The sequence below is a fragment of the Roseateles sp. genome (assembly GCF_047654805.1).
In the GTDB taxonomy this organism is placed as follows: Bacteria; Pseudomonadota; Gammaproteobacteria; order Burkholderiales; family Burkholderiaceae_C; genus Pelomonas.
This window is the reverse complement of the sequence record NZ_JASGIV010000001.1, coordinates 2,283,882-2,508,608: the sequence shown is the minus strand read 5'-3', so window position 1 is coordinate 2,508,608 and position 224,727 is coordinate 2,283,882. Positions and strand designations below refer to the sequence as shown.

Annotated in this window: 211 protein-coding genes, 2 tRNA genes and 6 pseudogenes (2 of these 219 running past the window's edge); 109 read left to right on the top strand and 110 right to left on the bottom strand. The window is 66.9% G+C overall.

The genetic code is table 11. The features are described from left to right. The 7 genes in view from QM732_RS11185 to QM732_RS11155 are tightly spaced (at most 6 nt apart) and all read right to left on the bottom strand, a layout consistent with a single transcriptional unit that may run on beyond the window. On the bottom strand, positions 1-668 hold the beginning of the coding sequence (locus QM732_RS11185; protein WP_415656224.1) for an MmgE/PrpD family protein. The gene continues 700 nt to the left of window position 1, outside the view; only the first 668 of its 1,368 coding nucleotides appear in the window; the start codon lies at positions 666-668; its stop codon lies off the left edge, out of view. Then, the gene (locus QM732_RS11180; protein ID WP_415656223.1) at positions 668-1,399 is read right to left on the bottom strand and encodes an SDR family NAD(P)-dependent oxidoreductase; all 732 of its coding nucleotides are present in this window, start codon (positions 1,397-1,399) and stop codon (positions 668-670) included. The genes QM732_RS11185 and QM732_RS11180 overlap by 1 nt, the downstream gene beginning before the upstream one ends. After that, positions 1,396-2,652 (bottom strand): FAD-dependent oxidoreductase, encoded by a 1,257-nt coding sequence (locus tag QM732_RS11175; protein WP_415656222.1) that lies wholly within the window; start codon positions 2,650-2,652, stop codon positions 1,396-1,398. Before QM732_RS11175 ends, QM732_RS11180 begins: the two co-directional genes overlap by 4 nt. After that, positions 2,649-3,398 carry an amino acid ABC transporter ATP-binding protein gene (locus QM732_RS11170; RefSeq protein ID WP_415656221.1) on the bottom strand — a complete coding sequence of 250 codons (750 nt, stop codon included), beginning with the start codon at positions 3,396-3,398 and terminating at the stop codon, positions 2,649-2,651. Before QM732_RS11170 ends, QM732_RS11175 begins: the two co-directional genes overlap by 4 nt. Before the next feature lie 6 nt (positions 3,399-3,404). Next, positions 3,405-4,079, bottom strand: a complete 675-nt coding sequence (locus tag QM732_RS11165; RefSeq protein ID WP_415656220.1) for an amino acid ABC transporter permease — start codon at positions 4,077-4,079, stop codon at positions 3,405-3,407. Then, on the bottom strand, positions 4,076-5,668 hold the full coding sequence (locus QM732_RS11160) for an ABC transporter substrate-binding protein/permease (protein WP_415656219.1): 1,593 nt from the start codon (positions 5,666-5,668) through the stop codon (positions 4,076-4,078). Before QM732_RS11160 ends, QM732_RS11165 begins: the two co-directional genes overlap by 4 nt. Continuing rightward, positions 5,662-8,028: a TonB-dependent receptor plug domain-containing protein gene (locus QM732_RS11155; protein WP_415656218.1), complete on the bottom strand. Its 2,367-nt coding sequence runs from the start codon at positions 8,026-8,028 to the stop codon at positions 5,662-5,664. The genes QM732_RS11160 and QM732_RS11155 overlap by 7 nt, the downstream gene beginning before the upstream one ends. Positions 8,029-8,480: 452 nt before the next feature. On the opposite strand from QM732_RS11155, the gene QM732_RS11150 reads away from it, so the two are divergent. Both QM732_RS11150 and QM732_RS11145 read left to right on the top strand, forming a co-directional pair. Continuing rightward, a complete protein-coding gene (locus tag QM732_RS11150) occupies positions 8,481-9,392 on the top strand; it encodes a LysR family transcriptional regulator (RefSeq protein ID WP_415656217.1) in 912 nt (303 codons plus the stop codon). A 155-nt stretch (positions 9,393-9,547) separates the two neighbouring features. After that, positions 9,548-11,491 carry a UvrD-helicase domain-containing protein gene (locus QM732_RS11145; protein ID WP_415656216.1) on the top strand — a complete coding sequence of 648 codons (1,944 nt, stop codon included), beginning with the start codon at positions 9,548-9,550 and terminating at the stop codon, positions 11,489-11,491. Between the two features lie 178 nt (positions 11,492-11,669). On the opposite strand, the gene QM732_RS11140 is transcribed toward QM732_RS11145, so the two are convergent. Genes QM732_RS11140 through QM732_RS11105 form a run of 8 tightly spaced genes read right to left on the bottom strand, consistent with a single transcriptional unit; the run spans position 11,670 to position 18,649 of the window. Next, the gene (locus QM732_RS11140; protein ID WP_415656215.1) at positions 11,670-12,116 is read right to left on the bottom strand and encodes a nuclear transport factor 2 family protein; all 447 of its coding nucleotides are present in this window, start codon (positions 12,114-12,116) and stop codon (positions 11,670-11,672) included. 5 nt (positions 12,117-12,121) lie between these two features. Beyond that, positions 12,122-12,898, bottom strand: coding sequence for an SDR family NAD(P)-dependent oxidoreductase (locus tag QM732_RS11135; protein ID WP_415656214.1), 777 nt, complete (start codon positions 12,896-12,898; stop codon positions 12,122-12,124). A gap of 4 nt (positions 12,899-12,902) precedes the next feature. Next, positions 12,903-13,439 (bottom strand): DUF3833 domain-containing protein, encoded by a 537-nt coding sequence (locus QM732_RS11130; protein WP_415656213.1) that lies wholly within the window; start codon positions 13,437-13,439, stop codon positions 12,903-12,905. After that, positions 13,436-14,734 (bottom strand): MFS transporter, encoded by a 1,299-nt coding sequence (locus tag QM732_RS11125; RefSeq protein ID WP_415656212.1) that lies wholly within the window; start codon positions 14,732-14,734, stop codon positions 13,436-13,438. Before QM732_RS11125 ends, QM732_RS11130 begins: the two co-directional genes overlap by 4 nt. A 12-nt stretch (positions 14,735-14,746) precedes the next feature. Continuing rightward, entirely contained in the window at positions 14,747-15,304 is a 558-nt protein-coding gene (locus tag QM732_RS11120; protein ID WP_415656211.1) for a chalcone isomerase family protein, read from the bottom strand. Next, a complete protein-coding gene (locus QM732_RS11115; RefSeq protein WP_415656210.1) occupies positions 15,301-16,554 on the bottom strand; it encodes a class I SAM-dependent methyltransferase in 1,254 nt (417 codons plus the stop codon). Before QM732_RS11115 ends, QM732_RS11120 begins: the two co-directional genes overlap by 4 nt. 2 nt (positions 16,555-16,556) lie before the next feature. Then, complete coding sequence (locus tag QM732_RS11110) at positions 16,557-17,333, bottom strand: DUF1365 domain-containing protein (protein ID WP_415656209.1); 777 nt, start codon at positions 17,331-17,333, stop codon at positions 16,557-16,559. Then, positions 17,330-18,649: an NAD(P)/FAD-dependent oxidoreductase gene (locus QM732_RS11105; RefSeq protein WP_415656208.1), complete on the bottom strand. Its 1,320-nt coding sequence runs from the start codon at positions 18,647-18,649 to the stop codon at positions 17,330-17,332. Before QM732_RS11105 ends, QM732_RS11110 begins: the two co-directional genes overlap by 4 nt. Positions 18,650-18,772: 123 nt before the next feature. Between QM732_RS11105 and QM732_RS11100 the strand changes: the two genes are divergently transcribed. After that, on the top strand, positions 18,773-19,411 hold the full coding sequence (locus tag QM732_RS11100) for a TetR/AcrR family transcriptional regulator (RefSeq protein ID WP_415656207.1): 639 nt from the start codon (positions 18,773-18,775) through the stop codon (positions 19,409-19,411). A gap of 84 nt (positions 19,412-19,495) precedes the next feature. On the opposite strand, the gene QM732_RS11095 is transcribed toward QM732_RS11100, so the two are convergent. The 7 genes from QM732_RS11095 to QM732_RS11065 form a co-directional block, all read right to left on the bottom strand. After that, positions 19,496-20,320 (bottom strand): class I SAM-dependent methyltransferase, encoded by an 825-nt coding sequence (locus tag QM732_RS11095; RefSeq protein ID WP_415656206.1) that lies wholly within the window; start codon positions 20,318-20,320, stop codon positions 19,496-19,498. A 5-nt stretch (positions 20,321-20,325) separates the two neighbouring features. Next, positions 20,326-21,087 (bottom strand): ABC transporter ATP-binding protein, encoded by a 762-nt coding sequence (locus QM732_RS11090; RefSeq protein WP_415656205.1) that lies wholly within the window; start codon positions 21,085-21,087, stop codon positions 20,326-20,328. Further along, a complete protein-coding gene (locus QM732_RS11085; protein WP_415656204.1) occupies positions 21,080-22,132 on the bottom strand; it encodes a FecCD family ABC transporter permease in 1,053 nt (350 codons plus the stop codon). Before QM732_RS11085 ends, QM732_RS11090 begins: the two co-directional genes overlap by 8 nt. Beyond that, entirely contained in the window at positions 22,119-23,162 is a 1,044-nt protein-coding gene (locus QM732_RS11080) for an ABC transporter substrate-binding protein (protein ID WP_415656203.1), read from the bottom strand. The genes QM732_RS11085 and QM732_RS11080 overlap by 14 nt, the downstream gene beginning before the upstream one ends. Then, positions 23,159-23,710 carry a DUF2478 domain-containing protein gene (locus tag QM732_RS11075; RefSeq protein ID WP_415656202.1) on the bottom strand — a complete coding sequence of 184 codons (552 nt, stop codon included), beginning with the start codon at positions 23,708-23,710 and terminating at the stop codon, positions 23,159-23,161. The genes QM732_RS11080 and QM732_RS11075 overlap by 4 nt, the downstream gene beginning before the upstream one ends. Next, the gene (locus tag QM732_RS11070) at positions 23,700-25,712 is read right to left on the bottom strand and encodes a TonB-dependent receptor plug domain-containing protein (RefSeq protein WP_415656201.1); all 2,013 of its coding nucleotides are present in this window, start codon (positions 25,710-25,712) and stop codon (positions 23,700-23,702) included. Before QM732_RS11070 ends, QM732_RS11075 begins: the two co-directional genes overlap by 11 nt. 92 nt (positions 25,713-25,804) lie before the next feature. Continuing rightward, positions 25,805-27,118, bottom strand: a complete 1,314-nt coding sequence (locus tag QM732_RS11065; protein ID WP_415656200.1) for a DUF2325 domain-containing protein — start codon at positions 27,116-27,118, stop codon at positions 25,805-25,807. Positions 27,119-27,264: 146 nt separating this feature from the next. On the opposite strand from QM732_RS11065, the gene QM732_RS11060 reads away from it, so the two are divergent. Next, the gene (locus QM732_RS11060; RefSeq protein WP_415656199.1) at positions 27,265-27,714 is read left to right on the top strand and encodes a winged helix-turn-helix domain-containing protein; all 450 of its coding nucleotides are present in this window, start codon (positions 27,265-27,267) and stop codon (positions 27,712-27,714) included. Between the two features lie 71 nt (positions 27,715-27,785). On the opposite strand, the gene QM732_RS11055 is transcribed toward QM732_RS11060, so the two are convergent. Together QM732_RS11055 and QM732_RS11050 are read right to left on the bottom strand one after the other, a co-directional pair. After that, positions 27,786-28,937, bottom strand: a complete 1,152-nt coding sequence (locus QM732_RS11055; protein WP_415656198.1) for a PepSY-associated TM helix domain-containing protein — start codon at positions 28,935-28,937, stop codon at positions 27,786-27,788. After that, positions 28,934-29,110, bottom strand: coding sequence for a hypothetical protein (locus QM732_RS11050; protein WP_415656197.1), 177 nt, complete (start codon positions 29,108-29,110; stop codon positions 28,934-28,936). Before QM732_RS11050 ends, QM732_RS11055 begins: the two co-directional genes overlap by 4 nt. A gap of 131 nt (positions 29,111-29,241) precedes the next feature. Between QM732_RS11050 and QM732_RS11045 the strand changes: the two genes are divergently transcribed. Then, the gene (locus QM732_RS11045; protein ID WP_415656196.1) at positions 29,242-31,335 is read left to right on the top strand and encodes a TonB-dependent siderophore receptor; all 2,094 of its coding nucleotides are present in this window, start codon (positions 29,242-29,244) and stop codon (positions 31,333-31,335) included. Here QM732_RS11045 and QM732_RS11040 read toward each other — a convergent pair. Then, positions 31,323-31,826: a dihydrofolate reductase gene (locus QM732_RS11040; RefSeq protein WP_415656195.1), complete on the bottom strand. Its 504-nt coding sequence runs from the start codon at positions 31,824-31,826 to the stop codon at positions 31,323-31,325. The genes QM732_RS11045 and QM732_RS11040 overlap by 13 nt on opposite strands. Before the next feature lie 256 nt (positions 31,827-32,082). Between QM732_RS11040 and QM732_RS11035 the strand changes: the two genes are divergently transcribed. The 3 genes from QM732_RS11035 to QM732_RS11025 are packed head-to-tail and all read left to right on the top strand — an operon-like array spanning position 32,083 to position 35,454. Then, positions 32,083-33,123, top strand: coding sequence for an extracellular solute-binding protein (locus QM732_RS11035; RefSeq protein WP_415656194.1), 1,041 nt, complete (start codon positions 32,083-32,085; stop codon positions 33,121-33,123). A 13-nt stretch (positions 33,124-33,136) separates the two neighbouring features. Beyond that, positions 33,137-34,783: an ABC transporter permease gene (locus QM732_RS11030; RefSeq protein ID WP_415656193.1), complete on the top strand. Its 1,647-nt coding sequence runs from the start codon at positions 33,137-33,139 to the stop codon at positions 34,781-34,783. Then, on the top strand, positions 34,780-35,454 hold the full coding sequence (locus tag QM732_RS11025) for an ABC transporter ATP-binding protein (RefSeq protein WP_415656192.1): 675 nt from the start codon (positions 34,780-34,782) through the stop codon (positions 35,452-35,454). Before QM732_RS11030 ends, QM732_RS11025 begins: the two co-directional genes overlap by 4 nt. 3 nt (positions 35,455-35,457) lie before the next feature. On the opposite strand, the gene thyA (QM732_RS11020) is transcribed toward QM732_RS11025, so the two are convergent. Next, positions 35,458-35,874: a thymidylate synthase gene (thyA, locus tag QM732_RS11020; RefSeq protein WP_415659368.1), complete on the bottom strand. Its 417-nt coding sequence runs from the start codon at positions 35,872-35,874 to the stop codon at positions 35,458-35,460. Between thyA (QM732_RS11020) and QM732_RS11015 the strand changes: the two genes are divergently transcribed. Next, positions 35,873-36,460 carry a hypothetical protein gene (locus QM732_RS11015; RefSeq protein WP_415656191.1) on the top strand — a complete coding sequence of 196 codons (588 nt, stop codon included), beginning with the start codon at positions 35,873-35,875 and terminating at the stop codon, positions 36,458-36,460. The genes thyA (QM732_RS11020) and QM732_RS11015 overlap by 2 nt on opposite strands. A gap of 21 nt (positions 36,461-36,481) precedes the next feature. Here QM732_RS11015 and QM732_RS11010 read toward each other — a convergent pair whose 3' ends face one another. Then, positions 36,482-37,762: an MFS transporter gene (locus QM732_RS11010; protein ID WP_415656190.1), complete on the bottom strand. Its 1,281-nt coding sequence runs from the start codon at positions 37,760-37,762 to the stop codon at positions 36,482-36,484. Between the two features lie 50 nt (positions 37,763-37,812). On the opposite strand from QM732_RS11010, the gene QM732_RS11005 reads away from it, so the two are divergent. The 5 genes and pseudogenes from QM732_RS11005 to QM732_RS10985 all read left to right on the top strand — a co-directional run bounded on the left by QM732_RS11005 (position 37,813) and on the right by QM732_RS10985 (position 41,345). Beyond that, positions 37,813-38,289 carry a MarR family winged helix-turn-helix transcriptional regulator gene (locus QM732_RS11005; RefSeq protein ID WP_415656189.1) on the top strand — a complete coding sequence of 159 codons (477 nt, stop codon included), beginning with the start codon at positions 37,813-37,815 and terminating at the stop codon, positions 38,287-38,289. Between the two features lie 179 nt (positions 38,290-38,468). Beyond that, the gene (gene tnpA / locus QM732_RS11000; protein WP_415656188.1) at positions 38,469-38,816 is read left to right on the top strand and encodes an IS66-like element accessory protein TnpA; all 348 of its coding nucleotides are present in this window, start codon (positions 38,469-38,471) and stop codon (positions 38,814-38,816) included. Beyond that, a complete protein-coding gene (gene tnpB / locus QM732_RS10995; RefSeq protein WP_415656187.1) occupies positions 38,792-39,145 on the top strand; it encodes an IS66 family insertion sequence element accessory protein TnpB in 354 nt (117 codons plus the stop codon). The genes tnpA (QM732_RS11000) and tnpB (QM732_RS10995) overlap by 25 nt, the downstream gene beginning before the upstream one ends. A 51-nt stretch (positions 39,146-39,196) precedes the next feature. After that, positions 39,197-39,700: pseudogene (locus tag QM732_RS10990) on the top strand (IS66 family transposase); the annotation flags it as partial. Positions 39,701-39,768: 68 nt separating this feature from the next. Further along, positions 39,769-41,345 (top strand): annotated as a pseudogene (locus QM732_RS10985) (IS3 family transposase). Positions 41,346-41,547: 202 nt separating this feature from the next. On the opposite strand, the gene QM732_RS10980 reads toward QM732_RS10985, so the two are convergent. Further along, positions 41,548-42,579, bottom strand: a complete 1,032-nt coding sequence (locus QM732_RS10980; RefSeq protein WP_415655568.1) for an IS5 family transposase — start codon at positions 42,577-42,579, stop codon at positions 41,548-41,550. A 54-nt stretch (positions 42,580-42,633) separates the two neighbouring features. Between QM732_RS10980 and QM732_RS10975 the strand changes: the two are divergent. Further along, positions 42,634-42,789 (top strand): annotated as a pseudogene (locus QM732_RS10975) (transposase domain-containing protein); the annotation flags it as partial. Between the two features lie 252 nt (positions 42,790-43,041). On the opposite strand, the gene QM732_RS10970 reads toward QM732_RS10975, so the two are convergent. From QM732_RS10970 to QM732_RS10940, 7 genes are all read right to left on the bottom strand, one after another. Then, positions 43,042-43,680, bottom strand: coding sequence for a hypothetical protein (locus QM732_RS10970; protein ID WP_415656186.1), 639 nt, complete (start codon positions 43,678-43,680; stop codon positions 43,042-43,044). A gap of 22 nt (positions 43,681-43,702) precedes the next feature. Next, entirely contained in the window at positions 43,703-44,497 is a 795-nt protein-coding gene (locus QM732_RS10965; protein ID WP_415656185.1) for a thymidylate synthase, read from the bottom strand. A gap of 105 nt (positions 44,498-44,602) precedes the next feature. After that, complete coding sequence (thyA, locus tag QM732_RS10960; protein WP_415656184.1) at positions 44,603-45,238, bottom strand: thymidylate synthase; 636 nt, start codon at positions 45,236-45,238, stop codon at positions 44,603-44,605. A gap of 69 nt (positions 45,239-45,307) precedes the next feature. After that, positions 45,308-45,907, bottom strand: a complete 600-nt coding sequence (locus QM732_RS10955) for a TetR/AcrR family transcriptional regulator (RefSeq protein WP_415656183.1) — start codon at positions 45,905-45,907, stop codon at positions 45,308-45,310. Between the two features lie 17 nt (positions 45,908-45,924). Beyond that, positions 45,925-47,331, bottom strand: coding sequence for an efflux transporter outer membrane subunit (locus QM732_RS10950; RefSeq protein ID WP_415656182.1), 1,407 nt, complete (start codon positions 47,329-47,331; stop codon positions 45,925-45,927). Further along, positions 47,324-50,476, bottom strand: coding sequence for an efflux RND transporter permease subunit (locus tag QM732_RS10945; RefSeq protein ID WP_415656181.1), 3,153 nt, complete (start codon positions 50,474-50,476; stop codon positions 47,324-47,326). The genes QM732_RS10950 and QM732_RS10945 overlap by 8 nt, the downstream gene beginning before the upstream one ends. A gap of 16 nt (positions 50,477-50,492) precedes the next feature. Beyond that, entirely contained in the window at positions 50,493-51,707 is a 1,215-nt protein-coding gene (locus tag QM732_RS10940) for an efflux RND transporter periplasmic adaptor subunit (protein ID WP_415656180.1), read from the bottom strand. A 396-nt stretch (positions 51,708-52,103) separates the two neighbouring features. Between QM732_RS10940 and istA (QM732_RS10935) the strand changes: the two genes are divergently transcribed. Together istA (QM732_RS10935) and istB (QM732_RS10930) are read left to right on the top strand one after the other, a co-directional pair. After that, complete coding sequence (istA, locus tag QM732_RS10935) at positions 52,104-53,597, top strand: IS21 family transposase (RefSeq protein WP_415656179.1); 1,494 nt, start codon at positions 52,104-52,106, stop codon at positions 53,595-53,597. Then, positions 53,594-54,382, top strand: coding sequence for an IS21-like element helper ATPase IstB (gene istB, locus QM732_RS10930; protein WP_415654705.1), 789 nt, complete (start codon positions 53,594-53,596; stop codon positions 54,380-54,382). The genes istA (QM732_RS10935) and istB (QM732_RS10930) overlap by 4 nt, the downstream gene beginning before the upstream one ends. Positions 54,383-54,678: 296 nt before the next feature. Here istB (QM732_RS10930) and QM732_RS10925 read toward each other — a convergent pair whose 3' ends face one another. The 12 genes from QM732_RS10925 to mutL form a co-directional block, all read right to left on the bottom strand. Further along, positions 54,679-55,413, bottom strand: coding sequence for a Fic/DOC family protein (locus tag QM732_RS10925; RefSeq protein ID WP_415656178.1), 735 nt, complete (start codon positions 55,411-55,413; stop codon positions 54,679-54,681). Next, the gene (locus tag QM732_RS10920; RefSeq protein WP_415656177.1) at positions 55,406-56,101 is read right to left on the bottom strand and encodes a hypothetical protein; all 696 of its coding nucleotides are present in this window, start codon (positions 56,099-56,101) and stop codon (positions 55,406-55,408) included. Before QM732_RS10920 ends, QM732_RS10925 begins: the two co-directional genes overlap by 8 nt. A 212-nt stretch (positions 56,102-56,313) precedes the next feature. Then, on the bottom strand, positions 56,314-58,119 hold the full coding sequence (locus QM732_RS10915) for an ABC transporter transmembrane domain-containing protein (RefSeq protein WP_415656176.1): 1,806 nt from the start codon (positions 58,117-58,119) through the stop codon (positions 56,314-56,316). Continuing rightward, positions 58,116-59,261 carry a DegT/DnrJ/EryC1/StrS family aminotransferase gene (locus tag QM732_RS10910; RefSeq protein ID WP_415656175.1) on the bottom strand — a complete coding sequence of 382 codons (1,146 nt, stop codon included), beginning with the start codon at positions 59,259-59,261 and terminating at the stop codon, positions 58,116-58,118. The genes QM732_RS10915 and QM732_RS10910 overlap by 4 nt, the downstream gene beginning before the upstream one ends. Before the next feature lie 17 nt (positions 59,262-59,278). Beyond that, the gene (locus tag QM732_RS10905) at positions 59,279-60,331 is read right to left on the bottom strand and encodes a lipocalin-like domain-containing protein (protein ID WP_415656174.1); all 1,053 of its coding nucleotides are present in this window, start codon (positions 60,329-60,331) and stop codon (positions 59,279-59,281) included. Beyond that, complete coding sequence (locus QM732_RS10900) at positions 60,328-62,883, bottom strand: FtsX-like permease family protein (RefSeq protein ID WP_415656173.1); 2,556 nt, start codon at positions 62,881-62,883, stop codon at positions 60,328-60,330. Before QM732_RS10900 ends, QM732_RS10905 begins: the two co-directional genes overlap by 4 nt. A gap of 25 nt (positions 62,884-62,908) precedes the next feature. After that, complete coding sequence (locus QM732_RS10895; RefSeq protein ID WP_415656172.1) at positions 62,909-63,562, bottom strand: ABC transporter ATP-binding protein; 654 nt, start codon at positions 63,560-63,562, stop codon at positions 62,909-62,911. Continuing rightward, entirely contained in the window at positions 63,559-63,768 is a 210-nt protein-coding gene (locus tag QM732_RS10890; protein ID WP_415656171.1) for a hypothetical protein, read from the bottom strand. The genes QM732_RS10895 and QM732_RS10890 overlap by 4 nt, the downstream gene beginning before the upstream one ends. A 13-nt stretch (positions 63,769-63,781) precedes the next feature. Beyond that, positions 63,782-64,666, bottom strand: coding sequence for an SPFH domain-containing protein (locus QM732_RS10885; RefSeq protein WP_415656170.1), 885 nt, complete (start codon positions 64,664-64,666; stop codon positions 63,782-63,784). Positions 64,667-64,738: 72 nt separating this feature from the next. Beyond that, on the bottom strand, positions 64,739-65,665 hold the full coding sequence (gene miaA / locus QM732_RS10880) for a tRNA (adenosine(37)-N6)-dimethylallyltransferase MiaA (protein ID WP_415656169.1): 927 nt from the start codon (positions 65,663-65,665) through the stop codon (positions 64,739-64,741). Beyond that, positions 65,650-66,960 carry a pseudouridine synthase gene (locus QM732_RS10875; protein ID WP_415656168.1) on the bottom strand — a complete coding sequence of 437 codons (1,311 nt, stop codon included), beginning with the start codon at positions 66,958-66,960 and terminating at the stop codon, positions 65,650-65,652. Before QM732_RS10875 ends, miaA begins: the two co-directional genes overlap by 16 nt. A 13-nt stretch (positions 66,961-66,973) precedes the next feature. After that, positions 66,974-68,845, bottom strand: coding sequence for a DNA mismatch repair endonuclease MutL (gene mutL, locus QM732_RS10870; protein WP_415656167.1), 1,872 nt, complete (start codon positions 68,843-68,845; stop codon positions 66,974-66,976). 57 nt (positions 68,846-68,902) lie between these two features. Here mutL and QM732_RS10865 point away from each other — a divergent pair, with 57 nt between their 5' ends. The 5 genes from QM732_RS10865 to QM732_RS10845 all read left to right on the top strand — a co-directional run bounded on the left by QM732_RS10865 (position 68,903) and on the right by QM732_RS10845 (position 75,760). Next, positions 68,903-69,550: a DedA family protein gene (locus QM732_RS10865; RefSeq protein WP_415656166.1), complete on the top strand. Its 648-nt coding sequence runs from the start codon at positions 68,903-68,905 to the stop codon at positions 69,548-69,550. A 67-nt stretch (positions 69,551-69,617) separates the two neighbouring features. Continuing rightward, complete coding sequence (locus tag QM732_RS10860) at positions 69,618-72,968, top strand: S41 family peptidase (protein WP_415656165.1); 3,351 nt, start codon at positions 69,618-69,620, stop codon at positions 72,966-72,968. Next, positions 72,965-73,714 (top strand): hypothetical protein, encoded by a 750-nt coding sequence (locus QM732_RS10855; RefSeq protein ID WP_415656164.1) that lies wholly within the window; start codon positions 72,965-72,967, stop codon positions 73,712-73,714. Before QM732_RS10860 ends, QM732_RS10855 begins: the two co-directional genes overlap by 4 nt. Before the next feature lie 25 nt (positions 73,715-73,739). Beyond that, a complete protein-coding gene (locus tag QM732_RS10850; RefSeq protein ID WP_415656163.1) occupies positions 73,740-75,131 on the top strand; it encodes a cache domain-containing protein in 1,392 nt (463 codons plus the stop codon). Further along, complete coding sequence (locus QM732_RS10845; protein ID WP_415656162.1) at positions 75,128-75,760, top strand: response regulator transcription factor; 633 nt, start codon at positions 75,128-75,130, stop codon at positions 75,758-75,760. The genes QM732_RS10850 and QM732_RS10845 overlap by 4 nt, the downstream gene beginning before the upstream one ends. A 73-nt stretch (positions 75,761-75,833) precedes the next feature. Here QM732_RS10845 and QM732_RS10840 read toward each other — a convergent pair whose 3' ends face one another. Continuing rightward, positions 75,834-76,199 (bottom strand): hypothetical protein, encoded by a 366-nt coding sequence (locus tag QM732_RS10840; protein WP_415656161.1) that lies wholly within the window; start codon positions 76,197-76,199, stop codon positions 75,834-75,836. A gap of 252 nt (positions 76,200-76,451) precedes the next feature. Here QM732_RS10840 and QM732_RS10835 point away from each other — a divergent pair, with 252 nt between their 5' ends. From QM732_RS10835 to QM732_RS10825, 3 genes are read left to right on the top strand one after another with little or no spacing between them, the layout of a single operon-like run. Continuing rightward, the gene (locus QM732_RS10835; protein WP_415656160.1) at positions 76,452-78,515 is read left to right on the top strand and encodes a carbon starvation CstA family protein; all 2,064 of its coding nucleotides are present in this window, start codon (positions 76,452-76,454) and stop codon (positions 78,513-78,515) included. After that, positions 78,508-78,723 carry a YbdD/YjiX family protein gene (locus QM732_RS10830; protein ID WP_415656159.1) on the top strand — a complete coding sequence of 72 codons (216 nt, stop codon included), beginning with the start codon at positions 78,508-78,510 and terminating at the stop codon, positions 78,721-78,723. The genes QM732_RS10835 and QM732_RS10830 overlap by 8 nt, the downstream gene beginning before the upstream one ends. A gap of 21 nt (positions 78,724-78,744) precedes the next feature. Continuing rightward, a complete protein-coding gene (locus QM732_RS10825; RefSeq protein WP_415656158.1) occupies positions 78,745-79,425 on the top strand; it encodes a phytanoyl-CoA dioxygenase family protein in 681 nt (226 codons plus the stop codon). A 70-nt stretch (positions 79,426-79,495) separates the two neighbouring features. Here the strand turns inward: QM732_RS10825 and QM732_RS10820 are convergent, their stop codons facing one another. Together QM732_RS10820 and tsaE are read right to left on the bottom strand one after the other, a co-directional pair. Further along, the gene (locus QM732_RS10820) at positions 79,496-80,893 is read right to left on the bottom strand and encodes an N-acetylmuramoyl-L-alanine amidase (RefSeq protein ID WP_415656157.1); all 1,398 of its coding nucleotides are present in this window, start codon (positions 80,891-80,893) and stop codon (positions 79,496-79,498) included. Beyond that, positions 80,890-81,375 carry a tRNA (adenosine(37)-N6)-threonylcarbamoyltransferase complex ATPase subunit type 1 TsaE gene (gene tsaE / locus QM732_RS10815; protein WP_415656156.1) on the bottom strand — a complete coding sequence of 162 codons (486 nt, stop codon included), beginning with the start codon at positions 81,373-81,375 and terminating at the stop codon, positions 80,890-80,892. The genes QM732_RS10820 and tsaE overlap by 4 nt, the downstream gene beginning before the upstream one ends. On the opposite strand from tsaE, the gene queG reads away from it, so the two are divergent. The 6 genes from queG to QM732_RS10785 all read left to right on the top strand — a co-directional run bounded on the left by queG (position 81,370) and on the right by QM732_RS10785 (position 88,290). After that, positions 81,370-82,506, top strand: coding sequence for a tRNA epoxyqueuosine(34) reductase QueG (queG, locus tag QM732_RS10810; RefSeq protein ID WP_415656155.1), 1,137 nt, complete (start codon positions 81,370-81,372; stop codon positions 82,504-82,506). The genes tsaE and queG overlap by 6 nt on opposite strands. Further along, a complete protein-coding gene (locus QM732_RS10805) occupies positions 82,503-83,105 on the top strand; it encodes a chalcone isomerase family protein (RefSeq protein WP_415656154.1) in 603 nt (200 codons plus the stop codon). Before queG ends, QM732_RS10805 begins: the two co-directional genes overlap by 4 nt. 33 nt (positions 83,106-83,138) lie before the next feature. Next, positions 83,139-84,113 (top strand): tripartite tricarboxylate transporter substrate binding protein BugE, encoded by a 975-nt coding sequence (locus QM732_RS10800; protein WP_415656153.1) that lies wholly within the window; start codon positions 83,139-83,141, stop codon positions 84,111-84,113. A 176-nt stretch (positions 84,114-84,289) separates the two neighbouring features. Then, the gene (gene xerD / locus QM732_RS10795; RefSeq protein WP_415656152.1) at positions 84,290-85,168 is read left to right on the top strand and encodes a site-specific tyrosine recombinase XerD; all 879 of its coding nucleotides are present in this window, start codon (positions 84,290-84,292) and stop codon (positions 85,166-85,168) included. 143 nt (positions 85,169-85,311) lie between these two features. After that, entirely contained in the window at positions 85,312-87,663 is a 2,352-nt protein-coding gene (locus QM732_RS10790; RefSeq protein ID WP_415656151.1) for a TonB-dependent receptor plug domain-containing protein, read from the top strand. Positions 87,664-87,687: 24 nt separating this feature from the next. After that, positions 87,688-88,290, top strand: a complete 603-nt coding sequence (locus QM732_RS10785; protein WP_415656150.1) for a MarC family protein — start codon at positions 87,688-87,690, stop codon at positions 88,288-88,290. Positions 88,291-88,308: 18 nt separating this feature from the next. Here QM732_RS10785 and QM732_RS10780 read toward each other — a convergent pair whose 3' ends face one another. Together QM732_RS10780 and QM732_RS10775 are read right to left on the bottom strand one after the other, a co-directional pair. Continuing rightward, positions 88,309-88,458, bottom strand: a complete 150-nt coding sequence (locus QM732_RS10780; protein WP_415656149.1) for a hypothetical protein — start codon at positions 88,456-88,458, stop codon at positions 88,309-88,311. 35 nt (positions 88,459-88,493) lie between these two features. Next, entirely contained in the window at positions 88,494-91,091 is a 2,598-nt protein-coding gene (locus tag QM732_RS10775) for an ATP-binding protein (RefSeq protein WP_415656148.1), read from the bottom strand. A 165-nt stretch (positions 91,092-91,256) separates the two neighbouring features. On the opposite strand from QM732_RS10775, the gene QM732_RS10770 reads away from it, so the two are divergent. The 4 genes from QM732_RS10770 (at position 91,257) to QM732_RS10755 (ending at position 94,373) form a co-directional block, all read left to right on the top strand. Then, complete coding sequence (locus QM732_RS10770; protein ID WP_415656147.1) at positions 91,257-92,072, top strand: right-handed parallel beta-helix repeat-containing protein; 816 nt, start codon at positions 91,257-91,259, stop codon at positions 92,070-92,072. Positions 92,073-92,488: 416 nt separating this feature from the next. Then, entirely contained in the window at positions 92,489-93,229 is a 741-nt protein-coding gene (locus QM732_RS10765; RefSeq protein ID WP_415656146.1) for a hypothetical protein, read from the top strand. Positions 93,230-93,263: 34 nt separating this feature from the next. Continuing rightward, positions 93,264-93,947 carry a PEP-CTERM sorting domain-containing protein gene (locus QM732_RS10760; RefSeq protein WP_415656145.1) on the top strand — a complete coding sequence of 228 codons (684 nt, stop codon included), beginning with the start codon at positions 93,264-93,266 and terminating at the stop codon, positions 93,945-93,947. A 12-nt stretch (positions 93,948-93,959) separates the two neighbouring features. Further along, the gene (locus QM732_RS10755; protein ID WP_415656144.1) at positions 93,960-94,373 is read left to right on the top strand and encodes a globin domain-containing protein; all 414 of its coding nucleotides are present in this window, start codon (positions 93,960-93,962) and stop codon (positions 94,371-94,373) included. A 33-nt stretch (positions 94,374-94,406) separates the two neighbouring features. On the opposite strand, the gene QM732_RS10750 is transcribed toward QM732_RS10755, so the two are convergent. Next, positions 94,407-94,964 (bottom strand): GNAT family N-acetyltransferase, encoded by a 558-nt coding sequence (locus QM732_RS10750; RefSeq protein ID WP_415656143.1) that lies wholly within the window; start codon positions 94,962-94,964, stop codon positions 94,407-94,409. Between the two features lie 271 nt (positions 94,965-95,235). On the opposite strand from QM732_RS10750, the gene aceA reads away from it, so the two are divergent. Together aceA and QM732_RS10740 are read left to right on the top strand one after the other, a co-directional pair. Next, a complete protein-coding gene (aceA, locus tag QM732_RS10745) occupies positions 95,236-96,534 on the top strand; it encodes an isocitrate lyase (protein WP_415656142.1) in 1,299 nt (432 codons plus the stop codon). A gap of 112 nt (positions 96,535-96,646) precedes the next feature. Then, complete coding sequence (locus QM732_RS10740) at positions 96,647-97,462, top strand: hypothetical protein (protein WP_415656141.1); 816 nt, start codon at positions 96,647-96,649, stop codon at positions 97,460-97,462. Between the two features lie 21 nt (positions 97,463-97,483). On the opposite strand, the gene QM732_RS10735 is transcribed toward QM732_RS10740, so the two are convergent. After that, on the bottom strand, positions 97,484-99,034 hold the full coding sequence (locus QM732_RS10735; RefSeq protein ID WP_415656140.1) for a methyl-accepting chemotaxis protein: 1,551 nt from the start codon (positions 99,032-99,034) through the stop codon (positions 97,484-97,486). A gap of 138 nt (positions 99,035-99,172) precedes the next feature. Beyond that, on the bottom strand, positions 99,173-100,324 hold the full coding sequence (locus tag QM732_RS10730; protein ID WP_415656139.1) for an iron-containing alcohol dehydrogenase: 1,152 nt from the start codon (positions 100,322-100,324) through the stop codon (positions 99,173-99,175). Positions 100,325-100,383: 59 nt separating this feature from the next. Here QM732_RS10730 and QM732_RS10725 point away from each other — a divergent pair, with 59 nt between their 5' ends. The 3 genes from QM732_RS10725 (at position 100,384) to QM732_RS10715 (ending at position 103,957) form a co-directional block, all read left to right on the top strand. Further along, a complete protein-coding gene (locus tag QM732_RS10725) occupies positions 100,384-102,072 on the top strand; it encodes a S10 family peptidase (RefSeq protein ID WP_415656138.1) in 1,689 nt (562 codons plus the stop codon). Positions 102,073-102,206: 134 nt separating this feature from the next. Next, on the top strand, positions 102,207-103,103 hold the full coding sequence (locus QM732_RS10720; RefSeq protein ID WP_415659367.1) for an alpha/beta hydrolase: 897 nt from the start codon (positions 102,207-102,209) through the stop codon (positions 103,101-103,103). Next, positions 103,100-103,957: a YbgC/FadM family acyl-CoA thioesterase gene (locus QM732_RS10715; RefSeq protein WP_415656137.1), complete on the top strand. Its 858-nt coding sequence runs from the start codon at positions 103,100-103,102 to the stop codon at positions 103,955-103,957. Before QM732_RS10720 ends, QM732_RS10715 begins: the two co-directional genes overlap by 4 nt. A gap of 29 nt (positions 103,958-103,986) precedes the next feature. On the opposite strand, the gene QM732_RS10710 is transcribed toward QM732_RS10715, so the two are convergent. Continuing rightward, complete coding sequence (locus QM732_RS10710) at positions 103,987-104,235, bottom strand: DUF4936 family protein (RefSeq protein WP_415656136.1); 249 nt, start codon at positions 104,233-104,235, stop codon at positions 103,987-103,989. Between the two features lie 2 nt (positions 104,236-104,237). Beyond that, on the bottom strand, positions 104,238-105,125 hold the full coding sequence (locus QM732_RS10705) for a YgfZ/GcvT domain-containing protein (protein ID WP_415656135.1): 888 nt from the start codon (positions 105,123-105,125) through the stop codon (positions 104,238-104,240). 47 nt (positions 105,126-105,172) lie between these two features. On the opposite strand from QM732_RS10705, the gene mltG reads away from it, so the two are divergent. The 7 genes from mltG to QM732_RS10670 all read left to right on the top strand — a co-directional run bounded on the left by mltG (position 105,173) and on the right by QM732_RS10670 (position 110,050). Beyond that, entirely contained in the window at positions 105,173-106,165 is a 993-nt protein-coding gene (mltG, locus tag QM732_RS10700) for an endolytic transglycosylase MltG (protein WP_415656134.1), read from the top strand. Further along, the gene (gene tmk, locus QM732_RS10695; protein ID WP_415656133.1) at positions 106,162-106,791 is read left to right on the top strand and encodes a dTMP kinase; all 630 of its coding nucleotides are present in this window, start codon (positions 106,162-106,164) and stop codon (positions 106,789-106,791) included. Before mltG ends, tmk begins: the two co-directional genes overlap by 4 nt. After that, complete coding sequence (locus QM732_RS10690; protein ID WP_415656132.1) at positions 106,785-107,792, top strand: DNA polymerase III subunit delta'; 1,008 nt, start codon at positions 106,785-106,787, stop codon at positions 107,790-107,792. Before tmk ends, QM732_RS10690 begins: the two co-directional genes overlap by 7 nt. 67 nt (positions 107,793-107,859) lie before the next feature. After that, positions 107,860-108,252, top strand: coding sequence for a PilZ domain-containing protein (locus QM732_RS10685; protein WP_415659366.1), 393 nt, complete (start codon positions 107,860-107,862; stop codon positions 108,250-108,252). Further along, entirely contained in the window at positions 108,252-109,040 is a 789-nt protein-coding gene (locus QM732_RS10680) for a TatD family hydrolase (protein ID WP_415656131.1), read from the top strand. The genes QM732_RS10685 and QM732_RS10680 overlap by 1 nt, the downstream gene beginning before the upstream one ends. Then, positions 109,037-109,711 (top strand): ankyrin repeat domain-containing protein, encoded by a 675-nt coding sequence (locus QM732_RS10675; protein WP_415656130.1) that lies wholly within the window; start codon positions 109,037-109,039, stop codon positions 109,709-109,711. The genes QM732_RS10680 and QM732_RS10675 overlap by 4 nt, the downstream gene beginning before the upstream one ends. Before the next feature lie 117 nt (positions 109,712-109,828). Then, positions 109,829-110,050 (top strand): hypothetical protein, encoded by a 222-nt coding sequence (locus QM732_RS10670; protein ID WP_415656129.1) that lies wholly within the window; start codon positions 109,829-109,831, stop codon positions 110,048-110,050. Between the two features lie 521 nt (positions 110,051-110,571). Here QM732_RS10670 and efp read toward each other — a convergent pair. Both efp and earP read right to left on the bottom strand, forming a co-directional pair. Continuing rightward, a complete protein-coding gene (efp, locus tag QM732_RS10665; RefSeq protein WP_331176222.1) occupies positions 110,572-111,126 on the bottom strand; it encodes an elongation factor P in 555 nt (184 codons plus the stop codon). Between the two features lie 96 nt (positions 111,127-111,222). Then, positions 111,223-112,254, bottom strand: a complete 1,032-nt coding sequence (earP, locus tag QM732_RS10660) for an elongation factor P maturation arginine rhamnosyltransferase EarP (RefSeq protein WP_415656128.1) — start codon at positions 112,252-112,254, stop codon at positions 111,223-111,225. Between the two features lie 33 nt (positions 112,255-112,287). On the opposite strand from earP, the gene uvrC reads away from it, so the two are divergent. The 7 genes from uvrC (at position 112,288) to QM732_RS10625 (ending at position 118,444) form a co-directional block, all read left to right on the top strand. Beyond that, a complete protein-coding gene (gene uvrC, locus QM732_RS10655) occupies positions 112,288-114,294 on the top strand; it encodes an excinuclease ABC subunit UvrC (protein WP_415656127.1) in 2,007 nt (668 codons plus the stop codon). Between the two features lie 21 nt (positions 114,295-114,315). Further along, a complete protein-coding gene (locus QM732_RS10650) occupies positions 114,316-114,828 on the top strand; it encodes a hypothetical protein (RefSeq protein WP_415656126.1) in 513 nt (170 codons plus the stop codon). A 324-nt stretch (positions 114,829-115,152) separates the two neighbouring features. Then, on the top strand, positions 115,153-115,719 hold the full coding sequence (pgsA, locus tag QM732_RS10645) for a CDP-diacylglycerol--glycerol-3-phosphate 3-phosphatidyltransferase (protein ID WP_415656125.1): 567 nt from the start codon (positions 115,153-115,155) through the stop codon (positions 115,717-115,719). Positions 115,720-115,946: 227 nt separating this feature from the next. Then, the gene (locus tag QM732_RS10640; protein ID WP_056201680.1) at positions 115,947-116,219 is read left to right on the top strand and encodes an HU family DNA-binding protein; all 273 of its coding nucleotides are present in this window, start codon (positions 115,947-115,949) and stop codon (positions 116,217-116,219) included. 25 nt (positions 116,220-116,244) lie between these two features. Continuing rightward, positions 116,245-116,320 (top strand) — tRNA-Val (locus QM732_RS10635). 106 nt (positions 116,321-116,426) lie between these two features. Continuing rightward, positions 116,427-118,340 (top strand): SurA N-terminal domain-containing protein, encoded by a 1,914-nt coding sequence (locus QM732_RS10630; protein WP_415656124.1) that lies wholly within the window; start codon positions 116,427-116,429, stop codon positions 118,338-118,340. 28 nt (positions 118,341-118,368) lie between these two features. Continuing rightward, positions 118,369-118,444 (top strand) — tRNA-His (locus QM732_RS10625). Between the two features lie 155 nt (positions 118,445-118,599). Here the strand turns inward: QM732_RS10625 and QM732_RS10620 are convergent. From QM732_RS10620 to QM732_RS10595, 6 genes are all read right to left on the bottom strand, one after another. Further along, positions 118,600-119,103, bottom strand: coding sequence for a hypothetical protein (locus QM732_RS10620; RefSeq protein WP_415656123.1), 504 nt, complete (start codon positions 119,101-119,103; stop codon positions 118,600-118,602). A gap of 2 nt (positions 119,104-119,105) precedes the next feature. Continuing rightward, the gene (gene tnpC / locus QM732_RS10615; RefSeq protein ID WP_415656122.1) at positions 119,106-120,731 is read right to left on the bottom strand and encodes an IS66 family transposase; all 1,626 of its coding nucleotides are present in this window, start codon (positions 120,729-120,731) and stop codon (positions 119,106-119,108) included. A gap of 68 nt (positions 120,732-120,799) precedes the next feature. Continuing rightward, positions 120,800-121,144, bottom strand: coding sequence for an IS66 family insertion sequence element accessory protein TnpB (tnpB, locus tag QM732_RS10610; protein ID WP_415656121.1), 345 nt, complete (start codon positions 121,142-121,144; stop codon positions 120,800-120,802). Positions 121,145-121,151: 7 nt separating this feature from the next. Next, positions 121,152-121,583: an IS66-like element accessory protein TnpA gene (tnpA, locus tag QM732_RS10605; RefSeq protein WP_415656120.1), complete on the bottom strand. Its 432-nt coding sequence runs from the start codon at positions 121,581-121,583 to the stop codon at positions 121,152-121,154. 227 nt (positions 121,584-121,810) lie between these two features. Next, positions 121,811-122,125, bottom strand: coding sequence for a type II toxin-antitoxin system RelE/ParE family toxin (locus QM732_RS10600; protein ID WP_415656119.1), 315 nt, complete (start codon positions 122,123-122,125; stop codon positions 121,811-121,813). Further along, positions 122,122-122,415 carry a YlcI/YnfO family protein gene (locus QM732_RS10595; RefSeq protein ID WP_415656118.1) on the bottom strand — a complete coding sequence of 98 codons (294 nt, stop codon included), beginning with the start codon at positions 122,413-122,415 and terminating at the stop codon, positions 122,122-122,124. The genes QM732_RS10600 and QM732_RS10595 overlap by 4 nt, the downstream gene beginning before the upstream one ends. A 353-nt stretch (positions 122,416-122,768) precedes the next feature. Here QM732_RS10595 and QM732_RS10590 point away from each other — a divergent pair, with 353 nt between their 5' ends. Continuing rightward, positions 122,769-122,897: a hypothetical protein gene (locus QM732_RS10590; protein WP_415656117.1), complete on the top strand. Its 129-nt coding sequence runs from the start codon at positions 122,769-122,771 to the stop codon at positions 122,895-122,897. Positions 122,898-123,012: 115 nt separating this feature from the next. Here the strand turns inward: QM732_RS10590 and QM732_RS10585 are convergent, their stop codons facing one another. Then, positions 123,013-124,512: a PLP-dependent aminotransferase family protein gene (locus QM732_RS10585; protein ID WP_415656116.1), complete on the bottom strand. Its 1,500-nt coding sequence runs from the start codon at positions 124,510-124,512 to the stop codon at positions 123,013-123,015. Positions 124,513-124,620: 108 nt separating this feature from the next. Here QM732_RS10585 and QM732_RS10580 point away from each other — a divergent pair, with 108 nt between their 5' ends. From QM732_RS10580 to QM732_RS10570, 3 genes are all read left to right on the top strand, one after another. After that, positions 124,621-125,862: a benzoate/H(+) symporter BenE family transporter gene (locus tag QM732_RS10580; RefSeq protein WP_415656115.1), complete on the top strand. Its 1,242-nt coding sequence runs from the start codon at positions 124,621-124,623 to the stop codon at positions 125,860-125,862. Next, positions 125,862-126,677 carry a YggS family pyridoxal phosphate-dependent enzyme gene (locus tag QM732_RS10575; protein WP_415656114.1) on the top strand — a complete coding sequence of 272 codons (816 nt, stop codon included), beginning with the start codon at positions 125,862-125,864 and terminating at the stop codon, positions 126,675-126,677. Before QM732_RS10580 ends, QM732_RS10575 begins: the two co-directional genes overlap by 1 nt. 289 nt (positions 126,678-126,966) lie before the next feature. Next, entirely contained in the window at positions 126,967-127,101 is a 135-nt protein-coding gene (locus tag QM732_RS10570) for a hypothetical protein (protein ID WP_415656113.1), read from the top strand. Here the strand turns inward: QM732_RS10570 and QM732_RS10565 are convergent. From QM732_RS10565 to QM732_RS10540, 6 genes are all read right to left on the bottom strand, one after another. Further along, positions 127,062-127,448, bottom strand: coding sequence for a hypothetical protein (locus tag QM732_RS10565; protein ID WP_415656112.1), 387 nt, complete (start codon positions 127,446-127,448; stop codon positions 127,062-127,064). The two genes, QM732_RS10570 and QM732_RS10565, sit on opposite strands and share 40 nt — an antisense overlap. Continuing rightward, entirely contained in the window at positions 127,445-127,732 is a 288-nt protein-coding gene (locus QM732_RS10560) for an autorepressor SdpR family transcription factor (protein ID WP_415656111.1), read from the bottom strand. Before QM732_RS10560 ends, QM732_RS10565 begins: the two co-directional genes overlap by 4 nt. A 207-nt stretch (positions 127,733-127,939) precedes the next feature. After that, on the bottom strand, positions 127,940-128,293 hold the full coding sequence (locus tag QM732_RS10555; protein ID WP_415656110.1) for a cupin domain-containing protein: 354 nt from the start codon (positions 128,291-128,293) through the stop codon (positions 127,940-127,942). Continuing rightward, positions 128,283-128,573 (bottom strand): ASCH domain-containing protein, encoded by a 291-nt coding sequence (locus QM732_RS10550; RefSeq protein ID WP_415656109.1) that lies wholly within the window; start codon positions 128,571-128,573, stop codon positions 128,283-128,285. The genes QM732_RS10555 and QM732_RS10550 overlap by 11 nt, the downstream gene beginning before the upstream one ends. A gap of 4 nt (positions 128,574-128,577) precedes the next feature. Beyond that, positions 128,578-128,970 carry a VOC family protein gene (locus QM732_RS10545; protein WP_415656108.1) on the bottom strand — a complete coding sequence of 131 codons (393 nt, stop codon included), beginning with the start codon at positions 128,968-128,970 and terminating at the stop codon, positions 128,578-128,580. Positions 128,971-129,462: 492 nt separating this feature from the next. Continuing rightward, on the bottom strand, positions 129,463-130,146 hold the full coding sequence (locus tag QM732_RS10540; protein WP_415656107.1) for a class I SAM-dependent methyltransferase: 684 nt from the start codon (positions 130,144-130,146) through the stop codon (positions 129,463-129,465). A gap of 655 nt (positions 130,147-130,801) precedes the next feature. On the opposite strand from QM732_RS10540, the gene QM732_RS10535 reads away from it, so the two are divergent. Both QM732_RS10535 and QM732_RS10530 read left to right on the top strand, forming a co-directional pair. Continuing rightward, complete coding sequence (locus tag QM732_RS10535; RefSeq protein WP_415656106.1) at positions 130,802-131,281, top strand: MaoC family dehydratase; 480 nt, start codon at positions 130,802-130,804, stop codon at positions 131,279-131,281. Between the two features lie 104 nt (positions 131,282-131,385). After that, positions 131,386-134,187: an ATP-binding protein gene (locus QM732_RS10530; RefSeq protein ID WP_415656105.1), complete on the top strand. Its 2,802-nt coding sequence runs from the start codon at positions 131,386-131,388 to the stop codon at positions 134,185-134,187. Positions 134,188-134,318: 131 nt separating this feature from the next. Here QM732_RS10530 and QM732_RS10525 read toward each other — a convergent pair whose 3' ends face one another. Further along, complete coding sequence (locus tag QM732_RS10525) at positions 134,319-134,474, bottom strand: hypothetical protein (RefSeq protein WP_415656104.1); 156 nt, start codon at positions 134,472-134,474, stop codon at positions 134,319-134,321. Positions 134,475-134,636: 162 nt separating this feature from the next. On the opposite strand from QM732_RS10525, the gene QM732_RS10520 reads away from it, so the two are divergent. The 4 genes and pseudogenes from QM732_RS10520 (at position 134,637) to QM732_RS10505 (ending at position 138,702) form a co-directional block, all read left to right on the top strand. Further along, a complete protein-coding gene (locus QM732_RS10520; protein ID WP_415656103.1) occupies positions 134,637-135,254 on the top strand; it encodes a hypothetical protein in 618 nt (205 codons plus the stop codon). Beyond that, complete coding sequence (locus tag QM732_RS10515; protein WP_415656102.1) at positions 135,254-135,955, top strand: hypothetical protein; 702 nt, start codon at positions 135,254-135,256, stop codon at positions 135,953-135,955. The genes QM732_RS10520 and QM732_RS10515 overlap by 1 nt, the downstream gene beginning before the upstream one ends. A 15-nt stretch (positions 135,956-135,970) precedes the next feature. Next, positions 135,971-137,547 (top strand): annotated as a pseudogene (locus QM732_RS10510) (IS3 family transposase). Positions 137,548-137,862: 315 nt separating this feature from the next. Beyond that, positions 137,863-138,702: an alpha/beta fold hydrolase gene (locus tag QM732_RS10505; protein WP_415656101.1), complete on the top strand. Its 840-nt coding sequence runs from the start codon at positions 137,863-137,865 to the stop codon at positions 138,700-138,702. Positions 138,703-138,772: 70 nt separating this feature from the next. On the opposite strand, the pseudogene QM732_RS10500 reads toward QM732_RS10505, so the two are convergent. Beyond that, positions 138,773-139,321 (bottom strand): annotated as a pseudogene (locus QM732_RS10500) (IS110 family transposase); the annotation flags it as partial. Between the two features lie 118 nt (positions 139,322-139,439). Beyond that, positions 139,440-140,426, bottom strand: coding sequence for an AraC family transcriptional regulator (locus QM732_RS10495; RefSeq protein WP_415656100.1), 987 nt, complete (start codon positions 140,424-140,426; stop codon positions 139,440-139,442). Positions 140,427-140,670: 244 nt separating this feature from the next. On the opposite strand from QM732_RS10495, the gene QM732_RS10490 reads away from it, so the two are divergent. Beyond that, positions 140,671-142,002, top strand: a complete 1,332-nt coding sequence (locus tag QM732_RS10490; RefSeq protein ID WP_415656099.1) for an MFS transporter — start codon at positions 140,671-140,673, stop codon at positions 142,000-142,002. Between the two features lie 277 nt (positions 142,003-142,279). Continuing rightward, entirely contained in the window at positions 142,280-142,768 is a 489-nt protein-coding gene (locus QM732_RS10485; protein WP_415656098.1) for a helix-turn-helix domain-containing protein, read from the top strand. Positions 142,769-142,797: 29 nt separating this feature from the next. Here the strand turns inward: QM732_RS10485 and QM732_RS10480 are convergent, their stop codons facing one another. Both QM732_RS10480 and QM732_RS10475 read right to left on the bottom strand, forming a co-directional pair. Then, a complete protein-coding gene (locus tag QM732_RS10480) occupies positions 142,798-145,452 on the bottom strand; it encodes an ATP-binding protein (RefSeq protein ID WP_415656097.1) in 2,655 nt (884 codons plus the stop codon). 104 nt (positions 145,453-145,556) lie between these two features. Next, on the bottom strand, positions 145,557-148,499 hold the full coding sequence (locus QM732_RS10475; RefSeq protein WP_415656096.1) for an ATP-binding protein: 2,943 nt from the start codon (positions 148,497-148,499) through the stop codon (positions 145,557-145,559). Here QM732_RS10475 and QM732_RS10470 point away from each other — a divergent pair. Genes QM732_RS10470 through cyoD form a run of 9 tightly spaced genes read left to right on the top strand, consistent with a single transcriptional unit; the run spans position 148,483 to position 157,565 of the window. Beyond that, positions 148,483-149,541 carry a catalase family peroxidase gene (locus QM732_RS10470; RefSeq protein WP_415656095.1) on the top strand — a complete coding sequence of 353 codons (1,059 nt, stop codon included), beginning with the start codon at positions 148,483-148,485 and terminating at the stop codon, positions 149,539-149,541. The genes QM732_RS10475 and QM732_RS10470 overlap by 17 nt on opposite strands. A gap of 45 nt (positions 149,542-149,586) precedes the next feature. Continuing rightward, positions 149,587-150,102 (top strand): hypothetical protein, encoded by a 516-nt coding sequence (locus tag QM732_RS10465; RefSeq protein WP_415656094.1) that lies wholly within the window; start codon positions 149,587-149,589, stop codon positions 150,100-150,102. An 11-nt stretch (positions 150,103-150,113) separates the two neighbouring features. Beyond that, positions 150,114-151,469, top strand: a complete 1,356-nt coding sequence (locus tag QM732_RS10460; RefSeq protein ID WP_415656093.1) for a Dyp-type peroxidase — start codon at positions 150,114-150,116, stop codon at positions 151,467-151,469. Further along, the gene (locus QM732_RS10455; RefSeq protein WP_415656092.1) at positions 151,459-152,349 is read left to right on the top strand and encodes an SDR family NAD(P)-dependent oxidoreductase; all 891 of its coding nucleotides are present in this window, start codon (positions 151,459-151,461) and stop codon (positions 152,347-152,349) included. Before QM732_RS10460 ends, QM732_RS10455 begins: the two co-directional genes overlap by 11 nt. A gap of 16 nt (positions 152,350-152,365) precedes the next feature. Continuing rightward, positions 152,366-153,676, top strand: coding sequence for an NAD(P)/FAD-dependent oxidoreductase (locus QM732_RS10450; protein ID WP_415656091.1), 1,311 nt, complete (start codon positions 152,366-152,368; stop codon positions 153,674-153,676). Position 153,677: 1 nt separating this feature from the next. Further along, positions 153,678-154,595, top strand: coding sequence for a ubiquinol oxidase subunit II (gene cyoA, locus QM732_RS10445; protein ID WP_415656090.1), 918 nt, complete (start codon positions 153,678-153,680; stop codon positions 154,593-154,595). Next, positions 154,580-156,562 carry a cytochrome o ubiquinol oxidase subunit I gene (gene cyoB, locus QM732_RS10440; RefSeq protein ID WP_415656089.1) on the top strand — a complete coding sequence of 661 codons (1,983 nt, stop codon included), beginning with the start codon at positions 154,580-154,582 and terminating at the stop codon, positions 156,560-156,562. Before cyoA ends, cyoB begins: the two co-directional genes overlap by 16 nt. 2 nt (positions 156,563-156,564) lie before the next feature. Further along, complete coding sequence (locus tag QM732_RS10435; RefSeq protein ID WP_415656088.1) at positions 156,565-157,170, top strand: cytochrome (ubi)quinol oxidase subunit III; 606 nt, start codon at positions 156,565-156,567, stop codon at positions 157,168-157,170. Continuing rightward, entirely contained in the window at positions 157,167-157,565 is a 399-nt protein-coding gene (cyoD, locus tag QM732_RS10430; protein WP_415656087.1) for a cytochrome o ubiquinol oxidase subunit IV, read from the top strand. The genes QM732_RS10435 and cyoD overlap by 4 nt, the downstream gene beginning before the upstream one ends. 214 nt (positions 157,566-157,779) lie before the next feature. Here cyoD and istB (QM732_RS10425) read toward each other — a convergent pair whose 3' ends face one another. The 12 genes from istB (QM732_RS10425) to QM732_RS10370 all read right to left on the bottom strand — a co-directional run bounded on the left by istB (QM732_RS10425) (position 157,780) and on the right by QM732_RS10370 (position 171,424). Further along, positions 157,780-158,544 carry an IS21-like element helper ATPase IstB gene (istB, locus tag QM732_RS10425; protein WP_415656086.1) on the bottom strand — a complete coding sequence of 255 codons (765 nt, stop codon included), beginning with the start codon at positions 158,542-158,544 and terminating at the stop codon, positions 157,780-157,782. Continuing rightward, entirely contained in the window at positions 158,541-160,154 is a 1,614-nt protein-coding gene (gene istA, locus QM732_RS10420; RefSeq protein ID WP_415656085.1) for an IS21 family transposase, read from the bottom strand. Before istA (QM732_RS10420) ends, istB (QM732_RS10425) begins: the two co-directional genes overlap by 4 nt. A gap of 621 nt (positions 160,155-160,775) precedes the next feature. Next, positions 160,776-161,294: a hypothetical protein gene (locus QM732_RS10415; protein ID WP_415654744.1), complete on the bottom strand. Its 519-nt coding sequence runs from the start codon at positions 161,292-161,294 to the stop codon at positions 160,776-160,778. Then, a complete protein-coding gene (gene tnpC / locus QM732_RS10410; protein ID WP_415659365.1) occupies positions 161,291-162,850 on the bottom strand; it encodes an IS66 family transposase in 1,560 nt (519 codons plus the stop codon). The genes QM732_RS10415 and tnpC (QM732_RS10410) overlap by 4 nt, the downstream gene beginning before the upstream one ends. Positions 162,851-162,924: 74 nt before the next feature. Beyond that, entirely contained in the window at positions 162,925-163,272 is a 348-nt protein-coding gene (gene tnpB / locus QM732_RS10405) for an IS66 family insertion sequence element accessory protein TnpB (RefSeq protein ID WP_415654746.1), read from the bottom strand. Then, a complete protein-coding gene (gene tnpA, locus QM732_RS10400) occupies positions 163,269-163,658 on the bottom strand; it encodes an IS66-like element accessory protein TnpA (RefSeq protein WP_415656084.1) in 390 nt (129 codons plus the stop codon). Before tnpA (QM732_RS10400) ends, tnpB (QM732_RS10405) begins: the two co-directional genes overlap by 4 nt. Positions 163,659-163,963: 305 nt before the next feature. Further along, positions 163,964-165,139 carry a hypothetical protein gene (locus tag QM732_RS10395; protein ID WP_415656083.1) on the bottom strand — a complete coding sequence of 392 codons (1,176 nt, stop codon included), beginning with the start codon at positions 165,137-165,139 and terminating at the stop codon, positions 163,964-163,966. 106 nt (positions 165,140-165,245) lie between these two features. After that, complete coding sequence (locus tag QM732_RS10390) at positions 165,246-165,917, bottom strand: MgtC/SapB family protein (protein ID WP_415656082.1); 672 nt, start codon at positions 165,915-165,917, stop codon at positions 165,246-165,248. A 69-nt stretch (positions 165,918-165,986) separates the two neighbouring features. Beyond that, a complete protein-coding gene (locus QM732_RS10385) occupies positions 165,987-167,369 on the bottom strand; it encodes a patatin-like phospholipase family protein (RefSeq protein WP_415656081.1) in 1,383 nt (460 codons plus the stop codon). Then, on the bottom strand, positions 167,366-168,739 hold the full coding sequence (locus QM732_RS10380; RefSeq protein WP_415656080.1) for an efflux transporter outer membrane subunit: 1,374 nt from the start codon (positions 168,737-168,739) through the stop codon (positions 167,366-167,368). Before QM732_RS10380 ends, QM732_RS10385 begins: the two co-directional genes overlap by 4 nt. Next, positions 168,739-169,821 carry an HlyD family secretion protein gene (locus QM732_RS10375; protein ID WP_415656079.1) on the bottom strand — a complete coding sequence of 361 codons (1,083 nt, stop codon included), beginning with the start codon at positions 169,819-169,821 and terminating at the stop codon, positions 168,739-168,741. The genes QM732_RS10380 and QM732_RS10375 overlap by 1 nt, the downstream gene beginning before the upstream one ends. A gap of 19 nt (positions 169,822-169,840) precedes the next feature. Next, a complete protein-coding gene (locus tag QM732_RS10370) occupies positions 169,841-171,424 on the bottom strand; it encodes a hypothetical protein (RefSeq protein WP_415656078.1) in 1,584 nt (527 codons plus the stop codon). A 156-nt stretch (positions 171,425-171,580) separates the two neighbouring features. Between QM732_RS10370 and QM732_RS10365 the strand changes: the two genes are divergently transcribed. The 7 genes from QM732_RS10365 to QM732_RS10335 all read left to right on the top strand — a co-directional run bounded on the left by QM732_RS10365 (position 171,581) and on the right by QM732_RS10335 (position 180,252). Then, the gene (locus QM732_RS10365) at positions 171,581-174,436 is read left to right on the top strand and encodes an ATP-binding protein (RefSeq protein WP_415656077.1); all 2,856 of its coding nucleotides are present in this window, start codon (positions 171,581-171,583) and stop codon (positions 174,434-174,436) included. Positions 174,437-174,565: 129 nt separating this feature from the next. Further along, on the top strand, positions 174,566-175,306 hold the full coding sequence (locus QM732_RS10360; RefSeq protein ID WP_415656076.1) for a gluconate 2-dehydrogenase subunit 3 family protein: 741 nt from the start codon (positions 174,566-174,568) through the stop codon (positions 175,304-175,306). Positions 175,307-175,314: 8 nt separating this feature from the next. Continuing rightward, on the top strand, positions 175,315-177,075 hold the full coding sequence (locus QM732_RS10355; RefSeq protein ID WP_415656075.1) for a GMC family oxidoreductase: 1,761 nt from the start codon (positions 175,315-175,317) through the stop codon (positions 177,073-177,075). A gap of 33 nt (positions 177,076-177,108) precedes the next feature. Continuing rightward, positions 177,109-177,480 carry a c-type cytochrome gene (locus QM732_RS10350; RefSeq protein WP_415656074.1) on the top strand — a complete coding sequence of 124 codons (372 nt, stop codon included), beginning with the start codon at positions 177,109-177,111 and terminating at the stop codon, positions 177,478-177,480. A 35-nt stretch (positions 177,481-177,515) separates the two neighbouring features. Further along, the gene (locus QM732_RS10345; RefSeq protein ID WP_415656073.1) at positions 177,516-178,007 is read left to right on the top strand and encodes a hypothetical protein; all 492 of its coding nucleotides are present in this window, start codon (positions 177,516-177,518) and stop codon (positions 178,005-178,007) included. A 183-nt stretch (positions 178,008-178,190) separates the two neighbouring features. Further along, positions 178,191-178,709 (top strand): acyloxyacyl hydrolase, encoded by a 519-nt coding sequence (locus QM732_RS10340; RefSeq protein WP_415656072.1) that lies wholly within the window; start codon positions 178,191-178,193, stop codon positions 178,707-178,709. 404 nt (positions 178,710-179,113) lie between these two features. Continuing rightward, positions 179,114-180,252, top strand: a protein-coding gene (locus tag QM732_RS10335) for an IS3 family transposase (protein ID WP_415656071.1) whose coding sequence is annotated in 2 segments (ribosomal slippage) — positions 179,114-179,354 and positions 179,354-180,252 — 1,140 coding nt in all. Because the reading frame shifts where the segments join, the coding sequence is not laid out codon by codon here. Here QM732_RS10335 and QM732_RS10330 read toward each other — a convergent pair. Next, positions 180,249-181,493, bottom strand: coding sequence for an MFS transporter (locus QM732_RS10330; protein ID WP_415656070.1), 1,245 nt, complete (start codon positions 181,491-181,493; stop codon positions 180,249-180,251). The genes QM732_RS10335 and QM732_RS10330 overlap by 4 nt on opposite strands. 110 nt (positions 181,494-181,603) lie before the next feature. On the opposite strand from QM732_RS10330, the gene QM732_RS10325 reads away from it, so the two are divergent. After that, entirely contained in the window at positions 181,604-182,035 is a 432-nt protein-coding gene (locus QM732_RS10325; RefSeq protein WP_415656069.1) for a helix-turn-helix domain-containing protein, read from the top strand. A 107-nt stretch (positions 182,036-182,142) separates the two neighbouring features. Here QM732_RS10325 and QM732_RS10320 read toward each other — a convergent pair whose 3' ends face one another. Further along, positions 182,143-182,691: a hypothetical protein gene (locus QM732_RS10320; RefSeq protein ID WP_415656068.1), complete on the bottom strand. Its 549-nt coding sequence runs from the start codon at positions 182,689-182,691 to the stop codon at positions 182,143-182,145. Between the two features lie 119 nt (positions 182,692-182,810). Here QM732_RS10320 and QM732_RS10315 point away from each other — a divergent pair, with 119 nt between their 5' ends. Together QM732_RS10315 and QM732_RS10310 are read left to right on the top strand one after the other, a co-directional pair. After that, on the top strand, positions 182,811-183,374 hold the full coding sequence (locus QM732_RS10315) for a hypothetical protein (RefSeq protein WP_415656067.1): 564 nt from the start codon (positions 182,811-182,813) through the stop codon (positions 183,372-183,374). Positions 183,375-183,420: 46 nt separating this feature from the next. Next, a pseudogene (locus tag QM732_RS10310) lies at positions 183,421-183,522 on the top strand (transposase domain-containing protein); the annotation flags it as partial. A gap of 621 nt (positions 183,523-184,143) precedes the next feature. On the opposite strand, the gene QM732_RS10305 reads toward QM732_RS10310, so the two are convergent. Continuing rightward, positions 184,144-185,175 carry an IS5 family transposase gene (locus tag QM732_RS10305; RefSeq protein ID WP_415655568.1) on the bottom strand — a complete coding sequence of 344 codons (1,032 nt, stop codon included), beginning with the start codon at positions 185,173-185,175 and terminating at the stop codon, positions 184,144-184,146. A 302-nt stretch (positions 185,176-185,477) separates the two neighbouring features. Between QM732_RS10305 and QM732_RS10300 the strand changes: the two genes are divergently transcribed. From QM732_RS10300 to QM732_RS10290, 3 genes are read left to right on the top strand one after another with little or no spacing between them, the layout of a single operon-like run. Then, the gene (locus QM732_RS10300; RefSeq protein WP_415656066.1) at positions 185,478-185,876 is read left to right on the top strand and encodes a helix-turn-helix domain-containing protein; all 399 of its coding nucleotides are present in this window, start codon (positions 185,478-185,480) and stop codon (positions 185,874-185,876) included. Between the two features lie 2 nt (positions 185,877-185,878). Continuing rightward, positions 185,879-186,205 (top strand): BrnT family toxin, encoded by a 327-nt coding sequence (locus tag QM732_RS10295; protein WP_415659364.1) that lies wholly within the window; start codon positions 185,879-185,881, stop codon positions 186,203-186,205. A 49-nt stretch (positions 186,206-186,254) separates the two neighbouring features. After that, positions 186,255-186,500, top strand: coding sequence for a hypothetical protein (locus QM732_RS10290; protein ID WP_415656065.1), 246 nt, complete (start codon positions 186,255-186,257; stop codon positions 186,498-186,500). Positions 186,501-186,779: 279 nt separating this feature from the next. Here the strand turns inward: QM732_RS10290 and QM732_RS10285 are convergent, their stop codons facing one another. The 3 genes from QM732_RS10285 to QM732_RS10275 form a co-directional block, all read right to left on the bottom strand. After that, the gene (locus tag QM732_RS10285) at positions 186,780-188,246 is read right to left on the bottom strand and encodes an IS5 family transposase (RefSeq protein ID WP_415654708.1); all 1,467 of its coding nucleotides are present in this window, start codon (positions 188,244-188,246) and stop codon (positions 186,780-186,782) included. 62 nt (positions 188,247-188,308) lie between these two features. Then, the gene (locus QM732_RS10280) at positions 188,309-188,575 is read right to left on the bottom strand and encodes a hypothetical protein (protein WP_415656064.1); all 267 of its coding nucleotides are present in this window, start codon (positions 188,573-188,575) and stop codon (positions 188,309-188,311) included. Next, the gene (locus tag QM732_RS10275; RefSeq protein WP_415656063.1) at positions 188,563-190,668 is read right to left on the bottom strand and encodes an RHS repeat-associated core domain-containing protein; all 2,106 of its coding nucleotides are present in this window, start codon (positions 190,666-190,668) and stop codon (positions 188,563-188,565) included. The genes QM732_RS10280 and QM732_RS10275 overlap by 13 nt, the downstream gene beginning before the upstream one ends. Before the next feature lie 20 nt (positions 190,669-190,688). Between QM732_RS10275 and QM732_RS10270 the strand changes: the two genes are divergently transcribed. After that, a protein-coding gene (locus QM732_RS10270; RefSeq protein ID WP_415656062.1) for an IS3 family transposase occupies positions 190,689-191,827 on the top strand; the annotation gives its coding sequence in 2 pieces (ribosomal slippage) (positions 190,689-190,929 and positions 190,929-191,827; 1,140 coding nt in all). Positions 191,828-191,958: 131 nt separating this feature from the next. On the opposite strand, the gene argF is transcribed toward QM732_RS10270, so the two are convergent. Together argF and QM732_RS10260 are read right to left on the bottom strand one after the other, a co-directional pair. Beyond that, positions 191,959-192,921: an ornithine carbamoyltransferase gene (gene argF / locus QM732_RS10265; RefSeq protein WP_415656061.1), complete on the bottom strand. Its 963-nt coding sequence runs from the start codon at positions 192,919-192,921 to the stop codon at positions 191,959-191,961. Continuing rightward, complete coding sequence (locus QM732_RS10260) at positions 192,918-194,123, bottom strand: aspartate aminotransferase family protein (protein WP_415656060.1); 1,206 nt, start codon at positions 194,121-194,123, stop codon at positions 192,918-192,920. Before QM732_RS10260 ends, argF begins: the two co-directional genes overlap by 4 nt. A 151-nt stretch (positions 194,124-194,274) precedes the next feature. Between QM732_RS10260 and QM732_RS10255 the strand changes: the two genes are divergently transcribed. Both QM732_RS10255 and QM732_RS10250 read left to right on the top strand, forming a co-directional pair. After that, positions 194,275-194,613: a DUF3579 domain-containing protein gene (locus QM732_RS10255; protein ID WP_415656059.1), complete on the top strand. Its 339-nt coding sequence runs from the start codon at positions 194,275-194,277 to the stop codon at positions 194,611-194,613. A gap of 65 nt (positions 194,614-194,678) precedes the next feature. Then, complete coding sequence (locus QM732_RS10250) at positions 194,679-195,551, top strand: alpha/beta fold hydrolase (RefSeq protein ID WP_415656058.1); 873 nt, start codon at positions 194,679-194,681, stop codon at positions 195,549-195,551. A gap of 152 nt (positions 195,552-195,703) precedes the next feature. Here QM732_RS10250 and rpsT read toward each other — a convergent pair whose 3' ends face one another. Then, entirely contained in the window at positions 195,704-196,000 is a 297-nt protein-coding gene (rpsT, locus tag QM732_RS10245; RefSeq protein ID WP_415656057.1) for a 30S ribosomal protein S20, read from the bottom strand. A gap of 120 nt (positions 196,001-196,120) precedes the next feature. On the opposite strand from rpsT, the gene murJ reads away from it, so the two are divergent. The 10 genes from murJ (at position 196,121) to QM732_RS10195 (ending at position 206,306) form a co-directional block, all read left to right on the top strand. Next, positions 196,121-197,683 (top strand): murein biosynthesis integral membrane protein MurJ, encoded by a 1,563-nt coding sequence (murJ, locus tag QM732_RS10240; protein ID WP_415656056.1) that lies wholly within the window; start codon positions 196,121-196,123, stop codon positions 197,681-197,683. Further along, on the top strand, positions 197,680-198,543 hold the full coding sequence (locus QM732_RS10235) for a SirB1 family protein (protein WP_415659363.1): 864 nt from the start codon (positions 197,680-197,682) through the stop codon (positions 198,541-198,543). The genes murJ and QM732_RS10235 overlap by 4 nt, the downstream gene beginning before the upstream one ends. Before the next feature lie 31 nt (positions 198,544-198,574). Next, a complete protein-coding gene (locus QM732_RS10230; RefSeq protein ID WP_415656055.1) occupies positions 198,575-199,633 on the top strand; it encodes an AI-2E family transporter in 1,059 nt (352 codons plus the stop codon). Next, a complete protein-coding gene (gene hda / locus QM732_RS10225; RefSeq protein WP_415656054.1) occupies positions 199,633-200,319 on the top strand; it encodes a DnaA regulatory inactivator Hda in 687 nt (228 codons plus the stop codon). The genes QM732_RS10230 and hda overlap by 1 nt, the downstream gene beginning before the upstream one ends. Beyond that, entirely contained in the window at positions 200,316-200,984 is a 669-nt protein-coding gene (locus tag QM732_RS10220; RefSeq protein WP_415656053.1) for an HAD family hydrolase, read from the top strand. The genes hda and QM732_RS10220 overlap by 4 nt, the downstream gene beginning before the upstream one ends. Next, entirely contained in the window at positions 200,981-202,522 is a 1,542-nt protein-coding gene (pcnB, locus tag QM732_RS10215; RefSeq protein WP_415656052.1) for a polynucleotide adenylyltransferase PcnB, read from the top strand. Before QM732_RS10220 ends, pcnB begins: the two co-directional genes overlap by 4 nt. Further along, positions 202,519-202,995, top strand: coding sequence for a 2-amino-4-hydroxy-6-hydroxymethyldihydropteridine diphosphokinase (gene folK / locus QM732_RS10210; protein ID WP_415656051.1), 477 nt, complete (start codon positions 202,519-202,521; stop codon positions 202,993-202,995). Before pcnB ends, folK begins: the two co-directional genes overlap by 4 nt. Before the next feature lie 329 nt (positions 202,996-203,324). After that, a complete protein-coding gene (locus tag QM732_RS10205) occupies positions 203,325-204,416 on the top strand; it encodes an SLC13 family permease (RefSeq protein ID WP_415656050.1) in 1,092 nt (363 codons plus the stop codon). A gap of 222 nt (positions 204,417-204,638) precedes the next feature. Further along, positions 204,639-205,286 carry a DUF47 domain-containing protein gene (locus QM732_RS10200; RefSeq protein ID WP_415659362.1) on the top strand — a complete coding sequence of 216 codons (648 nt, stop codon included), beginning with the start codon at positions 204,639-204,641 and terminating at the stop codon, positions 205,284-205,286. 9 nt (positions 205,287-205,295) lie between these two features. Further along, positions 205,296-206,306 carry an inorganic phosphate transporter gene (locus QM732_RS10195; RefSeq protein WP_415656049.1) on the top strand — a complete coding sequence of 337 codons (1,011 nt, stop codon included), beginning with the start codon at positions 205,296-205,298 and terminating at the stop codon, positions 206,304-206,306. Here QM732_RS10195 and QM732_RS10190 read toward each other — a convergent pair. Together QM732_RS10190 and QM732_RS10185 are read right to left on the bottom strand one after the other, a co-directional pair. Then, positions 206,300-206,731 (bottom strand): hypothetical protein, encoded by a 432-nt coding sequence (locus tag QM732_RS10190; protein ID WP_415656048.1) that lies wholly within the window; start codon positions 206,729-206,731, stop codon positions 206,300-206,302. The two genes, QM732_RS10195 and QM732_RS10190, sit on opposite strands and share 7 nt — an antisense overlap. Beyond that, entirely contained in the window at positions 206,728-207,276 is a 549-nt protein-coding gene (locus QM732_RS10185) for a GNAT family N-acetyltransferase (protein WP_415656047.1), read from the bottom strand. Before QM732_RS10185 ends, QM732_RS10190 begins: the two co-directional genes overlap by 4 nt. Positions 207,277-207,477: 201 nt before the next feature. On the opposite strand from QM732_RS10185, the gene rpsP reads away from it, so the two are divergent. The 6 genes from rpsP (at position 207,478) to QM732_RS10155 (ending at position 211,345) form a co-directional block, all read left to right on the top strand. After that, positions 207,478-207,741 (top strand): 30S ribosomal protein S16, encoded by a 264-nt coding sequence (gene rpsP / locus QM732_RS10180; RefSeq protein ID WP_415656046.1) that lies wholly within the window; start codon positions 207,478-207,480, stop codon positions 207,739-207,741. Between the two features lie 6 nt (positions 207,742-207,747). Continuing rightward, positions 207,748-208,347 (top strand): ribosome maturation factor RimM, encoded by a 600-nt coding sequence (gene rimM / locus QM732_RS10175; RefSeq protein ID WP_415656045.1) that lies wholly within the window; start codon positions 207,748-207,750, stop codon positions 208,345-208,347. Between the two features lie 7 nt (positions 208,348-208,354). Further along, the gene (gene trmD, locus QM732_RS10170) at positions 208,355-209,107 is read left to right on the top strand and encodes a tRNA (guanosine(37)-N1)-methyltransferase TrmD (protein WP_415656044.1); all 753 of its coding nucleotides are present in this window, start codon (positions 208,355-208,357) and stop codon (positions 209,105-209,107) included. Between the two features lie 123 nt (positions 209,108-209,230). Next, positions 209,231-209,584: a 50S ribosomal protein L19 gene (rplS, locus tag QM732_RS10165; protein ID WP_195793304.1), complete on the top strand. Its 354-nt coding sequence runs from the start codon at positions 209,231-209,233 to the stop codon at positions 209,582-209,584. A gap of 64 nt (positions 209,585-209,648) precedes the next feature. Then, positions 209,649-210,332 carry a CoA pyrophosphatase gene (locus QM732_RS10160; protein WP_415656043.1) on the top strand — a complete coding sequence of 228 codons (684 nt, stop codon included), beginning with the start codon at positions 209,649-209,651 and terminating at the stop codon, positions 210,330-210,332. A gap of 23 nt (positions 210,333-210,355) precedes the next feature. Further along, on the top strand, positions 210,356-211,345 hold the full coding sequence (locus tag QM732_RS10155) for a CobD/CbiB family protein (protein WP_415656042.1): 990 nt from the start codon (positions 210,356-210,358) through the stop codon (positions 211,343-211,345). Positions 211,346-211,433: 88 nt separating this feature from the next. Here the strand turns inward: QM732_RS10155 and QM732_RS10150 are convergent, their stop codons facing one another. From QM732_RS10150 to QM732_RS10130, 5 genes are all read right to left on the bottom strand, one after another. Then, complete coding sequence (locus tag QM732_RS10150; protein WP_415656041.1) at positions 211,434-213,434, bottom strand: prolyl oligopeptidase family serine peptidase; 2,001 nt, start codon at positions 213,432-213,434, stop codon at positions 211,434-211,436. An 81-nt stretch (positions 213,435-213,515) separates the two neighbouring features. After that, a complete protein-coding gene (locus QM732_RS10145; RefSeq protein ID WP_415656040.1) occupies positions 213,516-214,397 on the bottom strand; it encodes a Tim44 domain-containing protein in 882 nt (293 codons plus the stop codon). Between the two features lie 59 nt (positions 214,398-214,456). Further along, on the bottom strand, positions 214,457-215,161 hold the full coding sequence (locus QM732_RS10140) for an SDR family NAD(P)-dependent oxidoreductase (protein ID WP_415656039.1): 705 nt from the start codon (positions 215,159-215,161) through the stop codon (positions 214,457-214,459). After that, positions 215,162-215,752: a pseudouridine synthase gene (locus tag QM732_RS10135; protein ID WP_415656038.1), complete on the bottom strand. Its 591-nt coding sequence runs from the start codon at positions 215,750-215,752 to the stop codon at positions 215,162-215,164. Further along, on the bottom strand, positions 215,752-216,654 hold the full coding sequence (locus QM732_RS10130; protein WP_415656037.1) for a DMT family transporter: 903 nt from the start codon (positions 216,652-216,654) through the stop codon (positions 215,752-215,754). The genes QM732_RS10135 and QM732_RS10130 overlap by 1 nt, the downstream gene beginning before the upstream one ends. Positions 216,655-216,717: 63 nt before the next feature. Here QM732_RS10130 and QM732_RS10125 point away from each other — a divergent pair, with 63 nt between their 5' ends. Beyond that, on the top strand, positions 216,718-217,704 hold the full coding sequence (locus tag QM732_RS10125; RefSeq protein WP_415656036.1) for a quinone oxidoreductase family protein: 987 nt from the start codon (positions 216,718-216,720) through the stop codon (positions 217,702-217,704). Positions 217,705-218,304: 600 nt separating this feature from the next. Here the strand turns inward: QM732_RS10125 and QM732_RS10120 are convergent. The 4 genes from QM732_RS10120 to lspA all read right to left on the bottom strand — a co-directional run bounded on the left by QM732_RS10120 (position 218,305) and on the right by lspA (position 221,756). Then, positions 218,305-218,823 carry an FxDxF family PEP-CTERM protein gene (locus QM732_RS10120; RefSeq protein ID WP_415656035.1) on the bottom strand — a complete coding sequence of 173 codons (519 nt, stop codon included), beginning with the start codon at positions 218,821-218,823 and terminating at the stop codon, positions 218,305-218,307. Between the two features lie 108 nt (positions 218,824-218,931). Continuing rightward, positions 218,932-220,407: an ATP-binding protein gene (locus tag QM732_RS10115; protein WP_415656034.1), complete on the bottom strand. Its 1,476-nt coding sequence runs from the start codon at positions 220,405-220,407 to the stop codon at positions 218,932-218,934. A gap of 55 nt (positions 220,408-220,462) precedes the next feature. Continuing rightward, positions 220,463-221,284, bottom strand: coding sequence for a DUF2189 domain-containing protein (locus tag QM732_RS10110; RefSeq protein ID WP_415656033.1), 822 nt, complete (start codon positions 221,282-221,284; stop codon positions 220,463-220,465). Further along, a complete protein-coding gene (gene lspA, locus QM732_RS10105; RefSeq protein WP_415656032.1) occupies positions 221,268-221,756 on the bottom strand; it encodes a signal peptidase II in 489 nt (162 codons plus the stop codon). Before lspA ends, QM732_RS10110 begins: the two co-directional genes overlap by 17 nt. 111 nt (positions 221,757-221,867) lie before the next feature. Between lspA and QM732_RS10100 the strand changes: the two genes are divergently transcribed. After that, complete coding sequence (locus QM732_RS10100) at positions 221,868-222,374, top strand: DUF1269 domain-containing protein (protein ID WP_415656031.1); 507 nt, start codon at positions 221,868-221,870, stop codon at positions 222,372-222,374. 6 nt (positions 222,375-222,380) lie between these two features. Here the strand turns inward: QM732_RS10100 and ileS are convergent, their stop codons facing one another. Then, positions 222,381-224,727: the 3' portion of an isoleucine--tRNA ligase gene (gene ileS, locus QM732_RS10095; protein WP_415656030.1), read on the bottom strand. The gene runs 476 nt beyond the window's last position; the window shows 2,347 of its 2,823 coding nt (coding positions 477-2,823); the start codon falls outside the window, past its right edge; it ends in the stop codon at positions 222,381-222,383.

The following is a 224,727-nucleotide window of genomic DNA, read 5'->3' as shown; positions in this document are numbered from 1 at the left end:
GGATGGCGGGCGGCGAAGCCGACGGCGAAGTCCTTGTCCAGGCTGTAGCTGCCCACCTGCGGCGACAGCGAGGACAGCAAGCCGGCGCTCAGCGAGCTGGCGCAGATCGCCACCGTGTTCAGCGCCAGTTCGACATCGTCGCTGACCAGTGCCGCGGCTCCCAGCGCCGCGGCGATGGGGGCCACCACGGATGTCGTGCGAAAGCCTGCCTTGCCCGTGCGGTGACCGCGTCCCAGCGCCTCGGCCAGGCGGATGTTGGCGGCAAATGCCAGCCACAGCGCGCGCACCAGCCGCTCACCCGAGATGCCGCGCTGTTCAGCCAGCGCCAGCAATGCGGGGATGATCACCACTGCAGCATGGCCGTTGTTGCGTGGATTGATCAGCACTTCCTGGAAGTCCAGGGCTTCGGCGGCACAGCCGTTCAGGAAGGCTGCATCGGCTGGCGCGGCGCGGTAGTCCGCGCCCCAGACCGCGCAGCCATCGGCTGACGCCGTGACCATGGCGCGGTCCACGCGGGTGCCGCCGACTTGCCCCAGCCGCGCATGGCTGGCGATGGCTACCGTGTCGGCCAGCAGCACGCCGATCACCTCGCGCACCTTGCGTCCGGGGGCGTGTTGAAGAAGGGACAGGTGGTTGGCGACCCACTGTCGATCCAAGGTCGTCGTCATCATTCCACTCCATTGGCCATGATGCCGCCGTCGATCACGAAGTCGCAGCCGTTGGCATAGGCCAGCGCGGGCTCGGCCAGCGCGCGTATCGCCCGACCGATCTCCAGGGGGGCTGCCAGTCGTCCCGCCGGAATGCGCGCGATCAGCCGCTGTTCGTTCAGGCGCCCGGCTTCCAGGGCCTTCTCCACCATCGCGGTGCGCGTATAGCCCGGGCTCACCGAGATGGCGCGCACGCCATGCTCGGCGAAGTCCAGTGCCAGCACTTGCGTCAAGCCGACCACGCCGGCCTTGCTGGCCACGTAGCTCGCACGGCCGGGGCCGGAGCGATGCGCGACGAAGGACGCCACGTTGATGATGAGGCTGCTGCCCGCCGCCTTGAGCGCGGGGAAGGCAGCCTGGCAGCAGTAGAACGTGCCGCTCAGGTTGGTATCGATGACGGCGCGCCAGTCTTCAGCGGCCATCGTTGCCGCGTGGGCGCGCCGGGCGATGCCGGCGCAGTTGACCAACAGGTCCAGCCGTTCCAACTGCTCGGCAGCGGCGCGCACGGCATCCGGATCGCGGATGTCCACGGCACGGATCGGGTAGTCCTGGCTTGCGACCCCTTGCAGGTCCCAGCCCAGGACCTCGTCGCCGGATTCGAGGAAGGCCTGTGCCACGGCCTGTCCGATGCCGCTGGCGGCACCGGTGACCAGCACGCGGCGGGCTGGCGTGTTGGAAGTTGGAGGACTCATATCAGGGCTCCCTGTTCGATCAAAGTCTGTTGCACCGCCCGCAGCGGTGCGCGCCGGCCCTGCGGCGACAGCGCGGCGGCAATCCCGGCGGCATGTCCCGTAGCAAAGGCGCAGCCCATCACGCGGACCGACCCGAAGGCAGCGTCGTCCGCACCGATGCTGCTGCCCGCCAGCCAGCAATTGCCGTCGTCGTCGGTCTGCAGCGCGCCGTACGGGATATGGAACCAGTCATCGCCCGCGATCCAGCGGTACTCGGTGACGCCTGCGTGCGGGTGCAACTCGCCGGGCCAGCCCGAGCGGGCAATGCCGTCGTCGTGGCGCCGCGCATGGACGAGGTCCTCGAGCACGGCGTCGCGCTGCGACGCGATGTGCTGCGTGGCCCGCACGCCCAGCGCCGGTCCGGTGACGTCCAGCTGCGCAGCGCCGAAGCCCGGCACGCAACGGCGCAGCGACTGCAGATAGTCATGCGCGATGGCGCGCGCCTGCATCTCGGCGTGAGAGAGGCTCTGGCTGGAGCAGTCGGCCAGCTCGACGTCGACCATCATCGCCCAGCAGGCATCGCTCCAGGGCAGGGGCACGAAGTAGCCGCCGTTGCGTCGGGCCAGCGGTGCGCCCGTGCGATCCTCGTAGTCCAGTGCGGCACGGCGCAGGTCGTCCCGGTCGTAGCTGCTGGACGGATCCAGCCCTGACAGGCGTGCCGTCAGCGTTGCCGCCTGGCGCCGCGGCCGCATGCGTTGCGGCCAGGCCAGGGCCGCCAGGTTGGCGTTGCCGGTCGCGTCCACGAACTGGCGCGCCCGGACCTCGAACATTCCCTGGGGGTCGGCGCACAGCAGGCTCTCGATGCGGCCAGCACTTTCCTGCACGTCCACGACCCGGCAATGCAGCAGCGGGGTCACGCCCGCGGCTTGGACCAGGCCGTCCATGGCGCGCTTGAGTCGCTCGGGATCGAGCAGGATGATCCAGTTGCCCGAGCTCTGCTGCCTGGGCGTGACGTCGTGCCCGAGGGCCTGCAACGCGTCCAGTGCCTGCTGGCCGACGCCGGCGACGACCTGTTGCGGCCGGGCGCCGCGCGTGTGAAAGCCGCAATAGGCCTGGACGCCCGAGACGGTGGCAGTGCCGCCCAGGAAGCCATACGCCTCGATCAGCGCGACCTTGGCACCGCACGCCGCAGCGCCGAGTGCGGCGGCGATGCCGCCCGAGCCGCCTCCGACCACCACGACGTCGAACTGCAACGGTGTACGCCTGGCGCTCACAGCACTTTGTCCAGGAAGGCGCGTGTACGGGCGTCGACAGGGGCGTCGAACACCTGCTTGGCGACGCCGTGTTCCACCACCTTGCCCTTGTCCATGAAGTACAGGTAGTCGGCCGCCTCGCGTGCAAAGCGCATCTCGTGGGTCACCAGCAGGCAAGTCATGCCATCGGCGGCGATCTCCTGGATCACGCCCAGGACCTCCTTGACGGTCTCGGGGTCCAGCGCGGCGGTGACTTCGTCGAACAGCATCACCTCGGGCTGCATGCAAAGGCTGCGGGCGATCGCCACGCGCTGCTGCTGGCCACCCGAGAGCTCGCCGGGATACGCGTGTTCCTTGCCCGCCAGGTGCACCTTGGAAAGCAGCTCGCGGGCCTGGGCCTCCACCTCGCCGCGCTCGCGGCGCAGCACCTGGATGGGAGCCATCATCACGTTCTGCAGCACGGTCCGGTGCGGGAACAGGTTGTAACCCTGGAACACGATGCCCACGCGCCGATGCAGCGCCTGGGCGTCCAGCAGCGGATCGTCGACGCGGGTGTCGCCGACCCGCACGCTGCCGGAGTCGATGCGCGTCAGCGCATTGATGCAGCGCAGCACCGTGCTCTTGCCGGAGCCCGACGGGCCGATGATGCAGGCCACCTCGGAGCGCGCGATGGCCAGGTCCACGCCGTTGAGCACGGCAGTGGACCCGAAGGACTTGCGTACATCCCGCAGTTCGATGAACGGGGAGGGGAGATCTCGGATGTTCACGGGCACCTACCTGCCTGAGCGGCGGCGCTCCAGCGTGCGCGCCAGCATGGAAATGGGGAAGATGTAGACGAAGAAGGCCATCAGCACGACGCCGTAGACCGGCAGCAGCAGCTCCGTGCGCGCCTCGGCCGCCAGCACCTCGCGGGCCACGCTCAGGCCTTCACTGACGCCCACGAGGCTGCCAAGCGCCGTGGACATGGTGACGACGCAGTACAGCCCCATGGCGGGCGGCAGCATGAGCCGCATGGCTTGCGGCAGGATCACGCGCCAAAGCCGTGCTGCCGGGCTGTAGCCGAGCGCCGTGGCGGCCTCCCATTGCGCCAGGGGCACGGCCCGCAAGCCCCCGCGAACGATCTCCGCGAAGTTCCCGGTGGCGGGTAGCGTCAGCGCCAGCACCGCCTTGAGCCAGGCCGGGAACGGCCAGCCGCCGCCGATGGGAAGCTCATACGGCAGCGACTGCATGACAAAGAACATCACCACCAGCCAGGGCGCATTGCGCAGCAGCTGCGTGAGCCAGGTGGCCGGGCGGCTTAGTGCCTTCGACGGCGCCAGCTGTGCGGCCCCCAGCAGCGTGCCCAGCACGCAGGCCAGCGCCATGGCGAGTGCACCCATCCCCAGGTTGACCATCAGTCCCCGGCCCATGAGCGGCAGCCATGGCCAGAGCGTATCGATGACGTTCACAGCCCGACCCCCGGCAGCTTCAGGCGGCGCTCCAGGCGCGACAGTCCGGCAACCAGCAGGGCCATGAAGCCGAGGTAGGTCAGCAGCACCAGCAGCATCATCTCCAGCACGTTGTTGCGGTCACTCCAGATCTCCTGTGCGCTGTAGAGCACTTCCGGCACTGCGACCGCATAGGCGATGGACGTGCCCTTGATCAGCTGCACGAGGTTGTTGCCCAATGCCGGCAGGCTTGCACGCAGCGCCAGCGGCAGCTCCACATGGCGCAGGCGCCCCCAGCGTCCGTATCCCAGCGCCAGTGCTGCTTCGCGGGTGGCCTGCGGCACCGCATGGAAGCCCGCACGGAAGACTTCGACGGCGAACGCGCCGTAGTGCAGGCTGATGCAAAGCGCCGCGAGCGGGAAGGCATCGGCATACCAGGGCGCGGCGGCGCCGGGACTGGCGCTGCGCAGCAGCGTTCCCACGCCGAAGTACAGGAAGTAAAGCTGCACGAGCGTGGGCGTGTTGCGCAGCAGTTCGACATAGCCCAGCACCAGCCAGCGCAGCGGGCCCGGCCCCCGGGTCGCGAGCGCACCGGCCAGGCCGATGACGCACGACGCGACCATGCACAGCAGCGCGAGCGACAGCGTGGTGAGCACGCCGCTGAAGAAGAGGCCGGCGGACCAGCCGTCGTAGAACACCGTGAAATTCCAGCCCGTGCGCTGGTAGAGCTGCTGGAAGGCATCCGTCACCAGATGCAGCATGCGCGGCACGCCCTGATCGTCCAGGCCGCCGCGCTGTTCGTCGGATGCCTGCAGCACGGGCTTGTGCGGCAGGCCGTAGCGCGACTCCAGGCGCTCCAGCAGGCCTTCGCTGCGCCACTGCCGCGCATAGCCGCTGAGCAGCGTGCGCAGTTCCGGGTCGCCGTGCGCGATGGCCATGCTCCAGGGCGCTTCGAGGATGGGCGGCAGCACGATGGAGAAGTCAGCCCACTGTGCCGAGTCCTTCAGGCGCAGCCGGGCGACGGCCTCGTCCATGACCTGGCCCACGCATCGCCCGTCGCGCATCGCCTGCGCGCTCTCGGTGAGGCCGGCGAAGGCGAGGATGCGCACGCCGTAGCGCTCTGCCACGGCCTGGTTGTAGGTCGAGCCGTGGCTGCTGCACACGGCCTGGCCGCGCAGGCTCTCCCAGCTGGCCGGAGCCTTTTCGCTGCGGGCGAGCAGCACGGCGCCGGAGCTGTAGAAGTTCGGCGTGATGAAGTCCACCAGGCGCCGACGCTCGGCGGTCACGCTGAAACCCGTGATGATCAGGTCGCACTTTCCCTGGTCAAGGAATACGACGCGGTTGGCGCCGCTGGTGGCGACGGTCTCGCGCCTCAGCGGCTGGCCGAGCTCGAGCGACAGCCGCTGGCGGATGTCCTCGGCCAGGTCGATGTTGAAGCCGCGGGCCTCGCCACTCGGGCTGAGGTAGGCGAAAGGCCTGTTCTCGACGTTGGTGCAGACATTGAGCACGCCCTTGGCCGCGATGCGCTGCAGCACCGTACCGGCCTGGGCGCCGGCGCTCAGCGCCAGCGCCAGGACACCGGCCAGGGCGAGCCCGCAGCCTCTCACCATTGGTAGCTGGCCTTGGCGTAGTAGAACGCCCCGTTGATGCCGAACGGCGAGTAGGAGATGTACCTGACGTTCTGGTCACCCGGGTTGTTCACCGCGTTGCGCTTGTCCGGATACACGTTGGCGATGTTGTCACTGCCGACGGTGAATTCCCAGTTGTTGCCGCGATAGCTGGCCGACAGGTCGAGCAACCACTTGGCGGCGTAGACCTGGTCGAAGCTGGGGCCGGTGTTGCTGATGGCGACGAACTTGCCGTAGCGCACGAGGTTGCTTCGCACTCCCCAGACGCCGTAGCTGTAGTCCGTGGCCAGCGACAGCTTGCTGCGCGGTGTGCTGTCGGTGAGCACGCCGTACTGGTCGCGACGGTCGATGCGCAGCAGCGTCAGCCCGTTCTGGCTGAGCACCGCCGGATTGGGCTTGACCTCGGTCACGCGGCTGCGGGCGTACGAGTAGCCGAGGGAGTTGCTGACGCGGCCGCCGTTGTCAAAGCGCAAGCGATGCTGGACGACGACGTCCACGCCGGTGGTCGTCGTGTCCACCGCGTTGGTGAAGTAGCGCACCGACTGGTACAGCCCCCTGGGAATGCCGTTGGCCACCAGGTAGTTCTGCGCGGCCGTGTTCTGCACGTCCAGCGTGCTGGACAGCGTGATGCGGTCATCGATGGTGATGCGGTAGGCGTCGATGCTCGCGCTGAGCGTCTTGGTGGGCTGCAGGACCACGCCGGCGCTGATGTTGCGCGACTTCTCGGCCTTGAGGTCCTCGGAGCCGAACAGGCGGGCCACCGGATCGTCGACCGGCGCGGTGCGCTGGTCCTGGAACGCGTTGATGGTGGTGTTCAACGCGCTGGCGGTTGCCGCATAGTGTTGCTGCGCAAGCGCTGGAGCCCGGAAGCCCGTGGAGACGCTGCCGCGCACGGCCACCTGCGGCGTGAAGTCGTAGCGCGTGGAGGCCGAGCCGGTCGTGGCTCCCCCGAAGTCGCTGTAGCGGTCGTGGCGCACCGCCAGCGACGAGCGCCATTTCTCGGTGAAGTTGGTCTCCAGGTCCAGGTAGAGCCCGACCAGGTCGCGCCGGAAGCTGCCGCTGTCCGTCTGCTTGAAGCCCGAGAAGCCCTCGACTCCGGTGCCGTAGTAGGACGCGGCTTCGCCGGCGCTTTCCTTGTAGGTCTGGTGCTGGTACTCCACACCCGTCGCCACCGACACGGGGTTCGTCAGGCCCGGCACCGCCAGCGAGTTGCTCAGGCCCAGTTGGTACACCGCCAGGCTGCTCTTGAGGCTGCCGTCATCGAAGTCCTGCTGCCGGCTGCCGGTGTCCCGGAACAGGTAGCGGTTGAGCGAGTCGCGGGTGGAGAAGTCGATCTGGTTTTGGCCGTAGTCGACGCTGGCGTCCCACTTCCAGCCCCCCGAAAGGCCGCCCTTGAGGCCGAACACGAGCGACTGGTCCTCGCTCCTGGCATGCAGCCGGGGCCGGTAGCCGTCAGGGTAGGCCTGGGCGTCGTAGGTGGAGGCGCGACCGTTGCGGAATGCATCCCAGGTGTCGCCGTCGGCCCGGTTGTACGAGGCGAATCCGTAGGCGCTCACGGTGTCGCTGATGGCGTAGTCGGCGTTGACCAGCAGCTTGACGTTCTTCACCTGAGGATCACCCAGCCGGTAGGTGGTCGTGCCGTAGCCAGGCGCACCGACATTGCGCAGATCAAGGCCTGCGCGGTTGGTGAAGTCGTTGGAGTTGCCCTCGATGCTGGCGTGCAGCTTGCCGCGGCCGAACAGCGAGAAGCCGGCGTCGGCGTCCACGTGGCGGCGCAGGCCATCGCCTGCGTCCGTCTGACCCAGGCTCGCGGTGATCTGGCCACCTTCGGCATCGTCCTTCAGGATGATGTTGATCACGCCGGCGATGGCGTCGGACCCGTAGCGCGCAGATGCACCGTCGCTGAGCACTTCCACATGGTCGATGGCCGAGACGGGGATGGTGTTCAGGTCGACGGGCGCCGAGCCGCGGCCCTGTGTGACGTTGGTATTGAGGAAGGCGCTGGTGTGGCGGCGCTTGCCGTTGATCAGCACGAGCACCTGGTCAGGCCCGAGGCCGCGCATCTGGGCCGGGCGGATGATCCCGGTGAAGCCGGAACTGGCGGGGCGCGGGAAATTCAGGGAAGGCACCAGGCGCGAGAGCGACTCGCCCAGCTCACTGCTGCCGCTTTGCTCCAGGTCCTTGGCGGAGATGACCTTGATCGGCTGCAGCGATTCCGCCGCCATGCGGTTCGCGGCGCGGGTGCCGGTGACCACGACCGTGCTCAACGCCTCGGTGTCGTCAGCAGCCCAGGCGCTGCCTGCGCTCGTGATGCTGAGGATGGCGAGTGCGAGTCGCTGCATCGCGAATCTGTTGCTTGGCTGCATTTGAATACCTCTTCTTGGAAGCTCGGACTGATCTGGAAAAATCGCCGGTTTAAACCGGTTCGATTCGATGATGTGTCGCCTCGCGCTCGTCGAGCTCGGTTATCCGGGCCTTGTTGGAAAATGAGGTCGGCCCGGTCTCGGTAAGATAAATGCGATCCCGATTGATGAAAATTGACTTTTTCAGGGGCGGTCTTAACTTTTGCTCCTTAAGTCGATTTCGTCATTTGTATATACTCCGTGCGGATATCTCGAACCGCGCCCGGCGAGGCGCGCGGATGCGACCCGCAGTCCGATTCCATGGGATGCCTCTTGAACACTGATCTCGAAGCCACGGGGCTCCGGCCGGCTCCCTCAGCAGGTACGGGAACGCGCGAGCCCAGGCCCGCGCACCGGGCATTGCCGCGGGATCTCGCCCGGAGGCTGCGCCCATGAATCTGCGGCAGATGGAGGTCTTTCGCGCCATCATGCTGACCGGCAGCATCACCGGCGCGGCGGAGCTGCTGCATATCTCGCAGTCAGCGGTCAGCAAGATGCTGAGCCACACCCAGCAGCGCACGGGACTGAAGCTGTTCCAGCTCAGCAAGGGTCGGCTGGTGCCGACCAGCGCCGCCAAGGAGCTGTACGCGGAAGTCGAGCACCTGTGGCGCAATGTTGAGAAGGTCCATGCGCTGTCCAAGGAGCTGGCGGATCCGAGCAAGGGAAACCTGTACGTGGCCGCCTCGCCGAGTCTGGGCATGACGGTCGTGCCGTTGAGTGTCGCGGACACCATCAAGAAGGCGCCCGAGCTGAAGGTCAAGGTGATCTTGCCGCTGCCCAACCAGCTGATCGACGTGGTGGCCGACAAGGTCGTCGACATCGGCATCGGCACCTTCGAGGTCAGCCACCCCAGCATCGAGGTGCACGCGCGTTTCAGCTGCCCCCTGGTGTGCATCATGGCGCCCGGCCATCCGCTGGCGGCGCTGCACGAAATCCACCCGCGCGACCTCGTCGGCCACCGGCTGATCTCCGTGCCCTTCCAGGAGCTGTATGGCTTGAGCGAGGAGAAGGTCTACGGCGAAGTGCTGGAGGATTTGGACAAGGGCGTGGAGGTGCGATCAGGGCTAATTGCCAGCCTATTCAGCCGTGCGACTGGGGAGGTAGCAGTCGTGGACGCCATCGCAATTTCCGACGGATTGATTCCTGAATTGGAAATTCGACCCCTGGTGACCAGCGAGAGTATCAATATCAATGTCGCTTATAACCGATTCAAACCGCCGTCCCCGCAGGTGACGTTATTTGAGGAGCTGCTGCTGCACCGGTTGAAGGAGTGCTGCGCGGAGGTCGCCCCCCGGGGGGCGTGAGTCCGTGAGTCGCGAATCCCGGCCCCGCTGCGCGGCTGAGGTGCCGCGGCAGGCGCGGGGCGAAGCGATGCTGGAGCGGTCCGGGCGCAGGGCACGGGGCAGAGGGCGGAGGCAGGGGCGGGGAGGGGCCGGCCGCGATACGGTCCAATAGCTGAATGAGCGACCCGGTCTACGTTCCTGCCAACATCATCCCGAGCGACGAGCAACTCGCCATTCAGCTGGTGAGGACGAAGCTGCTGCTGGTCGAGGCCAACGCCGGCGCGGCGAAGACCACGACGCTCGCGCTGCGCATTGCCCAGGCGCTGCAGCGAGGTGCGGCGCCTGAGACGGTGCTCGCCATCACTGCCACTGAGCCGGCCGTCATCGCGCTCAAGGAACGGCTGAACCACATCGGCGTGTCCGCCGCGGTGACGCGGCGCCTGCGCATCCAGACGTTCGAGACCTTCAGTCTGTCCGTCCTTGCCAAGGCTGAAGGCGTTGCTGCACGCGTTGTGGCGAGTGCCGAGCAGGTTGCGTCCTACGTTGTTCGCGCTATCGAGCGCGCCCAGTCGCTGCCCGAGGAGCGTTTCCCGGATGAGCTGATGGCCGAGGCCGCACCGGCCGACCTGGTGGAAGGGCTGCTGAAGTCCTTCGACCTCATCAAGGGGCGCATGCTGGCCGAGCAACTGGACCCGGACGAGCGAATGACGCCCGAACGCGCCGATGAGCTTGGCTTCGGGTACCTCACCATGAGGGCCTGGAGTTGCTACGAGTTCTTTCGCAGGGGCGGGCACCCGGATCGGCCCGAGTTCCGCTTCCTGGCAGACGGTACCTACGACCTGGCTCGGATGCTGCTGGCCGGTGAAATCACCAAGGACGACGCATGGCTGCGCCAGGGGCTCACGCTTGTGTGCCTGGATGAGATGCACGACGTGAACGAGGCGGCATTCACGGTGCTCAAGGGTGTGCTGGCGGCCAATCCGCGGGCGGCCTTCGTGGGTGTCGGCGACCGCGATCAGGTGATTCATACCCAGACCGGCGCAGAGGCCGCCTTCATGGGGGCTCGCTTCGCGGCAGAGATTGGCACGCCTCAGGTGTTGCCGCTGACGTTCAGCCGACGCTTCAGCCCGCAGCTCGCCCGGTACGCCGGCGCGCTTGCCGGGAAACCCTATGCCGCGGATCCCGCGATGGAAACGGTCATCGCTACGGAGCACTGCGCCGACTGGCGGCTGGGCGGCGAACTCATAGCGCGCAAGGCCAAGGCCCACCTTGAGCAGCAGGCCATGCCCACGATGCGCGTGATGCTGCGTTATCCGGCGCAGTCCGTGAAGATCGAGCACGAGCTGATGAAGCTCAGCGTGCCCTATGCCGCGACAGGCTTCCAGCCCTACCTGGATCGTGCCGAGACGTTGCTCGTGCGAGGCCTGTACGCCCATGCCACCGACAACTACGGCGGCTTTGAGGATCAGGCTCGGCGTGCCCAGTTGCTCAATGCATGGCTGCAGTTTTCCGGCGCGCGGGTGGACAGCATCGAGCTGCGCAACCTGGACAGCGCGCAAGCGCAGAGGTTGGCCGTGAGCGAGGCCGCAGAAAGCCTGGACACGATGAAGACCTTCATCGAAGGCCATGTCCTGCGTACCGCGAATCCCGCAGCGCTGCATCAGCTGGAGGGCGCGCTGACCATCCTTCGCGGCCGTGACCTCGACGCGTTCGAGGCATCTTTCCTGAAGGCCCTGGACCCGCTGCGACTGGCCTCGCGCGTGTTTGTGCGCAAGGACGAGGCCGCCCAGGTGACGGCAAACATCCAGCAGCTTTGCCGGCTCATCCTGGACGAGGGCACGGACCTGGATGGCGGCTTCCGGATGCTTGCAACGATGGACTTCGCACGGCGCCTGCTGCGCCAGAGCGACCGCGTCGTGCTGTCCAGCATTGAGGCGTCCAAGGGGCTGGAGTTCGACCATGTGATCGTGCCGCACCTGTCCAAAGGCGAGTTCGGCGACGGGTCCACGGAGAATCGAAACCTGCTCTACGTGGCGCTGACGCGGGCCAAGCGGCAGCTCACGCTGATGTTCGACAGGGAGCGGCCGTCGCGGTTCCTGAAGGACGCCCAGTTGGTTTGACTGGCCGTTGCGCACGGCGCTGGACAGTTTCGGCACGACCGAGCAGGTCGGCCGAGGAGGTCGGCAGCCCAGGCCAACGCGTGCGCGCAATCAGCATCTGCCCAGTCTCGTCCACAGACTGCGCCTTGCCGGCGCATGCATCCGTGACGTCGAGCTCTGCGAGTACAGGCTGCTTCGGCTATGGCTGCGGCGTCGACAGCCGCCGCCGCAGCGCGCGCATCAATGTGCCCAGCAGCGGCAGCTTGGCGTAGAGCTCCTCTGCGGCATCCCAGTAGTCCCTGTGCATCGTGACGAGGCCGGCAGGGGAGAACTGCAGATGGGTCGCGCCGCGGATCGCCATCGATGCGCCGTTGGCCTGGCGCAGGAAGCGCAGCTCCCAGGTGAGGAAGGCATCGTTGCCCTCCGAGGCGGCGTTCATGACCACGAAGCGCGGTTCGCGCAGTTCGTCGAACATCTGGCTGAAGATGCGCTCGATGGCCGGCCTGCTGCCGACCTCGTTGAAGGGATCCTTGAAGCTGGCCTTTTCTTCGTACAGCGCGAGCAGCGCGGGCAGGGTCTCGCGGCTGAGGCCGACATAGGCGTCCACTAGCTGGCGGGTGCGGACGTCGCACGAGGTCATGGGCATGTTCATCAGGCTCCCGTGGCGCGACGCACGGCCGCGAAGTACCAGGCATCGGGCAGGCAGCGCAGCAGCCGCATCCAGGCCGTGAAGCGGCGGGGGAAGTTCATCTCGAAGCGGCCGCGGGCCCAGCCCTTGAGCATGTGGGCTGCTGCCTCTTCCGGCGAGATCAGGGCCGGCATGCGGAACTGGTTCTGAGCCGTCAGCGGGGTCTCGACGAAGCCGGGATTGACGACGGACACCCCCAGCCCCAGCGGATGCAGGTCCAGGTAGAGGTTCTCGGCCAGGTTGTTCAGCGCCGCCTTGGTGGGGCCGTAGGCCAGCGACAGCGGCAGGCCGCGATAGCCCGCCACGCTGGCGACAAGGCACAGGTGGCCGCTTCGTGCCGTGATCATCGTCGGCAGCACCGCCTCGAGCAGGTGCAGCACGCCGCCGTAGTTGACGGCCAGGTGCTTCTCCATCTCCTGGCGGTCGAAGTGGACGGCCTGCTGGGCCTTGTAGTGGCCGGCGCAGTAGAGGATCAGCGCCGGAGCGCCTTGCGCGAGGGCAGTGACCGAGGTCGCTGCGGCCTGCAGCGACTCGGGCCGCGTCACGTCCAGCGGCAGCGCCACGCTGCCGGGGTGCTCGCGCTCGAAGTCCCGCAGCGGCGCGGCCTGGCGGGCCGACACGATGACTCTCGCCCCCTGCTGGCTCAAGGCCACGGCCGCCGCACGGCCTATGCCCGACGACGCGCCGATGACCCAGACCCAGCGGCCCGGCCAGTCCTGCAGCGGTGGATTCAGCGCCATGGGCTCAGTCCTTGGTGATGACGAGGGTCACGTCGCCCAGGTGCAGGCCCAACTTGCTCATGGCCGAGCGGTTGAGGATGGTGCGTTCGTCGAGGAGGAACATCCAGTCGTCCAGGGCCACGTTCCAGACGCGGCCGTCCACCGGCAGGGCCAGCGTGTAGTTCCAGCGCAAGGCGTTGCCTGCACTCTCGCCTGCGGCCTCACCGACGACATCATCCGCCGTACCGCTGTAGCGTCCCTGTCCGAGGGCGCGCAGCCGCCAGACGCGCCGCTGCGTGCTGCCGTCGCTGTACCGGAAGCGCTCGTCGAGCACGCCCTCATTGCCCTCCCAGCGCCCGGTCATCTCGACAGTGAATCGCTTCACGACACGGCCGGCGCGGTCGGTGAACATGCCCTTGGCGCTCAGCGGGCCGTTGAAGAAGCCGCGCAGGTCGAGCCGCGGCGCTTCCGCGGCGTAGTCCCGGACGTCCGGCGAGGCGCAGCCGGCAAGCGCAATGGCGATGCCGGCACCCAGCAGCGCGCGGCGGGGGAGGGTGTTCATGTGCGTTCCTTCCAGTCCGGGTTGAGGCGCTCGGCACGCTGCAGCGCGACCAAGGCCGCCAGCTTCAGCACACAGGGCAGGCCGCCGTAGGTCCAGGCCAGGGCCTGCAGGCCCGCCGGGCTGCTGCCACCCGGATGGCCGCCATCTGGATAGCCGGCCAGCGACAGCAGCGGCAGGGCCAGGCCTGCAGCCAGGGCGAGGTTGAGCTTGGTGGCGCAGGCCCACCAGCCCAGGTAGGCGCCCTCGTCGCGGCCACCGCCGCCGCCGTGGTGGATGACACCGGTCAGCAGCGCTCCGGGCAGGGCCAGGTCTGCGCCCAGGGTCAGGCCGCTGCACAGGCAGACGACGGCGAATGCCGCGCCGTCGCCCGCGGACAGCCAGGGTGTGGCGGCGAAGGCGAGCACGCTGGCCGCCATGCCCAGCCGCCAGGCTGGCGCGACGCCCCAGCGCGCGGCGGCGCGCACCCACAGTGGCAAGCCCAGAACGGCCGCGCCGAAATAGCCCAGCAGCAGGGGGGCCTGCCAGCTCGGCAACTGCAGACGGTCGGCGATGAAGAAGGGCAACAGCGTGGCGGGAATGGCGCTGGCGATGCCGTTCAGCGTGAAGGCGCCCAGCAGCTGGCGAAACGCGGCATGTCTCCAGGGCGAGGGGCCGGATCGCTGGCGGGACGGAGCGGGCCGGGAGGCCACGACCGGCAGGCGGCTCAGGCCGAGCAGGCCGACCGCGAGCAGGCCGGCGAGTGCCAGGCTGGTGACGTTCCAGCCAGCCCAGGCTGGCAGGGCGCTGGCCAGCAGCACGCCGGTCAGCGTGCCGGCCTCGCGCCAGCCGGTGACTCTGGCACGCAGCTCAGGCCCGCCGCCCCAGCGCGTGCCCCAGCTCTGGTGCAGGAGGCTGACGCCGCTGTACGCGACCGTGCAAGTCAGCAGGGCTGCGGCCAGCCACGCCGTCACCACGTGGGCCGGCGCGGCCGGCGGCCGCCACAGCGCCGCAAACGCGCCGGCCAGCACGACGCAGCCGAGGCCGGCCGCCCAGCGCACCGTGGTGGCGCCGCGGCGGAACAGGGCGTCGGCGGCGCGTCCCAGGGCTGGATCGATGACGGCGTCGAAGAGCCTCGCGCAGAGAACCACCGCGCCCAGCACCGACAGCGGCAGGCCAAGTACCGAGGCGTAGTGGAAGGGCAGGTTGACGTACAGGGGCAGAGAGACGAAGGCCAGCGGCACGCTCAGGCTTGCGTAGGCCAGGCCGCGCTGCCAGGCGAGGGCAACGGGCAGGGCGCCGAGGGCGGGCGTCGACATGGTGTGGGCGATCTAGCGCGCCAGGCCGAGCAGGGCCTCGCGCAGGGCTGGCGCCGAGGATTGGCGGGCCAGCCAGATGCCGAAGAAGAGGCGGGCGTACTCGGCGTCCACCACTTGCGCCGTGAGCTTGCCGTTGTGGAAGAAGCTCACATCGCCCTGGCCATCGTGCAGCCCGAGGAGGCGGTCAGTGGCGGCGACGTCGGGAAAGGCCTTCAGCATCAGCGCGAGCCACTGCCTGGCCCGGGCGTCGTCGAAGGCGCCGACGCGGCGCATCTCCGCGACCGAGCGCTCGGCGATGGCCTGGCCTTCAAGACGGCGGTCATAGATCAGCTCGAGCGCGAAGGGCTCGCGGGCGTAGTCGTCGGCGACGAAGCCGGGCGCCGTCCACAGCCGGGCCTCGTAGACGCGCAGGCCGAAGAAGCGCAGCACGCCCGTGCCCTGCAGGCGTGCCTGCGGCAGGGCGTTTCGCACTTCGGCGGGGACGGGGGTGTCGGCGATGGCTGAGGGCATGGTGAAGACGGGTAGGGGGGCGGTCGCGGCGAGGCGAATCCAGAGGCGGCGCCGGATCATGGGCCGGGCTTTCTCAACGTGAACTGGATGACATCGGTGTTGCCGGTGTCGAAGGCGGCTTCGCAGTAGGCCAGATAGAAGGCCCAGATGCGCTGGAAGCGGCGATCGAACCCCTGGCGGTTCACGGCGTCGAGGTTCTCCTGGAACGCGTCGCGCCAGCGGCGCAGCGTCTCGGCGTAGTCGCGCCCGAAGGCCAGGCGGTTCTCGACGACGAAGCCGGCACGGCGCGCCTCGGCCTCGAAGGCCGAGGGGCTGGGCAGCAGGCCGCCGGGGAAGATGTACTGCTGGATGAAGTCCGTCGAGCGCAGATAGCGTGGGAACAGGTCATCGCGGATGGTGATGGTCTGGATGCAGGCTCGGCCGCCGGGCTTGAGGCAGGCGTCCAGTGTCTGGAAGTAGCCGGCCCAGTATTCGTGGCCGACCGCCTCGAACATCTCGATGGACACGATGGCATCGAAGGGCTCGTGGCCGTGGCGCGCCGGCAGGTCGCGGTAGTCCAGGTAGAGAAGCCTGGCCTGCCCTTCGAGGCCGGCAGTCCGCAGGCGCTGCTCGGCCCAGCGCAGTTGTTCGGCCGATAGCGTCACGCCGGTCAGCCGGGCGCCGAACTCGCGCGCCGCCAGCTCGGCAAGGCCGCCCCAGCCGCAGCCGACCTCCAGCACGCGCTGGCCCGGCTCGACGCGGGCCTCGCGCAGTGCGCGGCGGTACTTGGCCTGCTGCGCCGCGTGCAGGTCGGCGCCGCGCGGGTCACGGCCTTCGAACCAGGCTGCGCTGTAGCTCATGCTGGGGTCCAGCCAGAGCCGGTAGAAGTCGTTGCCGAGGTCGTAGTGGGCGTGGATGTTCTTGGCGCTGCCAGAGCGCGAGTTGCGGCGCATCAGGTGGCGCAACCGGTAGCCCAGGCGTCCCCACCAGCTGCCGTAGATCAGGCCTTCGACATGGTCGCGGTTGGCGATGCACAGGCGCAGCAGCTCGCTGAGGTCGGGGCTGTCCCAGTCGCCGGCGATGAAGCTCTCCGCGAAACCGATGTCGCCAGCCTTCAGCGTGCGCTCGAACATCGCCCAGTTCTTGAGCTGCAGCGTGCCGCGCGGGCCTATCGCCGCGGGCGGGTTGGGCAGCAGCAGCGCTTCGCCGTCGGGCAGGCGCAGCTCCAGCTGGCCCAGCGGCAGGCCCTGAAGCAGCCGCAGCAGGCGGCGTGCGGCGAGGGGCGCGGGCGCAGGACGGGCGGAGCTCGTGAGGGTGGTGGGAGTGCTCATGCTTATCGACTCACGAAGTTCTGGGGCGCGGCAGGCTTGCTGAAGAAGGGCACGCGCTTGATCCACAGCCGGGCGGCCTGCCAGTGGATGCGCAGCACGACACCCAGCGTCATGAAAGGCACGCCGAAGAGGGCTCGGCGCACATTGGCAGCCGTCAGCGCGGACATGGCGCCGCCGACGCTGGTCTGGAGCAGCGGGCCTTGGGAGTCGAGCAGGTCGACACGCGCGAGCGTGTGGGCGGGCTGCCCGTCGGGCGCTGTCACGCGCTCGAACCGAAAGCTGTATTCGCCGCTGACGCCGCAAAAGGGAGAGACATGGAAGACCTTGCTCGCACGGCTCGGTCTGCCCCAGTCCAGCTCCGGTCCGGCGAGCAAGTAGGCGTGGCGTTCGCCGAAGGTGTTGTTGACCTCGGCCAGCACGGCTGCCAGCGAGCCGTCCGCTCGGTGGGCGTACCAAAAGCTCACGGGCTTGAAGACGTAGCCGAGCACGCGCGGAAAGGTCTGCAGCCAGACTTCGCCATTGGCGTCGCGGATGCCTTCGCTGTCGAGCAGGCGCTCGAACCAGGCGAGGGCATCGTCGCCGCCGTCGCCGTGATCACGGTCCTGGAAGCTCAGCCAGCCCCTGCGGTTGCGATTCAGTGCGGCACAGGGACTCTGGCGCAGGCTGCGCAGCGGCAGCAGCAGGAAGTAGCTGCGATAGCGAAAGGCATGCTCGACCGGGCGCAGGCGACGGTGCCAGACGGCGCCGAAGCCTATGCAGGGCGAAGCGGGTGTGCTCACGCTGCGCTCCGGTGGTCCTGCAGCATCGAGGCGCCCAGGGCTTGCAGCACGCCGTCCGCCGCCTGCAGCCCGGCGCGCAGGCCGTCCTCATGGAAGCCATAGCCGCACCAGGCGCCCGCGAACCAGGTGCGTTGCAGGCCCTGCAGCTCGCCGACGCGGCCCTGGGCCTGCAGGGCGGCCAGGTCGAACACGGGGTGGCTGTACTCGATGCGGCGGTGGACCAGATGCTCCGCAATGGGCCGAGCGGGGTTCAGCGACACGATGACCGGTTGCTGCCAGGGCAGGGGCTGCAGCCGGTTGATGAGGTAGTGCAGGCAGACCTGGGCCTGCTCGGCGGCGGTGCTGCCGGCGCGCTCGTAGTTCCATGACGCCCAGGCTGCACGGCGTTGCGGCAGCACGGTCACGTCGCCATGCAGCACCGCGGTGTTGGGTTGGTAGCGGATGGCGCCGAGCACGGCCCGCTCCGCGGGACTGGCGCCTTCTCCCAGCAGGGCAAGCGCCTGGTCGCTGTGGCAGGCAAGCACGACGGCGTCGAAGGTTTCGCTGCCCTGGCGGGTCTGCAGGCGCACCTGCCGGCCGGTGCGCTGCAGCCCGAGCACGGGCGAGTGCAGGCGCGCATCTGCAAGGCGGGCCACCATGCGGCGCACGTACTCGCGCGAGCCGCCGGCCACCGTGTACCACTGCGGGCGGTCGGCGACCTGGATCAGGCCATGGTTGTGGCAGAAGCGGATCAGCGTGCCAAGGGGGAACTTCAGCATCTGATCGGTGGGGCAGGACCAGATGCAGCCGATCATGGGCAGCAGGTAGTGCTCGCGAAAGGTGGCCGTGAAGCCCTGGGCATCGAGGAAGTCGCCGATGGAGCCCTGAAGCGCGATGCCGGGAGTGGCCTCGGCGAGAGCCGTCGCCAGGCGGTTGAAGCGCAGGATCTCCGACAGCATGCGCCAAAAGCGCGGCCTCAACAGGTTGCGGCGCTGGGCGAACACGCTGCGCAGCGAGCTGCCGCTCCACTCGAGGCCGGCGCGTCCGTCTGCCCGAGGCACCTGCACCGAGAACGACATGTCCGACTCGGCTGGCGTGATGCCGAGGTCGGCGAAGAGCTGGATCAGCAGCGGATAGGTGCGCCGGTTGAAGACCAGAAAGCCGGTGTCCACGCCGTGCGCCACGCCCTCGAGCTCGATATCGACGGTGTTGGCATGCCCGCCGAAATGGCCTCCGGCCTCGAACAGCGTGACGCAGTGGCTTCCCGGCGCATTCGTGATGCGGTGGGCGGCTGCCAGGCCGGCGATGCCGGATCCGACGACGGCGATGCGGTGCATGGCACGCTCCTGTTGAACTTGATGGGTTACAAAATGAACTAGTCAGTTCACACGATAACTCATTAGTCTGAAATTTGCACCATCGGGTTTTCTTGACGGTCCCGCCGGTCTAGAATTGCCGCCATGAGTGCCCGTCCGTCCATCAAAGACCAGCTTCAGCGCGTGCGGCAGGACGCCATCGTGGGTGCGGTCAACCGCCTGCTCGCCACCAAGGGCTACGACGCGATGACGGTGGACGAAGTGGCCGCCGAAGCCGGGCTGGCCAAGGCCAGCCTCTACAAGCTCTTCCCCTCCAAGGAAGAGCTTGCGGGTGCCGCCATGGTGGGGGTGCTGGACCGCGCCCTGGCGTTTGTCGATGCGCTGCGCGGCCGGGCCGAGCAGCTTGCCGAGGGCAGTGCGCCCGTGCAGGCCATCGAGCAGCTCAAGGCCGTGACGCGCTGGGCCATGGCGACGCAGCTGGAGGGCGAGATGCCCTCGTTGCCGGCCCACAACTCCAGCCTGAGCGCGTCGCTGCAATCCAACGAGGCCTACATGGACAGGCTGATCGCCCTGAGCAATCGCTTGAGCATCTGGATCACCGAGGCCCAGACCAGTGGCCAGCTCGACCCGAGGCTGCCCCCTGAACTCGTGCTCTATACCTTGTTCGCGCGCGCCTGCGATCCGGTCGTGGCCTTGCTCAAGGAGTCCGGCCAGTACACCCACGAGCAGATCCTCGACTGGGTGATCTCGACGACGTTCGGGGGCTTGGCTGAGCGGCCTTGACGACTCGGCGCGCTGACCTCTGGGCAGCGCCCCCTGGGGCAGAGGCCGCGGCGCAGTGCCTGGGCAGCGCGCGGGCGTGGCTACTCAGGCGTCGTGGCGGCTCCAGGCGATGAATGCCCACCGCATGGGCCTGCCTCCGGCGGCGGCGCGCTGCGGGTCGGCCTCGTACCAGGCCTGCAGCCGCTGACGCGCGGCACCCGTCACCGGGCCGTGCGCCCACGCCAGCCGCTGGATGAACGCTTCGAAGTCCTCGCAGCCGGCCAGGCGGCTCGGGGTGTCGATGAAATCGATCCTTGGGGCGATGCCCATGCGGTGCAGCGCGCCGAGCACGAGGAAATGGTCCGGCATGGGCGGCGGGGCCGGGTCCAGCAGCGCGTCGATCTCGGGATCGACGAAATGCCCGCCCACGAGATAGGTCAGGTAGACCCTCAGGCGTGCATGCGCGTGCAGCTTGCGCAGCGCTTCGCCCAGGTCCCCGACCAGCGTCGAGCGGGAGGCGATGGCGATGTCGCACACGGGGACATCGCTCCAGTCGTCTTCCCAGGCGCGCAGCATCGGGATGATGTTGTCGACGCTCTCGGCCGCAGCGTCCAGCCGCAGCCGCTCCAGCATGGGGCGGCTGTAGTCCAGGGCCACCACGTGGCCCTTGCGCCCCGTGAGGCCTGTGAGGCCCAGCCGCTGCGCCAGCGGCAGCGCCAGCGTGCCCGGGCCGCAGCCGACGTCGAGCAGCGTGTCGGCGCCCCGCAGGTCCATGCGGGCAAGGAAGTCCGCCACGTAGCGGCTCTGGCGCGAGTTCCTGGCGTAGCCGTCGGCACGCGCATCCCAGGCTTCGGCGGGGCGCGGGGTGATGCCGTGCTCGCGCAGGTGCTGGCGGTACAGCGCCGCGAAGTCGATGTCATCCAGGTGCATGAAGGCTAATCTCCGGCTCTGAAGCCTGCTTCGACGATGTCCTCGACGCGCAGCCCGTACAGGCTCGCCAGGGCCTGCGGCTGCATGGCCTGCTCCGGGGGCTCGCAGCCGAGCAGGGATCCCTCCTTCATCAATGCGACGCGATCGGCGATGCGCAGCGCGTGCCCGGGCTGGTGGGTGGAGACCAGGACGGCGATGCCGCTGTCGCGCAACGCGGCGATCTCGCGCAGCACGCGCAGCTGGTTGCCGAAGTCCAGGCTGGCGGTCGGCTCGTCCATCACCAGCAGCCGTGCCTGCTGCGCCAGTGCCCGGGCGATCAGCACCAGCTGGCGTTCGCCGCCGCTGATCTCGGTGTAGCGTTTGGCACGCAGCGCCCCGATCCCCAGCCGCTCCAGGGCCTCCAGGGCCATCGCCCGATCGGCCCGCGAAGGCATGGCGAACGCGCCCAGGTGCGCGCTGCGTCCCATCACGACGACATCCTCGACGCTGAAGGCGAACACGCCGGCATGGGCCTGCGGCACGTAGGCCAGCAGCCGGGCCAGCGCGGCCCGGGGCAGCGTCCCCAGATCCTGCCCCGCCACCTGTACCCGGCCCCGCAGGGCGGGCAGCAGGCCGAGCAAGGTGCGAAAGAGGGTGGTCTTGCCGCAGCCGTTCGGTCCGAGCACGCACAGCACCTGGCCGCCCGCGAGCGCGAGGTCGATGGGTCGGCCGAGCGGGCGGCCGCCGTGGCCGATTTCGAGGGCGTGCAGCCGCAGCAGTTCAGCCATGGCGCAACGCCCGAGGCCGCCCCAGCAGCCAGAGGAAGAACGGCGCCCCCACGGCGGCCGTCAGCACGGACAGCGGCAGCTCGATGGGCGCCAGGCTGCGCGCCAGCGTGTCGGCCAGCACCACGAAGCTTGCGCCCAGCAGCATGGACATCGGCAGCAGCCGGCTGAACTCGGGGCCCACCAGCAGCCGGGCCACGTGGGGGACGACCAATCCCACCCAGCCGATGATGCCGGCCATGGCGACGACGGCTGCGGTCATGAGCGTGGCGCCGCTCACCACGACGGTTCGCAGCCTGCCGACCGCGACCCCGAGCGCGGCGGCCTCGTCGTCGGGCAGGCTCAACAGGTTGATGCGCCAGCGCAGCAGCAGCAGGGGCAGCAGGCCGAGGACCACCATGGGCGTGGCCAGCCTGAGCTCGGTCGTGCCCGCGGCATTCAGGCCACCCATCAGCCAGAACGTGATGGAGGGCAACTGCACGCTCGGATCGGCCAGCAGCTTGACCAGGGAGATGCCGGCGGCCAGCAAGGCCCCGACGGCCACGCCCGACAGCACCAGCACGAGCACCGGGTCCTGCTCGCCCACGCGCCTGGCGATCAGCAGTACGCCGCCCACGGCCAGCAGTCCGCCGATGAAGGCCAGGCCCGAGACCGCCAGCAAGGGCAGGCCGAACAGTATGGCCAGGGCCGCGCCCAGTCCGCAGCCCGCCGAGACGCCAAGAATGTCCGGTGACACCAGGGGATTGCGGAACATCCCCTGGAACGCCGCGCCGGCCGCGCCGAGCGCGCCGCCCGTCAGCACGCCGGCCAGCACGCGCGGCAGCCTGACGCTCCAGATGACGGTCTCCGCGGCCGGAGCGAGCGGTGCGGGCCAGCCCATCAGCTTCGCCAGCACCGAGCGAGCCAGCTCGCCTGGGCCGAGCGGGAACTTGCCCATGACGAAGCCCAGCAGCAGCGCCGCGACCAGGGTCAGCAGCCCGAGCGCCAGGGCGCCGGGGCGGCCGAGGGCGCGCAGCGGGCGTGTGGGCCGCCGCTCAGCCGCGTCCATCGAGCAGCGCCTGGAGTTCGTCCTGGGTCGGGTGGGAGTCCCAGAAGAGAGCGTAGAAGCGGCGCGCCTCGTCCAGGGCTTCGCCGGCTTGCGGCCTGCCGGCCTTCAGGCTTTGCGCCAGGCAGCGCAGGCCCAGGAGCCGGTTCACGCCCGGCGGCGCGTCGATCCAGCCGAAGGGACGGTCGGGCAGCAGCAGCACGCGTCCCTCGCGAACGGCACGCAGCGCCTGCCAGTTCGCGTCGCTGCGCAGCCCGCGGAAGAAGCCGGCATCCTGCGTGAGCACCCAGTCCGGGTTCCACGCCAGCACCTGCTCCATCGACACCCGGGCCACGCCCGCGCGGCCGGTGTCGGCCACGTTGCGTCCCCCTGCCGCTTCGATGATCTCGGCGTTGATGGCGCCGGCAAGCGCCGTCTCCAGGCCATCGGCACCGCGCGCAAGGTAGACCGACGGCCTGCCGGGTACTGCGCCGCGGACGGTGCCTGCCTGGGCCAGTGCGTCCTGGGCATACCGGGCCAGTGCCTCTGCGCGTGGCGCCACGCCGAGCAGGCGGCCCAGTTCGCGGAACTGGGCCGGGCTGTCGGCCAGTCGCCCGTCGAGCAGCGCATAGGGCAGGGCGGTCTGGGTCGCCACGCGCTCGGCAGTCGAGCGGTAGGTCGCGTCTACGGTCCCGGCGTCCAGGATCAGGTCGGGCGCCAGGGCCAGCAGCGCTTCCACGCCGACCGTGCTGCCGCGGCCGGACAGCCGCCCCAGCGTGGGCCTGGCCCGGGCCGGCTCGGGCAGCCAGGCGCGTGCGGCATCGCTCAACGGCATGGGCCAGCCCAGCAGGCGATCGGGGGCCAGGGCGGCCAGCAGCGCGGCGGCTGGCGGGCCGGCAGCGAAGACCCGCCGGATGCTCCCGGGCGGCTTGCCGAAGAGCTGCAGCAGCCCGGCATCGGCGGCCCGCGCCGGCAGCGCAGCGGACTGCGCGAGGCCGGCCGCGGTGCCGACGAGCCAGGCGCGCCGCGACAGTCGTGGCGGCGACGCCGTCACGAGGACTCCTGTGCGCACAGGGTCTGTTCGAGCCAGTCCTCGATGGCGTGGATGTCGGCCGGCAGCATCGCCGTGCCCCCGCTGAAGTGTTCCCAGGCCGCGAGGTGCTGGGGGGCCACCACCGTCAGCAGCGGAATGCCCGCCGCCATCAGCGTCAGCAGCTCCTGCGTGAAGCCGGCGCCTTCCGCCTCCAGTCCGCCGAAGCGATTGCAGACCACCAGGTCTGGAGCCTGCAGCGCAGCATCCCGCAGCACCTGGCTGGCACGCGCGAAGCCCTGAGGGTCGGCGCGGCAGCCCTTGGCGCCGCTGCCCAGCGGCTGCGAGACCAGGTACTCGTCCAGGGTGTGGACGTCGACCAGCACCATGTCGCCCGCGCAGCCCACCGCGCCCTCGGTGCGGATCATCACCAGGCCGAGTACCTTGCGCTCGGCACGCCGCTGCGTGCAGGCGATGCGGGCCAGCAATGCATCGGCCTGTCCGCGCGCCAGGCCCTCGTCCAGGATGGCCGCGCAGCGGGGGAGCGGGAAGTCTTGCAGATCAGAATTCATAGCGTGCATTGGCGAACCACGTCCGCCCGGGGGCGGGGAAGCCGGCATCCAGCTCGTAGAGCTTGTCGGCGGCGTTGTCCAGGCCGGCCTCGAGGCTGAGCCCGTCCGGCATGCGCCAGCTGGCCTTCAGGCCCAGCAGCGTGTAGCCATGCAGGGCTGCCGTGTTGGAGGCCCAGCGCTTGGCGTTGTGCTCGACGCTGGCCTGCAGCCAGACCTGCGCCATCGGCGTGAAGCGGGCGTACGCGAACAACTTGCGGTCCGGCACGGCCAGCAGGCGGATATCGGGATTGGAGACGTTCTTCTGGTCCAGCACGGTCAGGTTGCCACCCAGCTCGAGCCGTCCCGTGATGGAGCCGCGGGCGCCGAGCTCGATGCCGTTCACGCGCACCTCGCCGACGTTGCGCATCTGGCACGGCGTGGCGGCGCTGCAGCTGCTGCCGCCGGCGACGAAAGCCGACTGGATCTTGTCGTCGACCCGGCTGTGGAACAGCGCCGCCTCGACCTCCACGGTGCCCCAGGCGCGGCCCTGGTAGCCGAGTTCGGCATTGAGCGAGCGCTCCGCGCCCAGCGCGGGGTTCTCCACGTAGCTGCCCAGGCGCTGCGAGTAGCGGTCCTTGAGCGTCGGCAGCCGGGTCTTGCGTGACAGGCTGGCGTAGGCCTGCTGGCCCGCACCGAGGTCGCGGAACAGGCCGGCCTGCAGGTTGGTGGCTCGGGTGGCGGACGGCAGGCCGTAGGCGTTGCCGTTGCTGTAGACCGAATCGGGGCGCAGCTCGTGCCGCGCCACGCCCAGGGCCAGCTGCCAGCGCGGCGCGATGGTGATGAGGTCTTCCAGGCCCACCGAGCGCAGCGTGTCCTCGAACAGCGCACCGCGCGTGGCATTGGCGTCCAGCTCCTCATGCCGGTCCTGCCGATGCTGCAGCACGGCCCGCAGCACATGGCCGGCAAAGCGGGTGGACTCGAGCTCGACCGCGCCGCCGTCGGTCCGGTCGTGGTAGATGCTGCGGCCGGTGGAGACGCTGCCCTGGCCGCTGGTGCGCAGCCGGGTGTAGGTGGCGTCGGTATAGCTGGTGACCTCGTTGTCGAAGCGGTCGCGGTACAGCCGCAGCTTGACGCGTTCGCTGCTCCCCAGCGCGGTGGTGGACACGAAGTACAGGCTCTCCTTGTCCCAGAACGGCCAGCGCCAGTAGCGCACGCCGGTGCTGCCGGTGGTGGGAGGCTGGCCCTTCTGCCCGTCCTGCTTGTAGTAGCTCAGCGCGTACTCGTCGCTGGCGTTGGGCGTGAGGCCCAGCTTGAACGACAGCTTGCTGTCGCGGCGGTCACTGTTGTTCCTCAGGCCGCCATCTTCGGTGGCCGTGGGCTGGAAGTCCGAGGGCAGCCGGAAGCCGTCGGCCTCGCGCCAGGACAGGCCGGCCTGGAGGTACCAGTGGCCCTGGCGCGTGCCGAGGTTGATGCCGGCCTTGCGGTCGCCGCCGGCGGCCGCGCCGACGAAGGCGTCGCCCTCGAAGGCCCGGCTGGGCTTGCGGGTCACGACGTTGATCGCGCCGCCCAGTGCGTTGGGGCCGTAGGCGATGGAGCTGAATCCCTTGGCGACCTGCAGCGCGGCGATGTCGTAGGTGCCGAAGCGGTTGAAGTCGACGTAGCCGTCATAGGGCACGTAGACAGGCACCCCGTCGATGAACAGCGGCACCTGCCGGGCGTCGAAGCCGCGCAGGTAGACCATCAGCTCGTTGCGCGAATTGCTCGCGATGCTGACGCCGGGCAGCAGGTTCGCCGCGTCACCGACGGTCTCGCGGCCGAACTGCTGCATCTGCTGGCGCGTGACCAGGGAGCCAGCCTGGTCCTGCGGCATTTCGCCGACCTGGGCGCGGGTGCCGGTGACCGATACCGTGCCCAGCGTGAACACCTCGCCCGTCGTCGGGGCCGTTTGCGCGAATGCCGGGGCAGACAGTGCGAGGACCGCCAGGGCGATGTTGGAGGGTCGGAGTCTCGTGAGGTTGATCATTCTTTTGGATGTGCGATGGCAAAGGAAAAGGGCAGGAAAGGGGGGGGGGGCGGAGCCCGGCCCGGGGGGCCTGGGCCAGCAGGCAAGCCGCTTCAGCCGTGGCGCAGGCAAAAGCGCGACGCCCCGTCGGTGGCCGGCGGGCCGGCCTCGCGAGCGATGGCGGCCGCGAAGCTGCCCAGGCTGGCCGTGCGCAGGGCCATGAAAGGCACCCGATGGCGTTCGCTCAGGCGCTTGAGGTTGAGCACCGAGTCGTGATCCACGCAGTCCACCGGGAAGACCACCACGTCGGCGCGTGGCAGCAAGGCGGCGAGCATGCCCTTGCGGGCCTCCAGGCCGCCGTCGTGATGGAGGAACTCGCCCCCATGGCGCTGCACGAAATCGCGGATGGCGGGTGTCGAGCTGGGACGGCCGCCGACATAGAGCAGCTTGCGACCCTGCAGCGGGTGCGGCGCGGCCGCGCCGGTCGCGCCCGGGGAGGTTGGCGAGCTCAGCCGTTGCAGCTCGGCTTCGGCGGCGGCAAGCTCCTCCGACAGGGTCTGGGCCTGCTGCTGCGCGCGCTCAAGCTGCAGGCGCTGGCGCTCGAGCGCTTGCCCGGCCTCTTCGGCGCTCCGCTCGGCCCGTTCGCGCCGCTGCGTGTGGACCGCGACCAGCTCGGCGGCGTCCGCCGCCTGTGCCCTGCCCGGCAGGGCCGCCTTTGCTTCGGCCAGCCGAGCCTCGAAGGCGAGTGCCTGGTTGCGCAGATCCTCGGCCAGGGCGTCGCGTGCCTGCTGCGCTTCCTGGCGGCGCGACTGTTCCCTCTCGAGCCGTTCCCTGAGCTCCGTGTTGTCCTTCTCCAGCGCAACGAAGCGGCGGATCTCCTGGCGGTTGGCCGAGCCCATCAGGTGCGACAGCATGTGGACTTCGCCGAAGGCCTGCTGCCGGAGTTCCGGCGTGGTGCCCCGATGGGTCAGGATGGCCCAGTAGGCGCCCGGGATCTCGCCCTGCTGCCAGGCCTGGCGCCACGCCGCCCGCAGGGCGGCCTCGTCCGTCGCGCCGGCAAAGCTGCGCAGCGTGCCGGCGTGGCGCTGGTCCAGCGCCTTGTGGATCGCCTTGGAGGCGTCGCCGCCGCGGGCGGCCAGGCTCACGGCGAGGTGGTGCACCTCCAGGTCGTCCAGCCCCTTCACCGGCGTGTGCCTGGCCATCAGCCGGCGCAGCTCGTCCGTGCCCAGGCAGGTGCCGATCACCGAGCAGTGCAGGTGCGGGTCCAGGTGATGGAGCTTGGCGCGGGGTTGTGTACCCGCGCCGCCCTCCGGCGACGCATGCTCATGCCCGCAGCCGCCCGCAGCGGTGGCCTGTGGCCCCCGGGGCGAGGTGGCGTCCATGGCGGCGGCAACGCCGGCACTGCGTTTGAAAGGGGGCGTCAGCATCAAGACCTCTTGAATGGCACACGTTCGTTGGGACGGGCGCAATATACGGACGAATATATCGGTTGCCTACCCAGTCAGATCAAGGAATGGCCGCGGAGCGCCAGGGTGCGATGGTTAAATGCGCGCGTTGAGCCACCCTGACGCTGATGCCTTCTGCCGCCAAGCCCCCCGTGCCTGCCGCCGCCCTGCGTTCATCGGCTGATCAGGCGTCCACGCCGCCGGCGTCGCCGGTGTCGCGCAATGCCGCGAGCCAGCCGCATTTCAGGCTGCGCATGCGGGTGACCGTGGGTGACGCCATCGCGGTCGGGCCCGGCAAGGTGGCGCTGCTGGAGGCCGTCCAGGTGCACCGCTCCATCTCCGCGGCGGCGAAGGCGCTGGGGATGTCCTATCGCCGGGCGTGGCTGCTGATGGACGAACTCAACCGCTCGCTCAAGGAGCCAGCGGTGACGGCCGCCGCGGGTGGCCCCCATGGCGGCGGCACCGAACTCACGGATGTGGGGCGGCAGTTGATCCTGCTCTATCGCCGCATCGAGGAACGGGCGACGGCGGCCTGCGAGGACGACATCAGGCGCCTCACGGCGCTGGTGTCCTCCTGACGGCCCTCAAGCCCTGCGAGGCCGCGCGAGGCGCAGAGGGGGCAGGCGCCTGCAGGCGCCGCAGGGATCCCTCACCGGCCGCCGCGCGCCAGGGCGGCCGCGCCGGGGGCGGGCGCCTCGACGGCGACCTGGCGGCGCTTCTTCAGCCACAGGTACAGGCCGCTGCAGAGCACGATGATGGTCACCACGTCGAGCAGTGCCCAGAGGATCTTCATCGGCATGCCACCGTAGTCGCCGAAGTGCAGCGGCTGCGACAGCAGCAGGGCCGTCAGGTACCAGGGCAGCTCGGGCGCGGCCGTCACTTCTGCGCTGCGGGCGTCCACCAGCACCGGCTTGAGCAGCTTGGCCGTCAGCGGTGTGTTGCCCTGCATGAAGAAGGTCGTGTGGTGGGGGCTGGAGAAGGCCGTGCCGGGGAAGGCGATGAAGAGCAGCTTCTTGTCCGGCTGGTTTGCCTGCGCGGCTTCGAGGGCGCGCTGCAGCGGTGCTCGCTCGGCCTCGGGGACGACGGGCTGGCCCTGGTAGGGCGCGAGCAGGGCGCTGAGCTGGTCGTACTGCCAGTACTTGATGAGCAGGTCGGCCCAGGTGTTGATGACGCCCGTGGCGCCCACCACCAGGGCCCACACCAGCGTGACGATGCCGAGCAGGTTGTGCAGGTCCAGCCAGCGGGTGCGCGGGCCGCTGGCCCGGCGCACGGTGCCGAAGTCGAGCTTGCGCATGAAGGGTGCGTAGAGCACGACGCCGGAGACGATGGCGATGACCAGCAGGAGTCCCATCAGCCCGAGGAAGAGCTTGCCGGGCAGGCCGGCGAAGAGGTCGATGTGCAGCCGCGCCATCCAGTACATGAAGCCCTCGTCATAGCGAGGCTCGGCCAGCACCTGGGCATTGCGGCCGTCGACGGCGACGGAGCGGAAGTCGTCGGTCACGTCCAGGCGGGGCGTCAGCGTCACGTACCAAAGGCGCGCGTCCTCCTCGTCGGGTGAGGTGTACTGCACGACGCGGTCGGGATGGCGGGCACGGCCGGCGGCGACCACGGCATCCAGCGAGGCGAGGCCGGCCTGCGCCTCGGGTTCGGGCAGCTCCACGGCCTTGCCGGTGAGGTGGGCGATCTCGTGCGCAAAGATCAGCGGCAGGCCGGTCAGGCACAGCAGCAGCATGAAGAGCGTGCAGACCAGGCTGCTCCATTTGTGCAGCCAGGCCCAGGCGCGCAGCGACCGCGCGCTCATGGCTTGCGCCCCGAGAAGCTGTGGCGTGCCATGACCACCAGCGGCAGGCCGAGCGCGAACCAGGCCCAGGCGTCTCCCCAGTCGTCGGAGACAAGGGCGCTGACGAGCCCGGAGGCCGAGAGAAGGGCCAGCGCGACGGGCCAGGCCCAGACGCGGCGGAAATGAGCAGACATGGGATCTCCTAGGTGTCGACATCGCGCCACGGGCAGGTCGATACAAGCCATTTTAGGTGAATCTATATGCGAATCATTCGCATTTGTATTTATAGTCCTGCCTGTCTCTCCCTCTTTCGTCAGGTTCATCCATGAATAACAAGTTCGCGCTGAGCGCATGCGCCTTTGCCGTCTGGGCCATGCTGGGCGACGCCCAGGCCCAGGCTACGACCGAGCAGATCGAAGCCGTCGTCGTGACGGGGAAGCGGGCCAACCGCATCTCCAAGGGTGCGACCGGCCTGCCCATGCAGCTCAAGGAGACGCCCCAGACCATCAGCACGCTGGACAAGGAGGACATGACGGACTTCGGCCTGACCGGCAGCAACGAGGCGCTGGGCCTGGCCACGGGCATCAACGTCGAGCAGTACGAGACCAACCGCGCGACCTTCAACGCGCGCGGCTTCGAGATCCAGCTGACGCAGCTCGACGGCCTGGGCATGACCAACTCCTGGGGCACCGTCGTCGGCCGCGAGGACACCTATCTGTTCGAGAAGATCGAGCTCATCCGTGGCGCCAACGGGCTGCTGACCGGCGTGGGCAACGCGTCGGGCACGATCAACTACGTGCGCAAGCGCCCCACGAACGAGGACGGCGGCGAGGTCAACCTGACCCTGGGCTCCTGGGGCCTGAAGCGCGTGGGACTGGACTACAACAAGGTGCTGACCGCCGACGGCGGCTGGGCCGGCCGTCTGGTCGTGGCCCATGAGGACAAGGACTCCTACCTGCGTGACCTGCACGACAAGCGCACCACCGTCTACGGCGTGGTGGATGGCCAGATTGGCGCCAACGGCGTGCTGACGGCGGGCGTCACGGTGGTCGACTCCAGGCAGGACTCGCCCATGTGGGGGTCGCTGACGCTGGTGCGCACGGACGGCACGCAGGCTGACTTCCCCGTGGGCTCGTCGACCTCGCAGAACTGGACCTACTGGAATACCAAGTCCTACAACGCCTTCGTCGAGTACACCCACCGCCTGGCCCAGGACTGGGAAGCCAAGTTCACCTACGACTTCCGCCACGGCAACGAGGCCACGAAGCTGTTCTACGCCTACACCGACTTCTCGACACCGCCCCGGCCGCTGAACCCCGACAACACCGGCCTGTCCGGCTGGCCGTACCGCAGCCTGGGCAGCACCGACAGCTCGGTGTTCGATGCCAACCTGTCAGGCCAGTTCTCGGCCTTCGGTCGCAGGCACAGCCTGCTGCTCGGCGTGAGCCGCTCCAGCGCCAAGAACACCGCCGACAGCTTCCCCGCCCTGAACAACGCCTTCATGCCGCTGCCCGCGTTCCCCTACGACGGCAACAGCTCGCCGGAGCCGACCTGGGGTGAACGCACCTTCGCCAGCGCTGGCGAGCAGACCCTGACCCGCCTCTACGTGGCCTCGCGCATCGCGCTGAGCGATTCGCTCAAGGCTATCGGTGGCATCAACGCGGTGCGCCTGGTGCGAGGCGGTGGCTCGCGCTACGGCAGCGGCGGCCAGCTCGTCGACCCGAAGACCGAGAAGGTCAGCCCCTATCTGGGCTTCACCTACGACATCACGCCGGACGTGCTCGGCTACGTGTCCTACTCGGACATCTTCCAGGCCCAGGAGCAGAGCGACATCAACGGCGACGTGCTGGCACCCACCCAGGGCCGCAACGCGGAGGCTGGCCTGAAGGCGGAATGGCTGGGCAAGTCGCTGCTGACCACCTTCGCCGTCTTCGACGGCGAGCAAAAGGGGCTGTCCACCTTCGCCGGCATTACCGGCAGCGGCCAGTACTACTACGTGCCCAAGGACGTGAAGTCCAAGGGCTTCGAGGTCGAGGCCACGGGCCGCCTGGGCAAGGACGCCAAGCTGACCGTCGGGTACACCCACCTGAGCCTGTCCGGCCTGGACGGCCAGGACACCTTCGAATGGGTGCCGCGGCGCACGCTGAACTTCCGCGTGGACGGTCCGCTGCCCGTGCTGCCGGCGCTGCGCCTGGGCCTGGCGGGCCGTTGGCAGTCCGACGTCTACAAGGTCGGCAGCGCCCGCCAGGACGCCTACTTCAAGGCGGACGCCTTCGCGGCCTACGCCCTGAACGAGCGTGCGACGCTGCGGCTCAACGTCAACAACCTGTTCGACAAGAAGGCCATCGGCGGCCTGGCCTATGGCGCCATCTACACGCCGCCGCGCAACGTCGCGGTCTCGCTGAACTACAAGCTCTGAGGCTTGCGCAGGTAGTCGACGAAGGCGAAGCTCAGGCCGCTGGCGCTGGTATGGGCCTCGCGCGCGGCCTCCGCAAAATGCTGTCGCGGCCAGTCCGGGAAATGGCGGTCGGCGTCGGGGAAGCTCGCATCCACCTCGGTCAGCGCCAGCTTGCCGGCATGGGGCAGGGCCAGCGCATAGATCTCGCTGCCGCCGATGACGCAGACCTCGGGTTCGGCCGCGCAGGCGGCCAGCGCCGCGTCCAGGCTGGCGAACACCTCGGCGCCCGGCAGTTCGCTGGCACTGCGGCTGACGACAAGATTGCGCCGCCCGGGCAGCGGGCGGAACCTGGGCGGAAGCGACTCCCAGGTCTTGCGGCCCATGACGACCGGCTTCGCCAAGGTCAGCGCCTTGAAGCGCGCCATGTCCTCGGGGATGTGCCAGAGCAGTGCGTTGTCGCGCCCGATGGCGCCGTCCTTCGCGACGGCAGCGACCAGCGTGATCTTGCTCATGGTCGGGCAGGGCGCTGGCCCGCGGACGGATGGAGGTGGTTCTCTGGCATGTCTGGATCGGCAGCAGCGAGCGCATCGCCCTGGTCCGACGGGGTCCAGGGCAGCCTGCGCAAGGCCGGACGATTATGAAGGCCCGCACCGCACCGGTGCCGCGCTCGGCAGTGGCGCCGGATGTCTGGCGTTTGCGATGATAATGATTCTCATTCGCTGACTTGTCGCGTTACTTGCTTGTCGCGCTACTTCCCTGGAGAGATCAATGACGTTTCGCCCTCGTGCACGCTTCACCGCCCTCGCTGCCAGCATCGTTACCCTTTGGGCGGCGCCGGCGCATGCCGATGCGGAGGTGACGGTCTACACGACGCGTGAGCCGGGCCTGATCCAGCCGCTGCTGGCCGCCTTCAGCGCACGCGAGAAGGTCAAGGTCAACACCGTGTTCGTCAAGGACGGCCTGCTGGAGCGGGTCAAGGCCGAAGGCGCGCGCTCGCCGGCCGACGTGCTGATGACGGTCGACGTCGGCAACCTGCTGGACCTGGTCGACGCCGGCCTGGCCCAGCCGGTCAAGTCCGCGGCGCTGGAGCAGGCCGTGCCGGCCAACCTGCGCGGCGCCGACGGGCAGTGGTTCGCGCTGTCGCAGCGCGCCCGCGTGCTTTACGCCGACAAGGGCTTGAAGCTCGGCAGCTTCCGCTACGAGGATCTGGCCGACCCGAAGTGGAAGGGCAAGGTCTGCATCCGCGCCGGCCAGCACCCCTACAACACGGCGCTGGTCGCGGCCATGATCGCCCACGCCGGAGAGGCCAGGACGGAACAGTGGTTGCAGGGCGTCAAGGCCAACCTGGCGCGCAAGGCGACGGGCGGCGACCGTGATGTCGCGCGCGACATCATGGGCGGCATCTGCGAGATCGGCCTGGCCAACTCGTACTACGTGGGCCAGATGAAGAGCTCCAAGGAGGGTAGCGACGCCCGCAAGTGGGGCGATGCCATCAAGGTGCTCAAGCCGACGTTCGCCTCCGCCAAGAACGGCGGCACCCACGTCAACATCAGCGGCGCCGTCGTCGCCAGGAACGCGCCGCAGCGCGCCAATGCGGTCAAGCTGCTGGAGTTCCTGGCCTCGGAGCCGGCCCAGGCGCTCTATGCCCAGGCCAACTACGAATACCCCGTCCGCGCCGGTGTGACGCTGGACCCGATCATTGCCGCCAGCATCGGCGAGCTGAAGGCCGACGGCCTGTCCCTCACCGAGATCGCCAAGTTCCGGAAGCAGGCCAGCGCCCTGGTCGACAAGGTCGGCTTCGATCGCTGACCGGGGGGCTCGCGTGAAGGCCGTGCGGTCGGTCGGGCCGCTGTGGCGCGCGTTCGCCATCGTCATTGCGCTGGGTGCGGTCGCGCCCATCCTCAGCCTGTTCTGGATCGCGGCCGGGGCTGACAGCAGCCACTGGGCGTTCCTGTCGGCCTACGTGCTGCCGCCGGCGGCCCTGAACACGCTGACGCTGCTGGCGGGCGTGGGTGCCGTCGTGCTGCTGGTGGGCACCGGCACGGCCTGGCTGGTCAGCACCTGCGACTTTCCGGGGCGCCGGGTGCTGGACTGGGCACTGCTGCTGCCACTGGCCATGCCCACCTACATCGTGGCCTTCGCCTACCTCGACCTGCTGCACCCCATCGGCCCGGTGCAGGGCGCCATCCGCTGGGTGCTGGGCTACGAGAGCCCGCGCGAGTTCCGGCTGCCGGACCTGCGATCCATGGGCGGCGCGGTCTTCGTGCTGGGCTTCGTGCTCTACCCCTATGTCTACCTGACGGCGCGGGCCATGTTCATGACCCAGCCGCAGCACCTGCTGGAGGCCGCACGGGCACTGGGCGAGACCCGCCTGGGCGCCTTCCGGCGGGTGGCGTTGCCGTTGGCCCGACCGGCCATTGCGGTGGGGCTGTGCCTGGCGCTGCTGGAGACGCTCAATGACATCGGCGCCTCCGAGTTCCTGGGCGTGCACACGCTCACTGTCGCGATCTACACCACCTGGATCACGCGCTCCGACTTGGGCGGCGCGGCGCAGATCGCCTGCGTGGCGCTGGTCATGGTGGTTGCACTGGTGCTGCTGGAGCAGCATGGCCGGCGCCACCAGCGCTTCGGATCCGCGCAACGCATGCGGGCACTGCGCCCGCGCCGGCTGGCCGGCTCGGCCGCCTGGGCGGCGACGGGCGCGGCGGCGCTGCCCGTCTTGATCGGCTTCGTCGCGCCCGCGCTCTACTTGGCCTGGGAGACCGTCAAGCGCCTGCGGCTGGGCAGCGGTGTTTCGGAGCACCTGCTTGCCAGCCTGTTCAACACCGTGGCGCTGGCCACGGGCGTCACGCTCTTCACGGTGGGCGCAGGCCTGATCGTGGCCTGGGCCGCGCGCAACCAGGGTACGCGCCGCAACCCCGATCAATGGCAGGCACGGCTGGCGTCGCTCGGCTATGCCGTCCCGGGCACCGTGCTCGCCATCGGCTTGCTCACGCCCGCCCTGGCGCTTGACAACGCGCTCGCGGAGCTGCTGGGGCTGAAGTCGCTGCCGTTGATGGCCGCGGGCATCGTGCTGGTCGTGGCCTGCGGCATCCGCTTCCTGGTGATGCCGGTCGGCAGCATCCAGGCGGGGCTGGCGCGCATTCCGCCGGCCATCGAGCAGAGCGCCCGAGTGCTCGGCGAGTCCGCGTCCGGCACGCTGCGCCGGGTGCACCTGCCACTGCTGAAGCCGGCCATCGTGACCGGTGCGCTGCTGGTGTTCGTCGACGCGATGAAGGAGCTGCCGGCGACGCTGCTGCTGCGCCCGGCGAACTTCGACACGCTGTCCACGCTGCTCTATGGCGAGGCGGCGCGCGGCACCTACGAAGAGGGCGCCATTGCAGCGCTGGCCATCGTCGTGGCGGGATTCGTGCCAGTGGCCTTGCTGGCGCGCACGTCGCGCGCCGAAACCAAGAAGGAGCTCGCATGAGCGTCGCACTGCGCCTGGAAGGCGTACGGCTGGGCTACGAGCTGGGGCACGAGTTCCATACCGTCGTCGACGATGCGTCCCTGACGCTGGATGCGGGCCGCATCGGCTGCCTGCTGGGGCCGTCGGGCGGCGGCAAGTCCACGCTGCTGCGCGCCATCGCCGGCTTCGAGCCCGTGCGGGCGGGCCGCATCCTGATCGGCGACCGCGTCGTCGCTTCCGCCAACGTGAGCGTTGCGCCGGAGCGGCGCAGCGTGGGCCTGATGTTCCAGGAGTACGCGCTGTTCCCTCACCTGACGGCCGCGCAGAACGTCGGCTTCGGGCTGAGGAAATGGTCGCGGGCCGAGCGCGACGCGCGCGTGCTGGAGCTGCTGGAGCTGGTCGGCCTCGCCGCCGCCGGTGGCCGCTATCCCCATGAGCTCTCGGGCGGGCAGCAGCAGCGCATCGCGCTGGTGCGCGCATTGGCGCCGCGGCCGGCGCTGCTGCTGCTGGACGAGCCGTTCTCCAACCTCGATGCACAGACGCGCGAACGGCTGGTCGTGGAGGTGCGCGACATCCTGCGCGCCGCCGGCCAGACGGCGCTGCTGGTGACGCACAACGAGGCCGAGGCGGCCGCGCTTGCCGATCAGGTCAGCACGGTGGGCCACGGCCGGCTGGAAAACCGGGCCGCCTGAGCTTCAGACGGCGACGTCCGCCTTGATGGGTGGGTGCGGGTCGTAGCCGGCCACCTCGAAGTCGTCGATGGTGTAGGCATCGATGCTCTGGGCCTTCCTGAGCAGGCGCATCGTCGGCGCCGGGCGGGGCGTGCGGCTCAGCTGCTCGCGCGCCTGGTCGACGTGGTTCAGGTACAGGTGCACGTCGCCGCCTGCCCAGATGAACTCGCCCGGCTCCAGGCCGGCCTGTTGGGCCAGCATGAGCTGCAGCGCCACGGCGCCGGTGAAGTTGAAGGGCGCGCCCAGCAAGATGTCGCAGCTGCGCTGGAACATCATGCAGTTCAGCCGGCCGTCACTGGTCGTGTGGAACTGGTAGACCATGTGGTTATCTCTGACATCTCTTTTCGGGGCCAAAGCGGAGTTCGATGAGCTGGCTCGCATGACGGACATCGAGGTCATTGACGTCGATGTCAGCGATGCCGGCGTGGCCGTGCACTACTCGGTCTCTTGGGCAGCCTTTCACCCGTGCGACGACAAGACGATTCAGGGCGATACGGTCCGGGTCGTGCGTGGTAGGACCGAGGGAGCGCACTGGCTCTTCTCCGAGGCAGTGCCTCCGACCGTGCGCAGCACCCTGGACGAGTTCCGACCCTACGACATGGACGCATCGACGCCTCCTACGAAGCCGGCGCCTGAGCTCGAAGCCATAGCAAAGGCGATCAAAGACCTGGACCTGCTCATCCGGGCGTTGCTGACTTCGCTGCCCGCCAGCAAGCCGTGGCAGCGACAGCTGAGGTTGCACTTGGCAGACGCTGACCGATTGCTGCAGGTCTGGCGGATGAATGTCGTGATGGACCGCAGCGGTGTGGACATCCTTCTGGCGGCGCAGGAGCTGCTGATGCCGCTGCGTGCGGCGAACGTGTACGTCGGATCAGGCCGAGCCGATGCCGGAACCAAGCAGGCCGTTCAGCTCGGCTTCAATCTGGCTCAGCGGACCGTGGCGGCGCTCGAGTCACTGGACGCGTAGGCCGCAACCCTCAAGTGACGGTCACGCAACTGCAGTTTGTATCCGACGTACGGACATCACCATTAAGGCAGCGATGAGGCACGCAGCGCCGGCTGCGAAGAGAGCTGGGTTGTACGTGAGGAGCAAGGTGCGAGTTAGCCCCGCACCGTACGCGGCAACAGCGGCGCCTAGCTGATGGGCAGCAAACACCCAGCCGAAGATCAGCCCGGCCCTTTCCTTGCCGAAGGACTGCGCTGCAAGCTTGACTGTCGGCGGAACCGTTGCAATCCAATCGAGACCGTAGAACATCGCAAAAAGCGACAAGCCGTAGAGCGTGAACGTTGAGAACGGCAGCCAGAACAAGGACAACCCGCGCAAGGCGTAGTACCAGAACAGCAGCTTACGATTGTCGTAACGGTCTGAGAGGTAACCCGACAGCGTCGTGCCCACAAGGTCGAAGGCTCCCATCATGGCCAAGACCGAAGCGGCCGGCACTGCGCTCAAACCGTTGTCGCCGCATAGGGAAATGAAGTGGGTTTGTACGAGGCCGTTGGTACTCAGGCCGCAGATGAAGAAGCTGCCGGCGAGCACCCAAAAAGTTCGATGCCGTGCGGCCTCGGCCAATGTCGTGAAAGGCGCGAGAAAGTTCAGCTTTGCCGGCGTGCTCGCTGAAGCCACTGGAGTGGCTTCCGCTTCTCCGTAGGCGCGAAGTCCAACCTCATGCGGATGGTCGCGCATAAACATGACTGCGAGCAGGGCAACCGCGACGCAAGCCAACACAATGGGTAGCACCGCGTACCGCCATCCCAGATGTTCAATGATCCAGGCCGCAGCGGGCAGAAATATCAGCTGGCCCGTAGCTGTGCTTGCTGCAAACAACCCGACGACGAGGCCTCGGTTGGCTGTGAACCAGCGGTTTGCCACCATGGCGCCCAACACGAGTGCTGTCAGCCCTGTGCCGCACCCCAGGACGAGACCCCAAAGCAAAAACAACTGCCAGAGCTGCGTGACGGCCGTGGCCAACGCCATAGATACCGCAATGAATGCAGCTGCTACGACCATGATTCGGCCAAGGCCGAAGCGGGCTATGAACAGGGCCGCGAACGGGCCGAGTAGCCCGAAGAGCGCGAATCGCACTGCGAACACCGATGACAGTTGATCCGTGGTCCAGCCAAATTCTTTGCTCAGCGGCTGCAGCATGGCTCCGGGCAGGCCAAGTGCAGCCGAAGTGGTCAACATGGCAAGAAAGGTCACTGCGGCCACGACCCATCCATAGTGGATACCGCGTCGACCGAGAGCCTTGGATGTAAGTTGGGCGAGCATCGGACCACCAGGATTGTTGTAATTGCAATGATTGTAGCTACAATCATGAAATGAACTCAATCGGTTCCAGAGACCCTAAGACACCGACGGTTTCCCCTCGAGGCTGTAGCAGCCTCAAGATCAGGCAGTTATCCCGGCGGGTCAGCCAGCATTTCGATGCTGTCGTGGCGAGCGTTGACCTCAAGACGACCCAGTATTCCTTGCTGTCGCACATCATCCGGATGGCCCCGGTACGACCAGGGCAGCTGGCCTCAGCAATGGAGATGGATGCTTCTACTTTGACCCGAAACCTACAACCACTGATGGCACAAGGATGGGTCAGAGTCGGGCCTGGCGACGATGGGCGCAGCCGACAAGTTGAGGTGACCGAAGCGGGGTTGGCGAAGCACGCGCTTGCAAAAAGGGCATGGCGGCGCGCCCAGGAAACGTTCAATGACCGATTGGGAAACGACCTTGTGCAGCGACTTCATGACGTACTAGACGAATGTCTCGCGGCTATGCACGATAAAGGGAGTGTTGGTGAGTGAGTGCGGAGCCGAGCGGGCATCCAGTCGAGTCGCGCGACCGGTTGGTGCCGCTTAGTCGACGTGTCCGTATGTGCGAACGAGGTGCGCCGAATCCAGATCGCCGTATCCGTCCGGCAAAGTCATCTTGAACCGGCAGTCGCCTGCGACAAGGATGCTGTCCACGTAACGTAGGTGGACGCATGACAAGCGACAAGAAGACACGGCGGCGATACAGCGAGTTGAAGAAGGCGCAGGTGCTGGCCGAATGCAGCGAGCCCGGCGCGTCGGTGGCCAAGGTGGCGATGGCTCATGGCATCAATGCCAACGTCGTTCACCGCTGGAGGCAGCTATCTCATGGCCAGGCTACTACCGGACTCGCCAATACAAGCGAGTTCATCGCGCTCACGCTTCCTGCGCCGACGGAGTCCTCCGCGGTGGCGCCTGATGTCCGAGTCGAACTCAGGCGCGGGCCACTCTCGATCACGGTCACCTGGCCGGTCAGCGCGGCGACAGAGCTCGCCGCGTGGACTCGCGAGTTGTTGCGGTGATCCGCGTCGACGCCGTTTGGCTGGCGGTCGAGCCACTGGACATGCGCGCCGGCACCGAAGCAGCCCTGCGGCGCGTGGTTGCTGTCTTCGGTGCTGCCCGGCCCCATCATGCCTACCTCTTCGCCAACCGCCGCGCCAACCGGATGAAGGTGCTCGTGCATGACGGCATCGGCGTGTGGCTGGCGGCCCGCCGCTTGAACGCCGGCCGCTTCGTCTGGCCGCGCGACGTGGCCTGCACGCTGAGCCTGAGCCGCGCCCAGTTCGACGCCCTGCTGCTGGGTCTGCCCTGGCAGCACGTCGGCGAGGCTGGCGTCATCACGCTGCTGTAGCTCGGCGTCCATTGCGGCATCTGCCGATGGGCAGCTCGGTCTGCGCCGGGCAGCCGTGGTGGCCAGCACGCCCGTGACTTCCTTGGCTTGCCGGGAACGCCGGGCAAGCCAGCTTGGCAGGGCAAACTCGTGTGCGATGACTTTGCCGGCTACAAGGCCTGCTTCGAGCTGGGCGTGAGGGAGGCCGGCTGCATGGCGCACGCCCGGCGCAAGTTCCACGAACTCTGGGCTAACCACGGCAGCCAGGTCGGCGAGCAGGCGCTGAAGTTCTTCGGCCAGCTCTACGAGGTGGAGCGAGCAGCGGCCAACGCCGACAGCCAAGCCAGGCTCGAAGCCCGTCGAGCAGCCCGGCCGTTGGCCGATGCACTGAACCAGTGGCTCCGGCAACAGCGCCAGCGCGTGCCGGAGGGCTCAGCCACCGCCCGTGCCATCGACTACAGCCTCAAGCGCTGGACGGCGCTGACCCGCTACCTCGGTGACGGCGATCTGCCCATCGACAACAACTGGGTGGAGAACCGAATCCGGCCGATTGCGCTGGGGCGGCAGAACTGGCTCCCCCCCGCGTCAGAATGGTTGTCGCCCCGATAGAACCGAAGAATTGGGGGTGACGATGAGAGAAGAAGTTGGCTCGATACGGACAAGCATTCAAGGATCGGGCGGTAGCGCGCATGCTGCCGCCGGAGAGCGCGCCGCCGGAGGTGGTGTCGCGTGAGATCGGCATCGGTGTGGACACGCTGGAGCGCTGGCGCGCGCAGTCGCTGTCCAAGCCGCTGCAAAAGCGCGAGTGGACGGCCGCCGCGCGGCTGGAGGCGGTGATCACGACCGCGGCCATGGACGAGGCCACGCGCAGCGCCTGGTGCCGCGAGAACGGCGTGTACCCGCAGCAATTGCTGCAGTGGCGCACCAGTGCGACGCAGGCCCTGGCCGCGCCCGAGGAGGCGCGCGCGAGCCCGTCGCAGACCCGCGAGGATCGGCGTCGCATCAAGGAGCTCGAGCGCGAAGTGCGCCGCAAAGACAAGGCCCTGGCGGAGACAGCAGCGCTGCTGGTACTTTCAAAAAAAACGGCGGCGATCTTCCAAAGAAACACGCAGGGCGAGGACGAATGATCGGCCTCGAAGATCGCCAAGAACATGCCCGCAACATTGAAGTCGCGCGCCGAGCCGGAGCCCGGCTTCACCAGGCCTGCGAGGTGGTGGGTATCACCGCACGCACCCTGCAGCGCTGGAATGCTCACCAGGGCCTCGAAACGGGCGATGGCAGGCCCGCAGCGATGCGCCCGGTGCCCGCGCATGCGCTGACCGAAGCCGAGCGCGCCGAGGTCCTGCGCGTGGCCAACGAGCCGCGCTTCGCCGACATGCCGCCGGCGCGCATCGTGCCGATGCTGGCTGACGAGGGCGTGTACATCGCCAGCGAATCCACCTTCGCACGCGTGCTGCGCGCCCAGGGCCAGATGCGCCATCGAGGGCGGGCTAAGGCGCCGCGCAAGAGCCGGCCGCCGACCACGCACATCGCCACCGCGCCGCGACAGCTGTGGTGCTGGGATATGACGTTCCTGCCCACGCAGGTCGTCGGGCGCTGGTTCTTCCTGTACCTGATCCTGGACGTCTACAGCCGCAAGATCGTGGGCTTCGAGGTGCATGAGGAGGACGACAGCGATCACGCCGCGCGGCTCGTGCAGCGCACCGCGTTGGCGGAGGGCATCCATGCCCTGCCGCGCGACGACAGGCCCGTCCTGCACGGCGACAACGGCGCCACGCTCAAGGCCACCACGGTGCTGGCGATGCTGTGGTGGCTGGGCGTGAAGCCCTCGTACTCCCGTCCTCGCGTGAGCGATGACAACGCCTTCGTGGAGTCGTTGTTCCGCACGGCCAAATACCGGCCGGAGTTCCCGGACAAGGGCTTCGCCGACCTCGGCGCCGCGCGCGAATGGGCGCGCGAGTTCGTGCATTGGTACAACTACGACCACCGTCATAGCGGCATCCGCTACGTGAGCCCGGCGCAGCGCCACGACGGCGCGGACGTTGCGCTCCTCGCGGCCCGGCACGACGTGTATCACAAGGCCCGAAAGCGCAACCCGGCGCGCTGGTCAGGCCGCACGCGGGACTGGTCGCACATCGCGGCCGTCACGCTCAACCCAGAACGCGACTCTGTCGTCGCTGCGACCCGGCGCAGCAAGGATAGTCAGCCATTGGCTGCATAACCGAGGCGACAACTAGATTGACGCGCGCCGGCTCTTCGCCGGCAGCTTGCGCGCGGGCAAGCGGGCCGAGACCGCTGCATAACTGACGTCGCAAGGAGTGGCGAACGGCCAGGCCAGCTCGGATTTCGAGATGCGCAATAAGGATCGAGTTTTCGGGCCGTTTTGACGCTTTTTGAGCCCGTTCCCTGGGGCCTTCGCCCCCTCAGGACGGACTACTGCCCGGACAGGGCTGCAGCCGCCCACTGTGCAGCTTCCTCATCGCCTTGAGCAGGTTCAAGCCCAATGCCGCCCAGGCCATCTGCGCCTGTGTCTTGGCCGCCCCGAAGTACCGCGCCCGGCTCAGATGGAAGCGCCGTTTCATCGTGCCGAAGCCCTGCTCGACCTTGTAGCGCAATGTGGCGATGGCCTTGTTCATCTGCGTCTGCAAGGGATGCACCGGTTTGCCGCGGCTGCCTTTGAACTGGATCAGGTCGCCGATGCCTTTGCCCTTGAGGTACTCGCGGTTGGCGGCACTGGCATAGCCCTTGTCGGCCAGCACACCCTCGGGCTGGATGCCCTGTTCGACGAGCGCGTCGACGATGCCGGGCAGCTTGTTCACTTCGGCCTGGTTGGCCGGATGCACCTCGACGTGCTCGACATAGCCGTCCTCGGTGTCCACCGCGCTGTAGCCGCGGTAACCGAAGAAGGCGTCCTTGCCCTTCTTGACCCAGCGCGCCTCATCGTCGGCACTGTCCACCATGTCGGCCTCGCCGTCGTCATCGACTTCGAGATGCTGGTTCGGGTGCGCGGCGCTCTCGATGATGGTGGCGTCGATGATCGCGCCGCGGCTGCCCGCCACCTTCAGCCCCTGGCCTTCGAGTTGCACATTGATCCGGCGCAGCAGCACCTGGTCGAGCTTGGCCGTCACCAGTCGGTTGCGGAAGCGGCAGATCGTCGTGGCGTCGGGGAAGCTGCCCTCACCCGGCTCGAAGCCGGTGAACACCATGAAGTCCAGGCGCACCTTCAGTGCGTGCTCCAGCTGCGTGTCCGACAGGCCATGCCACTGACCCAGCAGCATCAGCTTGAACATCGCCAGCGGCGCATAGGGCTCGGGGCCGCCGCCATGCGTGGCCTCGCGCTTGTACAGACCCTTGAGCTTGTGCGCGATCTCGGCCCAGTCCAGCAACTCGTGCAACTTCATCGTCGGCGAGTCCTGGACCAACGGCTTGGCACCCATCAGGAAGAAGCTGTCCATGTCCCGATTGCACCGCACACATCAGGACTGCGCATCGGGGAAGTTATGCAGCGGTCTCGGGCCGCGGCTGTGATGAGCCTCATTCACTCGGCCAAGCTCAACGGGCTTGATCCCTACGCCTATCTGAGCGACGTTCTGAAGCGGTTGCCAACGCACCCTGCCAACCGAATCGACGAGCTGCTGCCGCATCGCCGGCAGACTCTCAGCTGAGCTGCCTCTGCGCGCGCGTGAAGCAAGAAACTTGCTTTAAATCAATGGGTTGCTATGAAGAGCAAGGCAAACAACATAGTAAATTTCGGGGCAATAGCATAGTAAATTTGTCAGCCGGATGCCTTTGCCGGACGCTTACAGATCGCCGCCCGAGCTGACTCGAGTAGGGCGGCGTTGAGCTTTGCAGGCATGTCGATGGCGAAGCAAACCTGGACTTACTACGCCTTGCATCAAGGATTCCGCCCGGGGAGGTCAACTTTGCTCTGGGTATTTCTCGGCGAACTTTCGCCAGACCCTGGATTCAATAAGGTTCGACCGCGTTATCTCGAAGGGGAGATTTGGCGTCATCTGCTCGATGATTGCAATGATCGAGTCTGCCACTGGCTTCGCCATCCATGGATTCAGGCTGATGCCTTCGATCACGCTGAGGTCGATGGGAACCTTTTTAAGCTCAGCTTCTTTTTGAGCGTTTTCGTAAACTGCACGAACTTCGCCTTCGTCCTTAAAAGCAGAACGCTTTAGGTATGGAAGTCGAGCTGTTGGGATCGTTTCAGCGTCTAGTTCGCTGAACGTGAGGTAGCTCATTCTTCGGAGGTTCACCTTGCTCTTCTTCATTGCATCGCGCAACTTAGTGCGATGAAAGAGGATGCACACGCCGTTATTGCGGTCGGTAAAGACCTTCCAGTGATGATAGGTCTCGGCGCGTTCGCTCAGGCACAGCGCAAGCAGGGTTTCAAGACCCTTTGCTTTGCGATATGTCTCCATCAGCAGTCGGTCGTTCCTGTCATCCCATGTGCTTGGCAGCAGAAGTGTAATTTCTCGCCGATGCAGCAAATCAAGCAGCGAGGCCAGGTCCGTATACCGTCGAAGAATGCCTCTCGTTGCGGTCAAGGTTGGCCTCGTTTCTGGATTCTCAGACGGCTACTTCGCCCTTGATGTGGGGGTGTGGGTCGTACTCTGTCAGCTGGAAGTCCTCAAGGACATACCCGTCGATTGAGTCAGGCTTCCGAAGAATGTTCATTTTCGGAGCGGGACGCGGATCGCGCGTCATCTGCAGTTTGACTTGCTCGAAATGATTGCTGTAAATGTGGACGTCGCCACCTGTCCAAACAAAGTCTCCAGGCTCCAAATCGCACTGCTGGGCAATCATCAGCTGCAGCAATGCGTAGCTGGCGATATTGAATGGGACGCCCAAGAAAACATCGCAGGAGCGTTGGTAGAGCTGGAGGTGAAGCTTGTTTCCAATCACTGCCGTTTGGAATAGACAGTGGCACGGGGCGAGTTTCATCTGCTTGAGCTCGCCGGGGTTCCAGGCAGTAACAAGCTGCCGGCGAGAGTTCGGGTCGCGTTTGATTTGATGAATAAGCTCAGCGATCTGGTCGATATTGCGGCCATCCGGGGCCGTCCAATGGCGCCATTGTTTGCCGTACACCGGGCCGAGGTCGCCATTCTCATCAGCCCACTCGTCCCAAATTGAGACGTTGTGTTCTTTGAGCCATTTGATGTTGGTATCTCCACGGAGAAACCAAAGTAGCTCAACAATGATTGACCGAAGATGCAGCTTCTTCGTTGTTAGGACCGGAAAGCCCTTCGCCAGATTGAACCGCATCTGGTGGCCGAAGACTGCGCGGGTTCCAGTTCCTGTCCGGTCCGGCCGGTCGGTTCCTTCTTCCATGACGCGCTGAAGAAGGTCGAGGTATTGCTGCATGGGGTGTCGTGTCTAGGTTGGGCCGGCGACGGATGTCACCACGACTTGTATAGGCTCATCGCGCGCCGGACAACAAAGTTATCCACAAGCGGCTTCGCCGGCGGGTCAGTGAAGGGTCGGTTGTGTACCGGTACACATCGAAATCGCGCGTCCGCCCCTGGGAGAAGAGGGAGATGTGTACCGCGCGGGGCGAAGATTGACGTGGCAGGGCGGCAAGGCCATGTCGGGGATGTCCGGCACGTTCCAAGCGTGAAAGAGGATGCGCCGGCTGGCCGGGTTGTTCTTCAACGCGTCCAGCACGCCCGCGATCTGGTCATGCTCGCGGCCGTCGGCGCCCAGCCAGCGGCGCCACTGCTTGCCGTACACCGGGCCCAGTTCGCCCCATCGGGCGGCAAATGCGGCGTCCTCGACGATGCGCAGCTTGAAGGCCTCCTGCGTGATCGCATCGCCCGTCGCCTTTCGGTACTTGGCCAGCGGCCAGTCGGTCCAGATGCGGACGTTCTCCTGCAGCAGCGGCCGGATGTTGGTGCCGCCGGTGAGGAACCACAACATCTCCTTGACCGCCGTCTTCCAGTAGACGCGCTTGGTCGTCAGGATGGGGGCCTGGCCGCCGGCCAGCGGGAAGCGGCACAGCGTGCCGAAGACCGACAGCGTGCCCACACCGGTCCGGTCCACCCGCTTGTCGCCGTTCTCGAGGATATGGGCGAGGAGGTCGAGGTACTGGTGTTCCGGCAGCCGCATGTTTGCCAATGGCCTTCTGGTTTGGGATCAGCCCAAATTATCGCTGCGGCCCGGAGCCGGCTACCGGACTCAGTCGGCGAGGATGACGTTGAGCATGCGGCGCATGACGGGCGCCATCTGCGGCGACAGCGCCGCCATGTCCGGGCGGCGCACGCTCAGCGCCGTCAGGCCGTTGAAGAGGGCGCCCAGCATCAGCGCACGGCCCTGGATCTCGTCGGGCGGCAGCGTGTCCGCGCGCGAGCCCAGGCTCAGCCGGATCAGCTCCTGGGCCTTGTCGTTGACCAGCGCCTCGCTGCGGTGCACCACGGCGGCGAGCTTGGGGTTGCGGCTGGCCTCGGCCAGCACCTCCAGTTGCAGCGCCGCCTCGGACACCTGGCTGTGCTTGTCGATGGCCTGCTCCGTGGAGGCCAGCATCTTTTGCAGCAGGTCGCCCTCCTGCCGGAACTCGGCGATGCGGCCCAGCACCTCCTCGCAGTCCCGCTCGACGATGGCCGCGATGATGTCGTCCTTGTTCTCGAACAGGTTGTAGATGTGGCCCGGGCTCATGCCCGCCGTCTTCGCGATCTCGGCCATGCTGGCAGCGTGGAAGCCGCGCCTGCGAAAGCACTCGGCAGCGGCTTCCAGCACCTGCTGGCGGCGGGCGAGGGTGCGGTCTGAAGGGACGGACATGGCGGTGGCGGAGTCGATCAGGAGGCGGATTGTGGCGCTGCGGCGCCCGCGCCGCCTCCCAGCGCCTTGTACAGCGTCACGCGGTTGACCTGCTGGGCCAGCCGCGCGGCGATCAGGCCCTGCTGGGCCGCGTACAGCGAGCGCTGTGCGTCCAGTGTGGCGAGGCGGTCGTCCACGCCCTTCTCGTAGCGGGCCTCGGCCAGGCGCAGCGCGTCCTGGGTCTGCGTCACCAGCCGCTGCTGCGACGCCACCTGCTGTCCCAGCGTGGCGCGCTGCGCGAGCGCGTCGGCCACGTCGCGGAAGGCTGACTGGATGGCCTTCTCGTACTGGGCCACGGCGATGTCGCGGTCCACCTGGGCCACCTTCAGGTTGGCCTGGTTGCGGCCGGCGTCGAAGATGGGCAGCGACACCTGCGGGATGAAGCTCCACATGCCCGAGCCTGAGCGGAACAGGCCATCGAGTTCGCTGCTGGCCGTGCCGGCGCTGGCCGTGAGGCTGATGCGCGGGAAGAAGGCGGCGCGTGCCGCGCCGATGTTGGCGTTGGCTGCCTGCAGCGCGCGCTCGGCCTGCTGCACGTCGGGGCGGGCCAGCAGAGTGTCGGAGGGCAGGCCGGCCGACAGCTCGGCCAGCTGCGTCACCGGGGCTGCAGTGCCGGCGGTGGGCCACTGGGCGGGCGTCAGCGGCTGACCCACCAGCAGCTCCAGCGCGTGGCGGTCCTGCGCGACCTGGGCCGTCAGGCTGGCGAGGTCGCTCTGTGCGGTCTCGGCGGCGATCTCGGCCTGGCGCAGGTCCAGCGTGGACGACACGCCGGCAGCCTGCAGGCGCTGCGTCAGCCGCAGGCTGTCCTGGCGGGCCAGCAGCGTCTGCTCGGCCACGCGCAGCCGCTCCTGGTCGGCGGCCAGCGTCAGATAGCCGCCGGCCACCTGGGCGACCAGACCGATCTGCGCACTGCGGCGGGCGTCGTCGCTGGCGAGGTACTGCTGCAGCGCCGCATCGTTGAGGCTCTTCACGCGGCCGAACAGGTCCAGCTCATAGGCGCTGACGCCCAGCGTGGCTGTGTATTGGCGGGTGATGGTGCCACCGGGCGCACTCGTCGCGGTCTGGCCCGCGCCGGCGCTCACGGTGGGCATCCGGTCGGCCCGCTGCACGCCGTACTGCGCCTGGGCGCGTTCCACGTTCAGCACCGCCACGCGCAGGTCGCGGTTGTTGGCCAGCGCCTGCTCGATGAGCTGCTGCAGCGTGGTGTCGGTGAAGAACTCGCGCCAGCCGATGTCGGTGGCCTTGGCGTCGGCCGTCTTTGCCTGCGGCACGGGCCATTGCGTGGCCACGGGCGCGGCGGGGCGCTCGTATGCCGGCGCCATGCTGACGCAGCCGGCAAGCGTCAGGCTCGCGGCCAGCAGCGTGGGGATGAGGAAGTTACGCATGTGACTGGCCCTCCAGGGCTTGGGTCGCGGCGGCCGGGGCGGCCGGCTGCTCGGCGCGGGCCGGGAACCAGCGCCGCACGGCGACGAAGAAGACGGGCACGAAGAAGATGCCCAGCACGGTGGCGCTCAGCATGCCGCCCAGCACGCCGGTGCCGATGGCGTTCTGGCTGCCGGAGCCGGCGCCGGTGGCGATGGCCAGCGGCAGCACGCCCAGGGCGAAGGCCAGCGACGTCATCAGGATGGGGCGCAGCCGCAGGCGCACTGCCTCCAGCGTGGCGGTGACGGCATCCTTGCCGGCCTCCATCTGCTCCTTGGCGAACTCCACGATCAGGATGGCGTTCTTGGCCGACAGGCCGATGGTGGTCAGCAGGCCGACCTGGAAGTACACGTCGTTGGACAGCCCGCGCAGCGTGGCGGCCAGCAGCGCGCCGATGACGCCCAGCGGCACCACCAGCATCACCGAGAACGGGATGCTCCAGCTCTCGTACAGCGCGGCCAGGCACAGGAACACGACCAGCAGCGAGATCGCGTACAGCATGGGCGCCTGGTCGCCGGTCAGGCGTTCCTGGTAGGACATGCCCGTCCAGCTCAGGCCCACGCCGCCGGGCAGCTGCGCGGCGATCTCCTCGACGGCCTTCATCGCCACGCCGGAGCTCTTGCCCGGCGCCGCGCCACCCAGCACCTCGACGGCGGGCAACCCGTTGTAGCGCTCCAGTCGTGCGGGGCCCTGTTCCCAGCTCGCGGTGCCGAAGGCCGAGAACGGCACCATCTGGCCCGAGGCATTGCGCACGCGCCAGCTGTTGAGGTCGTCAGGCTGCATGCGATAGGCGGCGTCGGCCTGCATGTAGACCTTCTTCACGCGGCCACGGTCGATGAAGTCGTTCACGTAGCTGCCGCCCCAGGCGGAGGACAGCAGGCTGTTGATGTCGCTGACCGTCACGCCCAGGGCGCCGGCCTTGGCGGTGTCCACGTCCAGGCGCAGCTGGGCGGCGTCCTCCAGCCCGTTGGGCCGCACGGCGGACAGGCGAGGGTCCTTGGCGGCGGCGCCGAGGAACTGGTTGCGCGCGGCCATCAGCGCGTCGCGGCCGGCGCCGGACTGGTCCTGCAAGTAGGCGTCGAAGCCGCTGGACGTGCCCAGGCCCGGTACGGAGGGCGGCGCGAAGGCGAAGGCCGAGGCGTCGCGGAACTGCATGAAGGCGCCCATCGCGCGGCCGGCCACTGCCGTCACGCTCTGCGCGGCGCTCTTGCGCTCGCTCCAGTCCTTGAGCTTCACGAAGCCCATGGCCATGTTCTCGCCACGGCCGGCGAAGCTGAAGCCGATGACGGCGAACACCGACTCGACGTTGTCCTTCTCGTTCGTCAGGAAGTGGTTCTCCACGCGCTTGAGCACGTCCAGCGTGCGGCCCTGCGTGGCGCCGGACGGCAGCTGCACCTGGGTGAACAGGATGCCCTGGTCCTCGTCCGGCAGGAACGACGTGGGCAGGCGCATGAACAGTGCCGCCATGCCCACCACGATGAGGCCGTAGACGATGAACTGGCGACCCCAGCGGCGGATCATGCCGGCCACGATGCCCTGGTAGCCCTGGGCGGTGGCGTCGAAGCGGCGGTTGAAGGCACCGAAGAAGCCGCGCGTGGCGGGACCGTGGCCGGGCTTGAGCAGCGTGGCGCACAGCGCCGGCGTCAGCACCAGCGCGACGAACACCGACAGCACCATGGCCGACACGATGGTGATGGAGAACTGGCGGTAGATGACGCCGGTGGAGCCGCCGAAGAAGGCCATGGGCACGAACACGGCCGACAGCACGAGGGCGATGCCCACCAGAGCGCCGGTGATCTGGCCCATGGACTTGCGCGTGGCCTCCACGGGCGACAGGCCCTCCTCGGTCATCACGCGTTCCACGTTCTCGACGACGACGATGGCGTCGTCCACCAGCAGGCCGATGGCCAGCACCAGGCCGAACATCGTCAGCGTGTTGATGGAGAAGCCTGCCGCGGCCATCACGCCGAAGGTGCCCAGCAGCACCACCGGCACCGCGATCGTCGGGATCAGCGTGGCGCGGAAATTCTGCAGGAACAGGTACATCACCAGGAACACCAGCACGATGGCCTCGATGAGCGTCTTCACCACCTCGTGGATGGACACCTCGACGAAGGGCGTGCTGTCGTAGGCGACGACGGCCTTCACGCCCGCAGGCATGAAGGGCTCCATGTGCTTGAGCTCGGCCTCCACCGCCTTGGCCGTGGCCAGCGCGTTGGCGCCGGTGGCCAGCTTGACGGCCAGGCCCGCGGCGGGCTTGCCGTTGTAGCGCGACACGGTGGCGTAGCTCTCTGCGCCCAGCTCCACGCGGGCCACGTCGCGCAGGTGCACTGCCGAGCCGTCCGTGCCGGTCTTCAGCACGATGTTGCGGAACTGCTCCGGCGTCTGCAGCCGGCTCTGCGCCGTCACGGTGGCGTTGATCTGCTGGCCCACGTCAGCGGGCGCGGCACCCAGCTGCCCGGCGGACACCTGCGCGTTCTGCGCCTGGATGGCGGCCGACACGTCGGCCGGGGTGAGGTTGTGCTGCGTCAACTGGTTCGGGTTGAGCCAGATGCGCATGGCGTACTGCGCACCGAACAGCTGCACCTCGCCCACGCCTTCCACGCGGCTCAGCGGGTCGAGCACGTTGGTGGAGACGTAGTCCGACAGGTCGACCTGCGACTGCTTGCCGTCCTCGGACACGAAGCCCACCACCATCAGGAAGTTGCTGGTGGACTTGACCACCTGCACGCCCTGGCGCTGCACCTCCTGCGGCAGCAGCGGCGTCGCCGACTGCAGCTTGTTCTGGACCTGCACCTGGGCGGTGTCGGGGTCGGTGTTGGCCGTGAAGGTCAGCGTGATGCTGGCGTTGCCCTGCGAGTCCGACGTGGACGACATGTAGGTCATGCCGTCGATGCCCTTGAGCTTTTGCTCGATGACCTGGGTGACGGTGTCTTCCAGCGTCTTGGCGGAGGCGCCGGGGTAGCTCGCGTTGATCGACACCTGGGGCGGCGCGATGCTGGGGTACTGCGAGATGGGCAGCGTGCGGATGGACAGCGCGCCGGCCAGCATGATGACGATGGCCAGCACCCACGCGAAGATGGGGCGGTCGATGAAGAAACGGGACATGGTTGTGTCCTTCCGATCAGCGGGCCAGCGAGGCCGACGCCGCGATGCCGGCGGCCGGCGCGGCCGCGGGCTGCACCGGGGCGCCGGGGCGCAGGCGCTGCAGGCCGTCGACGATGAGCTGGTCGCCCGCGGCCAGGCCCGAGGTCACCAGCCACTGGCCGTTGACGACGGCGCCGGTCTGCAGCTGGCGGGCCTCGGCCTTGCCATCCTTGCCGACCACCATGGCCGTCGCATTGCCCTTGGGGTCGCGTTGCACGGCGGCCTGCGGCGCCAGGATGGCCTGGGCCTGCACGCCGCTTTGCACCTGGGCGCGCACGTACATGCCTGGCAGCAGCTGGCGCTTGGGGTTGGGGAACTGGGCGCGCAGTGTCACGCTGCCGCTGGCGGGGTCCACCTGCAACTCGGAGAACTGCAGCTTGCCCTCCAGCGCATAGGTGCTGCCGTCTTCCAGCAGCAGCTTCACGCGGGCGTGCCCGTTGGCGTCGCGCTGCAGCCGGCCCTCGGCCAGGTCGCGCTGCAGGCGCAGCAGTTCGGCGCTGGTCTGCGTGACGTCCACGTAGATCGGGTCCAGTTGCTGCAGCGTGGCCATGGCGCCGGCCTGGTTGGCCGTGACCAGCGCGCCCGGCGTGACCGCCGAGCGGCCGATGCGGCCGGCTATCGGGGCGCTGACGCGGGTACGGTCCAGGTCGATCTGCGCGGCGCGCACGGCGGCGGTGGCGGCGGCCACGTCGGCCTGGGCCTGCTTCAGCGCGGCCTGCGCGTCGTCGCGCAACTGCTTGCTGACGGCGTCAATGCCGGCCAGCTCGTCATAGCGGCCGGCCTTGAGCTTGGCCGTCGTCGCATTGGCCTCGGCCTTCGCCAGGGTGGCGCGGGCGCTGTCCAGCGCGGCCTGGTAGCTGGCGGGATCGATCTGGTAGAGCAACTGGCCTGCCTTCACGTCGCTGCCCTCGGTGAAGGCGCGGGTCTTGACGATGCCTGTCACCTGCGGGCGAACCTCGGCGTTCTGGTAGGCCACGGTGCGGCCGGCCAGCTCGGCGCTGAGTTCCACGCGCTGCGGCTGCAGCGTGACGACGCCCACCTTGGCCGCCTGTGGCGCCGCGCCCGGCTTGGCGCCCTGGGATTCGGCCTGGCTGCAGGCGCTGAGCGAGAAGGCGGCAATGACGGCGACCGCCAGCGTCAGCAGCGTGAACGCAGGCATGCCGAGCGAGGGGCGGGAGGGGAACTTGGGCATGGGCGGACCTCGTTGTGGGAAGTGGCGCGACACCGCGCGTTTCCCAGGGGGCGCCACGCAGGTCTCAGCCGGTTGCTTTTACTGAATGATCATTCATTCTATTGATGGACAAGCCAAAAGCAAGAAAAAAGTGAATGACCATTCAGAATTGAGGGGTCATTCAGTCGTGTTGAGGAGAACCCTGCGCCCGTCGTTGCGACGGGGGAGGGCGGAGGCGCCTTTGCGCTCCGCACCGCCGTAACGGAGCAGTTGCACTCGGCCAGAGGGGCGTGGTGGCGGCGGACAATTATCTTGAGCGCTCAGCGACAACTATCGTGAGCGGTTGACGCAGGCCGCCGGGGAGCGTTTTGCGGGTGGGTTCCTACAGTGGTTGGCTTCCAGAGGGAGGCAGCCACGGTGCCCGGCAAACGCATAACGGACCTGCAAGTGAGCAAGTACAAGGAACTGAGGGGCAAGCACAGCCAGGAGGCTGCTGCAGCCAAGACGGGCATCAGCGTGGCCAGCGCGCGGCGGCTGGAATCGGCGACGACATTGCCATCACAACGCCCACCGCGACACTGGCGCACCCGCGCCGACCCGCTGGCCGAGGTGTGGGCCAGTGAGGTGGTGCCCATGCTGGAAGGCGCACCGTCGTTGATGGCCGTCACCGTGCTGGAGGAGTTGCAGCGCCGCCACCCCGAGCGGTTCGCCGATGGAGTGCTGCGCACGCTGCAGCGGCGCGTGAGCCAGTGGCGCGCCGAGCACGGCGGCGAGCGCGAGTTGTTCTTCGCGCAGGAGCATCCGCCGGGCCGGCTGGGGCTGTCGGACTTCACTGTGGCCGACGATCTGGACGTCAGTCTGGGGGGGCTGGCCTTCCCACACCGGCTGTACCAGTTCGCGCTGGCCCACAGCGGCTGGCGCCATGCGAGGGTGGTCCTGGGCGGTGAGAGCTTCCAGAGCCTGGCTGCAGGGCTACAAGACGCGCTATGGATGGCCGGTGGCGTCCCGCAGGAACACCGCACCGACAGCCTGTCGGCGGCCTTCAACAACCTGGCCGAGCGCGAAGAGCTGACGCGGCGTTACCAGGCCCTGTGCAAGCACTATGGCATGCGGCCCACGCGCAATAACACCGGCGTGAGCCACGAGAACGGCTCCATTGAAGCGCGCCAAGGCAGCCTCAAGCGCGGACTGGACCAGGCTCTGCTGCTGCGTGGCAGCCGCGAGTTCGATGACCTGCCGGCCTATGAGCAGTTCGTGGCGGAGACCGTGCGCCGGCTCAACGCGCGCTGCGCGCGCGCATGGGAAGTCGAGCGCACCAGCCTTCAACCGCTGCCGACTCGGCGCACGTCCGACTTCGAGGAGATGGATGCGCGCGTTAGCAAGTTCGGCGTGTTCAGCGCCAAGAGCGTGCTCTACAGCGTGCCGTCGCGCCTGGCCGGTCAACGGTTGAAGGTGAGGCTGCACAGCACCTATCTGGACGCCTGGCTGGGCGGAGTGAAGGTCTTCGAGTGCGAGCGGCTGCATGCCAGCACGGCCGATCGCCACCCCAAGCGCATTGACTGGCGTCACATGCTGCCCAACTTGAAGCGCAAGCCCGGCGCCTTCGCGCGTTGGGTGTTGCGCGATGCGATGTTCCCGCGCAGCGAGTACGCCCTGGCCTGGGAGTACATCAGCCAGACACTGCCAGAGCGGGCGGCTTGCCGGCTGATGGTGGAGCTGCTGGACCTGGCTGATCGCGCCAATGTGGTGGCGGAGCTGGCCATCGAACTGGGTCGCGTGCTGGACTGCGCCGAGCTCCCAGATATCGATGTGCTCAGGGACAGGTTCGCGCCACGACCGGCTGCGATGCCTCAGGTGGTCGTGGTGCTGCCGTCAGCGGCGGTCTACGACGAACTGCTGGAGGCCGCATGAGTGCCGACACCAATGCATCGGGGGCAGCGGTGCCACTGATGCTCACCGAGCTGCGCCTGCCGACCATCAAGCGCTTGTGGGCCGATGTGGCCGCGCAGTCCAACCGCGAGGGCTGGCCGGCCGAGCGGCTGCTGCACACGCTGCTGGGCCATGAGATGGCCGAGCGCGAGACGCGGCGCCTGGCCCGTGCACGGGTCGACAGCCAGCTGCCGCCGGGCAAGAGCCTGGCCGACTTCGACTTCGCTGCGGTGCCGGCCGTCTCCAAGGCCCATGTGATGGCGCTGGCCGAGGCCGACAGCTGGATTGCGCAGGGCCACAACTTGCTGGCCTTCGGCCCGCCGGGCACCGGCAAGACGCATCTCGTGGCGGCCATCGGCCACGCGCTGATCGACCGTGGGCTGAAGGTGCTGTTCGTGCGCACCAGCGAGCTGGTGCAGCGCCTGCAGGCAGCCCGGCGCGACCTGCGCCTGCCGGCGGAGTTGTCCAAGCTCGACCGGTTCGACTTGATCATCTTGGACGACCTCAGCTATGCACGGCGCGACCAGGCCGAGACCTCGGTGCTGTTCGAGCTGATCGCCGAGCGGTACGAGCGCAAGAGCCTGGCCATCACGGCCAACGCACCGTTCTCGGCGTGGGATGAGGTCTTCCCGGACAAAGCCATGACGGTGGCTGCGGTCGACCGCCTGGTGCATCACTCGACCATCCTGGAGATGAACGTGGACAGCTACCGACGCCGCGCTGCGTTGCCGGCGCGCCGGCAACGCAGCGCACCTCCAACACCGTGATCAACACCCATCCGCACCGCTCAAGATAGTTGACGCTGGCAGCTCAGGATAGTTGACGCCGGGCAGGCGTGGGGAAGATGTACTTCTGGCTATGGCCAGACCTCCGACCTCACGGCTCCTTCTGATCGACCGGCGCAATCGTCTCGAAGATGAATTGAATCGCCTCACACGGCTGAAGCGCGAGGCTGCGCTCCAGCGAGCTGACGCTGTCAGGCTACCGCTTTGCCATCTACCCTTTGGCTTTCAGCCTGCTGTTGGCCGCAACCAAGGGGGCGATGCCGCCCCCAGCGGGTTGACTAAGGCAGCGTGTACCGGCGCGCCCGCACCTTTTCTTGATATCGCTGTTGGCCAACTGGATCGTCGTCGTTGTACGCAACGTCTGTCCCGATGTCCTCAACAGCGCCATCGAGGCCTGGGAGGTCCCGAATTTGTGCGATCCAACTTCGCCCTTTCTGCAGCGGCTGCACGAGCGGCAGCAGGTACTTGTCCAGCGCACGATCACTGGGTGAATCAAGCTCGTGCGTTAACGCATCGAGGTAGGCATCTTTCCTGGAGGCAGTCCAGTCGATCATCAAGCCAGCGCGCGCCATGAGTTCGGTATGTACTGTCACCATGGTGCGCCCGTTGCCGTCCAAGAAAGGGTGGCCCCAAGCGAACATACCCATGACCTCACCGGGGCGTTTGGCGATCACCTTGGGGTCACTTCCGAGCCGCAGGCCATGAGCGATCGCACGCTCGCAGTTCTCCGAGGACTCGAAGTCGACACGCGCACCCTTGCTGACATTCCGAGCCACATTGAGCGTCAATCGATCTTTGCCAGCCCATGGATAGAAGCCGGCAAACAAAATGCCGTGCACGCTGCAGAAGTCCCGATAGGTGATGTCGCGGCAGCGAGCTAGGTAAGTCGCAGCTTCCTCAATGTTCGCCGTGAAAAACAAGTGCTCCTGGACCTGGATCTTCGCCGGATCCTTCAGGCCCAGTTCATTCCGTAGGTAGCCCGCCGTCTCGAAATCACCGAACGGATCAAACATCCGAATGCGCCTCTTCCTGCTCGGTCATGTAGTTGTTCATCAGATGCGCCATCTGCCTCCCATTGATCACTTGCCGCTGCTTAAGTCTGGCAAGGGTCTGCCCAACCTTGTCGAGTTGGACGGTGTCGCCAGCGGCTCGACTGACCGCTTCGGCCCAGCGGTCAAGCCCTGTGCGTTTCGAGGAGATGCGATGCGTCTTCGCCAAGACTTCGACGTACTTCGCGACGTTGTGGCGCGGGAAGCAGGCTGGATCCTGCGGCAGGGTGAAAGATTTGGCCATAGCGCCGTGAGTGACGATTTCCACCTGGCAGCTGCCGATCAACAAATGCCGGTCGATCTTTCGATTTGGGGCGCCGACGATGACGCGCTTGCGAGTGCCCTGGTCTTCGATGCACACGTCAGCGCTTTTGACGTCCAGCTTGCTGAGCACCTCCCGAATCACCTCCTGCAGCGTCGCCGCGGGAACCGGTGCGCCATGCTCATCCCGAGAGGCCTTGGCGTAAATGCCCTCCCCGAGTCGAACCAGAACGCCGTCATCAACCAGCGTCCGCAACGCCTCAGAAATTTGCGTGGGGCCTCCCAAGGGAGCTAGGTCAGACCGGAAGACGACAACTCCCGTGCGCTTCAGTACCGAGATCCGCATCCGTTGAACCAAAAGCATTTTCACCTCTGTGCGCACAAGATGCACTAGTTCATGATATGTATTTTCTTATTATAAAACAATAGGTTAAAGATAAACATGATGCCGGCCGTCCGGCAAGATTTGCAACGAAAGGCAGCCGGTCCCGTACGTCTGCCAAGTCGCGGTCCGGCGCCCAGCTCGGCAGCCATGATGTCCAAGGTGCGAGCCGGTGCCTGCCTCCAGTCTGGAGCAGTCCGATCGCCACCACCAGCCGTTGCTTAACCGGCGTCGCCCGCCTCGGTCTCCAACCCGAACTGCATCGCCGCCAGCTTGGCGTAGAGACCGCCACGCGCGACCAACTCGTCGTGCCGTCCGATGTCCACGATCCGTCCCGCGTCCAGAACAACGATGCGGTCCGCTTTCTGGATGGTCGCGAGCCGGTGCGCGATGACCAGGGTCGTGCGGTGCTGCATGGCAGCCTCCAGCGCTGCCTGCACGACGCGCTCGCTCTCCGCGTCCAGCGCGCTGGTGGCTTCGTCCAGCAGCAGCAGCGGCGGGTTCTTCAACATCGCGCGGGCGATGCTGATGCGCTGACGCTGGCCGCCGGACAGGCGCACGCCGCGTTCGCCGAGAAAGCTCTGATAGCCCTCGGGCAGCGCACGGATGAAGTCGTCCGCGAACGCCGCCTTTGCCGCGGCGATGACTTCTTCGTCGGTCGCGTCAGGCCGGCCGTAGCGGATGTTCTCCATCGCCGTGGTGGAGAAGATGACGCTGTCCTGCGGCACGAGGCCGACATTGGCGCGCAGGTCTGCCAGGCTCAGCGTCTGCGTGGGCACGCCGTTCAGCCGGATCTGACCCGACTGCGGGTCGTAGAAGCGCAGCAGCAACTGGAACACCGTTGTCTTGCCAGCGCCGCTGGGTCCCACCAGCGCCACCGTCTCGCCGGGTTGCACGGTCAGCGACAAGCCGTCCAGTGCCGCTGTCTGCGGCCGCGAGGGATAGTGGAAGGTGATGGCGTCGAACTCCACTCGGCTGCCGCCTTGCGGTGCAGGCAGCACCTGGGGTGAGGCCGGCTCGGCCACGGGGGAGCGCGCCTCCATCAGCTCAATGAGTCGTTCGGTGGCGCCGGCGGCGCGCAGCACGTCGCCCCAGACCTCGGCCAGCACGGCCACGCTGCTGACCAGCAGCGTCACATAGACCACCGTCTGGCCCAGGTGGCCGGCCGTGATCTTGCCGGCGATGACGGCCTGCGTGCCCTGGTACAGGCCCCACAGCATGGCGCCGAACACGGCTGTGATGATGAAGGCGACCAGGAAGCTGCGCACCCGGGTGCGCTTGCGCGCCGTGTCGAAAGCGGCCTCGCTGGCGGCAGCGAAGCGGCGGCTCTCGGCGGCCTCCTGCGTGTAGCTCTGCACCACGGAGACGGCGTTCAGCACCTCGGCCGCGATGGCCGAGGTGTCGGCCACGCGGTCCTGGCTGGCGCGCGAGAGCTTGCGCACTCGGCGGCCGAAGTACAGCGCTGGGGCCACCACCAGCACGAGGATGCCCAGCACCTGACCCATCACATAGGGGTTGGTGACGACGAGCATGATCAGCGCGCCGGTGCCCATGACGATGTTGCGCAGGCCCATGGACAGGCTGGAGCCCACCACGGTCTGCACGACGGTGGTGTCCGTCGTGATGCGGCTCAGCACTTCGCCGGTCTGCGTGGTCTCGAAGAACTCGGGGCTCTGGCGCAGCACGTGTTTGTAGACGGCGTTGCGCAGGTCGGCCGTGACACGCTCGCCCAGCCAGGTGACCATGTAGAAGCGCGAAGCCGAGAAGAGCCCCAAGGCCGCGCCGACCGCGAACATCGCCAGGAAATGCTCGCGCAACGCCATCAGCCGCTCGCCCGGGTCGCCGGCCGAGAAGCCGGCGTCGATGAGGCCGCGAAGCGCCAGCGGAAAGGCCAGCGTCGCCAGCGCGGACAGCAGCAGCGCGGCCAGCGCCAGCGCGATGCGCCCGCGGTAGGGGCGCAGGAAGGGCGCCAGGCCGCTCAATGAGCGGGCCTGCTTGGAGGCGGGGCGTTCGGTGGTGGAACTCATCTTGTCAGCGATCGGGTCAGGACGTCGCAGGTGCGGCTCAGCATCGCGTCGTCAAGGTCTTGGTGGCAAAGCAGTTGCAGCACGTGGTGGCGCCAGCGCGCGCCGTGGTCGTCGGGGAAGTCGCTGAGGCCGGGTGCGCCGGGCCAGACGCGCTCCCAACGAAACACCGCGCAGCCGGCCGAGCGCAGCGCCGCGTAGACAGGTTCGGGCTCGTCCACCCAAAGTGGCATCACATAGGGCGCGGCCTGGTCGGGCAGGGCGCCCAACAGCGGGCGTGCGCCGGCCAGGCCCTGTGCGCCGTCGAACAGCGCCTGGTAGTGGGCGCGGCGGCGCGCGACGATGCGCCCGCGCGGCAGGCCCAGCAGCCGTCCGGTCAGGGCCGGCGGCGCCTGCTCGCTGCGACCGAGGTCGCACTCGGCCAGCATGTCGGCTTCGCCCAGCTCGCGCGGTGCGGCGCCGGACGGCGCGCGCGGCGGGCCGTTTTTCAGCCGGAACAGCGCGCGCAGCGGCGCGTTGAGGCCCGTGAGCCGCCCCTGCTGGCTGCCGCGCTCCAGCAGGTCCACCCAGGCCTTGAGCTGGGCCTTGCCGCCGGCCGGCCGCAGTGCCTGATCTGGCAGCGGCTTGGCCGACGCCAGCAGGCCGCCTTCGGGCACGGGGAAGAACTTGGACACGCTGGCTGTCGCCAGATCGCCCCACTGGCCCACCGGGCGCTCGCCGGCCTGGCCGAAGAAACTGTGGGCGCAGTCTTCCACCAGCGCGATGCCACGCGCGTCGCACCAGGCGCGCACGCCAGCCAGCGAGCGCGGCAGGCCGAACAGCTGGGCGACGACCAGGGCCTTGGTGCCGGGCGCGGGCGTAATGGCATCCAGCCGGGGTAGGCCGTCGGGGCCTAGCGGGTAGAACTGCACCGCGGCACCGGCCGCGCGCAGCGGTGCCACGAGCGTGGGGCAGTGGTAGCTGGGCGCCAGCACGCCGTCTCCGGCCTGCACGCCGAGCGCCTTCATCGCGGCGAACAGTGCCGCGCGGCCGCTGGTCAGCAGCCGCTGGTGGGGCAGCTCGTCGACGGCGGGCAGGCCGGCGGGGCGTTGGCCCGAGAGGTTGTCCCAGCCGAAGGTGGGGCGGGTGGGTTGGCGTTGCAGCATGGGCCGCGCATTGTGGTCTACCGCAGCGGCGGTTTGCCCGCATAGCCGGTCAGTTCCAGGTAGCCGGCGCCCAGTGGCCGGTTTCGGCCATCGAACAGCCGGGCCACGCCCTCCCAGTAAACCAGGCCCGAGCTGCGCCGGGCATCGATCTCCTGGGCGTCGAAGGCGGCGCGCAGCTGCATCTCGCCGGCGGGGCTATCGAGCCGCCATGCCACGGGCCAGTGGGCGCCGGTGGCAGGGCTGGTCCAGTGGCGGATCGGCTGCATCTGGACCTCATCGGGCGAGAAACTCCGATCGGGCCGCCCGGGCGTGCGCAGGCTGCCGCCGGCCCAGGAGCGGCTGCCGTCGCGATGACGCAGCTGGAACAGCGTCAGCGCGCGGCCGTCCAGCAGGTTGATGCCCAGCCAGTCCCAGCCGATGGCGTCGCCCAGCAGGCTGTCGCTCCATTCATGGTCCAGCCAGGCGCGGCCCGCCAGGCTGTGGCGCTGGCCGTCCAGCACCAGTGCGGCCTGGGTCTGCAGCTGCGGGCGCGAGTAGTAGTGGCTGAACTGTGCCGGATCGGGGCCCTTGCGCGACAGACCGGCTTCGCCCTGCAGCAGTGGAGCATCCGGCGAGGCCAGCTCCAGCTCCAGCGCGAAGCCGGGGCCGCCGAAGACGGCACGGTAGCCATCACCCTCGCGCCTGAGCGTCCAGTCGCGCAGCTTGACGTCGCAGTCGCCTTCCAGCGCCTGCACGGCACCCGGCAGGGCGCGCAGCAGGCGCTGGGCGTGGCGCTGGTGCCTCGCACCGAGGTCGGACAGTGCCACGTGGCCCAGCAGCAGTTGCCGGGGTGCCAGAGGGCTGGGGTGGTCGGCCGAGGCGGGGCCGGGCAGGCGGAAGAAGGTCAGCTGGTAGCCGTAGCGCGGCCTGAGCATGGACTCCGGACCATCGCGGTCGCCCAGCAGGCCGGTCAGGTACCACCATTCGATGGCCTGTTCGGGATGGGCACCGAAGTCCTGCGGGAAGTTCAGTGCGGCGCGTACCGGCAGTGGCAGCGCGGCCAGCAGCAGGGTGCGCCGGCGCAGCGTCATGCGTCCTCCCGCACGGCACGCACGGCGTCCTGGCCCAGCGCGCGGCGGCCCGCCAGCAGCGAGGCGCCTACCGCTGCGGCGAAGGCCAGCCCCACCAGCGCCGCAAGGCGTGCGAGCGGCAGGTGCATGTCCATGCTCCAGTGAAAGCTCTGCGGGTTCACGACGTAGACCAGCACCAGGCTCAGCCCGAGTCCCAGGGTCAGGCCGGCCAGAGCGCCGGCGGCACCGATGAGGCCGGCCTCGACGAGCAGCAGCCGCAGCAACTGGCGCCGCGACAGGCCCAGGTGCCGCAGCAGCCCGAACTCTCTTTTGCGCGCCAGCGCCTGGGCCGACTGGCTGGCGACGACACCGAACAGTCCCACGGCGAGTGCCACGGCCTGCAGCCAGACGGTGATGGCGAAGCTGCGGTCGAAGATCTGCAGCGACAGCGCACGCAGCTCGCCGGCTGCAGCCATGTCCACGTCCTCGCCGGCGAGCCGGCGCACGGCCGCGCGGGCGGCGTCCAGCGTCTCACCCGGCGCCAGCCACAGTGCGATTTCCGTGATCGTGCCGTCGCCGCTGGCGCGGCGGTAGTCGGGCAGGGACATCCACAGCGCCGTGCCCTGGCGCGCATAGTCGCGCCACACACCCTGCACCTGCAGCTCGACGCTGCGGCCGCTGTCCACCAACTGGGCCGTGAAGACGCGACCCGGCACCAGAGCGTCGCGGTCGCGCGCCGCCTCGTTGACCCAGACGGGCAGGGCGCCGTTCGCCGGGCGGCCGCTCCAGCGCTGGACCGTCGGCAGGCCGGCCGCGTCGAGGTCGCGGGCGGTCAGTGTCACGGGTTCGGCGCCGGGCACGAGGCGCAGCCGGGCGGTGCGCTGCGGTGCGGCGCGGGCGACGCCGCTCAGGCGGGGCAGGCCGTCCAGCAGGGCCGCAGGCAGCGGCGTGGGCGCCCCGTCGCCGTCGCGCAACGCACTGCGCACGTAGAGGTCGGCCGGCAGCGCCTGGTCCAGCCAGCGCAGCAGCGACTCGCGGAAGCTGCCGATCATGACCGTCATCGCGACCGCCAGCGCCAGCGCGACCAGCACGCCGGCCAGCGAGCGGCGTGCCTCGGTGGCCTGGTCGCGGCTGCGCTCGCGGGCCAGCAGCAGCAGGGGCGTGGCAGGCAGCCGGGCCAGCAGGCCAGTGAGGCCGCGCACCAGCACAGGCACCAGCGCCAGGCCGCCCAGCAGCAGGCACAGCATGGACAGATAGGCGCCCAGCGGTGTATCTCGCCACAGCGGAGGCAGCGCCGCCAGCGCGGCACCCAGCGCTAGCAGCCCCACGCCCAGCCACGCGGGCAGGCTGCGGCCGGCCGGCAGGCCCAGGCCCTTGAGCACCAGGGCCGGCGCGATGCGCCTGATCGTGAGCGCCGGCGCCAATGCGGCCAGCAGCGCCGCAGCCAGGCCCAGCGCGCCATAGACCAGCGCCGGCAGAAGCAGCGGCTGCCCCATCAGCAGCCGGGCGGACGACTCGCTGGCGCCATGCAGGCCCAGGTCGCTGCCCAGCAGCTTCAGCGCGCCGGCTGCCAGGCCCAGGCCGAGCGCCAGGCCCAGCACGGTGCCGATGGCGCCGACGATGGCCCCCTCCATCAGGATCAGCCGCCAGCGCATGCGTGCCGACACACCCAGCACGCCCGCCAGTGCCCATTGCGGCAGGCGCTGCGCGGTCGCCAGCGACAGCACCGCATAGACCAGGAAGCTGCCGGTGAACAGGGCCATCAGCGCCAGCAGGCCGAGGTTGACGCGGTAGGCGCGGGTCAGGTCGGACAGGCGGGCACCCTCGTCCTCGGGGGGCGCGGCCTGCCAGCGCTCGGGCAGCCGGGCGGCCCAGGCCGCGGGATCCACGCCCGGGGCGAGCTGCACGGCGATGCGGTCCAGTGCGTTGACGCGGCCGAACAGGACTTGCGCGTCGGCAATGTCCAGCACGCCCAGAGGCGTGCTGCCTGCGGCGATGCGGCCGCCGACATGGAGTTCGATGTCGCGTGGTGCGCCGCCGCCAGGCTGGGGCAGGCGCAGCTTCAGACGCGTCGCACCCGCCGGCAGGTGCAGCCGCGCGGCGGCGTTCAGGTGCACGGTGTCGGCGGCCAGCAGCTCGCCGAGGCCACCCGTGACCTGCGGCGTGAGTTCCGGCGCCAGCGGGCGACCGTTGGCGGCCGAAGCCAGCAGGGCCAGCGGGTCCAGGCCGATGAGATGGATGGACAGCCCGCGGCCCAGGCGCTCGTCCTGGCCGGCCTGCCCGGGCCAGAGCGCCTGGGCCTCGATGACGGGACTGGCGGCGCTGACCTCGCGGTGATTGAGGACCTCGGCGAGGTCGGCTGCGGTCAGCGTGCCAGCCCGGGCGCGCAGCACCAGGTCGGGCTGGCCATTGACGCTGCGTGCCGCGCGGGCGAACTCGGCCAGCGTTGCGCCGTTGAGCAGGTGTACTCCGAAGGCGAGGGCCACACCCAGCATGACGGCCACGATGGCCAGCACGATGCGGCCGGGCTGGTCGCGCCAGGCGGGCCAGCACAGCGCGGCCCAGAGCTTCACGGATGCGCCCTTCGGCCCGCAGTCCTCATGCGGCATGCAAGCCTTGAGCGTCCAGCCGCAGGCGCCGGTCCGCCGCCTCGGCGGCGCGCTCGGAATGCGTCACCAGCAGGCAGGCCGCGCCGGCTTCCAGCGCGCAGCGCCGCAGCAGTGCCAGCACTTCGGCCGCGTGGCGCGCGTCAAGGTTGCCGGTGGGCTCGTCGGCCAGGACGAGGCGGGGGCGGTGCACCAGCGCACGGGCGATGGCGACGCGCTGCAACTGGCCGCCGGAGAGCTGGCGCGGCATGCGTGCGGCCAGGCCGCCGAGGTCCACAGCCGCGAGCATCTGCGCGACGCGGGCGTCGTCGGCGTGGCCCAGCAGTCGCAGCGGCAGCGCGACGTTGTCGGCCACGCTCAGGTGCGGCAGCAGATGGAAGGCCTGGAAGACGAAGCCCAGCGAGCGGCGACGCAGCGCCGAGCGGGCTTCGTCGTCCAGGGCGCGCAGGTCGTGGCCATCGAGCGTGATGCTGCCGGTGTCGGCCTCGTCCAGGCCGGCCAGGCAGTTCAACAGCGTGGACTTGCCCGCGCCGGACTCGCCCAGCAGCGCGACGATCTCACCCGCTGCGAGGTCCAGGTCCACTCCGGAAAACACCGGTGTCTCGCCGTAGGCCTTGGCGAGGCCGCGCGCACTCAGAACAGTCATGCCTTGGATTCTGGGTCCTTGCGTGCTGCGCTGGCCCGGCCCTGCGGCGGCGCGAGCTTGATGCCGCGTCTGGCCAGCGCCTCGCGCAGCAGCAGCTCGGCCTGTGCGTTGGCACTGCGCAGCTCGGCCGCCGCGAGCCGCTCGACCTCGGCCCACAGCGCGGGGTCGACGCGCAGCGGAAAGGATTTCTTGTCAGGACTGGCCATGCGGGCCGCGGGCTCAGGTGTAGAGGGAGCCCGTGTTGACCACGGGCTGGGTCTCGCGGTCCGAGCACAGCACCACCAGCAGGTTGCTGACCATGGCGGCGCGGCGTTCGTCGTCCAGCACGACGATCTCGCGCTCGCTCAGGCCGCGCAGCGCAGACTCGACCATCTCCACCGCACCCTGCACGATCTTGCTGCGCGCACTGATGATGGCCTCGGCCTGCTGGCGGCGCAGCATGACCTGGGCGATCTCGGGGGCGTAGGCGAGGTGGCTGATCTTGGCGTCCAGCACGTCCACGCCGGCGTCGGCGAAGCGGGCCTGCAGCTCGGCGCGCAGTGCCAGGGCGACGACGTCCTGGCCGCCGCGCAGCGTCACGGCACCGGCCTCCACCTCGTCGGCCTCGTCATAGGCGTAGCAGGTGGCCAGGTGGCGGATGGCGGCCTCGGCCTGCACGCGCACATAGGCTTCGTAGTCGTCCACCTGGAACAGGGCCTGCACGGTGTCGCGTACCCGCCAGACGACAACAGCGCTGATCTCGATGGGGTTGCCGCGCTGGTCGTTGACCTTGAGCACCGGGGCGTTGAGGTTGCGGTCACGCAGCGAGACCCGCTTCTTCACGGCCAGCGGGTTCGCCCAGCGCAGGCCGGTGCCGCGGTCGCTGCCGATGTAGGCGCCGAAGAGCGTCAGCGCGGCGGCCTGGTTGGGGTTGAGCATGTACAGGCCTGCCAGCGTCAGCAGCCCGGCCAGCATCAGCGGGACACCCAGCAGCGGCGCCCCGCGCACGACGCTGATGCCGATGGCGATCAGCCCCAGGCTCAGCGCCACCATGGGATAGCCGTTGACGCTGCGCGCCGTGCTCTCGCTGACGGTGGTTTCACGCGACGGGGAGGGTGTGGTCATGACTTGGCTTGCCTCAAAAGTGAATCAAAGTGATATCACTTTAACGAAGCTTTCGGTGCAGCGCAAGAGGGGTCAGCCGAGCAGGCGTTGCAGCCCGGCCAGCAGTTCAGGCGTGGGCTGTGGACCGTCGCAGGCGATGACGCGCCGCCGGGGCATGCTGCGAAGCCAGGTGATCTGGCGCTTGGCGAGCTGGCGGGTGGCGGCGATGCCGCGCTCGCGCAGCTCGGAGAAGTCGTTCGCGTCCAGGGCCTCCCAGGCCTGGCGGTAGCCGACGCAGCGCATGGACGGCAGGGCCAGGCTCAGGTCGCCGCGGGCGCGCAAGGCCTTGACCTCGTCAAGCAGGCCCTGCCCGAGCATCAGGTCAAAGCGCCGCGCCAGGCGTTGATGCAGCCAGGTGCGGTCGGTAGGCTCGAGCGAGAACAGCGGCCAGTCCACGCCTTCGTCGCGCGTGGCGGCATGCAGTGCGCTCAAGGGCATGCCGGTCAGGCGTATCACTTCCAGCGCGCGCTGGATGCGCTGGCTGTCATTGGGGGCCAGGCGCTGCGCGGTCTGCGGATCCAGCCCGGCGAGCTCGGCATGCAGCGCCGGCCAGCCGCGCTCGGCGGCCTCGGCGTCGATGGCGGCGCGCAGCTGCGCATCGGCCTGGGGCAGGGTGGACAGGCCGTCGAACAAGGCCTTGAAGTACAGCATGGTGCCGCCCACCAGCAGCGGCAGCCGGCCGCGTGCCGTGATCTGCGTGGCCAGTCGTTTTGCATCGCGCACGAACTCGGCGGCCGAGTAGCTGTCCAGCGGGTCGAGGATGTCGATCAGGTGGTGCGGCACCGCGGCCTGCTCGGCGGCGCTGGGCTTGGCGGTGCCGATGTCCATGCCGCGATAGACCAGCGCCGAGTCGACGCTGATGATCTCCACCGGGAGCACCTCGGCGATCGCCAGCGCCGCCGCCGTCTTGCCGCAGCCGGTGGGGCCGGCCAGGCAGATCGGGGTCAGAAACGTTCCCATGGGGCCAGGTAGCGCCACTGGCCCACCGGCAGGTGGCCCAGCGGGATGCGGCCGATGCGCACGCGCTTCAGGCCGACGACCTTGAGGCCCACCAGTTCGCACATGCGGCGGATCTGGCGCTTCTTGCCCTCGCGCAGCACGAAGCGCAGCTGCTGCTCGTTCTGCCAGCTGACCTTGGCGGGCTTGAGCGGTTCGCCGTCAAGCTCCAGGCCGTGGTTGAGCAGGGCCAGCTTCTCGGGCGCCAGCGCGACGCTCGGCAGCGTGCCCTCGGGCACCTCGTGGGCGACGAACTCGACGCGCACGAGGTACTCCTTCTCGATGTCGGAGTCGTCGCCGATCAGCGCCTTGGCGACGCGGCCGTCCTGGGTCAGCACCAGCAGGCCGGTGGAGTCGATGTCCAGCCGCCCGGCCGGCGCGAGGTGGCGGTGGTGGTTGGGATGGGGCTTGATGCCGGACGGGTCGTCCTTCCAGCGGTTTTCCTGCTGGAACAGCACCACGGCCGGCTCGTAGCCGTCCTCCGCCTGGCCTGACACGTAGCCAATGGGCTTGTGCAGCAGCACGGTGACGAGCTGGGACTGGGCCTGGCGGGCGGCGGGATCGATGGTGATCTCGACGTCGCCGATGACGCGCTGGCCCAGCACGGCGACCTTGCCGTCGACGCGCACCCAGCCGGCGGCAATCCACTCGTCGGCTTCGCGGCGCGACGCCATCTTCAGCTCGCTCATGCGCTTGGACAGGCGCTCACCATCGTCGGCGTCGACCTGGCGTGCCGGATTCAGGCGCTGCTGGGGACGCTGAGGCGGTTCGAAGCCGGGGCCGCGATTGGCGACACGGCGCTGGTCCATGCGGGGCGGGCGGTCGGCCGGCGGGCGTTCGTCCGGCCGGGCGCGGGGGCCCCGCTCGGGGCGCTGCGGCGCATCGCCGCGGTACTGCGGCGGTCGCTCGTGCGGTCGCTCGTGCGGTCGTTCACCCGGCCGCTCGTCTGGACGGTGGCGCGGACCGCGCGGGGGCGCGTCGCCGCGCAGCGCCTGCGGGCGCTCGGTCTTGAAGGCGGTGCCGGTCTTCGGACGGGCCGGGCGTTCCTCGCGCTGGGGCGCGGGGCGTTCGCGCTTTTGCTGGGATTGCTGGCGCTGCTGGAACTGCTCCTCGCGCTCGGCCCGGTCGGCCTGCGCCTTGGCCAGCGTGGGGCGGGGCTTGGAGACGCCCTTGCCACGCAGCGGGGCGCGCTTCTCGCCTTCGGCGTTGCGGGTCTTGGCGGCGGGCTTGGGCTTGCCCTTCAGGGTGATGGTGGCCATCGCTGTTCTTCTTTCAGCGGCCGCGCAGGAACAGGGCGTCCAGCTCTTTCATGTCGAGCTGGCGCCAGGTCGGGCGGCCGTGGTTGCATTGGTCGGCGCGTTCGGTGGCTTCCATGTCGCGCAGCAGCGCGTTCATCTCGTCCAGCGTGAGCTGGCGATTGGCGCGCACGGCGCCATGGCAGGCCATGGTGGCGAGGATCTCGTGCTGGGCGCGCTCCAGCACCGAGCTGGCGTCGAACTGGGCCATCTCGGCCAGCAGCTCGCGGGTCAGCGCGACCAGGTCGCTCGCGGCCAGCAGGGCCGGGCGGGAGCGTACGGCCAGCGTGCGGGCTGACAGCGGTGCCACGTCCAGCCCGAGCTGGGCCAGCGTCGCCGCATGCTGCTCGGCCGCGGCGACTTCCTCGGCCGTGGCGGCGAAGCTGATCGGGATCAGCAACGGCTGGCTCTCGATCTGCGTCGCGCCCAGGCGAGCCTTGAGGCGCTCGTAGACCACGCGCTCGTGTGCGGCATGCATGTCGACGATGACCAGCCCCTGCCGGTTCTCGGCCAGGATGTAGACGCCCTGGATCTGCGCGATGGCGCGACCGAGCGGCCAGTCTTCGTCGGGCAGCACCGGCTTGAGCGTGACGGTGGGCGCGGCCAGAGGGGACGCCATGGGGGCGGGCACCGCGGCCTCGTCGGGCTCGGCCGGCCGCCACAGCGCCTCGTGCTGCACCAGCGACAGCCTCACCTGCTCGGCCGTGGGCGGCACCGGGGGCGTGTAGGCCGCGTTGCCGTGACGGGGCTCGGCGACGTAGAGCGTGGCCGCAGCCGTGGGCTCGAAGGCCAGCGGCGCCATGGCCGATTCGACGCCGGCGGCCTCGGCACTGCGGGACTGGGCCAGTGCGTCGATGAAGGCGCGGCGCACGCTCTGGTGGATGGCACGGCCATCGCGGAAACGCACTTCGATCTTGGTCGGGTGAACGTTGACGTCCACCAGCTCGGGCGCGATCTCGATGAACAGCACGTAGCTGGGCTGGCGCTGGCCGTGCAGCACGTCCTCGTAGGCGGAACGGATGGCGTGGCTGATGAGCTTGTCGCGTACGTAGCGGCCGTTGACCCAGACGTACTGCTGGTCGGCCCGCGAGCGCGCTGCCTCGGGCAGGCCGGCGCGCCCGCTCAGGGCCAGCGGTCCGGCGCTGTGCTCGAAGGCCCGGCTGTCCTCGTTGAAGTCCGCGCCCAGCACGTCGGCGATGCGCTGTTCGCTGGACGCGGGGCGCCACTGGTCCACCAACTTGCCTTCGTGCCAGATGGCGAAACCCACGTCAGGTCGTGCCAGCGCATGGCGGCGCACGGCCTCCACGCAGTGGGCCAGCTCGGTGGCGTCGGTCTTGAGGAACTTGCGGCGCGCCGGGGTCGAGAAGAACAGCTCGCGCACCTCGACGCTGGTGCCGCGCGAGCGGGCGGCTGCGGAGAGCTCGCCGCTGCGGGCGTCGATGCGCTGGGCGTGGGCGGCGTCGGCGGTGCGGCTGGCGATGGACATCTCCGACACCGACGCGATGGCGGCCAGCGCCTCGCCGCGAAAGCCCATGGTCGCGACCGACTCCAGCTCGTTCAGCGAGGTGATCTTGCTGGTGGCGTGGCGCTTGAGCGCCAGCGGCAGCTGGGTCACGGGTATGCCGCAGCCATCATCCTCCACGACGATGGCGCGCACGCCGCCGGCCATCAGCTTGACGAGCACGTTCTTTGCGCCGGCGTCCAGCGCGTTGTCCACCAGCTCGCGCACCACCGAGGCCGGGCGCTCGACGACCTCGCCGGCGGCAATCTGGCTGATCAGCTCATCGGGCAGTTCGCGGATGGTGCGGGGCGCTGGGGCGTCAGTGGCGTCAGGGAGCGGCGAATCCATCCCGGGGATTATCGACGCCCCCCGGCCGTCATCGAGGCGTCTGGATAATGCCCCGCCATGGACCTGCTGCACTTTCTCGTCGACTTCATCCTGCACGTTGACCAGCACCTGGCTGATTTCGTCCAGGCCTATGGCACCTGGGTGTACGCCCTGCTGTTCCTGATCATCTTCGTGGAAACCGGTGTCGTCGTGATGCCCTTCCTGCCGGGCGATTCGCTGCTCTTCGTCGTGGGCGCGATGTGTGGCGTGGGGCTGATGGACCTGGGCCTGTCCATGGCGCTGCTGACGGCGGCGGCCATCCTGGGCAACCAGAGCAACTACGCCATTGGCCGCTACTTCGGCCCGCGGGTGTTCCAGTGGGAGCAGTCGCGCTTCTTCAACAAGGCGGCCTTCGACAAGGCCCATGCGTTCTACGAGAAGTACGGCGGCTTCACCATCGTGGCGGCGCGCTTCATGCCCTTTTTGCGCACCTTCGCGCCCTTCGTGGCCGGCGTGGCGCAGATGACCCGGCGCAAGTTCACCTTCTACGACGTGACGGGCGGCGCGCTGTGGGTGTGCGGCATCACCTTCATCGGCTACGTGTTCGGCAACGTGCCCTGGGTGAAGGCGCATCTGGACAAGATCATCTGGGCCATGATCCTCATCCCCGGCCTGATCGTCATCGTCGGCGCCTTGCGCGGCAAGTTGGGGCGCAAGCAGGCCTGACTGACTTTCGGACATGGTCCGGCATGGGTCTAGAGTCATGGGCTTTTCGTGACTGTCGGAGACCCCGATGACCTTGTCCCGTATTGCCCTGGCCCTGGCCTGCGCCTGGATGACCTCCGGCCTGGCCCATGCTGCCGATCAGACGCTGATGCTGCGTCAGCCCGCCGTGTCCAAGGACCATCTGGCCTTCGTCTACGCCGGTGACCTCTGGCTGGCCGACCGCAACGGCGGCAACGCCCGCCGGCTCACCAGCCATGCGGCCAGCGAGTTCGCGCCGCGCTTCTCGCCGGACGGCCGGCAGATCGCCTTCTCGGCCAGCTACGACGGCAACACGGATGTCTACGTCATCGGCCTGGACGGCGCAGGGGCGAAGCGCCTGACCTGGCATCCGGGCGCGGACGTCGTCAGCGGCTGGAGTCCGGACGGCAAGCGCGTGCTGTTCGCGTCGCCGCGCGAGGTGCTCAACAACCGCAGCAACCAGCTCTACGAAGTCAGCGTCGACGGCGGCTACGAGAAGCAGGTCATGAAGGCGGTAGCCTGGGAGGGCGCCTGGTCGGCCGACGGCAAGCAGCTCGCATACCGGCCCTACAACGCCGCCCACGTGGGCGTGAGCGGCTGGCGCCAGAGCCGCGGCGGCACGACCCCGCCAGTGTGGATCATGGATCTGGCCAGCCAGAAGTGGCAGGAGATCCCCCATGTCAACGCAACCGATTCGGCGCCGGTCTGGGCCGGTGGCGAGGTGGTCTTCATCTCCGACCGAGCTGACGGCGCCGCCAACCTGTTCGCCTTCAACCCGGCAACCAAGTCGCTGCGTCAGCTGACGAAGGAGACGCAGTGGGACGTGCGCAGCGTCGACGCCGTCGGCACGACGCTGGTCTACGAGGCGGGCGGGCGCATCAAGCAGATCGAGCTGGCCGGCGGTGAGCCGCGCGTGCTCGACATCCGCCTCACCGGCACCGCACCGCAGGCCAGGCCGCAGTGGAAGGACGCCGGCAAGACACTGACCCAGGCTCGCCTGTCCAGCACCGGCAAGCGCGTGGTGGTGAGCGCACGCGGCGAGGTGTTCACCGTGCCGGTCAAGGACGGCACCGTGCGCAACCTGACCGAGAGCGCCGGCGTGCGCGAGAAGGATGCGCTGTGGAGCCCCGACGGCCAGCGCGTGGCCTACATCTCCGACGCGCCAGGCATGCGCCATGAGCTGGTGCTGCAGAACCAGACCGGCCTGGGCGCCAAGGAGCGCTTCTTGCTGCCCAAGGAGGGTTATTTCACGCTGATGGACTGGTCGCCGGATGGCCAGCAGCTGGTGCTGCAGGACAACCACCTCAACCTCTATCGCCTCGGCCTTGCAGCGGGGCCCAATGCCAGCCCGCGCGGTCAGCTCGTCAAGATCGCGACCGATGTGCGCCGCTTCGGCTCGGACGGCTTTGCCGTGTCGTTCTCGCCGGACAGCCGCTGGCTGGCTTACACGATGTCGGGCGAGAACTACTTCGGCCGCATCGTGCTGCATGAGCTGGCCACCGGCCGCAGCCACGCGGTGACCGACGGCCTGGCCCACGCCGGCAGCCCGACGTTCTCGGCCAAGGGCGACTACCTCTACTTCACGGCGTCCATCAACTCCGGCCCCAGCCAGGTCGGGCTGGACCTGTCCACCCAGGAGCGCCCGCGCCGTGTAGGCCTGTATGCGCTGGTGCTGGCCGCGGACGGCAAGTCGCCGCTCGCGCCCAAGGCGGGCGACGAGGAGGCCAAGAAGGACGAAAAGAAGGAAGAGAAGAAGGACGACAAGGCCGACAAGAAAGACGACAAGAAGGCTGACGCCAAGACGGACGACAAGCCCAAGGCGGAGCCGGTCAAGCCCGTCAGGATCGATCTCGACGGCCTGGCGGACCGCCTGGTGGCGCTGCCGGTGGCGGAGCGCAACTACGACAGCCTGGCCGTGGCATCCGATGGCGCGCTGTACTACCTGCAGCGCCCGCAGCCCGGCGTCAGCAACGAGCTGCCGCAGGCCGAGCGCCATGCGACCGCCGAGCTGTGGCGCTTCGACTTCGAGGAGCGCAAGCCCAAGTTGCTGCGCAGCGGCGTTGCCGAGTTCTCGCTCAGCGAGGACCACAAGAAGGTGCTCCTGACCGTGGCCGGCGGCAAGCTCGAGGTGGGCGATGCCAACGACAAGGGCGACAGCAAGCCGCTGGACCTGTCGGGCCTGCGCGCCCGCGTCGACCCCAAGGCCGAGTGGAAGCAGATCTTCGACGAGGCCTGGTGGATGGAGAAGGAGTTCTTCTACGACCCCGGCCTGCACGGCCTGAACTGGCAGGCCGTCTACGACCGCTACCTGCCCCAGCTGGCCCACGTGCAGCGCCGCGAGGACCTCAACGACCTGCTGGTGCAGATGATCGGCGAGCTGCAGGTGGGCCACAACCGCAGCGGCGGCGGCGACGTGCACCAGGAGGCGCCGGTGTCCGTGGGCCTGCTGGGCGCGGACTTCGCCATCGAGCACGGCCGCTACCGCATTGCCAAGCTCTACGCCGGCGACCGCCTCAGCCCCAGCCTGCGCTCGCCGCTGAGCGTGCCGGGCCTGGGCGTGAAGGAGGGCGACTTCATCCTCGCCGTCAACGGCCACGAGCTGGACAACAAGACCAACCTCTACGCGCTGCTCGAGAACACGGTCGGCAAGCAGGTCGTCCTCGCCATCGCGCAAGACGCCGCAGGCAAGGCGCGCCGCGACGTCACGGTGGAGCCCATCGCCAACGAATCGCTGCTGCGCCGCTGGGCGTGGATTGACGGCAACCGCAGGAAGGTCGAGCAAAAGAGCGGCGGCAAGGTGGCCTATGTCTACATGCCCGACACCGCGGGCCAGGGTTTCGAGCACTTCAACCGCATGTTCTTCGCGCAGATCGACAAGCAGGCGCTGATCGTCGACGACCGCCGCAACGGCGGCGGCCAGGCGGCCAACTACGTGACGGAGCTGCTGTCGCGCCCTTATCTGGGCAGCTGGAAGGATCGTGACGGCCTCGTCTTTGACACGCCGGGCGGCGCCATCTACGGCCCCAAGGCCATGCTGATCGACCAGGACGCCGGCTCGGGCGGCGACTTCATGCCCTATGCCTTCAAGCGCGTGGGCCTGGGGCCGCTGATCGGCAAGCGCACCTGGGGTGGCCTGATCGGCATCTCGGCCAATCCGCCGCTCGTCGATGGCGGTTTCCTGACCGTGCCCTATTTCCGCTTCTACACGCCGGAAGGCGAGTGGCGCATCGAAAACGAGGGTGTGTCGCCGGACATCGACGTCGAGCTCGACCCTGCCGCGGTGAACCGCGGGGAGGACACACAGCTGGATGCGGCGATCGCTGACGTGATGAAGCGCCTGGAAGGCTGGAAGCCCGTCCAGCGCAAGGCAGCACCCGCTGCTGCGACACTGGGGCGATGAAGACGATTGCCCGTTTGAAGCTGTCGGCCCTGTGCCTGAGCGCTTGGATGCTGGTGGGACCGGACGCGTTGGCCACAACGCCCGGGCCTACGCGGATCATCCAGTGCCCCGGCTCCACCGAGATACGGCAGGCGCCCAGCATCGGTTCGGGCAATACCTTCGGGGCGACGTTCTGGACGGACGGCTACATGGTGGCACCCATGCTGCCCCAGTTCCCGGCCATCACGCGCTGCACGGCCGACGGCCCCTTCTTCTGGGTGTCGTCGGCCCAGGTCGTGGGCAGCTTCCAGCCCTGGCAACGCGATCCCGCCCCGGCGCGGGCCTGGCTCGACGCACCCGTCGTCCGGGAGCTGACGGGTGACGAGTTCCTGCAGGCTATTGCCCAAGGTCTGGGCGAAACCGCAAAGCGGCTCAGCCACCTGCGCCATCACGCATGGTGGGCGGCCAACCACGTCCATCGGCCGTCCTCCGATGCCCAAGCCCCGACCGTCGCGAGCGACTTCCCGGAGGGCTCGGCGTCGCGCGCCAATCCGGAGGCTCTGGTGGCCTCGCTCGACGAGACCGACCCCGACCAGCTGCTGACCAAGATTGAGGGCCTGCGTGAACTTGCCCGCTTCGACGAGGCCGCTCAACTGCTCGCGAGCGCGGCATTCAGCGACGAGCAGTTGCGGCCCTGGGTCAGCCTGATCCGCGAGCGCGTCCGGTTGCGCGACGCGCGCGTGGCCAAGCTCAGGGCCGAGCGCTGATCCAGCCGTGGTGAGCGAGACCGGCATGGCGCTTCGAGACCTTGCCCGTGGCCTGGCCCTGCGCGACCTGTCGCTGCGTGCCAAGCTCGTGCTGCTGGCCCTGCTGCCTCTGCTGGCCTCGCTGGCGCTGATCGCGCTGGCCGTGCGCCAGCAGGAGAGCGCGCTCGCCGCGCGCGAGCATGCGCTGGTGCGCGCCAGCTACATGGACGCCCGGCGCACCGAACTCAAGCACTACGTTGATCTCGCCGTCAGCACCATCAAGCCGCTGCTGGGCCAGCCGGGCGGGCAGGAGCGGGCGCTGGCCATCCTGCAATCACTGGACTATGGACGCGACGGCTACTTCTTCGTCTATTCGCTGAGCGGCCGTGTGCTGATGCATTCGCGCCAGCCCGAGCTGGTCGGCCAGGACCTGTGGGGGGTGCGTGACCCCCGGGGGCGGCCCACGATCCAGCAGCTCATCGCCCAGGCCAAGGCCGGTGGCGGGTACGTGGACTACTTGTGGCGCAAGCCGTCCAGCAGCTTGCTGGCGCCCAAGCTGGGCTATGTCGTGGCCGTGCCGGAGTGGGACTGGATGCTGGGCACGGGCCTTTATCTGGACGGCATCGAGGCGACGATGGCGGAGCTGGAGCGCGGCGCGCGCCAGAACATCATGGCCACCATGCTGTGGGTGGGGGTGGTCGCCATCTTCGGCGTGGCCCTCATCAGCACCGGCGCACTGGTGCTCAATCTCAGCGAGCACCGCAGCGCGGAGGCCAAGCTGCGCGCGCTGGCGCGCGAGGTCGTGCAGAGCCAGGAAGACGAGCGCGCGCGGCTGGCGCGCGAGCTGCACGACGGTGTCAGCCAGGCGCTGGTGGCCACCAAGCTGCTCATCGAATCGGCCCAGTCGGAACCCGCCTCCGCCGCGCGGTTGCAGGAGCTGGCGCTGACGCGGCTGAACAGCACGCTGGCGGAGGTGCGGCACCTGTCGCACGCGCTGCGGCCGGCGCTGCTGGACACGCTGGGCCTGCCGGCGGCGCTGCAGCATCTGGCGGCCGAGTTCGACGCGGCCGGCGGCACGCATTTCCAGGCCAGCGTGGAAGGCGACGAGGTAGACCTGCCCGAGGCCGTGAACACGGCGCTGTTTCGCATCGCGCAGGAGGCGCTGAACAACGCGGCCCGCCACGCCCAGGCGACTCGGGTGGGCGTGCTGCTGCGCTTCGAGCGTGACGGCGGACTGGCGCTGGAGATCCACGACGACGGTCAGGGGTTCGATGCCGATGCGGCCCAGGCCGTGGCCGATCAGGGGCTGGGCCTGCGCAGCATGCGCGAGCGTGCGGCCGCCCTGGGTGCCCGGCTGGGGCTGCTCACGTCGCCGGGGCTCGGGAGCCGCCTCACGGTCAAACTGGGGGCCGCCGATCTGGCCCGCGCTGCTGCATGAACACGCCCATCCGCATCCTGCTCGTCGACGACCATCCGATGGTGCGCGAGGGCCTGGTCGCCCGCCTGGCGGCCGTGCCGCGCTTTGAGGTCGTCGGCGAGGCCGGTGGCCGCACCGAGGCGCTGGAGCAACTCAGCCTGACGGCGCCCGACGTGGTGGTGATGGACGTGGGGCTGAAGGACGGCAACGGCATTGCGCTGGGCGCGGAAATGCTGGCTGCGCGGCCGCAGGTGAGGCTCCTGATGTTCAGCATGTACGACAACCCCGAGTACGTGCAGCGCGCGCTGACCGCTGGCGCGCGCGGCTACGTGCTCAAGGACGCGCCGGCGACGGAGATCGTGTCGGCCATCGACGCGGTGGCGGCCGGCGGCACGTTCCTCAGCGCGGCCGTGTCAGGCCGGCTGTTCCGCGGCCAGGCGCCCAAGCCGGTGCTGACGCCGCGTGAGAGCGAGATCCTCGGCCTGCTGGGGCAGGGCGCTTCGAGCAAGCAGATCGCACGTGAGCTGGACTTGTCCGTGCGCACGGTGGAGGCGCACCGGCAGAGCATCAAGCGCAAGCTGGAACTGGAGGGTCAGGCCGAGCTGATCCGCTACGCCGTCGAGCATGCCAGCCGGCGAGGGCCGGCCTGAGCACAGGCCGCAGGCGGACCGGCATGCAGGTGCAGCCAGCCGCAGCAGGCATCAGCGGGCATGCCCGCGCGCATCAGCGGCCGCGTCGCGGCCCGTAGTCGTCGCGGTCGTGGTCGTGACGGCCGTGCTCGTAGCGGTCCCAGCGGCGCTCGCGATCACCCCAGCGGCGCTCGCGGTAGACCGTCTCGTACACCACGCGCCGCGGCGGCGGGGGCGCGTAGTAGACCTCGCGCTGGACATAGCGAGGAGCCGGCACGTAGACGACCGGCGGCGGATCGTAGTAGACCGGTGCAGGCACCACGTACCTCGGCGCGTCGGACACATAGACACCGGCGGCGGGCAGGTTGATGCCGATGGACCAGTGCGTGCCGGCGTGGGCGGCAGTGGCGCCGAGCAAGGCGGCGCCGGTGGCCAGGGTGACAAGGATGGAACGAAGCATGCGGGTCTCCTGCAAAGCCAGGACTGCTGGCCGTGATGCCTGCATCAACGCCGGCCGGCGCAAGCCGTTGACGGGCTGCGGGCTGCAGAGGTAAGCGGGTGTGAGGGGGATGGAATGCGGGTTGACCCTTAGGTGATGCCGCGTGGGTGGCCTGCGTGGCATGGACGATGCCTGGCGCGCCAGGAATCCCGAGACTTCTGTCACGGCCATGCGCCCTCGTCGAGGCGTGCGCCGCACCCGGAGACAAAGCTCATGAATCTGCGCCGCCACCTTGCGTGGGCGGGCATTGCGATCCTTGGCGCTGCATCCCTCGCTGTCGTGGCATTGAGCCGTGGCGAGACGATCAGCGCTCTATGGGTCGTGGCCGCCGCCCTGTGCACCTACCTGATCGCCTACCGCTACTACAGCCTGTTCATCGCCGACAAGGTGCTGGGGCTGGATGCCCGGCGTCAGACTCCGGCCTGGAAATACAACGACGGCCTGGACTACGTGCCCACCAACAAGCACGTGCTCTACGGTCACCACTTTGCAGCAATCGCTGGCGCCGGCCCGCTGGTGGGTCCCGTGCTCGCGGCGCAGATGGGCTACCTGCCCGGGCTGCTGTGGATTCTTGCTGGCGTCGTGTTCGCCGGCGCGGTGCAGGACTTCATCGTGCTGTTCATCTCCACCCGCCGCGATGGCCGCTCGCTGGGCGACCTCGTCAAGCAGGAGATGGGCACTGTGCCCGGCCTGATCGCGCTGTTCGGCGCGTTCATGATCATGATCATCATCCTGGCGGTGCTGGCGCTGATCGTCGTGAAGGCGCTGGCGGACTCGCCGTGGGGCCTGTTCACGGTGGCTGCCACCATCCCGGTGGCGCTGTTCATGGGCGTGTACCTGCGCTTCATCCGGCCGGGTCGCATCGGCGAGGTGTCGGTCATCGGCTTCGCTCTGCTGATGGCGGCCATCTTCGGCGGCCAGTGGGTGAGCGAGCATCCGACGCTGGCGCATGCCTTCACCTTCACGCCGGTGCAACTGGTCTGGGCGCTGATCGGCTACGGCTTCGTCGCCGCCTGCATCCCCGTGTGGCTGCTGCTGGCGCCGCGGGACTACCTCAGCACCTTCTTGAAGATCGGCACCATCGTCGCGCTGGCCATCGGCATCGTCATCGTGGCGCCGCCGCTGAAGATGCCGGCGCTGACGCAGTTCGCCGCCGGCAACGGCCCGGTCTGGGCCGGCAACCTGTTCCCGTTCCTGTTCATCACCATCGCCTGCGGCGCGGTGTCGGGCTTCCATGCCCTGATCTCGTCGGGCACCAGCCCCAAGCTGCTGGAGAACGAGACCCACGCCCGCTACATCGGCTACGGCGGCATGCTGGCCGAGAGCTTCGTCGCCGTGATGGCGCTGGTGGCGGCAGCCTGCATCGAGCCGGGTGTGTACTTCGCGATGAACAGCCCGGCCGCGGTTGTCGGCAAGGATGCCGCGACGGTGGCGCAGACGCTGTCAACCTGGGGCTTCGTCGTCACGCCCGACATGCTGACCCAGGCCGCGGCCGACGTCGGCGAGAAGACCATTCTGGCCCGTGCCGGCGGCGCGCCGACGCTGGCCGTGGGCATGGCCGAGATCCTGCACCAGGTCATCGGCGGCAAGACCATGATGGCCTTCTGGTACCACTTCGCCATCCTGTTCGAGGCGCTGTTCATCCTGACCGCCGTGGACGCCGGCACCCGCGCTGGCCGCTTCATGCTGCAGGACTTGCTGGGCAGTTTCGTGCCTTCGCTCAAGCGCACGGAGAGCTGGGTGGCCAACTTCATCGCTACCGGCCTGTGCGTGGCGGCCTGGGGCTACTTCCTCTACCAGGGCGTCGTCGATCCGCTGGGCGGCATCAACACGCTGTGGCCGCTGTTCGGCATCGCCAACCAGATGCTGGCTGCCGTCGCTCTGCTGCTAGGTACCGTCGTCATCTTCAAGATGAAGAAAGACCGCTACGCCTGGGTCACGGCGCTGCCGGCCGCTTGGCTGCTGGTCTGCACGATGACGGCTGGCTGGCTGAAGATCTTCTCGCCCGATCCCAAGCTCGGATTCCTGGCCCACGCCGACAAGTACGCCGCCGCGATCGAGCAAGGCCAGGTGCTGGCGCCGGCCAAGACGCTGGCTGCGATGGAGCGCGTCGTCTTCAACGACCGGCTGGACGCAGCGCTGTGCGCGCTGTTCATGGGCGTGGTCATCAGCGTGCTGATCTACAGCATCAAGGCCATCATCGTGGCGCGCCGCAACGGCCGCCCGACGGCCCAGGAAACGGCCTTCGTGCCGCTGCCGGCCGGCCAGCATGCGTGAGCAGCTGGGTGAGCTGGCCCGTGATGCCGCCCGTGCCGGGCGGTATCTCACGCAGAGCCTGCGCCTGATGGTGGGCGTGCCGGACTACGGCAGCTACCTGGCCCACCACCAGGCCACGCATCCCGAGCTGCCCGCCATGAGCTACGAAGAGTTCTTCAGGGAGAGGCAGGCCGCGCGCTACAGCGCGCGCGTCGGCAAGTGCTGCTGACCCGGTGGTACAAGGCCGGCCATGCCGGCTCTTCCCGACGATGCCCTCCCTGAAGGCTTCCTCCTGCTGCCGGGGCTGCTCGCGCCGCAACGGCGGCAGGCCCTGATCGCCGAACTCTCGGCATTGCCGCCCGGTGCTGCGGGCCAGCGCGAGTTGCTCGAACAGCCCTGGTGCCAGGCACTGGTGCGCTGGCTGAAGAGGCTGCCTGTGCTGCAGCCGTGCCTGCCGCCAGACGGCGTTGCCGTGCAGTGCACATTGTTCGAGAAGGCGCAGGATCGCAACTGGCTGGTCGCACCGCATCAGGACCTGGCCATCCCGGTTGCCGAGCGTGTTGAGCATCCTGCGCTGAGGGGCTGGTCGGTCAAGGGCTGCCGCCATTTCGTGCTGGCACCTGCCGAGCTGCTTGCGCAGATGGTCGCGCTGCGCCTGCATCTGGACGATGCGGCCGAGGCGGATGGCGGGCTGCGCTTCGTGCCGGGATCCCATCGTGACGGCGTGCTGGACGAGGCCGGCGTGGCGCGATGGCGAGAGCAGTCCGGCGAGGTGGCCGTGAACGCAATGGCCGGCGACGGGCTTTTGATGCGCCCGCTGGCGCTGCACGCCTCATCCAAGGCTTGGGCCGATGGCCGACGGCGCGTGCTGCATGTCCTGTTCGGGCCGAGGGAGCTGCCGCTGGGACTGCGATGGCGCTCCCCCGTCTAGGCCAGGCGCGGCACCGTCGCGCCGCGGCCCGATCCGCGCTGGTGCCGGCATGTGCGGCTCGCAGCTCCGGTCACAGCGTCGTGCTGCGCTTCCTCGCCATGGGCGGGCTCTTGGCAAAGTACCGGGCGATACCCGAGGCCAGCGCGTCGACGAGCTTGTCCTGGTAGTCAGGGTCGCGCAGCTTCTTCTCCTCGTCGGGATTGGAGATGAAGGCGGTCTCGACCAGGATGCTGGGGATGTCCGGCGCCTTCAGCACTGCAAAACCCGCCTGCTCGACGCGCGGCTTGTGCAGCTTGCCGACCTTGCCGATCTGGCCCAGCACCTCGCCGCCGAGCTTGAGGCTGTCCTTGATTTGGGCCGTGGTGCTCATGTCGAGCAGGGCGCGCAGCACGTTGGCATCCTTGGTGGCCGCGCCGACGTTGACGCCGCCGACCAGGTCGGCCGCGTTTTCCTTGTTGGCCATCCAGCGTGCGGCGGCGCTGGTGGCCGCACCATCGCTCAGCACGAAGACCGAGGCGCCGCGCGCCTGGCGGTTGATGAAGGCATCGGCGTGGATGGACACGAACAGGTCCGCCTGCACGCGCCGCGCCTTGCGCACGCGCTCGTGCAGGGGGACGAAGAAATCGGCGTCGCGCGTCATCAGCACGCGGATGTTGGGGTTGGCCGTCAACCGCTCGCGCAGCTTGTGGGCGACGGCAAGCACGACGTCCTTCTCGCGCAGGCCGGTGGGGCCGACGGCCCCGGGGTCTTCGCCACCATGGCCGGGGTCGAGCGCGATGATGATGAGGCGATCGATCTTGGGCTCGGTCGCCGGGCCGGGCGCCGGTGCAGCCGGTGCGGGCTTGGGGGCCGTGGCCACCGGCGCCGGTGCCGCTGCAACGGGCGGTGCCGGCGGGCGCTCGATCTTCTGGATCAGCTCGCCGAGGGCGTCGTTGACGGCGCTGGCCGCGGCCTCGGCTCGCTGGGCGGACGTCGGCTTGGGCGCAGGCACAGTCGGGGACTTCTTGTCGCCGTCCCGCGCCAGCGCCAGCAGCGGGTCGGCCTCCACCTTGGGATGCAGGTCGAAGACGAGGCGGTGCTTGTAGGCCGCCACCGGCGTCAGCGTGAAGATCTGCGGCGCCACGGGCTGGCGCAGATCCAGCACGATGCGCACGACGGTGGGCGTGTTCTGCCCCACCCGCACGCCGGAGATGTAGGGGTCATCGGCCTTGACCTTGCCGATCAGGTCGCGAAGGCCCGGGCTCAGCGTCAGGCCGTCGATGTCGATGACGAGGCGGTGGGGCGAGTCGACCAGGAAGTGCTTGGCCGCCAGCGGCCGGTCGGATTCGAGGGTGACCCGCGTGTATTCATCGGCAGGCCAGACACGCACGGCGACGATGCTGGCCTGGCCGGGTTGCGTGGGGGCTGCCAGCGTGTCGGGCGCCTTCAGCAGCAGGGCGAGCAGGCCCAGGGAGTTGCGGCGCCTCACGTCGAGAGGGCCTCCACGAGACGGGCCCTGCCCACCGCGCGCACGCGGCGGCTGTCGTCGGGCATCAGCTCGATGAAGAGCTGCAGGTCGGCAGCGGGCAACTGGCCGGCGGCCTTCTCGGGCCATTCGCAGAGCTTGAGCCCTGGTGCGGCAAAGACATCTCGAAAGCCCGCATCCTCCCACTCGCGCGGGTCGCCGAAGCGGTAGAAGTCGAAGTGGCTGGCCTGGCCGCCTCCCGATGCTGCGGGCAGCTCATAGCTCTCCATGACCGCATAGCTCGGGCTCTTGATGCGGCCATCGATGCCCAGCGCGCGCAGCAGCAGCCGCACGAAGGTGGTCTTGCCCGCGCCAAGCGGGCCGTGCAGTTCGATGACGGCGTCGGGGGAGGGGAGCAGGGCCGCCGCGAGATGCTCGGCGGTGACGCGGGCCGCGGCCTCGTCGGGCCACAGCAACTGGGTTTCTAAAATCGCAGGCAAATGCAAGAGCTCCCGTCCACTGTCGATGCTGCCGCGCTGTTGGCGCGTTTGCGCGGCTGGGCTCGCGAGCTGGGATTCTCACAGATCGCGGTGGCCGATGTGGACCTCAGTAGCGCCGAGCCGGGCCTGCAGGCCTGGCTGGACGCGGGGCACCATGGCCGCATGCACTACATGGCCGCGCACGGCCTGAAGCGCGCGCGGCCTGCCGAGCTGGTGCCGGGCACGCTGCGCGTCGTCACGGCCCGCATGGACTACCTGCCCCGGGATACGGCGCCGGGCTGGCAGGCGGTCGAATGGGCCGGCCTGGCCACACCCGAGCAGGCCCAGATCTCGATCTACGCCCGCGGCCGGGACTATCACAAGGTGCTGCGCCAGCGGCTGCAGAAGCTTGCCGAGCAGTTGCAGGCGGAGGTCGGCCCGCTGGGATACCGCGTCTTCACGGACTCCGCGCCAGTGCTGGAGGTGGAGCTGGCCGCGCGCTCGGGCCTGGGATGGCGCGGCAAGCACACCCTGACGCTGCACCGCGAGGCGGGGTCGATGTTCTTCCTTGGCGAGATCTTCGTCGATCTGGCCCTGCCGCTGACGGAGCCCGTGAGCGGGCATTGCGGCGAATGCCGGGCCTGCATCGACGTCTGCCCGACGGCTGCGATCACGGCACCTTACCGCGTCGACGCGCGGCGCTGCATCTCCTACCTGACCATCGAGCACGACGGCCCCATTCCCGAGGCACTGCGCCCGGCCCTGGGCAACCGGGTCTACGGCTGCGACGACTGCCAACTGGCCTGTCCCTGGAACAAGTTCGCCCAACCCGCGGTGCTGGCCGACTTCGACGCGCGTCCGGGCATGGCGGGAACGAGCATCGCCGCGCTGCTGGCCTGGGACGAGGCCGAGTTCCTGCGCCGCACCGAAGGCTCGGCCATCCGCCGCATCGGCTTCATGCGCTGGCGGCGCAACCTGGCGGTGGCCGCCGGCAATGCGCTGCGCGTGCGCGACGATGCCGCGCTGCGCGCCGCCTTGCAGCGGGCCGGGCAGGGGAGCGATGCGCTGGTGGCGGAGCACATCGCCTGGGCTTTGTCCGCGCCGCGGTCCGCTGGCGCGTTATCGTCGGGCACTCCCTCCGTCGGAGCTTTTGAATGATGCCGTCCATCCGCCGCCGCACCGTCGCCCTCGCCCTGTCCGCCGCGGCATGCCTGCCCGCGCACGCCGTGCGCTACGAAGGCCAGGACTTCCCCGACACGTTGCAGCTCGGCGGCGCCAGCCTGGCCCTCAACGGCGCGGGCAAGCGCCAGGTCGCCATCTATCCCCTCTACCTCGCGGCCCTGTACCTGCCGCAGAAGGCAACCACGCCGGACGCCATCTATGCCCAGACCGGCCCCAAGCGGGTGGAGCTGCGCATCGTCATCCCGCTCGTCAAGGACGTCTCGACGCAAGAATTCGTCAAGGCCATCAGCAAGGGCGTGAACCGCAACTCCACCGAGGCGGAGAAGGCCGCCGTGGCCGAGCGGGTGAAGCAGTTCAACACCGCCATCGGTGAGGTGGGGCGCGTCAAGAAGGGTGACCTGCTGCACATCGACTACCTGCCCGCACAGGGCGGCACCATCCTCACGGTCAACGGCAAGGTCTGGGGCCAGCCCATCGAGGGGCAGGACTTCTACACGGCCTTCCTCAAGGTCTTCCTGGGCGACAACAACAGCGATGCGCGGCTGCGGGCGCGCCTGCTCGGCCAGCCCGGCTAGCATCCGGCCACCCACACCACGGAGACCGACCCCATGCAACGCCGTTCCGTCCTCCAAGCCACCGCACTCGCCAGCCTCGGCCCGCTGGGCCAACTGGCCTGGGCCGACACCTACCCCAGCAAGCCGGTGCGCCTGATCGTGCCGTTCGCGCCGGGCGGCACGACCGACATCATTGCCCGCATCGTCTCCGAGCGCATGACGGGCCTGCTGGGCCAGACCATGGTGGTGGACAACAAGGCCGGCGGCGGCGGCACCGTGGGCGCGACCGAGATAGTGCGCGCCACGCCCGATGGCTACACGCTGGGCGTGGCGACCGTGTCCACGACAGCGTCGAATCCAGCGATCAACCCCAAGATCTCCTACAACCCGCTCACCGACTTCACGCCCATCATCAACATGGCGGCGACGCCCAACGTCATCGCCGTGCATCCGAGCTTTCCGGCGCGCGACTACAAGAGCTTCGTCGCCGAGCTCAAGAAGAACCCGGCCAAGCACAGCTTCGCCACCTCCGGCACCGGTGGCATCGGCCACATGCAGATGGAGCTGTACAAGACGCTCGCCGGCGTCTTCGTGCTGCACATCCCCTACCGTGGTGCGGGTCCGGCGCTGAACGACACGGTGGCCGGCCAGGTGCCGATGATCTTCGACAACTTGCCATCGGCACTGCCATTCATCAAGGACGGCCGCCTCATTCCCATCGTCGTTGCGGCGCCGCAGCGCCTGGCGACGCTGCCCAACGTGCCGACCTTCAAGGAAGTCGGCCTGGAGCCCGTCAACCGCATGGCCTACTACGGCATCCAGGGCCCCAAGGGCCTGCCGCGCGACATCGTCGACAAGGTCAATGCGGCAGTGCGCAAGGCGCTGGAGATCCCGGATGTGAGAAAGCGCATCGAGGACACCGGCTCGCTGATCGTGGCCAACACGCCCGAGCAGTTCGCAGCGCAGATCGCGGCCGAGTTCGAGGTCTACAAGAAGGTTGTCGCCCAGCAGAAGCTCAAGCTTGACTGAGTTGGTGCTCCAGCTCCAGGACGGCCCGCTGCGCGGGCCGTGGCCGCTTTCCGGAGTACTTTCCCGAGCGTGGCCCCGAGCAGGCGAGGACGCCGGCCGGATCTGCCGGCAAGCGCCTTGCCGTGGCGGGCCGGCCAGGGGGCGCTTTGGCGCATGGCCCGCAGGCCGGATGCCCCATGGCCACTGACCCCGGTATCGAAGCCTTCATCGAGGCGTTGTGGCTGGAGGACGGCCTGAGCGCCAACACCCAGGCGGCCTACCGGCGCGACCTGGCGGCGCTGGCCGCGCTGATGGCGCCGCGGCCGCTGGACCAATGCACTGAAGGGGACTTGCTGGCGCTGGCCGTGGCCAAGCAAAAGGGCAAGGCCAGCAGCGCCAACCGACGCCTGTCCGCGATCAAGCGGTATTTCCGCTGGGCGCTGCGCGAGGGGCGGGTGGCGTCGGACCCGACGCTGAAGTTCACGGCCTCCAAGCCTGAGCACCGCAACATCAAGACGCTCAGCGAGGCTCAGGTCGGCGCGCTGCTGGCGGCGCCGGATCTGAATACTGCGCTGGGCCTGCGCGACCGCGCCATGATGGAGCTGATGTACGCCAGCGGGCTGCGCGTGTCCGAGCTGGTCACGTTGAAGAGCGCCTACGTGTCGTTCAAGGACGCGGCGCTGCACGTCACCGGCAAGGGCAGCAAGGCGCGCATCGTGCCGTTCGGCGAACACGCCGCGGACTGGATGGCGCGCTACCTGCGCGAGGCGCGCGCAGAGATCCTGGCCGGGCAGAGTAGCGACGACCTCTTCGTCACTGCCCGTGGCGCCGGCATGACGCGCCAGATGTTCTGGACCCTGATCAAGCGCCATGCGCTTGCGGCCAGCATCACGGTGCCGCTGTCGCCGCACACGCTGCGGCATGCATTCGCCACGCACCTGCTCAATCATGGTGCGGATCTGCGTGCCGTGCAGCTGCTTCTGGGGCATGCCGACCTGTCGACGACGCAGATCTACACCCATGTGGCGCGCGAGCGCCTCAAGGCGCTGCACGCCCAGCACCACCCCCGCGGCTAGGGCCCGTCGGCGCTCCCTGGTTGCAGCGGGGCTTCGTTCGTTTCGTTGGTTTCAGGCTGTCTGCGGGCCACAACACTGGCCACCTGGGCGGAGCCGGCCAGGGGCAAACTTGGCCGCCACCACACACCCTTCAGGGAGTTTCCATGCGTGCTACCCGCCTGCTGCCGACTGCCCTTGCCGTGCTGAGCCTGTTTGGGGCTGCCGGCGCCCTGGCCCAGGAAACCGGCAGCCTCGAACGCGTGACCGTCGTCGGATCACGCAAGAGCCTGCCCGCCGCGTCCAGCACCGAGACCCTGGTGCCCGTGGACATCTACTCGATGAGCAAGGTCACCGAGGGAGGAGGGCAGTTCGACCTGGCACAGACGCTGCAATACCTGTCGCCGTCGTTCAACTCGACGCGCCAGACCGGCGCCGACGGTGCGGACCTGATCGACTCCGCGGCCCTGCGCGGCCTGGGCTCGGACCAGACGCTGGTGCTGGTCAATGGCAAGCGCCGCCACACGGTGGCGCTCGTGAACCTGTTTGGCGCGCGCAACCGCGGCACGACGGGGACCGACATGAACTCGCTGCCACTGCTGGCCATCGACAACGTGCAGGTGCTGCGCGATGGCGCGGCGGCCCAGTACGGCTCTGACGCCATCGCCGGCGTCATCAATGTGCAGCTGAAGAAAAAGGCCGGCTGCGAGGCCGTGGCCGGCTATGGGCAGTACTCCAAGGGGGACGGCAAGAACTACCTCGCCTCGGCCTACTGCGGCGTCAAGCTCGGCGATGGCACGCTCGCCATCACCGGCGAGTGGCAGGACCGCGGGCGCTCCAACCGCGCCGACCCCGACAACCCGCGCACCATCGGCGACACCCAGGTCAAGAACAAGACCGTCTACCTGAACGGGGAGTTCCCGGTCGCTGGCGCGAACCGCCTCTACCTGACTGCCGGCGCCCAGAACCGCGATGCGTCGTCCGCAGCCTGGGCGCGCAACGGCGACGACGACATTCCCAGCCGCAACTCCGCCGCGATGTATCCCAACGGCTTCGTGCCTTTCATCAACGGCAAGATCGAGGACCGCTACCTGATCGTCGGGTGGAAGTCGGCCTTCGCCGGCTGGGACACCGACCTGTCGCAGACCTACGGCAGCAACAAGCTGCGCTACAACATCAGCAACACGCTGAACGCCTCCATCGCCAACAAGGATCTGCTGGCCGGCGGCAAGGGCGTCAGCGCGACCAGCTTTGACGCCGGCGGCTTCGGTTTCAGCCAGGCGACGACCAACTTCGACGTCAGCCGCTTCTTCCCCGACTTGGCTGGCGGCAGCAACATCGCCTTCGGTGCCGAGTACCGCCGTGAGAAGTACGACATCGTGGCCGGCGAACCCGGCTCCTACATCGACGCCGATGGCGTGGGTTTTGGCGGCAACGCCGGCAGCCAGGGCTTCCCGGGCTTCCAGCCCTCGGATGCCACCAACAGGAGCCGCAACAGCCAGGCCCTCTACCTGGACTGGGAGGCGACGCTGACGCCGTCGCTGACGCTGGACGCGGCCCTGCGTGGCGAGCATTACAGCGACTTCGGCTCGACGACGACGGCCAAGCTCGCGGGCAGCTACAAGGTCGGCAAGGACTTCTTGCTGCGGGGCGCGGCCAGCACGGGATTCCGCGCGCCCAGCCTGCAGCAGCTCTACTTCTCGTCCACCTTCACCGACTTCATCAGCGGCAGGCCGCTGGACGTGGTGCTGGCTCCTAACGGCAGCAAGATCACGAACGCCGCCGGCGTGCCGGCGCTCAAGCAGGAGAAGTCCAAGAACCTCACGCTGGGCTTCACCTTCAAGCCGAGCACCGACACGGCCGTCACCGTCGACCTCTACCAGATCAACATCCGCGACCGCATCGTGCTGTCCGGCCGCTTCGACGAGGACAACTACCCGGCCCTGGGCGCCATCCTGCAGGGACTGGGCGTGGGCCAGGCGCAGTTCTTCGTCAACTCGGTCAACACCCGCACCCGCGGCCTGGACCTGACGGCCTCCAACCGCGCCAAGCTGGGCGCCGGCCAGCTCTCGACCTTCCTGGCACTGAACGTCAGCCGCACGACCGTGACGGCCATCCACGCGCCGGCCTCGCTGAAGGGCTTCGAGGACGTGCTGCTGTCCGAGCGCGAGCGCCTCTTCATCGAGCAGGGAGGCCCGCGCTCCAAGGCGACGCTGGGCTTCGAGTACAGCCAGGGCGCCTGGACGGGCGAGGCCAAGGTCGTCCACTTCGGCAGCCAGACCCAGGGTGGCTTCACGGACGGCGTCTTCCTGCACTACAAGCCCAAGACCTCCATGGACCTGGGCCTGAGCTGGCAGGCCACGCCGGCCCTCAAGCTCAGCGTGGGCGGCAACAACGTCTTCAACGTGAAGCCGTCGCGCCAGAATCCGGACGAGACCGACAACGGTTTCTACTACGACAGCGTGCAGTTCGGCCTGAATGGCGCGTCCTACTTCGCACGGGCCTACTACCGCTTCTGAAACGCTCGCTGACAATCGGGGCGGATGGACCACAGCTTTCTCTCCGCCCTGATCCTGCTGTTGCTGGTGCTTGACCCGCTCGGCAGCCTGCCCATCTTCATCTCCATCATGCGCGCGGTGCCCAAGGAGCGCCGCACGCGGGTGGCCATGCGCGAGGTGGGCATCGCCTTTTGCGTGCTGTTCGCCTTCATGTTCGTGGGCGAGGCCTTCCTGCAGGTGATGCACCTGTCGGAGCGGTCGCTGGAAGTCGCCGGCGGCGTCATCCTGATGATCATTGCCATCCGCATGATCTTCGGCGGCTCCACGGAGTCGGCCTACGGCCTGGAGCCCGGCAAGGAGCCGCTGATCTTCCCGCTGGCCGTGCCCTTGCTGGCCGGCCCCTCTGCCATGGCGACGGTGCTGCTGCTGGCGTCCCGCCAGCCGGATCGCATCTACGAGTGGATAGGGGCGCTCAGTGCCGCGATGCTGATCTCGGGCCTGACGCTGGTGCTGGCCGATCGCATCCGCAAGCTGCTGGGGGACTCGGTCGTCTCGGCCATCGAGAAACTGATGGGCCTGGTGCTGACCGCGATCGCGGTCGAGATGGTGCTGGCGGGGCTGAAGCGCTACTTCGTCGGCGGCCTGTAAGCCACCGCCAGCGGCGGTTTACTTCCGGTTCAGCTTGGCTTCTTTGCCCTTGGGGATCACCGAGGTCATCGGTGCGACCGGGCGGTCGGAGCCCGCGGTCTTGCCGGGGCTGGCATCCTTCTTGGGCTTCTTCGCCATCTTGTTGCTGCGTTGTTCCGTATTGGCCATGGATCCTCCATGCGAAGAGATTGAAGAAGGCCGGACTATGCCTCAGCGCGACGCACTGAAACCAGCGGGCCGAAGGCCAGGGCCGCAGCCGCGGCGTCGCTGAAAGCGGGACTTTCCGCCGCATCCACGTCCAAGGGTATGCCGGTCGCGGTGGCGAACGCGGCCCGGACGGACGAGAAGAGCGGCCCGCGCGTCTCGCCGCGCCGGCGCACCTGCGCGTCGGCCCAGTCCTGCAGCCGCCGGGCGTCTTCGTGGCGGCCCTGGTGCCAGGCAGCCCAGGGCAAGGCGTCGGCCATCCACCACAGCATGCCCTCGGCCTGCAGCAGCAAGGCGGCATCCCGGCCGGCCTGCAGTGCATCCGCGTCAGCGCTGCGCAGCAACTGCACGCTGGCGTTCACCGCCAGCAGCGGCACCTGTTCGCGCTGCATGTCGCAGGCCCATACCTCGGCGGCGGCGGCGGCGAGCACCTCGCAGGCTTCGTCCAGGCGCCCAAGCTGCACGAGGGCCTGGCCCAGCGCGTTGGCGACCGGCCAGCACTCGAACTCGGCGCCCTCGGCCTGGCAGTCGGCCAGCAGCTCGGCGCAGGCCTGGCGGTAGCCTTCGATGTCGCCCCCATCGCGCAGTGCGTAGGTCTGCAGCTGCAGCAGGTAGCGGCGCGCCACGATGTTCCAGCCAGGCTGCAACTGTTGCGTCATCTCGGCCAGCAGCCCGCTCACGTCCTCCGTCGAGGCCAGCCGCATCAGCAGCCGCCGCTGCGCATAGAGCGACTGATAAAGGCGTCTGCGGTCGCCGCGCTCGCGCAGCAGGGGCTGGGCTAGGAGCAGCTGATCCAGTGCTTGTTGCGGGGCGCCGAGCTGGCTGTGCGCGCCGAAGATGCCTCGCGCATGCGCCAGCAGCAGCGCGAGCTCGCCTGTCGTGGGCGCGACGGCCTCGGCGGCCTCGAACCAGCGCAGCCCCTCGACGCGCATGCCGCCGGCGGCCCAGAACGCTGTGCTCGCGCACAGCAGCCGCAGTGCATCTTCGCGAGCGGCGGCCGCAGCCTCGGTCGCCAGGCCGAAGCGCAGTGCAGCGCGCAGGTTGTCCAGCTCTTCGCGCAGCGGTGGCAGCCAGCGGTGTTGCGGCGTGTGCAGCTCCTCGGCGTCGGCCCGCTCGAAGCGCAGCCGCAACCCGTGCAGGTGTGCGGCACGCGCGGCGGGTTCGCCGCCAGCCTCGGCCAGGCGCTCCAGCGCGTAGCGGCGCACGCTGTTGAAGAAGAACAGGCGCGGCCCTTGTGGGGTGGTCTCAGGCACCAGCAGCGAGCGCTCCAGCAACGCGTCGACGAGATCCAGCGGCAGGCCGTCGCCCTGCAGGCCTTGCAGTTGCGCCTCGGCTGCTGCGGGCGTGACGCTGCCGGCGAATACGCTCAGCCACTGCAGCGCGCGCTGCTCGGCCGGTGGCAGCAGGCCGTAGGTCCAGTCCAGTGCGGCGGTGAGGGAGCGCTGGCGGGCCGCAGCATCGCGCGCGCCGCGCGTCAACAGCGCGAAGCGCTGGCTCAGGCGCGTGCGCACCCCGGCCGTTCCCAGCAGCGGTACGCGCGCCGCCGCGAGCTCCAGCGCCAGCGGCACACCGTCCAGGCTGCGACAGATGGCGGCGATGTCGGCATGTTCTTCCGGAGTGGGTGCATAGCCGGGCTGCCACTGGCGCACGCGGGCGCAGAAGAGCCTTGCCGCGGCATAGCCGTCGGGCAGGGGAGCGGGATCCGCAAGGTCATGCGGCAGCGCCAGCGGCGCCAGCGGCAGCACCTGCTCGCCGCTCACGCGCAGCGGCAACTGGCTGGTGGTCAGCACCGTGAGGCCCGGCGCGGCAGCCAGCAGCGTCGCCAGCAGTGTGGCAACGGCATCCACAAGGTGCTCTGCGTTGTCGAGCACCAGCAGCAGCCTCAGCGGGGCCAGCGCCTGGGCCAGCGCAACGGCGCTGCCGCCGGCGCGCGCGCCTAGATGCAGGGCCTGCCCGACGCTGTGGACCAGCAGGCCGTCATCCGCCAGGGATTCCAGTCTCACCACCCAGACGCCGTCCGGCCAGGCCGCCTGCCGCCCTTGCGCTTCGGCTGCCGCCGCCAGTGCTAGCCGTGTCTTGCCCACGCCGCCGAGGCCGCACAGCGTCACCAGGCGGCTGCTGCCCAGCAGGTCCAGCACGTGCTGCAAGTCATGCTCGCGGCCCACCAGCGCCGTATGCACTGCCTGCACTGTTTGTTCTGCCCGAGCCGCCGGGGTGGGCAAGGCGGCCCGCGGGCTTTCCGCCACGACCGGCCGTACATCGGCGAGGAACCGGTAGCCGCGACGCGCCACCGTTTCCACGTAACGCGGAGCCCTGGCGTCGTCGCCCAGCGCTGTGCGCAGCGAGTTGATGGCCACTTTCAGCACCGATTCGGTCACGTGCCGGTGGCCCCACACGCCATCCAGCACCTCGTCCTTGCTCACGAGCCGGCCTGGCCGCGCCGCCAGCAGCGCCAGCACCGCCAGCGGCCGGCCCGCCAGTGCGACGGGCTCGCCGTCACGCGCCAGGCGGGCCTGGCCGTAGTCCAGCAGGAAGGGCCCGAAAACCACCGGGCCGGGCGGTGCAAGCAAGGCGGCGGCAGTTTCAGGGGCATTCACGGCCGCGAATTCTGCCGGGCGGCACCGAAACCTAACCCAAGGACTCACCCGCAGACGCGGGGGAGGTTTAACCAAAGCCTAACCGCCCGCTGACGACTTGAACCGCCCATCGGCCGAGACTGCTTTCCATTCCAGAACGCACCAACCCCAACGACACGCTTCACCATGAAAAAGTTCCTCCTCTCCCTCACTGCCGGCCTGGCCGGCTTTGCCATGAGCTGCGGCTACGCCCATGCCCAGGTGACGATTGACCAGGGCAAGGCCCTGGCCGGCAACGTCACGCCGGGTGACGCGCCGGGCTTTCCCATCACCATCAGCCAGCCCGGTAGCTACAAGCTGACCAGCAACCTGACAGTGCCTGCCGGCGCCGACGGCATCGTCGTCGCCGCTGACGGTGTCAGCCTGGATCTCAACGGATACACCCTTTCCAGCACCTGGACCTGCGCTGCACGAGGTGCCGCACTCACCGGTTGTCCGACTGGTGCGGGTTCAGGCATCAGCAACGCCATCAAGAATGCGCCGTCTCGGATGACGCTACGCAATGGCACCGTCAGCGGTTTTGGCTGGAACGGCGTGGTGGCTGGTGCGGCACTCCAGATCGACAACCTGCGCGTCATCGGTAACGGTGGTGATGGTGTGCTCGTGATCGATTCGGGCAGCGGCAAGTACGACCCCGACATGGCTCACGGCATCATCAACAACGCTGTGTTCTCGATGAACCGCGGCAGGGGGGTGGCGCTCGGCAACGTCATCCCCGTGGTGGTGCGTGGCTCTGTGGCCGTGGGCAACGGGTCACATGGCTTCGAGATGAGCTACGGCAGCATGCTGGTTGAGAGTAGCGCTTCGCTGAACGGGCTTTACGGCGTCAATGGTGGCTTTGCCACGAACAGCCTGCTCGTGAACAACGGCCCGACCGGCAACTTGTCGATGAATGGGACCGGTTCGACGAAGAGCAACCTCTGCAACAGCGGCCCCTGCTGAGCCAGAGCCACACGCGCGGTTTGCCTACGACCGGCATCTCTCGTTCCATGTCAATGACGCAACCTTGCAATGAGGACCTTCCGCGTCTTCTCTGTCGCGTCGACATCGGCGATTGCTTTCTCCGCCTTCGTGCGGGGCACCTTCGACTGGTCAAAGGCCCTGGCGGGCAATGTCCCGCCGGTTGGCACGTCGTGCTTCCCGAGCACCACCAGCCTGCTTGGCAGCAACAAGCTGACCGGCAGCGTGAACGGAGCTGCACCGTACGGAGAGCGTCCGTCAGCACCTGCGTTTCAGCGGGCCGCTGAAACAAAACAAACACACGGGCCGCCATATGAAGTGGCGCTGATACCTGGGGTGGCGACGATGACTCCCGTCATCCAACCACGACGTCCTTTCCACGACAGGAGATCTACACCATGAAGACTGCCATCATCCTCGCGGCACTGTTCGCGGCTTCTTCCGCCTTCGCACAGAGCACCATCGATCAGACCAAGGCGCTGGCCGGCAACGTGACGCCGGGCGACACACCCGGCTTTCCCGTCACCATCAGCCAGCCCGGCAGCTACAAGCTGACGAGCAACCTGACGGTACCTGCCGGCCAGAGCGGCATCGTGATCGCGTCCAGCGATGTAACCCTCGACCTCAACGGCTTCTCTATCACCGGCACGGGTACCTGCACTGTCGCGGGGATTGGCAACATCGCCTGCAACGGTGTGGGCAGTGGCGTGACCGTCACGGGAGCCGACTTGAACCGGGTCGCCGTGCGCAACGGATCGGTGGGCGGCTTCGGCGACTGCCTGCGTTCGGCCTACCACTCGCGCCTCAGCGATCTTGACCTGCACCACTGCGACAGCGGCCTGTACGCCCCCGGCGGTACGCATGTCGCCCGCGTCAGCGTCTACGTCTCGCGCTATGCCACCACCCTCTATGGCGTGGTCGCGGATGACCTGACGATTACCGCGGCCTCACAGGCGGTTGTCAGTTCCAAGAGCGTACTCACCCGGCTGAATGTGCAAGGGGCCGCCACGGGCGTGTCCTACTACGGCAACGACACCCCCAGCGCGTTGCATCAGTCGGTCTTGACCAACGTCACCACGCCCATCACCAGCCAGGTCAAGTCGATGGGCAGCAACCTCTGCAACGGCAACGTTTGCTGAGTACGGCAACTTCTTGACTCCGGGGGGGACTTCCATGAAATCAGCCAAGGCTCTTCTCGCCACCGCCGCACTGGCGCTGGCCTCCGCGGCCGCACACGCCGACCTGGTGAACTACGGCTTTACCGGCAACGTGACCTGGGACGAGGCCGACCGCGGCTACCAGGGCTTCGCGGGCAGCTTCAGTTTCGACAGCACTGCCACCAACCAGATCGTGGATCCGAGCGGCAGCACGGGCAGCTATACCGGTGCCGGCGCTGCCTGGTCGATGACACTGTCGTTCGATGGCGGCGCGGTGCTGGACTTCGGCAGCCAGGGCTTTCACGTGAACGTGATGAACAACCTCGGTGGCTATGACTGGCTGGGCCTGCTGGGGACGGGCAGCGACGGCACGGTCAGCGCGGGGCTGTATGACTTCACGATGGCGCTGTTCGGCAATGCCGGACTGCCGCTGCGCGATGGCGGCTACACGCTGGCCGATTTCGGCTGGTCCGACTTCAGCTGGGAGTCGGGTGCCGGCATGCTGCAAGGCATGTTCACGTCGCTGAACTGCACGGCAGGCTGTTCTGCAACCAACCCCGGCGGAGATCCTGGTGGCAACCCCGGCGGCAATCCTGGCGGTGGCAACCCGGGCGGCGGCTCCAACACGGTGCCGGAGCCGAGCAGCCTGGCGCTCGCCGTCTCGGGGCTCTGGCTGCTGCTGCGTCGCCGTCGCGGTTGAGCGGGGGCGGCAATGAATGCCCATCAAATCCAGCTGGTGCGCCGGAGCTTCGCGCTCGTCGAGTCGCGCACCCTGCAGGCCGGCGCGCTCTTCTACGACAAGCTGTTCGAGCGCGACCCCTCCGTCAGCATGCTCTTTCGCACGGACATGGCGGCGCAGAGCCAGCGCCTGTTCGAGATGATCGGCGATGCCGTGGCGCTGCTGGACCATCCCGAGCAACTGGATGCCGTGCTGGCGGTGCTGGGGGCCCGGCACGTGGCCTACGGCGTCCACGAGGAACACTACGACGCCGTCGGCGGCGCGCTGCTGGACACCCTGGCTGCGTCGTTGGGCGAGGCCTTCACTCCCGTGGTCCGCGAGGCCTGGGCGGACTTCTATGTCCGGGTCAGCCGCGTCATGCGCGAGAGGGCCTACCAGCCCGCCTGAAGCGCCAGCGGTCGGCCGGTCAGATCAGGTGGATCAGGTGGCCAGATCAGCCCGCCACGCGGCGTGGCCGGCTGAGGCGGGCCACGCCTGTGCGCTGATGTCGTAGCGCTTGCAGTCCATGTCGTACCAGCGGCCCGTACCCACGTAGCTCATGCCCAGCCTTTCCATGACGGTGGAGGAGGGCGTGTTCTCTGGCTGGCAGACGGCGCAGATGAGCTCTGGCTTCAACGTTGCGAATGCCCAGCCGACCATGTGCCGGGCGGCCTCGCTGGCATAGCCCCGGCCCCAGGCGTCCTGGCGCAAACGCCAGCCGGTCTCCAGCGGGCCGTTCGGGTCGCGGTTCAGGTGCTGGATGCAGCCGCAGCCGACCAGGTCGCCGTCGTCGCGGCGCACGAAGCCCCACCAGGAATAACCCAACTCGGCCCAGCGGGTCTTCACGCGATCGATCATGGACTGCGTGTCCGCGGGCGTGTCCGGCCGCCCGGTGATGTAGCGCATGACGACAGGATCCCTGTTCAGGCGGTGCAAGGCGTCGAAGTGCTTGTCGTCCAGCGGTTCCAACCGCAGTCGGGGCGTGATCAGGATGGTCATGGCACGGTGCAATGAGGCTTGAGAAGGCATTCTGGGGCGGTCGATCTCACGATTCGAAAGTCACTTTTCAGATCATGAAAAGCACACATGCTGCACCGCCGCAAGATTTCTCATTATGGTGAATTGCATTTTGCGATTTGAAAATGCGTTTTTAAGTCATTGTTTTATATAGATAAAGTTTTTTGTCTTATAGAAGACTTGGGGGTGTGCAAGGGAGGAGGCGAGGACTAGTCTTACGCCATCGGTTTTCGATGTCTGCAAGGAGATTTACATGACCCGCCTCAACCGTGACCAACAGATCGCCGCCCTCGAAAAGGACTGGGCCGAGAACCCCCGCTGGAAGGGCATCACGCGCGGCTACACGGCCGCCGACGTGGTGCGCCTGCGCGGCTCCGTTGCCATCGAGCACACGCTGGCCAAGCGTGGCGCCGACAAGCTCTGGGGCCTGGTGAACAGCGAGCCTTTCGTCAACGCGCTCGGCGCGCTGACCGGCAATCAGGCCATGCAGCAGGTCAAGGCCGGCCTGAAGGCCATCTACCTGTCGGGCTGGCAGGTGGCCGGTGACGCCAACAGCAACGGCGAGATGTACCCGGACCAGTCGCTGTACTCGGTGGACTCGGTGCCCAAGGTCGTCAGGAAGATCAACGCCACGTTCCAGCGCGCCGACCAGATCCAGTGGAGCGAAGGCAAGGACGACATCGACTTCTTCGCTCCCATCGTGGCTGATGCGGAGGCCGGCTTCGGCGGCGTGCTGAACGCCTTCGAACTCATGAAGGCCATGATCGAGGCGGGCGCTGCCGGCGTGCACTTCGAGGACCAACTGGCCAGCGCCAAGAAGTGCGGCCACATGGGCGGCAAGGTGCTGGTGCCCACCCGCGAGGCCGTCGCCAAGCTGGTCGCGGCCCGACTGGCCGCCGACGTGATGGGCACGCCCACGCTGCTGGTGGCCCGCACGGACGCCGAGGCCGGCGACCTCGTCACCAGCGACATCGACGACAACGACAAGCCCTTCTGCACTGGTGAGCGCACCGTCGAAGGCTTCTTCCGCACGAAGAACGGCCTGGATCAGGCCATCAGCCGAGGCCTGGCCTATGCGCCCTATGCCGACCTGATCTGGTGCGAGACTGGCAAGCCCGACTTGGCCTTCGCCAAGGCCTTCGCCGACGCCATCCATGCCAAGTTCCCGGGCAAGCTGCTGGCCTACAACTGCTCGCCGTCCTTCAACTGGAAGAAGAACCTGGACGACGCCACCATCGCCAAGTTCCAGCGCGAGCTGGGCGCCATGGGCTACAAGTTCCAGTTCATCACGCTGGCCGGCTTCCACAGCCTGAACTACTCGATGTTCAACCTGGCCTACGGCTACGCCCGCAACCAGATGAGCGCGTTCGTCGAGCTGCAGGAGGCCGAGTTCGCCGCTGCCGAGAAGGGCTTCACCGCGGTCAAGCACCAGCGCGAGGTCGGCACCGGCTACTTCGACGCCGTCACGACGACCATCGAGGCCAACGCTTCCACCGCGGCACTGAAGGGCTCGACGGAAGACGAGCAGTTCTTCGATGCCAAGCATGGTTGAGCCACGCCGACACGGTTAATCACAGTCAGCGTCAACTCCTGACTTTCACGACCCGCTTCGGCGGGTCTTTTTTTGTCATGGTCGCGTCATGCTTTGTTCACAGACTGGCGCCATGAACAACACAACAACGACAACAAAGTTCAGCCTTGCCCACCGGTTCGGTGCCTGGTGGTCGCGGCAGCGGGCCCGGCAGCGGGAAGGCTTGCGCCGGCGCTGCCCGCCGGCCACCATGGCGGCCGACCAGATCCCGGCGGCGGTCCGCTCGGCCTGGGCGCACCACGCCCCTGATGAATTTCCCGGCCTGCCCGTCGACGACGCGGCCTGGCTGCGCTGCTCGCTGGGTCTCGCGCAGTTCTTCGAGGCCTGCCGGCTGCAGCGCGGGCAGGGCGCTTGTGCGCTACCGAGCATGGCGGCCGATTCGGTCTGGCACATCTGGCTGGCGCTGGACCCCGTCGGCCTCGCCAACTGGCAGCAACGCCATTTTGGCTTCGAGGTGCCGCACCGCGAGGCCGAGGCGCTGGAGGCGCCGCTGGACGAATGCCTGGCCCGCACGTGGGCAGGCAGTTGCCGCAGCGAGGGGCTGGACCTGTTGGGGCCGCGCCTGCCGCTGCTGTTTGCGCTGGACGGCCTGCTCCAACTGCCTGCGGGCTGGACGTACAGCTTCGAGAAGGGCGGCTTGGTGCACCGCCAGAACGACGGATTCGGCCGGCCCATCGGCAGCGCCATCGCCCATGCCGCCGTGGCCGGCGCCGGCCTGGTGGCCCTGGGCCTGATCAGCCAAGCCGAACTGGCCGAGCTGCAGCGGCGCCAGGCCGCCGATGGCGGCAGCAGCACGGGCTGGAGCTTCAGCGACGGCGGCTGCGATGCCAGCTCGGATGGCGGAGGCAGCAGCTGCGGCGGATCGGGTTGCGGCGGAGGCGGCGACTGAGGCCGTCGCCAGGGCCGCTGCTCAGCGTCGCGCGACCTGGAAGGTCCCGACCGCGCTGTTCAGCGTCATCGCCTGCTCGCGCAGGCTCTCGGCCGCGGCAGTGGACTCTTCCACGAGGGCGGCGTTCTGCTGCGTGACCTGGTCGAGCTGGGCGATCGCGATGTTGACCTGGGCGATGCCGTCGGACTGTTCGGCCGTCGCCGTGGTGATCTCGCTCATGATGTCCTTGACGCGCTGCACGGCGCCGACCAGCTCGTCCATCGTCTTGCCTGCCTCGCCCACCAGGCGCGAACCGGCTTCGACGCGCTCGACGCTGCTGCCGATCAAGCCCTTGATTTCGCGGGCCGCGTCCGCCGAACGGCCGGCGAGCGAGCGCACCTCGCTTGCGACGACCGCGAAGCCGCGCCCCTGTTCACCGGCACGTGCCGCCTCGACGGCGGCGTTCAGCGCCAGGATGTTGGTCTGGAAGGCGATGCCATCGATGACGCCGATGATGTCTGCGATCTTGCGCGAGCTGGTGTTGATCTCGTCCATGGTCTGCACGACCTGGGCCACGACCTCGCCGCCGCGGTGGGCCACGCTGGCCGCCGACTCGGCCAGCTGATTCGCCTGGCCGGCCGATGCGGCCGACTGGTGCACGGTGCCGGTCAGCTCTTCCATCGCGCTGGCCGTCTGCTCCAGGCTGGACGCAGCCTTCTCGGTGCGCGCGCTCAGGTCCTGGTTGCCGCTGGCAATCTGGGACGAGGCGGTGCCGATGGACTCGGCGGAGTCGCGGATGCTTCCTATGGTCTGCGACAGGGTCTCGCGCATGCGGCGCAGCGTCGTCTGCAACTGGCCGATCTCGTCGCTGCGCGCAGCCATGCCCTGGCCCGAGCGCATGAGGTTGCCGTCAGCCACGCGCTCGGCCAGTTCGTTGGCCGCGGCCAGCGGCACGGTGATGCTGCGCGTGATGTTCCATGCCGCTGCAACGCCTAGGCCCAGCATGGCCAGGCCGAAGCCCATCAGCAGCAGCCGACCGTTGCCATTGGCCGCGTCGATGCCGGCGGCGGTCTGGTCAATGCTCTTGCGCTGGTGGTCCAGGAACTCCTGCATGCGTGCCAGATAGACCTTGGAGCCGGGCACGAAGACCTCCGTCAGCTCCTTGTCCGCAGCCTCGGCCTGGCCGTCCTTCTTCAGCTTGACGATCGAGTCGCGCGACGCGATGTAGACCTTGCGTGCCTCGCCGACAGCGTCGAAGAGCGCCTGCTCCTCGGGTGAGCGGATCAGCGTCCTCAGCTTTTCCTGCATCTCGCCGGAGGATTTGGTGGACTGGTCCTGATCCTCCTTGAACAACGCCACCAGCGAGGTGTCGGAGCTCTTGGCGATGGCCATGGTGCGGCGCACGCCCGAGTTGATGTTGCGGCTCCAGTCCGAGATCAGCCTTTCCTTGGCCAGCGGCTCGTCCATCATCTGCCGCGTCGCTGCAGCCGTCGAGGCCAGCCGCCAGGACGCCAGCGCGATGACGCAGCCGGCCAGCACCAGCACCAGCCCGAAGCCGGCAGCCAATCGCCTGCCGATGGATAGCTTGATCATGTTCCCCTCCAGTCTTCTCATCTATACGCGGCGCATGCGCGCCGGGCAACAGAGAATGCTAGTGCCGCGCTAGAGCCCGGGCCAGGGGCGAACTGGGACTTCGATCACGCTGTCCGCGACAAAAGCGAGGGGCCAGTCTCAGCGCGAGGCCGCCAGCAGCGCCCGGTACTCGTCGGCGGTTGCGATGCGCGGGTTGGTCTTGTGGCAGTGGTCCAGCAGCGCCCGCTCGACGATGCGTTCGTCCAGTTCGGGCTCGACACCCAGGGCCGCGAGGCCGCGCGGCAGGCCCAGTCTTGCGTTGAGCGCCGTGATGGCGTCGGCCACCGCATCAGCCACCGTGTCTGCGTTCTGGCCGGGCAGGCCCATCGCCTGGGCCAGGCGCGCGATGCGGTCCTCGCGCCGCACGCTGTCGGCCCCGGCGTTGAATCGGATGACGGCCGGCAGGAACACGGCGTTGAGCGTGCCGTGGTGCAGCCGTGGGTTGAGGCCGCCGAGGGCATGGCTGAGCGAATGCACTGCGCCCAGCCCCTTCTGGAAGGCCAGCGCGCCGTGCACGCTGGCGCACATCATGTCCAGCCGTGCGTCGCGGTCCTGGCCGTCGCGCGTGGCGCGCTCGATGGCGCCCCAGCCGCGCCGCAGGCCCTCCAGCGCGATGCCATCGGCCGGCGGGTTGAAGGCCGGCGCGAGGAAGGTCTCGATGCAGTGGGCGATGGCGTCCATGCCGGTGGCAGCCGTCAGCGCCGGCGGCAGGGCCAGCGTCAGCTCGGGGTCGCAGATGGCGGCCTTGGGGAGCAGTTCCCAGTTGTGGAAGCCCAGCTTGCGGCCATCGTCGACGATGAGGATGGCGCCGCGCGCCACCTCGCTGCCGGTGCCGGCCGTCGTCGGCACGGCAATGACGGGCAGGACCCTGGCGCTGATGTCGACGGCGCCGCCCTCGATGGTGGCCCAGCGCTTGAGGGGGCCCTCGTGCGTCGCTGCGATGGCGACGCCCTTGGCCAGGTCGATGCTGGAGCCGCCGCCGACGGCGATGAGGCCGTCGCAGCCGCACTCTCGCAACTGTTCGACCGCCATGCGTACGGCGGCCTCGGTGGGGTTGGGCGGCGTGCGGTCGAAGACGGCGGGCCGGTCGGCGAATGCGGCCAATGCCTTGTCCAGCACGCCGGCGGCACGCACGCCGGTGTCGGTCACAACCAGCGGCCGACGCATGCCGGCACGCTCGCACTCGGCGGGCAGCAGGCGGCTGGCGCCAAACTCGATCTCGATGCGGGTCACGTGAAGGATCTGCGCCATGGCCGTGGTCTCCGGAATGTCCTTGAGCATCCTAGTCCGGCCTGTCTAGACTCGCCGTCATGCGCGCGACTCGCCCGGCATTGCTGCTCGCCCTGGTCCTTGCGGCCTGTGGCGGGGGAGGTGGCTCGTCTCCCGCGCCGACGCCGCCGGCCGTCGATGCCTCGCCCGGGCTGACGGACGCCACTGTCTACTCCTCGGCGCCGGATGCCTCGCTGCCAGGGGCCGTCGAGGCCGCCGCGATCAGCACGCAGACGCTGAGCGCCAACGGCCAGACGCTGACCTACACGGCCACTGCCGGCCATCTCATCGCGCGCGATGCCGGCGGCACAGCCCAGGCCTCGGTCTTCTACGTCGCCTACACGCTGCCCGGCCAGGACGCGGCCACGCGCCCGGTCACCTTCTTCTACAACGGCGGGCCCGGTTCGGCCTCGGTCTGGCTGCAACTGGGCAGCTTCGGGCCCAAACGGCTGGTCACCAACGCGCCCGACACGACGGCCGCGCGCCCCTTTCCCATGGTGGACAACACCGAACACCTGCTGGGACAGAGCGACCTCGTCTTCGTCAACGCCGTCGGCAGCGGCTACTCGCAGGCCATCGCGCCCTTTACCAACCGCAGCTTCTGGGGCGTGGATGTCGACGCGGCGCTGTTTCGCGACTTCATCCAACGTTGGCTCACCGTCAACAGCCGCGCCGCATCGCCCAAGTACCTCTATGGCGAAAGCTATGGCGGCCCGCGCACGGCGGTGCTGGCGCGCCGGCTGCAGGAGGCCGGCGTCATGCTTGACGGCCTGGTGCTGCAGTCGCCTGCAATGGACTACAACAGCAACTGCGGCATCACTTCGACTCAGGGCTGTGCCGGCTACCTGCCGAGCTTTGCGGCCGTCGGTGCGTTCCACCGCCTGACCCAGCCGGTGCCCATGGACCTCGGTGCCTGGATCGCCCAGGCGCGGACCTATGCCGACCAGGTCTATGCGCCCGCGCTGCTGGCCTGGCAGACCAGCAGCCAGCCCACGCCGGCCCTCTGGCAGCCGCTGGCCGACCTGACCGGCCTGTCTGCGGCGCGCTGGCAGTCAAGCCTGGACGTGCCGGCCGACAATTTCCGCCTGTGGCTGATCCCGGGCCAGCAACTTGGCCGCTACGACGCGCGCATGAAGGCCGCCGTCGGCAGCCAGCTCGCCGCCGACGGCGATGTGTCCAGCACGTGGATCAACGATAGCTTTGTCATGGGCATCGCCACCCACCTGCGCGACCAGCTCGGCTACCGCAACGGGTCCACCTACGTGGTGCTGAGCAACGCCATCAGCTTCTGGGACTTCAGCCATGCCGGGCGCTCGCTGCCCGACACCTTGCCCGACCTGGCCGCGGCGCTGGCGCAGAACCCGCGCCTGCGCGTGCTGGCCATCAGTGGCTACCACGACCTGGCCACGCCTTTCCATCTGACCGAGACGGACCTTGCCCGCGTCGATGCCGGCCGCGTGCGGATCCGCAACTATGCGGGCGGCCACATGAGCTATCTGGACGATGCGACGCGTGCCGCCCAACTGGTCGACCTCAAGGCCTTCTACGCCGCCACGCTGGCCCTGCGCGCTGCGGCCGATCTCGGCCCCGAAAGCCATGTGTTGGCGTCCCGGCCCGTTGTCGCCGTCGACCGCGCCGGTACGCCGCAGGTGCCGGGCAGCGTGCCGCCCACGAACGAGCCCGCCCTCCAGGCGCCGCAGCGCGACCCCTGGGTGCCACCCAGGAGGTGAAGGCGAGCAGGTGAGGCTCGCCATGTCAGGGCCGGGAGGTCAGGGGAGAGGAACGTGCAGAGGTGAGGGCTGTTCCGCGGCTCTTGCAGAATGCGGGCTCCATGACGTCGCCCACCCAGCTCCTGACCCCGCGCATGGCGGGGCTGCTCGAACGCATACACCGCGCCAACAGGCCGCCTTTTCACAGCCTCACGCCGCGTGAGGCACGCATCGCCTACCGCATGGGGGCCGAGATCCTGGACTTGCCGCGCGCGCCGCTGGCCCGCGTCGAGGACTTGCAGGCCGCCGGCCTGCCGGCGCGGCTGTACGCCCCCAGCGGCGGGCGGCTGCCGGTGCTGCTCTATCTGCACGGTGGCGGCTTCACCATCGGCGACCTGGAAACCCATGACAGCCTGTGCCGCCAGCTCAGCCTGCGCAGCGGTGCGGCCGTGCTGGCGCTGGACTATCGCCTCGCGCCCGAGCATCGATTCCCCGCGGCCGTGGACGACGCCTGGGCGGCGCTGGAGTGGCTGCACCGTCAGGCCGACGGCCTCGGACTGAACGGCAGCCGGCTCGCCGTGGGCGGCGACAGCGCGGGCGGCACGCTGGCGGCCAGCACCGCCTTCTTCGCCCGCGACCGCCGGTTGCCGCTGGCGCTGCAGCTGCTCATCACGCCCGGCACCGCCAGCCGTCCCGATACGCCCTCGCACCGCTTCTTCGCCAACGGTTTCCTGCTGGACGCCGCCAGCATCGCCTGGTTCTTCGACCACTACATCGATCGCGGGCAGCGCTGTGACTGGCGCTTCGCGCCGCTTGAGGCCGACGACCACTCGGGCCTGGCGCCGGCCTGCGTCGTGCTGGCCGAGTGCGACCCCCTCGTTGACGAGGGCATCGCCTACGCCGACACCCTTCGCGCCGCGGGCGTCGACGTGCAACTGGAGCTCTTGCGTGGAGTCACTCACGACTTCATCAAGATGGGCCGCCAGATTCCCGAGGCATTGACTGCGCTCAATGCCTGTGCCGAAGCCCTCAAGAACCATCTGACACCATGAAACGCACCGACTTCCGCCATCTCGAGCCCCTGCGCGTGCGCTGGGCCGAGGTTGACGCCCAGGGCATCGTCTTCAACGGGCATTACCTGACCTATCTGGATACGGCCGTCAGCGGCTACTGGCGCGCGCTGGCCATTCCCTATGCGGAGACGATGAAGAGCATGGGGGGCGACCTCTACGTGCGCCGTGCGACGCTGGACTACCGGGGTTCGGCCCGTTATGACGATCGCCTGGACATCGGCATCCGCTGCCGGGAGTTCGGCAACAGCTCCATGAAGGTGGACGGCGCCGTCTTTCACGGCGACCAGATGCTGGTCCAGGCCGAGATGATCTATGTCTTCGCCGACCCGGGTACGCAGACGCCGGCGCGCCTGCCTGATGCGCTACGCCGCGTCATGCACGACTTCGAGGCTGGCCAGCCCGTCGTCGACGTCGCGCTGGGCGCCTGGAGCGAGCTGGGCGAGGCGGCAGCTGCGATCCGGCGCCAGGTCTTCATCGAGGAGCAGCACATCCCGGCCGACATGGAGTGGGACAGCGCCGACGCGAGCTGCCTGCATGCGCTGGCGCTCAACCGCTTCGGCGTGCCGCTGGCCACAGGGCGGCTGCTGGAGCATGTGCCCGGCGTGGCCAAGATCGGCCGGATGGCGGTGCTGCGCCCCATGCGCGGCACGCGCATAGGCCGCCAGGTGCTGGACGCGCTGATGGCCGAGGCGAAGAAGCAGGGCTACAGGGAGGTGCTGCTGCACGCCCAGCTGTCGGCGGAGAACTTCTACCTGAGGGCCGGTTTCCAGCGGCGCGGAGAGCCCTTCGAGGAGGCGGGCATCGGGCACGTGGAGATGGTGAGAACGCTCTAGGTCCGCGGCCGCGTTCGCGGGGCCGGGGTTCAGCCCAGCATCTCGAAGCGCTCGACCTTGCGTTCCCCGGCCAGCCACTGCGCCATCGCCGCGGCGACCTGGGGCTCACGATGGCCCCAGCCCTCCGGATAGATCTCCATCCACGTCCACTGCCCGTCGGCATTCGGCTCGGGGCGCTGCAGCAGCTCGATGGGCGCTTCGACGCGCGCCTTGCGGAAGGCGACGAGCGCGGCGTCGACGTTCTCGGCCTCGACGCGGTAGTAGACGTAGAGCTGCACGCTCACTCCTGCGGCGGGATGTCGTAGGGCAGGGCGCGCGGCTGCAGCGTGGCGCCGCCGGCGCTGCCCAGGTGCAGGCTGCCGGCTTCCAGCGCGGCGAGCTTGATCTCGGCGGCAATCGCCGTGCGGCCGTCGCGCGTGCCGCGGCCGGCCACCACGCCGGCCGGCTGGTCGGGGTCGGTGCTGCTGAAGACCTCCTGCCCGACGATCGCCTCGCCCTCGGTCTCGAAGACCTGCAGGCGGCGCTTCAGCGTGCCGCGGTACTGGCTGCGGGCGACGATCTCCTGGCCGGGATAGCAACCCTTCTTGAAGCTCACGCCGCCCAGCACCTCGAAGTTGATCATCTGCGGCACGAAGGCCTCGACAGTGGCGCCGCGCACCCAGGCCATGCCGGCCCGGGCCTCTGCCCAGGCCCAGTCCTCGGCACTCGTCGTCGCACCTGCAGGAGCGGGCGTGGCCACCGGCTGCACGCGCAGGGCGCGACCGGAGCCAGCGGCAGCAGGCAGCGCGATCTGCACCACATCGCCATCGCGCACCAGCGACCAGGCCTGCGCGTCGGGCGCGCCAAGCAGGCCGTAGACGGCGAACTCGGCGCTGGCATCGCTGAGCTTGCACTTGGCACGCAGCACGAACATGGACAGGCGCTTGAGCGTCGCGGCCAGCGTCTCGGCCGGCAGGGCCAGCAGGATCTCGTCCTCGCCCTGGCGCCAGCCCACCATCGTGGCCAGCAGCCGGCCCTTGGCCGTGCAGAAACCGGCAAGACGGGCATGGTCTCGGCCCAGCAGCGCGAAGTCCTGGGTCAGTTGGCTGTGCAGGAAGCTGGCAGCGTCGGCGCCCTGGGCGCGGATCACGCCCCAGTCGCCGAGTCGCAGAGAAGTCGTTTCGGTCATGCCCGCAATTATCATCAGCCCCCTTTGGGCAGACCCCGGGCAAGGGCATGAAGTGGTTGGTGCGGGCGCTGCTCGCTGTGTTGTTGATCGCGGCGCTGGCCGCTGGCGCCGTCTGGCAGTGGTTGCGCAGCCCGCTGAGCCTGGCCGCACCGTCGGTGGAACTGTCCGTCGAGCCCGGCACCAATCCGGCCGACGTCGCGCGCGCCTGGGTCGCGGCCGGCGTTCGGACCGATGCGCGCTACCTCTACCAATGGTTCAAGTGGTCCGGCCAGGCCCGGCAGATCCGTGCCGGCAGCTACGAGGTGCATGCCGGCATCACCCCGCGCGAGCTGCTGGACAAGATGGTGCGCGGCGACGAGGTGCTGGAGCAGTTGCGGCTCATCGAGGGCTGGAACTGGCGCCAGGTGAGGGCGGCCATGGCCGCCGCGCCCGCGCTGAAGGCGAAGACGGCGCAGATGAGCGATGCCGAGGTGATGGCCGCGCTCGGCGAGCCGGGCCTGCTCCCCGAGGGGCGCTTCTTCCCTGACACCTACGCCTACAGCCGCGGCGTCAGCGACCTGACCGTGCTCAAGCGAGCCCGCGCGGCGATGCAGCGCCGCCTGGCTGCGGCCTGGGCAGCCCGCGCGCCGGAGCTGCCGCTGAAGAACGCAGAGGAGGCGCTGATCCTGGCCTCCATCGTCGAGAAGGAAACCGGCGCGGCCGCCGATCGCAGCCGGGTCGCGGCCGTGTTCGTGAACCGGCTGCGCGTGGGCATGCCGCTGCAGACCGACCCCACCGTCATCTACGGCCTGGGCGAAGCCTTCGACGGCAACCTGCGCAAGCGCGACTTGCTGGCAGACACGCCCTTCAACACCTACACCCGCGGCGGCCTGCCGCCCACGCCCATCGCGATGCCGGGGCAGGCCTCGCTGCAGGCGGCCCTGCATCCGGCGGCCGTGAAGTCGCTGTATTTCGTCTCGCGCGGCGATGGCAGCAGCGAGTTCAGCGAAGACCTCACCGCGCACAATCGCGCGGTCAACAAATACATCCGCGGCAAGTGACGGGACGATTCATCAGCTTCGAGGGCATTGACGGTGCCGGCAAGTCCACCCACATCCAGGCCGTGGCCGACTGGTTCCGTGCCCGCGGCGCGGACGTTCAGCTCAGTCGCGAGCCCGGGGGCACGCCGCTGGCGGAGACGTTGCGCGACATCGTGCTGAGCCAGCCCATGGGCTCGCTGACCGAGGTGCTTCTCATGTTTGCCGGACGGCGCGACCACGTCGAAACCATCATCAAACCGGCGCTGGCGGCCGGCCGCACGCTGCTGTGCGACCGTTTCACCGACGCAAGCTTCGCCTACCAGGGCGGTGGCCGAGGCCTGCCGCTGGCGGTGCTGGAGCCGCTGGCGGACTGGGTGCAGGAGGGCACGGAGCCGGAGCTGACACTGTGGTTCGACCTGCCCGCCGGGCAGGCCGCAGCGCGCCGTGTCGGGCGCGAAGTGGGGTCCCGCGAGGCCGACCGCATCGAGCAGCTGGACCTGGAGTTCTTCGAGCGCGTGCGCGCCGGCTATGCGGCCCGCGCAGCCAAGGCACCGGGCCGCATCGTGCGCATCGACGCCAGCGGGACGGTCGAGCAGGTCGGGGCGCAAGTGCTGGCGGTCCTGTCCGCCCGCTATCCAGCATGCTGAACGCCGATCTGCCCTGGCTGGAGGGGCCGTTGGCCGACGCGCTGGCCCGTGCGCGTTCGCATGCGCTGCTGGTGCAGGGACCGGCCGGCGTCGGCCAGCTCGAACTGGCCGTCAAGCTGGCGCAGAGCTGGCTCTGCGAGGATCGCGCCGAAGCCCAGCCCGCCTGCGGACGCTGTGCGAGCTGCAAGCTGTTTGCCAGCGGCACGCATCCGGACTTCCAGCTGCTGTTGCCCGAGGCGCTGGACGCCCCGGCCCGCGAATCCCTGGGGTTGCCCTTCGAGGAGCCGGACGCCCCCAAGGCTGGCAAGGCCAAGCCCAGCCGCGAGATCAAGGTGGAGGCGGTGCGCAACCTGCTCGCCTTCGCTCAGGCGACGTCGGCCCGCGGCAAGGCCAAGGTGGCCGTCATCTTCCCGGCCGAGGCGCTGAACGGCGTGGCCGCCAATGCGCTGCTCAAGACGCTGGAGGAGCCTTCCGGGCTGCTGCGCTTTGCGCTCGCAAGCCATGACAGCGCTGCGCTGCTGCCCACCATCCGCAGCCGCTGCCAGCCGCTGCCGCTGCCGCTGCCTGAACGCGAGGCCGCGCTGGCCTGGCTGGCGGCCAAGGGTGTGGAAGGTGCTGCCGGGCTGCTGGACGCCACCGGTGGCCGGCCCCAGCAGGCGCTGGCCTGGTCCGAGGCGGGGCTGACGGATGCCGCCTGGCAGGCGCTGCCCAAGCGCGTGGCCCGCGGCGAGGCGGCGGCGCTGTCGGACTGGGCGCCGCCGCGTGTCATCGATGCGCTGCAGCGCCTGTGCCACGACCTGCTGCGCCGCGCCCATGGGCGGCCGGGCCAGTTCTTCGCGGCGGCATCGCTGCCTGCGCCGCGCCGCGCCGCGCCGCTGCTGGGCTGGGATGCCGAACTGCGCCGTGCGGCACGGCACGCCGATCACCCGCTGAATGCCGGGTTGTGGATAGAGGCGCTGGTGGCCCAAGCCCAGGCGGCCATCTCGGCCGCGGCCCGATGAATACACTCGCCCCATGAGCGACGCCAACTCCAAGCCCGGCCAGCCCGCGCAATTCCACCCCAGCCACATGAGCGGCGCATTGCCCCTGCCGGCGGTGAGTGGCGCTGGCACGGCGTCCGGGGCTCGGCCGAGCGTGATCCAGCTCGTGTTCAAGGAGAAGTCGGCGCTCTATGCCGCCTACATCCCGGCCTTCACCGACGGCGGCCTGTTCGTGCCGACGACGCGCGACTACCGGCTGGGAGAGGACATCTACCTGCTGCTGGCCCTGCCCGAGGACAACCAGCGCTACCCGGTGGCCGGCAAGGTTGCCTGGCTGACGCCACCCAATGCCTCGGGCGGCCGCACCCAGGGCGTGGGCGTGCGCTTCCCCGGCGACGAGAAGACGCGGCTGATACGCGTGCGCATCGAGGAAGTCCTCGGAACGGCCATCTCGTCGAGCAAGCCGACGCAGACGCTCTGATGTTCATTGATTCCCATTGCCACCTCAGCTTCCCGGAGCTGAAGGAGAAGCTGCCCGCCATCCTGGACGACATGCGTGCGGCCCAGGTCGACCAGGCTGTCTGCATCTGCACGCAGATGGAGGAGTTCGACGCCGTGCATGGGCTGGCGCTGGCTCATGGCCAGCTCTGGGCGACGGTTGGCGTGCACCCCGACACCGAGGACATGCGCGAGCCCGACGTGGCCGAGCTGGTCCGCCTGGCCGCGCTGCCGCGCGTCGTCGCCATCGGCGAGACGGGGCTGGACTACTACCGCCTCAATGGCCGCAGCATCGACGACATGGAGTGGCAGCGCGAGCGCTTTCGCACCCACATCCGCGCAGCAAAAGAGGCGCGCAAGCCGCTGGTCATCCATACGCGCTCCAGCGCGGCCGACACGCTGCGCGTGCTGGACGAGGAGGGCGGCGAGCAGGCCGGCGGCGTCTTCCACTGCTTCACCGAGACGGCCGAGGTGGCGCTCGCGGCCGTGGAGCGTGGCTACTACATCTCGTTCTCCGGCATCGTCAGCTTCAAGAACGCGCAGGACCTGCGCGACCTGCTGAAGCTGCTGCCGCTGGACCGCGTGCTGATCGAGACCGACAGCCCCTATCTCGCGCCCGTGCCGATGCGCGGCAAGACCAATTCGCCTGCCTACGTGCCCCATGTGGCCAAGGCCGTGGCCGACGCGCTGGGCCTTCCCGTGCCCGAGCTGGCGGCCGCCACGACCGCGAACACGCGTCGGCTGTTCGGCCTGCCCGAGGTGGCGGCATGAAGAAGGCCTGGCTTGCCGTTGGCGCGCTGGCGGCCGCGGCGCTGGCGCAGGCCGCGCCCATCGATGACCTCGTCATTGCCGCCGAGCTGAACGACGGCCGTGCCGTGCTCAGCCTGCTGCTCAAGGGCGTCGACCCCAACCAGGCTGACGGACGCGGGCGCAAGGCGATCTTCATTGCCGTGCGCGAGGAGTCGCTGCGCGCGCTGGACAGCCTGCTCGCCTCGCCCCAGACCGAGGTGGACGGGCCCAACGCGCAGGGCGAGACACCGCTGATGATTGCTGCGATCCGAGGTTCGCTGCCGGCGGTGCAGGTCCTCGTGAAGCGCGGCGCCGCCATCAACCGCCAGGGTTGGACGCCGCTGCACTACGCCTGCGCCGGGCCGGACAACGGCGTCGCGGCCTTCCTCATCGCCCAGGGGGCGGAGATCAATGCGCGCTCCGAAAACGGCACGACGCCGCTGATGATGGCTGCTCGCTACGGCAACAGCGATCTCGTGCCGCTGCTCCTCAAGGCCGGTGCCGAGCCGCGCGCGGCCAACGAGCAGGAGCTGACGGCGGCCGACTTTGCGGCGCGCGGTGGACGTGACCTGATGGCCAAGGAGTTGCGTCGCGTCATCGAGGAACGCCAGCGTGCGGCCGATGCCGCCAAGGCGGCCGGCGGCGCCAAATAGTTCTCGCCCGGGCGGGCTTGTAGGGGAAAGTCTTACAGCGTTTAGCGTGCTGTGCCGACTGTCGCGGCGCGGTGCCCCTGCCTACAGTGAAGCCATCGACTCACACCGAGGCTCACCATGCTGAACACCACCCCGAATCTGGCCGACCCGTTCGCGATGCTGATCGCTCCCGAGCAGGTGATGAGCGCCATCGAGCGCTCCGACCGCCTGGCCCGGTTGCAGCGCCGCGTCTACCGTCCGCTGGACCGTCCCTGGATTCCGGTGCGGGGCAGTGCTGCCGATTTCGACAGCGAGATCGACGTCGAGATGGATGTGCCGGACCTTTCCGACGAGGCCTGAGAACGCTATTGGGTTGTAGAGGCCCTGGATGGGGCGCAAGAGCAGCTCAAGCCCTCGACTTGCATCCGGCGGCCTTCACCCTGACGCTGCACAGTATCGGGACATGCGCCTCGCGTGCGCCATCGATTCAGGGCCCTGTTGTCCGGCGGGAGAGTCCCACCGCTGCACGCGCCGCATACCAGACCTGGTCGCCCAGACCGTCCAGAAGTTCTGCGTCGAGCAATGCCGAGCGCTACCTCCTCGCGTTCATCCATGGCCCTCTCGGCGACCACGGCCTCTGGGCTGTGCGTACCGAGCCTGAGAAGTACTAGGTACTGGCCATTCTCAACCTCGTGGAGTGCATTGCCGCCGCAGCGGCGGGGTAGTCCCGCCTCCAGACCGAGTCAAGGTGGGGCGGCCGGACGCTCATCACCATGCACGTGACGAGTGCAACCTCGTTGGCCTCGCATCTGGCGATTGGCGCCTGAAAACAAAAACGCCCGCTGTGAGCGGGCGTCTTGCTGTCGAGGCCGAAGCTGCGTTCAGACGCGCTTGCGGTACTCGTGCGTGCGGGTGTCGATTTCGATCTTGTCGCCGTTCTCGACGAACAGCGGGACGGCGATCTCGAAGCCGGTGCCCTTCAGGCGGGCGGGCTTCATAACCTTGCCCGAGGTGTCGCCCTTGACGGCCGGCTCGGTCTCGATCTCGCGAACGACGCTGGTGGGCAGTTCGACCGAGATGGCCTTGCCGTCGTAGAAGGTCACTTCCACCGGCATGCTGTCTTCCAGGTAGGAGATGGCATCACCCATGTTCTCGGCCTCGACCTCGTACTGGTTGTACTCGGTGTCCATGAAGACATACATCGGGTCGGCGAAGTAGGTGTAGGTGCACTCCTTCTTGTCGAGGATGATCTGCTCCATCTTGTCGTCGGCCTTGAAGACCAGCTCGGCGCCAGCGCCGTTGAGCAGGTTCTTCATCTTCATGCGCACGGTGGCGGCGCCGCGGCCACCACGGCTGTATTCGGTCTTCAGGACGACCATCGGGTCCTTGCCCTGCATGATCACGTTGCCGGCGCGGATTTCTTGAGCGAGTTTCATGGTGTATTGCGGTGTGATGAGGCCGGGCTTCCGGCTGGACGGCGCACCAGACTCCAGGAGACTCCGTCTCGGTTTGGCGCGGCAAAGCCCGTCATTCTAGCTGGAAACCCCTAAGAAGCTCTGCAATTGCGCCAGCAAGTCGGGCTGCGCAGCCAACTGCGCACGCCACCTGGGTGCATGGATGCCGGCCTGTGCCAGGCCGCTCAGCGTGGCGGGCAGGGGGGCGAAACCATTCCAGCCGCGCCAGAGCGCCCGCCAGTCTTCGGGCAGCGAGGCGCGCGACATGAAAGCTTCCAGCTTGGCGCGATGGGCATCGTCGTGCTGGGGGTAGATGTGCCAGACGAAGGGTTTTCCGGCCCATTGGGCGCGCACGAAGGAGTCCTCGCCGCGGACGAAGTTCAGGTCGCATGCCCACAGCAGGCGGTCGTAGTCGTCCTGGGACAGGTAGGGCAGGGCGAGCGTGCGCAGCCCCGGCCGCTCGGTGACGAGAGGCTGCAGCGGTCCCGGGCAGGCCAGCAGCAGCGTGGGTTGCGCGGCCAGCGCCTGCAGCAGTGCCGGCAGGGCGGGGTTGGCATAGGCGAACAGGCTGACGACGCGCTCGCCGGGGCGCGGTGCCCAGCCGCGCCGGGCCAGCCATGCCGGGCCATCGAAGCCGGCGACGGTTTCCAGCAGTCCTGGCTCGCGAAGCAGCCCGCCGGTGCGCGGCGTGAAGCCGGGATAGAAGAAATGCTTGGTCAGCCCGGCGCCGGGACCGCTGAACTGCGGGGACGCAAGGCCGTGGCTGCGCTCGACGTAGTCCTCGGCGCTCAGGTACTCCAGGTTGACCCAGCGCGGTGCGGGCGCGCGAACGGCCATGCGGGCCACGAAGGCGGGCGGCAGCTCGCAGCCGAAGGCTTCGATGACGACATCGCCAGGCCGCACCGCCAAATCGGTTTCGGGCCACGCGTGCAGCTCGATCCCGGCGGGGTGGTCCGGCGCCATCCAGGCCAGCGCCGCGGCATCGTCCACCCACAGCCGCGCCATGTGGCCGCGGGCTGCGATGTCGCGCGCCAGCCGCCAGCAGACCCCCAGGTCGCCGTGGTTGTCGATGACGCGGCAAAAGATGTCCCAAACCACCGGCCTGCTCATGAGGGGGATTGTCCCAGGCCAAAATCCCGCGCCATGTCGACTCCGCCCGTCCCTCCGTCCAACTCCGAACTCGGCGCCCAGCAGCAGGCCGACTGGTCTGCCGAACGCGCCGCCGTCGAGGCCGCCGAGAAGAAGCGCGCCGCCGAGATGGAGGCCGCCGCGCGCGAGGTGCGCGAGAAGCTGGTGGCCGAAGTGAATGCACTGCCGGCCCTGCCTGGTGTCTACCGCTATTTCGACGCCCGCGACGAGGTGCTCTACGTCGGCAAGGCCAAGGACCTGAAGCGGCGCGTCTCCAGCTACTTCCAGAAGAACCATGGCGGCACCCGCATCGGCATGATGGTGGCGCGCATCGCGCGGCTGGAGACGACGGTGGTGCGCACCGAGGCGGAGGCCTTGCTGCTGGAAAACAACCTGATCAAGACGTTGAACCCGCGCTTCAACATCCTGTTCCGGGACGACAAGAGCTACCCCTACCTGAAGATCACCTCGCACGCCTACCCCCGCATGGCGTACTACCGCGGCGCGGTGGACAAGCGGCACCAGTATTTCGGCCCCTTCCCGAGCGCCTGGGCGGTGAAGGAGTCCATCCAGCTGATGCAGAAGGTGTTCAAGCTGCGCACCTGCGAGGACAGCGTCTTCAACAACCGCAGCCGGCCCTGCCTGCTGCACCAGATCAAGCGCTGCTCGGGGCCGTGCGTGCCTGCCGGCCAGACGGGCGACTACGCGCGCAACGTGGCCAGCGCCGAGCGCTTCCTGCGTGGCGAGACCGACGAGGTCATGGCCATGCTGCAGGAGCAGATGATGGCGTATGCCGAGGCGCAGCACTACGAGCAGGCGGCCGAGGTGCGCAACCAGATCCAGGCGCTGTCCAAGGTGCTGCAGCAGCAGGTCATCGAAGAGAGCAGCGCCACGGGGCGGGACCGCGACGTGGACATCCTTGCCGTCAAGGTGCAGGGCGGCCGGGCCTGCGTGAACCTCGCGATGGTGCGGGGCGGCCGCCACCTTGGGGACCGGGCCTTCTTCCCCAGGCATGTCGACGATGCGACGGCCATCCAGCTGGAGGAAGAGGAAGCGCTGTCGCCCGAGCGGCAGGTGCTGGAGGCCTTCATGGCCCAGCACTACCTGGCGTCGCCCGTGCCCGGCCTCATCGTCGTCAGTGAAGCTGTCGACTCCGATCTCGCGCAAGCCCTGGGTGGCCAGGCAGGCAGCCGCGTGACCGTACAGGCGCAGCCGCGCGGCCAGCGGCGCATCTGGCTGGAGATGTGCGTCAAGGGCGCGGAGCTTGCCCTGGCGCGGCTGCTGGCCGAGGAGGGCTCGCAGCAGGCGCGGACGCGGGCGCTGGTCGACGCGCTGGATCTCGCGCCGCCCGAGATCGACAAATTCCGTGTCGAATGTTTCGACATCAGCCATACCGCCGGCGAGGCAACGATGGCAAGCTGCGTCGTGTTCGAGGGACACCAGATGCAGAGCAGCCAGTACCGGCGCTACACGATAGAGGGCATTACCGGCGGAGACGACTACGCGGCCATGCGCCAGGTGCTGACGCGCCGCTACAGCAAGATGGCCGAGGCCGCGCAGCTCGGCACCGGGCGACTGCCCGACCTGGTGCTGGTGGACGGCGGCCGCGGCCAGGTCAGCATGGCACGCGAGGTTTTCGAGGAGCTGGGGCTGGACCTGGGCCTGATCGCCGGCGTCGAGAAGGGGGAGGGCCGCAAGGTCGGCCTGGAGGAGCTGGTGTTCGCCGATGGTCGGGAGAAGGTCTACCTGGGCCGCGATTCCGCGGCGCTGATGCTGATCGCGCAGATCCGCGACGAGGCCCACCGCTTCGCCATCACCGGCATGCGTGCCAAGCGCGCTGCGACGCGCACCGGCGGTTCGCGCCTGGAGGACGTGCCAGGCGTCGGCCCCAAGAAGCGCGCCCAGTTGCTGCAGCGCTTCGGCGGCGTGCGCGGCGTCGCGGGCGCCAGCATCGACGAACTGGCCAGCGTGAAGGGCGTTTCTCGCGAACTGGCCGAAGAAATCTACCGCGCGCTGCACTGAGCGCGAACCCGAGGAGAGCAAGTGCCCGTCATCGACCGTTTCAAGCGTGCCGCCCGCTGGCTGATCGGCCCCGTGCTGGCCGGCTGTGCGGCCGCGCCCCGGGCGCCCGCGCCGGCGCCGCCGTCAGCCCCCGTCGCCGTGCCGGCGCCCCTGCCATCGCCGGCCGTCGTGGCCGCGCCCAAGCCGCCCGGCATGCCGCCACCCAGGGCCGTGCGCACGCAAGAAGAGCTGCGCCGCCAGGCCGCAGAGCGGCTGGTCATGGCCAACCCCGACGGCACCTTCATGACGCCGGCGCCGACCCATCTGCTGACGCTGGTCGTGCTGGAGGTCGAGGTCAAGGCCGACGGCAGCGTGCGTCGCGTGAACGTGCTGCGCAAGCCCAGATTCGCGCCTGAGACGCTGCAGCTGGCCATCGACGCCATTCACCGCGCCGCACCGTTCGGTGACGTGCGGCGCATGCCCGAACCCTGGAAGTTCACGGAGACCTTCCTCTTCGAGGAGGACCGGCGCTTCAAGCCGCTCACGCTCAACTGACACCTTCTCGCCACAGCCCCGCCGGCTCAGCCAGGGGCGGCCTGCGGGCTTGGGCACAATGCTAATCACCGCGCCGCACCGTTCGGTGACGTGCGGCGCATGCCCGAACCCTGGAAGTTCACGGAGACCTTCCTCTTCGAGGAGGGCCGGCGCTTCAAGCCGCTCACGCTCAACTGACACCTTCTCGCCACAGCCCCGCCGGCTCAGTCAGGGGCGGCCTGCGGGCTTGGGCACAATGCTAAGGATGTTCGCCCCAACGTTCTCTTCGATCACTGCCCCCCGCAGGGGCGCCAGTGCCCTCCGGGCGGCCGAGCGGGCACCGATATGTTCCTGACGCTGCCGACCCTGCTGACCTGGGCCCGCATCGTGGCCATTCCGCTGATCGTCGGCGTGTTCCACCTCGGGCTGACGCCGGCTCACCAGAACCTGTTCGCGACGACTCTCTTCATCGTCGTCGCGCTGACCGACTGGCTGGACGGCTGGCTCGCGCGCAAGCTCAACCAGACCTCGTCCTTCGGCGCCTTCCTGGACCCGGTGGCCGACAAGTTCCTGGTCTGCTCGGCCCTGCTGATCCTGCTTGAGCAGCAGCGCGTGGACGCCTTCGTCGCCCTCGTCATCATCGGCCGCGAGATCGCCATCTCGGCGCTGCGCGAGTGGATGGCGCAGATCGGCGCCTCGCGCAGCGTCGCCGTGCACATGGTGGGCAAGCTCAAGACCACCGTGCAGATGGTGGCCATTCCCTTCCTGCTCTACGACGGCCAGCTCTTCGGGCTCATCCCGACGCGGCTCTGGGGCACCTGGCTGATCTACGCGGCCGTCGTGCTGACGATCTGGTCCATGGTCTACTACCTCCAGAAGGCCGTGCCGGAGATCCGCGCCAAGGCGCGCTAGGACGACGTCAGGCAGCAAGCCGGACAGCGAGTTGTATCGGGACTTTTCCCGCCCTGCTCACCACCGGACGCGCGTCTAGAATCCGCTTCCCCGCGCGCGCCCTGGCCGCGTCAACCGGCCTGTCACGGGCAGCGTAGTGCGCGGGATCGACATCCGCATCGCAGTCCTGCTCGCCATCCAAGGCTGCAGGGCTCAACAGTCCGCTGAATCCTCACGAGGGGGCACGAGTGAACAAGTCCGAATTGATCGAGCACATCGCCAAGCAAGCCGACATCTCCAAGGCCGCCGCAGGCCGTGCGCTCGAAGCCGTGATCGGCGGCGTCAAGACGACGCTGAAGAAGAACGGCACCGTTTCGCTGGTAGGCTTCGGCACCTTCAGCATCACCAAGCGTGCGGCGCGTGCCGGCCGCAACCCCCGCACTGGCGATACGATCAAGATCAAATCGGCCAAGGTTCCCAAGTTCAAGCCCGGCAAGGCACTCAAGGACGCGGTGAACTGACCATTCGGCCGGTCCCGGAATTCCCGGGCGCTTAGCTCAGTTGGTAGAGCACCTCCCTTACACGGAGATTGTCGGCGGTTCGAGCCCGTCAGCGCCCACCACCCGCCCCCGGGCGGCGTCTGCTGCATCACACTTAGAATGCAGCTCCCCTCGAAGGCGAACCTTGGTTCGCCTTCGTCGCGTCTGACCTCTCAAGGCTTCCCGAAGATGTTTGAATTCGTCCGCGCCAACACGCGCCTATTTCAGTTCATCCTGCTGATCCTGATCCTGCCGTCCTTCGCCTTCGTCGGCATGCAGGGCTACACCAGCATGATGGATGGCGCCAATGCTGGCGTGGCCACCGTGAACGGCCGCAAGATCACCCAGGCTGAATGGGATGCCGCCCAGCGCGAGCAGGCCGACCGCATCCGCCGCCAGAACCCGACCATCGACGCCAAGCTGCTGGACACGCCCGAGGTCAAGCGGGCAGCCCTGGATCAGCTCGTCAACGAACGCACGCTCAAGGCCGCGGCCGACCAGCAGCACTTCACGCCCAGCGCCGAGGCCGTCAACGCGCGTTTCTGGAACGACCCGCAGTTCGCATTCCTGCGCAACCCTGATGGCACGGTCAACAAGGGGCTGCTGGCCGCCCAGGGCATGACGCCTTCCATCTTCATGGAGCGTCTGCGCCAGGACTACGCACTGCGCCAGGTCACGACCCCCATCGAGAGCTCTGCCGCTGTCGGCACCGCCGCGCCCAAGCTGGCCTTCGATTCGCTGCTGCAGCAGCGCGAGGTGCAGCTGCAGCATTTCGACATCAAGGACTTCGCCGCGAAGATCAATCCGAGCGACGCAGACATTGATGCCTTCTACAAGGAACCAGCCAACGCCGCCAAGTTCCAGCTGCCCGAAACGGCGCAGATCCAGTACGTCGTGCTCGACCTCGAGGCTCTGAAGAAGGACGTCAAGTTCACCGAAGACGACCTGAAGAACTACTACAAGGAAAACGTGTCGCGCTACGGCGTGCCCGAAGAGCGTCGAGCCAGCCACATCCTGATCAAGGTGGAGCGCAGCGCGCCGGCAGAAGAACGTGCCAAGGCCAAGGCCAAGGCCGAGGAAATCCTGGCCCAGGTCCGCAAGAACCCGGCCGAGTTTGCCGCGCTGGCCAAGAAGAATTCGCAGGACGAGGGTTCTGCGGTCAACGGCGGCGACCTCGACTTCTTCAGCCGTGGCGCCATGGTCAAGGAGTTCGATGCGGCCGTCTATGCGATGAAGCCGGGCGAGATCAGCAACCTCGTCGAGACCGATTTCGGCTATCACATCATCCAGCTGACCGGCACGCGTGGCGGTGAGCAAAAGCCTTTCGAGGCCGTCCGGGCCGAGGTCGAGGCCGAGGTGCGCAAGCAGCTTGCCCAGCGACGCTATTCGGAAGCCGCCGAGCAGTTTGGCAACCTCGTCTACGAGCAGTCGGACAGCCTGCAGCCCGCGGCCGACAAGCTCAAGCTTCAGGTCCAGACCGCCACCGTGCAGCGCCAGCCCCTGCCGGGCGCCATCGGCCCGCTTGCTTCGACCAAGCTGCTGGATGCCGTCTTCGGCGTCGAGGCCCTGCGCAACAAGCGCAACACCGAAGCCATCGAGACCGGCCCCAGCCAACTGGTGTCTGCCCACGTCACGCAGCACAACCCGGCCCGCGTGCCGCCGCTGGCCGACGTGAAGGACAAGGTTCGCGATCAGCTCGTCAGGAAGCTCGCCTCCGAGCAGGCCAAGAAGGCCGGCGAAGCGCGCGTTGCGGCGCTCAAGGCCAACCCGGCCGACACTGCAGGACTGGAAGCTGCGGTGACCGTGTCGCGCCCGATGTCGCATAGCCTGACGCGCGCCCAACTCGAGGCCGTGTTGGGTGCCGATGCTGCCAAGCTTCCGGTGGCCCTGGGTGTTGCGGCCGACGATGGCGGCTATCTCGTCGTGCGCATCAATCAACTGCGCCCGCGCGACGCCGCCATCATCGACGACAAGCGGGCTGCCCAGCAGTACGCCAGCGCCTGGGCGCGTGCCGAGGCCCAGGCCTACCTGGCTGCATTGAAGTCGCAGTACAAGGCGAGCATTAAAGTTGCCGCTCCGGCCTCTGGCGCCAGTGCGCCCTGATTTTTAGGTTATACTTTTTGGCTCTGCGGTGGCTGTAGCTCAGTTGGTAGAGTCCAGGATTGTGATTCCTGTCGTCGTGGGTTCGAGTCCCATCAGCCACCCCATAAGAACATCTCATGGCATGCCATGAAGAAGCAGCCTCAAGCGCATCAAGCACTTGGGGCTTTTTTCTTGCCGTGGCATGTCAGGTCGTGTCATTGCAACGCAGGGGAACAGTGAGCGTCCAGCCGCTCCACCTTGACTCAGTCTGGAAGCGGGGCTATCTCGCCGCAGCTGCGGATCCGACGAAGGCGACGCACTCCACGAGGTTGAGAGTGGCCAGTACCAAGTACTTCTCAGCCTCGGTACGCACGGCCCACAGGTCGTGGTCGCCGAGATAGCCGTAGGCGAATGCAAGCAGATTGCGCTCGGGATGCTCGTCACAGAACTTCTGGACGATCTGGGCGACCAACTCAGGCGGCAGCCCCTCGTTGAAGCGCGCACGGGCAGTCAGGCGCTGTAGGCATCCCTCCTGGATGTCCTCGGTGACGACGGGCCACTGGTGACCGCTGAGCTTCATCGCCTGGAACGTGACGAGCAGGACGTGAATCGCCACATCCAACTGCGCCATGGCCACGCCCATGCGCGGCAGCACCAGGATCGACGCGAGCAACGTGGGCTGCTTCACGAAGATCTCATCGGTGAGCGCCACCTTCTGCTCCAGGCTCATCCGCTGGACGGCACGCTGGGCCTGCACGATCACGGGCAAGTTGATCCGTTCCATTGTCAGGTGGGCCGCCAGCGGTGCGGCAGCAGTTCTTCGAGGCGGTGGCTCGGGTGTGAGTGGATGCGCGCCAGCACATCGCGCAGATAGGCCCACGGATCCAGGCCGTTGAGTTTGGCCGACTGCACCAGGCTCATCACCACCGCAGCGCGCTGGCCGGCCAACGCGCTGCCGGCGAACAGCCAGTTCTTCGCTCCAAGCTTCCAGGGCTTGATCTGCCGCTCGATGAGGTTGTTGTCGATGACCACGGCCCCGTCGTCCAGGTGTAGCGTGAGTGCTGGCCAGGCGTTCAGGCTGTAGTCGATCGCCTCGGCGATCTTGCTGCCATCGAGCACCTGCGTGCGCTGCAGCTTCAGCCACACCTGGAGCTCCTCCCACAGCGGCCGACTCACCGCCTGGCGTGCCTGGCGGCGCTCGTCGTGGGACATCTCGCCGAAGGCGCCTTCGGCACGGTAGATCCGTGCCCAGCGCTGCATGGCCTCGGCGGCCACGGCGCTGGCACTGTGCTCACCGCGGCTGAGCTCCTCGAAGCGACGACGGGCATGCGCGGCACATGCCGCCGACTTGCGCTGCGGGTAAAGCTTGCCGTCCAGCACGGCGTTGTAGCCCCCATACTGGTCCGTGATCAGAGTGCCGTTCCAGGCGGGTTCCGGTGCAGGTGGCCCCTTGCCACCGAGGAAGGCGAGCGGGTACTGCGATCCTCGACCCAGGCAGAACTCGTAGATCACGCCCGGGTGCGGGTCGTGATGGCTGCGTGCCCATGCCCAGACATAGGCCTTCTTCGTCTTGCCGGCACCAGGGTCCAGCAGTGGCACCGGCGTCTCGTCGGCATGCAGCACCCGGCAGCTCAGGATGAAGGCTCGGTGCAGCTCGTACAGCGGCTCCAGGCTCGCGCCGCCAGCGCCGCCCCAACTGGCCAGCGTAGAGCGCGGCGTGTGCACGCCGGAGCGCGCGTTGATCGGCTCTTGCCGGTAGTACGGCAGGTGGTCGACGAAGCGGCTGATCAGCGTGTGGGCCACTAGCCCGGCCGCCGGGATGCCGCCGTCGACGACGTCGGGCTCGGCCGGTTCCTGGCGGAGCACCTGGCAGCACCGGCACACCCACTTGCCGTAGATGTGCCGGTGGACGAAGAACTTCGCCGGGACGATGTCCAGCTTCTCGCTGACGTCCTCGCCGATGCGCTGCATGGGCTGGCCGCAGTCGGAGTTCGGGCAGGTGGTGTCCTCGGGCTCGTGGCGGTGCTCCACGCGCTCCAGATGTTCGGGCAGCGCCTGGCGCCGCGGTTTGCGCGGGGGTGCCTTGGGCGTCTTAGGCGCCTCGGGCAGGCCGCGCTGCAGTTCGGCCAACTTCGCCTGCAGGCTGGCTTCGTCCTCGGCAAGGGCTTCAGCGAACAGCAGTCGCTGTGCAGCGGTCATGACCTCGGTCTTGGCGTCGAACTGCCAGCGGCGCAACCGGGCAATCTCGAAGTTGAGCTTGTCGATCTTGGCTTGCGCCAGCGTGAGCTCCCGGCCACGGTGGGCCAGTTCCTGCGCATCGACCCGCGCTTGTTGCTGCAGCCGCTCAATCAGCGCGAGCACCTCGGCGGGCAGGCTCGTCAGATCAGGGGTGGGGGCAACTGCACTGGGCATGCGCAGCATGGTGCCGCATCGAACATCGGCCTGCCATTGGCACTTGCGCTGTCAACCGCCGCAGCGCCTCAGGTGCGGCGGATCGTGGCCAGTTCACCCAGCCGCTGCCAGGGCAGTCCGAGGGTCAGTGCTTCGAATTGCTGTGCGCTCAGCTGCAAGGCCGGTGCCGGCGAGCCCGCCTCGGCGGCGTGCCAAACGAAGCGGCCGGCATGCAGGCGACGCGTGGCGCACCACACGCCGAAGCCGTCATGCACGAGCAGCTTCAGGCGGCTGGCCCGTGCATTGGCAAACAGGTAGCCGTGGTGGGCGCGTGCCTCGCCGAGTGTGTTGACCACCACTGACAGCAACCGATCGGCACCGGCGCGCATGTCCTGCGGCCGACTGCACAGCCAAAGGGCGTCGATCCTGATCATGCGCCAGTCAGTCCTTCAGGGTCACGGCAACCAACTCGCGCAGCCACGCGGCGCACGCTGCGGCCTGTGTCGACGGCCAACGCACGCTCAGCCGCGTCGCGCCGCGGTTGAGCTCGATGTGGATGTCCGGGGAATTGACCGACTCAATCTCGGCGTGCCCAGCGCCGGCCGACACTGCAGGAGCCACTTCGACGGGAATGAACTGCAGCGACGCAGCCGTCGCCACGGCGGCGACCGGCTGCTTGCCGGCTATTGTTCGGGGCGCAGCCATCCCGGTGCGCTTGATGCCGCGCCCCACCAGCCACTTACGCAGAAGGTTGACGTTGAGGCCGTGTGCCAGCGCGATGGCCGCCACCGAGGCGCCAGGCTGCTGGCACTCGGCAAGAACCTGCGCCTTGAACTCGGCGCTGTGCACGCGCCTCTGGGATCTGGGTTGCATAGGTGCCCACCTATTGGAATTGGTGGGCACCATCGTCATGGGCGTATCCCCACAGTTCAAGATGGGGCGGCCAGACGCTCACGGGGAACAAGAGGCGCATTTCGGGAAACAGAGGCCGATTCCGGCCCTGCAACGAGATTTGTTCCCCGATGCCGCTCACCGATCTTGAGTGCAAGCGCGACGAAGCTGGCGACGGCGCAGCCTAAAGGAGGGGCGGCCGGGCTCTCTCAGTGAAGGTCCTGCTCGCGCTGATGACGGATGGCCAGCACGACGACCAGCTCGGGCCCCGCAACCTCGTACTCGATGACGTAGCCGGTCGACCCGAACGGAACGACGAGTTCGCGTCGTAGCGGACCGCCGCCACTGCGCTTGCGAAATAGCATCGGCGATACAGCCAACGCCAGGACCGCCGTCTGGATGGCGTCGATGGCGCGATTGGCGATTTCTAGGTCTTCGACGTACTCGGCACGCTCGAGGAGGTGCTCGTGCAGTCGCAATAGGTCGTCATCCGCTTGGGTCTCGAAGATGACCTGGTAGGTCATGTGTCGGCCGGACGGTGCTTGTTTTGAAGCTCCTTGCGCCTGGCCTCCAGGCGCGTGCGCATGTCGGCGATGACGTCTTCAGCCGGCCGGCCTGCGCCGGTGCGCTGGAAGCGCGCCCAAGCCTCGTCAGCACGCGCGGCGAACGCGCTCTGAACAAGGCGGTGCTCCACCGCGCTACGTACCGTCGACTCGACGAATTCGGACAGGGTCTCGCCGTCGCGCAGGACGGCGTCGAGGTCGGCGCGGAGCTGAGGCTCGATGCGCACCTGCGGGATGATGGCTGTCTTCATGCCTCGATTGTGTTGCAAATGAGTTGCAGCGTCAAAGCCTAGAGTGGTTTGGGACTTTCTGATTTCCCGAACGCCGACAACGAGTTAAGTCCGATTTGGCGTGAAATCACATGAATCCCGGCCGACCCTCTAGAGAGCGTCCCGCGGCACGAAGACGGTGCGGTCGTAGACGGTGGCGGTCACCTGAGGATTTGCGTGCAGATCCGGCAGCTTCTTCCGCAACTTGTTGTGCTGCGTCGTGTAGTGGGCCCTCAGATCGTCGAAGGCGAATCCTGCCTATCAAGAAAGAGTGCAAAGCGCAGAGGTTTCGCTCCGGGGATGAACAGGAAACTGCCCTGAGCCAGACATTCGTCTTGGGCGACCCAGGCCAACGCCAGCGATTCGCTCAGGAGTACCGCAAGACCGCTGAGCTCTACTACCAGGGGCAGCCGGATTTCGAGGCGCTGCCGGCGCGCATTCACCAGCACATCGCCGTGATGTGAACTTTGCGCACCTTAGCCTGAGCTGGCGTCAACTCATGCCGCTGATCATGGCGACCTCGCTCTAGGCGCTTTGTTCTGCGCGCGGCAAGGCCGCCAGCCGACGCGCTGGCGGCGATCAACGGCAAATGGCGCGCAGGACGTTCGCCAGTTTCTTGACGGCGATTTCCAGCTCATGGGGTGCATGGGCAGCGAATCCCATCAGGAATCCTGCTTTGTGCTTGCTCGACGCATGCAGCGCCGTCAGCCCCAGGAGGTCGATGCCGGCACGGCGTGCGGACTCCACGGCATCGCGTTCGTGGATGTCGCGGATGAATACGCACGGCATCTGCATGCCGCCGGCCGGAACCTGTGGTTCCACGAACTCGCTCAGATGCTGGCGTACCAGCCGCTCCAAGGTGTCTCGCCGTTCGGCGTATACGGCGCGCATGGTGCGTACATGGGCGCCGAAATGGCCGCCTTCGATGAAGCGCGCCAGCGTGAGCTGTGGGATCGATGCGCTGTGCCCGTCCAGCAGGGTGCGGGCCACGGTCATGGGCGCGACCAATGATGGTGGCAGCACCATGTAGCCGATGCGCAAGCCGGGAAACAGTGATTTGGTGAAGGTGCCGATGTAGATCGTCCGCTCGTGGGGGTCGAGCCCTTGCACGCAGGCGGTGGGTTTGCCCGCGTAGTGGAACTCGCTGTCGTAGTCGTCCTCGATGATCCAGCCCTGGCGCGTTCTTGCCCACTCGATGACGGCCAGGCGCCGATCCAGCGCCAGCGTCGCTCCGGTGGGGAACTGGTGCGATGGCGTCAGGAACACGGCCCTCGCGGGCTCGCCACCTCCCTTGACCGCTTCAAACAGGTGCTCCACGCACATGCCAGCTGCATCCAAAGGAACGGGAACGCATTCAAGCCCAGCAGCGTCGAAAGCCTTGCGCGCCCCGTGATAGGCGGGGTCTTCGATGAAGATCCGCTCGCCCGCATCGAGCAGTACGGTGGCACACAACGTCAGTGCCTGCTGCGAACTGGTCAGCACCAGCACCCGCTCGGGCGTCGCGCGCGCCCCCCGTTCGAGATTGACGTAGTCAGCGATGGCGCGCCGCAGCGGCTCCACGCCCTGCGGCGGGCTGTTCAGCAGCGCCAGGGTGCCGTGGTCCCTCAACACCTGCCGCTCCAGCCGCTCCCAGGTCTGCAGCGGAAAGCTGCGTGTTTCCGGTACGCCAGGAGCGAACGCACGCGGGGCGATGAAGTCGCGCAGGCCGCCGCCGCGGAACATGGCGCCGCCCCGAAGGCTCAGGCGGGGTGCGGCCTGGCCCTCCCTGCTCGTGCGGCGGGGCTTGCCGCGCCCGGGCAGCTGCTGTGCCCGCTCTGACACGAAGCTGCCGCTGCCCACGCGCCGCTCGATGAAGCCCTCCGCATGCAGCTGGCCGTAGGCCGCCTCGACCGTATCGCGCGAGACCCCCAAAGACTTCGCCAAGGTGCGAGACGCGGGCAAGTGTCTGCCCACGCCGAGCGCGCCGTCGAGGATCAACTGGCGAATGGCCCGCTGCACCCGCGCATGCAGCGGCAGCGCGCCATGCGCTGGGTCGCAGACCCAGGCTTTGACGGATTCAAGTTGGGCATGCTTGAACAATTGGCCGGTATCTCATCAAGAAATTGGTGTGGAACAACAGGCCATTTTGATTCTACAAATGCGCTTCTCGAGCCACTCAACCGACGCCTCAGGAGTCACCGCCCGGCCATGCCATCCGTCCCTCCACCTTCGACCATCCGCTGGCGCGATCTCACCCATCCCGCTGTCGCAGGCCTCGTCTCGGTCATCGTCAACTACGGAGGCACCTTCATCCTGGTGTTCCAGGCCGCCAAGGTCGCAGGCCTGAGCCCTGCATTGACGGCCTCTTGGGTGTGGTCGATCTCCATCGGCGTGGGGGTGACGGGGATCATCTTGAGCTGGATGTCCCGCGAGCCGATCATCACCGCCTGGTCCACGCCAGCGGCGGCGTTCCTGGTCACGACACTGGCGACCACGCCGTATGCCGAGGCGGTGGGGGCCTACCTGATTTCGGCAGCGGCCTTTGTTGCGCTGGGGCTGTCGGGTGGGTTCGAGCGCGTCATCCGCCTGATTCCACCGGGTGTGGCGGCAGGGTCGCTCGCGGGCATCCTGCTGCAATTCGGCATCAAGGCATTTGGTGGCATGGGCGTCGACCCGCTGCTGGCTGGTTTGCTGATCGTGGCCTATGTAGTGCTCAAGCGGTTCAGTGCCCGCTTTGCCATCGTCGGCATCCTGGTGCTGGGACTGGCCTTGCTGCTGATGCAGGATCGCGTCGATCTGTCGGAGCTGCAACTGCAGCCCGTGACGCCTGTCTTCACGATGCCGGCCTTCTCGGTCAATGCGCTGCTGAGCGTCGCCTTGCCCATGTTCCTCATCACGCTGACCGGCCAGTACATGCCAGGCATGCTGGTGCTGCGCAATGACGGCTTCAAAACAAGCGCCGACCCCATCGTGACGGTGACTGGCCTGGGCTCGCTGCTGATGGCGCCGTTCGGCTCGCATGCGTTCAACATTGCGGCCATCACGGCAGCCATCGCGACGGGCAGGGAGGCGCACGAAGACCCGTCCAAGCGCTGGATCGCGGGCGTTGCCGCGGGCCTGTGTTACATCCTCGTGGGTATGTTCGGCATGACGTTGGCCGCCGTCTTCATGGCCTTCCCGACGACCTTCATCGCTACGCTGGCAGGGCTGGCGCTGCTGGGAGCGATCGGCGGCAGCTTGGCTACGGCTCTGGCCGACGCGAGGACGCGGGAAGCGTCGCTGATCACGTTCCTGGCCTCGGCCGCCAACATCACGCTGCTGGGCATCGGAGGCGCGTTCTGGGGCTTGGTGATCGGGCTGATGGCCTATGCGGTGCTCAATGGCCGGCTGCCGGGTAGAACACCCGGTCCCGCCTTGGAGCCCACGCCGCTCAGCAAGAGGGCGAGCTGATGCCAACACCCTTTGAAACACAGACCGGCTACGCGCAGCATGGCCGCTATCCCGAGGCGACCACGGTCGACGACTTCCGGCGCAACCTGGCCGCGGTGCACGCACGCATCGAGGCTGCCTGCCATCGGGTGGGGCGCGATCCGGCAAGTGTGCGGCTGTTGCCGGTGAGCAAGACCAAGCCCGAGGCCAGCCTGCGCCTGGCCCATGCGGCGGGTTGTCGGACGCTGGGCGAGAACAAGGTGCAGGAGGCCTATGGCAAATGGGAGGCGATGCAGGATCTGGGCGATCTGCGCTGGTCCGTCATCGGGCATCTGCAGACCAACAAGGCCAGGCTTGTGGCGCGCTTCGCCGCCGAGTTCCAGGCGCTGGACAGCCTGCGCGTGGCTCAGGCGCTGGATCGTCGACTCCAAGCCGAAGGACGTTCGCTGGACGTGTTCGTGCAGGTCAACACATCGGGGGAGGGCAGCAAGTACGGTCTGATCCCCGAGGACGTGCCGGCCTTCGTCCGGGCATTGCCGGCGTTCTCGGCGCTGCGTGTGCGCGGGCTGATGACCCTGGCGCTGTTCTCAAGCGAGGTGCAACGGGTGCGCCAGTGCTTCGTGCTGCTGCGCGGCCTGCGCGACCGGTTGCGTCAAAGCGCCCCCGCAGGCATCTCGCTGGACGAGCTGTCTATGGGCATGTCCGGTGACTTCGAGATCGCCATCGAGGAAGGCGCCACCGTAGTGCGCGTCGGGCAGGCAATCTTTGGCGCACGCATCACGCCGGACAGCCACTACTGGCCCGGTGAATCCGGCGCCGAGGAGTCGCTGCGTTGAAAACAGCCGCGTCTTGCGGCAGCGGGCGGTGCCTGGGACTTGTGCGGGTTCTCTCGACGTAGTCCACCCACATCTCCTCATCGGACAGGAACGGCAGCAGGGTGAGCCATTCGAGCTCAGGCTTACCTGGTTCAAGCCGCTCGCTCCCGGGCGTCTCTCGGGGAGGGGCGACTTCAATGAGCTTTTGCCATCAGGCGCTGACGACGCCGGCCCGCGGTTCCGGGATCAACCCAGGTGTGAGGGGAGGTGGCCAACAGTGGGGAAACTCGGGCGGCCGCTGGGAGTCGACATGTCGCGAGCGAAGGCTGGCGTCGTGCTCGTCGCGGTTACTGCATCCGGTGCCTTGGGCGTCGTGCATGGCAGCGTGAACATGGTGCTGCAGCGCTATGCGGCCTTCGTGTTGGCTCGTAGCGCCAAGCCGTAGCCCATCGTGACCGCGATGCCCGCCAGCACCGCAGTGGTGCCGCCCCAGACGGCGACCGGCATGGGCGCGAAGGCATACAGAGCGGTATGCACAAGGCCGCTCAACGCCAGGGACCAACCGGCTACTCGCCGTAGCTGGCGCGCACAGGCATTGGGCACGAAGGTCTTCGGCAAGCGGTTCCCGAACCAGGCGATCATGAGGCCGTTGGCACCGATGACCAGCCTCGTGACTGTGTCACCGTCGATGTAGCCAAGCCGACGGGCATAGGTCGAGACGAGGGCCAGGATGAGGATGCCGATGCCCCAGGCGAGGCTGCCCTTCATCTCGTCCTTCTGTTCCTTGTTCATCGCACAGTCTCCTTCTTGAGCTTTGGCGTTTGCGCGCCCACACCGAACGAATGCACGAAGCCCAACAGGGCTTCTTCGAGAACCGAGAGCTTCAGGTGATAGATGACTGACTTGCCAGCCTTCTCCGTGTGCACGAGGTCGGCGTCCTTGAGCACCGCGAAGTGCGCGGACATGGTCGGCTTGGAGACGTTGAACTGCTCGCTCAGTTCGCCGGCGCTGAGGGGCCCCTCGCGCAACAGCTGGAGGACCCGCCTGCGGGTCGGGTCGGAGAGCGCCTTGAACACCTGACTCATGATGTGATGATTAGCTAATCATCGAAATGTGTCAAGAGGCGCTGTCGAGCCTTCGCGGGGATGAAGCGAGCCAAGGCGCGCAACCGTGCACGTGCGCCCGTGCGACCGAGGTCGTGCCAATCAACGGGATCCTGCCCCTTGACGGCGCCAGCGCGTGTCAACGGCAGGCGCCGGTCAACGGGTGCAGGAGGCTGCGACCTACTGCGGCGCGCGGAACTCCAGTTTCGGGCCAGGCGACAGAGTGACCATCTCTGCCGGACTCAGCACGCGGACCTTGTGCCACACGCCGCGCGGCACCACCAGGCCCTGGCCGGGGCCGACCTCAATCGTCTGCGCCTCTTCAAGCTCCAGCGTGACGGCGATGCGGCCGGCAACGACGTAGAGGATCTCATCGCCGTCCGGGTGCATTTCACCGCCGTGCGGGGCGTCGTGCGTCATGGAGACTGGCGTGAAGGTGAAGCCGGCGAACCCGTGAAACGGGTTGGCGCTGCTGCCGCGGCTCACCGACAGATCAGCGCCCAGGTGCAGGCAATCGTTCGTGTCAAAGCGCATGGTCGGTGCCTTCAAAGCGGAAGCGGATGAAGTAGAGCTTATGGCCACTGCCGTGCTTGGCTGTCTGCATGAGGTCGACCAGGTTGCGAAAGCCGGACTCACGCGCGAGCGAGTCCGAGACATCGCGCCAGTCGATCTCGCGGATGGACGTCACGACGACATGGCCACCTTCCACCGGGTAGCGACCGTCGACCTTCACGCGTGGCGACTGCCAGACGCGAAAGGAGGTCGTGATGTCGCCGCGCCTGACGCCCTCGCGAAGCTTCTTGGTGAACTGCATCGCATCAGCCGCCGATGCGCGCAGAGACGTTCCAGACGTGGTGGGCTGGGTCCATGATGCGGCCGACACGATCGCCCCAGAACTGGTCCGCAGCGGGTATCAGCACGCGGGCGCCTGCGGCCACGGCCTTGCTGATGAGTGCATCGACGTCGTCGCAATACAGGTAGTTGACGACCGGTGAACTGCCGTCAGGCTCCGGTGGCCGGCTGCCCAGATGGGGCGAGTCATCGTGCACCATGAAGAGCGCGCCGCCGAAGGACAGCGTGGCGTGGATCACGTGGCCGTCGGCGGCTTCGCGGCGCGACAGCTCGGTCGCGTCGAACGCGGCCTTGCAGAACTCGATCTGCTGCGCGGCGTCCCGGCAGACGAGCATGGGAACGATCATTCGAAGGGCCATGTCCAGGGTTCCTCCCTCAGGGCGACGAGATCCATAACAGCGAGATCCACAGGGTTCTATCTTCGCGCGAGAAGCAGGCTCATGGCCCAGCCTGCGTGGTGCCTGGCAATGTTTCATTGCCGAGCTTCACAGTTTCGCCGGCCGCAAGGGGCGGCTTCCACGATCTGCGAGGAGGTGTTGGCCCTGTCGCCGAAGAGGCCAGCGAATACATGTTGACCGACGCAGGGCGTTCGGTCAGATGGGTGGTGCCCAGCGATGGGGCAGCAACCCACCGATATCGCGCGCCCGCTGTGGCGGCAAGTGTTGCGGTCGCGCTGCAGTCGGCGGCGATGCCATGGTCTTGTGCTCTGCGCCGATGCCGCACTTGCGCGGTAAGCAGGCCTTCAGCCCGCGTGCAAGGGCGGCCGCCGCCATGGAAGCGCCGGGCTTGGGCATCCCTCGACGACCACCACCTTGAACTCCGCCGTATGCCCGTCTATCGGTGGGCCTGGGCTAGGCGTAGCTGACCCATCCTCTGAAGGAAAAGCCGGCGTAGAACAACTGTGTCCCTGAGAACCCTGCTTCCCTGAGCAGAAGCTCATCCTCTGCCGGAGACAGGATGGGCAGGCGGGAGCCGACTGCTTCGGCGCCGGCCTGGGCTTTCTCGGGATCGATCCCAGAAGAAGCGCCAAAGGCGGCATACCTGGCAAGCCAGGTAGCGCGCTCCGAGCTGGCTTGCTCAAAACTGAGGTGTGCGGTGACCAGTGGTGCACGTGGTTTGAGGCGCTGGCGGATTGCCTTGAGCAACCCCCGGCGCTCTTCGCGCGGTACGAAATGCATTGTCAGCAGGCATGTCGCAGCGTCGTACGGGCCTGACGGAGAGGTGTCGACATACCCCTCGAACAGGTTGACTCGGCTTGCCAGCGGCCCGAGCATCGCCTGGGCGAGCCTGAGCATTTCGCTTGCCGGATCGACGCCCACGAAGCGCCAGTTGGCGTGGTTGGTGGCCAAGAGCTTCAGTTCCAGGCCGCCGCCGGCGCCGACGACCAGGACGTTTGCGTCCGATGGCGCGCGCTCACACAAGAGGATGTCGGTCATCCGCATCATGTCCGCCCAACCCGGGACGACGCGCGCGGGCCCAGCCGCGTAGTTCGCTACCGCTGCAGGATCGTTGAAGTGGTGCTGTTGGTCGCTCATGGGTATCGGGGGCTGGTTGCATCTGCGTGGACGGTCGCCGCGGAACTCAAGACCTGGCGGCCAGATGCCCCATCAGCCTCCGAGGAGCCCACATTGTCCCGCTCATTCCCAGAGGTTGAGCTCCGCACGCGCTGCCCCCTGTCTGGGGAAGTTCTTCATCCCGTGCCGCTGCCGCGGCCGTGCCGGCCATCATCGAGCGGGTGCACTTTCCCCGAATGGTTGTCGGAGTGTGATCCCGATGGAAACGAGTGGTACTGGACAAAAGTGTCTTGAGCTCCGCTCATAGGAGAGTCGAACTGCGCGCCCTCGAATCTCGCAATATGTCTTGAGCTCTCCGGGCACGCGTTCCGACTGACTTTCGCAATAGTGTCTTGAGCTTCGCGCGCCAAGCCCGCATGGCTACTAGGCTCATCAGGCGATGCCATAGAGCATCGCGTTGAAGGTATCCCTGGGTTGGCGAACTGCCTGAATTGGGCGCCAAAGTGGCCTCTCCCAAGTGCATCGGCTCCGCCTGGGCGCCCGAAGTTGAAGCATCTGTACGAGAGAAGATTGGAAGCGAGAGGCGATGCTGCCATCTGCTACGGCACCCTGATCCTGCCGCCGAACCGCGAAGACGTCGCGAAGTTCGTCAACGCCTAATGCTCAAGGAAATCACATGACCGCCACGACCTCCAGCTCGGCCGAGTACGCCGCTCAGCCAATCCAGTACCTGAACGAACTGAAGACGAACCAGGTTCTGGACCCCATCACTTACGAAATTACCCAGGACCGCATCGACCGGTACGGCGCGGCCAGCCTGGACCTGAACCCCGTCCACATGAACCCCGAATGGTGTGAGCGCGCGCAAGTGTTCGGCACGCCGAAGACGGTCCAGCACGGGATGATGAGCATGTCGTACATGACCTCCGTCGTGCTTCGCACCTTCGGTCCCTTGGTGGAGATCACCAGCATCGACAGCAAGTTCACCAAGATTGGCCCTGTCGGCCAGACCATCACCTGCAAGGGCAAGGTTCGGGACATCCACGTGCTGGGCAACGGCAAGGACTACGCCACCATCGCCGTCGAGGCCACGGACGCAGATGGCGACGTCGTCGGTGTGAGCGAGATCCAGGTGCGCTTGCCCTGGAAGAGCTGACATCAAGTCCTCTTAAGCGGGCGGCTGCAGCGTGCCGTCCGCCCGAACAGCCAAGCCGCACCGGACCTCCCGCAAAATTGCAACCGTCGCGGAGATGTAGAGACGTGGACCTTCAAGAGTTGCCCAACCCCAGCGATTCAGTTGCGTTTGGGCCTTTCGTGCTGAACAGCGTGCGCCGCTCCTTGACGGAGGATGGCCATCAGGTGCGCCTGGGCGCTCGCGCTATGGACCTGCTCGTTGCGTTGGTTCAAGGCGCTGGGCGCGTCGTGACCCGCGCGGAGCTCTGCGCCTTCGCGTGGCCGACGGGCGAGGTGGCGTCGGCCACGTTGAATGTTCACATCGGCTCGCTGCGTCAGGCTCTTCGAGATGGGCAGGATGGGTTGCGGTACATCGTGAACGTTTCGGGGCGCGGCTATCAGTTCGTCGCGCCGCTGACTGCCATCACCCAGGATGACGGTCGCGCCGATGCGGTGCTGCGGTCGACCGCTGGCACTGGGCTGCAAAGATCTCTGGTTGGTCGTGATGAGGTGCTCAACCAGCTGGTTGAGCGAATCAGAGCGAGGCGCCTGGTCACTTTGACTGGCTTCGCCGGCGTGGGAAAGACATCAGTCGCTCGAGCATTGGCAGAGCGGGCAGAGCAGATGTTCGAACATGGCGTTCGATTCATCGAACTAGCGCCGCTCACGGATCCCGGCTTGGTGCCAAGCGCGCTGGCCCAAGCGCTGGGCCTTCCTGTGCGCCCTGGCAGCGTCATTGCGGACATCTCGAAAGCGCTTGTAGGCCGTGAAGTGTTGCTCGTCATGGACAACTGCGAGCACGTCATCGATGCGGTTGCATCGCTTGTCCAGACCGTGTTGACCAACTCCGACGGGGTGAAGGTGCTGGCGACCAGTCGAGAAGCACTGCGCTTGCCGGGCGAGCAGGTCATCGCGCTTTCCGGCCTCGCTTACCCTGCCGACGATGCCTCTACAACGGCAGCGGAGGCATTGACCTATCCGGCGGTCCAGCTCTTTGAGCGGCGTGTGCGGGCGGCCATCGCTGATTTCAGGCTCGCAGACAGAGATGCCGCAGCCGCTTCAGCCATCTGCCGCCAACTGGATGGCGTCCCACTGGCCATCGAGCTTGCTGCGTCGCACGTGGAAGCCCTGGGCATTCAAGGCTTACCCGAGCTGATGGGCGGCACTGCTTCGGCCGCTAACGCAGGACTTCGTACCGCCCCGGACCGTCATCGGACGATGAAGGCCGCTATCGACTGGAGCTACCGATTGCTGGCACCCGTCGAGCAGGCTGTCCTTCGAAAGGTGAGCGTGTTTGCCGGCGGTTTTTCGCTGGATGCCGCCGTCAGCGTGGGAGGGGAGGGCGCCGCGTCTGACGATACGGTGGCCGAGGCGCTGGCAGTTTTGGCGGCCAAGTCCCTCGTGGCAGTCGAAGCGGACGAACACGTGCGCTACCGGCTTCTTGAGGCGACGCGCAGCTTCGCTGCACAGGCTTTGTCGGAGCGCGGCGAGGCAGGCGATGCCAAGTTGCGGCACGCCAAGCACTTCCTCGCCGCTCTGGCGGGTGTCAGGGGCATGACCAAGGCGGGGGACGTGGCCGTGGCGCTGCGTGCCGATCTGGACAACGTGCGGGCCGCGCTCGCTTGGTCGTTCTCTGTGGAGGGCGACCCCGCCTTCGCGCGGCAGTTGGCTGGAGCGTCCGTGCCCATGTGGTTCGCCTTGAACCTGCTGGCCGAGTGCCATGACTGGATGGATCGGGCTCAAGGGCTTGGCCCTCAGCCAGGTGAGCCTCAAGAGGTCGCACAAAACATTCAGTATGGCGGCCAGAGCAGCACCATCTTCACGAGTGGTGCTACGGACGATGCTTTCGGCGCCTGGATGCAGGCCAGCAGCGGAAGTCCACCGCCAGAAGTGGACTCGAACGGCCTACTGCCGTTGCTAGGCCCCTGGACAGTGCTGCTTAGACGGATGGAGTTGGGGAAGGCCTCGGAACTTGTGGTGCAAGCGGAGCAGCTCGCAAGCGGGTCTAGCGTCCGGGATCTTGTCGCAACGGCTGCTTGGATGCGGTCGCTGACCTCTCACCATCAAGGCCGCTTTGCCGATGCGCTTGCATCGTTTGAGCGATTCCTTCAGGAAGAGACCCCGGCTGGCAGGCAGTTCTTTCTCTCCATCAGTGGCTTCGACCGTCGGTCGGGCGTGCATCTCCTGCGCGGACTGACGAACTGGCTGCTGGGGCGGACAGATGCTGGCCTTGCCGAGTGCCAGGCTGGCTACGCTGCGGCGAGGGCGGTTGGAACGGATCTGCCCATCTGTGAAGCTCTGCAGTGGCGCGGCTTCGCGCTGTTCTTGGCTGGTGCAGACGCGGCAGTGCTGGAGCCGATCGCGGTCGAGCTCGGCGAGCGTGCGAAGGCGAGTGATTTCAGCAGTCATGCTGCGTTGGCAAGTTGCCTCAGTGGCCTCGCAGCAAGTCTCCGCGGTGACCCCGCGAGGGCAGCGGGTCTGCTCGACGCTGGGTACCGGGAGGTGCAGGCGAGCCGCTACGGACCCTTCGATCCGCTGATCGTCGGGGAGCTGGCGGCGGCCATGTGTGCGCTGGGCAAACCAGGCGACGCTCTGGACCTCATCTCTGAGTTCGAATGCTCGCGGCCTGAGCCCAGCAGTTGGTGTGCCGCCGAGCTGCTCAGGCGAAAGGCCGAGGCTCAGCACCTGTCGGGGCTCTACGTCGAGAGCGAGCAGACCTTCTTGGATGCTGTCGAACTTGCCCGTCAGCAGGGGGCGCTCTCGTGGGAGCTCAGAACAGCACGTTCTTTCGCGGAACTCGCCCGTACGCCCGGACCGCGTGCGTCCGCTCGAAATTTGCTGACGGCGGTCAACGGACGGATTGCCGCACTGCAGGTAGAGGCGGCCTGAGCGCTCAAGCCGCGGTCATCGCACCTCGCGATAAAACGTGCCGATGGCCAAAACAGAGAGGCCCGGAGCACTAGGTGTCCGGGCCTCCCATTCAGGTGCGGCACCAGGTGGGTGCCGCGTAGTCATGACGGTCAGGCTCCTTGGGCTGCTTTGTCAGGGTCGACTGGCGGCTCGCCAGAGGCCTTCACAAGCGCCGCAAGGACGACTGCCTGTGAGACCACCTGGAACACACCCGCGAGCGCCAGCCAGACGTTTCCCAGGCAGATCCCCACGAGCAGCCAGCTCATGTTTGCCACCAAGCGAAGCGCGAGGCTGAACGCCTGGTAAGTGTCCAGGCGGCTCAGCCGAGGCAGGCCCTTGCGCGCAGCCTCGTACAGCTGAGGAACGCTGGACAGCGCAGCGCAGCTGGACGTCGGCCAAGATGCAGCCGTTGAGGCGAGGAATCGTTGATGCAAGCTAAAAGAGGTGGGATCCACTCGCCGGCGCGCGGGGCGATTCGCCAGCCCGGATTTGGCGGGGAGCTGAACGGCCGTCTGAACACCCTGCGAACTGCGCTGGAGACGCTGCCAAAAGGAAAGACGGCTGCAGTTGACGTTCAACGGTGCCATCAGTTTCTCAGCCTGATGACCAAAGCGTCCACAGCGTACTCACTCAGCCCGAAAGAGAAGGGGCGCGCGCTTGAGCTCATGCGTTGGTTCGAGAAGCGCAGGCATGGCATGGACCAGTCCCTCGGTGAGATCTCTCGTGCGGTACAAGATGTGGGTCAGGCGACCCGCTGGCTTGCGCTGTATGAGGGATCGGCCACGGAAGATAGGGCCAAGGAGCGGATCGATATCGGCCATAAGCGGGCTAGCAAGCAGCCCGGCTATGTGCAGCCGGGCCGAAGCGAGAAGGTTGGCGTGGTCGTTTACCTGGAGCCAGCCACCCATCAAATGCTTAAACGTGTTGCCGACGCTAGGAATTTGAAGCCGACAGCTCTGGTGAAGCAGCTGATCGAGGACTCAATCCGTACTTTCGAGGCGAGCTACTTGGCATCTACATTCGCGGAACTGACGTCGACAAGTTGATGCGCCAGGTCACCTGCGGAGATGTGCAGCTTCAGGGAGCAGTTGTTCTGCCGAAGAATCTCTTTGGCCTGATGGTCGAACGGATTGGTGGCTTCCACAAGAGTGGGTCGTACAAGAGCGACGATCTTTCCACCTGGGATGCGCGTCGGCAAATTAAGCGCTTCCTCGCTGAGCGATGCTCGCGAGAGTTCTTAGAGGTCTATCTCGAAGCCGACCCGAAGGTCGTGGACGGCATGGACAGACCAAGCAAGTACCTGGAGTTCTCCGAGGACGTCGACCTCGCCATTCGGATGTCAGGCTTTGGGATGCTGCCTGAGGAGCTTCGAAAGGCCGTTGTCGCCTTCGCCATGGACTGTGCGCTGAACGGCGGCGATGCTCGCATCCTTGTCGAGCCCCGGCTGCGTTCACTCATGACACCAGCCGAGTCCTCTCGGCTCGCCCATGGCGTTAGGACTCTGCTCCTGCCTCGAATCGATGAATTCCGCTCGGCGATGGAGGAGGGATACGAGGATGAGATGTGGGGGCCGGAATGGCACATGCGAGGATTCGATCAATCTTTGAGGGGAATCGCCGAACATTTCCCCGCTAGTCGTCGGATTCAGAACGTGGTCCAGCGACAACGTAAGCAGACCAAGGCCTGGGTCGACCCCCCCCGCGTCAGAATGGTTGTCGCCCCGATAGAACCGAAGAATTGGGGGTGACGATGAGAGAAGAAGTTGGCTCGATACGGACAAGCATTCAAGGATCGGGCGGTAGCGCGCATGCTGCCGCCGGAGAGCGCGCCGCCGGAGGTGGTGTCGCGTGAGATCGGCATCGGTGTGGACACGCTGGAGCGCTGGCGCGCGCAGTCGCTGTCCAAGCCGCTGCAAAAGCGCGAGTGGACGGCCGCCGCGCGGCTGGAGGCGGTGATCACGACCGCGGCCATGGACGAGGCCACGCGCAGCGCCTGGTGCCGCGAGAACGGCGTGTACCCGCAGCAATTGCTGCAGTGGCGCACCAGTGCGACGCAGGCCCTGGCCGCGCCCGAGGAGGCGCGCGCGAGCCCGTCGCAGACCCGCGAGGATCGGCGTCGCATCAAGGAGCTCGAGCGCGAAGTGCGCCGCAAAGACAAGGCCCTGGCGGAGACAGCAGCGCTGCTGGTACTTTCAAAAAAAACGGCGGCGATCTTCCAAAGAAACACGCAGGGCGAGGACGAATGATCGGCCTCGAAGATCGCCAAGAACATGCCCGCAACATTGAAGTCGCGCGCCGAGCCGGAGCCCGGCTTCACCAGGCCTGCGAGGTGGTGGGTATCACCGCACGCACCCTGCAGCGCTGGAATGCTCACCAGGGCCTCGAAACGGGCGATGGCAGGCCCGCAGCGATGCGCCCGGTGCCCGCGCATGCGCTGACCGAAGCCGAGCGCGCCGAGGTCCTGCGCGTGGCCAACGAGCCGCGCTTCGCCGACATGCCGCCGGCGCGCATCGTGCCGATGCTGGCTGACGAGGGCGTGTACATCGCCAGCGAATCCACCTTCGCACGCGTGCTGCGCGCCCAGGGCCAGATGCGCCATCGAGGGCGGGCTAAGGCGCCGCGCAAGAGCCGGCCGCCGACCACGCACATCGCCACCGCGCCGCGACAGCTGTGGTGCTGGGATATGACGTTCCTGCCCACGCAGGTCGTCGGGCGCTGGTTCTTCCTGTACCTGATCCTGGACGTCTACAGCCGCAAGATCGTGGGCTTCGAGGTGCATGAGGAGGACGACAGCGATCACGCCGCGCGGCTCGTGCAGCGCACCGCGTTGGCGGAGGGCATCCATGCCCTGCCGCGCGACGACAGGCCCGTCCTGCACGGCGACAACGGCGCCACGCTCAAGGCCACCACGGTGCTGGCGATGCTGTGGTGGCTGGGCGTGAAGCCCTCGTACTCCCGTCCTCGCGTGAGCGATGACAACGCCTTCGTGGAGTCGTTGTTCCGCACGGCCAAATACCGGCCGGAGTTCCCGGACAAGGGCTTCGCCGACCTCGGCGCCGCGCGCGAATGGGCGCGCGAGTTCGTGCATTGGTACAACTACGACCACCGTCATAGCGGCATCCGCTACGTGAGCCCGGCGCAGCGCCACGACGGCGCGGACGTTGCGCTCCTCGCGGCCCGGCACGACGTGTATCACAAGGCCCGAAAGCGCAACCCGGCGCGCTGGTCAGGCCGCACGCGGGACTGGTCGCACATCGCGGCCGTCACGCTCAACCCAGAACGCGACTCTGTCGTCGCTGCGACCCGGCGCAGCAAGGATAGTCAGCCATTGGCTGCATAACCGAGGCGACAACTAGATTGACGCGCGCCGGACCTGCGCGAGGAGCAGACGGCCAAACCTGCAAGAACGTCTCATGACATCTCCGCGAGGGAGGCGTCAGACGTTGCTCCCAAGGGAACCAGAAGCATTTTTGACGACATCGCCGACTAGATGCGACGTCCCGTAGCCACTGACGTTCGGCCCGACACTGGCCGCTGGCATCAATAGCCCGGCCGCTGGCATCACCGCGTCCGGGGCGCTGCATGCCCAGAATCGGCCCATCGATTGCTTTCACCGTCACGGCGTCGAGCGGTGGCGGCACAGGACGGGCCGGCCATGCCTTGGATCAACGTGGGTCACGAGCGCGCGGGCTCTGTCAACCTTCACTGCGAGGACGAAGGTACAGGTGCATCGGTCGTCCTGATTCACGGCTGGCCTCTTGCGTCCTCCACGTGGGACGCCCAGCGCACGGCTCTGCTCGAGGCGGGCTTGCGTGTCACCACGTACGACCGCCGCAGCTGTGGGCTGTCCGCCCCCGCCACGAACGGCCATGACTTCGACACCTATGCGGAGGATCTGCACAGAGTCCTCTGCCAGTTGGACCTCAAGGACGTCACCCTGGTAGGACACGGCATGGGCGCCGGTGAGATCGTTCGCTACCTTGGCAGCTACGGTGACGACCGAGTGGCTCGGTGTGTCTTGCTGGCGCCAATCTCGCCGACACCCACTGCGTCAACGGTGTGCGAGGGCGTTTCGCCACAGGTCCAGATGGACAGGTGGCTGGCCTGCCTTCGCCGGGACCGCAAGAGCTTCCTCAAGCGGTTCATGGAGGTCGCGTTGGGCGAAGCAAAGTTTCTGGAGGTGCAGACTGCTGAGGCCTGCCAGTTGCAGGCTATAGCCGACACGGAACAGAACTCCACGGAAGTGCTCAAGGTATCTGCCTCGGACTTTCGGGATGACCTCCATCGCATCGCTGTACCCACCTTGGTCGTTCAAGGGGACCAGGACGCCCTCTATCCGCTAGAAACCGCTGGGGTGCAGTTGGAGAGGTCCATCGCCAATGCGAACCTAGTGCGGCTTCCGGGAGCCCCGCATGCCTTGCCTTTGACACATGCAAGAGACGTCAACGACCTCCTGCTGAGCTTCATCGGAGGCTGCACACTCAGCGCGAACTGATCAGCAGGTCCAGCGGCTTTTGAGCATGGGATCCGGCGCCTCTTAAGCCCCCTTGTCCGGGTATGTCCATCAACCGCTGAATCAGCAGCCGGAACACCCCGGGCAGCTCATTGCTCGCATCCTCAATCAGCTCAGGAACTCGCTGGGCGATGTGCGCAATGCCCTTCGGAATGATCAGTCCGTACTCCGCCAGTAAGCCCCGGATCTGGTTGCCCTGGGCGGTGCGTGCCTTCACGAAGCCCTGCCGGGCACGATGCAGCGCCAGCACCGCCTGCTGCTCGACGTTCTTGATCGGCACGAACCGCATGTTCGGTCGCGCCACCGCCTCGCAGATCGCTTCGGCATCGGCCGCGTCGTTCTTGTTTGTCTTCACGTACGGCTTGACGAACTGCGGGGCCATCAACTTGACCGTGTGACCCAGGGCCTGCAGCTTGCGCGCCCAGTGGTGAGCGCTGCCGCAGGCCTCCATGCCGATCAGACACGCTGGAATATTGGCGAAGAACTCCGCAACCTGGTGGCGCTTGAGCTGCTTCCTCAAGACGGTCTTCCCGTGTTCGTTCACGCCGTGCACCTGGAACACGTTCTTCGCCAGGTCAATGCCAACTGTTGTAGCCTTCATGGTGGACGCTCCTACTCGGTTCGAGTGGTTGAACAACGCTTCCACTCTGGCACGTTGATGCCGTCAGCGGGTGGGGGCGTCCATCCCATTGCAGAGACTGATGCAGGAGTCAGTTGCCTCAGGTTGCGGCGCAGATGTCGCGACGAAACGCCTGAGGCGTGCTTCCCTTCCAGCGCTTGAACGCATGGATGAAGCTGGCTGACTCTGCGTAGCCCAGCTTCTCGGCAATGTGCTCGATGGGGAGGCGTGAGTCAGTGAGCAGCTGTTCAGCCTTGCGCTCGCGAATTTCGTCGCAAAGCGCTTGGAATGTCGTGTGCTCGCGCTGCAGGTTGCGGCGCAGGGTCCTCTCGGACATGCACAGCTTGGCCGCCACAGCACTCATGTCTCGCATGTCGGAGAGCTGCAGGACCGCTACCACGCGTGCCGACACGCCGCCACGGCGGGAAACGGCCTCGCTGGCCTGGCGGCACTGCGCCTCAGCGAGCATCGCTGCCAAGGCGTTCGAGCGAGGGAGCGGGGAGTCTGTGCAGGCCAAGTGGAACGCGCTTGCGTCGGCGTCGAACCGCAGGCCAGTCGAAGTGAGGCTGGCGTACGGTAGGAGGTCTGCCGGACGCGAGTAGGCCAGTGCCAGATTGTGGGCATGCAGGTCCTGGCCTGCAATGTCCCGCAAAACAGCGAGGACAGCCCCCATGGCACGGTCGACGAGAAACCGACGAACCTCGAGGCCATCGACCGGGCTTGGCTTGAACTGAAGGCTCAGGAAGCCGGATTCGGCACGCAGTTCGATCTGTACCAAGCGGTCAAAGAGGCTGGAATACCGGTGCAGCAGTGTTGTCGCGTCCAGGAGGGTGTGCGAGCTCACCATCGCGAAGCCCAGCTCGCCCACGGAGGTGAAGCGGTAGCGGCCGCCGACGTCGATGCCGAGAGCGGGGCGATGGCCTGCAAGCGCGATGAGGTTCTGGATGGCGCGGAGCTCACCATCAGCGCTCAGCGTGGCGCCAGGGCGGTCAAGGTCTGACGGCTGCAACCCCGTGCCGGCCAGCATGCGGTCAACCGAGATCTGGTGCTCTCTGGCAAAAGAGGCCATGGCGGCGACCCCCGCCATGTGTCCCAGGGGCGCGCCAGCGGTGTAGGTGAGCGTCGATTGGTCAGTAGTCATGCTTGGCTTCCTGAGGCGTGCCACCTGGCACACCGACTGCCGAAACTATGTTCAGTGGGTCGCTGCAAAGCCAATCAATCGCTGTGAATGTTGATGGATGTCGGGGTCCAGACTTCTTTGCGGTGTGAATAAAAATAAAGGATGACGCTGCGCGGGTGAACGCCGCTTGGCTGCGGGCTATCCTCGTTCGATGACGCATCCAACTTTGTCCGTCGATGCGCCGACGCAGCTCGACCAGCTGCCGCTGACGCGCTTGCATCTCTTTGTTGTCTTGCTCTGCGCGGTAGGTTTCACTTTCGACCTGTTCGAGATCGGCCTCGGAAACGCGCTTTCGGCGGTCTTCTCAACTCCGCCGCACGCCGCAAGCAAGGCGGAACTCTCAAGTCTCCTGAGCGCACCGTACGTTGGCGCCATCCTGGGCGCGCCGCTCTTTGGACGGCTCGGCGACAAGTGCGGCCGACGTCTGGCGTTGGCACTGCTGCTGGTCGTGTTGGCCTTGGCGTCCGCGCTGTGCGCGCGCAGCAGCGGCATCGGCGAGCTAACCGTCTGGCGCGCCTTCGCAGGGGTCGGTATAGGCGGCTTCCCACCCGTGATGATTGCCTTCCTGTCGGACGTTTTACCTCCGGGGAAGCGTGGGAAGCTGATCTTCTTGGCCGCGGGGCTTGGTGCCATAGGACCACCGGCGGCAGTCTTCGTCGTCCGTTGGCTGACACCGCTAGCGCCGTTCGGCTATCAGGGCTGGCAGTGGGCCTTTGCAATCGGCACGGTAGGCGCTCTGGGGGCGAGCTTGCTGCTACTACTGGTCCCTGAGTCGCCACGCTGGCTGCATGCGGTCGGCCGGCAAGAAGAGGCGCTCGCAGCAGCCAAGCGATTCGCCGCCTCGAAGCCGCTGGGGTCCGGGCGGGTTAGCCGGGCCGCTCCCACATCCACCCCGACAACCGCACCGGTGCGTCAGGGCGGAACAGCCGCCACGCTCGCCTTGTGCATGGTGTACTTCTTGAGCCCTTGGTCCACCGTGGCGTTCCCATTGCTCAGCGGAGCCATCTTGATGGGCAAGGGGTTCAGGTTGGACGACACGCTCCTGTTCGTCGGCCTGTCAACCTTGGCGCCCATACTCGGCACGATGCTTGCGGCGTCTGTCGTGGACCGTTTCGACCGTCGCGCGGCACTTGGCGGGTGCGCTTGCCTCATGGCGGTGTCTGGCTTCTGCTTCGCTTTGGCAGACCAACCAGCTGTGCTGGTGGCCAGCAGCTTGACCTTCCTGCTCGGCGCATCGGTTTACCTGCCGGTCTTGACCACCTCCGGTGCTGAACTGTTCCCCACCAAACATCGTGCGTTTGGCAGTTCAGGCGCCTGGGCGTTGAACCGAATGGGGGCTGCAATTGCCCCGATTGCGCTGTTGCCGCTGTTGGCCACGGTTGGACCGCTCGGCATGGCCAGCCTGATCTGTGCAACATTGGTCGTGACCATCATCCTCTTCGCCACCCTCCCTCGTGGCCTTGCGCTCCGGTCGCTGCGTTGACTTGCTGTCTAGTCGAATGACTTATATGCCGAGAGCGCGACAGTCGACGTACGCCAAAGAAAGCCATGGCGTGGTGTGGTGTTCGGCATCAAGTCACGGGCCTCATGCGAGAACAGAGGGTGGTCGCGTGCGCGCGTACTCTTCACTTTGTCCTTCTTCTCTTTGTACTTCTTTATGGGACATCTATGTCCCATGGCTAGGGACATAGATGTCCTATGGGTACGGACATGGAAGTCCTATGGGGTAGGGGCATGGATGTCCTATGGGTAGCGGTGAGATGGCCGCCGCGGTGAAGACCATTCGGCCTGCCAACGTTCTGTCGGCTGAGGTTCAGTCCGAGCACAAGTTTGGCAGGAGCGTGATGTCGCACGGCTTCTACCTTGTCCCTGCACTGCTCTTGCGAGGCCAGGCAAGGCTAAAACTGACGTCTACTCAAATGGTCGTCCTGCTTCAGCTCCTGGACTTCTGGTGGACGGTCGACACCACGGTGCATCCCAGCATCAAGGCCATCGCTGAACGGGTTGGTCTGACGGCGAAGCAGGTTCAGCGAACTATCGGTGCGTTGGATCAGATGGGCCTGATAACTCGAGTAAACCGCACGCTCCCCGACCGAGGAAAAACCAGCAATCAGTACAAGTTCGATGGACTTATCGCAAAGCTCAATGAGCTGGAACCTGACTACGTTCGTGCCCACCAAGCCGCAAGCTCATCGGCTGGCGATGATGATCTCGGACGCGGTCTGTTCAGCCCTGAGCCAAAAGGCTAAATCCGTTGGCGACACGAGGCGCAGGCACGTCATCGTTCCCCAACGGATGTGCCAGGCGCCCATCGAGCGAGGCTAGTTTCGATGCGTTGGAGCCATCCGGCCGCGCCTTGCTCAATTGCGCGAGCACGTGACCGGAACAGCAGCGTCAGCGCCTCCTCGGCCTGTGGTGCATCTCTTGAGGCCAGCAAGCTCTCTGCCTTTGCCCGCAGGACTTCGGGTGCACACCATCCCACGAATCCCAGCTCGACACGTTGCAGCGACTGCTGCGTCACCAGAGCCCCTGGAAGCGTGGCGAACAAGTCGGCTTGCATTGCGTCATCGGAGCCGACGTCTACGGGCTTCACGCCATCTAACAGCGAGATGAAGTTCTGTGCCCAGCCGGCCCACAAGCTCAGGGAGTGACGTCCTGCGATCTCCAAGAGCTGGTTTGACAGCTCGCGTGCTTGTTTCAGATCACCGTTCCAGAACGCGATAGGGCATGCGGCTAGGGCCAGTGCTTGGCAGTGTCCGTAGCCCAAGTCGTTCTGCGCGTGAGCGAGGCATTCATCAAGAATCCTGTTTGCGCCGTCGGCGTCTCCGCGCATCCACTGCACCCGCGCGAGAACGATGCGCATGGACACCCGCTTGTCGACTTGAATCAGTGGGCTCTTGCCCAGCTGCGTCATGCGACGCGGGTCCTCCAGCACTCGTGTCGCCAGGTTCCAAGCGGCGTCGTGCTCTCCGAGATGGTGCAGCGTCTGAGCCATCGCACGGTCTGCCACCAGCGCGGTTGCCGTGTCACCGTTTTCTTGGCACCAGTCAGTCAGCGCCTTTGCATACGTCTTGGCCTTTGGATAGTCACCGGCGCCGAAGTTGGCAGCCCACAGGCCGTAAAGCGCCTCGGCTTGGAACTCCTCAGCGTTCGCCAGGTTGTCAGCGTCATCCTGCTCGCTGACCGTCTTCACGCCGAGGCGACCGCCGCCGGAATTGCCTATCAGGCCACCGAGGGCAATCTTCATCCTGAACAACAAGGCGCCGCGCCCCTTGTCGACCAGCTCCAAACGCTCTAGAGCCGACTCAAGATAAGCGCGAAACTCGTCCAGCAGCGACAGGCGGTGAACGAGCGGCATCGCTGCGTCGACGATGCTTGCGCCCAGCTCCACCTGCCGACCTTCGCCAAGCGCCCAGTCCAGGGTTGACCGGACGTCCTCGACCAGTGAGCCGTGAACTGCCAGCCATTCGTTGCGTTCCAACACCCCCCAGCTCAGAGATGCGGAGACGAGCCTCGCCAGAACGTGTTCTCCGTGGCGAAGATGCGCGGCGTCTCGTTCTCCGTCGGCCGCCAGGCGCTCCGCCGCGTAGGCCTTCGTGGTCTCGAGCAGGCGGTAGCGAATGCTCTCCGCGTTCAGGTCAGCGGAGAGGAGCGATCTGGCCTCAAGCTCGATGACGTGGTCCTGGGCTTCTGTGGGCGGATCATCAGGTTCCAGCAGCACCGCTTCGGCCGCTTCCAGACTGAAGCTGCCGGCAAACACCGAGAGGCGTTTGAAGGCACGTTGGGCCCTGGATGAGAGCAGGTCATAGCTCCAGTCCAGCAGTGCCCGCATGGTCTGATGCCTCGGCACAGCCGTGCGATGTCCCACCGAAAGAACCCGCAGGCCGCCGTTCAAGCGGTCCAGGAGTCCTTTAAGCCCAAAAAAACCGACCCGAACTGCCGCAAGTTCGATTGCAAACGGAAGCCCATCAAGCCGCCGACAGAGGGCCGCCGCCGTGGCAGCGTCTGCGTCGCTCAGCACGAACCCGTCTACGCTGGCGGCTGTGCGCTCGACGAGCAGTTGGACAGCCGAGTACTGCATCGCCTCCGACGCGCTTGCCAGCGCGACCTCTGCCGGAGGGACGTCAAGCGACTTCAGGCGGTGAACCAGCTCACCCTCAGCGTAGAGGGGCTCTCGACTGGTGGCCAGCAGGCGCACTGATGCGCAAGCCCTCATGAGCTCGGCCGCCATCTCAACGACGCCTGGCAGCACGTGCTCGCAGTTGTCCAGGAGAAGCAGCATCGGTTGTTTGGCGATGTGCTGGCTGAGCGTTTGCAGCGGTGCGCCAATGGTCGACGCCACGGTCATCCGCACGATTGCGTTGTCCGAGACAAGGGAGAGGTCGATGCTGAAGACGCCACCTGGGAACTGGGCGATGAGCTCCTCAGCAACCGCCAGAGCCAGCGTCGTCTTGCCGATGCCGGCTGGTCCCACGATGGACACCAGCCGGGAGTGCTCCAGTTGATCCAGCAGTGCGCGCACCGCTTGCTCTCGTCCCGTCATGCGCGTCAGACGGACCGGCAGGTTGTGTGGGCGAGCGGGAGCGGCCGCTGATTCAGCTGCGCTGGTGGACTCCGGCACTACCTGAGCCACGAATGAGTAACCTCGACCAGGCACGTTGGCGATGTACCGCTGGCCATCCTGGCCATCACCGAGCGCCTTTCGCAGTGCTCTGATGTGGACGCGCAAGCTGCTTTCCTCAACCACCGTAGTCGGCCAAACGAGCGCGGTTAGCTCGTCCTTGCCGACGACGTCGCCCGGGCGCTGGGCGAGGGCGACAAGCAGGTCCAGGGCACGACTGCCAAGCCGTAGCTGCCTACCGTTCTCACGCAGCAGCCGCTCCGAGGGAGCGAGCTCAAAGGGACCGAAGCGAATCTTGTCGTCTGAGGTCATCGCTTGAGGTGGAACATCTTCTTGCTGTCGGCGGGGCCGATTGGTTGTTGATTCTGGATCGATGGCTCGACGGTTGCAGCCGCTCACCCGTGGGATCGGGCGGTTCAGCTGGACATCGTCCGCAGGGTGGTGCGCAGGTTGTGCGCCTTGCGTAGGTCTTGGGTGCCGAAGCCTTCGGAAAAGCGGGAGAGCACTCCGTCCAGCAGCTTGCCGGGATGGTTCTCCTCAAGCTCGAACTCCGCGATGGTGGTGGCAGTTCTCAGCTCCCACGCGAGCGCCCCCTGCGACCGAGCCAACTTCAGCGATGCGTCGAGCAGCTCTCGCGCCTGAGTGGCCACTGCTGGGTCGTTGGAGGTGCGAGCCAGCAGGTTTTCTGCCTGGGCGCGAAGGATTTCAGGCGCGCACCAACCTGATATGCCTGCTTTGGCCCGGTCCAGGGTCTCCTGGGTGACCGTTGAAGGCAGCACCGTTCCAAGCGTGTCCCAGAGCATGTAGTCGTTAAGGGGCGCATCGAAATCAGTGCTTCCTTCCTGCAGGGACGTGAGGCAACGCGCCCACTGAGACCAATGCTTCAGCGAGTGCCGCTTCGCGTGGTCGCCCAGCAGCTTGGTGAACCTTTTCGCGCTGTCATGGTCTCCGCACCAGAGGGCGATAGGGCAGCATGCGAAGGCCAGGACGTGGCACAGCGCGTACGCCATGTCTTCCTCGGCGTGCTTCAGGGTGGCCTTCGCGTGGGATAGCGCCTGATCCGCATTGCCCTCGAGCCAGAGCATTCGGGCGACGACGATGCCCATGGATACCCGTCGGTCGAAGGGAACCATCGGGCTGTTGCCGATGCGTTGATACGGAGTCGGGTCGTTCAGCACTCGGTCGACCAACTCGCGCACCTGGCGGTGTTCGCCCAGCATGTGCCGCGTCTGCGCTTGGATGCGGTCGGCGAAGAGCAGGGCGCTAGCCTTGCCGGTCTGCTCCGCCACGACCTTAAGCCTGAGGGCGGCCGCGAGCGCCGCCGGGTAGTCTCCCCGGCCCAGACTGCCCACCCACAGTCCTTGGAGGGTGTCGCCTTCGTGGTCCGCAAGCCCAATGGCCAGAGCTGCCTCAGCGGCGGCGCGGTGGGCCTCACGGACCTCTTCGAGTGATCCCTGGGTCTGTCCTATGAGAGCTCCAAGCACCGTGTTCAGACGCATCTCAAGGTAGAACTCGCGCTGCTCAAGCTTCACCAGTTCCCGCAAGGCACGTTTGACCCACACCTGAAACTCATCCAGCAGAGTCAGCTTGTGTGCGAGCACGCTGGCCGCATCCAGGAGCTGGGCCCCGACCACAGCGGTCCCCACTTGCTCCAACGCCCATTCAACCGTCACACGGAGGCCGTTGACCAAGTCGCCGTAGCGACTGACCCACTGGGCGCGCGTAAGGTGGTCCCCTTCGTCGGCTGACTTGGCCAACTGTTCCCGCAGCCTTTCTGAGTAGCGGGCCATGACGACGTCCTGCTCCGCGCACGAGGCGAGCCGGTCCATCGCATAGGCGCGGGTGGTCTCCAGGAGTCGGTAGCGAACCTCGTCTGAGCTCAGGTCGGCGACGACCAAGGACTTCGCAACCAGGTCCATGAGCTGCTCGACGATGGTGTCGGCGTCGGTCTTGTCATCACCCGCTACGGAGATCGCGACGCCTAGGGTGAAGCGGCCAGGCAGAACAGCTAGGCGACGCAGCACTGCTTGGCCATTCGGGTTGAGCAACTCGTAGCTCCAGTCAAGGAGCGCCTTGAGGGTCTGATGCCGGGGCAGGGCGGTGCGGCGCCCACCGGCGAGAACCCGCAGGCTATGGTCCAGCCGCTGCAGCAGCCCTTGAACCCCAAACATCCCCACCCGTACCGCAGCCAGCTCAATGGCCAGCGGCAAACCATCCAGGCGCCGGCACAAGCTGATGGCTGCTTCTACATCGCCGGCGGCCAGCTCGAACCCGTCATAGCTGGCTTGGATGCGCTCGACCAGCAGTTGCACCGCTGAGTAGCGAAGTGCCTCGATGACTGAAAGGTTCGTTGCATCAAGCGGGGGCATCTGAAGGGGAGCAAGTCTGTGGACTGCCTCAGCTTCGGCCCGCAGCGGCTCGCGACTGGTGGCGAGGATGTGCAGCCCGGGCAGCTCCTTGAGTAGGCTGACCACGACTGAAGCTACGGAGTCGATCAGATGCTCGCAGTTGTCGAGAACGAGCAGCATGTGCCGCTCCTCCATCGAGATGACCAACGCCCCCAGAGTCGTGGCCGCCTCGTGCGGAAAGCCGAGAGACCTGCTGACGAAGGAGGGAACCAGCGAGGCGTCCGCGAGTAGCGCGAAGTCGACGAAGTGCACGCCGTCCCGGAAAGAGTCGCAGACGTCTTCGGCCACCGCGAGAGCCAAGGTCGTCTTCCCGATGCCACCGGGGCCAACGATGGTGAGAAGTCGCTGGTCGCGGACCTGAGTGCTCAAGCTCGAGACCAGTGCTTCCGAGCCGACCATCCGAGTCAGCCGGACGGGTAGGTTGTGCCGCGCGGCCGTGCGCTCAGCAAGCGCTTCGGGTGACACCGCCAGTACCTTGCCTACGAAGGAGTAGCCGCGGCCGGGCACGTTCTCGATGTATCTCGTCCCGCCTTGACCGTCGCCCAGCGCCTTGCGCAGTGCGGAGATGTGGACGCGCAGGCTCGCCTCATCCACCACCGTTGAGGACCAGACTCTGGCAATCAAGTCGTTCTTGCCGATGACCTCGGCCGGCTTGTCCACCAGTGCGATCAGCAGGTCAATGGCTCGGCCGCCGAGCCGCACCGGCCGCCCACTCTCCAGCAGGAGGCGCTGGGAAGGTATGAGCTGGAAGGGGCCGAAGGAGACTGACTCAGGTGCTGCCATGACAACCCACATGATGGGCGCGCCCAGTGAACTACTGGCGGCGGCGGGCCGTGAAATTTCGTTTAGCTGCCGCGTCCGATAGCCGTCTTGAGCCTCGTTCAGGCGACGCGGCGCCAGTTCGTGGCTGCAGCCGGCCGCCACGGTCAATCGAATGGCCGGAAGGACCATTCAGCGTCAAGGTGCTCACCAAGACACTGATCTCGTCAGCTCAAGAACGAGGTCAGGAATGCAAAACAGTCAACACCGCAGCGCAGGACGGATCGTCGACCTGATCCATGGCGTGCTCGGCCTCCACGAGGGCTATCGCACGCTGCACGCAGACGGTCGCCTTTACCGAGGCGTCTTCCAAGCCAACGAGGAGGCCCGTCGCTTCTCGCGCGCTATCCACCTGAACGGTGACGTGGTTCCGGCCACCGTCCGCTTCTCCAAAGGTGGCGGCGACCCCTTCGCGCATTTCAGCGCCACGGTCGGCATGGCGACCCGTTTCTATCTGCCGGACGGTGACATCACGAACTTGGTGATGCTGAGCCAGAAGCTCTTCGTCGCTCGGTCCATCGAGGAATTCATCGAGTTGGTCACCGTCGCGCAGCCTACGGCACCGGGCGCCGGTCCCAACCTGCCTGCACTTCAGGCGTTTCTGAAGACCAACCCCCGGGTTGCCAACGTCTTCCGCATGCGGGCGGAGAGCGCCGCGCCCGTCAGCTTCGCCCATACGGCCTTCCATGCCATCCACGCCTTCCGGTTCATCAACGCCGAAGACAAAGTAACTCATCTGCGGGTGCACTGGGAGCCAGTTGGAGGCGTCCTTGGCCAGTTCGCTTCCGAGCTGGCTCAAGCTTCGCCGTCCGTTCTTTTCGACGAACTGGATGCCCGGCTGGCCGAGGCGCCGATTGCGTTCAACCTCGTGGTCGAACTGGCCGAGCCCGGTGACCCTCTCGATGACCCTACGACGTTGTGGCCTGCGGGCCGCAAGCTCGTGACGATCGGTCGCCTCGAGGTCCGCGCGCCGACTACAGAGCAGGAAATCGGCGACCGCGTCATGAACCATGACCCGAGCAAGTTGACGGACGGCATCGAAGCGACCGATGACCCCATCTTGCAGATCCGTCGTGGCGTCTACGAAGTCTCCGCTGCCCAGCGCACGGGCGGCTGGCGCGCCTGCCCGTTCGGTGCAGGTCAAACGTCCCCCTCCAACGGCCACTGCGAGTAGCTCGCACGCCAACCATTTCCCAACCCTCCAAACAAGGAGATCGCAATGTCCAAGGAAATCGAGAAGAACGAGCGCAGCGCGCTGGCTCAGAACGTCGTGAACCAGCCCGACGGTCCGGGCAAACGCATCGGCAAGCGCGGCGAAATCATCGCCTTCGGCAAGGTTGTGCCCGGCAGCGTCCCGCTGTTCCGTGAACGCCTGCCGCAGTTCCAGGCCGAAGCAGCCTACTGGGAGGGCCGCATCGGAACGGTGCATGACTTCCGCATCACCCTCATCGACAACGACACGCGCATCCTATTCGCCATCACCTACGACGGCGACTTCCAGCCCTACGTCCACGACATCATCGCCAAGGGCCACGAGTGGTTCGACAAGCTGATGCCTGGTGTCTGGGAAGGCTTCACGCACTCCCAGGACCCGGTCGTGCAAAAGCTGCTGCTGGAAGGCACGGTCACCTCCGACTTCTTCTATGTGGCTCATCCGGACGTGACCGTCCATGACATCCACAAGATGAAGCGACTGTCCAACGCCGTCGGCGAAATGCTGGACGCCGCGGCCTAAGAGGCGTCGACATGCTCGAGCTGAACGACATCCAGGGCACGATTCTTCGGAATCGACCCATGCCGTATTTCGGGGCGTACGTCCTCATCCGCATCGACGATGCCGAGGCTGCTCGAGCGATGTTGAAGCGGCTGATCCCGCACGTGACATCGGCCGCGAGTTGGGACGCGCCGAAGGAAGATGCGTGGATCAACGTCGTGTTCTCCTTCGAGGGGTTGAGGCGGCTGGGGGTTCCGCAGGAGATCCTTGACGGTTTTCCAGTCGAATTCAAGCAGGGCATGGCGGCGCGCAAGGAATACCTTGGCGATGTCGGCCGCAGCGACCCGGAGCACTGGACGCTTCCGCACTCGGGCACCGGGCTCCATGTCGGCCTGTTGGTCATGGCCGGAAGCGCGACGTTGCGTGACCAAAAGTTGGCCATTGGGCATCGCGCGCTTGACGGGCTCTCGGGGCTCAGCGTCGTCGCACGGCTCGAAGTCGGTGTCCCGCCAACCATGCGCGAGCACTTCGGGTTCGCAGACGGCATCAGCAGGCCCTTCATCGAAGGTGAGGGTGGTGAACCCCTTCCCGGCCAAGACGTGGTCAAGCCCGGTGAGTTCTTGCTTGGCTATGAGAACGAGATGGGTGCCATCTCTACGGGGCCGGGTCCTGAGACCTTTTGGCGGAATGGCACCTACATCGCGATTCGCAAGATCGCGCAGAACGTTGCGTCATTTCGCAAGTTCCTGCGCGACAACTCCAAGTCGCAAGATGGCGAGGAGTTCCTTGCGGCAAAGATGATGGGCCGCTGGCGAAGCGGTTGTCCGCTGTCGCTGTCGCCAGAGCGAGACGACCCAGCGCTTGCTGCGGACCGGCAACGGAACAACGCGTTCAGCTACCAAGTAGACGACCCTGCGGGCGTCAAGACACCGGTGGGCTCTCACATCCGGCGGGTGAATCCCCGCGATGCACTGAACGACACCATCGTTGACGCGCGTCTGCACCGCGTCCTGCGCCGGGGATCTGCGTACGGGCCGATGCTGCCGGAGGACGCGCTCGAGGATGACGGCGTCGAACGAGGCATCGTCATCGCAATCATCAATGCCCACCCTGGGCGCCAGTTCGAGTTCGTTCAGGCGCAGTGGGTGAACGACGGCGACTTCGTGTCGCAAGGGTCTCGCACAGACCCGATCGTAGGTCGGCGTGATCGTGCCGACGACTACACGTATCCCGCCAAGCCTGTCAGGCGCCACCTGGTCGGCTTGCCCGACTTCACGGCGACGCGTGGCGGCGAACACGTCTTCCTGCCTGGCCTCCGAGGCTTGGCTTGGATATGTCAATTGCCGTGGTCCGGCACACCTGGAGAAGGAGTTCCCAATGAGTTCTGAAGTTGCAAATAGCGCCGTCGAGCAACCGCGGCGTCCGACCGAATTGCGCGGCAAGGTTGCAGTCGTGACCGGGGCTGCCAGTGGCATTGGCCTGGCCATCGCCCTGGAAGCCGCCCGGCTTGGCATGGATGTGGCACTTGCCGATCTGGGCGAGGACAAGTTGGCCGAGGCGAAAGCCGCGGTCGAAGCGCGCGGCGTGAAAGCGATTGCCGTCAAGACTGACGTGAGCAACGCCGAGCAGGTGCAGGAGCTCGCGCGCCGCGCTGAAGCCGAGCTGGGCCCGCCGTGGCTAGTCGTGAACAACGCCGGCATCACCAAGATCGCGCTGGGCTGGGACCATACGGACCGCGACTGGCACCGCATGTTGGACATCAACGTGGGCGGCGTCATCAATGGCCTGCAGTCGTTCCTGCCCGGCCTGCGTGAGCGCGAGAGCGGCTACATCGTCAACACGGCCTCGGCGGCTGGCCTGGTCACCATCCCGGCTGCCTCCGCCTATGTGGCCAGCAAGCACGCCGTCGTTGGTCTTTCCGAGACGCTGTACCGCGAACTGGTCGCGACCAAGTCAGGCGTCGGCATGTCCGTCCTGTGTCCGGCGCTCGTCAAGACAAACATCCTGACGGTCAAGCCGGCGCCGGGCGCGGAACCCGCAAGCGGCATCGAATCGCCGCATGCGTTGGAGCCGAGCGAAGTGGCACGCCAGGTGTTTGCTGCCGTACTGGCTCGGCGCTTCTGGATCCTGACCCATGCCGACCTGATGCGCCCGTTCATCCTGGCTCGCGCGCAGCAGATGGTCGACCAGGTCAATCCGGACCATCACAGCGCCGACCCGGATGCCGCGGCGATGTCTACCAAGTTGACCGGCGTCGATTTCAGCTGACGTCCAGGAGTAGTCGATGAACTTGGCACTCACAGAGGCATGCGGCAGGCAGTCCGTCGTCATCGTTGGCGGCGGTGCTGGCGGGCTCGAACTGGCTATCCGGCTCGGCCGCAGGCGCAACCGTTCGCGGTTGCGAGTGCTGCTGGTTGATCGACACCCAACTCACCTTTGGAAGCCGCGTCTTCACGAGGTTGCGGTCGGCCTCCTCGGCGCAGACGCTGAAGGTGCGAGCTACCTTGCTCTGGCAACGGCAAACGGGTTTGAGTTCCACCTCGGCGAGCTGAAGGATGTGGACCTTGCCACGAGGCGGATTTGGGTCGGTCGGGTCGAGGTGGACGGGAAGGCCGTGTTGCCTGAGCGCAGCATTGGTTACGACAGCTTGGTGCTTGCCATTGGCAGTCGCGTAAACGATTTCGGCATCCCGGGTGTCGTCGAACACTGCCACATGCTTGACAGCGCCGGTCAGGCCACAGAGCTGCAGCAGAGCTTCATCGAAGCTGCGGTGCAGGTCGCTGCAGGTCAACGGGCAAACCTTGCGATTGGCATCGTCGGTGCCGGCGCAACGGGTGTCGAACTTGCTGCGGAGCTCCATCACGCAGCCCATGCGTTGCAGCTGTACGGCGGTCTCGGCACTGAGGGAAAGCTGAGCATCACCTTGATCGATCGCGCGGAGCGAGTCCTTCCTGGAGCTGATGGACGGACTTCCGCCGCCGCCAAAGCATCGCTGCAGAAACTCGGGGTACGACTACGTCTCTCCAGGGGTGTGCAGGAGGCTTCTGAGCGCGGGCTGACGCTCGACAACGGGGAGGATGTGCCGTGCGACATCAAGGTCTGGGCGTCCGGCGTCGCCGGGCACAAGGTCCTGGGCAAGATCTTCGGACTAGAGCTGGGCAAAGGTGGACGGATCGTCGTCGACGCCAACCTCAGGTGCCGAGCGCATCACACCGTCTACGCAATTGGCGACTGCGCGTCGGTCCCGGACTCTGGCGGCGGCGTGCTGCCGCCTACCGCGCAAGTCGCTCATCAGCAGGCTGCCTACCTTGCGCGCGCCATTGAGGCTCATGCAGCAGGAAGGCCGGTTGAACCGTTCCGCCACGTCTCGCGAGGGATGCTGGTTTCTCTCGGTGCCGGCGATGCGACCGGTGAATTCCCGTCGTTGAGCGGCAAGAAGAAGGTTTCTTCGATGCGCGGAGCGTTTGCGAAGCTGGCGTACGTCAGCCTGTTCCACATGCACCGCGTCACTCTGTATGGATGGAGCAGGGCGGCCGCGCTTTTTGTCGCTGACCGACTGCGGGGCATGGCGCTTCCTCGCGTGAAGTTGCATTGACATGAACGCCGAGAAGCCTCTGGCGCACATGCGCCGCCTCCTGCTGCTCGCCCCTCTGGTCTTGAGTGCTTGTCAACCCGCGTTGCTTGACCCGAAAGGCCCGGTTGCACGGGCAGAGAGCCAGATCCTGGTGGGGTCTGTGGCAATCATGCTTGCCATCGTTGTGCCGACGATGGTGGCCATCTTTGCGGTCGCCTTCTGGTTCAGAGCTTCCAACACGCGTGCGAACTACGTGCCCGATTGGGCGTACTCCGGTCGTGTAGAGCTCGTGGTGTGGTCTGTCCCCTGCATGGTGGTCCTGCTGCTTGCGGGCGTTGCCTGGACTGGATCGCACAGGCTCGATCCTGCCGCGCCAGTCGAGATGCCAGGCAAGCCTATCGAGGTGCAGGTTGTGGCGTTGGACTGGAAGTGGCTCTTCATCTACCCGGAGCAAGGCATCGCCAGCGTCAACCAGCTGAAGGTGCCGGCAGGTCGCCCCATCCACTTCAAGGTCACATCTGCGACCGTCTTCAACGCGTTCTTCGTGCCACAGCTGGGAAGCATGATTTACGCGATGAGCGGCATGGCAGCCGAGCTCAACCTAGCCGCGGACCAGCCCGGGGTGTATCGCGGCATCTCCAGCCATTTCAGTGGCGAGGGTTTCTCTGACATGAACTTCGAGGTGCACGCAGTTGCACCCGAGGAGTTCGACGCTTGGGCGGCGCAGGTCAAGCAGCAGGAAGGAGGTCGGCTGGACGTCTCTGCGTACGCCCGTCTCGCTCGTCCCAGCATCAACGATGCGCCGAGGCACTTTGGCTGGGTCGAACCCAAGCTCTTCGAGCTGGTGGTGGCGGAGCACCACCCCGTTGCAGGTCAGTCGTCCGATTGGCCCAGCGTGACAAACAAACTGTTGGGGAGTGATCTGTGTTTGGCAAACTGACTTGGGCGGCCGTTCCGCTGAACGAACCCATAGTGATGGGCACCTTGGCGGTCGTGGCAACGATCCTCTTGGCCATCAGCGCATGGGTGGTGGTCCGAGGTCACGTTCCTTACCTGTGGCGCGAGTGGATCACCAGTGTGGACCACAAGCGCGTGGGCATCATGTACGTCTTGCTGGCAGGCGTCATGCTCCTGCGCGGCTTCGCTGACGCGCTCATGATGCGTTCGCACCAGGCGCTGGCCTTTGGTGAGTCCGCTGGCTACCTGCCTCCTGAGCACTACAACCAGATCTTCTCGGCGCACGGAACGCTGATGATCTTTTTTGTGGCCATGCCGTTCATCGCTGGCTTGGCCAACTTCGTGGTGCCGCTTCAGCTAGGCGTTCGAGACGTGGCGTTCCCGACGCTGAACTCCGTGGGGTTCTGGTTGACGGCCAGTGGTGCACTGCTGGTGAACGTGTCGCTCTTCGTCGGGGAGTTTGCTCGGACGGGTTGGCTGCCGTACCCACCGCTCTCCGGTATCCAGTACTCGCCTGGCGTCGGGGTGGACTACTACCTGTGGTCGTTGCAGATATCCGGTATTGGGACCTTGCTATCAGGGGTCAATCTGGTGACAACCATCCTGAAGACTCGCGCGCCAGGCATGACCTACATGCGGATGCCGGTTTTCTGCTGGACCGTGCTCGCGTCGAACCTGCTCATCGTGGCCGCGTTCCCCATCCTGACGGCGACATATGCGATGTTGCTCCTGGACCGCTACCTGGGCTTCCACTTCTTCACGAACGACGCCGGCGGCAACGCCATGATGTTCATGAACCTGGTCTGGGCCTGGGGGCATCCAGAGGTCTACATCCTGATGCTGCCGGCGTTCGGGGTCTTCTCCGAGGTTTTCGCAACCTTCTCGCGGAAGGCGTTGTTTGGATACCGCTCGATGGTGGCGGCAACGATGGCAATTTGCGTCCTTGCCTTCTGCGTCTGGCTTCACCACTTCTTCACCATGGGCGCCGGCGCGGACGTGAACGCGGTCTTTGGCATCGCCACCATGGTCATCTCGATACCAACCGGTGTGAAGATCTTCAACTGGCTGTTCACGATGTACCGCGGGAAGCTGACCTTCTCGGTGCCCGTCCTGTGGTCGCTTGCCTTCATGGTCACCTTCATCATCGGAGGCATGACGGGCGTGCTGATGGCAGTGCCGCCAGCGGACTTCGTGCTGCACAACAGCCTCTTCCTGGTCGCGCACTTCCACAACGTCATCATCGGCGGCGTGCTCTTTGGTGCCTTCGCGGGCTACACCTACTGGTTCCCCAAAGCGTTCGGTTTTCGCCTGCACGACGGGCTTGGAAAGGCGGCCTTCTGGTTCTGGGTGGTGGGGTTCTACGTCGCCTTCATGCCGATGTACGCGCTCGGCCTGATGGGCATGACTCGCCGCCTGCAGCACCACGACGTGCCTGAGTGGGTTCCGCTTCTCCAGCTTGCAGCTGCAGGTGCAGTGCTCATCCTCTTTGGGATCGTGGCTCAGATTGCGCAACTCGTGGTCAGTGTGCGCAGGCGCGACCAGTTGCGGGACGTGACCGGTGACCCTTGGAACGGCCGGACGCTGGAATGGTCGACGGCGTCCCCGCCCCCTGCATTCAACTTCATCCGGACGCCGGTGGTGACAGGCCTGGACGCTTTCTGGGCAAGGAAGCTGGATGGGCGCCCGCCGGATGACCCCATGCGCGTGGATCCGATCCACATGCCCAAGAACACGCCCACCGGTTTCGTGTGCGCCTTCTTCGCCAGCGTCCTCGGCTTCGGCCTCATCTGGCACATCTGGTGGCTGGTCGGCCTGGCCGTAGGCGGCTCTTACATGACCTTCGTGGTGTTTGCCTGGCGCGACCGGCATGAGTTTGAGGTGCCGGTGAATGAGGTGAGGGCGGCGATGCAGGAACGGCTGGCGCTCGTTGACACACGGTGGGGGCGTTGATCATGAGTGCAACACTGAGCCATCCTCACGCGGCTGAGACCCATGCCCCGCCGCACATCGTCACGGCGTATGGCTTTTGGGTGTTCCTCATCAGCGACATCGTCATGTTCGCAGCCTTCTTCGTGGCGTACGCCGTGTTGAAGAACAACACTGCTGGCGGTCCCGGTGGGGTGCAGCTCTTCGAGATAGGCAACGTCGCGGTCGAGACCGCGTGTCTGCTGCTGTCCAGCCTGACGTGCGGGCTTGCGGCTATCGGCGCCCGACACAGGCACTCTGGTCTGTTCTACGGCGGAATGGCTGCAACCTTCGTCTTAGGAGCAACTTTCCTCGGTCTGGAGCTTGATGAGTTCCGGGGTATGGCGCTTCAGGGCGCAACGCCTGACCGCAGCGCCTTCCTGTCGGCGTTCTTCGCGCTGGTGGGCTGTCATGGCATGCACGTGCTTCTCGGTCTGGTCTGGTTGCTGACGATGGTGGCCCAGGTCCTCGTCAAAGGCTACCGAGCTGAGGTCATGCGCCGGCTTCAGTGCTTCGCGCTGTTCTGGCATGCCTTGGACATCGTCTGGGTTGCACTCTTCTGCCTGGTCTACCTGATGGGAGTGACGAAATGAGTGCTGGCGCACCTGAGAACGTGGAAGCAGGAGATGCAGCTCCGGGCGAAGCAAGTGATGCGTCATCCATAGCAGATGAGATCAGGGTCTATCTGGTCGGCTTCGTACTGGCCACGCTGCTCACCATGGTTTCCTTTTACATCGCCCGTAGCGAGCTGGTTTGGACGCCGAGCATCCCAGTGGCGCTGGGCGTGCTGGCGGTGTCGCAGATCGGCGTGCACCTGGTCTTCTTCCTTCACCTGACCTCGGGCCCTGACAACAAGAACAACCTGTTGGCCCTGGCCTTCGGGCTACTCGTGGTCATGCTGCTCATCTTCGGGACGCTGTGGGTGATGGGGCACATGAACCACGCGCATGTGGTGCCGATGGAGCGGTTGATGCAGATGCAACGTTGAATCGCAGCGTGGGTGATTTGTAATCGCTAGCAATGTGGGCGAACGCCACCAGCTGTCCTGAAAGACAGCTAGTGGCGCTGAATGCGAAAATGATGGCATGAGCGGGCTGTGTCATTTTTGCGAGCAAGAGCGCGAACTACTTCTCTCGCACATCGTTCCGAAGTTTGTTTTCACCCCGATGGCCACCCAAACTGCTCCGGGCAGGACGAGGGAATTATGTGGGGTCTGAGGTCATGACCAGGCGCGCGGACGCCTCCTTCAGCCGGTAGCTCTTGCCCTCGAACTCGAGCATCGCGCAGCGATGCATGAGGCGGTCCAGGATGGTTGTGGCCATGGTAGCGTCGCCAAGGTAGCGGCCCCAGTCCTGGACGATCCGGTTGGACGTGATGACGATGGAGCGGCGCAGCTTGTAGCGCTGATGGACCAGCGTCTGCAGCAGCTCCGCGGCGTGCTCGCCAATCTTGCGGGCCAGGAACAGATCGTCCAACAGCAGCAGATCCGCTGCCACCCAGCCCTTGAGCAGCCGGGCGCGTTCGTCGGGCTCCGCGAGAGCGTGGCGGGCCATGACCGCGTCGGCTTCGACGTAGGCAACGTCGTAGCCCTGCAAGGTAGCCTGGTAGGCCACCGCCTTTGCGATGTGGCTCTTGCCCGTGCCGGGCTTGCCGACCAGCAGCGCGTTGTTGCCTTCGGCAATGAACTTCAAGCTGTGCAGCTCGAAGCAGGCGCCGCGCGGCAGCTTCGGGTTGAAGCGCCAGTCGAAGTCCGCCAGCGACAGCTTCTCGTCCAGGCCGGAGAGCTTGAAGCGGCGTGCCATGAGGCGGCTGCGGCGACGGTCCAGCTCGTCCTGCAGCAGTGCGGTCAGTGTGTCCAAGAACGGCTCCTGCGCGGCCTGGGCCTGCATGACGCGGGTTTGCAGAGTCTGGGCCATGCCCGACAGGCGCAGCTTGCGCAGCGTGTTCTCGATGTCTTGCGTGTTCATGCGAGGAGGTCTCCTTGATTGGCGGCGGCGGATTTGGCGAACAGCTCGCCGTACTCGTGAGGACTGCGGATGAGGGCGTGCGACTGCGTGGGTAGTCCGTCGCAGGCGTCTGCGTTGGGCGCCATTTGCTCCAGACGCTTCAGTGCCAGCGCCACCCGCTGCTCTGTGACGAGCTTGACGTGGCGATAGCTGTAGACGCCGTCGTCCAGCGCCTGGGCGCACGCGGCGTTGACGAGCTGCCGTGGATGACGCTCGGCCAGGTGCACGATGCCCCACAGCTTGCGCTGGCCGACGCGGCCCTCGATGCTGAACAGCAGCTGGCACAGCCGCTCGGCATCGGCGCCAATGGCCTGGGCTTGGGCGAGGATCTGACGCGTCTGTCGAGAGGGATTGAAGACCCGCTCGTCGTTTGGCAGCACCACCGTGCCGGGGCGCTCGGCCTTCGTGTGCGTGCGAAGCAGCGCCTGGGTCTTGAGATCGCGGATCTCCAGGCGCCGCTCGAAGATGCGCACCAACACCTTGGTGCCAATGGCCGCGGGACGCGCGGCGTAGCTGCTGTGGGCCACCTGGATGCAGCCGTCGTCGCAGACGGTGCGCTGCTCGTCGCGGAAGTACTGCATCGGGAGCGGCGGCAACGGCTGCAGATGCGCCCGCTCCTCCTCGAACATCGCCTGCACCTGGCGGCGCTCCGCGCCGTGGATGCGTGGCGCCGCCCACTTCGTCTCCCAGTGCTCCAGGTACTCGTTCTGCGCCTCCAAGGTCTGGAAGCGCTTGCCTTTCAAGGCCGTGCCTTGGGTGTGACCGATCGCGTTCTCGACGGTACCTTTGCGGTTGGGGTCACGCACCCGAGCCGGGTCTGCCACCACCTCGTAGTGCGCCAGCGTGGCGGCGTACACGGCATTGAGTTCGGGCTCGTACAAGTCAGGCTTGATCACGCCTTCCTTGAGGTTGTCCAGCACCACGTAGCGGCATGAGCCGCCGAAGTACCGCCAGGCCTGCTCGTGCAGCTCGGCCCAGACCTGCTGGCTCGACACCCACACCACACGCCGATAGCTGCGCCGCGAGTAGCGCAGCGTCGCCACGAACAGCCGCGGCTTGCGGTAGCGGTTCGTGCCCGGCACGAGCGTGGGCGCGCCCTCGCCGTAGTCGACCTGCATCTCCTCGCCCGGTGCGAAGCTCAGTCGGTCGAACTGCTCAGGAGCGTGCACCCGCAATCGAGCGACGAAGCGCTTGACGGAGTTGTACCGGCCGGCAAAGCCGTGTTCGTCCACCAACTCCTGGTAGATGGCCACGGCGTTGCGGCCTAGGCGCAGCTGCGCTTCGACAAAGGTGCGATGGGGCTCGCACAGCGACGCCGCCGAGGTTGCGCCCTGTGGCAAAGCCGGTGGCCGGGGTGGAGCAGTTTGACTGGGTGAGCCAGCCTCAGAGCCGGTGGCCACCCCGGGGCAGTTTGATTCCTGGGGCGGATCCGCTTGCGCCGCGAAGCGCTTGGCGTAGTCGCGGATCGTGTGGCGGGAGATGCCGGTTCGGCGCTCGATCTCGCGCTGGCTGTTGCCCGCGCGCAGGAGCGTCCAGATCGTGGTTTGTAGATGCGGCTTCAAGACGTTCACCTCGTGAATCCCCCTCTGTCGAGGGGCGGGAAGTTACGTCCTGCCTTCGTCAGGGCTGAGGCGCCTGACCGACCGTGCTCAGCGGGTCAATTCACCCCGGCCGGGTGGAGCAGTTTGAGTGGCCATAAGTGGGGCACTTTGGGTGGCCGCCGGGGTTTTCAAAGCCATCAAGGACGCCAAAGGAAAGCTGGTAGGGATAAATGGCCGCGGTCCTCATGGCGCTAGCACGCTGCAAGATGGGTTGAAGCAGCATCTTTTTTGCGGTAGCTGCGAACTTTTCTTCAGCGCGACATATGAGCGCCCGTACGAGCAGTTTTGGCGTAAGCACAGCCCGCTGCCTGATCCTTGGACCGGCCTAGGGGGAGCGCAAGGTGAACTTTGACTATGGCCCGTTCAAGCTGTTCCACCTGCTGAACCTCTACAGGGCGGGAGTCAGCGCCCTACAGTCATACTCGCACGTGGAGTTGGGGCCACACCTCCTGCAGCTGCGGGAGATGCTCAGAGCCTCGGACCCCGGCCCGGCGAGCAAGTATCAGGTTGCCGGCTCCGTCATTGTTGAGCGCTCTGGTCGGTTGGCTCGTAAGCGTGGCCTGACGGCCCTCTTGACGGAAGCGCGGTAGCTCAGATGTCTAGCACGTGGCGCAGCAGCCCAAAGCCCACGCGCCACTTGGTGCCGTCGCCCGGATCGATGCTGGCGGTGCGCTCGTTGATGCGCACGATGGTGCCCACCACGGTGTTGAGGTACTTGTCCTCGAAGGCGACCTTCTCGCCGCAGCGGAAGTCGTTGCGCGTCGGTCGAGGTGCCGCGGGCGCTGGTGCGGCGTCGGCTTGCCGCGCTGCCGCGTTGGGCGCCGGCGGCTCGATGGCCGCATAGGGCAGCTTCCACTCGCGGCGCTCGCGCAGGTCTTGCAGCGTGACCTGGGTGTCGCGCAGGGCCACGACCTTGCCTTCACGCAGGCTGCCATCGCGCCAGTCGAGGAAGCGCACGGTTTGGCCCAGGTGCATGTCCTTGCGGACCGCGATGATGCGTCGTGGGTCGGCCAGCAGCCGCTCGATCAGCGTGCTGAGCTGGAACAGCTCCAGGCTGCTGGCCTGGTGAAGGACATCAAGCAGGCGTGGATCGATGCTCGGCCCGCTCATGCCGCCGCGCGCACTTCTGCGCCGGTGCGCGGGCTGTCGATGTTCCAGGGCAGCAACTCGTCGATGCGGTTCACCGGGTGGTCGGCGATGCGCTGCAGCACCTCGCGCAGATAGGCCTCGGGGTCGATTCCGTTGAGCTTGGCGGTCTCAATCAGGCTGTACATCGACGCCGCCCGCTCGCCACCTGCGTTCGAACCCATGAACAGGTAGTTGCCGCGCCCGAGCGCCACACCGCGCAGCGCACGCTCGGCCGCCGAGTTGTCGATCTCGATGCGACCGTCGTCCACGTAGCGCGTCAACGCCCTCCAGCGTGCCAGGCTGTAGCGGGCCGCCTTGGCCAACTCCGACTTCGTCGACACCTGAGTCAGCATCCCCTGCAGCCAGCGATGGAACGTCTCGAGCAGGGGGCCGGCCCGCGCCTGCCGCTGCTGGCGTCGTACCTCCGGGGCATGACCTCGGAGGTCAGCCTCCACCGCGTAGAGTGCCTGGATGTGGCGCAGCGCCTGCGCCGCAAGGCCCGTGTCGTCACGGCACTGCTCATACAGATCCCACCACGGTCGCCGCGCGTGAGCCCAGCAGGCCGCTTCGACCACGTGGCCGCCGTCATAGAGGGCATTCCAGCCGCCGTAGGCATCGGCCTGCAGGATGCCGCGGAAGTCGCGCAGGTGGCGCTGCGGGTGTTCGCCCTTGCGGTCGGCCGAGTAGCGGAACCAGACGGCCGGCGGCGCGCTGTCGCCCGCGGGCCGGTCGTCGCGCACATAAACCCACAGCCTGCCGGTGCGTGTCTTGCCTTCGCCAGGCGCCAGCACCTTGACCGGCGTGTCGTCGGCGTGCACCTTGGCCGCGTGCAGCACGTGCCGGCCCAGCGCGGCAACGAGGGGATCGAACAAGGTGTGGACCTGATCCACCCAACCAGCCATCGTGCTGGGGTCGATCTCGACGCCTTCGCGAGCGTAGACACGGCTCTGGCGGTGCAAGGGGGAGTGATCGCAGAACTTGGAGACCATCACATGGGCCAGCAGCGCCGGGCCGGCGAGGCCTCGCGCGATCGGCCGGCTCGGTGCACAGGCCTGGAAGATGGCCTCGCACTGCGTGCACGCCAACTTGGGCCTCACGGTGCGGATGACCTTGAAGCGCGCCGGCACGTACTCCAGGTACTCCGAGACGTCGGCGCCAATGCTGCGCAGCCGGCCACCGCAGGCGGTGCAGCCACAGGACTGGCCCGCGACGTCGTGATGCGCCGGGCTGGTGGCGGGGCGAACTTCGCGCTGTTCGCGAGGCAGGTGGTCTGGCAGGCTGCGGTCGATGCTGCCCGCGTTGGCGGCTGGCACCGTGGTCTTGCGCACCGGGAGCTGCTCCAGCGCGATCGGCTCGATGAGGCTGGCCTGGAGATCGAAGCGTTCGCTGGAGACTCCGAACTCCGCGCGCGCGCGTCGCGCCAGTTGCAGCTTGAGCTTGTCGACCATCAGCTTGAGCCGTTGCACCTCGTTGGCGCTGGCGCGCAGTTGCTGCTTGAGCAGTTGCGCGTCGTCGGGCAGTTGGCTGATCGGGTCGATGTCCTGCGGCACGAATCTCAGTGTGCAACGGACTCAGCGTGTTGGCATCGGGATCACTCCCGAGAAGGCATCGGCTATGCAGCCAGTTGAGGTGAGCTCGTGCGCATCGGCATGCGCCAATCGATGCCTTCGAGCAGCATCGACAGTTGTGCGGCGCTCAGGGCCACGCGGCCATCGACGGCCTGGGGCCAGACGAAGCGGCCGCGCTCCAGGCGCTTGGCCAGCAGCATCAAGCCCTGGCCGTCGAACCACAGCACCTTGACGATGTCGCCGCGCCGACCGCGGAAGACGAACACGTGGCCGTCGAAGGGGTTCTCGGCCAGCGCCGTCTGGACCACGGCGGCCAGGCCGTCGAAGCCCTTGCGCATGTCGGTGTGGCCCGCCACGAGCCACACCCGCGTGTTTGCCGGCAGGCCAATCATGCGCGCAGCATGCCCAGCAGGCGCAGCTGTGCTGAGTCCACTTGGCCTTGCACGCGAAGGATGGCTCCGCTGATCTCAATCTCGAGCGTCCCGGTGGCGCGCGACACCGACTCGGGCGGCGCTTGGGTAGTTGCGGCCTCGGACACGATCGTCACCGGCAGCAACACAGGTGCGCCGGACTGCCAGTGCCCCAGCTTCATCCAGTGCCGCAACTGATTGGCATTGACGCCGTGCCGCAACGCCAGTGCAGCCACCGATACGCCAGGCTTGTTGGCCTGTTCGACCAGCCAAGCCTTGAACGCCGAGGTGTACAGCCGTTTGCCATTGCGCATGACCCGCTCGACCATCGGGCCTGACCACTCAGGGGTGTGTCCATTGTTCTGCATATGGACACATGCTGGCCTGGCCCCATTACGGCTTCAAGAGGGCCTTGAGGCCACGCTTACGTTGGCTCGGGTCGTCAGCGTTCCCCAGAAGCGGCGCTATGGGCCGAAAATCGCTTGGGAGACTACATACAGCGGCGTCAACTGGATGGTCGCAGTCTCTGGCGAATTTTCACCTGCCATCCGTGCAAGCGCCTTGCAGGAGGACGGAACAATGAAGTTCATTGCCTACCCTTGGCACGCTTACGCGTTTGTCCAGGATGCTGCAGAGATGATCCGTTCGCCGCAGCGATAGCTCGGCTGCGGGTCTAAGGCGTCGTTACGTCTTCCCATTCACAAGTCACAAACGCGTGAATGAATCTTGCGGACGTGAATGACGCATAGTGCTGCCATTCGTCTCCCTTGCCTTTCGCAAAATCACAGATTGACTTTGCGCATAGGAACATAGGTGGAGGATCGATCGTGTCGGTACATGCACGATGGATGGCGTGGGCCTCCATTTCTAGGCCAGAAAGCTTTCTCCATTGGCTCAGGGCTTTCTTTACCGTCTGCATCGTGTTCTGAACGGTAGGAACGGAGAATAGTGGACCGGTGTGTAGGCTAAGAGAAGATGCTGGCGTGTTTGCGGGCCACGCAGATTTGATGTCGTCCAGCTTGAAGCGAGTTCGCTGCCACTCCTTCAGCCGGCCGAGAAGACGAGGGTGGACAGATAGAGGCTTCGGACTGGGGTGGATATCTGTGGAATGACCTGAGTCAACCGACTTTCCGTCGCCGAGGTCAAACGTGTGCTCAGGTGCGATGACGTCTCCAAACCCTTGTTTTCCACGTCGCGTACCAGCAGCAATGCCCGCCATAGCCACCATCTTTGGCTGAAACTGCATGATCATCTTGGCGGCCAAGACGCCAGACGCGGTGAGTCCCATTTGGTTCGGTGCTGCAAGGACGACCTTGAGACGTGTGCCCTTGTTGGTTACCCACTCCGCCGTGTGATACGTCTGCGGATCCCCCTTGATTCTGAGCACAGATGAAGTGGCGGCCAGGTCAAGAACTGACTCAAGTTCAGGCGCATGCAGTGCACAGATCACCACCAGGTCCGCAGACAGAGCGGATCTGGAGCCGCTAGGACCTTCCAACTTCGAAGTCAGGGAACTACTGCGCCGTTCGACATCCGAAAAAAGCGTCTCTAGGTTGATCGGAACCTCGGCTGCAAAGGCTGAGTACAAGGTCTTGCCGAGGAGTTCATAGAGATAGCGCTTTTCAGGGACTGGGGTCTTTATTGCCTTGATGTCAGCTAAGACGCCGTCAAACTTTGCTACTACGAGGCGTAAGTAGTCAGGGAGAACGCCCTTGTTCTTGTAGTAGATCCAACGGAGATGGTCGCCCTCCGCAATGAACACGACACCTGCGGGTCCTTGACCTAAGAGCTCCGCTACAACATAACCATTCTCAGTAGCCTCCCCAATCTTCAGGATGTTTTTCCCCATCCATCTCTCCCCCTGCCATGGTGCGAATGAGCCTAGCGGAAAGCGGTTCGGTGTGATGCTAGTACTGCTACTCAGATCGTGTTCGAAGTCGGGCGATACGGCGAGCTCAGGTTCGGCTTGAGGGCGTGATGTGGAATGACTCCATCTCCGGCAGGTCAACCAGCTCGCTGGCAATCTTGCTGATTGCTTCCGCCCTCGGCGAGTTGAGCGCAAGGATCATGCACTGGAGCTCGAAACGCCCGTGCTTGTAGCCAATCATGATGCTCTCGCCGGGGATGCGCAGCCCGCGTGTCTCTAGGTAGCGCTGGACGGCCTCCGCTCGAGGCTTGTAGCCCTCCCGGAAGACGAACGTGCCGGATATTGAGGTTCTCGACGGAAGCTTGCGCTCAAGACGCGGGACCAGCTCTGTAGCGGCGACAAAGATGGCTGTCAGCCCGAACGCTGGCAGGTAGAAGCCTACGCCTACGAGGATGCCAATGGCCGCAGAGCCCCAGATTGACGCTGCGGTGGTCAGCCCTCGAACGTTCAACCCTGTCTGGACGATGATCCCGGCGCCGAGGAAGCCGATGCCCGTCATGATGGCGTTGGTCACGCGTGTCGGGTCGCCAGCGTCGGTGTGCTGGCCTCCGCCGCCGTACCAGAGCTCAGGGTGTCCCGCTAGGAGGTTGATGGCTGCGGCCGTCGCGCAAACGATGCAGTAGACCTGGCTGCCGGCGGCCCTTCCGCTGAAGAATCGCTCGTAGCCGATGACCCACCCGAGCAGCATCGCGATGCTCATGTCCAGGAGCATGCCCAGCCACGGGCCCAACCAGGCCGTCACCATCCCCATCATCGTCCCCGGTAAAGTTCAGTTCTTCAGGCCTTCGACCATTGCCGCGAACTCGGGCGACTGGCGAAGCCGTCGTCGGCCGTGCTCACGCAGCAGCGCGATGTCTTCCGGCGAGAGCGCAAGATTGGTCGGGATGCTGCGCAGCTTCTCGGTCAGGAGTGGATCTCCCGGCGCTTCCAGCGAAACCTCGATGAGGTGGAACTGGATGTCCTTCTCAAACGGCGCAGCATCGCCACGTGCCTGAGCCTCGCGGACCTCGTCTCGCCAGGCTTGCTGCATGGAGCGCATCTGGTTCAGTGCGATGTCTGAGTTGCGGTTGATGGGAATGTCGGCCAGCGCCAAGGCCGTCCGAAGGGGGCCTGGTACGTGGGGGCTGGCGTCTTCCGGTGTTCTCGCGCTGGTTTCAGCGTTGACCACGATGAAGATGACTCGCCTCACGCGGTGATAGCCAGCGAAACGAGCTCCGTGGATGATCCCGCCGAACTGCCCGATGTAGTCAGTGGGGCCGCGCGCACCGACGTTGTCCGCCAGGCCACCGTCGATGAGATGGATGAACGGTCGACGTAGTCCGCTGTCGTCATGCTCGCGGTAGGCTTCCAGCTCGACCAGGCGCCTACTGGTGCGCTGGGTGAGCTGTGCGGCCGTGTGGAGTTGTGGCTCGCCGCACCCCTTGTCTGCGGCCTTGCTGGAGTAGTTCCACAGCGTGACCGGGCTCAGAACGAGCGGGACAGCGCTCGACGCCGCGACTGCTCGGGCCAAGTGGACCCCGCCTAGGTCGCTGCAGAGGAAGTCAAACTGTTCTTGGACGAACTCGAACCGTGCGCCGGTAACCATGTCCGACGCGTAGATGACGGCGAAGGGCTTCTTTGGGGATCTGGCCAGGTCCTCAAACGTAGCGCCGTGGAAGAGCCGGTCGTCGAGGAATCGCTCCAGGGCGTCCGTGCGGCCGAAGTTTCTGGATGAGAGCCGCCACAAGTTCGATGGCTTCATCAAGCCGTGAACGAAGTCGGACTGGGGTGACCCCTGCAGCAGCGCTTCCTCGAACCGCGCGAGGCCTTCCTCGCCTCCCATGGCCAGAGCAGCCGTCAGCATGCTTCCCCCGGAAAGGCCCATGACGATGTCGATCTGGTCGAAGAGGCGCTCCTCGACACCCTCCCACTTGATGCGGGTGTCTCGAAGTTCGTCCAGCACGCCAAGCCCAAGCGTGGCTGCACGGAGACCGCCTCCAGAGAAGGAGACGTGCAACATCAGGCTGTCGTCCGGATTCAGAGCAACGAAGCGCTGCAGCCGGTAGCCGCTGCGGCCATCGACCTTCTTGAGTTCCGGGTTGACGGCGTAGTGGGCGGTTGAGCACCCGGTCAGCGCAAGGGCAGCGGCGAGCGCCCACGCCAAGGGCCTCATGGCGGGGAAGCGGACCAGCCTCCGCCCAGTGAGCGATAGATGGCAACTTCGTTCTGCAGCAGCCCCGACTGAAGCTGCAGCAGGCCTTGCTCAACAGCGAACAAGGAGCGCTGCGCCAGCAGCTCGTCAAGGTACGACGAGTAGCCCTCTTGATGGCGCCGAATGGCGATGCGCAGAGACTCCGCTACCGCCGCCCGTTGGGATTCAGCTTGCTCAAGCTGTTCCTTCTGACGTACGTGGCCTTCTAGTTGTGTCTCGACTTCGGACCAAGCGCCGAGCACGGCTCGTTCGTAGCCGATGAGTGCTTGGTCTCGGCGAGCAGAACTGGCTTCCGTCAGTGCACGGATGCGGCCGCCATTGAAGATTGGCGCCAGGATGCTCCCGCCGATGCTCCATATGGTGAACGGATCGCCACGGAGGACGCTGGCACCAGTCCGGCCAAGACTCGCGTTGAGACGCAGCGAAGGTAGCCACTGGGTCCGGGCTGCTGCAAGCTGGGCGTCGCTGGCCGCCAACTGCCACTCAGCGACCGCGAGGTCAGGGCGCCGGCGGAGCAGCTCAGATGGAAGTCCGGTGTCCGGCACGCCGCGGGCTCGCAGGTCGGCCAGCTTTCCTCGCGGGATAGGCCCAGCGGGGCGCCCCAGCAGCAGGTTCATCGCCGCTTCCTGGCGTTCTAAAGCACGGGCGATCTGGGGCAACGATTGCGCAGTCCCGTGCAGCTCGGCTTCGGCCTGGGCCAATTCCAACGCGTTGGCATGCCCCCTCTCGCGGCGTTGCCTCGTCAACTCGAGCGTTCGCTCGCGAGATGCCAGTGTTCGGCGAGCAAGGTCTTGCTGGGCATCCAGCTCCAGCAGGCCAATGTATGTTTGCGCCACGCTGGCAGCAACGCCGAGGGCGGTGGCATCCCGCGCCGCACGAACAGCCTCTTCGCCGGCGTCTGCAGCTTCGCTCAAGGAGTTGATACGCCCCCAGAGGTCAACCTCATAGGACGCTTGGAATAGCTCCTGATGCCCGGTTGAGAGGTACGGCTTGAGCGTGACGTCACTGATGCTCCTCGAGCGCACAGCCCCTGCGCCGAAGTCCAAGGTCGGCCAGAAGCTGGCACGCTGTGCCGCGGCCATCGCGTGCGCCTCGGCCAACCGCGCTGCCGCCTGGCGAAGGTCGTGGTTGTTCGCGAGGGCGTCCTCGACCAGCCGGGTGAGGAACGGGTCTCCGAAGCCTTCCCACCAGGAGGCCTGAACAGCCGTTGAGCCAGCGGCGTGTCGCCATTCGGCCGGCGGTTTAAGGGCTGTTATGGGCGGTGTCGCAGGCTTGTGGGCGCACCCTGCGAGGACGAGCCCCGCCAAGAGGCTGGCAGTTCCGTAGCGCATCACTTCTTCGCCCGCGTGTCGACCTCGGCGACCACCGACATGCCAGGACGCAGGTCATTGGCGCGAGGCTCATTTGCATCGACGACGATGCGAACCGGTAGGCGCTGGGGAATCTTCGTGAAGTTGCCGGTGGCGTTGTCGGCTCGAATGACGCTGAACTCCGACCCCATGGCGGGAGACAGGCGCTCAACATGGCCTTTGAGCTCGGCGTTACCCAAGCCGTCCACGCGGAGCAGGGCGGGCTGCCCCGGAACCATGTTGGCAGCCTGTGCCTCCTTGAAGTTGGCTACCACCCAGACCTGGTCAGGCACTAGTGCCACCAACTGGGTGCCGGGCGTCACGTATTGCCCGAGCTTCACCCCGACCTCGCCCACGTGGCCCGCGCGCGGTGCCTTGATCTGGGTGTTCTCCAGGTCAATTTCCGCCAGCCGGACGGCTGCCTTTGCACCTTCGATTGCTGCCTCGATGGCCTTCTCGTTTACGTTGACCGCACGAAGTTCCTGCTGGGCAGCATTGATGGCGGCACGAGCTTGCTGGGCAACCGCATCGGCTTGACGTTGGGCTGCTTCCGCCTGGCGCAGGCCGCTCTCCGTTTGATCGTGCTCTCGCTGGGAAACTGAACCGTCCGTCACCAAAGCCTGGGAGCGCTTCTCGTCGGCTCTCGACCTGGCGAGCTGCGCTGACGCGTTGAATTGTTGGGCTTGGGCGCCGGCAAGCTGCGCCTGCGCATTGGTGATGCCTGCTTCACGGACGTGACGTGCCTGTACGACGTTGGCCAGGTTTGCCTTCTGGGTAGCCAACGTCGCTTCAGCCTGCGCAAGCCTAGCCTTGTAGTTCCTGTCATCCAAGCGAACGAGGACCTGACCAGCCTTCACCTCTGCGAAGTCTTGGATGAACACCTCCATGACGTATCCATCCACCTTCGGCGCGATGACGGTCACGCTGCCACGAACGTAGGCGTTCTCGGTGCTCTCCACCCCGTTGTTGAAGGGTGGAAGGCGCCAGGCGTAGAGGGCGAGGAGAACGCCCACCACCACAGCAATGAGGACGAAGAAGTTCGTACGGTTCAGGAAGCGAGCCATGAGGTAGTTCTCGTTGGAATCAGCTGGCCGCCAGCGCGCGCTGCTTGCGGATGCCACGCCAGGCCAGCACCGAGAGCCATACAAGCATCAAGGTGGCCAGCCCAGCCGTTTGGATGAAGACGTCGTTGTAGGCAAGCACAAAAGACTCGCGGGTGACCTGCTGATTCAGAAGCGTCAAGCCTTGGCGTCCGCGTGCCGCGGGATCTCCAATCCATCTGGCAACGGAGCCAGTGAGCTGGGCGATCCGTTGCGCAACCATGGGGTCGCCTATGGCGAGGTGCTGCGCCAGCGCAGAGAAATGCAACGTCTGTCGCTCAGCGACCAGGGTGTTGATCCACGCTGTGCCCATCAGGCTGCCGAGATACTGTGCCCCGCTGAAGGCGGCCAAGAAGCTGACGATCTGGCGACCACCGTCCTGCATGACTGGGCCGAACCCGAGCAAGAGCGCCGCAGCGAAGAAGAGGGCGAGTGCCAGCGCCAGGAAGGTCTGGGTGAGGTAGAACTGCTCGGGCCGGCTCACCGACGTCGCATCGCTGTCAGCCCATGACACAGCGAGGACCAGGGCGATGGCAAGGACGCTCAGCAGGTGCATGCCTTGCTTGGCTGCGATGACGATGGCCAGGAGGAAGCCGAAAAGCATTCCCCCGCTGGCCAGCGCGAACAGCGTCCTCATCTGCTCGTTGGATTGCCCGAGGACTGTCATCAGACCCACCACGCCAACGGTCTGCTCCGAGAGCACCATTCGGAATAGGAGCACTGCGGCGATGAACCTGAGCATGTAGGGCGTCGTGAGCCACCGCAGGTCCAAGAGGGGCTGCGGCCGGTTCAAGTCGATCAACACATACAGGCCGATGCAGACGACAGCTGCAACCAGGCACATGCCTAGCCAGGGTGTATCCGTCCACCAGGCGAGCCGGCCTTGTGAAAGCACTACGCCAAGGAAGGCAAGACCAGCCGCATAGAGCGGGAAAGCTATAAGGTCACCGCGGTTGAACGCCGGCTTCGGTGCTTGTGGTGTCAAGGGCACCGCGTAGATGGCGGCCAGGCTGAAGACGCCAAGTACGACATCCAGCAGGAAGAGCCCGTGCCAGCGCCCGATTTCGAGCAGATCCGGCGCGACAACTCTGCTCAAAGGTCCAGGAAGCTGCAGGCTGGCAAACCCAAGTAGCAGCGCCACGGGCGCGAGCTTCATTGGCATCGCCTCCAGCATGTAGAGGATTGCCAGCGTGCTGAGGGGAGCCGCGGCCAGTCCAAGCGCTGCTCGCAGCGCTACGGCCGAGACCAACTCGTCAGCGAAGAGGTGGAGCCCGGCAACCGCGAGGAAGAGCCACAAGCCGAAGATGGCGAACGGTCTGAGCCCAATGTGCAGGCGCATCTTCGTCAGCAGCAACGTCGAGGACATTGCGGTTGCGAAGTACGCCGTGATCATCCAGCTGGCTTCAGCAGCAGTCGCCGCCAATGAGCCCTGGATGCTGCTTAAGTTGTTGCCTACCAGGTAGAGACCGAAGCCCTGGGTCATGCCAAGCAGTAGACCCGTACCGCCACGCGCAAGCCGCAGGGCGGGCGTGACGGGGGCTGGCGATGCCTGGGGCGGGGCGTTCATGAAGGCAGTGTTGGGGAGCACCGCCGACCCGGGTGACATCAATGCGGACAACAAATTGACATCCCCGGTCAAAGCCCTACCAACTTGGCCGCAGACATCAATTCACCGGCAATCGAGCTGTAACCTGTGCGCAGCCATCAGGGCAGGGAGCTTCTTGTGCGTCTGGATTCCGTTGCCGCCGAAGGACCGCAGGACCCAGGAGGCACGACCTGCCGTGGTATCACCGCCTTTCGGTTCGGGGCCTTTGTCCTTGACTGCGGAACTCGGCGCCTTCTTGAGGAAGGTCAGCCGATTCGCCTCGGAAGCCGAGCCATCGCCATCCTGCAGGTACTGCTCGAGCAGCCTGGAGAAGTGCTCTCGCGAAGGGAGCTGTTAGACCGAGTGTGGCCGCACACGGTGGTCGTAGATGCCAACCTGACGGTGCATATCGGTGCACTGAGGCAGGCACTTGGTGATGGTCGACCAGGTCGTCGCTTCATCGTCAACATCCAAGGCCGGGGATACAGCTTCGTTGCGCCGGTCGAAGTTGACCGGGGTGCCGCGCTGTTGGCGGTGCGGACGGAGGCGGTGCAGCACAACCTCCCGCTGCAGCTGACCCACCTTGTTGGCCGGAGCGCGTTGATTGCTGATCTTGCGGCGAGCGTCACTTCTCACCGGATGACATCGCTGATTGGCCCTGCCGGCATTGGGAAGACCCAGCTGTCGCTCAACGTCGCACATCAGATGCTGCCTCACTTCCCACACGGGGTCTGGGTGGTCGAGCTTGCGGCCGTCGAGGATCCCATGCTGGTGGCGAGCGCTCTCGCTGAGGTTCTTTGGCTCGGGGTTCGGTCGGACGACCCTGTGCCCGGATTGATTGCCGCTCTACAGCAGCGTCGCACACTCATCGTTCTCGATAACTGTGAACACCTTATCGACTCGATTGCCACCCTGGCCGATGCGTTGCTGAGGGGAACGACGGATGTCCACCTGCTCATCACCAGCCGCGAGACGCTGCGGATTCAGGGCGAGCAGATCAAGCGCATCGCGCCGCTGGAGATGCCGCCGGAGAACGGGCGGCCGAGTTCGAAGGAAGCGCTTGGCTTCTCTGCAGTCCAACTGTTTGTTGAGCGGGCGACTGCTGCGCTGCCCGACTTCGAGCTCAGTGATGCCGATGCACCATTTGCCTGTGCCATCTGCAGAAAGCTGGAAGGAATGCCGCTGGCAATCGAGCTGGCAGCTGCTCGCGTGGAGGCGCTCGGTGTTCGCACGCTCGCCGAGCGGCTGGATGACCGCCTCAAGCTGCTGACCGGAGGGCGGCGGAGTGCGTTGCCGCGGCACAAGACATTGACTGCCGCGCTGGAGTGGAGCTACCGACTGCTAGCTCCAGAGGAGCAGAAGGGGCTGCGGGGTCTCGCTGTCTTTGCCGGTGGCTTCACGTTAGAAGCTGCGCAAGAAGTGGCTGGCCTGGCTGCCGAGGAGGTCGTCAAACTCGTGGACAGGTCACTCGTCGTGGTGGAGGTCGGCGATTGCGATGCGCGGTTCCGTCTTCTCCAGACAACCCGAGCCTACACGCTGGACCGCCTGGAGGAGGCGGGCGAGACGGACAGCCAGAGTCGCAAGCATGCAGCGTTCTGGGGTGGCGAGCTCCAGCGGCACGGCGATGTGCCTGGAGGCCGGCTGCGAGAACTCTTCGTCGCCGATGTCGACAACATCCGTGCCGCGTTGCACTGGGCCTTCTCCGAGTCGGGTGACGATGCTCTGGCGGTGAAGCTGGCAGCCGGGTCCGCCCAGCTCTGGATCGAGCTGTCGCTGTTGGCCGAGGCGGGGCGATGGTCTCGTCGAGCGATTGCGTTCATGCAGCCCGGGCAGTTCCCAGCGGGCGAGATGCTCCTGCACAGCGCTTTGGGCCTGTCCCTGCTCTATACAGAAGGTGTCAGCGAGGAAGCTGCTGCCGCATTGCGTCGAGCACGCGAACTTTCCAATGGTGCCGGCGACTATGACTGGCAGCTGCAGGTTCTGGTGGCTCTGTCCTGGATCGCGCATCGCAAGGAAGACTACGACGGCTCACTTCAAATGGCTCATGAGGCCCGCGGCCTGGCGGATGCCAGCCAAGACCCAATCGCCTTTGCGACCGCAGACTGGCTCACCGGGGTCTCGCACTTCTTTCGGGCGAACTACAGGGACGCGCTGGCGTTCGCACAAAGCGCCTGTGACAGGCGGCTGCCTCCGGTTCGTCGTGCTCACATTGCCAGCTGGGAGATAGAGCACGCAACATCCGCCAGATGTTTGATGGCCAACACTCATTGGGCGCAGGGGCGCCTGGAGCAAGCGTGGCGCGCCGCGGATGACCGCATCGAACATGCGCTTGCCGAGGGGCATGCTGTCTCGCAGTGCATGTCGTTGACCTGGGCTGGCTGCGGGATCCCGCTGCGCCTAGGCAGGCTAGAACGGGCTGAACTCGCGATCTCGAAGCTGCAGCAGCTCGCGAAGGCGAACGGTCTGGCAAACATGTATGCCGCTGGACTGTGCTTCGAGGGTCAGTTGAGGGCCAGACTGGGCGAGTTGGAGCAGGGCATCGACCTTATGCAGGAGGGATTACTGAACCTGCGGCGCGGCGGGTCGCTGACTCACTACACAGCCTTTGTCAGCGAGTTCGCCCTGCTTCTTCTCGCTGCCGGCCGGGTTGGCGCTGCACTGGAACGTGCAGACGAGGCCGTCCAGCGTGCCGAGCGTCATGGCTCGGGCTGGTGGCAGCCTGAGACGATGCGCGTCAAGGCTGAGGTGCTGATTGCCATGCAACGCGATGAGGCAGCCTCAGAGCTCCTGCAGCGCTCGTTGGCTATGGCGCACGGTCAAGCTGCTCAATCTTGGGTGCTGCGCACATCACTCAGCCTAGCGAAGCTGCACTTGGCGCGCGGACGCGTCGAGGGGGCTCGTGAAGCTGTCCGAGGTGGCTTGTCCGGCTTCAGCGAAGGGCTGCAGTACGAGGAGCCAGCAGGGGCTCGCCAGTTCTTGGAGAGCATTGAATAGCTTCGAAGACGAGCAGAGCCGCTGGCTGAGCGGAGGCCGCTACGGTCAATTTGTTGGCCCATGAGACCCTAACGTCTCTGGGGGCTAACTCGAAGAATCGTTGCCAGATCAACGCCTGGAGAGGCACCGATGGGCAACAACGATTCCGGGGACATTCCGGCGCGCCGCGGCTTCTTGAAGCAGGTCGCTGGGGGTGCAGTGGCGAGCGGGGTAGCCATCGTCTCACCCATCCAATGCCGCGCCCAAGCGGATGACACCGCTATGGCGGCTACAGCTGGCGACGTAGCACCAGGGTACATCTGCTTCGGCCCGCGCGAGGCTGCCTTCGTGGAGACGCTGGTCAACACGATGTGTCCCGCCGACCAGTTCACGCCAGCTGGCGTCGACTGCGGGCTGGCGGTCTTCATCGACCGGCAGTTGGCTGGCGACTACGGTCGTGGGGCGCGCCGCTACATGAATGGTCCCTGGAAGCAGGGTAAGGCGGAGATGGGCTACCAGCTGCCGATGACGCCGCAGCGCTTCTTCTTTGCCGGCATCGAAGCTGTTGATGCAGCCTGCCAGAAGCAGTACGGCAAGGCATTCGACTCGCTCGCGCCTGCCGACGCTGAAGCAGTCCTGCAGGCGGTCTCGGCGGGAAAGCTGACCCACGAAGAGCTGCCGCTGGGCGCTTGGTTCAACGAGCTGGTCTACCCGCTGTTTACCCAGGCCTGCTTTGCCGACCCCATCTATGGCGGGAACGCGGGGAAGGTTTTCTGGAAGCTCGTCGGCTACCCAGGTCTGCCGGCGACGCACGCCATCGACGTCATCCAGTACCGCGGGAAGCCATTCCCCGGTGCGAAAGATCCCAAGTCCATCGCTGACTTCTCCTGAACACGACCATGGCAAAGAAGCTCCAACGAAAGTCCGTCGTGATCATCGGCGGTGGCCTGACGGCCGGCCTTGCTGCTCGCCAACTGTCTGCCCAAGGCATCAGCGTGCTGGTGCTCGAGCGGGGAGGGGACCACGTCAAGAGCGCGGCCTCGTCGCTACCAACCCAGCGGGATGAGTTGCGCTGGGATGTGCGTCAAGGCCTCATCCAAGACTGGTCAACCCAGACCTACACCCTACGGCACAACCGCAACGAGACCGCGCTTCCTGTGCGCTGGATGGAGGCGTTCCTTCCTGGCGAAGGGTTGGGCGGGGCAGCAAACCACTGGAACGGTCACCTCTTCCGCTGGGCCGAGTACGACCCCGAGATTCGCAAGCGTCACGTGGACCGCTACGGGAAGGGTGCGATTCCCAAGGATGTGCCGCTGCAAGACTGGGGCACCACATACGCGGAGATGCGGCCGTACCACGAGCTGTTCGAAAAGCTCTTCGGAATCGCGGGCCGCGCCGGGAACATCAACGGGCAGTTTCAAGCCGGTGGCAATCCATTTGAGGCCCCTCGCGACGGCCAGTATCCGCAGCCGCCGCTCGAGCTGACCGAGGCCGGCATGGTGTTCAAAGCGGCAACGGAGAAGCTGGGCTACCACCCGTTTCCATTGCCCGCGGCCAACTCGCCGGGCGCGTACACCAACCCGGATGGGCAGAAGCTCGGGGCCTGCCAGTACTGCGGTCACTGCGAGCGCTTCATCTGCGAGGCCAATGCGAAGGCCTCGCCCCAGGTGTTGCTGTACCCGATGCTCAAGCAGCGGGCGAATTTCGAGGTGCGACTGCACTCCCATGTGCTGGGCATCAACTACGACAAGGCGGCGAAGCGCGTCACGGGTGTCCGCTACCTGGATCTGACGACCGGTCAGGAGTACGACCAGCCTGCCGATGTGGTCATGCTTGGTGCGTTCACGATGACAAACACCAAGCTGCTGCTGACCAGTGGCATTGGCAAGCCGTATGACCCGGTGTCGAAGAAGGGCGTGGTTGGGAAGAATTTCTGCTACCAAACCATGTCCAACGTGAGCCTGTTCATGAAGGACCGCTGGTTCAACCCGTTCCTCGCGACCGGCAGCACTCAGGTCTATCTGGACGAGTTCAACAACGACAACTTCGACCACGCCGGTCTGGGTTTCCTTGGCGGTGGCGGCATCGGCGCAAGCATGTTCGGTGGCCGCCCCATCACCACGCACCGGGTGCCGCCTGGCACGCCCCGCTGGGGCACGGCCTGGAAAAAGGCCAACGCCGACTGGTACGCGCACTCCATGTCGTTGGTTCTCCAGGGGAGCTGCTACCCCCACACGGAGAACTTCCTCGACCTGGACCCCACTTACAAGGACGCCTATGGCCAGCCGCTGCTCCGCATGAACTTCGACTGGCGGGACAACGAGCTCAAGATGTCCAAGTACGTGACCCAGAAGATGGCTGACATCGCCAACACCATGGGCGCGGACATCGTAGGCCCTGCGAACCCAGTCAAGGCTCCCTTCGACACGCGCGTCTATCAAAGCACCCACATCACCGGCGGAACGGTGATGGGCATCGACCCTGGAACCAGCGTCGTGTCGCCGCATCTCCAGCACTGGGATGCGCAGAACCTGTTTGTCGTCGGCGCTTCGGTGTTCACCCACAACAGTGGCTACAACCCGACTGGCCCGCTCGCGGCTCTCGCGCTCCGCGTGGGCGACGACATCGCTCGGTACGTCGATCGCCCCCGGATGTTCTGAACTCCCTCGCTGTCCTCAAACCTGGAGATCACCATGAACCTCAAGCGCACCCTGTTCTTCTCTCTCCCGCTCGCCCTGTTCTCGATGTATCGGCCGGTCGCCGCCCAGGACGTGGCGGCTGGGAAGGCGCTGTACGCACAGTGCATTGCCTGCCATGCCACTGATGCCAACAACGGCGTTGGGCCAGGCCTCAAAGACTTGGTCGGCCGCAAGGCGGGCACGGCAGCTGGCTTCCGGTTCAGCCGCGCGATGAAGACGTCGAACGTCACCTGGACCGAGAAGACGCTGGACGCCTACCTGGCTGAGCCTCAGAAGGTCGTGCCCGGCAACGTGATGCCGTTCTCGGGCATGCCGGACGCCGCACAGCGCGCAAACCTCGTGGCTTACCTGGCCACGCTCAAGTAAACGCCGCAGCGCTTGCCGCTGCTCAAGGAGCCACCATGCTTGGAATCACGCTCTTCGGACTGGTCCATACGCTCATCGCGGTCTTCGCTCTCGGCGCGGGCGCGCTGTGCCTTGCGACGTATCACGAGATCACCCCGAGAACCGCGAGCGGCAGGATCTACATCGGCGCGACGGTCGCGACCTGCGTGACATCGCTGGGCATCTTCCACCATGGTGGGTTCGGCAAGCCGCACGCGCTGGCGCTGCTGACGCTCGGCGTGCTTGCCTTTTGCGCCTGGGCAGGGCGACAACGCCTCAGGAGGCCGTGGGCTGCTACCGCTGAAGTCATCGGCTACTCGTTCACCGTCTTCCTGCACATGGTGCCCGGCATCACGGAAACCTTCACTCGGTTGCCCTACGGTGCCCCCGTCTTTAGCAGTCCGGAAGATCCGATGCTGGCTAAGGCAGTCGGAGGATGCTTCGTCATCTTCGTGATAGGCGCGCTGCTGCAATGGCGCGGCCTCAGGCTGGAGCGGGCTGCTCGTTAAGAGCTGCGGCTTACTCGCTGAATTCCTGCCGCCACTTGCCTCGACTGTCCTGGTGGCGCCGGAGGCATGCGTGCCTTGAACTAGGCACGCTTTGGGAGCTGGCACGGCGCCGCTGTCTCGGAAGTTGATAGGAACGCGATGCCTCCAAGCAAATTCTTCTGCCTGGCGGCAGTGACTGCGCTGATGCCGATGACTCACGCGCAGGCGGATGAGCTCACGGGCCTTCTTCCCGATCAGTACTTCTTCCAGGCAGGTGCGGCCCAGGACACGACGACACTGACCACCGGGCTTATTTGGCAGGGCAACGTTGGGCGGTTCCTGGGAGATGGATACCTGAGCCTCTACTGGGAGGTATCCCTTGGGCGGTGGTCTGTCGACCAGCCCGATGGATCAACGGCCTCCTCTTGGGTCACGCAGCTTGGCGTCACCCCTGTGCTGCGATGGAGCTTCGGCTCTGGAGGTCGCCCCTGGTTCGTGGAGGGCGGCATCGGCGCGAACTTCCTGCTCCCCATCTATCGAAGTGCAGACCGACAGTTCAGCACCACTTTCAACTTTGGGGACCACCTCGGATTCGGCTATCGGTTTGGCCAGAACCAAGACCAGGAGTTGGTCTTGCGTGTCCAGCACTACTCAAACGGCGGGATCAAACGGCCCAATCCAGGGCAGGATTTTCTGCAGCTACGGTACGTCGTGCGCTTCTGACTAGGACGTGGCAGGTGCCTGTGTGGCCGGAGTCTGTAGTGGAGATGGGGGGCGGAGCGCCTCGCAGACACGATGGGCAGATTCACCTGGTTCCAGCTCAAGGCAATCGGAGACGATGCTCGGCTTAGCCGAAGACATGGGCACTGGAGGATAGAGCTTGAAGGGTTTTCAGAAAAAGCGGCCAGCCGCTGCATTTGCGGCGGTCTCGTTTGCCGTCTTCTTGATCACCGGGGTCTTCCTCAAGGAGTACAACCTTGAGCCATCGACCATGTTTGCTTTCATGGCCATCTCTGTCGGAGCGGGCGTAGTCGCGACGTTTGGCATCTTGGAAGGCATGCGCTGCCCCCTGAGATCCGCAGCAGGTAGTTCTAGAGTCCGATCAACCCGAGATGGAGATCGGACCGATGAAGAAGCGATACACCGAGGAACAGATCATTGGGTTCCTGCGTGAGGCCGATGCTGGCCTGCCGGTCAAGGAGCTGTGCAGGAAGCATGGCTTCAGCGAGCCGAGCTACTACGCCTGGAAGGCCAAGTTCGGCGGCATGAACGTGTCGGACGCGCAGCGGCTGAAGACGCTGGAGGCGGAGAACACGAAGCTCAAGAAGCTGCTGGCCAACTCGATGCTCGAGATCGACGCGATGCGCGAGGTGCTCAAGGGAAAGTGATGGCCGTGGCGGCGCGGCGCGAGGTTGTGCGGCAGTTGCAGGACAAAGGCTTGAGCGAACGCCGGGCCCTCAAGCTGGTGGGCATGAGCGCCAGCACCCTGCGCTACCGGCCCCGCGACGACGGCAACGGCCGGCTGCGTGAGCGACTGACAGAGCTCGCCGGCCAGCATCGCCGCCACGGCTACCGCATGCTGCACAGCCGACTGCAGCTCGAAGGCTGGACGATCAACGTCAAGCGCACCTACCGGGTCTACCGCGAGGAAGGGCTGATGGTGCGCAAGCGCCGGCGCAAGAAGCTGCCCGTGCCTGAGCGGCAGCCGTTGGTGCGCCCGATGCAACCCGATGAGGTGTGGAGCATGGACTTTGTGTTCGACGAACTGGCCAACGGCCGCAGGGTCAAGACGCTGACTGTGGTGGACGACTGCAGCAAGGAGGCAGTGCAGATCGCCGTGGACACGTCGATACCCGCGCTGTATGTCACGCGGGTGCTCGAGCAGGTCAAGGCCGAACGAGGCTTGCCCAAAGTGATCCGCACCGACAACGGCCCGGAGTTCGCGGGCCGGACGATGCAGACATGGGCCGCCAGGAGCGGCGTCGAGCTGCGCTTCATCCAGCCCGGCAAGCCGGTGCAGAACGCCTACATCGAGAGCTTCAACAGCCGCTTCCGAGACGAGTGCCTGTCGCAGCACTGGTTCGCCAGCCCGAGCCACATGCGCAGCGTCATCGACAACTGGCGCGAGGACTACAACCACCACCGGCCGCACAGCACCCTCGGGTATGTGCCGCCGGCCGTGTTCGCCGCGCGGTGTCGCCAGCATGCTGGCGACACCGCGCCAAACCCCGCATCGACAACTACGATGCAAACCCCTGGGCTCTAGATCGAAGTGCTACGAATCCTGGGGGCAGCGCACACGAGCATCAGTACAGCCGCCAGCGCGAAGCTCACCAGCAGCCCACGTGCCATGGCTGATGGGGCTGCATGATTGAAGTCGGTCGTGCCGGCACCCCACGCGAACACCCTGCCCATCACGGACGCTCCCAGGATCAGGCCGATATTGCGCGACAGGCTCAGCAGCCCGGAGACCGCGCCTCGGCGCTCCTGAGGCACATCGGCGAGCGTCGCCGTGTTGTTGGCGGCCTGGAACAGTTGGTAGCCCGGCGTCAGCACGGCGATGGCAAGCAGATACCCCAGCACACCGATCCTGTCGGGCAGCCAGGCCATCAGGGCTGCACCGGCCGCGAGCAGGCCCAACCCGAGCATGAACGTCCTGCGGCTGCCCCAGGCGTCAACCCGCCTGCCGGCGAGCACGCCGCCGAAGATCGATATCAGTGGGCCGACCGACATCACCATCCCCACCTGTGCCGCCTGGATGCCCAAGCCCGCTCCCAGGTAGAACGGACCGACGACCAACGTCGTCATCATCACCGCCGCGACCAGCACGTTGACCCCCAGTGCGGGCACCAGGCCTTGTCCGGACAGGGCGCGCCAGGGCGCAGGGGCCGCACCTGGCCTGCCGCCGCCCGCCGGCAGCCATAGCCAGGCGAGGAACCACGCCCCGAGTGCCAGCGGCACCTGCAGCAAGAAGATGCTGCGCCAGCCCGCCAGCGCAAGCAGCGCGCCGCCCAGCGATGGGCCGAGCGCCGTGCCCAGCGCCGACACGGTGCCCAGCAGCCCCATCGCCTGCCCCATGCGCTTGGGATCCGCCGCCTCGCGCATCAGCGCCATGGACAGCGTCATGAGGAAGGCCGCGCCCATGCCCTGCAGTGCCCGGGCGCCGACTAGCAGCCCCAGGCTCGGCGCGAGGCCGCAGAGCAAAGCGCCGCCGGCGAACAGCAGCAAGCCTGCCAACAGCATGGGTTTGAGGCCCCGGCGATCGCCCAAATGGCCTGCGATGAAAACCGAGACCGTCAGGCCCGCCAGGTAGGCGACGACAACGGCCTGCACCTGGGTGAAGGGGGCGGCGAAGGCATCGGCCAACGCCGGCAAGGAGATGTTGGCGATGCTGGTTCCCAGCGAAGCCAGCAGCATCGACAGCACGAGGCCCGCCGTGGCGCCGCGTGAGGCGACTGGTGGGTGGAGCACTGCATTGGCAGACCCCTGATTGCGCATAGGGTTCATGGCCCTACCTCCGGCAAGAGTTGAGGGAGGTACAGGTGCCGCGACGCGCGCACCGGTACCACTGCGGGCAAGATACGACCTCAAGTCGACTTGAGGTCAAGGGGTGCGCCATGAACATTTCAGAGGTGGTCAGACGGTCCGGGCTGACTGCGTCGACGCTGCGCTTCTACGAGGAAAAAGGCCTCATCGCTTCTGTCGGGCGTCAAGGGATCCGGCGTGTGTTCGGCGCCAACGTCCTTGAGCGCCTCGCGCTGATCGCGCTGGGACGCAGCGCCGGCTTGTCGCTGGACGAAATCGCAAGGATGTTCTCGCCCGATGGCCAGCTGGACATCGACCGCCAGATGCTGGTGGCCAAGGCGGATGAGATCGACCGGACGATCCAGCGCCTGCGGGTCATGAGCGAGGGGCTGCGCCATGCGGCCGTGTGCCGCGCGCCATCGCACATGGCCTGCCCGTCGTTCCAGAGGCTGCTGCAGAAGGCCTCGGCCCAGACGGGGTCTCGCAGCCGGTCTGCGAAATCGCCCGCCGGCCCAGCAAGATAGTGGCGCGGCGCACGGGCCGCACGGCTGCGGCAAGACGGGCCATGACGGCGAAGGGGAGGCGGTTCAAGGCGCCGCTGCAGCGCCCGACAGTGCAGCGCCCTGGAGCCCTAGAGCGCCGCGTCGTGCGCGCGTTTCAGCAGACGCCGGCGAATCAGTCCACTCGCCGGCCTGATCAGGAGCCAGTAAAGCCGAAAACGACGAAGCACTTCGTCATCGCCACACCAGACGCGCGTACGCGTCGTCAGCCGTGCCCCGGCACCTTCCGGTTCGGCCGTGAAGTTCAACACCAGCTTCGCAATTCCCGCTGAATCCAGAGCGTCGAAGGCGGCCGCGTCGTGAACCTCGACGAGCCCGTAGTCCGATTGCCAGAAGCGACCCGCCAGGCCGTAAGCCAGTTCATGCTGGCCATCCCTGCCCAGGAAGGTGAAGTTGGCGATACCGAACGCGGGGCGGTGCCGGAGGTTGGACGCAAACCCCAGTCGACCGGCCAGCCGGTTCGGCATCTCGCGCAGCGCGATCAAGCTGCGTGCGATCGGGTCGTCGACCACGTCAGGACGGCCGAGGACATCGAGCACCCGTGCCGGTGAGGCTGGGATGAAACGGCTGTGCTCCTCCGCGAACTGGTGGTGCGGTAGGAAGCGGTCAATCAGGCGCATGGACCGATTGTCAGGCCGTGAGCATCCAGTCTGCCCATCTTGATGATCGGCAAGGAGCATACGAGCCTAGTCCCCACGAGCAACGAGGAGCTGCTGCCGCATCGTTGGACACTAGCCGCATGACCAATCAAGTTCTCGCAGCGCTGCTAGCGCTGACCGCCGCCAGCCACGCGGCGGCGTCGCCGGAACCATCGATTCCGTTGCGCGAGCTTTACGCTGAGGCCCGCATCGTTGCCGTCGTCGAAGTCATCGAAGGTCGAGTAGTCGCTGCGGATGGAGAGTCCTGCGGTGCTCGATACAAGGGCCGAGTGATCGAGGGAACGAAAGGTGCTACGGTCAGCCAGGTCATTGAGTTTGGATTTGCACCCTCCCTCAAGATTGGCTCGAAGTATTTCGTTCTGCTCGCTGCCTACGAGAACGTCAGGCTTGATCGCTATCCTGAGTTCCACCCACGCTGCAAGAGCTTGCTCCCGGACTTGGCCATGGTCGGCATTTGGCGTGGAGCCATGGAAGTGACCACGAGTATCGAAGGCCCAACGCGCAGAGATGCTTGGACGGTGCGACCCGCAAATCTCGTCGAGTACCCGATTGGCACTCGGAGCAAGGAGGTCGATGGCAGGCGCCAACTGGTGTTCACCGACATGGTGACAAGAATGAAGGACGGGAGTCCTGCTCCTCGCTGATCTTTCAACGTCAAGGCGGCCAGGCCGGATGCTCATGATCGGCCGGCACGACCCGCATGCGTCTTTGCGTGACGTGCTTGAGCGCCTCCCCACACAACCGGCAAGCCGGATCGCAGAACTCTTCCCGCATGAGTGGCAGACTCCATAGCCATCCGTCGCCCCACCACCGGACCATGACCCTGAGAACAGTTCCCGCTATAGCGCTCCTTGGCGGTGCGCTCATGGGCGGCGTTTACTTCGGGCTGTTCTCATGCGGTGGCTACCGACCGGATCGCGCAAGCCATGGAGCGATTGGAACGAGCATTGAAGCCTCTTAGGCAGCTGCGCCTTGGGGCACAAGATCGCTCTGCAGCATGAAGGTCCTGACGGCTGAAAGTCGGTCCTTCATCTGGACCGATCTTCCCAAAATTTGGACCGTTTGCTCGGTGTCAGGCAGCGCGGCGGTGCAGGAGGGCGGCGCCGGACGCCTAGCGCTACATCCAGACTGGTGTCGGGTGACACGATCAACAACATCTGTACGAAACTTGTCGTACACTAGAGGTGGCAGATGACAGAGCCTACAGGCTTCAAAGCAGTCAAAAAGGCAGTCATCGCGGCACTGCAGGAAGGAAACTACCAGCATGAAGCACGAGATGAGACCGCTGCATAACTGACGTCGCAAGGAGTGGCGAACGGCCAGGCCAGCTCGGATTTCGAGATGCGCAATAAGGATCGAGTTTTCGGGCCGTTTTGACGCTTTTTGAGCCCGTTCCCTGGGGCCTTCGCCCCCTCAGGACGGACTACTGCCCGGACAGGGCTGCAGCCGCCCACTGTGCAGCTTCCTCATCGCCTTGAGCAGGTTCAAGCCCAATGCCGCCCAGGCCATCTGCGCCTGTGTCTTGGCCGCCCCGAAGTACCGCGCCCGGCTCAGATGGAAGCGCCGTTTCATCGTGCCGAAGCCCTGCTCGACCTTGTAGCGCAATGTGGCGATGGCCTTGTTCATCTGCGTCTGCAAGGGATGCACCGGTTTGCCGCGGCTGCCTTTGAACTGGATCAGGTCGCCGATGCCTTTGCCCTTGAGGTACTCGCGGTTGGCGGCACTGGCATAGCCCTTGTCGGCCAGCACACCCTCGGGCTGGATGCCCTGTTCGACGAGCGCGTCGACGATGCCGGGCAGCTTGTTCACTTCGGCCTGGTTGGCCGGATGCACCTCGACGTGCTCGACATAGCCGTCCTCGGTGTCCACCGCGCTGTAGCCGCGGTAACCGAAGAAGGCGTCCTTGCCCTTCTTGACCCAGCGCGCCTCATCGTCGGCACTGTCCACCATGTCGGCCTCGCCGTCGTCATCGACTTCGAGATGCTGGTTCGGGTGCGCGGCGCTCTCGATGATGGTGGCGTCGATGATCGCGCCGCGGCTGCCCGCCACCTTCAGCCCCTGGCCTTCGAGTTGCACATTGATCCGGCGCAGCAGCACCTGGTCGAGCTTGGCCGTCACCAGTCGGTTGCGGAAGCGGCAGATCGTCGTGGCGTCGGGGAAGCTGCCCTCACCCGGCTCGAAGCCGGTGAACACCATGAAGTCCAGGCGCACCTTCAGTGCGTGCTCCAGCTGCGTGTCCGACAGGCCATGCCACTGACCCAGCAGCATCAGCTTGAACATCGCCAGCGGCGCATAGGGCTCGGGGCCGCCGCCATGCGTGGCCTCGCGCTTGTACAGACCCTTGAGCTTGTGCGCGATCTCGGCCCAGTCCAGCAACTCGTGCAACTTCATCGTCGGCGAGTCCTGGACCAACGGCTTGGCACCCATCAGGAAGAAGCTGTCCATGTCCCGATTGCACCGCACACATCAGGACTGCGCATCGGGGAAGTTATGCAGCGGTCTCTCTTCAGCTCCACGCCCGAGGCCTCGACCAGGCGCGACACCGGCACCGCCTCCTTTAGCCGCTCGATCTCTGCCTCGGGGATGCGTGCCATGACCGTTGCTCCGTATGCCCCGGCTATACGCTGGGTTGCTAAACAATCTGAAGGACGGCACACTATACACACGATGTATATGTGTCAAGCCGAGGCCTCCCGATGCAGCTTCCCAGCACCCAAGATGGCGCCCATCGCATGGAGTGGTCTCCGATGGGCAAGCGCATCGCAAGCGGCACCGCCGCCGAGGAAGAGTTGAGTTTTGGGGCTCGCCTGGCCAGCCTTCGCAAGGCGGCCGGGTTCACGCAGATCGAGCTGGCCGCCGAGCTGGGCATCTCCCAGCGCATGGTGGCCTACTACGAGAGCCCGCAGTCCACGCCGCCGGCCAACCTGCTGCCGCAGATCGCCACCGCGCTGGGCGTGACGATCGATGAGCTTTTCGGGCGCGGCGCCAAGCGCCGGCTGGTCAAGCAAGAGGGTGACAGCCGGCTGCGCCGGCGCCTCCTGGCCATCGAGAAGCTGGACGTGGCCGAGAAGCGCCAGGTGCTTCAGGTCATCGATGCTTTCATCGAGCGCGGGCAGCTCAAGCGCAAGGCGGAGAGCCGAGCTTGAGCATGGAAGGTGGCGCAGAAGGCAGCAGCGCCGAGCTGGAGTTCGCATGGGACCCGGCCAAGGCCGCCTCGAACCTGGCCAAGCACGGGGTGGCTTTTGCGCAGGCGGCCAGCGTGTTTGCGGACGCGCTGGCCCTCACGGTCTTCGACGAGGCGCACAGCGAGTTCGAGGAACGTTGGTTCACCCTCGGCATGGACAGCAGCGCCAAGCTGCTGGCGGTGTCACACACCTACACCGCCACGGGGCCGGCCAGTGCCAGGGTGAGGATCATTTCGGCGCGCGAGGCCACACGAGCCGAACGCCGGCAGTACGAGGATGAGCCGCGGTGAGCGGCTCGGCAGATCAAGCAGCAGCTTCAGCAGCTAAAGGGTGATGACCATGGGAACGCAAGCCAATCCGCACGGCAGCAGCAACGACGGCGACATACCCGCCGAGATCGACTTCTCCAAGGGCACGCGCGGCAAGTTCTTCAAGGCCGGAGCCCGCCTCAGCCTGCCGGTGTACCTGGAGGCCGAGGTGCAGGACTACCTGGCCGCCCGCGCCAAGGCTCGCGGCATCGAGGTCGGGCAGCTCGTCAATGAGCTGCTCAAGAAGGACATCGAGCTCATCGAGGCGGCGCGGTAGCCGCTTCGGGTGGCGTCAGGGGCAAGACTCCAGTCTTGCCCCCGGGCCCCCGAGGCCCGCATCAAGAAGCTGGCGCTGCGAGCAGGTTATGCCGAACGCCTTCGGCAAACAACTCAATCGACTTGATCTGCCACCCACCCCCCGTGTGAGAGAGCGTAGCTTCAATTCTCGACGTCCCGCCTTTGGTCTTACACGAGACCCAGTAAGAGAGCTCCAGATCACCTCGGCTGTCCGAGTCTTCAATACTCAGTCGGCCCTGCAAATTTCTATTCCACCAACTCAGCGCAGCGTGAAGGCGAGCCGGTGATCGATGGCCGTTGATCGGCCTGAGGCGGTCGCGGAGCGATGCAGGGCCAGCCAGGCCAATGCAGCGAGGCTGCGCAAGTACAAGAGAAGGGCCGCCAGGCCCAGACGCACGATGGCACGCAGCAGCCAGCGGATGTTGAAGCCGGCCGCGCACAGCACAGCGTGCAAGGCGTCGCCCTCGCTGCCCTTGAGCCAGCAGCGATGCATCCCGTTGTCGTGCTTGGTGTGGCCGATCACCGGCTCGATCGCCTGACGACGCTTCAGCCAGCGGCGCTGCGTGTTGGTCAGCGTCTTGTGCTTGCCGCGATGGATCACCTGCACCGGCGCGACCTCGTGATCCACGCCGCGGTAGCCCAGATCGACGATGGCCGTCGTGGGCTTCACACCGAGGTCCTGCAGCAGCACCGTGGTCTGCTCGATTTGTGCGGCCAGGGTGTGGCCGTCGAACGGGTTGCCGGGGAAGCTCCTGGCGCCCACCATGAGGCCTTGCCTGTGCGTCACCGCCAGGCTCACCTTGCAGCCGAACTCGTAGGGTTGGCGGGCCTTGCCCTTGCCGATGCACTCCGCCTCCGGCGCGTGCAAGGCGTAGAGCTTGCCCTTGTCGTGCGGACGCTGTGTGCGGATGCGCTCGGCCCGCTGCAGCCAGATGTTCAGCTGATCCTGGGCCTGCTGCGGCAGCGTCACCATCTTGCGCTGCACGTCGCGCAGCAGCGCCCCGAGGATCGTTCGCTGGCGGCGCAGCACGCGCTTCAAGCGCTTGAACTGCTTGGCGTGGGCATAGCCGGCCGCGCGCCGGCGCAGCGTCTTGCCCTCGCGCTGATGCGTCTGCTTGAGCTGCAAGCCCGCGCGCTGCGCCAGCCGCGCGATCTTCTCGCGCGCCACCTCCAGCAGCCGGCTGTCGGTCGGGTGAGCGATGGCCTTCTCCTGCACCGTGCTGTCGACGATCACGCGCTCGAACTCCGCGGGCCGGATCGCCTTCATGCCCACGGCCGCCTCGATCGTGGACTTCAGCAACTGCTCCACGCCGGCCTCGCCGAGCACCCGCCGGAAGCGCCCGATCTGCGTCGCGTCGCAGGGCAGCCGCGGTTCGAAGTACACCTGTCCGCTGAAGAACTGGAAGTACACGTCCTGGGCCCAGCGCTCGACCACCGACTCGTCGCTCTCGCCATAGGCGTGCTTCAAGTACAGCAGCGCCACCATCAGCCGGATCGGCAGCCGTGGGCGGCCACGCTGGCTCACGCCGGCTCCGGCCACCGCCAGTGTCGGGCCGAACAGGTCGGTGTCCTCGATCACACGGCCGGAGCGATCCTGGTGCGCGAACAGCGGCGCCAGCGACGCCTCGATCTGCGCCCACGGCATGCGCGTGGCCAGCACCGCCAGCGCGTGGCGCATGTCGATCATTTGCTCCAGGCGCGCGCGGAAGAAGTCGTCGGTGGCCATCGGCGGTGGTCTCCAAACTCCCAGGAACTGCGCGTCATTGCAACGCAAACTGGGAGTTCGGACTATCGGCGATCACCCGCAATGCCAGTGTTCATGCGGGTTCCAGGCGTTTTGCAGGCCTGACTACTCAGCCGCCAAGGAATGATCAAGAAGCGACTGATGTCGCCGCAAACCTCTCGCCCTTTGGCGGACTCGCGCGCGGTCGATTTGACCAAGCTCGGCCCTTCACCAAGAGCGTCATAGGTGCCTGGCACAGCAAGCACCAGGATCGCAGCGACGACAGCAGAGGCAATAAGTCCTGGCCGCAGGCCGAACTTCAGCAACGGCATCCAGGCGCTCCGCTGTAAATCGTTGCCCCGATCCCACCGGCAGCCACCTTCGCATCCAAGCCCCAGACTTTCGCTTGCCCTTGCGCCTTCGGATTGAACTTGGTGTACCTGTCAGCAGCAGGGCATGACTGCCCACCGTTGCTTGAGACGTTGAAGTTATAGCCAGCCGCTGCGTCGATCAACTTGGCGTCGATTGGCCCAGCTTGGAACTTGCCGACCTCACCCCACGCTCGCACGCCGAAGCCGCCGCAATTGCACTGCCCAGCAGAAGAGTTGGGAATACCGCCGTTGGGGTCGTATTTGGCTGTCACGCCAAGCCCCCAACCGACCTTTGCGTCAACGAAACCGCGCCCGGAAGCTGCATCCTGTCCAAAGGAAAACTGGAACCCTGGGCCCAAATTGAAGCCGAACGACACCGACCAGAGGCCCTCAGGGTCGACATAACTGATTGGGTTCCCACCCACATACGCGTAGGTATTGATCCCCCCCGCGAGCCCGATCGGATCGGATTGAACGTAGCGCCCCGTAGCCGAACTGTAGTAGCGATGCCAGTTCTGCCACAACCCCGTCTCGGCGTCGTAATACTGCCCTGGGAAGCCGATATTCAGCCCGCCGATGCTATCTAGCGTGATCTGTCTGTCCCACGCTGCGTTCTGCGATCGCCAGACGGCCACACGACTTGCATTCGTGACCGCTTCTGGCCGGCCAACTTGATCGGTGTGCACTGCATACATCTGCCCGCCGCGGCTCATCGCAATAAGGCTGCTACCGAGGTAGACATAGGCGGTGCCAGTCTGCGACTCGTACAACAGCTCGCCTGAAGGCGCGTACACGAAGTCGTTCGTGCCCGTGCTGCTTACCTTGCGCACACGCTGGTTGAGCGCGTTGTAGGTATGGCTCGCACCCGCCGAACTGGCCAGTCGACCAAAGCCATCCCACACATAGCTGTTCACGCCATCGGATGTCATCTGCCCATGGGCATCCCAACTGTAACTTTGGCTGCCGACTTGGGTCAGCCAGTCACGCCCGCTTGCGCCGTAGTGATAGCTAGAACCGCTGCCGGCGCGCGCGTGACTGGTGCGGTTGCCGGCGACGTCGTAGCCAACATTTTGGTTGTCGCCATTGCTGCGGCTCACGCTCGTCAATCGCCCGCTGCCGTCCCAGCCAAAGCTGCTATTCAGGGACGAGTGGGAGCCGTCAGTGATGCTCTGGACCAAGTCGTTGGGCGTATAGCCAAAGGTGAGCGACTGGACGCCACTGGACTCCAGCTTGCTCAGTCGACCATCTGCGTCCAAGGTGACGCCGCGCTTGTCTCCATTGCCCCAGCGCCAAGCGTAGGGACCAGGATGGGCAGTTTGGTAGAGCAAGTTGTCGATGACCGTGCCCCACTGGTTGGAAAGGATGCGAGCCAAGCGACCGAAACCATCGTACTGATAGGTCAATGTCAAACCGTTGGGATAGCTCAGGCTAGTCACTCGGCCCAAGCTGTCATGCCCCCAGCTAATCGCGTAATTCGCGCCGGCGACGGACTGCAGTTGTTGCGAGAGATTGCCTGAACTGTCATAGGTGTAGCTGGTATTGCCTGCAGCATTGCTGACGCTGCACAGCTTTCCTTGGCCATTGGCGCAGCTATCGTAGGTCAGTGTCTCGGTGCTGCTCCCGCTGCTACGGCTAGTCACTCGGCTCAACGCGTCGTACCCATAGCTAATGCTCACGCCGTTGGCTCGGGCTTCGCCAATGACGCGGCCCCAGACATCGGATGTCAACGTAGTCGTGCCCGTGCTAGGACTGACGATGCCGCTGAGCCGACCCAGTGCGTCACGACCATAGGTCGTGACGCGGCCATTGGGGTCAGTGACTTGAATAAGCTGGTCCAACGTATCGTAGACATAGCTGATCGTGCCACCGTCGGTGCGTGATTCGCTTGAGACCCGGCCAAAGTCGTCGTATGACGTGGCGGTGCTATTTCCCGCACCGTCCTGCGTGCCCGTGACTCGGCCCGAGGCATCGTAGGTGGTGCTCAGTTTCAGGCTGCCTGAGGCGGTGCGCTGCCCCCTGAGATCCGCAGCAGGAAGTTCTAGAGTCCGATCCACCCGAGACGGAGATCGGACCGATGAAGAAGCGATACACCGAGGAACAAATCATTGGATTCCTGCGTGAGGCCGACGCTGGCCTGCCGGTCAAGGAGCTGTGCAGGAAGCATGGCTTCAGCGAGCCGAGCTACTACGCCTGGAAGGCCAAGTTCGGCGGCATGAACGTGTCGGACGCGCAGCGGCTGAAGACGCTGGAGGCGGAGAACACGAAGCTCAAGAAGCTGCTGGCCAACTCGATGCTCGAGATCGACGCGATGCGCGAGGTGCTCAAGGGAAAGTGATGGCCGTGGCGGCGCGGCGCGAGGTTGTGCGGCAGTTGCAGGACAAAGGCTGGAGCGAACGCCGGGCCCTCAAGCTGGTGGGCATGAGCGCCAGCACCCTGCGCTACCGGCCCCGCGACGACGGCAACGGCCAGCTGCGCGAGCGATTGACAGAGCTCGCCGGCCAGCATCGCCGCCACGGCTACCGCATGCTGCACAGCCGACTGCAGCTCGAAGGCTGGACGATCAACGTCAAGCGCACCTACCGGGTCTACCGCGAGGAAGGGCTGATGGTGCGCAAGCGCCGGCGCAAGAAGCTGCCCGTGCCTGAGCGGCAGCCGTTGGTGCGCCCGATGCAACCCGATGAGGTGTGGAGCATGGACTTTGTGTTCGACGAGCTGGCCAACGGCCGCAGGGTCAAGACGCTGACTGTGGTGGACGACTGCAGCAAGGAGGCAGTGCAGATCGCCGTGGACACGTCGATACCCGCGCTGTATGTCACGCGGGTGCTCGACCAGGTCAAGGCCGAACGAGGCTTGCCCAAAGTGATCCGCACCGACAACGGCCCGGAGTTCGCGGGCCGGACGATGCAGACATGGGCCGCCAGGAACGGCGTCGAGCTGCGCTTCATCCAGCCCGGCAAGCCGGTGCAGAACGCCTACATCGAGAGCTTCAACAGCCGCTTCCGAGACGAGTGCCTGTCGCAGCACTGGTTCGCCAGCCTGAGCCACATGCGCAGCGTCATCGACAACTGGCGCGAGGACTACAACCACCACCGGCCGCACAGCACCCTCGGGTATGTGCCGCCGGCCGTGTTCGCCGCGCGGTGTCGCCAGCATGCTGGCGACACCGCGCCAAACCCCGCATCGACAACTACGATGCAAACCCCTGGGCTCTAGATCGAAGTGCTACGAATCCTGGGGGCAGCGCACTGCCCGGTCAGGGGCTGCAGAGCGCCAGCGCAGACATGTTTGTCTGGCTGGCGCAGCAGCAGAACTATTTGTTCAGCGCAGGCTTCTAATGTCCGGAGCTAGCCGATCCGGCCGAGCAGCAGGTACTCCATGAGGGCCTTCTGCACGTGCATGCGGTTCTCCGCCTCGTCCCAGACCACCGATTGCGGACCATCGATGACCTCGGCCGCCACCTCCTCGCCGCGGTGGGCAGGCAGGCAGTGCATGAAGAGGGCATCAGGCTTGGCGCGCTTCATCATGTCCTGGTCCACGCACCAGTCCGCGAACGCCGCCTTGCGGGCCTCGTTCTCGGCCTCGTAGCCCATGCTGGTCCAGACGTCGGTGGTCACCAAGTCGGCACCGATGCAGGCCTCGTGCGGGTCCTTGAAGACCTTGTAGCAGCTGGCGTCCTTGATGCCGGCGACAGCAGGATCGATCTCGTAGCCGCTGGGGGTGCTGACGTGCACCGTGAAGCCCAGGATCTCCGCCGCCTGCAACCAGGTGTTGGCCATGTTGTTGCCGTCGCCCACCCAGGCCACGACGCGACCCTTGAGGCAGTCCATGTCGATGGCACCGCGGCGGTCCATGCCACGGTTCTCAATGAACGTGAACAGGTCGGCCAGGATCTGGCAGGGGTGGTACTCGTTGGTCAGCCCGTTGATGACCGGCACGCGCGAGTGCGCCGCGAAGCGCTCGATCTTGCTCTGCTCGAAGGTGCGAATCATGACGATGTCGACCATGCGGCTGATGACGCGGGCCGAATCCTCCACGGGCTCTGCGCGGCCCAGCTGGCTGTCGCCGGTCGTCAGGTGCACGACCGAGCCGCCCATCTGGTACATGCCGGCCTCGAAGCTGACTCGCGTGCGCGTGCTGGCCTTCTCGAAGATCATGGCCAGCGTGCGGTCGGCCAGCGGCAGGTACTTCTCGTAGTTCTTGAAGCGGCGCTTGATGATCGCGGCGCGGTCGAACAGGTGGGCGTATTCCTCGGCGCGCAGGTCCTTGAACTGCAGGTAGTGACGCATCAGTGCATCTCCCGGCTTCATGGTTTGGGCTGGGCCAGCAAGGCCTTGATCAGCGGCACCAGGATGGCAGCGATCTGGCGGGCCTCGTCGTGCGTCAGGATCAGCGGCGGCAGCAGTCGCACGACGCGGTCGGCCGTGATGCTGATCAGCAGGCCGGCTTCCAGCGCCTGGGTCAGCAGCGCACCGGCGGGGCGATCCAGCTCGATACCCAGCATCAGGCCCTGACCGCGGATCTCGACGACGCCTGCCGCACCGGCCAGGCCTTCGGCCAGCGCAGCGCGCAGCGTCGCGCCGACGGCTTCGGCGTTGGCGAGCAGGTTGTCCTGCTGCATGACGGCCAGTGTCACGACGCCGGCGCGCATGGCCAGCGGGTTGCCGCCGAAGGTGGTGCCATGGTTGCCGGCCTTGAGCACGCCAGCAGCACGCGGGCCGCAGACGACGGCGCCGATGGGAACGCCCGAGCCCAGGCCCTTGGCCAGCGGCATCACGTCCGGCTGGATACCGGCCCATTGGTGGGCGAACCACTTTCCGGTGCGGCCGATGCCGCACTGCACCTCGTCGAGCATCAGCAGCAGGTCGCGGGCGTCGCAGATGCGGCGCAGCGCCTGCAGGAACTCCACGCGGGCGGGGTTGATGCCGCCTTCGCCCTGGATGGTCTCCAGGAAGATCGCCGTGATGTTGGGGTTGGCGTCCAGCGCGGCCTCGACGGCGGGGATGTCGTTGAGCGGCACGCGCACGAAGCCTTGCACCAGCGGGCCAAAGCCGGCCTGGATCTTGGGGTTGGCCGTGGCGGACAGCGTCGCGATCGAGCGGCCGTGGAAGGCTCCTTCGAAGACCAGCACACCGGGCGAGGTGTTGCCGCGGTCATGGCCGAACTTGCGGGCAATCTTCAGCGCGGCCTCGTTGGCTTCCAGACCGCTGTTGCAGAAGAAGACATTGGCCAGGCCGGACAGTTCGCAGAGCTTGTCGGCGAGCTGCTCCTGCAGCGGTACGCGGTAGTAGTTGCTCGTGTGGATGAGCTTGGCGACCTGATCCTGCAGCGCCGCCACCAGGCGCGGATGGTTGTGGCCCAGCGTGTTGACCGCGATGCCGCCGAGGCCGTCCAGCAGTCGTCGGCCTTCCGTGTCCCAGACCCAGCAGCCCTGGCCGTGCGAAAGCGCAACGGGCAGGCGGCCGTAGGTCGGCATCAGATGGGCGTCGGACGGGAGGGAATCAGCGTTCATCGGGTCTCCGATTGGGTTGAGGAAAAGTGGACATTCAATTCTAGGGGCCATGCCCTGACATTTGCTGCGCCGCAACAGATGGGTCCGCTACGAGGCACAATAGCGGTTTCTGGCAGCGGTACCCCGCTGTACCCGCGAAGCCCTGCAGTCCATGACCGTTGCCCATCCGCCGCGCGAAGTCTTCATCCAAGGAATCACTCTGGATGGACGCACCTTCCGCCCGAGCGACTGGGCGGAGCGACTGGCTGGCGCGATGTCCTGCTTCCGGCCCGGCGGCGTGCGTCCCGGTATCGGCTCCCACATCGGCTACTCGCCGTTGTGCGTGCCCACCGTCATCAACGGTGTGAAGTGCGTCGTCGTCAACGAAGAACTCAGGCGTCTCGAGCCCATGGCCTGGGACTTCGTCATGAACTTCGCGCGCGACAACAGCCTGCAGGTCGCCGACGCCTGCTTGCTGCCCGACAGCCCGGGCGGCAAATCCGGCACCTGACACCCCCTGTTCTAGCGAGAGTCCCGGGGGCCTGACGGCGTGCACCGCCGTTATCCTCGCCGGTAATGTTTGGAAACATCCCGGTCGACCCCATCGCCGTCGATCCGCGCGTTGCTGCGGGCATGCTGGCGTCGGCGGAGCGTGCGCCAGTCTGGGTGCTGTTGCGCGGTCTGTCGCGCGCGAGCGGGCATTGGGGCGTGTTTCCCGAGCATCTGTCGCGTGAACTGAGGGCGCTGCAGCCGGCGTCCCGGATCCTGATGCTGGATTTGCCAGGCACCGGTTCGCTGCGCCGCCAGGCCAGCCCCACGCAGGTGTCGGCCATCGTCGAAGCCTGCCGCGAAGCCTTGCGGCGCGAGGGGATCGCCGGGCCGGTGTCGCTGATTGGCATGTCGCTGGGGGCGGCAGTGCTGAGCGACTGGGCCAACCGCTACCCGGGCGAGATCGAGGCCGGCGTGCTGATCAATCCCAGCCTGCGGCCTTTCAGCGAGTTGTTTCGCAAGCCGCGGCCGTTGAACTATCTGGGTCTCTTGCTGCTGTCGTTGAGTCGTTTCAGCGCCCGCATGCGCGAGGAGCGCGTCCTCAGCCTGACGACGCGGATGACGCCACCGCAAGCCGTCATCGACCGCTGGGTGGAGTTGCAGCGCCAGCATCCGCTGGGCGTTCGCAATACGGCGCGCCAGTTGCTGGCGAGCATGCGCTACCGCGCCAGCCGCACACGCCCGGCTGCGCCGATGCTGCTGCTTTGCAGCAAGGCGGACGGCCTCGTCGACTGGCGCTGCTCCCAGGCCATCAGCCGTGCCTGGGGGGCGCCACTGCGCCTGCACACCAAGGCCGGTCACGATCTGCCGCTGGACGACCCGCAATGGGTGGCGCGGGCGGTGGGTGAATGGCTGCGGGACCGCAGTATCCAGGGGGTTGAGCCGGGTGAGTGGCACTAGAGGGGGCGCCCCCCCGCCCAGGCTGATTGCGTTGAACGTGGCACAGCTTGGGGCTGTCCAGGTGCTCAGCGTTGCCAAGCACAATCCTGCGAGCAAAATGCAAGAGGCCCGCTTTCGCGGGCCTCTTGCTTGCACCAGAGCTGGATTGGGTCTTAGGCGGCGAGCGCCTTGATCTTGGCGGACAGGCGGCTCTTGTGGCGAGCGGCCTTGTTCTTGTGGAAGATGCCCTTGTCGGCGACGGAGTCGATGACGGCCTGGGCGGCCTTGAACAGGTCGGCGGCCTTGGACTTGTCGCCGGCCGTCACGGCCTTTTGCACGTTCTTGATGACCGTGCGGAAATGGGAGCGCAGCGCGGTGTTCGCGGCGTTGAGCTTGACGTCCTGGCGGGCGCGCTTGCGGCCCGACGCCAGGCGAACCGTCTTCTTCTTGGCTTTGGAGCTGGTTGCCATGCTGTATCTATACCCAGTTGGTGCAAAGACAGCGAGTATAGCCCGTAATCAGGGTTAAAGCCAAGTACCTTGGCGGCGTTTCAAAAGTGGCGCTGTTTGCCCCACAGATAATCCGCCGCCATGAATCTGTTGCGCGCTGCGTCGACCATCTCCCTGCTGACCCTGACCTCGCGCATCACCGGCCTTGTCCGGGAGACCATGGTGGCGGGCCTGTTCGGCGCCACGGCGATGACCGACGCTTTCCTCGTCGCGTTCCGGATCCCCAACCTGCTGCGCCGGCTGTTCGCCGAGGGTGCTTTTTCCCAGGCCTTCGTGCCGCTGTTGGCGGCGACCAAGGCGACCGAAGGGGAGGCGGCCACGCAGCGCCTCATCGATGCCGTTGCAACCGTGCTGCTGTGGGCGCTGGTGGCGACCTCGGTGCTGGGTGTCGTCGCGGCGCCGGTGCTGGTCTGGCTGCTTGGCTCGGGCCTGCCGGGACCGGCCTTCGACGCGTCAGCCACCATGACGCGCATCATGTTCCCCTACATCGGCTGCATGTCGCTGGTGGCTTTGTCGGCCGGGATCTTGAACACCTGGCGGCGCTTCGTCGTGCCGGCCGCAACGCCGGTGCTGCTCAACCTCAGTGTCATCGCCGTCGGCTGGGCGCTGGCCCGGCCGCTGGAGCGTGCCGGCTACCCGGGCATCTACGCGATGGCCTTCGGCGTGATGCTGGGCGGCGTGCTGCAGCTGCTGGTGCAGTGGCCGGCGCTGCGTGCCATCGGTGCCATGCCTCACATGCGCCTGAGCTGGCGGGGCTTCCAGGAGTCGCGCGCCCACCCGGGCGTCGGCCGGCTGCTGGTGATGATGGGGCCGGCGCTGCTGGGCGTCGGCGTGTCCCAGCTGTCATTGATGATCAATACGCAGATATCCAGTCATCTGGCCGAGGGCGCAACGTCCTGGCTGAACTACGCCGACCGGCTGATGGAGTTCCCCATCGGGCTGCTTGGCGTGGCGCTTAGCGCCGTGTTGACGCCCCAGCTGTCGGCCGCCCAGGCCTCGGGGGCGAGCGAGCGCTACAGCCGCCTGCTCGACTGGGGGCTGCGCATGGTGGTGCTGCTGGCTCTGCCTTGCGCCGTAGCGCTGCTGGTCTTTGCCGTCCCGCTGACCGCCGTGCTCTATCACCGCGGCGCCTTTGGCGCGACGGACGTGGCTCACACTGCACAGTCCGTCATGGGCTGGGGCGTGGGGCTGATGGGCCTGATCGCCGTCAAGGTGCTGGCCCCAGGCTTCTATGCCCGCCAGGACACCGGCACGCCGGCCAAGATCGCCATCGCCGTGCTGGTGTTGACCCAGTGCTTCAACCTCTTTCTGGTGCCATGGATCGGCGTCGCCGGCCTGGCGCTGTCCATCGGGCTGGGTGCGCTGGTCAACGCGGGCTGGCTGCTGTGGGGGCTGAAGAAGCTGGGCAGCTACCGTCCCGAGCCCGGTTGGCTGGGCTTCGGCCTGCGCGCGGTCCTGGCATGCACGGCCATGGGCCTGCTGCAGTGGCAACTGGCGACACGGCTGGACTGGATTGCGCTGGGCGCGCACGAGCTCCAGCGCGGCCTGGTCATGGCGGCCAGCCTGGCGGGCAGCGCCGTCGTCTACTTCGCCGTGCTTTTCCTGGCGGGCATGCGGCCCCGGGCGCTGGGTCGGCCGGGCTGATCGTGAAGTACACAGCTCCGACCCCGCTGGACTACTTCGCCACGCTGGTGGCGGAGGATGCCAGCCTGAACCTGCTGGAGGCCGCCGTCAGCCTCGCCCAGGACGACGAGCCGGGGCTTGACGTTCAGGCCGTGCTGGCCCGGGTGGACGGCCTGGCGCGCCGCCTGCGTGAGCGCATCACGCCCGAGACCGTGCCGGCCGAGCGGCTGCGGCTGCTGACGCGCTTTTTCCATGGCGAGCTCGGCTTCGCGGGCAATCTGAACAATTACTACGCAGCGGAGAACAGCTTCGTCCATCGGGTGCTCGAGACGCGGCGCGGCATTCCCATCACGCTGGCCGTGCTGCTGCTGGAGCTGGCCGAGCAGGCGGGCCTGCGCGCTTCGGGCGTGGCTTTTCCGGGGCATTTCCTCGTCAAGTGCCGGATGGGGCTTGGCGAGGTCGTCATCGATCCCTTCACGGGTGAGGCGCTGTCGGCTGCGCGCCTGGATGAGCGCCTGGCCGTCTACCGCCATGGCAGCGGGCTGCCGGCGGACCTGGAGTTGCCGCTGGAGTTCTTCCTGCGCGCCGCGACACCGCGCCAGATCCTGGCCCGGATGCTGCGCAACCTGAAAGAGGTGCATCGCGCTGCGCGCGACTGGCCGCGCCTGCTGGCCGTGCAGCGGCGCCTCGTCGTGCTGCTGCCGGGCGACGCGGCCGAGCGGCGTGATCGCGGCCTGGTGCTGGATGCGCTGGGCGACCACGCGGCGGCGGCCGACGACCTGGCCTTCTACCTGGCTGCACACGGTGATGCCTCCGACGCGGCTGAGCTGCGCGCCCGCCTGGCCGTGCTGATCGGGCAGCGGTCGCCGCCGCTTCAGTAACAATCCGCGCCCTCGCGCCCCGCCACCCATGATGAAGCTCAGCAAGCACCAACGCACCGCCCTGATCTGGGGTGGCGTCGCACTCGCCGGCATCCTGCTGCTTTGGCTGCTGTCGCCCGTGCTGGCCCCCTTCATCGCGGCCCTGGTGCTGGCCTATGCGCTGGCGCCGGCCGTGCAGGCGCTCGTCAACCGGCGCGTGCCGCGCTCGGTGGCCGTGCTGGTTGTGGAGCTGCTGTTCGCGCTCGCGCTGCTCGCCATGCTGCTTCTGGTGCTGCCCATCCTGAGCAAGGAGTTGCCGGCCCTGCGCGAGCAGATCCCGGTATTGGCCAAGGCCGCCAACGACAAGGTTTCGCCCTGGCTGTCCCAGTACGGCATCTACATGCAGCTCGACACGGCCAGCATCAAGGCCTTCGTGCTGAAGTACCTGGACGCCAATTTCGAGGACTGGCTGTCGACGGTGCTGAGCTCGGCCCGCATCGGCGGCAGCTTCCTGCTTGCCTTCATCGGCAACGCCGTCTTGCTGCCGGTCGTCCTCTTCTATCTGCTGGACGACTGGCCCGGCTTGATCGGGCGCGCGAAGGCCCTGGTGCCGTTGTCGGCGCGTGAGTCGGTCGGCAGCTTCCTTGAGGAGTGCGACGCGACGCTGGGCCAGTACCTGCGCGGCCAACTGCTGGTCATGGGCGTGCTCGCCATCTTCTACAGCGCGGGCCTGGCGCTCGCCGGCTTCGACCTGGCCCTGCCCATCGGTGTGTTCACCGGCTTGGCCGTCTTCATCCCCTACTTGGGCTTCGGCCTGGGGCTGCTGCTTGCGCTGCTGGCCGGCCTGCTGCAGTTCGCCAGTTTCTACGGCGTCGCGGCGGTCGCCGTCGTTTTCGGCATCGGCCAGTTGCTGGAGAGCTTCGTGCTGACGCCGCGCTTCGTCGGCGAACGCATTGGCATGAGCCCCCTCATGGTCATCTTCGCGCTGCTGGCCTTCGGCCATTTGCTGGGTTTCGTCGGCGTGCTGATTGCGCTGCCTTTGTCGGCCGTGGCTGCCGTTGCGGCGCGCCGGCTGCACCGGGCCTACCTCTCAAGTTCGCTGTTCACTTGATGCGCCAGATCCCCCTCGCGCTGCTCGCTCCGCCCGCGCACAGCTTCGACAACTTCCTGCCCGGTGCGAATGCCGAGGCCCTGGCCTACCTGACGGGCCTGATGCCCGGAGACCCGCCGGTGCTGCTGTGGGGGCCGACCGGCTCTGGCAAGACGCATCTGCTGCAGGGCCTGGCCGAGCGCTGGCAGGCTGCCGGTCAGCGCGTCGCCTGGTACGACGCCGACACCGCCTTGCCCTGGGAGTTGCCGGCTCACGAGAGCCTGCTGCTGCTGGACGACTGTCAGCGCTTTGATGCTGGCCAGCAGCACGCGGCGTTCGCACTCTTCGTCGCTTCGGCGGGGCAGGGCTACACCGTCGTCGCGACGGCCGATGCGCCGGCCGTCGACCTGGACGTGCGGGAGGATCTGCGCACCCGCCTTGGCTGGGGTCCCAGCTTCGCGCTGGAACCGCTGCGCGAGGCGGAGATGCGTGCAGCGCTGCGCCGCGAGGCGGATCGCCGGGGCCTGCTGCTGGGCGACGACGTGCTGACCTATCTGCTGACACGCTTCGAGCGCAATCTCAAAGGCTTGATGGCCTTGCTGGAGCGCCTGGACGAATTCGCGCTGGCCAACAAGCGGGCACTGACGCTGCCGCTGTTGAAGGCCATGCTGGCCGACGAGAAAATCGCCTCCGACCCCAACTTATGAATCTGACCTTGTTCGATCTCGACGGGACGCTGATCCCAGTGGACTCCGACCATGCCTTTGGTGGCTTCATGGTGGAGGTGGGCTGGGTGGATGGTGCAGTCTGGGGGGCTCGCAACGACGAGTTCTTCGCCCAGTACAACGCCGGGACGCTGGATCTCCCGGCGTACATCGACTTCGCGACGTCGGCCTGGCGCCGCCGGCCGCTGGACGAGGCGCTGGAGATGCGCGAGCGCTTCATGGTCGAGGTCATGCGCCCGGCGCTGAGGCCCGAGGCCATGGCCCTGGTCGAGCAGCACCGTGCGGCGGGCGACCTGATGGCGATCGTCACCGCGACCAACGTCTTCGTCACGACGCCCATTGCCCAGGCTTTCGGGGTCGAGCACCTGATCGCCGTCGACCTGAAACGTGACGCACAGGGGGGCTACAGCGGCGAGATCGATGGCATCCCGAGCTTCCGTGAGGGCAAGATCGCGCGCGTCGAGGCTTGGCTGCGGGGCCTGGGGGCACAATGGCACGATTTCGAGCGCGTGAGCTTCTATAGCGACTCGACCAACGACCTGCCCCTGCTCGAACGCGTCAGCCACCCGGTGGCGACCAACCCCAGCCCCTCGCTCGCCGCAGTCGCCGCCGAGCGCGGCTGGCCCCAGCTGCACCTCTTCGCATGATCAAGAAGTTCATCGACAAACTGCTCGGCAAGCCTGCCGCGGCCAACGCCAAGAAGACCAGCCCGCTCGGAAAACGGGTCGAGGTTCCCGCCGAGGTCCATGGCATCAACCCCGAGCTGCTCGACGAGCGCGCCGTCAAGGTGGTCAAGACGCTGACGGACGCCGGCTTCGAGGCCTACATCGTCGGCGGCGCCGTGCGCGATCTGCTGCTGGGCATGCGTCCCAAGGACTTCGACGTTGCCACCAATGCCACGCCCGAGCAGGTCAAGGGGCTGTTCCGCCGCGCCTTCATCATCGGCCGGCGCTTTCGCATCGTGCACGTCGTCTACGGCCGTGGCCGCGAGCACGAGGTGATCGAGGTCTCGACCTTCCGCGCGCTGCCCACGGAGTCTGAGTCCGTCAATGGCAACGAGAAGACCGCCAAGGCCGAGCTCGACGGCAAGCAGCATGCCGTGGACGCGAGCGGCCGTGTGCTGCGCGACAACGTCTGGGGACCGCAGATCGAGGATGCTGCCCGCCGCGACTTCACCGTCAACGCGATGTACTACGACCCGCAGCGCCGCCTCGTCGTGGACTACCACGGCGGCCTGGCCGACGCCAAGGCCAAGCTGCTGCGCATGATCGGCGACCCCGAGACCCGCTACCGCGAGGACCCGGTCCGGATCATCCGCGCCGTGCGTTTCGCGGCCAAGCTGGGCTTCGAGCTGGAGAAGAAGACGCTGGCGCCGGTGAAGGCCTCGTCGTCCCTGCTGGCCAACGTGCCGGCCTCGCGGCTGTTCGACGAGATGATCAAGCTGCTGCAGACCGGCCACTCCCTGGCCAGCCTCGCGCAGTTGAAGAAGCTGGGCCTGGGCCGCGGTGTGTTCGCTGTGCTGGACGCCATGTTGACCGAGAGCGGCGATCTGCCTGCGGGCATCCGCGGCGACTTCGTGCGCCAGGCCTTCGAGGACACCGACCGCCGCGTGAACGAGGGGCGTGGCGTCAGCCCCAGCTTCATGCTGGCCTGCATGCTGTGGCATGAGGTGCTGGACCGCTGGACCAAGATCCGCACCGGCGGCGAGCCGCCGGTGCCGGCGCTGGCCCAGGCCATCGATGCCGTCTTCGATGCCCGCATCGGCGACATCTCCGGCCGCGGCAAGCTGGCAGCCGACATGCGCGAGATCTGGATGATGCAGACCCGCTTCGAACGTCGCAGCGGCTCCGGCGTGTTCAGCCTGATCGAGCAGCCGCGCTACCGGGCCGGTTTCGATTTCCTGCGCCTGCGCGCCGACGTGGGAGAGATCGACCCGGCCCTGGCTGACTGGTGGGAGGACTTCGCGCTGGGCAGCGACGACGACCGTCAGGCGCTGCTGGCCGATGCCCGTGCGTCACAGCAAAAGCAGCCGCGCGCCGTGCGTGCACCGCGCCCAGAGACGCCAGCGGGCGACGAGGCCGAGCCTGCCGCTGCCGACGCGCCGGCAAAGAAGCGCCGTCGCCGCCGCCGCAAGCCGGGCGCAGGCGGGGAGGGCGCCGGCGCGCCGGCGCCTGCTGCCGAGTGAGCTCGCGCGCCTACGTCGGGCTGGGCACCAATCTGGGTGCCGACCTTCACGCGACATTGACACAAGCAGCGCTGCGACTCGCCGCGCTGCCCGACACCCGCGTCGCGGCGTTGTCCAGCGCCTGGCGCAGCGCGCCGGTGGACGCCGGCGGCCCGGACTTCCTGAACGCCGTTGCGGCGCTGGACACCGCAGTGCCTGCGCTTGAACTGCTGGACGCGCTGCAGGTCATCGAGCTGGCGTACGGCCGGGAACGCCCCTACCGGAACGCGCCGCGCACGCTCGACCTCGATCTGCTGCTGTATGGCGACCTGACGCTGGACACGCCGCGGCTCACGCTCCCCCATCCTCGCCTGGGCCAGCGGGCCTTCGTGCTGCGCCCGCTGCTGGAGATCGCGCCGGAGCTGGCGCACCTTGCGACCGGTGAAGACTGGCACGCGCAGCGTATCGAGCGGCTCGGGCCGCTGTCCCTCTAGCCCGGCGCCAAGCCGGCACCACCAGAGACCGGAAGATGCTCCCGACCTTCGCCGGCTGGCAGACCGTCGCTCTGTTGCTATTCAACGCCGTCATGCTCTGCAGGGGATGACGGGCGTGCCAGAGGGAAAAGCGTCATCGTGACAACGACTAGCATCCGGTCAGGCTCGATCGGCGCTGGCTCGATCGGCTTGGCTCTGCGACGGGTGAGGTCGTCGTCAGGCAAGTGTGATGTGGGCGCGGGGGCTTCGAGGACGGAAGCCGAGCCACGGCTCGACTCGCTCAGTGGCGACAGAGGGCGCTGCCGGTGATGGCTGTGGCAGCTCGGGTGATGCGGGGCCTGGTGCAGGACAGGTTCTTCCTGGCGCTCTTGGCCGCATTGGTGGCGTTTGGCGTCTACCAGCCCGGTCGCATCCCGAGCTTCGGGAAGCTGATCGACTGGCCGACCCTCGCGGCCTTGACCGGCCTTCTCTTGCTCACCAAGGGGTTGGAGATCAGCGGCGCGCTTCATTCAGCTGGCCGGACGCTGATCGAATCCATGGCCACCGAACGGGCTGTTGCGCTGTTCCTCGTTGCAACGGCTGCAGCGCTCTCGACGGTGCTGACAAATGACGTCGCGCTTTTCGTGGTCGTGCCTTTGACGCTTGGCATCTGCCGGCTGACGGGGATGCCCGCCGTCAAGATGGTCATCTTCGAAGCGCTGGCCGTCAACGCCGGATCCGCTCTGACTCCTATCGGCAACCCCCAGAACCTGTTCATCTGGCAGCGCGCCAACGTGCCATTTGACGAGTTCGTCTGGCACCAGCTGCCCCTGGTGGCATGCCTGATGGTCTTGCTGCTCGCCTTCGCCGCATATGCGTTCAAGGCGCGGCCGCTCCAGGCCCTCGAGCATGAGACATCGGCGCTCGACTCGAGACTGCTGGCCCTGTCGCTGGCACTGTATGTGCCGTTCCTGGTCGCCACAGACATGCATCAGGCGGGATGGGCAACGGCCGCCGTCTTCCTGCTGTTCCTGATGCTGCGTCCGCGCGTGGTGGCCGAGCTGGATTGGGGGCTGCTGCTGGTGTTCGCGCTGATGTTCATCGACCTGAGGCTGTTGGCCGGACTGGAGTCGGTGAACCGGCTGATGCTGAGCCTCGCGCTGCAAAAGCCAGAGAATCTTTACTTCGCGGGCATCGGTGCCAGCCAGCTGGTCAGCAACGTGCCGGCGGCGATTGTGCTGGCCGAGTTCTCGAGCGATTGGCGCGTGACGGCGTACAGCGTCAATGTCGGTGGGTTCGGATTGATGATCGGCTCGCTGGCAAATCTGATCGCGCTGCGGATGACCGGCGACAGCAGGTCTTGGATCGCCTTTCACCGCTACTCGGTACCCGCTCTGCTGCTGGCGGTCGTGATTGGGTACGGCCTGCTGTTCCTGTCCTGAAGCCGGGGTCGGGTTGGCGGGGCGCGGGGCCGCCCGGCCTGGTGGCCCGGGCGTGGGCGCCTCGTAACCGCGTTGTTCCTCCGACGTCTCCCGGCGAGGCTGGATTTCGCCTTCGCCGGCCTTTTCCTGAGGGGCGATCTACTGCATCTTCAGGTCCGCCTGATGACGATTCCGTGACGGCGCCCGCTAAACTGCGCGCCTTCCAGAAATCCAAGGATGGCCATGTTGTTTGGCAAGCTGCTGCCCCGCGAGGGCAATTTTTTTGAGCTGTTCAACGAGCACGGCGGTTTCATCCTGGAAGGCGCGCGCGCCTTCCAGAAGATGATCGAGAACTATTCCAACCCGGCGCTGCGCCAGCAGTACGCGGACGAGGTCGACAAGGCCGAACATGCCGCCGACCGCGTCACCGCCGAGGTGAACCGGCTGCTGCACCGCACCTTCATCACGCCCATCGACCGCGAGCAGATCCACAGCTTGATCAATGCGATGGATGACATCCTCGACCTGCTGCAGGACTCGTCCGAGACGCTGTCGCTGTACGACGTGCGCGCCGTGCCGGAGCAGGTGCTGCAGCTGTGCACGCTGTCCGTGCGCTGCTGCGAGCGCGTGCAGCATGCCGTCACGCTGTTGCCCAACCTGAGCAAGCCGGCCACGACGGAGGCGGCGCTGAAGACTTGCGAGGAGATCGATCGCCTGGAGTCCGACGCCGACCGCGTCATGCGCTCGGCCATGTCGCGTCTGTTCCGCGAGGAAGCCGACGTGCGCGAGCTCATCAAGCTCAAGGCGATCTACGAGCAGCTGGAATCCATCTCCGACCGCTGCGAGGACGTGGCCAATCTGATCGAGGGCATCGTCCTCGAGAATTCCTGATCCGTTCCCATGGCATCCGTTGAGATCGCCTTCTGGGTGGTGGCCCTGCTGGTCGTGCTGGCCCTGCTGTTCGACTTCATGAACGGCTTCCACGACGCCGCCAACTCCATTGCCACCGTCGTCTCCACCGGCGTGCTCAAGCCCCAGCAGGCTGTGCTGTTCGCCGCCTTCTTCAACGTCATCGCCGTGCTGGTGTTCCAGCTGCACGTGGCCGCCACGATCGGCAAGGGCATCGTCGAGCCCGGTGTGGTCGACCACCACGTCATCTTCGGCGCGCTGATGGGCGCCATCGCCTGGAACGGCATCACCTGGTACTGGGGCATCCCGTCCAGCTCGTCGCACGCGTTGATCGGCGGTATTGCCGGCGCGGTCGTCGCCAAGTCCGGTCCGCAGGCGCTGATCGCGGGCGGCATCTGGAAGACGGTGGCCTTCATCGTCATCTCGCCGCTGCTGGGTTTCTTGCTGGGCTCGCTGATGATGGTGGTTGTCGCCTGGGTCTGCCGGTACAAGTCGCCGCTGCGCATCGATAGATGGTTCCGCCGGCTGCAGCTGGTGTCGGCCGGCCTCTACAGCCTGGGCCATGGTGGCAACGATGCGCAGAAGACCATCGGCCTGATCTGGATGCTGCTGATTGCGGCCGGCATGGTGGGCGTGGGCGACAGCGCGCCGCCGACCTGGGTCATCGTCGCTTGCTACCTGGCCATCGGCATGGGCACCATGTTCGGCGGCTGGCGCATCGTGCAGACCATGGGTCAGCGCATCACCAAGCTCAAGCCGGTCGGCGGCTTTTGCGCCGAGACGGGCGGCGCGATCACGCTGTTCGTCGCGACGGCCCTGGGTGTTCCGGTGTCGACGACGCACACCATCACCGGGGCCATCGTGGGCGTGGGTTCGGTGCAGCGTGCGTCAGCCGTGCGCTGGGGCGTGGCGGGCAGCATCGTCTGGGCATGGATCTTCACGATCCCGGCCGCCGCGCTGATGGCTGGCGTCTGCTACTGGGTCAGCTTCGCGATCTACTGATCACTGGCCTGCGACTCGAAATATCGCTGTGCGCTGAAGGCGATGGTCGCCATCAGCGTCGTGCCGCCGATGAAGAGGCAGAGCACGACGCCGATGACGGCGGGCCAGCCGCCCGTCGAAGCCGGCCGGCCGCCGTTGAAGCGCTCGTTCCAGCGTTCGTCTGGCATCAGGCCGTAGACGATGCCGCCGAGCAGTGCTGCAACGAGGCTGATGCCCAGCAGCGGGATCAAGATCCAGGCCAGACGATCGTCCTGTCCGAGATGGTTCATGCGTTGCAGGCCGGCCAGGCCGAGCAGCGTAGGCAGCGGGAAGGCCCATGCCCAGCGGTCCTTCAGACCGTGAAGGTAGAAGCGGTGCAGGCCGAAGACGCCGACCAGCAGGGCCAGCCAGGTCGCGACCGCCTTGTGCTTGACGGCCGCGCTCATTCGGCCGCCGCGCCGTTGCCCAGGCCCAGCGTGCGCTGCATGAGCACGACGTCCAGCCAGCGGCCGAACTTCCAGCCGGCGCTCTTGAGCACGCCGGTGTGCTCGAAGCCCAGTGCCGTGTGCACGCCCACCGAGCCGGCATTGGCGGCATCGCCGATGACGGCCAGCATCTGGCGAGCGCCGGCTGCTTCGCAGCGGGCTATCAGCTCGGCCAGCAGCAGCCGACCGACGCCCTGGCCCTGGGCGGCCGGGGAAAGATAGATGGAATCCTCGACGCAGAAGCGGTAGGCCAGCCGCGGGCGGAAGTAGTTGGCGTAGGCATAGCCCAGCAACTGCCCGTCGCGCTCGGCAACCAGCCAGGGCAGCTGGCGGCCCAGCACTTCCTGGCGGCGGCGCCCCATCTCCTCGACGCCGGGGACCTCGGTCTCGAAAGTGCCGGTGCCGTGCAGCACGGCCTGGGAATAGATGGCCTGGATGGCGGGCAGATCGGCTTCGGTACTGGGGCGGATTCGCAAGGCGGCAGGGGTGGGCGCGGGCTGGGACATAGTTTGCTGGAATCGAATCCGATCGAGTTTATAATGCTGAGTTCTGGTGTCGGCCGCGGGGAGCTGCGGCGTATCTACGGTGCCAGAGACGGTGGCAACACCGGCGGTAACTCGCCGCAGTCTTTTGCTTTTTCGATCTGCTCGCCCTGAGTGTCTCCTGGTGCGGTGATCGCCCAACTCATCATCAGTTAAGGAAACATCATGGTTGTGATTCGTCTGGCCCGCGGCGGCTCCAAGAAGCGCCCCTTCTACAACATCGTCGTTGCCAACAGCCGCCAGCGCCGTGACGGCCGTTTCATCGAGCGCGTCGGCTTCTACAACCCCGTCGCCTCTGGCGCCGCAGAGAAGCTGCGCGTCGAGCAGGACCGCGTGAGCTACTGGATCGGCGTCGGCGCCCAGCTGTCGCCCACCGTCGCCCGCCTGGTGGGCGAGGCCAAGACGGCTGCCGTTGCTGCTGCCGCCTAAGTGCGCGTGGCAGGCAACAAGCCTCAGAAAGACGGCGCTTCGGCGCCGTCTTTTGCTTCTGACGCCGCCTGGCCCGAGGACCTGATCCAGGTCGGGCGCATCCTGGATGCGTGGGGCGTCAAGGGCTGGTTCAAGGTGCAGGCCTATTCCAACCAGGGCGATGCCCTCTTCAACGCCAAGCACTGGTTCCTGAAGAGCGACGGTCCAAAGCCGGGCCGGCAGACGCTGAAGCTCCTGTCCGTGCGTGAGCACGGTGAAGGCATCGTGGCCAGCGCCGACGGCATCATTGACCGCAACGGCGCCGAGGCGCTGCGCGGCTGGGAGCTGTGGATCTCGCGGGCCGATTTCCCGCGCACGGGTGATGGCGAGTATTACTGGGTCGACCTCATCGGCCTGGACGTGGTCAACCGCGAGTCCCAGGTGCTGGGACGCGTCATCGGCCTCATCGACACCGGCCCGCATGCGGTGCTGCGCATCCTGCCGCCCGGCATCGAAGAGCCGGCCAAGCCGGACCAGGAACGGCTGATCCCCTTCGTCGAGGCCTTTGTCGACGACGTGAGCCTGGCGGACCGGCAAATCCGAGTCGACTGGGGCGTGGACTACTGACGCCGCCATGCGCTTCGACGTCCTGACGATCTTTCCGGAACTGTTCGCGCCGCATCTGACGCACGGCGTCACGCGGCGTGCCTTCGAGAGCCGTCAGGTCGACGTGCGGCTGTGGCCGCTGCGCGATTTCGCCGAGGACAACTACCGGCGCGTCGACGACCGCACCTATGGTGGCGGCCCCGGCATGGTCATGTTGGCCGAACCGCTGGAACGGGCGCTGGCGGCCGTCAAGGCGCAGCGCGGCGAGGTGGAGCCCGCCGTCATCCATTTCACGCCTACCGGTGCGCGGATCGACCAGCTGCTGGTGCAGCAACTGGCCGGCGGCCCGGGTGCCGTCCTGCTTTGCGGCCGCTACGAGGGCATAGACCAGCGCGTGCTGGACCGCCATGTGACGCTGGAGCTCAGCCTGGGCGACTTCGTGCTGTCCGGCGGCGAGCTGCCCGCGCTGGCGCTGCTGGACGCCGTCGCGCGACTGCAGGACGGCGTGCTTGGCGACGCGAAGTCGCACGAGCAGGACAGCTTCTCCGACGGCCTGCTGGATTGTCCGCACTACAGCCGGCCCGAGGTGCTGCCCGATGGTCGCGAGGTGCCGGCAGTGCTGCTGTCCGGCCATCACGCCGACATCCGGCGCTGGCGCCGCGAGCAGTCGCTGGCGCTGACGGCGGCCAGGCGGCCCGACCTGATCGCGGCAGCCCGCGCGGCCGGCCGGTTGAGCAAGGCCGACGAGGCCTTCCTGGCCAAATCTAGGCAAAACCCGTAATCCCGGGCTATACTTGCGGGCTGTCCGATCCTCTGGCGGATCGAGTGGACTGGCTGCCCTTAAGGGCTCCAGCTGCAAACCCAACCGATAAATAGCGGTCCGCCAAGATCCTTAGGAGTACAGATGGACCTGATCCAAACCCTCGAGCAGGAAGAAATTGCTCGTCTGAACAAGACCATCCCGGCCTTCGCCCCCGGCGACACCGTGATCGTCAGCGTCAACGTCGTTGAAGGCAGCCGCAAGCGTGTGCAGGCCTACGAAGGCGTCGTCATCGCCAAGCGCAATCGCGGCCTGAACAGCAGCTTCATCGTCCGCAAGATCTCCAGCGGCGAAGGCGTCGAGCGTACCTTCCAGCTCTACAGCCCGCTGATCGCCTCGATCGAAGTCAAGCGCCGTGGCGATGTGCGCCGCGCCAAGCTGTACTACCTCCGTGAGCGTTCGGGCAAGTCGGCCCGCATCAAGGAAAAGCTGGCCTAAGCAGCTCGTCTGCTTCACTCAAGCCGCCCAGGGTTACGCTCTCGGCGGCTTTTGTTTTGAGCCCATGAAACGCCCCGTCATCACCCAGCCCCAGCTCGTGCCGGTCACGAGCATCGACAGCGACCTGCCCGCCGTACCGGCCGAGGCCCTGACCGCCGCGGCCGTCCGCGATCGGCTGCGAGCCTTGTCGGGCTGGACGCCCGAGTACGCCGGCGATGGGGGGCTGTTCTCGGACCGCCCGCCCGCCGGCGCCGCCGTGCTGGTACCCCTCGTGCAGCACGAGACGGGCTTGAAGCTGCTGCTGACGCGCCGTGCCGACCATCTGCGCGACCATGCCGGCCAGATCAGTTTTCCCGGCGGCCGTGTCGAGCCCGAGGACGATGGGCCGGTGGCAACCGCGCTGCGCGAGACCGAGGAAGAGATCGGCCTGCCGCGCCGCTACATCGAGGTCATTGGCCAGTTGCCCGTCTACTCGACCGTGACGGCCTTCCAGGTCACGCCGGTCGTGGCCCTTGTCGAGCCCGGCTTCACGCTGCGGCTGGACGACTTCGAGGTCGCCGAGGCCTTCGAGGTGCCGCTGGCCTGGCTGATGGATCCGGCCCATCACCGCCATCATCGTTTCGAGTTCGCGGGGACCGAGCGGCGCTTCCTCTCCATGCCCTGGCAGGGCCCCGAACGCGAGTACTTCATCTGGGGTGCGACGGCCGCGATGTTGCGCAACCTCTACCGTTTGCTGAGCAGGGTCTGACCCGGGCACTATCATCCGCGCCCATGAATTTCTTCGCGGTGCTGCTGGCTCTGTTGTGTGAGCAACTCAAGCCTTTGAGACATGGCAACCGGGTGCACCAGTCCGTCATTGCCTGGGTGCGCTGGACGGGGCGCAATTTCGATGCCGGTGACGAGCACCATGCCGTCGTCGTGTGGGCCATCACGGTCCTCGTGCCGGGCCTGGTCATTGCGCTGATCTTCCTCACGCTGCGCCACTTCAGCCTGCTGCTGGCGCTGGCGATGGACGTGCTGGTGCTGTACCTCACGCTGGGCTTTCGCCAGTTCAGCCACTATTTCACCGACATTCGCGATGCACTGGAGCGTGGTGACGACGCGACCGCACGCCAGCTGCTGGCCGAGTGGCGCCACCTGGACGCGAGCGAGCTGCCGCGCACGGAGCTGATCCGTCACGTCATCGAGCATTCGCTGCTTGCCGCGCACCGCCACGTCTTCGGCGTGTTCTTCTGGTTCATCGTCTTCTCGACGCTGGGGCTGGGGCCGGCCGGCGCGGTGGTCTACCGCATGGCCGAGTTCGCCGGCCGCTACTGGGCCTTCAAGAGCCGCACGCTGGATGCACCCACCAACACCCGGCTGCTGGCCTTGTCGCGCCAGGCCTTCAGCTGGATTGACCATCTGCCGGCGCGGCTGACGGCGACGGGTTTTGCCATCGTCGGCAACTTCGAGGAAGCGGTGAACGGCTGGCGCCGTGATGCCAGCCTCTGGCTGCATGCCAACGAGGGCATCATCCTGGCGTCGGCCGCTGGGGCCGTCGGCCTGCAGCTCGGTGGCGCGGCCGCGCCTGGCATCACCCCGGACCGCAGCAAGACCTTCGAGGCGGGCTCCGAGCCCGACGCCACCGGGGCTGCCGGCTCGACGGCCGGTGCACCGCCCCAACTGGGCCATCTGCAAAGCGTCGTCGGCCTGGTCTGGCGTTCCGTGGTGCTGTGGATGTTGCTGCTGGCACTGTTGACGCTGGCCAATCTGGTCGGCTGAGCGCTCGCTCGGGCGCAGGTCGTTCCCCTGAAAGAAAAGGCCGGGCACCCTTGCGGGTGCCCGGCCGGTGTCGCAGCTGCAGGGCGGATTACTTCAGCACCGTCTGCTGCATGAACAGCACCGTTGCGTAGAACTGGTAGTCCTGGTTGTCCTTCTTCTGGAAGCCATGTCCCTCGTTCTCGGCGCGTAGATACCAGACCGGCGTGCCGCCTTGGCGCACCGTAGCGACGATCTGCTCGGCCTCGGTGTAGGGCACGCGCGGGTCGTTCTTGCCCTGGATGACGAACAGCGGCTTCTTGATCTTTGCCGCGTTGGTCAGCGGCGAGATCTTCTCGAGGTGCGCCCGCATCGCCGGATCACGCTCGTCGCCGTACTCCACGCGGCGCAGGTCGCGGCGGTAGCTCTCGGTGTTGTTCAGGAAGGTCACGAAGTGCGAGATGCCGACGACGTCGATGGAGCCTGCGATGCGGTCCGCATAGTGCGTCGACACGGCCAGCGTCATGTAGCCGCCATAGCTGCCGCCCATGACCAGCACGCGTGAGGCGTCGAGGTCGGGCTGGGTGGCGATCCAGTCGAGCAGGGCACCGATGTCCTTGACGGAGTCCTCGCGCTTGAAGCCGTTGTCCATGGCCAGGAAGCTCTTGCCATAGCCGCTGGAGCCACGCACGTTGGGCTGGATCAGTGCCATGCCAAGCTCCTGCACGAAGTAGGCCGTGCGACCCAGGAAGCCGAAGCTGGCCTGGGACTCGGGGCCGCCGTGGATGGAGATCAGCACCGGGCGCTTGCCGCTGAACTTCTTGGGCGGCGCCGTCAGCATGCCGGAGATGGTCGTGCCGTCAAAGCTCTTCCAGCGCACGATCTTCTGCTCGCTGAAGCCCGCGGTGTCCATGCCGGCGGCGGCGGCAGCGCGCGTCCACTGCTGGACCTTGCCGTCCGCATCCAGCGAATAGATCTGGCTGGGACCCTGGGCGTTGCTGATCGAGAAGGCCAGCTCGCCGCGGCCGCGGTGATAGGAAGCCGCACCGACGTTGCCGTTGGGCAGGGCCGTCGGGGCGGGCAGCTCCTTGGCCGTCGCCGTATCGAAGAAATGCAGTTCGTCGCGACCGTCGACGTTGAACTGCGCGGCCAGCTTGGCACCGTCCTCGGTCAGCGTGACGCCGCTGACGTCCCAGGGGATATGGCTGCTGACGCGCTCGATGCGGCCGCTGGCCAGGTCCAGCTTCATCAGCTCGCGGAACTCGCCTGCACGGTCGCTGGCGATCCACAGCCAGCGACCATCGGGCGACCAGCCGGCTGGCGAGTGCGTGGCCTTGGCCTCCTGGCTGCCAGGGGCCGGGGCGACCTGCTTGGCGATACCGCTGGCAAGGTCCAGCATCCAGATCTGCGATTCATTCGCCGACAGGTAGCGTGTCAGAGACACGAGGCGCTCGTCGGGCGAGGGCCGGCCGGCAGCCCAGCCGCCACCGTCCAGCTCGGCGAGCTTGCGACGGCCCTCCGGCTTGGCGGGGTCCATCAGCCAGAGCGTCGTCGCGATCTTGCTGCGCGTACCGCCCTGTGCCGTGCGGTCGATGGGCACGGACGAGTAGATGAGTTGACCGCTCTTGCGCAGCCAGGTGTTGATGGAGTGGCGCTCGTCCGGGCTGGTCAGCAGCACGGGCTGGGCGCCGGGCTGGTCCAGTGCCAGGCGGTAGATCTGGCCCACCTCGTTGCCGCCGGCCGCACGCTCGAAGACGATGTACTGGCCGTGGCGCGGCTCGTAGCTGGCGCGCGTGACCGGGTCGGCGCCGTCGGTCAGCTGTACGCCGTCGGTCAACGGCGTCGTCACGCGGAAGATCTGGGCAGTGTTGGCGCCAGCCTTGCGATGGCTGACCAGCATCTCGCGCTGGGTCGGGTGCCAGTCGGCGAAGGTGTGGCCGCGGAAGTCGTTGTAGCGGCCGATGGCATCGGCCAGGCTCTGCGGCACGGCAGGGATGCCCTGGACGAGCAGGTTGGCATTCGGCGCGACGACCGCGGTTGGCGCTGTCGGCGACGCGCAGGCAGCCAGCAATGCGGTGCCGAGCGCGCAGAGGGAGGAGCGGAGACGATTCATAGGGGCCTCAAAAGGAAATGGGCGCTCAAAGCGCCCATTCTCGACCGGGTTGAACTCGGGTCTAACCCGCTGTGACTTCCCTCATGCGGTCTGCTGGATGCCGGCGATCAGCCAGCCTTCGCCGGACTTGACCAGATGCCAGATCTCGTCGAAGTCACTGGCGGCCTGATCGCTGGCTTCGCGCACGAGGCCCCAGAAACGCACGGAGACGATCTGCTGGCCATCCTCGGTTGCAACGTCCACGACGCTGGCGTCCAACTGCAGCACTTCGGTGCGCTGCGCCTGAGTACCGCGCTCCAGCAGTTCCTGCTGGATGCTGGCGTACATCTGTGGCGTCGTGAAGCGGCGCAGGTCGGCCTGGTCGCCGGCATCATTGGCCGCCTGCAGGCGGATGAACACCTGCTTGGCGATCTTCTCGAAGCCTGCGGCGTCGAAGTCAGCCGGTGCGGCACCCGCCGCAGCAGTTGCCGCCACGGGCGCGGCGGAGGACGCGGGCTGCGGCTGCCAGGCTGGCTGGGCCGGCTGCGGCTGGGCGTCGAAGTTCATGCCGTTGGCACCCGCCAGCTGCGGCGACTTCGGCGCTGCGAAGCGGCGCATCAGGAAGCGGATGGCCATGAATGCCACCAGGCCCAGCAGAACCATGGTCATCATGTTGGCCAGGCCCTCGCCGAAGCCAAGGTGGCTGGCCAGCGCGGCCAGGCCCAGGCCGGCGGCCAGGCCGGCGAGCGGACCCATCCACGAGCGCTTGGGTGCGGCGGCAGCAGCGGGTGCCGCTGCGGCTTGCTTGCCCGGTGCGGCCTGCTGGGGCGCGGCAGGCTGCTGTGCGGGGGGAGTGTGCGGGGTGGTCTGCGCGGGCGTGCTGCGCTTGATGCCACCACTGCCCAGGCGCTTGGCCTCGGCGTCGTGGGCGGGCAGGGCGAAGGCCAGCAGGGCGGCCAGGCTCACGGCAAGGATGCGGTTCAAGCGGAGTCTCCGGAAAAAGTAAGGGAACGAGCCAGAGATAGTGGCTCACCACATGATTTTCAAGCTTCTCGGATGTCGGCGACTATGGTTTTTCCGAAGTCTGGTCGCAACAGAAACCGAACAATGGCGCTCGCCGTGGCTTCGGCCGTCTGCAACTGGCCGCCGTCCTTCAGGCCCTGGAAGCGGGTCTGCTCGGGAAAACGTTCCGGATCGGCACCCCGCAGCTGCACCTGCATGTCGGTGTCGATGACGCCCGGCGCCAGCGACACGATGCCGACGTCGGGCTCTTCCAGAGCCAGGGCGCGGCTGAGGTGGTCCAGTCCGGCCTTCACCGCGCAGTAGGACGCGCTGCCCGCCATCGCGCGCCGGCCCAGGCCGGAGGAGATGTTGAGGATGCGACGCTCGGGAACGTTGCTCGTCTCGGCCAGGAAGACGCGGCTCAGCAACGCTGGCGCCTCCAGGCCGACGCGCAGCGCCGCGGACAATCCGGCGAGGTCGGAGCCGGCCAGCGGGCCGGGTTCACTGAGCAGGGCGGCGTTGTTGATCAGCGTGGCGCTTTGCCAACCAGTATGGACGCGCAGCCAGGCCTGCAGGCGCTCGGCAGCGGGCAGCGGGTCGGCCAGGTCCACGGGCCATTGCTCGGCCTGCAGGGACGGATTGAGCTTGCGGGCGATGCCAATGACGGTGTGATCGGGCTGCGCGAGCTGCCCGGCAAGGGCGGCACCCAGGCCGCGGGAGCTGCCGGTGACGATGTAGAGGTGCATTCAGAACTCCGGTGGACAGGTGAAGTGGTGGCCGGCGATGCGCAGTTCGCTGGCGTGCAGCAGCAGGCGCGGGCTGGCGGCCGCGATGTCGGGGGCGGCGTAGAGCGCATCCCCGAGGATGGCGTGCCCCAGCTGGGCCATATGCACGCGCAACTGGTGGCTGCGGCCGGTCAGCGGCTCGAGTGCGACGCGGGTCTGCTCGCCTTCATGCGCAAGCGTGCGCCAGCGCGTCTGCGAGGGCTTGCCTCGTGCATGGTCGACCTGCTGGCGCGGCCGGTTGGGCCAGTCGGCCGCCAGCGGCAGGTCGACGACACCTTCGCCTTCAAGACGGCCGGCCACGATGGCGACGTAGGTCTTGCCGACACGGCGCTCGGCGAAGTCAGCGCTGAGCTCGCGCTGGGCTGCAATGCCGCGCGCGAACAGCAGCAGGCCCGACGTGGGCTGGTCCAGGCGATGCACGATCAGCGCATCGGGGTAGAGCTGCTGTACCCGGGCGCTGGCGCAGTCGGGCTCTGTACGCCCCGGCACGCTGAGCAGGCCGGCGGGCTTGGCGATGACGACCATCCGGTCATCGGCGTGCAGCACCCGCATCAGCGCGACGAGACGACGATGCCGGCGGCGATCAGCGCGAAGGCCAGGCCGTGGTACCAGGCGGGCGCGACGCCCAGCAGGGCCGCCGAGATGACGGCGGCGAACACCGGCGTCAGGTTGACGAAGAAGCCGGCCAGCGCAGGCCCGGCCTCTGCGACACCCAGGCCCCAGCAGCGGTAGGCGATCAGCGATGGGCCGACGGCAACGTACACCAGCACGGCGACGAGGGTGGGGCTCCAGTGGATGGAGGCCGGCGCGATGAGCTGCTCCGCGCCGGCAGCCAGGCCCGAGAAGACGACGCCGAACATCAGCTGAGCCATCAGCGCCTCGGCCCAGTTCCATTCCGGCCGCTCGCCGGGCCGCAACCCGGTAGCTGGCCGCGCGAGCATCCAGGAGTAGACGGCCCAGGTGAAGATGGCCACCAGCATCAGCAGGTCGCCGGGCACGAAATGCACGGACAGCAGTGCCGCGGGGTCGCCGCGCGCGATGACGACCGCCACGCCGGCCAGTGACAGCGCTGCGCCGGCCAGTTGGCGCCGCCGTGGCCTGACACCGTAGAACACGGCGCCGACGCCCAGCATCCAGACCGGCATGCTGGCCGTGATCAGCGTGACGTTCAGGGGCGACGAGGTGTGCAGGGCGAGGTACTGCAGCGCGTTGTAGCAACCCATGCCGAGCAAGCCCAGCCAGGCCAGGCCGCGCCAGCGCCGCAGCGCCTCGCCGGGACGGGCAAGCAGCCGGCGCGCCAGCGGCGCCAGCAGCGTGAAGGCCAGCAGCCAGCGCAGCCCGTTCAGCGCCATCGGTGGAATGTCGTTGCGCACCAGCCGGCCGACGACCGCATTGCCTGCCCACAGCAGCGGCGGCAGCGTCAACAACAGAGCAAGGCGTGGGGTCAGCGTCATCGGGCGGCGCGCGCGGGGCAAAGGGCTGGCACGATAGCCGACAACGCAACGAGGAGTGCTGTGATGAAGGAAAAGGCCGTCGTGATCGACGCCCCGGGTGGGCCGGAGCAACTGAAGCTGGTGGATGTGGACGTGGGCGCGCCCGGACCGGGGGAGATCCGCATCCGCCATGAGGCTTGCGGGCTCAACTACATCGACGTCTACCATCGCAATGGCAGCTACCCGTTACCCCTGCCGGCGCGGCTGGGCATGGAGGGCGCAGGCGTCGTGGAGGCGGTGGGCGAGGGCGTCAACCATCTGAAGCCGGGCGACCGTGCGGCCTATGCCAGCCAGCCGCCAGGCGCCTATGCGACTGCGCGCGTGATGCCGGCCAAGTGCGTGCTCAAGCTGCCCGACGAGATCTCTTTCGAGACCGGTGCCGCCATGATGCTCAAGGGGCTGACGGTCCAGTACCTGCTGCGCAAGACGCTGCCCCAGGGCGGGCTGCAGGCGGGCGACTTCGTGCTCTTCCATGCTGCGGCTGGCGGGGTGGGCCTGATTGCCTGCCAATGGGCGCGTGCGCTGGGCCTGCAGTTGATCGGCACTGCGGGCAGTGCCGAGAAGTGCCAGCTCGTGCTGGAGAACGGCGCGACGCATGCGATCAACTACCGTGGCGAGGACTTCGCGGCCCGGGTGCGCGACATCACCGGCGGGCGGGGCGTCAAGGTGGTCTACGACTCCGTTGGCGCCGACACCTGGGAAGGATCGCTGAACAGTCTGGCGCCGTTTGGCCTGCTGGCCAGCTTCGGCGCGGCCTCGGGGCCGGTGCCGCCCTTCAGCGTGGGCACGCTGGCGGCCAAGGGCTCGGTCTACGTGACGCGACCTACGCTCTTCACGCACATCGCGACGCACGAGGCTACCCAGGCCATGGGAGACGATCTGTTCGAGATGGTGGCCAGCGGCCAGGTCGGCATCCGCATCGACAAGCGATACGCGCTGGCCGACGTGGCCGAGGCGCACCGCGACCTGGAGGCACGCCGGCTTGTCGGCAGCGCAGTGCTATTGCCCTGAGAACAGGCACTATCCAGCCGATGCGCAAGGGGTGGTGAAGCAGTTTTTGGATCAGCCACTTAAGTTTCTTGTGGCTTGATCTCGCGAAGCTCCAGCGCTGCATGCAACGTTGGGGACCCTACCGCGGCCCATCGCCGCGTCGGCCACGTCTTCGTCGATGGCGGCCCGGCGGCGAATGCGCCAGACCCGATCGCACTTCTGACTGCACTTCAGAGGGCCAGGGCCCTGTGGGGACAGGCGGTCGACATCGTGATGATCAGCATCGGAACGGCAAATCCCCAGCCAGGCCAGGAGCCAGTGAGCATGCCTCAGCGGGGAATGACGTTGGTCAAACCCCCGCTTGACGTGGGATGGCGGCCCGGGAACGCCACGCAACTCACGCAGCTGCGGCAGCTTCGGGGGGAGCAGCTACATCCGCCTGGACTTCACGCAACCTGCGAACCAGCAGAAACGGCTGGGCCTGCGCCTGGGGCCGGACGTTGCGAACGCCGGGAGTACCTCCGCTTTGACGACCGCGGGAGACGAATGCCTTGCCTCCCTCAGCGATCAACAGAAGGCGCTCATCAAGAGCATCTTGAGCGAACGGGAACGCCGTGTTGCTCAGTGCGCGCGGCCGCGGCGGCGCGCGATGGCGCCGATGGCGATGAGGCCGGCCAGCATCAGCGCGTAGCTTTCCGGCTCGGGCACCGGCTGAGCCTGGATGTTGAGCGAGCCGGTGAAGCCGACCGAACCACCGATCAGGTTGCCGGTGACGACCAGCGTGTGCAGGGTGGGTGTCAGGCTGCTGGCCGTGTAGGTCCAGGCATCGACGCCGATGCCGCCCGGCAGGCTCAGGTTGACGTCGGGCGTGAAGGGATTGCCGTCAAAGGTGACGCCGGTGACGTCGAAGCCGCTGCCGCCCGCGAAGTTGGCGGTGATGACGGCATTGAGATCGATGCTGGTCCAACCCGACAGGCTGCTGAGATCCAGCGTGAAGGTGTTGGTGCCACTGCTGGCGGCCGAGAAGCTGCCGGACCACTGGTTGGGGCCATTGCTGATCAGCGTGATCGGCGTGGCGGCCGAGGCGAGCGTGCTGGCGAGCAGCAGACCGGCGGAGATCAGGGCGGACTTGAGCAGCATGTGTGGACCCGGTTGTGTGGAGTTGTTGCCGAGTATGTCATCCCTACGGTGACAAATGCACGAAAACGGCTAGCCAGCACCAAGCACGCCGCCGGCGTCCGGTGGAGCTCAGATGATGCGGCGCAGCGCGACCTCGAAACTGAACGCCGAGCCGACGCCGGGCTCGCTCTTGACCCCCACGCTGCCGCCCATCAGGGCCACCAGGCGCTGCACGATGGTCAGGCCCAGGCCCGTGCCGCCGTAGCGCCGCGTGATGCTGCCGTCGGCCTGCGTGAATGGATCGAAGATCTGGCTGATCTGATCCCGCGTCATGCCGATGCCGGTGTCCGTGACGCAGCCGTTCAGGCGCAGGCGCGTCGGCGGGTCGCCTTCACGCGGCTCGGCCAGCGCGATCTCGATGCGCACATCGCCGTGCTCGGTGAACTTCAGTGCATTGCCGATCAGGTTGATGAGGACCTGTCGCAGGCGCAGCGCGTCGCCGACCAGCCAGGACGGCACGCCGGGTTGCACGTGGGTGTGCAGCTGTATGCGCTTCTCGTGTGCCTGCAGCAGCAGCGGCTGCAGCGCTTCGCCCAGGCAGTCTTGCAGGCTGAAAGGAGTTTCCTCGATGACGATGCGGCCGGCCTCGATCTTGGCCACGTCCAGCAGGTCATTGATGATGGTCATCAGGCCCTTGGCGGACTGGTGGGCCATGCCGATGAAGCGGCGCTGGCGCTCGTCGAGTTCGGTCTGCAACACCAGCTCGGTCAGGCCCAGCACACCGTTCATCGGGGTGCGGATCTCATGGCTCATGTTGGCCAGGAACGAGCTCTTGGCCTGGCTGGCCGTCTCGGCCGCCTCGCGCGCGGCGACCAGGGCGGCCTGGCTGGCCTTGAGGTCGGCGATGTCACGCGCGTTCAGGAGCATGACGGTGTCGCCGGTGACGGGGTCTCGCATGGGGCGGGCGTCCAGGGCATGCCAGCATGGGCCGGCCAGGGTCTGGAGCTCGGCATCTTGGCGGCAGGTCTCGCCGCGCTGCACGCGGCTGAGGATGCTGGCGGCGTCGTGGGCGTGGGCGAAGAGGCGGGCGAACTCGGTGCCGCCCGCGGGCGGGGCTGTGTCGCCGAAGGTGAGCGCCGCGGCCGGGTTGCGCATCAGCAGTTCGCCGGCATCCGGGCCGAGCAGGCCGAACACGGCAATGCGCACCGAGGTGTGCTGCAGGGCCTCGACGCCGCGCAGCATGGACAGGTCCGCGCCGCCGCCCAGGGAATCGGCTGCGAACAGCATGACCTGGCGACGGTCGGGCGTGCGCATGCCGCGCGAGACCAGCATGACGGTGGTCGGCTCGCCCTTCGGGTAGAGGGTCCACTGCTCGCGGACGATCTTGCCCTGGGCATGGTCGGCTGCCGTGACGGCCAGGCGCTCCTGGACGGTGTCGCCATGCTCGGTGAAGTCGCGCGAGAGGAATTCCTCCGCACTGTCGGCATGCCAGAAACGCAGGGCCGCGGCATTCGCCCAGAGGTTGCGCCGGTGCTCGGGATCGAACACCCACAGGGGGACATCGAGCCAGTCATAGTGGCTCAGGCTGGCGAAGTCGAGGAGCATGGAGGGCGGCAAGCGGCGCGCGATTGTCACCGCATGTCACGCGGGACTGCGTGAACTACTGCGCTTGTCCGGCGTCGGGAGGGCCGAGGGCGGCGCGGTAGGCATGCCAACTGGCGTGGCCCAGCCAGGGGCCGACGACGACGAGGCCGGCGAAGTACGGCAACATGGCCCCCACGATCAACGTCGTCACGATCAGGCCCCAGAACAGCATGACCAGCGGCTGGGTCAGGCAGAGCTTGAGGCTGGCGAGGCCGGCCGTGACGGCGTCGGTGTCGCGGTCCAGCAGCAGCGGCATGGCGATGACGCTGACGGCGAAGATCAGGCCAGCAAAGACGGCACCGACGCCCAGGTAGGCGGCGATGAAGCCCAGGTTGTCGGGGTTGAGCAACTGCCGCAGCGAGCCGGCGAAATCCGGCATGCCGTCGAAGCTGACGGCGAACACGACCAGGGCTGCCCGGCCCCACAGCATCTCCAGGATGAGCAGCACGAAGCCGAAGATCGCGATCTGGCGGACGTTGGCCATCCAGGCACCGAGTGCATCCTCGATGCTGGGCTTCTCGCTGCGCTCCAGGCGCAGGCTGACCTGGTAGAGGCCCAGGCACAGCAGCGGTCCGAGCAGCAGGAAGCCGGCGCACAAGGCCAGCGTGTAGATCGGGGCGTGGCGGAACACCGCCAGCACCGTCAGGCCCATCAGCGCGAAGCAGGCCCCGAAGAAGGCGGCGATGCCGGGGGCGCGCCGCAGGTCTGCCCAGCCCAGCCTCAGCCAGCGCAGCGGCGCCGACAGGGGCAGGCGCTGCAGCGACGGGCCGAGCTCGACGGCGGGCTCGGGAACGTAGGGCGTGTACTGGGGGGAGGGAGGTTCAGGTGCGTCGGACACGGCGCAGTTCATCCAGGATCAACAGGATGGCGCCGATGGTGATCGCACTGTCTGCGACGTTGAAAGCGGGGAAATACCAGCCGCGGGCATGAACCTGGATGAAGTCGACGACGTAGCCGTGGATGGCGCGGTCGATGACGTTGCCCAGGGCGCCGCCGAGGATCAGCGTGAGCGCCCAGGCGAACATCTTCTGGTGGCCATGGCGGCGCAGCATCCAGATGATGAAGCCGGCCGCGACGACCCCCAGGCCCAGGAAGAACCAGCGCTGCCAGCCCGAGGCCCCATGCAGGAAGCTGAAGGCAGCTCCGTAGTTGTGTGCGCGCACCAGGTTGAAGAAACCGGTGACTGGATGGACATCGCCCAGCTGGAAGGCGCCGAGGATCAGTATCTTGGTGAACTGGTCGGCCAGGATGATGACGGCGGCGATCAGCAGCCAGGCGGTGAGGCTGTATGAGGAAGAGCGAGAAGGCATGGTCTGGGCGCGAGGCGAGGGGCGTCAATGTAACTTGCCACCGGGCTTGGGCTTGTAGGCGCAGGTGAAGCGGCGTAGAAGCAGGACTCTGCCTTCCTACTGGAGGACGCCATGCGAAAGCGCATCTACTGGCTGCTGCCCGACCTGGGCAGCGCGCGGCGGACGATGGACGAGCTGCTGCTCGCCCGCATCACCGAGCATCACATCCATTTCGTGGCGACCGAGGGTGCGCCCATGGACGGCCTGCACGCGGCCAATGTGCTGCAGACGTCCGACCTTGTCGAGGCTGCCCAGTATGGGGCGCTGATCGGCTCCGGCCTGGGCGCCGCAGGCGGCGTGGCGGCGGCCTTCGCCTTCGACCCAGCCTCGCCGGCGGCCCTGGTCATCGGGGTGGCGGCGGTGGGGGCCATGCTCGGAACCTGGTCGTCCAGCATGATCGGCAGCTCGACGCCGAGCCGGCGTCTGAAACGCTTCGAACAGGCCCTCATCGACGGGCAATACCTGCTCATCGTTGACGTGCCACGCACCCGGGTGGGCGAGATCGAGCGTCTGCTCGAACGCACCCATCCCGAGGCGCATTTCGAGGGCCGGGAGCCCAACGTCCCGGCCTTCCCCTGAGCTGGCTCAGGCGATGGTGCGGGTCTCTCCCGCGCCGTGCAGGTTGCTGTCGCAGCGCCCGCACAGCGTCGGGTGGGCGGCGATCTGACCGACATCGGCACGGTAGTGCCAGCAGCGCTCGCACTTGGCGTGCGGGCTGGGCGTGACGACGACGCCGAACTGCGCGGCGGACACCAGCTTCACGGCCGAGGTGATGAAGACGAAGCGCAGGTCGTCGCCCAGGCTTCGCAGCAAGGCCTCGTCCTGTTCGTCGACCTGCAGCGTCAGCTCGGCCTGCAGCGAGGCGCCGACGGCGCCGGTCACGCGCACGGCCTCAATGGCCTTGTTGACCTCGTCGCGGATGTCGTGGATGCGCTGCCACTTGGCCAGCAGGCTGGCGTCGGTGCTGCCGAAGTCCCAGTAGGTCTCGACGAAGATGCTCTCGCCCTTGTTGAACACCTGCCAGGCCTCCTCGGCAGTGAAGCTCAGGAAGGGGGCCATCCAGCGCAGCATGGCGTGCGTGATCTGCCACAGCGCGGTCTGCGCCGAGCGGCGCGCGAGTGACTTCGGGGCCGTCGTGTAGAGGCGGTCCTTCAGCACGTCCAGGTAGAACGCGCCCAGGTCTTCCGAGCAGTAGACCTGCAGCTTGGCGACGACGGGGTGGAATTCGTAGCGCTCGAAGTGGGCCAGGATGTCGGCCTGCAGCTCGGCGGCACGGGCCAGCGCGTAGCGGTCCACTTCCAGCAGCTGCTCCACCGGGACGGCGTCGCTTGCCGGATCGAAATCGCTCGTGTTCGCGAGCAGGAAGCGCAGCGTGTTGCGGATGCGGCGGTAGCCGTCGACGACGCGGGCCAGGATCTTGTCGTCCCCGGCGATGTCGCCCGAATAGTCGGACGCCGCGACCCACAGCCGGATGATCTCGGCGCCAAGCTTCTGGCTGACTTCCTGCGGCTGGATGCCGTTGCCAAGCGACTTGCTCATCTTGCGGCCCTGGCTGTCCACGGTGAAGCCATGGGTCAGCAGGCCACGGTACGGGGCGCGGCCCTGCAACGCACAGCTCAGCAGCAGCGAGCTGTGGAACCAGCCGCGGTGCTGGTCATGGCCTTCGAGGTAGAGGTCGGCCTCGGGGCCGCTCTCATGGGCCGCGCCGGCATGGCTGCCCTTGAGCACGTGCTGGAAGGTGGAGCCGGAGTCGAACCAGACGTCCAGGATGTCGTTGCCCTTGGTGTACTGGGCGGCTTCATCGCCCAGCCAGTCGCGCGCGTCGAGTTGCGACCAGGCTTCCACGCCACCTTGCTCGACGATCTGTGCTGCGCGTTCGATGAACTCCAGCGTGTTCGGGTGGGCCTCGCCGGTGTCCTTGTGCAGGAACACGGGCAGCGGGACACCCCAGGAGCGCTGGCGGGAGATGCACCAGTCGGGCCGGCCGGAGATCATGTCGTGCAGGCGGGCGCGGCCGTTCTCGGGGTAGAAGCTCGTCGCCTCGATGGCGGCCAGTGCCGTCTTGCGCAGCGTGTCCGGTGCCTTGTCGGTCGTGAACAGGCCCTCGCCCTCATCCATGCGCACGAACCACTGGGCGGCGGCGCGATAGATGACCGGCGACTTGTGGCGCCAGCAGTGGGGGTAGCTGTGCAAGAGCTTGGACTGAGCCATCAGCCTGCCGTTGTCCAGCAGCGCCTGCGCGACGGCGGCATTGGCTTTCCAGATGTGCTGGCCACCAAACAGCGGCAGGTCGGCGGCATAGGTGCCGTTGCCCTGCACGGGGTTCAGGATGTCGTCGAACGCCAGGCCATGGGCGATGCAGGACTGGAAGTCGTCCAGGCCGTACGCGGGCGCGGAATGCACGACACCGGTGCCGTCGTCGGCAGTGGCGTAGTCCGCGAGATAGACCGGGCTCTCGCGGTCATAGCCGGGGTGCACATGGGCCAGCGGGTGCTTGAACTTCAGCAGCTCGAGCTTGCGGCCCGGCACGACGGCCACGACGCTGCCTTGCAGTTCCCAGCGTGCGAGGCATTTCTCCACCAGCGCCTCGGCGACGACAAAGAAGCCCTTGGGCGTGTCGACCAGTGCATAGGGCAGCTCGGGGTTGAGGTTGAGCGCCTGGTTGGCCGGGATGGTCCAGGGAGTCGTCGTCCAGATGACGGTGAAGGCATCCTTGTTGAGCGGGGCGACGCCGAAGGCGGCGGCGAGCTTGTCGGGCTCGGCGCTCAGGAAGGCAACGTCCACGGCCGGGCTCTGCTTGTCGGCGTACTCGATCTCGAACTCGGCCAGGGACGAGCCGCAGTCGAAGCACCAGTAGACCGGCTTCAGGCCGCGGTAGACGAAGCCGCGCTCGAACAGGCGCTTGAGCACGCGGATCTCGCCAGCCTCGTTG

Coding starts and splice junctions, on each gene's coding strand:
- QM732_RS11180 (WP_415656223.1), bottom strand. CDS start 1,399: ATGAGTCCTCCAACTTCCAACACGCCAGCCCGCCGCGTGCTGGTCACC.
- QM732_RS11160 (WP_415656219.1), bottom strand. CDS start 5,668: ATGGTGAGAGGCTGCGGGCTCGCCCTGGCCGGTGTCCTGGCGCTGGCG.
- QM732_RS11155 (WP_415656218.1), bottom strand. CDS start 8,028: ATGCAGCGACTCGCACTCGCCATCCTCAGCATCACGAGCGCAGGCAGC.
- QM732_RS11150 (WP_415656217.1), top strand. CDS start 8,481: ATGAATCTGCGGCAGATGGAGGTCTTTCGCGCCATCATGCTGACCGGC.
- QM732_RS11145 (WP_415656216.1), top strand. CDS start 9,548: ATGAGCGACCCGGTCTACGTTCCTGCCAACATCATCCCGAGCGACGAG.
- QM732_RS11140 (WP_415656215.1), bottom strand. CDS start 12,116: ATGCCCATGACCTCGTGCGACGTCCGCACCCGCCAGCTAGTGGACGCC.
- QM732_RS11135 (WP_415656214.1), bottom strand. CDS start 12,898: ATGGCGCTGAATCCACCGCTGCAGGACTGGCCGGGCCGCTGGGTCTGG.
- QM732_RS11130 (WP_415656213.1), bottom strand. CDS start 13,439: ATGAACACCCTCCCCCGCCGCGCGCTGCTGGGTGCCGGCATCGCCATT.
- QM732_RS11125 (WP_415656212.1), bottom strand. CDS start 14,734: ATGTCGACGCCCGCCCTCGGCGCCCTGCCCGTTGCCCTCGCCTGGCAG.
- QM732_RS11120 (WP_415656211.1), bottom strand. CDS start 15,304: ATGATCCGGCGCCGCCTCTGGATTCGCCTCGCCGCGACCGCCCCCCTA.
- QM732_RS11115 (WP_415656210.1), bottom strand. CDS start 16,554: ATGAGCACTCCCACCACCCTCACGAGCTCCGCCCGTCCTGCGCCCGCG.
- QM732_RS11105 (WP_415656208.1), bottom strand. CDS start 18,649: ATGCACCGCATCGCCGTCGTCGGATCCGGCATCGCCGGCCTGGCAGCC.
- QM732_RS11100 (WP_415656207.1), top strand. CDS start 18,773: ATGAGTGCCCGTCCGTCCATCAAAGACCAGCTTCAGCGCGTGCGGCAG.
- QM732_RS11095 (WP_415656206.1), bottom strand. CDS start 20,320: ATGCACCTGGATGACATCGACTTCGCGGCGCTGTACCGCCAGCACCTG.
- QM732_RS11090 (WP_415656205.1), bottom strand. CDS start 21,087: ATGGCTGAACTGCTGCGGCTGCACGCCCTCGAAATCGGCCACGGCGGC.
- QM732_RS11085 (WP_415656204.1), bottom strand. CDS start 22,132: ATGGACGCGGCTGAGCGGCGGCCCACACGCCCGCTGCGCGCCCTCGGC.
- QM732_RS11075 (WP_415656202.1), bottom strand. CDS start 23,710: ATGAATTCTGATCTGCAAGACTTCCCGCTCCCCCGCTGCGCGGCCATC.
- QM732_RS11070 (WP_415656201.1), bottom strand. CDS start 25,712: ATGATCAACCTCACGAGACTCCGACCCTCCAACATCGCCCTGGCGGTC.
- QM732_RS11065 (WP_415656200.1), bottom strand. CDS start 27,118: ATGCTGACGCCCCCTTTCAAACGCAGTGCCGGCGTTGCCGCCGCCATG.
- QM732_RS11060 (WP_415656199.1), top strand. CDS start 27,265: ATGCCTTCTGCCGCCAAGCCCCCCGTGCCTGCCGCCGCCCTGCGTTCA.
- QM732_RS11055 (WP_415656198.1), bottom strand. CDS start 28,937: ATGAGCGCGCGGTCGCTGCGCGCCTGGGCCTGGCTGCACAAATGGAGC.
- QM732_RS11050 (WP_415656197.1), bottom strand. CDS start 29,110: ATGTCTGCTCATTTCCGCCGCGTCTGGGCCTGGCCCGTCGCGCTGGCC.
- QM732_RS11045 (WP_415656196.1), top strand. CDS start 29,242: ATGAATAACAAGTTCGCGCTGAGCGCATGCGCCTTTGCCGTCTGGGCC.
- QM732_RS11040 (WP_415656195.1), bottom strand. CDS start 31,826: ATGAGCAAGATCACGCTGGTCGCTGCCGTCGCGAAGGACGGCGCCATC.
- QM732_RS11035 (WP_415656194.1), top strand. CDS start 32,083: ATGACGTTTCGCCCTCGTGCACGCTTCACCGCCCTCGCTGCCAGCATC.
- QM732_RS11025 (WP_415656192.1), top strand. CDS start 34,780: ATGAGCGTCGCACTGCGCCTGGAAGGCGTACGGCTGGGCTACGAGCTG.
- QM732_RS11015 (WP_415656191.1), top strand. CDS start 35,873: ATGACGGACATCGAGGTCATTGACGTCGATGTCAGCGATGCCGGCGTG.
- thyA (WP_415659368.1), bottom strand. CDS start 35,874: ATGCGAGCCAGCTCATCGAACTCCGCTTTGGCCCCGAAAAGAGATGTC.
- QM732_RS11010 (WP_415656190.1), bottom strand. CDS start 37,762: ATGCTCGCCCAACTTACATCCAAGGCTCTCGGTCGACGCGGTATCCAC.
- QM732_RS11005 (WP_415656189.1), top strand. CDS start 37,813: ATGAACTCAATCGGTTCCAGAGACCCTAAGACACCGACGGTTTCCCCT.
- tnpA (WP_415656188.1), top strand. CDS start 38,469: ATGACAAGCGACAAGAAGACACGGCGGCGATACAGCGAGTTGAAGAAG.
- QM732_RS10980 (WP_415655568.1), bottom strand. CDS start 42,579: ATGGACAGCTTCTTCCTGATGGGTGCCAAGCCGTTGGTCCAGGACTCG.
- QM732_RS10965 (WP_415656185.1), bottom strand. CDS start 44,497: ATGCAGCAATACCTCGACCTTCTTCAGCGCGTCATGGAAGAAGGAACC.
- thyA (WP_415656184.1), bottom strand. CDS start 45,238: ATGCGGCTGCCGGAACACCAGTACCTCGACCTCCTCGCCCATATCCTC.
- QM732_RS10955 (WP_415656183.1), bottom strand. CDS start 45,907: ATGTCCGTCCCTTCAGACCGCACCCTCGCCCGCCGCCAGCAGGTGCTG.
- QM732_RS10950 (WP_415656182.1), bottom strand. CDS start 47,331: ATGCGTAACTTCCTCATCCCCACGCTGCTGGCCGCGAGCCTGACGCTT.
- QM732_RS10945 (WP_415656181.1), bottom strand. CDS start 50,476: ATGTCCCGTTTCTTCATCGACCGCCCCATCTTCGCGTGGGTGCTGGCC.
- QM732_RS10940 (WP_415656180.1), bottom strand. CDS start 51,707: ATGCCCAAGTTCCCCTCCCGCCCCTCGCTCGGCATGCCTGCGTTCACG.
- istB (WP_415654705.1), top strand. CDS start 53,594: ATGAGTGCCGACACCAATGCATCGGGGGCAGCGGTGCCACTGATGCTC.
- QM732_RS10925 (WP_415656178.1), bottom strand. CDS start 55,413: ATGTTTGATCCGTTCGGTGATTTCGAGACGGCGGGCTACCTACGGAAT.
- QM732_RS10915 (WP_415656176.1), bottom strand. CDS start 58,119: ATGAGTTCCACCACCGAACGCCCCGCCTCCAAGCAGGCCCGCTCATTG.
- QM732_RS10910 (WP_415656175.1), bottom strand. CDS start 59,261: ATGCTGCAACGCCAACCCACCCGCCCCACCTTCGGCTGGGACAACCTC.
- QM732_RS10905 (WP_415656174.1), bottom strand. CDS start 60,331: ATGACGCTGCGCCGGCGCACCCTGCTGCTGGCCGCGCTGCCACTGCCG.
- QM732_RS10895 (WP_415656172.1), bottom strand. CDS start 63,562: ATGACTGTTCTGAGTGCGCGCGGCCTCGCCAAGGCCTACGGCGAGACA.
- QM732_RS10890 (WP_415656171.1), bottom strand. CDS start 63,768: ATGGCCAGTCCTGACAAGAAATCCTTTCCGCTGCGCGTCGACCCCGCG.
- QM732_RS10885 (WP_415656170.1), bottom strand. CDS start 64,666: ATGACCACACCCTCCCCGTCGCGTGAAACCACCGTCAGCGAGAGCACG.
- miaA (WP_415656169.1), bottom strand. CDS start 65,665: ATGGGAACGTTTCTGACCCCGATCTGCCTGGCCGGCCCCACCGGCTGC.
- QM732_RS10875 (WP_415656168.1), bottom strand. CDS start 66,960: ATGGCCACCATCACCCTGAAGGGCAAGCCCAAGCCCGCCGCCAAGACC.
- mutL (WP_415656167.1), bottom strand. CDS start 68,845: ATGGATTCGCCGCTCCCTGACGCCACTGACGCCCCAGCGCCCCGCACC.
- QM732_RS10865 (WP_415656166.1), top strand. CDS start 68,903: ATGGACCTGCTGCACTTTCTCGTCGACTTCATCCTGCACGTTGACCAG.
- QM732_RS10860 (WP_415656165.1), top strand. CDS start 69,618: ATGACCTTGTCCCGTATTGCCCTGGCCCTGGCCTGCGCCTGGATGACC.
- QM732_RS10855 (WP_415656164.1), top strand. CDS start 72,965: ATGAAGACGATTGCCCGTTTGAAGCTGTCGGCCCTGTGCCTGAGCGCT.
- QM732_RS10850 (WP_415656163.1), top strand. CDS start 73,740: ATGGCGCTTCGAGACCTTGCCCGTGGCCTGGCCCTGCGCGACCTGTCG.
- QM732_RS10845 (WP_415656162.1), top strand. CDS start 75,128: ATGAACACGCCCATCCGCATCCTGCTCGTCGACGACCATCCGATGGTG.
- QM732_RS10840 (WP_415656161.1), bottom strand. CDS start 76,199: ATGCTTCGTTCCATCCTTGTCACCCTGGCCACCGGCGCCGCCTTGCTC.
- QM732_RS10835 (WP_415656160.1), top strand. CDS start 76,452: ATGAATCTGCGCCGCCACCTTGCGTGGGCGGGCATTGCGATCCTTGGC.
- QM732_RS10830 (WP_415656159.1), top strand. CDS start 78,508: ATGCGTGAGCAGCTGGGTGAGCTGGCCCGTGATGCCGCCCGTGCCGGG.
- QM732_RS10825 (WP_415656158.1), top strand. CDS start 78,745: ATGCCGGCTCTTCCCGACGATGCCCTCCCTGAAGGCTTCCTCCTGCTG.
- queG (WP_415656155.1), top strand. CDS start 81,370: ATGCAAGAGCTCCCGTCCACTGTCGATGCTGCCGCGCTGTTGGCGCGT.
- QM732_RS10805 (WP_415656154.1), top strand. CDS start 82,503: ATGATGCCGTCCATCCGCCGCCGCACCGTCGCCCTCGCCCTGTCCGCC.
- QM732_RS10800 (WP_415656153.1), top strand. CDS start 83,139: ATGCAACGCCGTTCCGTCCTCCAAGCCACCGCACTCGCCAGCCTCGGC.
- xerD (WP_415656152.1), top strand. CDS start 84,290: ATGGCCACTGACCCCGGTATCGAAGCCTTCATCGAGGCGTTGTGGCTG.
- QM732_RS10790 (WP_415656151.1), top strand. CDS start 85,312: ATGCGTGCTACCCGCCTGCTGCCGACTGCCCTTGCCGTGCTGAGCCTG.
- QM732_RS10785 (WP_415656150.1), top strand. CDS start 87,688: ATGGACCACAGCTTTCTCTCCGCCCTGATCCTGCTGTTGCTGGTGCTT.
- QM732_RS10780 (WP_415656149.1), bottom strand. CDS start 88,458: ATGGCCAATACGGAACAACGCAGCAACAAGATGGCGAAGAAGCCCAAG.
- QM732_RS10770 (WP_415656147.1), top strand. CDS start 91,257: ATGAAAAAGTTCCTCCTCTCCCTCACTGCCGGCCTGGCCGGCTTTGCC.
- QM732_RS10765 (WP_415656146.1), top strand. CDS start 92,489: ATGAAGACTGCCATCATCCTCGCGGCACTGTTCGCGGCTTCTTCCGCC.
- QM732_RS10760 (WP_415656145.1), top strand. CDS start 93,264: ATGAAATCAGCCAAGGCTCTTCTCGCCACCGCCGCACTGGCGCTGGCC.
- QM732_RS10755 (WP_415656144.1), top strand. CDS start 93,960: ATGAATGCCCATCAAATCCAGCTGGTGCGCCGGAGCTTCGCGCTCGTC.
- QM732_RS10750 (WP_415656143.1), bottom strand. CDS start 94,964: ATGACCATCCTGATCACGCCCCGACTGCGGTTGGAACCGCTGGACGAC.
- aceA (WP_415656142.1), top strand. CDS start 95,236: ATGACCCGCCTCAACCGTGACCAACAGATCGCCGCCCTCGAAAAGGAC.
- QM732_RS10740 (WP_415656141.1), top strand. CDS start 96,647: ATGAACAACACAACAACGACAACAAAGTTCAGCCTTGCCCACCGGTTC.
- QM732_RS10735 (WP_415656140.1), bottom strand. CDS start 99,034: ATGATCAAGCTATCCATCGGCAGGCGATTGGCTGCCGGCTTCGGGCTG.
- QM732_RS10730 (WP_415656139.1), bottom strand. CDS start 100,324: ATGGCGCAGATCCTTCACGTGACCCGCATCGAGATCGAGTTTGGCGCC.
- QM732_RS10725 (WP_415656138.1), top strand. CDS start 100,384: ATGCGCGCGACTCGCCCGGCATTGCTGCTCGCCCTGGTCCTTGCGGCC.
- QM732_RS10720 (WP_415659367.1), top strand. CDS start 102,207: ATGGCGGGGCTGCTCGAACGCATACACCGCGCCAACAGGCCGCCTTTT.
- QM732_RS10715 (WP_415656137.1), top strand. CDS start 103,100: ATGAAACGCACCGACTTCCGCCATCTCGAGCCCCTGCGCGTGCGCTGG.
- QM732_RS10705 (WP_415656135.1), bottom strand. CDS start 105,125: ATGACCGAAACGACTTCTCTGCGACTCGGCGACTGGGGCGTGATCCGC.
- mltG (WP_415656134.1), top strand. CDS start 105,173: ATGAAGTGGTTGGTGCGGGCGCTGCTCGCTGTGTTGTTGATCGCGGCG.
- QM732_RS10690 (WP_415656132.1), top strand. CDS start 106,785: ATGCTGAACGCCGATCTGCCCTGGCTGGAGGGGCCGTTGGCCGACGCG.
- QM732_RS10685 (WP_415659366.1), top strand. CDS start 107,860: ATGAGCGGCGCATTGCCCCTGCCGGCGGTGAGTGGCGCTGGCACGGCG.
- QM732_RS10680 (WP_415656131.1), top strand. CDS start 108,252: ATGTTCATTGATTCCCATTGCCACCTCAGCTTCCCGGAGCTGAAGGAG.
- QM732_RS10675 (WP_415656130.1), top strand. CDS start 109,037: ATGAAGAAGGCCTGGCTTGCCGTTGGCGCGCTGGCGGCCGCGGCGCTG.
- QM732_RS10670 (WP_415656129.1), top strand. CDS start 109,829: ATGCTGAACACCACCCCGAATCTGGCCGACCCGTTCGCGATGCTGATC.
- efp (WP_331176222.1), bottom strand. CDS start 111,126: ATGAAACTCGCTCAAGAAATCCGCGCCGGCAACGTGATCATGCAGGGC.
- earP (WP_415656128.1), bottom strand. CDS start 112,254: ATGAGCAGGCCGGTGGTTTGGGACATCTTTTGCCGCGTCATCGACAAC.
- uvrC (WP_415656127.1), top strand. CDS start 112,288: ATGTCGACTCCGCCCGTCCCTCCGTCCAACTCCGAACTCGGCGCCCAG.
- pgsA (WP_415656125.1), top strand. CDS start 115,153: ATGTTCCTGACGCTGCCGACCCTGCTGACCTGGGCCCGCATCGTGGCC.
- QM732_RS10630 (WP_415656124.1), top strand. CDS start 116,427: ATGTTTGAATTCGTCCGCGCCAACACGCGCCTATTTCAGTTCATCCTG.
- QM732_RS10620 (WP_415656123.1), bottom strand. CDS start 119,103: ATGGAACGGATCAACTTGCCCGTGATCGTGCAGGCCCAGCGTGCCGTC.
- tnpC (WP_415656122.1), bottom strand. CDS start 120,731: ATGCCCAGTGCAGTTGCCCCCACCCCTGATCTGACGAGCCTGCCCGCC.
- tnpB (WP_415656121.1), bottom strand. CDS start 121,144: ATGATCAGGATCGACGCCCTTTGGCTGTGCAGTCGGCCGCAGGACATG.
- tnpA (WP_415656120.1), bottom strand. CDS start 121,583: ATGCAACCCAGATCCCAGAGGCGCGTGCACAGCGCCGAGTTCAAGGCG.
- QM732_RS10600 (WP_415656119.1), bottom strand. CDS start 122,125: ATGACCTACCAGGTCATCTTCGAGACCCAAGCGGATGACGACCTATTG.
- QM732_RS10595 (WP_415656118.1), bottom strand. CDS start 122,415: ATGAAGACAGCCATCATCCCGCAGGTGCGCATCGAGCCTCAGCTCCGC.
- QM732_RS10580 (WP_415656115.1), top strand. CDS start 124,621: ATGCCATCCGTCCCTCCACCTTCGACCATCCGCTGGCGCGATCTCACC.
- QM732_RS10575 (WP_415656114.1), top strand. CDS start 125,862: ATGCCAACACCCTTTGAAACACAGACCGGCTACGCGCAGCATGGCCGC.
- QM732_RS10570 (WP_415656113.1), top strand. CDS start 126,967: ATGTCGCGAGCGAAGGCTGGCGTCGTGCTCGTCGCGGTTACTGCATCC.
- QM732_RS10565 (WP_415656112.1), bottom strand. CDS start 127,448: ATGAACAAGGAACAGAAGGACGAGATGAAGGGCAGCCTCGCCTGGGGC.
- QM732_RS10555 (WP_415656110.1), bottom strand. CDS start 128,293: ATGCGCTTTGACACGAACGATTGCCTGCACCTGGGCGCTGATCTGTCG.
- QM732_RS10550 (WP_415656109.1), bottom strand. CDS start 128,573: ATGCAGTTCACCAAGAAGCTTCGCGAGGGCGTCAGGCGCGGCGACATC.
- QM732_RS10545 (WP_415656108.1), bottom strand. CDS start 128,970: ATGGCCCTTCGAATGATCGTTCCCATGCTCGTCTGCCGGGACGCCGCG.
- QM732_RS10540 (WP_415656107.1), bottom strand. CDS start 130,146: ATGAGCGACCAACAGCACCACTTCAACGATCCTGCAGCGGTAGCGAAC.
- QM732_RS10535 (WP_415656106.1), top strand. CDS start 130,802: ATGACCGCCACGACCTCCAGCTCGGCCGAGTACGCCGCTCAGCCAATC.
- QM732_RS10525 (WP_415656104.1), bottom strand. CDS start 134,474: ATGAGCTGGCTGCTCGTGGGGATCTGCCTGGGAAACGTCTGGCTGGCG.
- QM732_RS10520 (WP_415656103.1), top strand. CDS start 134,637: ATGCAAGCTAAAAGAGGTGGGATCCACTCGCCGGCGCGCGGGGCGATT.
- QM732_RS10515 (WP_415656102.1), top strand. CDS start 135,254: ATGCGCCAGGTCACCTGCGGAGATGTGCAGCTTCAGGGAGCAGTTGTT.
- QM732_RS10505 (WP_415656101.1), top strand. CDS start 137,863: ATGCCTTGGATCAACGTGGGTCACGAGCGCGCGGGCTCTGTCAACCTT.
- QM732_RS10495 (WP_415656100.1), bottom strand. CDS start 140,426: ATGGCGGGGGTCGCCGCCATGGCCTCTTTTGCCAGAGAGCACCAGATC.
- QM732_RS10490 (WP_415656099.1), top strand. CDS start 140,671: ATGACGCATCCAACTTTGTCCGTCGATGCGCCGACGCAGCTCGACCAG.
- QM732_RS10485 (WP_415656098.1), top strand. CDS start 142,280: ATGGCCGCCGCGGTGAAGACCATTCGGCCTGCCAACGTTCTGTCGGCT.
- QM732_RS10480 (WP_415656097.1), bottom strand. CDS start 145,452: ATGACCTCAGACGACAAGATTCGCTTCGGTCCCTTTGAGCTCGCTCCC.
- QM732_RS10470 (WP_415656095.1), top strand. CDS start 148,483: ATGGCCGGAAGGACCATTCAGCGTCAAGGTGCTCACCAAGACACTGAT.
- QM732_RS10475 (WP_415656096.1), bottom strand. CDS start 148,499: ATGGTCCTTCCGGCCATTCGATTGACCGTGGCGGCCGGCTGCAGCCAC.
- QM732_RS10465 (WP_415656094.1), top strand. CDS start 149,587: ATGTCCAAGGAAATCGAGAAGAACGAGCGCAGCGCGCTGGCTCAGAAC.
- QM732_RS10460 (WP_415656093.1), top strand. CDS start 150,114: ATGCTCGAGCTGAACGACATCCAGGGCACGATTCTTCGGAATCGACCC.
- QM732_RS10455 (WP_415656092.1), top strand. CDS start 151,459: ATGAGTTCTGAAGTTGCAAATAGCGCCGTCGAGCAACCGCGGCGTCCG.
- QM732_RS10450 (WP_415656091.1), top strand. CDS start 152,366: ATGAACTTGGCACTCACAGAGGCATGCGGCAGGCAGTCCGTCGTCATC.
- cyoA (WP_415656090.1), top strand. CDS start 153,678: ATGAACGCCGAGAAGCCTCTGGCGCACATGCGCCGCCTCCTGCTGCTC.
- QM732_RS10435 (WP_415656088.1), top strand. CDS start 156,565: ATGAGTGCAACACTGAGCCATCCTCACGCGGCTGAGACCCATGCCCCG.
- cyoD (WP_415656087.1), top strand. CDS start 157,167: ATGAGTGCTGGCGCACCTGAGAACGTGGAAGCAGGAGATGCAGCTCCG.
- istB (WP_415656086.1), bottom strand. CDS start 158,544: ATGAACACGCAAGACATCGAGAACACGCTGCGCAAGCTGCGCCTGTCG.
- QM732_RS10415 (WP_415654744.1), bottom strand. CDS start 161,294: ATGAGCGGGCCGAGCATCGATCCACGCCTGCTTGATGTCCTTCACCAG.
- tnpB (WP_415654746.1), bottom strand. CDS start 163,272: ATGATTGGCCTGCCGGCAAACACGCGGGTGTGGCTCGTGGCGGGCCAC.
- tnpA (WP_415656084.1), bottom strand. CDS start 163,658: ATGCAGAACAATGGACACACCCCTGAGTGGTCAGGCCCGATGGTCGAG.
- QM732_RS10395 (WP_415656083.1), bottom strand. CDS start 165,139: ATGGGGAAAAACATCCTGAAGATTGGGGAGGCTACTGAGAATGGTTAT.
- QM732_RS10390 (WP_415656082.1), bottom strand. CDS start 165,917: ATGAGCATCGCGATGCTGCTCGGGTGGGTCATCGGCTACGAGCGATTC.
- QM732_RS10385 (WP_415656081.1), bottom strand. CDS start 167,369: ATGAGGCCCTTGGCGTGGGCGCTCGCCGCTGCCCTTGCGCTGACCGGG.
- QM732_RS10380 (WP_415656080.1), bottom strand. CDS start 168,739: ATGCGCTACGGAACTGCCAGCCTCTTGGCGGGGCTCGTCCTCGCAGGG.
- QM732_RS10375 (WP_415656079.1), bottom strand. CDS start 169,821: ATGGCTCGCTTCCTGAACCGTACGAACTTCTTCGTCCTCATTGCTGTG.
- QM732_RS10370 (WP_415656078.1), bottom strand. CDS start 171,424: ATGAACGCCCCGCCCCAGGCATCGCCAGCCCCCGTCACGCCCGCCCTG.
- QM732_RS10360 (WP_415656076.1), top strand. CDS start 174,566: ATGGGCAACAACGATTCCGGGGACATTCCGGCGCGCCGCGGCTTCTTG.
- QM732_RS10355 (WP_415656075.1), top strand. CDS start 175,315: ATGGCAAAGAAGCTCCAACGAAAGTCCGTCGTGATCATCGGCGGTGGC.
- QM732_RS10350 (WP_415656074.1), top strand. CDS start 177,109: ATGAACCTCAAGCGCACCCTGTTCTTCTCTCTCCCGCTCGCCCTGTTC.
- QM732_RS10345 (WP_415656073.1), top strand. CDS start 177,516: ATGCTTGGAATCACGCTCTTCGGACTGGTCCATACGCTCATCGCGGTC.
- QM732_RS10340 (WP_415656072.1), top strand. CDS start 178,191: ATGCCGATGACTCACGCGCAGGCGGATGAGCTCACGGGCCTTCTTCCC.
- QM732_RS10330 (WP_415656070.1), bottom strand. CDS start 181,493: ATGAACCCTATGCGCAATCAGGGGTCTGCCAATGCAGTGCTCCACCCA.
- QM732_RS10325 (WP_415656069.1), top strand. CDS start 181,604: ATGAACATTTCAGAGGTGGTCAGACGGTCCGGGCTGACTGCGTCGACG.
- QM732_RS10320 (WP_415656068.1), bottom strand. CDS start 182,691: ATGCGCCTGATTGACCGCTTCCTACCGCACCACCAGTTCGCGGAGGAG.
- QM732_RS10315 (WP_415656067.1), top strand. CDS start 182,811: ATGACCAATCAAGTTCTCGCAGCGCTGCTAGCGCTGACCGCCGCCAGC.
- QM732_RS10305 (WP_415655568.1), bottom strand. CDS start 185,175: ATGGACAGCTTCTTCCTGATGGGTGCCAAGCCGTTGGTCCAGGACTCG.
- QM732_RS10300 (WP_415656066.1), top strand. CDS start 185,478: ATGGGCAAGCGCATCGCAAGCGGCACCGCCGCCGAGGAAGAGTTGAGT.
- QM732_RS10295 (WP_415659364.1), top strand. CDS start 185,879: ATGGAAGGTGGCGCAGAAGGCAGCAGCGCCGAGCTGGAGTTCGCATGG.
- QM732_RS10290 (WP_415656065.1), top strand. CDS start 186,255: ATGGGAACGCAAGCCAATCCGCACGGCAGCAGCAACGACGGCGACATA.
- QM732_RS10285 (WP_415654708.1), bottom strand. CDS start 188,246: ATGGCCACCGACGACTTCTTCCGCGCGCGCCTGGAGCAAATGATCGAC.
- QM732_RS10280 (WP_415656064.1), bottom strand. CDS start 188,575: ATGCCGTTGCTGAAGTTCGGCCTGCGGCCAGGACTTATTGCCTCTGCT.
- argF (WP_415656061.1), bottom strand. CDS start 192,921: ATGAAGCCGGGAGATGCACTGATGCGTCACTACCTGCAGTTCAAGGAC.
- QM732_RS10260 (WP_415656060.1), bottom strand. CDS start 194,123: ATGAACGCTGATTCCCTCCCGTCCGACGCCCATCTGATGCCGACCTAC.
- QM732_RS10255 (WP_415656059.1), top strand. CDS start 194,275: ATGACCGTTGCCCATCCGCCGCGCGAAGTCTTCATCCAAGGAATCACT.
- QM732_RS10250 (WP_415656058.1), top strand. CDS start 194,679: ATGTTTGGAAACATCCCGGTCGACCCCATCGCCGTCGATCCGCGCGTT.
- rpsT (WP_415656057.1), bottom strand. CDS start 196,000: ATGGCAACCAGCTCCAAAGCCAAGAAGAAGACGGTTCGCCTGGCGTCG.
- murJ (WP_415656056.1), top strand. CDS start 196,121: ATGAATCTGTTGCGCGCTGCGTCGACCATCTCCCTGCTGACCCTGACC.
- QM732_RS10230 (WP_415656055.1), top strand. CDS start 198,575: ATGAAGCTCAGCAAGCACCAACGCACCGCCCTGATCTGGGGTGGCGTC.
- hda (WP_415656054.1), top strand. CDS start 199,633: ATGCGCCAGATCCCCCTCGCGCTGCTCGCTCCGCCCGCGCACAGCTTC.
- QM732_RS10220 (WP_415656053.1), top strand. CDS start 200,316: ATGAATCTGACCTTGTTCGATCTCGACGGGACGCTGATCCCAGTGGAC.
- pcnB (WP_415656052.1), top strand. CDS start 200,981: ATGATCAAGAAGTTCATCGACAAACTGCTCGGCAAGCCTGCCGCGGCC.
- QM732_RS10205 (WP_415656050.1), top strand. CDS start 203,325: ATGCGGGGCCTGGTGCAGGACAGGTTCTTCCTGGCGCTCTTGGCCGCA.
- QM732_RS10200 (WP_415659362.1), top strand. CDS start 204,639: ATGTTGTTTGGCAAGCTGCTGCCCCGCGAGGGCAATTTTTTTGAGCTG.
- QM732_RS10195 (WP_415656049.1), top strand. CDS start 205,296: ATGGCATCCGTTGAGATCGCCTTCTGGGTGGTGGCCCTGCTGGTCGTG.
- QM732_RS10190 (WP_415656048.1), bottom strand. CDS start 206,731: ATGAGCGCGGCCGTCAAGCACAAGGCGGTCGCGACCTGGCTGGCCCTG.
- QM732_RS10185 (WP_415656047.1), bottom strand. CDS start 207,276: ATGTCCCAGCCCGCGCCCACCCCTGCCGCCTTGCGAATCCGCCCCAGT.
- rpsP (WP_415656046.1), top strand. CDS start 207,478: ATGGTTGTGATTCGTCTGGCCCGCGGCGGCTCCAAGAAGCGCCCCTTC.
- trmD (WP_415656044.1), top strand. CDS start 208,355: ATGCGCTTCGACGTCCTGACGATCTTTCCGGAACTGTTCGCGCCGCAT.
- rplS (WP_195793304.1), top strand. CDS start 209,231: ATGGACCTGATCCAAACCCTCGAGCAGGAAGAAATTGCTCGTCTGAAC.
- QM732_RS10160 (WP_415656043.1), top strand. CDS start 209,649: ATGAAACGCCCCGTCATCACCCAGCCCCAGCTCGTGCCGGTCACGAGC.
- QM732_RS10155 (WP_415656042.1), top strand. CDS start 210,356: ATGAATTTCTTCGCGGTGCTGCTGGCTCTGTTGTGTGAGCAACTCAAG.
- QM732_RS10150 (WP_415656041.1), bottom strand. CDS start 213,434: ATGAATCGTCTCCGCTCCTCCCTCTGCGCGCTCGGCACCGCATTGCTG.
- QM732_RS10140 (WP_415656039.1), bottom strand. CDS start 215,161: ATGCACCTCTACATCGTCACCGGCAGCTCCCGCGGCCTGGGTGCCGCC.
- QM732_RS10135 (WP_415656038.1), bottom strand. CDS start 215,752: ATGCGGGTGCTGCACGCCGATGACCGGATGGTCGTCATCGCCAAGCCC.
- QM732_RS10130 (WP_415656037.1), bottom strand. CDS start 216,654: ATGACGCTGACCCCACGCCTTGCTCTGTTGTTGACGCTGCCGCCGCTG.
- QM732_RS10125 (WP_415656036.1), top strand. CDS start 216,718: ATGAAGGAAAAGGCCGTCGTGATCGACGCCCCGGGTGGGCCGGAGCAA.
- QM732_RS10120 (WP_415656035.1), bottom strand. CDS start 218,823: ATGCTGCTCAAGTCCGCCCTGATCTCCGCCGGTCTGCTGCTCGCCAGC.
- QM732_RS10115 (WP_415656034.1), bottom strand. CDS start 220,407: ATGCTCCTCGACTTCGCCAGCCTGAGCCACTATGACTGGCTCGATGTC.
- lspA (WP_415656032.1), bottom strand. CDS start 221,756: ATGCCTTCTCGCTCTTCCTCATACAGCCTCACCGCCTGGCTGCTGATC.
- QM732_RS10100 (WP_415656031.1), top strand. CDS start 221,868: ATGCGAAAGCGCATCTACTGGCTGCTGCCCGACCTGGGCAGCGCGCGG.